At 65.3% G+C, this 230,686-nt stretch carries 196 protein-coding genes and 20 pseudogenes (2 of these 216 cut by a window edge); 106 read left to right on the forward strand and 110 right to left on the reverse strand.

What is annotated here, in order from left to right; genetic code table 11:
- Positions 1–545, forward strand: partial view of a hypothetical protein gene (locus MYXE_RS21685; RefSeq protein WP_085193213.1) — the 3' portion only. Its footprint begins 367 nt before the window's first position; the window shows 545 of its 912 coding nt (coding positions 368–912); its start codon lies off the left edge, out of view; the stop codon is at positions 543–545.
- A 66-nt stretch (positions 546–611) separates the two neighbouring features.
- Complete coding sequence (locus MYXE_RS21690; RefSeq protein WP_139821114.1) at positions 612–1,940, forward strand: LPO_1073/Vpar_1526 family protein; 1,329 nt, start codon at positions 612–614, stop codon at positions 1,938–1,940.
- On the opposite strand, the gene MYXE_RS21695 is transcribed toward MYXE_RS21690, so the two are convergent.
- The 6 genes from MYXE_RS21695 to MYXE_RS21720 all read right to left on the reverse strand — a co-directional run bounded on the left by MYXE_RS21695 (position 1,937) and on the right by MYXE_RS21720 (position 6,725).
- The gene (locus MYXE_RS21695) at positions 1,937–2,185 is read right to left on the reverse strand and encodes a tyrosine-type recombinase/integrase (RefSeq protein ID WP_232061673.1); all 249 of its coding nucleotides are present in this window, start codon (positions 2,183–2,185) and stop codon (positions 1,937–1,939) included. The genes MYXE_RS21690 and MYXE_RS21695 overlap by 4 nt on opposite strands.
- 262 nt (positions 2,186–2,447) lie before the next feature.
- Positions 2,448–3,185, reverse strand: coding sequence for a TIGR02391 family protein (locus MYXE_RS21700; RefSeq protein WP_085193217.1), 738 nt, complete (start codon positions 3,183–3,185; stop codon positions 2,448–2,450).
- A gap of 11 nt (positions 3,186–3,196) precedes the next feature.
- On the reverse strand, positions 3,197–3,517 hold the full coding sequence (locus tag MYXE_RS21705; RefSeq protein WP_085193219.1) for a hypothetical protein: 321 nt from the start codon (positions 3,515–3,517) through the stop codon (positions 3,197–3,199).
- A 329-nt stretch (positions 3,518–3,846) separates the two neighbouring features.
- Positions 3,847–4,284 carry an adenylate/guanylate cyclase domain-containing protein gene (locus MYXE_RS21710; RefSeq protein ID WP_232061674.1) on the reverse strand — a complete coding sequence of 146 codons (438 nt, stop codon included), beginning with the start codon at positions 4,282–4,284 and terminating at the stop codon, positions 3,847–3,849.
- Positions 4,229–5,173: a HAMP domain-containing protein gene (locus MYXE_RS21715; protein WP_161552136.1), complete on the reverse strand. Its 945-nt coding sequence runs from the start codon at positions 5,171–5,173 to the stop codon at positions 4,229–4,231. Before MYXE_RS21715 ends, MYXE_RS21710 begins: the two co-directional genes overlap by 56 nt.
- Positions 5,174–5,516: 343 nt before the next feature.
- Entirely contained in the window at positions 5,517–6,725 is a 1,209-nt protein-coding gene (locus MYXE_RS21720) for a cytochrome P450 (protein ID WP_085193225.1), read from the reverse strand.
- A 189-nt stretch (positions 6,726–6,914) separates the two neighbouring features.
- Between MYXE_RS21720 and MYXE_RS21725 the strand changes: the two genes are divergently transcribed.
- Positions 6,915–7,460, forward strand: coding sequence for a TetR/AcrR family transcriptional regulator (locus tag MYXE_RS21725; protein WP_085193227.1), 546 nt, complete (start codon positions 6,915–6,917; stop codon positions 7,458–7,460).
- 34 nt (positions 7,461–7,494) lie between these two features.
- Here the strand turns inward: MYXE_RS21725 and MYXE_RS21730 are convergent, their stop codons facing one another.
- The 3 genes and pseudogenes from MYXE_RS21730 to MYXE_RS21745 form a co-directional block, all read right to left on the reverse strand.
- Positions 7,495–8,160, reverse strand: a complete 666-nt coding sequence (locus tag MYXE_RS21730) for a hypothetical protein (protein ID WP_172468600.1) — start codon at positions 8,158–8,160, stop codon at positions 7,495–7,497.
- Positions 8,161–8,342: 182 nt separating this feature from the next.
- Positions 8,343–9,865, reverse strand: a pseudogene (gene arsB, locus MYXE_RS21740) (ACR3 family arsenite efflux transporter).
- Positions 9,862–10,317, reverse strand: a complete 456-nt coding sequence (locus MYXE_RS21745; RefSeq protein WP_085193276.1) for an ArsI/CadI family heavy metal resistance metalloenzyme — start codon at positions 10,315–10,317, stop codon at positions 9,862–9,864. The pseudogene arsB and the gene MYXE_RS21745 overlap by 4 nt, the downstream one beginning before the upstream one ends.
- A 96-nt stretch (positions 10,318–10,413) precedes the next feature.
- Between MYXE_RS21745 and MYXE_RS21750 the strand changes: the two genes are divergently transcribed.
- Positions 10,414–10,773 (forward strand): Rv2640c family ArsR-like transcriptional regulator, encoded by a 360-nt coding sequence (locus MYXE_RS21750; RefSeq protein WP_003922418.1) that lies wholly within the window; start codon positions 10,414–10,416, stop codon positions 10,771–10,773.
- A 305-nt stretch (positions 10,774–11,078) separates the two neighbouring features.
- Complete coding sequence (locus MYXE_RS21755) at positions 11,079–11,885, forward strand: L,D-transpeptidase (protein ID WP_085193236.1); 807 nt, start codon at positions 11,079–11,081, stop codon at positions 11,883–11,885.
- Between the two features lie 83 nt (positions 11,886–11,968).
- On the opposite strand, the pseudogene MYXE_RS24760 reads toward MYXE_RS21755, so the two are convergent.
- Positions 11,969–12,504 (reverse strand): annotated as a pseudogene (locus MYXE_RS24760) (hypothetical protein).
- A 213-nt stretch (positions 12,505–12,717) separates the two neighbouring features.
- Positions 12,718–13,088 (reverse strand): annotated as a pseudogene (locus MYXE_RS21760) (hypothetical protein); the annotation flags it as partial.
- On the opposite strand from MYXE_RS21760, the pseudogene MYXE_RS21765 reads away from it, so the two are divergent.
- A pseudogene (locus tag MYXE_RS21765) lies at positions 13,089–13,623 on the forward strand (zinc ribbon domain-containing protein); the annotation flags it as partial. It lies immediately after the preceding pseudogene.
- A gap of 224 nt (positions 13,624–13,847) precedes the next feature.
- Positions 13,848–15,350: a glycosyltransferase family 39 protein gene (locus tag MYXE_RS21770; RefSeq protein ID WP_085193239.1), complete on the forward strand. Its 1,503-nt coding sequence runs from the start codon at positions 13,848–13,850 to the stop codon at positions 15,348–15,350.
- A gap of 6 nt (positions 15,351–15,356) precedes the next feature.
- Here the strand turns inward: MYXE_RS21770 and MYXE_RS21775 are convergent, their stop codons facing one another.
- The 6 genes from MYXE_RS21775 to MYXE_RS21800 form a co-directional block, all read right to left on the reverse strand.
- On the reverse strand, positions 15,357–16,199 hold the full coding sequence (locus tag MYXE_RS21775; protein ID WP_003920695.1) for a glycoside hydrolase family 16 protein: 843 nt from the start codon (positions 16,197–16,199) through the stop codon (positions 15,357–15,359).
- A gap of 174 nt (positions 16,200–16,373) precedes the next feature.
- The gene (locus MYXE_RS21780) at positions 16,374–17,201 is read right to left on the reverse strand and encodes a glycoside hydrolase family 16 protein (RefSeq protein WP_415624501.1); all 828 of its coding nucleotides are present in this window, start codon (positions 17,199–17,201) and stop codon (positions 16,374–16,376) included.
- Positions 17,202–17,353: 152 nt separating this feature from the next.
- A complete protein-coding gene (locus MYXE_RS21785; RefSeq protein ID WP_003920693.1) occupies positions 17,354–17,746 on the reverse strand; it encodes a hypothetical protein in 393 nt (130 codons plus the stop codon).
- 169 nt (positions 17,747–17,915) lie between these two features.
- Positions 17,916–19,322: a DUF7159 family protein gene (locus MYXE_RS21790; RefSeq protein WP_161552137.1), complete on the reverse strand. Its 1,407-nt coding sequence runs from the start codon at positions 19,320–19,322 to the stop codon at positions 17,916–17,918.
- Positions 19,323–19,619: 297 nt separating this feature from the next.
- A complete protein-coding gene (locus tag MYXE_RS21795; RefSeq protein ID WP_085193243.1) occupies positions 19,620–21,560 on the reverse strand; it encodes an Hsp70 family protein in 1,941 nt (646 codons plus the stop codon).
- 156 nt (positions 21,561–21,716) lie between these two features.
- The gene (locus MYXE_RS21800) at positions 21,717–22,946 is read right to left on the reverse strand and encodes a hypothetical protein (protein WP_085193245.1); all 1,230 of its coding nucleotides are present in this window, start codon (positions 22,944–22,946) and stop codon (positions 21,717–21,719) included.
- 38 nt (positions 22,947–22,984) lie between these two features.
- Between MYXE_RS21800 and MYXE_RS21805 the strand changes: the two genes are divergently transcribed.
- Entirely contained in the window at positions 22,985–23,602 is a 618-nt protein-coding gene (locus tag MYXE_RS21805) for a TetR/AcrR family transcriptional regulator (RefSeq protein ID WP_085193247.1), read from the forward strand.
- A gap of 86 nt (positions 23,603–23,688) precedes the next feature.
- Here the strand turns inward: MYXE_RS21805 and MYXE_RS21810 are convergent, their stop codons facing one another.
- Together MYXE_RS21810 and MYXE_RS24765 are read right to left on the reverse strand one after the other, a co-directional pair.
- A complete protein-coding gene (locus MYXE_RS21810) occupies positions 23,689–24,495 on the reverse strand; it encodes an acyl-CoA dehydrogenase family protein (protein ID WP_232061884.1) in 807 nt (268 codons plus the stop codon).
- 36 nt (positions 24,496–24,531) lie between these two features.
- On the reverse strand, positions 24,532–24,894 hold the full coding sequence (locus MYXE_RS24765) for an acyl-CoA dehydrogenase family protein (RefSeq protein WP_232061675.1): 363 nt from the start codon (positions 24,892–24,894) through the stop codon (positions 24,532–24,534).
- A 157-nt stretch (positions 24,895–25,051) separates the two neighbouring features.
- On the opposite strand from MYXE_RS24765, the gene MYXE_RS21815 reads away from it, so the two are divergent.
- Complete coding sequence (locus MYXE_RS21815; protein ID WP_232061676.1) at positions 25,052–25,759, forward strand: TetR/AcrR family transcriptional regulator; 708 nt, start codon at positions 25,052–25,054, stop codon at positions 25,757–25,759.
- Positions 25,760–25,898: 139 nt separating this feature from the next.
- On the forward strand, positions 25,899–26,372 hold the full coding sequence (locus MYXE_RS21820; RefSeq protein ID WP_415624443.1) for a nuclear transport factor 2 family protein: 474 nt from the start codon (positions 25,899–25,901) through the stop codon (positions 26,370–26,372).
- An 8-nt stretch (positions 26,373–26,380) separates the two neighbouring features.
- Here the strand turns inward: MYXE_RS21820 and MYXE_RS21825 are convergent, their stop codons facing one another.
- A complete protein-coding gene (locus MYXE_RS21825; protein WP_003922901.1) occupies positions 26,381–27,037 on the reverse strand; it encodes a L,D-transpeptidase family protein in 657 nt (218 codons plus the stop codon).
- Positions 27,038–27,282: 245 nt separating this feature from the next.
- On the opposite strand from MYXE_RS21825, the gene MYXE_RS21830 reads away from it, so the two are divergent.
- From MYXE_RS21830 to MYXE_RS21865, 8 genes and pseudogenes are all read left to right on the forward strand, one after another.
- Positions 27,283–29,799 carry an ATP-binding cassette domain-containing protein gene (locus tag MYXE_RS21830; protein ID WP_085193251.1) on the forward strand — a complete coding sequence of 839 codons (2,517 nt, stop codon included), beginning with the start codon at positions 27,283–27,285 and terminating at the stop codon, positions 29,797–29,799.
- Between the two features lie 79 nt (positions 29,800–29,878).
- The gene (locus tag MYXE_RS21835; protein ID WP_039891272.1) at positions 29,879–30,193 is read left to right on the forward strand and encodes a DUF2563 family protein; all 315 of its coding nucleotides are present in this window, start codon (positions 29,879–29,881) and stop codon (positions 30,191–30,193) included.
- Positions 30,175–30,617 (forward strand): annotated as a pseudogene (locus MYXE_RS24770) (putative alpha/beta hydrolase); the annotation flags it as partial. The gene MYXE_RS21835 and the pseudogene MYXE_RS24770, both read left to right, overlap by 19 nt.
- A gap of 1,004 nt (positions 30,618–31,621) precedes the next feature.
- Positions 31,622–31,840, forward strand: coding sequence for a DUF2563 family protein (locus tag MYXE_RS21845; RefSeq protein WP_161552138.1), 219 nt, complete (start codon positions 31,622–31,624; stop codon positions 31,838–31,840).
- Positions 31,819–33,699 carry a putative alpha/beta hydrolase gene (locus tag MYXE_RS21850; RefSeq protein ID WP_112650214.1) on the forward strand — a complete coding sequence of 627 codons (1,881 nt, stop codon included), beginning with the start codon at positions 31,819–31,821 and terminating at the stop codon, positions 33,697–33,699. The genes MYXE_RS21845 and MYXE_RS21850 overlap by 22 nt, the downstream gene beginning before the upstream one ends.
- Positions 33,696–34,118 carry a hypothetical protein gene (locus tag MYXE_RS21855; RefSeq protein WP_085193964.1) on the forward strand — a complete coding sequence of 141 codons (423 nt, stop codon included), beginning with the start codon at positions 33,696–33,698 and terminating at the stop codon, positions 34,116–34,118. Before MYXE_RS21850 ends, MYXE_RS21855 begins: the two co-directional genes overlap by 4 nt.
- Before the next feature lie 425 nt (positions 34,119–34,543).
- Positions 34,544–34,900 (forward strand): hypothetical protein, encoded by a 357-nt coding sequence (locus MYXE_RS21860; protein ID WP_142688749.1) that lies wholly within the window; start codon positions 34,544–34,546, stop codon positions 34,898–34,900.
- Between the two features lie 89 nt (positions 34,901–34,989).
- Positions 34,990–35,484, forward strand: a complete 495-nt coding sequence (locus MYXE_RS21865) for a hypothetical protein (protein WP_085193962.1) — start codon at positions 34,990–34,992, stop codon at positions 35,482–35,484.
- Positions 35,485–35,681: 197 nt separating this feature from the next.
- Here MYXE_RS21865 and MYXE_RS21870 read toward each other — a convergent pair whose 3' ends face one another.
- The 3 genes from MYXE_RS21870 to MYXE_RS21880 all read right to left on the reverse strand — a co-directional run bounded on the left by MYXE_RS21870 (position 35,682) and on the right by MYXE_RS21880 (position 36,991).
- Positions 35,682–36,014 (reverse strand): hypothetical protein, encoded by a 333-nt coding sequence (locus MYXE_RS21870; protein WP_085193960.1) that lies wholly within the window; start codon positions 36,012–36,014, stop codon positions 35,682–35,684.
- A gap of 91 nt (positions 36,015–36,105) precedes the next feature.
- On the reverse strand, positions 36,106–36,339 hold the full coding sequence (locus MYXE_RS21875; protein WP_085193958.1) for a hypothetical protein: 234 nt from the start codon (positions 36,337–36,339) through the stop codon (positions 36,106–36,108).
- A gap of 511 nt (positions 36,340–36,850) precedes the next feature.
- On the reverse strand, positions 36,851–36,991 hold the full coding sequence (locus tag MYXE_RS21880) for a hypothetical protein (protein ID WP_161552139.1): 141 nt from the start codon (positions 36,989–36,991) through the stop codon (positions 36,851–36,853).
- On the opposite strand from MYXE_RS21880, the gene MYXE_RS21885 reads away from it, so the two are divergent.
- The 5 genes from MYXE_RS21885 (at position 36,990) to MYXE_RS21905 (ending at position 40,775) form a co-directional block, all read left to right on the forward strand.
- On the forward strand, positions 36,990–37,730 hold the full coding sequence (locus tag MYXE_RS21885; RefSeq protein ID WP_112650207.1) for a DUF5632 domain-containing protein: 741 nt from the start codon (positions 36,990–36,992) through the stop codon (positions 37,728–37,730). The genes MYXE_RS21880 and MYXE_RS21885 overlap by 2 nt on opposite strands.
- Before the next feature lie 4 nt (positions 37,731–37,734).
- Positions 37,735–38,646, forward strand: coding sequence for a hypothetical protein (locus tag MYXE_RS21890; RefSeq protein WP_232061677.1), 912 nt, complete (start codon positions 37,735–37,737; stop codon positions 38,644–38,646).
- Positions 38,647–38,733: 87 nt separating this feature from the next.
- Positions 38,734–39,114, forward strand: coding sequence for a hypothetical protein (locus tag MYXE_RS21895; protein WP_232061678.1), 381 nt, complete (start codon positions 38,734–38,736; stop codon positions 39,112–39,114).
- 5 nt (positions 39,115–39,119) lie between these two features.
- On the forward strand, positions 39,120–39,560 hold the full coding sequence (locus tag MYXE_RS21900; protein ID WP_085193030.1) for a hypothetical protein: 441 nt from the start codon (positions 39,120–39,122) through the stop codon (positions 39,558–39,560).
- Positions 39,561–40,277: 717 nt separating this feature from the next.
- On the forward strand, positions 40,278–40,775 hold the full coding sequence (locus MYXE_RS21905) for a hypothetical protein (protein ID WP_139821098.1): 498 nt from the start codon (positions 40,278–40,280) through the stop codon (positions 40,773–40,775).
- 1,375 nt (positions 40,776–42,150) lie between these two features.
- Here MYXE_RS21905 and MYXE_RS24775 read toward each other — a convergent pair.
- Positions 42,151–42,291, reverse strand: coding sequence for a hypothetical protein (locus tag MYXE_RS24775; RefSeq protein ID WP_161552139.1), 141 nt, complete (start codon positions 42,289–42,291; stop codon positions 42,151–42,153).
- Between MYXE_RS24775 and MYXE_RS24780 the strand changes: the two genes are divergently transcribed.
- The gene (locus tag MYXE_RS24780; protein WP_112650212.1) at positions 42,290–42,724 is read left to right on the forward strand and encodes a DUF5632 domain-containing protein; all 435 of its coding nucleotides are present in this window, start codon (positions 42,290–42,292) and stop codon (positions 42,722–42,724) included. The two genes, MYXE_RS24775 and MYXE_RS24780, sit on opposite strands and share 2 nt — an antisense overlap.
- On the opposite strand, the pseudogene MYXE_RS21915 reads toward MYXE_RS24780, so the two are convergent.
- Positions 42,721–42,954: pseudogene (locus MYXE_RS21915) on the reverse strand (transposase); the annotation flags it as partial. The gene MYXE_RS24780 and the pseudogene MYXE_RS21915 sit on opposite strands and share 4 nt — an antisense overlap.
- A gap of 44 nt (positions 42,955–42,998) precedes the next feature.
- Positions 42,999–43,412 (reverse strand): annotated as a pseudogene (locus MYXE_RS24785) (tyrosine-type recombinase/integrase); the annotation flags it as partial.
- Between the two features lie 84 nt (positions 43,413–43,496).
- On the opposite strand from MYXE_RS24785, the gene MYXE_RS21925 reads away from it, so the two are divergent.
- Complete coding sequence (locus MYXE_RS21925) at positions 43,497–44,540, forward strand: tyrosine-type recombinase/integrase (RefSeq protein ID WP_085197025.1); 1,044 nt, start codon at positions 43,497–43,499, stop codon at positions 44,538–44,540.
- On the forward strand, positions 44,537–46,363 hold the full coding sequence (locus MYXE_RS21930; protein ID WP_085197023.1) for a tyrosine-type recombinase/integrase: 1,827 nt from the start codon (positions 44,537–44,539) through the stop codon (positions 46,361–46,363). Before MYXE_RS21925 ends, MYXE_RS21930 begins: the two co-directional genes overlap by 4 nt.
- An 84-nt stretch (positions 46,364–46,447) precedes the next feature.
- On the opposite strand, the pseudogene MYXE_RS24790 reads toward MYXE_RS21930, so the two are convergent.
- Positions 46,448–46,873, reverse strand: a pseudogene (locus MYXE_RS24790) (tyrosine-type recombinase/integrase); the annotation flags it as partial.
- A 42-nt stretch (positions 46,874–46,915) separates the two neighbouring features.
- Between MYXE_RS24790 and MYXE_RS24795 the strand changes: the two are divergent.
- Positions 46,916–47,395, forward strand: coding sequence for a hypothetical protein (locus MYXE_RS24795; protein WP_232061680.1), 480 nt, complete (start codon positions 46,916–46,918; stop codon positions 47,393–47,395).
- Between the two features lie 524 nt (positions 47,396–47,919).
- Here MYXE_RS24795 and MYXE_RS21940 read toward each other — a convergent pair.
- Entirely contained in the window at positions 47,920–48,972 is a 1,053-nt protein-coding gene (locus MYXE_RS21940; protein ID WP_172468599.1) for a tyrosine-type recombinase/integrase, read from the reverse strand.
- Between the two features lie 116 nt (positions 48,973–49,088).
- A pseudogene (locus tag MYXE_RS21945) lies at positions 49,089–50,101 on the reverse strand (IS256 family transposase); the annotation flags it as partial.
- Positions 50,102–50,684: 583 nt separating this feature from the next.
- On the opposite strand from MYXE_RS21945, the gene MYXE_RS24800 reads away from it, so the two are divergent.
- The 5 genes from MYXE_RS24800 to MYXE_RS21970 all read left to right on the forward strand — a co-directional run bounded on the left by MYXE_RS24800 (position 50,685) and on the right by MYXE_RS21970 (position 55,710).
- Positions 50,685–50,987 (forward strand): hypothetical protein, encoded by a 303-nt coding sequence (locus MYXE_RS24800; protein ID WP_232061681.1) that lies wholly within the window; start codon positions 50,685–50,687, stop codon positions 50,985–50,987.
- A 227-nt stretch (positions 50,988–51,214) separates the two neighbouring features.
- Complete coding sequence (locus tag MYXE_RS21955) at positions 51,215–51,433, forward strand: DUF2563 family protein (protein WP_161552138.1); 219 nt, start codon at positions 51,215–51,217, stop codon at positions 51,431–51,433.
- Positions 51,412–53,331 (forward strand): TNT domain-containing protein, encoded by a 1,920-nt coding sequence (locus MYXE_RS21960; RefSeq protein WP_112650210.1) that lies wholly within the window; start codon positions 51,412–51,414, stop codon positions 53,329–53,331. The genes MYXE_RS21955 and MYXE_RS21960 overlap by 22 nt, the downstream gene beginning before the upstream one ends.
- Before the next feature lie 730 nt (positions 53,332–54,061).
- Positions 54,062–54,517: a hypothetical protein gene (locus MYXE_RS21965; protein ID WP_139821100.1), complete on the forward strand. Its 456-nt coding sequence runs from the start codon at positions 54,062–54,064 to the stop codon at positions 54,515–54,517.
- Complete coding sequence (locus MYXE_RS21970; RefSeq protein WP_161552140.1) at positions 54,514–55,710, forward strand: hypothetical protein; 1,197 nt, start codon at positions 54,514–54,516, stop codon at positions 55,708–55,710. The genes MYXE_RS21965 and MYXE_RS21970 overlap by 4 nt, the downstream gene beginning before the upstream one ends.
- A 151-nt stretch (positions 55,711–55,861) precedes the next feature.
- Here MYXE_RS21970 and MYXE_RS21975 read toward each other — a convergent pair whose 3' ends face one another.
- A complete protein-coding gene (locus MYXE_RS21975) occupies positions 55,862–56,002 on the reverse strand; it encodes a hypothetical protein (protein WP_161552139.1) in 141 nt (46 codons plus the stop codon).
- Between MYXE_RS21975 and MYXE_RS21980 the strand changes: the two genes are divergently transcribed.
- Together MYXE_RS21980 and MYXE_RS21985 are read left to right on the forward strand one after the other, a co-directional pair.
- Positions 56,001–56,396, forward strand: a complete 396-nt coding sequence (locus MYXE_RS21980) for a DUF5632 domain-containing protein (RefSeq protein WP_112650209.1) — start codon at positions 56,001–56,003, stop codon at positions 56,394–56,396. The two genes, MYXE_RS21975 and MYXE_RS21980, sit on opposite strands and share 2 nt — an antisense overlap.
- Positions 56,397–56,574: 178 nt before the next feature.
- Entirely contained in the window at positions 56,575–57,183 is a 609-nt protein-coding gene (locus MYXE_RS21985) for a hypothetical protein (RefSeq protein ID WP_085197824.1), read from the forward strand.
- A gap of 143 nt (positions 57,184–57,326) precedes the next feature.
- On the opposite strand, the gene MYXE_RS21990 is transcribed toward MYXE_RS21985, so the two are convergent.
- Together MYXE_RS21990 and MYXE_RS21995 are read right to left on the reverse strand one after the other, a co-directional pair.
- On the reverse strand, positions 57,327–58,844 hold the full coding sequence (locus MYXE_RS21990; RefSeq protein ID WP_085197826.1) for an IS1634 family transposase: 1,518 nt from the start codon (positions 58,842–58,844) through the stop codon (positions 57,327–57,329).
- 352 nt (positions 58,845–59,196) lie between these two features.
- Positions 59,197–60,467 (reverse strand): IS3 family transposase gene (locus MYXE_RS21995; RefSeq protein ID WP_112650208.1). Its coding sequence is split into 2 segments (ribosomal slippage): positions 59,197–60,194 and positions 60,194–60,467, totalling 1,272 coding nucleotides; the frame shifts between segments, so codons are not numbered across the junction.
- A 343-nt stretch (positions 60,468–60,810) separates the two neighbouring features.
- On the opposite strand from MYXE_RS21995, the gene MYXE_RS22000 reads away from it, so the two are divergent.
- On the forward strand, positions 60,811–61,245 hold the full coding sequence (locus tag MYXE_RS22000; protein WP_085197829.1) for a hypothetical protein: 435 nt from the start codon (positions 60,811–60,813) through the stop codon (positions 61,243–61,245).
- Between the two features lie 827 nt (positions 61,246–62,072).
- Positions 62,073–62,978, forward strand: a complete 906-nt coding sequence (locus MYXE_RS22005; protein ID WP_161552141.1) for a hypothetical protein — start codon at positions 62,073–62,075, stop codon at positions 62,976–62,978.
- 436 nt (positions 62,979–63,414) lie between these two features.
- On the opposite strand, the gene MYXE_RS23835 is transcribed toward MYXE_RS22005, so the two are convergent.
- On the reverse strand, positions 63,415–63,555 hold the full coding sequence (locus MYXE_RS23835) for a hypothetical protein (protein ID WP_161552139.1): 141 nt from the start codon (positions 63,553–63,555) through the stop codon (positions 63,415–63,417).
- Between MYXE_RS23835 and MYXE_RS22010 the strand changes: the two genes are divergently transcribed.
- Together MYXE_RS22010 and MYXE_RS22015 are read left to right on the forward strand one after the other, a co-directional pair.
- On the forward strand, positions 63,554–64,294 hold the full coding sequence (locus MYXE_RS22010; RefSeq protein ID WP_112650207.1) for a DUF5632 domain-containing protein: 741 nt from the start codon (positions 63,554–63,556) through the stop codon (positions 64,292–64,294). The genes MYXE_RS23835 and MYXE_RS22010 overlap by 2 nt on opposite strands.
- Before the next feature lie 4 nt (positions 64,295–64,298).
- On the forward strand, positions 64,299–65,210 hold the full coding sequence (locus tag MYXE_RS22015) for a hypothetical protein (RefSeq protein ID WP_139821189.1): 912 nt from the start codon (positions 64,299–64,301) through the stop codon (positions 65,208–65,210).
- A 399-nt stretch (positions 65,211–65,609) separates the two neighbouring features.
- On the opposite strand, the gene MYXE_RS22020 is transcribed toward MYXE_RS22015, so the two are convergent.
- Positions 65,610–66,248, reverse strand: a complete 639-nt coding sequence (locus MYXE_RS22020) for a phosphatase PAP2 family protein (protein ID WP_085197368.1) — start codon at positions 66,246–66,248, stop codon at positions 65,610–65,612.
- Between the two features lie 286 nt (positions 66,249–66,534).
- Here MYXE_RS22020 and bluB point away from each other — a divergent pair, with 286 nt between their 5' ends.
- Positions 66,535–67,236 carry a 5,6-dimethylbenzimidazole synthase gene (bluB, locus tag MYXE_RS22025; RefSeq protein WP_003922956.1) on the forward strand — a complete coding sequence of 234 codons (702 nt, stop codon included), beginning with the start codon at positions 66,535–66,537 and terminating at the stop codon, positions 67,234–67,236.
- On the opposite strand, the gene MYXE_RS22030 is transcribed toward bluB, so the two are convergent.
- On the reverse strand, positions 67,198–67,413 hold the full coding sequence (locus MYXE_RS22030) for a hypothetical protein (protein ID WP_003922954.1): 216 nt from the start codon (positions 67,411–67,413) through the stop codon (positions 67,198–67,200). The two genes, bluB and MYXE_RS22030, sit on opposite strands and share 39 nt — an antisense overlap.
- 147 nt (positions 67,414–67,560) lie before the next feature.
- Between MYXE_RS22030 and MYXE_RS22035 the strand changes: the two genes are divergently transcribed.
- Entirely contained in the window at positions 67,561–68,985 is a 1,425-nt protein-coding gene (locus MYXE_RS22035; protein ID WP_050947801.1) for a sulfatase family protein, read from the forward strand.
- A 68-nt stretch (positions 68,986–69,053) separates the two neighbouring features.
- The gene (gene stf0, locus MYXE_RS22040; RefSeq protein WP_415624444.1) at positions 69,054–69,887 is read left to right on the forward strand and encodes a trehalose 2-sulfotransferase; all 834 of its coding nucleotides are present in this window, start codon (positions 69,054–69,056) and stop codon (positions 69,885–69,887) included.
- A gap of 10 nt (positions 69,888–69,897) precedes the next feature.
- On the opposite strand, the gene MYXE_RS22045 is transcribed toward stf0, so the two are convergent.
- Positions 69,898–70,662 (reverse strand): trans-aconitate 2-methyltransferase, encoded by a 765-nt coding sequence (locus MYXE_RS22045; protein ID WP_003922948.1) that lies wholly within the window; start codon positions 70,660–70,662, stop codon positions 69,898–69,900.
- A 78-nt stretch (positions 70,663–70,740) separates the two neighbouring features.
- Here MYXE_RS22045 and MYXE_RS22050 point away from each other — a divergent pair, with 78 nt between their 5' ends.
- Positions 70,741–71,673 carry an amidohydrolase family protein gene (locus MYXE_RS22050; protein WP_085197366.1) on the forward strand — a complete coding sequence of 311 codons (933 nt, stop codon included), beginning with the start codon at positions 70,741–70,743 and terminating at the stop codon, positions 71,671–71,673.
- Positions 71,674–71,680: 7 nt separating this feature from the next.
- Here MYXE_RS22050 and eccE read toward each other — a convergent pair.
- The 13 genes and pseudogenes from eccE to MYXE_RS22115 all read right to left on the reverse strand — a co-directional run bounded on the left by eccE (position 71,681) and on the right by MYXE_RS22115 (position 88,640).
- Positions 71,681–72,687 (reverse strand): annotated as a pseudogene (gene eccE, locus MYXE_RS22055) (type VII secretion protein EccE).
- A pseudogene (gene mycP, locus MYXE_RS22060) lies at positions 72,684–74,070 on the reverse strand (type VII secretion-associated serine protease mycosin). The pseudogenes eccE and mycP overlap by 4 nt, the downstream one beginning before the upstream one ends.
- Positions 74,067–75,476 (reverse strand): type VII secretion integral membrane protein EccD, encoded by a 1,410-nt coding sequence (gene eccD / locus MYXE_RS22065; RefSeq protein WP_085197360.1) that lies wholly within the window; start codon positions 75,474–75,476, stop codon positions 74,067–74,069. The pseudogene mycP and the gene eccD overlap by 4 nt, the downstream one beginning before the upstream one ends.
- A 63-nt stretch (positions 75,477–75,539) precedes the next feature.
- The gene (locus MYXE_RS22070) at positions 75,540–76,400 is read right to left on the reverse strand and encodes an ESX secretion-associated protein EspG (RefSeq protein ID WP_085197358.1); all 861 of its coding nucleotides are present in this window, start codon (positions 76,398–76,400) and stop codon (positions 75,540–75,542) included.
- A gap of 23 nt (positions 76,401–76,423) precedes the next feature.
- Entirely contained in the window at positions 76,424–76,714 is a 291-nt protein-coding gene (locus tag MYXE_RS22075; RefSeq protein WP_003922940.1) for a WXG100 family type VII secretion target, read from the reverse strand.
- 30 nt (positions 76,715–76,744) lie between these two features.
- Complete coding sequence (gene esxG / locus MYXE_RS22080; protein WP_003922939.1) at positions 76,745–77,038, reverse strand: type VII secretion system protein EsxG; 294 nt, start codon at positions 77,036–77,038, stop codon at positions 76,745–76,747.
- Positions 77,039–77,087: 49 nt separating this feature from the next.
- Positions 77,088–78,608, reverse strand: coding sequence for a PPE family protein (locus MYXE_RS22085; protein WP_085197356.1), 1,521 nt, complete (start codon positions 78,606–78,608; stop codon positions 77,088–77,090).
- A 2-nt stretch (positions 78,609–78,610) separates the two neighbouring features.
- A complete protein-coding gene (locus MYXE_RS22090) occupies positions 78,611–78,919 on the reverse strand; it encodes a PE family protein (protein ID WP_003922937.1) in 309 nt (102 codons plus the stop codon).
- A gap of 24 nt (positions 78,920–78,943) precedes the next feature.
- A complete protein-coding gene (gene eccCa / locus MYXE_RS22095; RefSeq protein ID WP_085197353.1) occupies positions 78,944–82,903 on the reverse strand; it encodes a type VII secretion protein EccCa in 3,960 nt (1,319 codons plus the stop codon).
- Entirely contained in the window at positions 82,900–84,483 is a 1,584-nt protein-coding gene (eccB, locus tag MYXE_RS22100) for a type VII secretion protein EccB (protein ID WP_085197351.1), read from the reverse strand. Before eccB ends, eccCa begins: the two co-directional genes overlap by 4 nt.
- Positions 84,480–86,321 (reverse strand): type VII secretion AAA-ATPase EccA, encoded by a 1,842-nt coding sequence (gene eccA / locus MYXE_RS22105; RefSeq protein ID WP_085197348.1) that lies wholly within the window; start codon positions 86,319–86,321, stop codon positions 84,480–84,482. The genes eccB and eccA overlap by 4 nt, the downstream gene beginning before the upstream one ends.
- Positions 86,322–86,777: 456 nt before the next feature.
- Entirely contained in the window at positions 86,778–87,683 is a 906-nt protein-coding gene (locus MYXE_RS22110) for a class I SAM-dependent methyltransferase (protein ID WP_085197346.1), read from the reverse strand.
- A 57-nt stretch (positions 87,684–87,740) separates the two neighbouring features.
- On the reverse strand, positions 87,741–88,640 hold the full coding sequence (locus MYXE_RS22115; RefSeq protein ID WP_003922930.1) for an oxygenase MpaB family protein: 900 nt from the start codon (positions 88,638–88,640) through the stop codon (positions 87,741–87,743).
- Between the two features lie 82 nt (positions 88,641–88,722).
- Between MYXE_RS22115 and MYXE_RS22120 the strand changes: the two genes are divergently transcribed.
- On the forward strand, positions 88,723–89,367 hold the full coding sequence (locus MYXE_RS22120; RefSeq protein ID WP_085197374.1) for a TetR/AcrR family transcriptional regulator: 645 nt from the start codon (positions 88,723–88,725) through the stop codon (positions 89,365–89,367).
- 6 nt (positions 89,368–89,373) lie between these two features.
- On the opposite strand, the gene MYXE_RS22125 is transcribed toward MYXE_RS22120, so the two are convergent.
- Positions 89,374–89,949: a VOC family protein gene (locus tag MYXE_RS22125; RefSeq protein ID WP_085197343.1), complete on the reverse strand. Its 576-nt coding sequence runs from the start codon at positions 89,947–89,949 to the stop codon at positions 89,374–89,376.
- A gap of 281 nt (positions 89,950–90,230) precedes the next feature.
- Between MYXE_RS22125 and MYXE_RS22130 the strand changes: the two genes are divergently transcribed.
- Both MYXE_RS22130 and MYXE_RS22135 read left to right on the forward strand, forming a co-directional pair.
- A complete protein-coding gene (locus MYXE_RS22130; protein WP_003922925.1) occupies positions 90,231–91,364 on the forward strand; it encodes an alpha/beta hydrolase in 1,134 nt (377 codons plus the stop codon).
- Between the two features lie 102 nt (positions 91,365–91,466).
- Positions 91,467–93,677 (forward strand): acyl-CoA dehydrogenase, encoded by a 2,211-nt coding sequence (locus tag MYXE_RS22135; RefSeq protein ID WP_085197341.1) that lies wholly within the window; start codon positions 91,467–91,469, stop codon positions 93,675–93,677.
- 60 nt (positions 93,678–93,737) lie between these two features.
- Here the strand turns inward: MYXE_RS22135 and fadD2 are convergent, their stop codons facing one another.
- Complete coding sequence (fadD2, locus tag MYXE_RS22140; protein ID WP_085197338.1) at positions 93,738–95,417, reverse strand: long-chain-fatty-acid--CoA ligase FadD2; 1,680 nt, start codon at positions 95,415–95,417, stop codon at positions 93,738–93,740.
- 47 nt (positions 95,418–95,464) lie between these two features.
- Here fadD2 and MYXE_RS22145 point away from each other — a divergent pair, with 47 nt between their 5' ends.
- The 7 genes from MYXE_RS22145 to MYXE_RS22175 all read left to right on the forward strand — a co-directional run bounded on the left by MYXE_RS22145 (position 95,465) and on the right by MYXE_RS22175 (position 101,691).
- Positions 95,465–96,706, forward strand: coding sequence for a DNA polymerase domain-containing protein (locus MYXE_RS22145; RefSeq protein WP_161552142.1), 1,242 nt, complete (start codon positions 95,465–95,467; stop codon positions 96,704–96,706).
- Positions 96,707–96,732: 26 nt separating this feature from the next.
- Positions 96,733–97,317: an acyl-CoA-like ligand-binding transcription factor gene (locus tag MYXE_RS22150; protein ID WP_039891287.1), complete on the forward strand. Its 585-nt coding sequence runs from the start codon at positions 96,733–96,735 to the stop codon at positions 97,315–97,317.
- Between the two features lie 2 nt (positions 97,318–97,319).
- Positions 97,320–98,300, forward strand: coding sequence for an ABC transporter substrate-binding protein (locus tag MYXE_RS22155; RefSeq protein WP_085197336.1), 981 nt, complete (start codon positions 97,320–97,322; stop codon positions 98,298–98,300).
- Between the two features lie 107 nt (positions 98,301–98,407).
- Positions 98,408–99,058: a 5-oxoprolinase subunit B family protein gene (locus tag MYXE_RS22160; protein WP_085197334.1), complete on the forward strand. Its 651-nt coding sequence runs from the start codon at positions 98,408–98,410 to the stop codon at positions 99,056–99,058.
- 10 nt (positions 99,059–99,068) lie between these two features.
- Positions 99,069–99,986: a 5-oxoprolinase/urea amidolyase family protein gene (locus tag MYXE_RS22165; protein WP_003922918.1), complete on the forward strand. Its 918-nt coding sequence runs from the start codon at positions 99,069–99,071 to the stop codon at positions 99,984–99,986.
- Positions 99,987–99,996: 10 nt separating this feature from the next.
- A complete protein-coding gene (locus tag MYXE_RS22170; RefSeq protein WP_003922917.1) occupies positions 99,997–100,542 on the forward strand; it encodes a GNAT family N-acetyltransferase in 546 nt (181 codons plus the stop codon).
- A gap of 135 nt (positions 100,543–100,677) precedes the next feature.
- Positions 100,678–101,691 (forward strand): amidase, encoded by a 1,014-nt coding sequence (locus tag MYXE_RS22175; RefSeq protein WP_232061682.1) that lies wholly within the window; start codon positions 100,678–100,680, stop codon positions 101,689–101,691.
- A gap of 82 nt (positions 101,692–101,773) precedes the next feature.
- On the opposite strand, the pseudogene MYXE_RS22180 reads toward MYXE_RS22175, so the two are convergent.
- A pseudogene (locus MYXE_RS22180) lies at positions 101,774–103,176 on the reverse strand (IS1380 family transposase).
- A gap of 156 nt (positions 103,177–103,332) precedes the next feature.
- On the opposite strand from MYXE_RS22180, the gene MYXE_RS22185 reads away from it, so the two are divergent.
- From MYXE_RS22185 to MYXE_RS22205, 5 genes are all read left to right on the forward strand, one after another.
- Positions 103,333–103,812: an amidase family protein gene (locus MYXE_RS22185; RefSeq protein ID WP_085195310.1), complete on the forward strand. Its 480-nt coding sequence runs from the start codon at positions 103,333–103,335 to the stop codon at positions 103,810–103,812.
- 297 nt (positions 103,813–104,109) lie between these two features.
- A complete protein-coding gene (locus tag MYXE_RS22190; RefSeq protein WP_085195312.1) occupies positions 104,110–105,513 on the forward strand; it encodes a nitrate/nitrite transporter in 1,404 nt (467 codons plus the stop codon).
- Positions 105,514–105,726: 213 nt separating this feature from the next.
- Positions 105,727–107,130 carry an MFS transporter gene (locus MYXE_RS22195; protein WP_085195314.1) on the forward strand — a complete coding sequence of 468 codons (1,404 nt, stop codon included), beginning with the start codon at positions 105,727–105,729 and terminating at the stop codon, positions 107,128–107,130.
- A 78-nt stretch (positions 107,131–107,208) separates the two neighbouring features.
- Positions 107,209–108,354 (forward strand): uroporphyrinogen-III synthase, encoded by a 1,146-nt coding sequence (locus MYXE_RS22200; protein WP_085195316.1) that lies wholly within the window; start codon positions 107,209–107,211, stop codon positions 108,352–108,354.
- On the forward strand, positions 108,351–109,040 hold the full coding sequence (locus MYXE_RS22205) for a sirohydrochlorin chelatase (protein WP_085195318.1): 690 nt from the start codon (positions 108,351–108,353) through the stop codon (positions 109,038–109,040). Before MYXE_RS22200 ends, MYXE_RS22205 begins: the two co-directional genes overlap by 4 nt.
- A 5-nt stretch (positions 109,041–109,045) precedes the next feature.
- On the opposite strand, the gene nirD is transcribed toward MYXE_RS22205, so the two are convergent.
- Complete coding sequence (nirD, locus tag MYXE_RS22210) at positions 109,046–109,414, reverse strand: nitrite reductase small subunit NirD (protein WP_085195320.1); 369 nt, start codon at positions 109,412–109,414, stop codon at positions 109,046–109,048.
- Positions 109,415–109,436: 22 nt separating this feature from the next.
- A pseudogene (gene nirB / locus MYXE_RS22215) lies at positions 109,437–112,024 on the reverse strand (nitrite reductase large subunit NirB).
- A gap of 244 nt (positions 112,025–112,268) precedes the next feature.
- Here nirB and MYXE_RS22220 point away from each other — a divergent pair.
- The 7 genes from MYXE_RS22220 (at position 112,269) to MYXE_RS22245 (ending at position 119,298) form a co-directional block, all read left to right on the forward strand.
- Complete coding sequence (locus tag MYXE_RS22220) at positions 112,269–112,709, forward strand: Hsp20/alpha crystallin family protein (protein WP_085195325.1); 441 nt, start codon at positions 112,269–112,271, stop codon at positions 112,707–112,709.
- A gap of 268 nt (positions 112,710–112,977) precedes the next feature.
- The gene (locus MYXE_RS22225) at positions 112,978–113,274 is read left to right on the forward strand and encodes a hypothetical protein (RefSeq protein ID WP_112650244.1); all 297 of its coding nucleotides are present in this window, start codon (positions 112,978–112,980) and stop codon (positions 113,272–113,274) included.
- 71 nt (positions 113,275–113,345) lie between these two features.
- Complete coding sequence (locus MYXE_RS22230; protein ID WP_004571743.1) at positions 113,346–114,167, forward strand: hypothetical protein; 822 nt, start codon at positions 113,346–113,348, stop codon at positions 114,165–114,167.
- 34 nt (positions 114,168–114,201) lie between these two features.
- Positions 114,202–116,121, forward strand: coding sequence for a fumarate reductase/succinate dehydrogenase flavoprotein subunit (locus tag MYXE_RS22235; RefSeq protein WP_004571742.1), 1,920 nt, complete (start codon positions 114,202–114,204; stop codon positions 116,119–116,121).
- Positions 116,118–116,864, forward strand: coding sequence for a succinate dehydrogenase/fumarate reductase iron-sulfur subunit (locus MYXE_RS22240; RefSeq protein ID WP_004571741.1), 747 nt, complete (start codon positions 116,118–116,120; stop codon positions 116,862–116,864). Before MYXE_RS22235 ends, MYXE_RS22240 begins: the two co-directional genes overlap by 4 nt.
- Before the next feature lie 80 nt (positions 116,865–116,944).
- A complete protein-coding gene (locus tag MYXE_RS23840; RefSeq protein WP_004571740.1) occupies positions 116,945–117,106 on the forward strand; it encodes a hypothetical protein in 162 nt (53 codons plus the stop codon).
- A gap of 356 nt (positions 117,107–117,462) precedes the next feature.
- Positions 117,463–119,298: an acyl-CoA dehydrogenase gene (locus tag MYXE_RS22245; protein WP_004571739.1), complete on the forward strand. Its 1,836-nt coding sequence runs from the start codon at positions 117,463–117,465 to the stop codon at positions 119,296–119,298.
- A gap of 195 nt (positions 119,299–119,493) precedes the next feature.
- On the opposite strand, the gene MYXE_RS22250 is transcribed toward MYXE_RS22245, so the two are convergent.
- Complete coding sequence (locus MYXE_RS22250) at positions 119,494–120,858, reverse strand: acetyl-CoA C-acetyltransferase (protein WP_415624445.1); 1,365 nt, start codon at positions 120,856–120,858, stop codon at positions 119,494–119,496.
- A 121-nt stretch (positions 120,859–120,979) separates the two neighbouring features.
- Here MYXE_RS22250 and MYXE_RS22255 point away from each other — a divergent pair, with 121 nt between their 5' ends.
- Positions 120,980–122,344 (forward strand): 3-oxoacyl-ACP reductase, encoded by a 1,365-nt coding sequence (locus MYXE_RS22255; protein WP_004571737.1) that lies wholly within the window; start codon positions 120,980–120,982, stop codon positions 122,342–122,344.
- Positions 122,345–122,349: 5 nt separating this feature from the next.
- Positions 122,350–123,192, forward strand: coding sequence for a MaoC/PaaZ C-terminal domain-containing protein (locus MYXE_RS22260; protein WP_004571736.1), 843 nt, complete (start codon positions 122,350–122,352; stop codon positions 123,190–123,192).
- Here the strand turns inward: MYXE_RS22260 and MYXE_RS22265 are convergent.
- Together MYXE_RS22265 and MYXE_RS22270 are read right to left on the reverse strand one after the other, a co-directional pair.
- A complete protein-coding gene (locus MYXE_RS22265) occupies positions 123,189–123,827 on the reverse strand; it encodes a TetR/AcrR family transcriptional regulator (RefSeq protein WP_004571735.1) in 639 nt (212 codons plus the stop codon). The two genes, MYXE_RS22260 and MYXE_RS22265, sit on opposite strands and share 4 nt — an antisense overlap.
- Positions 123,828–123,905: 78 nt before the next feature.
- Positions 123,906–125,048 (reverse strand): glycoside hydrolase family 3 N-terminal domain-containing protein, encoded by a 1,143-nt coding sequence (locus tag MYXE_RS22270; protein ID WP_039890516.1) that lies wholly within the window; start codon positions 125,046–125,048, stop codon positions 123,906–123,908.
- Positions 125,049–125,195: 147 nt separating this feature from the next.
- Between MYXE_RS22270 and MYXE_RS22275 the strand changes: the two genes are divergently transcribed.
- The 3 genes from MYXE_RS22275 to MYXE_RS22285 all read left to right on the forward strand — a co-directional run bounded on the left by MYXE_RS22275 (position 125,196) and on the right by MYXE_RS22285 (position 131,460).
- Entirely contained in the window at positions 125,196–125,369 is a 174-nt protein-coding gene (locus MYXE_RS22275; RefSeq protein WP_004571733.1) for a DUF2613 domain-containing protein, read from the forward strand.
- A 96-nt stretch (positions 125,370–125,465) separates the two neighbouring features.
- Positions 125,466–129,686, forward strand: a complete 4,221-nt coding sequence (locus tag MYXE_RS22280) for an alpha-(1->3)-arabinofuranosyltransferase (protein WP_039890514.1) — start codon at positions 125,466–125,468, stop codon at positions 129,684–129,686.
- Positions 129,687–130,005: 319 nt separating this feature from the next.
- A complete protein-coding gene (locus tag MYXE_RS22285) occupies positions 130,006–131,460 on the forward strand; it encodes a lipase maturation factor family protein (protein WP_085195329.1) in 1,455 nt (484 codons plus the stop codon).
- A 299-nt stretch (positions 131,461–131,759) separates the two neighbouring features.
- Here MYXE_RS22285 and MYXE_RS22290 read toward each other — a convergent pair whose 3' ends face one another.
- The 4 genes from MYXE_RS22290 to MYXE_RS22305 all read right to left on the reverse strand — a co-directional run bounded on the left by MYXE_RS22290 (position 131,760) and on the right by MYXE_RS22305 (position 136,468).
- Positions 131,760–131,972: a TOBE domain-containing protein gene (locus tag MYXE_RS22290; protein ID WP_004571730.1), complete on the reverse strand. Its 213-nt coding sequence runs from the start codon at positions 131,970–131,972 to the stop codon at positions 131,760–131,762.
- A gap of 176 nt (positions 131,973–132,148) precedes the next feature.
- Positions 132,149–133,219, reverse strand: coding sequence for a cytochrome d ubiquinol oxidase subunit II (gene cydB / locus MYXE_RS22295; RefSeq protein ID WP_004571729.1), 1,071 nt, complete (start codon positions 133,217–133,219; stop codon positions 132,149–132,151).
- Between the two features lie 28 nt (positions 133,220–133,247).
- Positions 133,248–134,696, reverse strand: a complete 1,449-nt coding sequence (locus tag MYXE_RS22300) for a cytochrome ubiquinol oxidase subunit I (protein ID WP_085195331.1) — start codon at positions 134,694–134,696, stop codon at positions 133,248–133,250.
- 143 nt (positions 134,697–134,839) lie between these two features.
- On the reverse strand, positions 134,840–136,468 hold the full coding sequence (locus tag MYXE_RS22305; RefSeq protein ID WP_172468609.1) for an acetolactate synthase large subunit: 1,629 nt from the start codon (positions 136,466–136,468) through the stop codon (positions 134,840–134,842).
- 82 nt (positions 136,469–136,550) lie between these two features.
- Here MYXE_RS22305 and MYXE_RS22310 point away from each other — a divergent pair, with 82 nt between their 5' ends.
- Positions 136,551–137,966, forward strand: a complete 1,416-nt coding sequence (locus tag MYXE_RS22310; RefSeq protein WP_085195335.1) for an NADP-dependent succinic semialdehyde dehydrogenase — start codon at positions 136,551–136,553, stop codon at positions 137,964–137,966.
- Positions 137,967–138,034: 68 nt separating this feature from the next.
- On the opposite strand, the gene MYXE_RS22315 is transcribed toward MYXE_RS22310, so the two are convergent.
- Both MYXE_RS22315 and MYXE_RS22320 read right to left on the reverse strand, forming a co-directional pair.
- Positions 138,035–138,976, reverse strand: coding sequence for a R2-like ligand-binding oxidase (locus MYXE_RS22315; RefSeq protein WP_004571725.1), 942 nt, complete (start codon positions 138,974–138,976; stop codon positions 138,035–138,037).
- On the reverse strand, positions 138,973–139,650 hold the full coding sequence (locus MYXE_RS22320) for a TetR/AcrR family transcriptional regulator (protein WP_004571724.1): 678 nt from the start codon (positions 139,648–139,650) through the stop codon (positions 138,973–138,975). The genes MYXE_RS22315 and MYXE_RS22320 overlap by 4 nt, the downstream gene beginning before the upstream one ends.
- Positions 139,651–139,854: 204 nt before the next feature.
- Between MYXE_RS22320 and MYXE_RS22325 the strand changes: the two genes are divergently transcribed.
- Together MYXE_RS22325 and MYXE_RS22330 are read left to right on the forward strand one after the other, a co-directional pair.
- A complete protein-coding gene (locus tag MYXE_RS22325; RefSeq protein WP_004571723.1) occupies positions 139,855–140,835 on the forward strand; it encodes a phosphotriesterase family protein in 981 nt (326 codons plus the stop codon).
- Positions 140,832–142,310, forward strand: coding sequence for an AMP-binding protein (locus tag MYXE_RS22330; protein ID WP_085195337.1), 1,479 nt, complete (start codon positions 140,832–140,834; stop codon positions 142,308–142,310). The genes MYXE_RS22325 and MYXE_RS22330 overlap by 4 nt, the downstream gene beginning before the upstream one ends.
- Here the strand turns inward: MYXE_RS22330 and MYXE_RS22335 are convergent.
- Positions 142,279–143,409, reverse strand: coding sequence for an acyltransferase family protein (locus tag MYXE_RS22335; RefSeq protein ID WP_232061886.1), 1,131 nt, complete (start codon positions 143,407–143,409; stop codon positions 142,279–142,281). The two genes, MYXE_RS22330 and MYXE_RS22335, sit on opposite strands and share 32 nt — an antisense overlap.
- A 239-nt stretch (positions 143,410–143,648) precedes the next feature.
- Between MYXE_RS22335 and MYXE_RS22340 the strand changes: the two genes are divergently transcribed.
- Together MYXE_RS22340 and MYXE_RS22345 are read left to right on the forward strand one after the other, a co-directional pair.
- Positions 143,649–144,887 carry a PorA family protein gene (locus tag MYXE_RS22340; protein WP_112650203.1) on the forward strand — a complete coding sequence of 413 codons (1,239 nt, stop codon included), beginning with the start codon at positions 143,649–143,651 and terminating at the stop codon, positions 144,885–144,887.
- A 6-nt stretch (positions 144,888–144,893) separates the two neighbouring features.
- Complete coding sequence (locus tag MYXE_RS22345; protein WP_085195344.1) at positions 144,894–146,624, forward strand: hypothetical protein; 1,731 nt, start codon at positions 144,894–144,896, stop codon at positions 146,622–146,624.
- A gap of 67 nt (positions 146,625–146,691) precedes the next feature.
- Here MYXE_RS22345 and MYXE_RS22350 read toward each other — a convergent pair whose 3' ends face one another.
- Entirely contained in the window at positions 146,692–147,882 is a 1,191-nt protein-coding gene (locus tag MYXE_RS22350; protein ID WP_085195346.1) for a glycosyltransferase family 4 protein, read from the reverse strand.
- Positions 147,883–147,907: 25 nt separating this feature from the next.
- Between MYXE_RS22350 and MYXE_RS22355 the strand changes: the two genes are divergently transcribed.
- Together MYXE_RS22355 and MYXE_RS22360 are read left to right on the forward strand one after the other, a co-directional pair.
- Complete coding sequence (locus tag MYXE_RS22355) at positions 147,908–148,672, forward strand: class I SAM-dependent methyltransferase (protein ID WP_085195348.1); 765 nt, start codon at positions 147,908–147,910, stop codon at positions 148,670–148,672.
- A gap of 67 nt (positions 148,673–148,739) precedes the next feature.
- Positions 148,740–150,209 (forward strand): aldehyde dehydrogenase, encoded by a 1,470-nt coding sequence (locus MYXE_RS22360; protein WP_004571716.1) that lies wholly within the window; start codon positions 148,740–148,742, stop codon positions 150,207–150,209.
- Between the two features lie 10 nt (positions 150,210–150,219).
- Here MYXE_RS22360 and MYXE_RS22365 read toward each other — a convergent pair whose 3' ends face one another.
- Positions 150,220–150,957, reverse strand: a complete 738-nt coding sequence (locus tag MYXE_RS22365; RefSeq protein WP_004571715.1) for a polysaccharide deacetylase family protein — start codon at positions 150,955–150,957, stop codon at positions 150,220–150,222.
- Positions 150,958–151,019: 62 nt separating this feature from the next.
- Positions 151,020–152,021, reverse strand: a complete 1,002-nt coding sequence (locus MYXE_RS22370; protein WP_085195350.1) for an FAD-dependent oxidoreductase — start codon at positions 152,019–152,021, stop codon at positions 151,020–151,022.
- 93 nt (positions 152,022–152,114) lie between these two features.
- Between MYXE_RS22370 and MYXE_RS22375 the strand changes: the two genes are divergently transcribed.
- Together MYXE_RS22375 and MYXE_RS22380 are read left to right on the forward strand one after the other, a co-directional pair.
- Positions 152,115–153,212, forward strand: a complete 1,098-nt coding sequence (locus MYXE_RS22375; RefSeq protein WP_085195352.1) for an acyl-CoA synthetase family protein — start codon at positions 152,115–152,117, stop codon at positions 153,210–153,212.
- 44 nt (positions 153,213–153,256) lie between these two features.
- Positions 153,257–154,621, forward strand: coding sequence for an aldehyde dehydrogenase family protein (locus tag MYXE_RS22380; protein WP_085195424.1), 1,365 nt, complete (start codon positions 153,257–153,259; stop codon positions 154,619–154,621).
- A 30-nt stretch (positions 154,622–154,651) separates the two neighbouring features.
- Here the strand turns inward: MYXE_RS22380 and MYXE_RS22385 are convergent, their stop codons facing one another.
- The gene (locus MYXE_RS22385; protein WP_004571711.1) at positions 154,652–155,200 is read right to left on the reverse strand and encodes a nuclear transport factor 2 family protein; all 549 of its coding nucleotides are present in this window, start codon (positions 155,198–155,200) and stop codon (positions 154,652–154,654) included.
- A 589-nt stretch (positions 155,201–155,789) separates the two neighbouring features.
- Between MYXE_RS22385 and MYXE_RS22390 the strand changes: the two genes are divergently transcribed.
- A complete protein-coding gene (locus MYXE_RS22390) occupies positions 155,790–156,413 on the forward strand; it encodes a TetR/AcrR family transcriptional regulator (protein ID WP_085195354.1) in 624 nt (207 codons plus the stop codon).
- A gap of 66 nt (positions 156,414–156,479) precedes the next feature.
- Here MYXE_RS22390 and MYXE_RS22395 read toward each other — a convergent pair whose 3' ends face one another.
- Positions 156,480–156,776 (reverse strand): hypothetical protein, encoded by a 297-nt coding sequence (locus MYXE_RS22395; protein WP_085195356.1) that lies wholly within the window; start codon positions 156,774–156,776, stop codon positions 156,480–156,482.
- A gap of 19 nt (positions 156,777–156,795) precedes the next feature.
- Positions 156,796–158,295 (reverse strand): class I adenylate-forming enzyme family protein, encoded by a 1,500-nt coding sequence (locus tag MYXE_RS22400; RefSeq protein WP_039890442.1) that lies wholly within the window; start codon positions 158,293–158,295, stop codon positions 156,796–156,798.
- 208 nt (positions 158,296–158,503) lie between these two features.
- Between MYXE_RS22400 and MYXE_RS22405 the strand changes: the two genes are divergently transcribed.
- Positions 158,504–159,493, forward strand: a complete 990-nt coding sequence (locus tag MYXE_RS22405) for an esterase family protein (protein WP_085195358.1) — start codon at positions 158,504–158,506, stop codon at positions 159,491–159,493.
- A 4-nt stretch (positions 159,494–159,497) separates the two neighbouring features.
- Here MYXE_RS22405 and MYXE_RS22410 read toward each other — a convergent pair whose 3' ends face one another.
- On the reverse strand, positions 159,498–159,653 hold the full coding sequence (locus MYXE_RS22410; RefSeq protein ID WP_004571705.1) for a hypothetical protein: 156 nt from the start codon (positions 159,651–159,653) through the stop codon (positions 159,498–159,500).
- A 59-nt stretch (positions 159,654–159,712) separates the two neighbouring features.
- Between MYXE_RS22410 and MYXE_RS22415 the strand changes: the two genes are divergently transcribed.
- The gene (locus MYXE_RS22415) at positions 159,713–159,865 is read left to right on the forward strand and encodes a TetR/AcrR family transcriptional regulator (RefSeq protein WP_415624502.1); all 153 of its coding nucleotides are present in this window, start codon (positions 159,713–159,715) and stop codon (positions 159,863–159,865) included.
- A 64-nt stretch (positions 159,866–159,929) separates the two neighbouring features.
- Here MYXE_RS22415 and MYXE_RS22420 read toward each other — a convergent pair whose 3' ends face one another.
- On the reverse strand, positions 159,930–160,709 hold the full coding sequence (locus MYXE_RS22420) for a crotonase/enoyl-CoA hydratase family protein (protein WP_004571703.1): 780 nt from the start codon (positions 160,707–160,709) through the stop codon (positions 159,930–159,932).
- Between the two features lie 140 nt (positions 160,710–160,849).
- On the opposite strand from MYXE_RS22420, the gene MYXE_RS22425 reads away from it, so the two are divergent.
- Together MYXE_RS22425 and fadD12 are read left to right on the forward strand one after the other, a co-directional pair.
- Complete coding sequence (locus MYXE_RS22425; protein WP_085195360.1) at positions 160,850–161,656, forward strand: 1-acyl-sn-glycerol-3-phosphate acyltransferase; 807 nt, start codon at positions 160,850–160,852, stop codon at positions 161,654–161,656.
- A 4-nt stretch (positions 161,657–161,660) separates the two neighbouring features.
- On the forward strand, positions 161,661–163,292 hold the full coding sequence (gene fadD12 / locus MYXE_RS22430) for an acyl-CoA ligase FadD12 (RefSeq protein WP_085195362.1): 1,632 nt from the start codon (positions 161,661–161,663) through the stop codon (positions 163,290–163,292).
- A gap of 14 nt (positions 163,293–163,306) precedes the next feature.
- Here fadD12 and MYXE_RS22435 read toward each other — a convergent pair whose 3' ends face one another.
- The 4 genes from MYXE_RS22435 to MYXE_RS22450 form a co-directional block, all read right to left on the reverse strand.
- Positions 163,307–164,725, reverse strand: coding sequence for a WS/DGAT/MGAT family O-acyltransferase (locus MYXE_RS22435; protein ID WP_085195364.1), 1,419 nt, complete (start codon positions 164,723–164,725; stop codon positions 163,307–163,309).
- 43 nt (positions 164,726–164,768) lie between these two features.
- Positions 164,769–165,989: an alpha/beta hydrolase gene (locus MYXE_RS22440; RefSeq protein WP_415624447.1), complete on the reverse strand. Its 1,221-nt coding sequence runs from the start codon at positions 165,987–165,989 to the stop codon at positions 164,769–164,771.
- A gap of 85 nt (positions 165,990–166,074) precedes the next feature.
- A complete protein-coding gene (locus tag MYXE_RS22445) occupies positions 166,075–166,521 on the reverse strand; it encodes a hypothetical protein (protein ID WP_232061887.1) in 447 nt (148 codons plus the stop codon).
- A gap of 53 nt (positions 166,522–166,574) precedes the next feature.
- Entirely contained in the window at positions 166,575–167,816 is a 1,242-nt protein-coding gene (locus tag MYXE_RS22450) for a molybdopterin-dependent oxidoreductase (RefSeq protein ID WP_085195366.1), read from the reverse strand.
- 125 nt (positions 167,817–167,941) lie between these two features.
- Between MYXE_RS22450 and MYXE_RS22455 the strand changes: the two genes are divergently transcribed.
- Positions 167,942–168,433, forward strand: coding sequence for an ester cyclase (locus MYXE_RS22455; RefSeq protein WP_085195428.1), 492 nt, complete (start codon positions 167,942–167,944; stop codon positions 168,431–168,433).
- Between the two features lie 4 nt (positions 168,434–168,437).
- A complete protein-coding gene (locus MYXE_RS22460; protein WP_004571695.1) occupies positions 168,438–169,331 on the forward strand; it encodes an alpha/beta hydrolase in 894 nt (297 codons plus the stop codon).
- Here MYXE_RS22460 and MYXE_RS22465 read toward each other — a convergent pair.
- The 3 genes and pseudogenes from MYXE_RS22465 to MYXE_RS22475 all read right to left on the reverse strand — a co-directional run bounded on the left by MYXE_RS22465 (position 169,328) and on the right by MYXE_RS22475 (position 172,905).
- Positions 169,328–170,631: pseudogene (locus tag MYXE_RS22465) on the reverse strand (amidohydrolase family protein). The gene MYXE_RS22460 and the pseudogene MYXE_RS22465 sit on opposite strands and share 4 nt — an antisense overlap.
- Positions 170,625–171,811 (reverse strand): annotated as a pseudogene (locus tag MYXE_RS22470) (CoA transferase). Before MYXE_RS22470 ends, MYXE_RS22465 begins: the two co-directional pseudogenes overlap by 7 nt.
- 107 nt (positions 171,812–171,918) lie before the next feature.
- Positions 171,919–172,905 carry a MaoC family dehydratase gene (locus tag MYXE_RS22475; protein WP_085195370.1) on the reverse strand — a complete coding sequence of 329 codons (987 nt, stop codon included), beginning with the start codon at positions 172,903–172,905 and terminating at the stop codon, positions 171,919–171,921.
- Positions 172,906–172,964: 59 nt separating this feature from the next.
- On the opposite strand from MYXE_RS22475, the gene MYXE_RS22480 reads away from it, so the two are divergent.
- The 4 genes from MYXE_RS22480 to MYXE_RS22495 all read left to right on the forward strand — a co-directional run bounded on the left by MYXE_RS22480 (position 172,965) and on the right by MYXE_RS22495 (position 176,150).
- Positions 172,965–174,122, forward strand: coding sequence for an acyl-CoA dehydrogenase family protein (locus MYXE_RS22480; RefSeq protein ID WP_085195372.1), 1,158 nt, complete (start codon positions 172,965–172,967; stop codon positions 174,120–174,122).
- Positions 174,123–174,230: 108 nt separating this feature from the next.
- Positions 174,231–174,665, forward strand: coding sequence for an Hsp20/alpha crystallin family protein (locus MYXE_RS22485; protein ID WP_039890499.1), 435 nt, complete (start codon positions 174,231–174,233; stop codon positions 174,663–174,665).
- A 99-nt stretch (positions 174,666–174,764) separates the two neighbouring features.
- A complete protein-coding gene (locus MYXE_RS22490) occupies positions 174,765–175,253 on the forward strand; it encodes an Hsp20/alpha crystallin family protein (protein WP_004571689.1) in 489 nt (162 codons plus the stop codon).
- A gap of 102 nt (positions 175,254–175,355) precedes the next feature.
- On the forward strand, positions 175,356–176,150 hold the full coding sequence (locus MYXE_RS22495; RefSeq protein WP_004571688.1) for an alpha/beta hydrolase: 795 nt from the start codon (positions 175,356–175,358) through the stop codon (positions 176,148–176,150).
- Here the strand turns inward: MYXE_RS22495 and MYXE_RS22500 are convergent.
- From MYXE_RS22500 to MYXE_RS22515, 4 genes are read right to left on the reverse strand one after another with little or no spacing between them, the layout of a single operon-like run.
- Positions 176,147–177,097, reverse strand: a complete 951-nt coding sequence (locus MYXE_RS22500; RefSeq protein ID WP_004571687.1) for an enoyl-CoA hydratase/isomerase family protein — start codon at positions 177,095–177,097, stop codon at positions 176,147–176,149. The two genes, MYXE_RS22495 and MYXE_RS22500, sit on opposite strands and share 4 nt — an antisense overlap.
- 3 nt (positions 177,098–177,100) lie before the next feature.
- Entirely contained in the window at positions 177,101–178,618 is a 1,518-nt protein-coding gene (gene fadD4 / locus MYXE_RS22505; RefSeq protein ID WP_004571686.1) for a fatty-acid--CoA ligase FadD4, read from the reverse strand.
- A 34-nt stretch (positions 178,619–178,652) separates the two neighbouring features.
- Positions 178,653–179,720 (reverse strand): S-adenosylmethionine:tRNA ribosyltransferase-isomerase, encoded by a 1,068-nt coding sequence (locus MYXE_RS22510; RefSeq protein ID WP_004571685.1) that lies wholly within the window; start codon positions 179,718–179,720, stop codon positions 178,653–178,655.
- Positions 179,717–180,283 (reverse strand): SDR family NAD(P)-dependent oxidoreductase, encoded by a 567-nt coding sequence (locus tag MYXE_RS22515; protein WP_332102254.1) that lies wholly within the window; start codon positions 180,281–180,283, stop codon positions 179,717–179,719. The genes MYXE_RS22510 and MYXE_RS22515 overlap by 4 nt, the downstream gene beginning before the upstream one ends.
- A 205-nt stretch (positions 180,284–180,488) precedes the next feature.
- Here MYXE_RS22515 and soxR point away from each other — a divergent pair.
- Positions 180,489–180,944 (forward strand): annotated as a pseudogene (gene soxR / locus MYXE_RS22520) (redox-sensitive transcriptional activator SoxR); the annotation flags it as partial.
- 33 nt (positions 180,945–180,977) lie between these two features.
- Here the strand turns inward: soxR and MYXE_RS22525 are convergent.
- From MYXE_RS22525 to MYXE_RS22535, 3 genes are all read right to left on the reverse strand, one after another.
- Complete coding sequence (locus MYXE_RS22525; protein ID WP_004571682.1) at positions 180,978–182,804, reverse strand: phosphoenolpyruvate carboxykinase (GTP); 1,827 nt, start codon at positions 182,802–182,804, stop codon at positions 180,978–180,980.
- A gap of 116 nt (positions 182,805–182,920) precedes the next feature.
- On the reverse strand, positions 182,921–184,444 hold the full coding sequence (locus tag MYXE_RS22530) for a hypothetical protein (RefSeq protein WP_232061683.1): 1,524 nt from the start codon (positions 184,442–184,444) through the stop codon (positions 182,921–182,923).
- Entirely contained in the window at positions 184,441–185,445 is a 1,005-nt protein-coding gene (locus MYXE_RS22535) for a hypothetical protein (RefSeq protein WP_085195374.1), read from the reverse strand. Before MYXE_RS22535 ends, MYXE_RS22530 begins: the two co-directional genes overlap by 4 nt.
- A gap of 108 nt (positions 185,446–185,553) precedes the next feature.
- Between MYXE_RS22535 and trmB the strand changes: the two genes are divergently transcribed.
- The 3 genes and pseudogenes from trmB to mmpL3 all read left to right on the forward strand — a co-directional run bounded on the left by trmB (position 185,554) and on the right by mmpL3 (position 190,157).
- The gene (trmB, locus tag MYXE_RS22540) at positions 185,554–186,348 is read left to right on the forward strand and encodes a tRNA (guanosine(46)-N7)-methyltransferase TrmB (RefSeq protein ID WP_081485359.1); all 795 of its coding nucleotides are present in this window, start codon (positions 185,554–185,556) and stop codon (positions 186,346–186,348) included.
- Between the two features lie 2 nt (positions 186,349–186,350).
- A complete protein-coding gene (locus MYXE_RS22545) occupies positions 186,351–187,076 on the forward strand; it encodes an NYN domain-containing protein (protein ID WP_004571678.1) in 726 nt (241 codons plus the stop codon).
- 49 nt (positions 187,077–187,125) lie between these two features.
- A pseudogene (mmpL3, locus tag MYXE_RS22550) lies at positions 187,126–190,157 on the forward strand (trehalose monomycolate exporter MmpL3).
- Here mmpL3 and MYXE_RS22555 read toward each other — a convergent pair.
- Positions 190,154–191,335 (reverse strand): AI-2E family transporter, encoded by a 1,182-nt coding sequence (locus MYXE_RS22555; protein ID WP_004571676.1) that lies wholly within the window; start codon positions 191,333–191,335, stop codon positions 190,154–190,156. The pseudogene mmpL3 and the gene MYXE_RS22555 sit on opposite strands and share 4 nt — an antisense overlap.
- 116 nt (positions 191,336–191,451) lie before the next feature.
- Between MYXE_RS22555 and MYXE_RS22560 the strand changes: the two are divergent.
- Positions 191,452–192,590, forward strand: a pseudogene (locus MYXE_RS22560) (lysylphosphatidylglycerol synthase transmembrane domain-containing protein).
- Positions 192,591–192,608: 18 nt separating this feature from the next.
- On the opposite strand, the gene MYXE_RS22565 reads toward MYXE_RS22560, so the two are convergent.
- Positions 192,609–193,133 (reverse strand): hemophore, encoded by a 525-nt coding sequence (locus MYXE_RS22565; RefSeq protein WP_004571674.1) that lies wholly within the window; start codon positions 193,131–193,133, stop codon positions 192,609–192,611.
- Positions 193,134–193,407: 274 nt separating this feature from the next.
- Here MYXE_RS22565 and MYXE_RS22570 point away from each other — a divergent pair, with 274 nt between their 5' ends.
- Complete coding sequence (locus tag MYXE_RS22570) at positions 193,408–196,359, forward strand: MMPL family transporter (protein ID WP_004571673.1); 2,952 nt, start codon at positions 193,408–193,410, stop codon at positions 196,357–196,359.
- Positions 196,356–196,844, forward strand: coding sequence for a hypothetical protein (locus MYXE_RS22575; RefSeq protein ID WP_004571672.1), 489 nt, complete (start codon positions 196,356–196,358; stop codon positions 196,842–196,844). Before MYXE_RS22570 ends, MYXE_RS22575 begins: the two co-directional genes overlap by 4 nt.
- A 24-nt stretch (positions 196,845–196,868) precedes the next feature.
- Here MYXE_RS22575 and MYXE_RS22580 read toward each other — a convergent pair whose 3' ends face one another.
- Positions 196,869–197,513: a hypothetical protein gene (locus tag MYXE_RS22580; protein ID WP_085195378.1), complete on the reverse strand. Its 645-nt coding sequence runs from the start codon at positions 197,511–197,513 to the stop codon at positions 196,869–196,871.
- Positions 197,510–198,154, reverse strand: a complete 645-nt coding sequence (locus MYXE_RS22585; RefSeq protein ID WP_004571670.1) for a hypothetical protein — start codon at positions 198,152–198,154, stop codon at positions 197,510–197,512. Before MYXE_RS22585 ends, MYXE_RS22580 begins: the two co-directional genes overlap by 4 nt.
- 39 nt (positions 198,155–198,193) lie before the next feature.
- Between MYXE_RS22585 and MYXE_RS22590 the strand changes: the two genes are divergently transcribed.
- Positions 198,194–200,179 (forward strand): M13 family metallopeptidase, encoded by a 1,986-nt coding sequence (locus MYXE_RS22590; protein ID WP_004571669.1) that lies wholly within the window; start codon positions 198,194–198,196, stop codon positions 200,177–200,179.
- A gap of 68 nt (positions 200,180–200,247) precedes the next feature.
- Here the strand turns inward: MYXE_RS22590 and MYXE_RS22595 are convergent, their stop codons facing one another.
- The 3 genes from MYXE_RS22595 to ricR all read right to left on the reverse strand — a co-directional run bounded on the left by MYXE_RS22595 (position 200,248) and on the right by ricR (position 203,045).
- Positions 200,248–201,273, reverse strand: coding sequence for a L,D-transpeptidase (locus tag MYXE_RS22595; protein ID WP_004571668.1), 1,026 nt, complete (start codon positions 201,271–201,273; stop codon positions 200,248–200,250).
- 142 nt (positions 201,274–201,415) lie between these two features.
- Positions 201,416–202,597 (reverse strand): MFS transporter, encoded by a 1,182-nt coding sequence (locus MYXE_RS22600; protein ID WP_112650242.1) that lies wholly within the window; start codon positions 202,595–202,597, stop codon positions 201,416–201,418.
- A gap of 157 nt (positions 202,598–202,754) precedes the next feature.
- The gene (gene ricR, locus MYXE_RS22605; protein WP_004571666.1) at positions 202,755–203,045 is read right to left on the reverse strand and encodes a copper-sensing transcriptional repressor RicR; all 291 of its coding nucleotides are present in this window, start codon (positions 203,043–203,045) and stop codon (positions 202,755–202,757) included.
- A gap of 145 nt (positions 203,046–203,190) precedes the next feature.
- Here ricR and ilvD point away from each other — a divergent pair, with 145 nt between their 5' ends.
- A complete protein-coding gene (gene ilvD / locus MYXE_RS22610) occupies positions 203,191–204,909 on the forward strand; it encodes a dihydroxy-acid dehydratase (RefSeq protein ID WP_085195382.1) in 1,719 nt (572 codons plus the stop codon).
- Positions 204,910–204,974: 65 nt separating this feature from the next.
- On the opposite strand, the gene MYXE_RS22615 is transcribed toward ilvD, so the two are convergent.
- Complete coding sequence (locus MYXE_RS22615; protein ID WP_039890431.1) at positions 204,975–205,418, reverse strand: SPW repeat protein; 444 nt, start codon at positions 205,416–205,418, stop codon at positions 204,975–204,977.
- 173 nt (positions 205,419–205,591) lie between these two features.
- Between MYXE_RS22615 and MYXE_RS22620 the strand changes: the two genes are divergently transcribed.
- Entirely contained in the window at positions 205,592–206,572 is a 981-nt protein-coding gene (locus MYXE_RS22620; RefSeq protein ID WP_085195384.1) for an NAD(P)H-dependent flavin oxidoreductase, read from the forward strand.
- Positions 206,573–206,575: 3 nt separating this feature from the next.
- Here MYXE_RS22620 and MYXE_RS22625 read toward each other — a convergent pair whose 3' ends face one another.
- A complete protein-coding gene (locus MYXE_RS22625; RefSeq protein ID WP_085195386.1) occupies positions 206,576–207,235 on the reverse strand; it encodes an O-methyltransferase in 660 nt (219 codons plus the stop codon).
- Positions 207,236–207,369: 134 nt separating this feature from the next.
- Here MYXE_RS22625 and mymT point away from each other — a divergent pair, with 134 nt between their 5' ends.
- Complete coding sequence (gene mymT, locus MYXE_RS22630) at positions 207,370–207,516, forward strand: copper-binding metallothionein MymT (protein ID WP_085195430.1); 147 nt, start codon at positions 207,370–207,372, stop codon at positions 207,514–207,516.
- 36 nt (positions 207,517–207,552) lie between these two features.
- On the opposite strand, the gene MYXE_RS22635 is transcribed toward mymT, so the two are convergent.
- The 4 genes and pseudogenes from MYXE_RS22635 to MYXE_RS22650 form a co-directional block, all read right to left on the reverse strand.
- A complete protein-coding gene (locus tag MYXE_RS22635) occupies positions 207,553–209,670 on the reverse strand; it encodes a beta-glucosidase (RefSeq protein ID WP_085195388.1) in 2,118 nt (705 codons plus the stop codon).
- A pseudogene (locus tag MYXE_RS22640) lies at positions 209,667–210,190 on the reverse strand (TIGR04338 family metallohydrolase). The gene MYXE_RS22635 and the pseudogene MYXE_RS22640 overlap by 4 nt, the downstream one beginning before the upstream one ends.
- Positions 210,174–210,923: a DUF2786 domain-containing protein gene (locus tag MYXE_RS22645; protein WP_085195390.1), complete on the reverse strand. Its 750-nt coding sequence runs from the start codon at positions 210,921–210,923 to the stop codon at positions 210,174–210,176. Before MYXE_RS22645 ends, MYXE_RS22640 begins: the two are co-directional and overlap by 17 nt.
- A gap of 96 nt (positions 210,924–211,019) precedes the next feature.
- The gene (locus MYXE_RS22650) at positions 211,020–211,859 is read right to left on the reverse strand and encodes an alpha/beta hydrolase (RefSeq protein ID WP_071700183.1); all 840 of its coding nucleotides are present in this window, start codon (positions 211,857–211,859) and stop codon (positions 211,020–211,022) included.
- A 46-nt stretch (positions 211,860–211,905) separates the two neighbouring features.
- Between MYXE_RS22650 and MYXE_RS22655 the strand changes: the two genes are divergently transcribed.
- Entirely contained in the window at positions 211,906–212,877 is a 972-nt protein-coding gene (locus MYXE_RS22655) for a sigma-70 family RNA polymerase sigma factor (RefSeq protein WP_039890493.1), read from the forward strand.
- Positions 212,878–212,916: 39 nt separating this feature from the next.
- On the opposite strand, the gene MYXE_RS22660 is transcribed toward MYXE_RS22655, so the two are convergent.
- Entirely contained in the window at positions 212,917–214,056 is a 1,140-nt protein-coding gene (locus MYXE_RS22660; RefSeq protein ID WP_071700177.1) for an NAD(P)H-dependent amine dehydrogenase family protein, read from the reverse strand.
- 62 nt (positions 214,057–214,118) lie between these two features.
- Here MYXE_RS22660 and MYXE_RS22665 point away from each other — a divergent pair, with 62 nt between their 5' ends.
- The 5 genes and pseudogenes from MYXE_RS22665 to MYXE_RS22685 all read left to right on the forward strand — a co-directional run bounded on the left by MYXE_RS22665 (position 214,119) and on the right by MYXE_RS22685 (position 219,149).
- Positions 214,119–214,997 (forward strand): MarR family transcriptional regulator, encoded by an 879-nt coding sequence (locus MYXE_RS22665; RefSeq protein ID WP_039890428.1) that lies wholly within the window; start codon positions 214,119–214,121, stop codon positions 214,995–214,997.
- A 43-nt stretch (positions 214,998–215,040) separates the two neighbouring features.
- Positions 215,041–215,753, forward strand: a pseudogene (locus MYXE_RS22670) (zinc-binding dehydrogenase); the annotation flags it as partial.
- A gap of 32 nt (positions 215,754–215,785) precedes the next feature.
- The gene (locus MYXE_RS22675) at positions 215,786–216,511 is read left to right on the forward strand and encodes a pirin family protein (protein ID WP_004571654.1); all 726 of its coding nucleotides are present in this window, start codon (positions 215,786–215,788) and stop codon (positions 216,509–216,511) included.
- Positions 216,512–216,575: 64 nt separating this feature from the next.
- Positions 216,576–217,928 (forward strand): YhgE/Pip domain-containing protein, encoded by a 1,353-nt coding sequence (locus MYXE_RS22680; protein ID WP_085195394.1) that lies wholly within the window; start codon positions 216,576–216,578, stop codon positions 217,926–217,928.
- 159 nt (positions 217,929–218,087) lie between these two features.
- The gene (locus tag MYXE_RS22685; RefSeq protein ID WP_004571652.1) at positions 218,088–219,149 is read left to right on the forward strand and encodes a phosphodiester glycosidase family protein; all 1,062 of its coding nucleotides are present in this window, start codon (positions 218,088–218,090) and stop codon (positions 219,147–219,149) included.
- Positions 219,150–219,279: 130 nt separating this feature from the next.
- On the opposite strand, the gene MYXE_RS22690 is transcribed toward MYXE_RS22685, so the two are convergent.
- The 10 genes from MYXE_RS22690 to MYXE_RS22735 form a co-directional block, all read right to left on the reverse strand.
- Positions 219,280–221,157 (reverse strand): fatty acyl-AMP ligase, encoded by a 1,878-nt coding sequence (locus MYXE_RS22690; RefSeq protein WP_071700175.1) that lies wholly within the window; start codon positions 221,155–221,157, stop codon positions 219,280–219,282.
- Between the two features lie 187 nt (positions 221,158–221,344).
- The gene (locus MYXE_RS22695; protein ID WP_048890432.1) at positions 221,345–222,022 is read right to left on the reverse strand and encodes a YoaK family protein; all 678 of its coding nucleotides are present in this window, start codon (positions 222,020–222,022) and stop codon (positions 221,345–221,347) included.
- A 30-nt stretch (positions 222,023–222,052) separates the two neighbouring features.
- Positions 222,053–222,901: a mammalian cell entry protein gene (locus tag MYXE_RS22700; protein ID WP_412176924.1), complete on the reverse strand. Its 849-nt coding sequence runs from the start codon at positions 222,899–222,901 to the stop codon at positions 222,053–222,055.
- Complete coding sequence (locus MYXE_RS22705) at positions 222,868–223,488, reverse strand: mammalian cell entry protein (RefSeq protein WP_053093977.1); 621 nt, start codon at positions 223,486–223,488, stop codon at positions 222,868–222,870. Before MYXE_RS22705 ends, MYXE_RS22700 begins: the two co-directional genes overlap by 34 nt.
- Positions 223,485–224,462: an RDD family protein gene (locus tag MYXE_RS22710; RefSeq protein WP_048890430.1), complete on the reverse strand. Its 978-nt coding sequence runs from the start codon at positions 224,460–224,462 to the stop codon at positions 223,485–223,487. Before MYXE_RS22710 ends, MYXE_RS22705 begins: the two co-directional genes overlap by 4 nt.
- The gene (locus MYXE_RS22715; RefSeq protein ID WP_004571646.1) at positions 224,459–225,085 is read right to left on the reverse strand and encodes a hypothetical protein; all 627 of its coding nucleotides are present in this window, start codon (positions 225,083–225,085) and stop codon (positions 224,459–224,461) included. The genes MYXE_RS22710 and MYXE_RS22715 overlap by 4 nt, the downstream gene beginning before the upstream one ends.
- Positions 225,086–225,291: 206 nt before the next feature.
- Positions 225,292–226,848 carry a virulence factor Mce family protein gene (locus MYXE_RS22720; RefSeq protein WP_085195396.1) on the reverse strand — a complete coding sequence of 519 codons (1,557 nt, stop codon included), beginning with the start codon at positions 226,846–226,848 and terminating at the stop codon, positions 225,292–225,294.
- Complete coding sequence (locus tag MYXE_RS22725; protein ID WP_232061889.1) at positions 226,842–227,936, reverse strand: virulence factor Mce family protein; 1,095 nt, start codon at positions 227,934–227,936, stop codon at positions 226,842–226,844. Before MYXE_RS22725 ends, MYXE_RS22720 begins: the two co-directional genes overlap by 7 nt.
- Before the next feature lie 128 nt (positions 227,937–228,064).
- Complete coding sequence (locus tag MYXE_RS22730) at positions 228,065–229,684, reverse strand: virulence factor Mce family protein (protein ID WP_004571643.1); 1,620 nt, start codon at positions 229,682–229,684, stop codon at positions 228,065–228,067.
- On the reverse strand, positions 229,681–230,686 hold the 3' portion of the coding sequence (locus MYXE_RS22735; protein ID WP_048890428.1) for a virulence factor Mce family protein. 599 nt of this gene lie beyond the right edge of the window; only the last 1,006 of its 1,605 coding nucleotides appear in the window; its start codon lies off the right edge, out of view; the stop codon is at positions 229,681–229,683. Before MYXE_RS22735 ends, MYXE_RS22730 begins: the two co-directional genes overlap by 4 nt.

The following is a 230,686-nucleotide window of genomic DNA, read 5'->3' on the forward strand; positions in this document are numbered from 1 at the left end:
CGCTGAAGGGCGAGCACGGGAACTGGGAGCTGGAGGTGAACGAGACCGAAGATGAGGAGACAGTGGGCTTTGCCGTGCGGTTCCGCCAGCTGCACGAGAATTCTACGGGGGAGCCCGACTTCTCCTCCGTAATGAACATCTTGGAGAAGTACGCGCGTCAGTTCACCGACGAGCACACCGACACGCGCACAGACATGCTCCAACAGTGGAGGAAGGCCCGCGCAAAGCTGATGAATCGACCCCTCCAGAACATCGTGTGCCGCATGGTGCTGCAGAAGGACGGCTTGACCCCCGACCAGATCGATGAGCACGCGATGTATAACGAAGCCAACCCGGCCGAAATTATCAACTTTTTCAACTACGGCGAGCTCATCCACTACGGCAAGCACAGCGAGGAGTACGACAAGCTGGCCGAGGACGCCGAACTTGAGGCCATCCAGCACAACAACTTCAAGCAGGCCATGCTCGGCTTGATACACCTGTACTTCGGTTTCTCCGAAGTGATCCGGTCGGCTATCGGTCTCAAGCGCGCCCAAGCGGCGTAGCCGAGGGGCGGCGCAATGCTTACGCAACGGCTCGTGTGGGGCGGGGGAACGATCACCTCGTTGGTTATGAGCTACTTGGCGTGGGCGCAAGTTGAGAATCAGCTCGCCAGGTGGTCGTTCGGCATCATCTTTGGTCTGCTGTTCGTGGCCTCGATGGTCATGTTTCCATGGGGACAGAACGACGACGGGTCCGCCCGTCGGCTCGCCAACCTTGCGGTGCGTGGCAATAAGAATGCGACTATCGGTGTGGGCGACGGCGCAACTCTGTCTGGCGTCATTCAGCACGCTGGTAAGGGTGACATCATAGCCGTAACGGTTACTGCCGCTGACGCTAGGCAGATATCAATCGACACTGGGCGCAACGAATTAAGCCGCGACACAAAGGCAATCACGATGCCCGATGCCAGGGCGGCCGTCGAACAGACGCTCAATGAGCGTTTCGGCGAGTTGACCGACTCGCTGATCGAGCACATTAATGAAAGGGACGCAACGCTATTCAACCGCTTTGCTGATCCCCGGTTCCTCGGCCCGCTGGGCGTTGCACATCGGTCCTATGCTGAGCTCGGCAGTGAGGAGCTTAGAACAACCCTTTCGCGACTGCTCACAGACCTCGCAGAGCAGCCAGCCGGCGAACGCTGGGAGATCTTTTTGCGCCAAGCAGTAGAGGTCACAAGGGTTTTGACGAAAGAGCACGTCAATTCCCTTGCAGTCAAACTGATTATCCAATTGACACTTGCTGTGCCGTATGACACCGACCAGCTAATCACAGCGCTGGACACGTTGTTGAGTCCTTACTACGAGCGCATAGCCACAAGCAATTGGGACTACCAGTACATGAGCTCTACCGGCGTCTGCCAAGATGGTCAGCTCGGAGCGTTCGCCACCGAGATCTACCAATCCTTATACGAGAAGTACCGAAACTCAATGTATCCGGCTCTCAGGACCACCGATCTAGAAGACAAATTCCTAAGCCAAGACGGTCCGTACAACGAGGAGTCTGAAAGGTTGCTGCTTGCGTACGCGGAGAGTGAAGATGATGTGGTGGTCACCGACAAAGGCACCCTCCTCTCCGTCGAGGGCGCGCGGTTTCGTGTAGCGCCTGATCGCGTCGCAAAGGTTCTAGACGCGGCCAAGGTAGCTGAAGGTCACCTGACGGAAGCCGAGAAGGAATTGCGCGCAATGGTTCTGGCGCGGACTATCAGCCTTGATGATTTCAAGAAGCGAATCGCTGAGTTAGGACCCGAACTTGCGGCCCTGCTCGATACGTTGCAAAAGACAGGCGCCTTACACTTCCCGATGCAACCGGTCGGCTTCGTGTTGGCCCAACACGAGATTCATTCCCGGGCACCGCAACTGGCTGGGCTCGTGGACGAAATCTTCGATGACCAATCCTAACCACGTAGCGGAATCACGTTGCCGTAGTCGGGGTTCTGTGCCCGGGCCGCGAGTGCGCCGAGCGCCGCCATGTTGCCGGAGTGGTCGTCGGCGTTGATCAGGTGCGCGTAGACGGTCAGCGTCGTCTTCACGTCCCGGTGGCCCATAAGCTCCGCAATGTCGATGGGCCGGATGCCCGCAGCGAGGCACAAGCTCGCGTACGTGTGGCGTAGGGAGTGAAACGACTGGTCTGGGGACAGCTTCACGGTCGGGGTAAGCCTGTTGGCGCGCACCACCGCGGTCGGTACAGGGCCTTATACCCAGGTGAGCAGGTGGCCCCATGAGTCGTGGCCGGGGGCTTTGTGTACCCGGTGCCCGCCCTGGCCACCCGCCGCGCCAGTGCCGCCGAGCTGCCGGTGCGCCGCGCACATGGCTACGACCATGCTAGGCCGCTGAGCGGCACGCCGTTAGTCGGTCGCCAGGGCGGGTTGAGGGGCCACGGGCCAGGCTCCCCGCCCCGGCTGCCAGCTACTGCTGACCGCCGCTGAGACGTGCCTCGGCTCGGTCCAGGGCGCGCATCAACAGGCTAGCCGTGGCGAGCATCTCCATCGCCTCCCGCTCACCCGTCTGAAGGCTTGGGCCGTGCCCACGTGTGTTGCGAAACGCCTGCGCTCCGCCCATAAATAGAAACTTGAAACCCTCACGCTCGTCATCCTTTTGACCTGCATCGGCGTTGTCCGAAGTGATGTCGAGCAAAGGGTTCTGCTCATTGAAGACGGTAGTCATCAGTCGCTTCCCGATTTCCGATTGCCCCTTCGAGTTCTTCGGGTAGCCGGTCAACGCCTGCACCCTTTCCTCGACGGCCTTGAAAGCGTTGAAAACGGCGTCGTCGTAGTGACGAGTTGCTATCTGCGATCCACTCGCAGCCGAAATCAACTGGTGCAGGCCCGGCAGGCTTACAGGTGCCGGCTGGCGTAAGGCGGCTCTACCGGTCACAACTTCGTACTTTGCGCTGGTGTGGTCGAGCATCTTGGTACCGAAGGGGCTCTGGAACACCTGGACCTCGAGAAGCCGCATCGTCTTGAGCTTGCCATTCGGCAGGGTTTCAGTGACTTCATCGCCTACCTCGACGTCAGCGTCAACGCTGAACGTGATGCCATCCTTTTGTCCTAGGTCCTGGCCCTGGATATCGAACTCGGTGACCGTGCCGTCGTCCGCAACGCGGCGCAGCTTCATGGTCTTGCCTTTTATGCCGTGCGGCAGCATCTTGCGCCCCCCTAAGACTTCAGCGTCTCGACTAGCTGCAATTCAAACCACGGCGCGACGCGCATGTAATCGTCGCGTGTGGACCGCCCCAATATCGGGGCCAGGTACCCGAACCACACCGAGACGCTCGGCGGGGGTCCGTCGTGGTGCTCAATGCGGGTGATCTCGCCGGGGATGTTGGCCTGTATGCGCGCGTCGTGGAAGCCCAATTGCCTACCGACGTGGTCGTCGTTCAAGTCGCCCGCCTTGATCGGCGTCGTCGCTACGACGACGTTACTTCGGGATCGGCCGTCGAAGACATCGCTGGCGTAAACGTCGGGCTCTTTGCTCATGCAGCTCAGCGTATTAGCAGCCTCCGACAATCATCCGGCGTGTCGCGCTTCGTGTCGCCCGTGTGTTCGATGGTCCCGTAACGGTCCCCTTAGACGTAGCCGAACTGTAGGCGAACCCTACTCGACCCGTAGACGTACGCCAAACACACTAATCCGCAGGTAGCGCCCGGATTCCGGGTTGCTAACCAATGCTTCTACCGGCGGCTCTCGCTCACGCATTCGCACAGCGAGAATACTTCCCAAGCTGGGAACGCCGGTTCGATTCCCGTCATCGGCTCCACATCTACCAGCGCGAATACTGTTCGCACCGTTCGATTCTGGGCCTCGCCTCATTCATCATCGCGTGGGACAGCAATCTCCGTCGAGTTACCGCGCCCCCGAAGCACTTTCGATTCGATGACATGCCACCGTTGCGCCTCTGGCTGGTGCGCCCGGACCAGTGCGGCTCCCGACACGGCGACGCCGCCCAACCGCTTGGCGAGCTCGCTCAAGCGTGCAGCTTCGTTGACCGGATCGCCGATGACCTTGTACTCATAGCGGCTCGGGTCACCCATATTCCCGGCGACGGTCATGCCCGCCGACACTCCGATGCCCACCTTGAGGTCCGCATCGGGCCGATTCAGCCTGCGGTTAAGCTCACGGGCGGCGGCCAACGCGTCTCCTGCGGCGTCCGCTACTGGCACCGGCGCACCGAATATCGCGAGAACGGCATCACCCTCGTACTTGTTCACAGAGCCCCTGTGCTGTTCGACGACGTCGACCACCACCGCGAAGGAGTCGTTGAGTGTCGCGACGAGTTCGTGCGGCGAAAGCAGCCAGCGCCGTTGAGCCCACCACATCCACGAAGAGCACTGCCACTTCGCAGTTTGCCCCACCCATCTCGGTCTGTGCCCCATCCATCGATCCGCTTTCCTCGGCGAGTCGGGCGACGTCGCGTCCGACGTTACGACCGAAGAGATCGCGGAGTCGCTCGCGCTCGCGAAGTCCCACAGCCATGGTGTTGAAGCCGGCCTGTAACAACCCGAGTTCGGACGCGTCGAATACGGGGACAGACACGTCGTAGTCACCGCGTTCTACATGCTGCATGCCCCGCCGGACTTCGTCGATGGGGTCCGCCGTGGTGGCAGCGGTGAAGGCCGCGACCGTCAGCCCGCTGGCGATGGCACCGGTTCCGAATGTGAGCACCACCCACGCCAGGCGGTCCCTGAGATAGTCGACGACCAGCGCGCTGGCGGCAACCAGCATCAGAAAGAGTCTGGGAACGCCGGTGCCCACCACCCACGCGCTCACGGCACGCAGTCGGAGCCCGGCCCCGCGCGGTGTAGTCGGCGGGTTCTTGGTCAGCAATTCCACGACGGATGGCCTCAGGGCGCGTTCGCACATCCAGTAGGACATCGCGGTGGTCACCGTTGCAGCAACGAACAATGAGGCCCCCACCGTCGTTGCCAGCGGGGGTGTTTTTACGTTGATCACAACCATGACCAGTGTTGCTGTCAGCCAGACCGTTCCGCGAATCACGGCCATCCGCGACGGCGCGGCGAGGATTGTGCGCCCTTCGATGCCTTCGTCGGCACTGGCGGAGATCGTCAGCCAGAAGTAGCCCCAGACGATCGCCGGGAATCGAGATCGCGGAGTAGATGGAGGCGGTAACGACATTGAGTAACAGCACATGTCGTGCGTTCAGGGCGGCGCCGGTGGGAAGTGCCCAGAACATCATTGCGGCGATCAACGCGGACGCTAGGACCGTCGGGATTATTACGGCGCCGGACACAAGAAGGGCCCGGCCCGCCAATCCCAGCGGATATCGCCTGCGGAGCAGGGTCAACTGTCTCACGACGGTGTGATTCTCGCTGCGCCACACCCATTTCCGACGACCATCAGCCGACTCGCGGGATCAACGTAATGAACAGTGAATCCGTCAAGAGACTCATCGGGTCGTCGGCGCGGATTGCGCCGAGCAAGTCCCCCGACGGCGACAAGACGGTCACGCCGCCAGCGCCTACTCGCAGGCCAATTCGAGACGTTCGAGGCGCCGCACGAGCAGGCTCGGCAGCCACCGCCCAATCTCAGCGGCTTCGATGTTCGCGGTGCGCTCAAGGAGCTGACCGATCACGATCCGGGCCTCCAACCGGGCAAGTGCGGCTCCGAGGCAGAAGTGCAGGCCCTTCCCGAACGTGATGTGACCCTTTCCGCTGGAACGGTCCAGTCGGAATCGATCGGGATCGTCGAAGTGGGCCGGGTCGCGGTTGGCCGCCCCCCATAACAGCAGAAGGCGCGAATCCGCCGGAAGGTCGACACCGCACAGCGTCGTGTCGCGCACGACGTGGCGGTAATGGCCTCGAAACGGTGGTTCGTAGCGCAATACCTCCTCAAGAAATGCGCCGAGTAGTTCCGGTTGCTCACGCACCTGCTGTTGGATATCGGGTCGAGTCGCCAAAATCCAAGCCGCGGAACCGATTAGCGACGCAGTTGATTCGCCACCCGCGCTGAACAGAATGATCATCATCGCCTGCGCGGTCAGTTCCTCCATCTCGCCCGACGCGCACGCCACGGCCAAATCGCCGAGCAAGTTGTCCTGCGGATCGGCCGCAGCCTGCCGAAACTGCTCGGTGATGTATCCGGCAAGCTCCATAACGGCGATGCCGGCAGCGTTGAGCTGGTCTTGGCTGACGAGACCCTCGACCACCTGGGTCGCGCCATATCCCCACCGCACGAGCTTGTCGGTGTCAGTGTCCGGGACACCGATGATCCGCCCGACGATCATCATCGGCAGCCGATTCGCCACGGCGCTCATCCATTCGATGCGCCCGTCTCGCATGTTGGCGTTCCAGAGCCGCTCGGCTGTTTCAGCGATGAATGGCTCGAAGGCGCGGATACGCTTGGCAGCCAGTTGCGGGAGCAACGCTTTCCGGTGCACCGTATGCGCGGGCTCGTCGGCGGTGGCCAGCACATGGCTCTTTCCACCGAGTCCTTCCATCTCGAACGTGCCCACTTCGCCGCCGGGCTGATACGTCATCGTCGCGGTGAGATTCGAGGAGAAGTCTTCGGGTCGAGCGATGGCGTCGTTAACTGCATCCCAGCTGCACACCGCGTAGAACCCAGAATCGGCGATCTGATGTACCGGTGCTGTGGCCAACATTCGCCGGTACAGAGGGTAGGGGTCTTGAATGCACTCGTCATCGAACAACTGAATGCCAAGCCGCGTCATCTCTCCACGCTGATCGGCGTCGAGGGTGCGCGTCAACCACCTCCGGAAAAGTCGAAACTCCTGCTAGACCCGTCGTGCGGCGGCAGTCTCACGCTGCGCCGCTGACCTGCATCGACCCTGAAATCTGCCGCCGCTTTTGTCTCAATTCTGAGACGATATGACTTTCTGGATTCGAGAGGACGATCATCCGTGGCCCGAGACGACTGGCTCCTTGGAGGCGAGCGCCGTACGGCAGCCGCAGACCGCATCTATGCCGCGGCTACCGACCTCGTCTTGCGGGACGGCCTGGAAGCCTTAGACATGGACGCCTTGGCTGCACGAGTGCACTGTTCGCGGGCGACTGTCTACCGCTACGCCGGAGGCAAGGCCCAGATACGCGACGCCGTTCTGCTCCGCCTGGCGGCCCGCATCGTCGACTCCGTGCGACGCGCCGTGAAAAACCTAAGTGGCACGGAGCGGGTGGTGAAGGCAATCACAGTCGCACTCGAACACATCCGATCGGATCCCATCCGTCAAATGATGATCGGGTTGAGCGCCGGTCGTGATCTGACCGAGCTTCCTTCGTCGCCGGTGCTGGGGCGTCTCGCCGCCGAGCTCACCGGCGTAACCGACGACGACCCGCAGGCGGCCCAATGGATCGTCCGCGTCGTCATGTCACTCGCGGTTTGGCCAGTCGGCGACAGCGAGGTGGAACACCAGATAGTGCGGCGCTTCATTGCACCAGCATTCAACTGACGGATGACTTCGGTCTCGCGCCCCGTCTTCTCGCTTACCGGATGTAGATCTCCTGACCGGTGGGGTATCCGCCTCCGGTGGTCGTGACGTGGACGTGGTCGTAGTGGCCATAGCCAGATCCTTGTGGACCGGCAGGCGTGTAGTAGACGTCGCGCCAGATCGCGTCTTGGACCCCAAAGCGATCGGCGTTCTTCAGCACGAAGGCGACGATTTGGTTGCCCAGCGCGATGCCCTCAGCGCTGCCCGGGTTGGGGATCATCACGTCGAGCGCCAAGCCGTCGGGATGCCACCTCAGCGCGTCCGGTCGAACACCGCCGATGCTTTGAATCTCGGGGAAGATCGCGCTGATACTGCGAGCCACCAAGATGGTCTTGACCTGCAGACCGCTTTCCGGAGCCTTTCCAGGGGGTAGTAGCTGCTTGAAGTCCTCATGCGCCACCCGCAACCTCGACGCGCGCATCGACTCGGCGGGATCAGGCCGCCGACCGGAGCGCGCCGGCGACACTGCGCGCAGCGGTGTTACCACGAGGTGCTGACAGCACGGGCCAACGCTGTCAGGGACCGGCTCGGCGGCAGCCGGCGGGCGAAGCGGGTGCGCACTTCCGCTGACCGCGAAGAATACGGCGGCGGCCGGCGCCCCCAGTGCCGCCATGACCAGCGATGACCTTGGTCGCTGACTAGGTAACCGATGTCGTCCCACGGGAAGGCACCTCACGAGCAAATGGAGGAAGGGTCACGAAATCATAACTAATCGATTCTGACAGCTGCTTCCGGAGGCACCTATGCGCCCCAGCTACTTGACATGCGTGCAAAACGAGCGCTGGCGTCGCGGCGGTTCAGTGCCCGACCCAAGCAGCCCGTCGAAAGCGCTCAGCTCAGGTATCAGCAGCTACATGAAGGTTGTGCATCGGTCGACGGGGCAACGCCTAGTTCGTCCAGCAGTCGGCGGACCCGCATTTCAATCTCGTCGCGTATCCGTCGAACGGCTTCAATGGATTGTCCCGCTGGATCGGCCAAGGCCCAATCTTCGTAACGCCGCCCCGGAATGACGGGACAGGTGTCACCGCAGCCCATCGTGACGACGACATCAGCAGCCTGCACCATGTCGTCGGTCCAGCGCTGCGGTTGCTCTGCAGTGATGTCGATGCCCTTTTCGGCCATCGCTGAGACTGCGGTCGGGTTGACCCGGTCGGCCGGCTCGGATCCCGCGGAAAACACGACGGCACGGTCACCGGCGAGGTGCCTGAAGAACCCCCAAGCCATCTGGGATCGACCCGCATTATGGACACAAAGAAACAACACTGCGGGTTTCCCGCAGGGATTATTCATGTTGCGCTCGGGGTCGGCGTGAATCGGCGTCGGACCGCCAGGGACACATAAACCAGCGCAACAAGTACAGGCACTTCAATCAGCGGCCCAACAACTCCGGCCAGGGCTTGCCCGGACGTCGCACCAAAAGTGGCGATGGCAACGGCTATCGCTAGCTCAAAATTGTTCCCAGCGGCGGTAAATGCAAGTGTGGTGGTTCGTTCATAGCCGAGGCCCAGCCTGCCGCCGAGTATGTAGCCGCCGCCCCACATGATGGCGAAGTAGGCGAGTAGCGGCAATGCGATCCGCGCGACATCCCAAGGGCGAGCAATGATCTGTGCGCCCTGAAGAGCGAACAGGATGACAATGGTGAACAACAGCCCGTAGAGCGCCCATGGGCCGACAGCAGGCAAGAATCGCGACTCGTACCACCATCGGCCCTTGTTGCGCTCACCAACTCGGCGCGACAGATAACCCAAGAGCAGCGGGACACCAAGAAATATCAGGACGGATTTGGCGATCTGCCACGGCGAGGCTGTGATAGCTGCCTGTTGCAAGCCGAGCCAGCCGGGCAGCACCGACAGGTAGAACCAGCCGAGCGCGGCGAACATTGCGACCTGGAACATCGAGTTCAGGGCAACCAGTACTGCTGCGGCCTCGCGGTCGCCGCAAGCGAGGTCATTCCAGATAATCACCATCGCTATGCATCGGGCGAGGCCGACGATGATCAGCCCAGTGCGGTACTCGGGCAGATCCGGCAGCAATAACCACGCTAAGGCGAACATCAGCGCCGGACCGATCACCCAGTTGAGCAACAGCGACACGACCATAAGTTTGCGGTCGCCGGTCACGGTGTCGAGCCGGTCGTAGCGAACCTTCGCCAGCACCGGGTACATCATCACCAGCAGCCCGATGGCGATGGGCAGTGAGATGCCGTCAACCTGAATGGCGCCGAGCGCGCGGTTCAAACCGGGAAGGGCACGGCCCAGCAACAGCCCGACGACCATCGCGGCGCCGATCCACAGCGGTAGGAATCGGTCGAGCGTGGACAGCTTACCGACGACGGGTATGTGGTCGGCGGCGGCCGGTGCGCTCATTTGGCTGTGGAGGAGTTTCCGGCGCAGCAGGCCTCTTCAGCCGCCGGCACGTCCCCGAACGCCGGCGCATTCTCGCCCCAAAAGGTGTCTGAGTCCGCGAGAACCTTGTAAATCTCCCACCTTTCGCCAGCCGGTCCGGTCAGCCACACTTTGTCTTGTGTCGCGAAGCAACAGGTCGTCCCGATCTGTTCCTCCGTGAACATTCCTTCACCCGCTAGCCGGGCAATCTCGGCGTGGACCTTCTCACTTGATTCAACTTCGACACCGAGGTGGTTGATTGTGCCGCCCTTGCCGGGGTTCTCCAACAGCACCAGCTTCAGCGACGGTTCGGCGATGGCAAAGTTGGCGTAGCCGTCTTTGAGTTTGGCCGGCTGTGTGTCGAACAATTTTGAGTAGAAGGCAACCGCCTCATCCAGCTTTTCGACGTTCAACGCGAGTTGGACTCGTGACATGACTGACTCCTCTACCTGTGAGACATATATCGAACTACTGGCGCCGATCATGCCACCTCTTTGATATATGTCAACATTCTCTGGCATGATGAACCTATGCCGAAGACATTGCCGATGGTGGATATCGCCGCACCGGTCTGTTGTGCACCGGTCGCAGCGGGGCCGGTGGACGACACCGCCGCGTTGGAAATAGCGCTTCGGCTGAAGGCACTCGCCGACCCCGTGCGGGTCAAGCTGGTCTCGCTACTCTTCGGTTCCGCCGAAGGCGAGGAATGCAGTACCGATCTAGCGGCTGCGGTGGGCCTTTCTGAGTCAACGGTCAGCCATCACCTGACCCAGCTACGTCGCGCCGGACTAGTCGCGTCCGAGCGGCGCGGAATGAATGTGTATCACCGGCCTCGGCCTGACGCGCTCGTGGCACTCTGCTCGGTGCTAGATCCCAACTGCTGCACCTAGCCGTGTAGCGGAATCACGTTGCCGTAGCTCGGCGTCGGTGCTGGGGTCGCTAACTAACTAGGTGTGGGCTAGGTGAGGGCTGGGTGTTCGAACAGCGAAAATACTTTCCCAAGCTGAGAACGCGGGTTCGATTCCCGTCATCGGCTCCACTTCGGCCAGCGCAGACGCTGCTTGATACGCATCGCGAGTTGGCTCTCCGTGGCCAAAACGTGACAGAGACTTGACCGAATTCCTAACGCGCGCCTGCAGATTCACTCGTCGTAGCCCCTCTACCATCGCAGTGGCATTGCGAAGGAATTGGAGCTATGTGGGCCGTCGTTCGGTGGGTTTTTGCGGTGATCGGGATTGCTGCGATTGTGGTTGGGCCGCCGGCCGACGTGCGCCTGCTGGCAGCGGATCAGCCGTACCGGTTTGCCATCGCATCAGTTCGGCCGACCCGGGATCAGGTCGTGGGTGTGGCACACCCCGTGGTGGTGATGTTCAGGGCGCCCATCGCCAACCGGCACGCGGCCGAACAGGCCATCGAGGTCAAGTCGACGCCCCCGATGACCGGCAAGTTCGAGTGGCTCGCCAACGACGTTGTGCAGTGGGTTCCCGATCGATTCTGGCCGGCGCACAGCACCGTGGCGCTTTCGGTGGGCGCCCTGTCCACGGACTTCAAGACCGGGCCTGCCGTCCTCGGCGTCGCCGATATCTCCGATCACACGTTCACCGTGAGCATCGACGGAGTCGGGGCGGGACCGCTGCCTCGGCGACCTGCACCGCATCATCTACCGCACGCGGGAGAAGAGGGCGTGATGCTGGCCTCGATGGGGCGGCCGCACTTCCCGACGCCCGTCGGCTCTTACACCGTGTTAGCCAAAGAGCGCACGGTGATTATGGATTCGAGCAGTGTCGGCATCCCGGTTACCGATCCCGAGGGCTACCGGGTGCCGGTGGATTACGCCGTCCGTATCAGCAGGCGCGGCCTCTACGTGCATTCGGCTCCGTGGGCGATCCACTCGCTCGGGTTTGAGAACGTCAGCCATGGCTGCATCAGCCTTGGCCCCGCGGACGCGGAGTGGTACTTCAACACGGTCAACATCGGCGACCCGGTCATAGTGCAGGACTAGCCGCGGCGACCGCCGTTGGCGTCACGAGAAATGCACGGCCTCAAGCCGCTGTTAGGGCCGGGTTTTCGCTAGCCGTCGTGGCCTCAGCTCGCACCAGCGGGGCCGGGTAGAACCGGCTGACCGGGCACTGGTCCACCAGCCGGCGCGGGACCAGTCGGGTCACCTTTGCCGCGATAGCTACCCGACATGTCGATGAGTGGAGCGCCCGCCGGCACCGGCGCACCCACCGGGGCGCCCACGGGAGCACCAACCGGGGCGCCCACGGGTACCGGGGCACCCACCGGCGCACCGACCGGAGCACCGACCGGGGCACCGACCGGCACCGGCGCACCCACCGGGGCGCCCACGGGAGCACCGACCGGAGCACCCACCGGCACCGGCGCGCCAGCCGGGCCGCCCCGGCCCCGGCAGCACCAGCCATGTCAGTGAGCGGAGCGCTCGCAGGAGCGCATACACCTGCGGCAGCCCCTGATTCGACTTCGCCGGCCAGTCCCTGCATGCACGCGTAGCCGCCCGTTATCAGCGGCGCGGCAGCGGCGTGCGGGCTCAACGCTAGAGCGGCCCCGCAAAGCCCCGCACCGGCAACGACTTTGATGCTGACCCGATCAAAGCTCGTCATCACCGTCAACTCCTTCGCGCTCGAATGTTGGCGCACGCACAAGGCTCGGCAAAACCGCATGGCCGCCCGAAGCGATACTTAGACACGGATTCAATTGTTAGCAGAGCCGATGTGAAAGACGCGGCGCGCCGCACCGCGCCGTTTCCAAATAGTGACGTTCAGCCTGGGCGTAAGGGATGGCAGCGGGACGGCTGCACATACTCAACGAGATGTCTACCGGATTGCATCTGGCCTCGAAAGGCCACGGCCACAATGCTTTAAGGCAGCGCACGTAGTTTCCCCGCCGGTGGGATATCCGCCACCAATCGTCGTGACGTGGACGTGGTCGAAATGGCCGTACCCCGTTTGTCGCGCGCCTTTGGGCGTGTAGTAGACGCCGCGCCAGATCGCATCTTGTATGCCGAAGCGGTCCGTGTTCGCCAGCACGAATGCAACGATTTGGTTACCAAGCGCGATGCCTTCGGCGCTGCCGGGGTTGGGGATCATCACGTCGAGCGCCAACCCCTGGGGATGCCAACGCAGCGAACCGGCCGCACACCACCGATTTTCTGGATCTCGGGAAACAGCGCACTGATGCTGCGGGCAATCTGACGCTGCCGGTCATTGGGACCGTTCGTACCCACGAGAACACCCGCCGTATCGAACGGCTGATCACCAAAGGCCGAGCGCGGGTGTTGGCAATCAGCTTGCGGCGTAACGGTACTCGGTTGGACGCGAGCGTGCGAGTGCTCGCGCAGCGCCCCCAACAGCCGTGCGTGGCGCATCCTGAGTCACGGGTCGGTGTCGATGTGGGTGTGCGGCGTCTGGCCACCGTCGCCACCGACCGATGGTTCCCGTCGTCGAAAACCTGCCACGTTTGCGGGCATGTGCAAAGACATCGGGTGGGACGAAACCTGGCAATGTGGCAGCTGCTCGGTCACCCATCGACGTGATGCCAACGCCGCGATCAACCTCGCACGCTACGAGGACACCATTAGCGTCGTCGGCCCAGTCGGGGCCGCCGTCAAGCGTGGAGCCGACCGTAAGACCCGGCCGAGCCGGGCAGGTGGCTGTGAAGCGCGGAAGGGACGCAGCCGCAAGGCTGCCGAACAACCCCGAGACGGGGTGCAAGTTGCGTGACCACTAAAGATCACTCCCTGGCAACGGCGCTGAGTGCAGCCAGGACTAATAACCGATGACCGTCGCTGCCCCTGCGCATTCGCTGCCGACCCACCGCAAGCACCGTAGAACAAGCAAAGAAAAGTCACAAATTGATAACGGTCGGGGGTGACGGTGCCCGTTATGGTCGCGACAGGCCATAAGCGAACGACGGCACTGGCAGCGGCAGTGAGAACATCTCCGTCATGAGCGATCCACCAGAGTCGCTGGCAGACGCCGTCACCGCACCTGCCGCCGAGACACCGCATCAGCGGTTTCGCTGGCAGGTGCCCGACAGGGCCGACCCCTGGATAGCGGCAGTCCTGGCCACGCTCGTGGGCATGCTGCTCTCCTGGCGGCCGTCATTCTGGTTCGACGAGTCGGCCACGATAGCCGCCGCGAACCGGTCAGAGATCGACATCCTGCGGCTGCTCCTGAACTTCGACGCGGTCCACGGCCTGTACTACCTCGCGATGCATGCGTGGTTGTCGTGGGCGCCGATCAACGAGTTCACCGCGCGACTTCCCAGCGCGGTCGCAGTGGGCGTCGCCGCTGCCGGTCTCGTCGTGTTGGGCAAACTGGTGGCCAACCGACCCACCGCATGGGCTGCGGCGGTTGCCTTTGCCGTGTTGCCGCGCATCCTTTGGTCAGCAGTCGAAGCCCGGTCCTATGCGTTGACCGCCGCGGTCGCGGTGTGGCTGACGGTGGTGCTCGTCATCGCCGCAGCCCAGCGTGGGTTTTCGTTGTGGGCGCTCTACAGTTTCGTCCTCGCGCTCGCCGTTGTCACCTACGTGTACCTTGGCCTGCTGGTGTTCGCCCACGCTGTCACCCTCATGTTGAGACGAAAGTGGCGGCAGCTCTTGCCCTTTGGTGTCGCGGTCGTGGCCGCTGCCGCTCTAGCCTCTCCACTGATTGCGTTGGCGGCCGGCCAGCGCCAAACCCAGCTCTGGTGGATCGGTCAGGGTGGTTACCTAAGCGGAGTGGTCTGGGAACAATGGCTCACCGGCTCAAGGCTTTTCATGTGTGCAACCGCGGTCCTTCTGGCATGGGGATCGATTGCGCTCACTACCAGGAAGGCTGCCCTAGACGCACTGGCGGTGGCGTTACCGTGGATGGTGATCCCGACCGCGATACTCGTCGGATACTCGGCTGTTGGCAGCAACGTCTATCAGCCAAGGTATCTGACCTACACCGCGCCTGGCCTGGGATTGCTGCTCGGGGTTTGTATCGCAGCCATCGCGCGGCAGCGAACGCGAATGATGTTGGTAATCCTAGCAATTCTTGCACTTAGTTCGGCCACCGCGTTCGTCACGCAGCGCGGCAGGTACGGGAAAACAGGCGGCGCTGACTATTCCGAAATTGCCCGCGTCATCAACGCCAATTCCAAACCGCATGACTGCATCGTCTTCGGTGCCGCAGACAATGAACCGTTGCGGGCCGCTGCCGCTGCCCGGCCCGACGCCTTTGCTCAGCTTGACGACGTCGCAGCCGGTATCCCGGGCGCGTACGCGGCCCAGTTGTGGACGCAAGATCTTCCCCTCGATAGCGATGTCGTCAAGCCACGGCTAGCCCGCTGCACGGTGTTGTGGGCAATCGTTGACCGCACGACGCCTGCACCCGTCGTCGATGCCGCGCAACGCCAGGGATTCAGGGTCGATCACGAGCAGACCCTGAACCGCAGCAAGGTTATTCGGCTGGTAAAGCGTTGAGCCGAATTACCAGACCCGGATGTAGTCGATGAGCATCTGGGCCGGATAGGTGCCCAGTGCCGGATCGCCCGCACCAACCCCACCGACGGCAAGGGTAAACATGGGGGTCATCCAATAGCCGGGGTTGTTGAACGGCCAGCGCATGTCGTCCGGAGCGCCGCCGTGGACATGGATGGGTTTGGGCGGAACGCTGAAATACGGTGTGCCGTCTCGCGAGAAATGGAAACCGTCCTCATACCATCCCATTTGCCAGGTGTGCCAAGCGCTGTCCACCAGCCCGGGGATCGATTTGCCTTCCCACGTTTTCCCGTTGGACGCCGCATGGACCGTCGTCCCTGGGGGCCACTGACCGTTGCCGTACCACTCGAAAATGTCGACCTCGCCGTCTGGCAGCGGATCCTCCTGGACAGTCCAGAATGCCGGCCACAGGCCGGGGTACAAGCAGTCCAGCTTTATCCGTGCCTCCCAGGTGTGGCCGATGGGGCCGCGCCAGTTTCCCCGCACTTTGCCGCTGTAATACTGGTCACCCTCTCGGGTGGCTTGCAGGACGAGATTGGAATTGCCGTCCAGAAACACGTTTTGGGCACGATAGATCCCCTCGACCGGCGGGAAGACATCGTCCTGCCAGGTCTGCACCGTCCATTTGGCCGGATCGGGACCCGCACCCGCCGGTCCGTCGAATTCGTCGGAGAAAATATAGCTCCCGCCGGCGGAGCCGGCCGGCGCGGACGGAGGTGGCACGGGAGCCGGCGCCTTGGGTGAAGACGGGTGAGCCCATGCCTGGGGCATGCGTACCGCAGCTAACAGCGCGCCAATTCCCGTCATCAACAACATGCTGCGACGATCCATTTCACAAACCACCAATCGCTACAAGCGGAAAATCGACCCGGGCGCAAAGCGCTGCAGGCTCAACGCTGGCGAACGCTGTTGGAATAAAACCATTTGACACCGCGGCAGCGCAACGGAACGCGGGCAAACGGCTGGCCCGCGCTCCGGCGGAGTCACCGCACACCGCGCGAAGAATCACCAGACACGCACCCAGTCGATGAGCATGTCCGCTGGATACTTACCCGGCCGCGGATCGCCGCCACCCGAACCGGCAACTGCCAAGTTCAGCACCGGAAACACTTGGTAGCCAGGATCATTGAAGGGCCAGTCCGCTAACGATTTCGCTGGCACGTCGAAATACGGTGGCGCACCGTCAACGTAGTCTTTCCAGAAGCGGATGCCTGCCTCGTCCCATTGGCATCGCCATGTGTGCCAGCCGCTGTCGATCGCAATCTTGTGCGTTGCCCATTCGGAGCCGTTTGCTTTTGCGTGCACGGTGGTTGCCGAAGGCCAGTTGCCGTTGCCGTACCACTCGAACACGTCGATTTCGCCGCGATCGTCGTTGCCCAACCAAAAGGCCGGCCAGCAGCCGGCAGTCAGGCAATCGAGTTTTACCCGCGCTTCCCAGGTGTGGCCGATGCCGCCCCGCCACGGGCTTTGAATTTTGCCGCTGTAGTAAATGTTGCCATCTTTCGCCGCACGGATCACAAGATTGGATTTGCCGTCGAGGAACACATTTCTGCGATCGTCGCGGTATTGCCCGACGTTTTCCGGCCGCTCCCAAAACGTCGGGTCTTTCATCGACTCACGGGCACGCGCAACCGTCCACTTCGAGGGATCGGGGGCGGACCCGGCCGGCCCGTCGAATTCGTCGTGGAAAAGGTAGTTGCCGGTGGCGGCGTTGCCGGGCGGTGCTGCCGGGGGTGGCAGCCGATCCGCCGGTGCGTTACGCCCGGTCGCCGACGCCCTGGCCGACGCGACGGGGACCGCGGCAGCCAGCGCGCCGATGCCCGTCATCAGCATCAGTCTGCGACGATTCAAGTCAGCCACAGCTCGAATGAAACCATGCGCCGGGGGCACCCCGCAGCGTGACCCGCCGCTGCGCCGACGCCGCGGGTCCGTCGTCGCACGTCAGGACCGCAGTCACCGACGGAGCACGCGGTTGCCCGCGCGGGCTACGGCGTCCCTTCCGTCTCGTCCGGATTGTCGAGGACGCTGACCGCGATGCCGTACGGCAGGAATCGGACCTTGCGCGCCGGGTCGGTGTTGTTTTTGTTCGCGCGCAGCGCATCGAGCTCAGTCGCATACACCTCTTCGACGTGGGCGCCGCCGTCGTCTCCCACGGTGTAGATCACCCAGACCCCGTCGCCGGTTTCGCCTGTCGTTTCCGGCTCGCGCCGCGAGCGGCGCGCCATGTCCTCGAAAAACACCGACCATCCCGCTCGGTCGCCGGGCGCGGTCAAGAATCTGCCGATCCGCTCGAACAGGTCGCGCAGTCCTTCGCCCGCCTCGCGGATTACTCGATCGAAATCTTCGGGATCGAATCCGAACCCACCGTCGTCGCGCATCACACAACCCTTCTGCCGCACCGGTCACCCTCAGTGTGCGCGCAGCACGCGAAGTCGTGCCACGTGCGGCCGTGTGCCGCAGATGCGAGCTAGGGTCCGGGCGGCGGTGCCGGCGGGGGCGGATTGATCGGGATCGGCACCGTGACGAACGGTAGCCGCAGATACATCGTCATCGGCGGCATTGCAGGCGCTGGAGGCGGCGGTGGCGGCGCGGCCGGAGGTGGCGGGGGTGGCGGCGCGGCGGCGGTGGTGGAGGCGCCGCCGGCGGCGCGGGCTGCGGTGCCGGGGCGGCGGGCGCCACGTATGCGGGTGCTTGGGGGGCCGGTGCTTGGGATGCCGGTGCTTGAGGGGCCGGAGTCCGATGAACCGGCGCGGGGTGCGGCGCCACTACCGGCGCTGGCTCCGGAATCGTCTCCGGCGGCGGAGACGGTGCTGCGGTCGGCGGGGCAGGCGAGGCCGCAGGCGCAGGCGACGCGACCGGTGGCGGTGCAGCCGGCGGCGCAGAGGCGGGCGGCGCAGGCGGTTGCGCGGTCGGTGGCGCCGGCGCCTGTTCGGTCGGGATGACCACACCCCCGCCGGGTTGGGGTCGCTGACCTACCGTCGGCCGCACATCGACGACCAGCGAAACAACCAGCGCCACAGCGCCAATCAACAACGCTGCCGCCGCAGCAGTGCCGACCAGTACTATCGGCCGGTGTCGCCGCGGGGGCTGCTCCTCGATGAGGTCAGGCAGCGCGCTATACGCCAGTGCCCCGCTCGCTGGGCTGGCCTGCCCGGAAACGTCCAGGTAGGTCGGGGCGACCGCGTACTGATCGACCTCGCCGGTGCCGGGATCTTGCGCGTAGGCCAAAGCGGCAGTCGATGACGCAAACAGTGGGGCATTCGCTGACGCTAGCGCCGCCCCTCGAGCCAAGGCCGTGTCCGGCTCCTCGGGCACGCTCACCGGAAGAGTCGTCGCCTCCTCCAGGCGCTGCTTAATGGGCACGACGTCGACGCCGCAGCCAACGATGAACACGCCCTGCGGGCGAGATTCCAGCGACTCCAGGCCGCACACCATCGACGTCAGCTCTGCCGCGTCGGCCGCCAGCTCGGCCGTGTCGCCTTCGCCCCACACCGTGTTCACGAGCCGTCGACGCAAGTCGACGATCGAGCCGTCGGCGCAATTGACGACGGCCAAGGTGGCGCTCCGCGGCTCGACGAACAGCAATGCGATGTGCTCGTAGCCCAGCGCGGTGCCCACCGTTTGCGCTAGGGCTGCGGTGGCCAGCAACGGCCCGACCAGCATGACGCCGTCGATTTGCCGGCTATCCAGGGCATCGCGCAACACGGGAGCGTCCTGGGCGTCGGTCCACGTCACGCCGGTCGACGTCAGTTGATAGCCGGCCTCCAGCGCGGCTTCCCGTGTGCCCAGGATCGCGGCTATCACCTGATCGGCCGCGGCTGCGGTTGCTGAGTCGCCATCGACTGCCACCTCGAAGTGGTCTTCGTCGACGGTGGCACCGTCCGCGTTTTCGCCTTCGACCAGCACCATGCGGACCGTAGTGGGGGCCATCGACACCCCGAGTACGATGTCCACAACTCCTCCAAAGTTTTTGCTGCCACGGTCTGGCGGAGGAGTGCACCGCGCGGGCCGCCACCTACAAACTTCGTCGCCGCATCCGGATACGGCGTTACAGCCGGATTAGCTGGACCTATGAAGTTCTTGTCGAAGTGAGACGGCAGCACCACCCGATGGCTCCGCCGACCTTGGTAGTCCAACCCTACCCGCATAGCTGCGAACAGGGATCCAGACAGTGCGAACGCCTCGGGCGACATAGCTGTGCCGCCGCGGCAGCATTCCGGCGAGGGCGGTTCGGGTTAGCCAGGTTTGCGGTCAGTAGCCGCCGGGATTCACAAACTGGTTCTGAGGCGGGTTCGGCGCCTGCGACTGCGGAACCTGAATCGGTATCGGGACGGGCACCAACGGGACCGTCAACCACTCGGTGGTCATCGGCACCGTCGTTGTGGTGGTCGTCGTCGTAGTCGGCGACGGGGTGGTCGTCGTAGTGGTCGTTGTCGTCGTGGTTGTGGTGGTCGTGGTCGGCTGGGTCGTGGTTGTCGGCGCCGCGCGGTATGTCGTCGTCACCGGCGGCGGTGGTGGCGGCGCTTCGGACGACGGCGGGGGCGGCGGTGGCGCTTCGACGCTGGTCGGTGGCGGCGCGGCGCTCGGAGACGGCGGCGGGGCGAGACTCGGTGACGGCGGCGGGGAGCTGAGTGCTGGCGGCGGCGCCACGGTCGTCGTGCTCGTTGGCGCGGGAGGCACGTGTCGTTCGGTCGTGCTTGTCAACGACAACGCCACCCCACCGATGGCGGTCATCGAGACCAGACCCGCGAGCCCGACAAGCAACTGCGGCAGGCGATATCGCCGCGGTCGCTCGACCGGCGGCTTTATGGTCGGCAGCAGCTGCGACGGCGTGGCGCGGGCATCGTCGTCGTAGAAGCGGTAGAACGAACCAGTAAACGGCACCGGCTCGTTGCCGGTGTCATCGGCCTCCGACCAGGCCAGCTGTCGCGGCGTCGCGTCATCACCGGCAAGCACGTCGCCGTTGATCGCGCCGAAGCCACCGGTAGACAAGCCGAAGGTGTCGTCTAGCGTGCTGACCCCGCACTCCACAGTGTTTGAATCGTCGGCAGGCGGGATGAACCCGCCGGTCATCGAACGCATGCTGCCGGTGGTCGCACCGGCCATTGCCGCGATCGCCGTCGGCGCTTCGAGCCTCTCATCGACCCCCTCGGCTCGAGGTTGTGCCGCGAGCATCATGGCGCCCACCGCAGGGGCGAGTTCGGGTTGCAAAGCGGTCACCACGGGCTGCTTGACGTGGGACGAAAGGCGTTCTGCGACAGCCGGTATCCGAGCTACACCACCGGCCATCGCCACCGCAGCGAGGCCCGTGCGGCCGATGTTGTTGCGCGCCAACATGTCGTCGAATGCGCAGAACACACTGTCGAGTCGATCCTGTATCAAGCTCTCCAGATCGGATCGTGTGACGCGGAGTCGAGCGCTTTTGCTGGGGACTTCGACCGCTAGTTCGGTCGCCGCCTCGGTAGACAACCGCTCCTTGGCGCAGCGGCATTCCTCGAGGAGCTGAGTCAGCTCTCCGACTGCAGCGGTGCTCGCGATGTCGGCCTGAGTGCTATGACCGATGCCGTCCAACACATGCATCAGCAGCGCCTGGTCGATAGCGTCGCCGGAAAATTCGGTATAGCGCAGCGTTTTGGCGATCGGCGTAAACCCGGACGCGGCGTTGGCCAAGGTGATGCTCGTGCCGCCACCACCGAAATCGAACAAGGCGACCACACCGTCAGCCGGCAACCGCGCCTGCGAGTTCAACGCCGTCAACGCCGTCATCGCATCGGAGACAAGGCGTGGGGCGACCCCAATCCGGACGAAACCCGCATGCGTACATAGTGCTTCCTGCAGGGCCCGCAGCGCATCGATCTCCCAGTGTGCGGGCGCCGCTATCGAGATATCTGCGGTCGAGGGGTCAGCGCCCAACGCGGCAATCAGCGCGTCGAGCGCTTCGACCAACAGCAGGGCCGGGTCGTGGGTCGAGCCGTTGCCTGATACCAGTGCCTTGGACTCACCCACCCTTTCGACAAAGCCGGTCATCACGATCCCGGCTGCGGGTGAGTCCGAATCCTCCACGGGAACACCGAGTTCGGGTGCACGGTGCGGGTAGAGGGTCAACATGGCGCGCCGCATGACGGGTGGAGTGCCGTTACGCGCCGCGACTAGGTTGGTGGTCCCGATCGACAACCCCAGCGGGTCGTACATAAAGCGAATACTTTCGTCGATAGCGGTCGGTGGCCAGCGTCAACCATAGCCATGGTCCACGCCGATGCGAATCCGTCACAACATCATTGGTATGCGCTCGATGCTGTTGTGTCACCGAAGTGAGACCGTCAGCATCTTGACAGCACCGCCGCGGGCTCACACCACGGTGAGCGGCAACGACCGTCTCGGCCGGAACTGAAATGTCGATCCGCGACTGAGCTTGGCCACCGAAACCTCGGGCAATTCGGCGGCAGCGGTATCGGTTTCGATGAACTCGGCCGCCCAGTCGCTGGCGGTTCCAGCAAGGTGAACCTGGACATGCGGGTCCACCGCGGTGGCGATCGCCTGCAACGGCTGCACGGAATCTGGTGCACACAACGAAATCCACGCGCCGTCGTCGTGCGCCGGTGAGCGATGCACGATGAGTCGCTTGCCTATGATCTCGGCCGCGACGTAACCGACAGGGTTGAGCAGCGGATGCAATTCCAGAACCCTCAAGACGCCCTCGACACCACCCGGCAGCGACAGCGCCCGATGAATCCGCTCAGCCCCAAGCCCCGCCACGCCGGTCAGCTGCCGGGTGCACACCGAGGCGACCAGGTCACAATCGGCCCCGGCCCGTGCCCGTACCGCGATCGCGAACGACAGATACAACAGATGCATCTGCAAACACACCTCGTCGGCGATGCGCACCAGCGCCGAATGCGAGAACGCGCCGAAGTCGAGGTCGGAAACCAGCGGACCCGAGTAGTCGGCGAGGCCCTCCTCGGATCGATCGATCGCGCCGAGTTCCCAAGTAGCAGCCTGAGTTTGACGGACGACATCGAGCGCCGGGATGCCCTCGGCCGGCGGGTGCGAGTCGTCGATGATCACCGTCCAGGCGCAGTGGGGATGCCGATCGGACGGTACCCGCGGCGGCCGGTGAATGGGACGCATCTGCGCTCGCGGGTTGGTTGCCACGGCGGTGGCGTCGAACGTGGGGTCCTCGATGGTGTGGCACATGCCGAAGACGTACTCGTCGCCCATCGGCTCCACGTCGAGCAGCGCGCCGCAATGGTCGAGGTGAAACTCGCCATGCCAGCGGTCGTGCACCGTGAAGCGGAAATCCATGAACTGCGGCGGTGCGCCGATATCGAGTTGAAGCCCTTTGAAGATGGTGGGCACGTCGTCGCCCCCGTAATTGAGCGCACGCTGCATGCGTTTGGTGTAGATCGGGCTCGCGCCCGCCCACTCCTCGATGGCGATCTGCAGCATTTCTTCGCGTCCGAATGCCTCGATACACCAAGCCATCCCGGAGCGATCCATCATGTGCCCGATCAGCAGCAGCTCCGGGACCAAAACAGCCAACTGCTCACGGGACAGCCGCGCGTACCGGGATTGGCTCACCCCCCAAAAATAGAGCTGTCTATGTTATAAAGTCAATAATGTCCGTAGCTTCAGGTCGCCCGGTGGTTCCCACCCGCCGTACCAGCGCGCCCCGCAAGCGCGGGGACGACACCCGCGCGAAGATCATCGACGAGACGGTCCGCTGCATCATCGAGGAAGGCTTCGAAGCGGCGACCGCCAAGCACGTCGCCGAACGGGCCGGTGTGACGTGGGGGGTCATCCAATACCACTTCGGCGATCGCAATGGTCTGCTGATCGCCGTCGTCGACGACGGTGTGGCCAAGCTGCTCGACAGTCTGTCGTCGGCCGACGGGACCGAGTTGCCGCTGCGCCGACGTATCGAGGTCGTCGTCGACACGGCCTGGGCATGCTATAGCAGTCCCACCTCGATGGCGGCCTTCGAAATTCTGCGGGCCACCCGCGGCGGCCTGGGCGAGTCCGCGCGGCGGCATTTGCTTGAGATGAACTCCGCAATCAACCGACTGGGCGCGTTGATCACCGATGATCCTGCCAATGATGGTGTGGCCGAGGTGATTTGGGCGACGCTTCGCGGGGTGGTGCTCGCACATATGCTCACCGGGATGCCGGTGGACTGGCAGCGCGAGCGACGAGCCTTGATCGACATGGTCACCCATTATCTGCGGCGGCGCAGCTAGTCGTTTCCGCTGCCGCCACGAGTTTCACGAAGGGCGCCAAACGATTTGAGCGACGCCGTCTGGTGAAGAAGCGTCGATGCGCCACGTTAGGACGTGTGTGTTGGCAGGCCAAGGAGGTGCTCAGTGATGTAGTTGAGGGCGAACTCGTTGCTAACCGGCCCGGAGCGAGACAATCGGGCATCGAGATAGCTGTCGAGCCAGCCTTGGCGTTCGTCCCACGCGTCGGCGCCCATGACCTGCATGGCGTGATCGGTCGCGTCGAATGCGAGGTCGGCCGTGAGCAGTTTGGCCATGTTTGCGTGGCCGGCAATGTCGAATCCATCGACTCCAGCGTCAAAACGCGCGGCAGTACGGTAAACAAAGAGCCGGGTCGCCTCCAGGCGAGAGTGCAATGCCGCAAGCGGATGGGCGATGGCCTGGTTGGCGCCGATGGGCAGCGTGCCGGATACAACGCGTTCTTTGGCGCGTCGCACCGATTGGGTGATGGCGTAGCCAGCGACTCCCAGGCATAGCGCCGCGGTCAACACTCGCTCGACGTGAGTGAATGGCCACATGACCATTAGACCCTGCCCCTCAACGCCGATGAGATCCTCTTGCGGCACGCAGACGTCGTTGAGCTCGAGCTGGTACTGCTTGACGCCTTCGCGGTGACGCATCGATAGCTCCGTCATCGTGGCCCCGGGTGCGCGCGGATCCACCAGGATCGTGGTATAGCCCGTTGGCTTGCCGTCGGCGGTCTTCGGTGGGCGCCCGAAGACGAGCACACGGTCAGCGACATCAAGCCCAGAGGTAATGCTTTTAAGACCGCGAACAACGAAATGGTCGCCGTCGCGCCGGATTTCGGTTGTGGTGCGAAAGAGATTGTGGCCTGTCTTAGCCTCCGTGGTCGCCATCGCCAAAAAGACCTCGCCGCAAGCCACACGGCGCACCTACACGTCACGCGCGATGTCGGGGCCGGCCTGACTAATCGCGTGAGCGATTGCTGCTGACAGCACCGGCATCCAAAGCACGATGTTATGTTCGGCGAAAGCCTCCAGGACCACCGTCATTGCCAGCAAGCCGCCACCCGTGCCGCCATAGTCGCCGGGCAGTGCAGCTCCCGGCCAGCCACGGTCACAGAACAGTGCCCACAACTCCGGATGCATCTCGCTGTGATCAAGCAAGTGCTGTCGAATCTCTCTGGCGCGCGGCGCGAATTCGGCAGCGATCCTGCGGGCTTCCGTTTGGATTCGCAGGTGTGCCGATGAAAGCGCGAACAATTCGCTCTGGGTTGGGACCGCCGCAATGGTCATCGCCGTGCTCCTACCGGTCGGATCCAGACTTTGGTGGCAGAGTATCACTCCAGAGTAACACTCCACAAGTGGCAGGATCGATACTCTGGAGTGATACTCTGGGTGGGTGGAGATCCGGGAGCGCATCCTGCAGGCAGCCTTGGACTGCTTCACCGAATTGGGCTATGACCGCACCACCGTGACCATGATTCGTGAACGCAGCGGTGTCTCGAACGGTGCGCTGTTCCATCACTTTCCTAATAAGGAAGCGATTGCAGCCGGGCTGTATCTCGATGCGATGCGATGCGTGCAGGAGGGGTACTGGGCGACACTGAAAGACCAGCCCGCCACCCTGCGCGATGCGGTGGCCGGAATTGTTGCCAAGTTATTGGGCTGGGTCGAGTCCAACCAGCAGTGGGCGAGGTTTCTTTACGCGCAAGGCCACCTCGACTGGTCCAGTGACGCCGCGGGCGAACTACGAACCATCAACCGCGATCTTGTGCTCGCATACCGGGAGTGGCTCGGCCCATTCATTGCGACCGGTCAAGTCCGCGATCTGCCGATGGTAGTGATTGTGGCGGTGGTCACCGGTCCGGCGCACGCCATCGCACAACGGTGGCTCGCCGGGCAGATCGGCGGATCGCTGCTGAGCTACGCCGACGACTTGATCGACGCGGCAGTCGCCAGCCTCAGCGGAAACCCAACATCACGACGCCAACGAAAACGCAAGCTACCCACCACGGGACATGTTCGCCTGCAGCTAGTCGCAGACGATGGCACGGTCGTTGCGGAAGGCGAAGCCGTCACCGCACTCACTTCTATGGGTGCTTCTATCAGTGCTGCCGCCCACCACAGCGCGGTGCGCGAAACACCAGATCGACCGTAACCCCTACCACACGCAAAGCGTGCTGCGGTGATCAAGAATTTTGCGCCGCAGCGCGGCGCGAATGCTGACCCGCCCTGCGGACCGATTCAGCGCGCCGACGGGTTGCGGCGGCGTCTTGGCGGTGTGCTCCAATGATCTGATGAGCGCTGACGACGTCGCCGCTGACATAGCGGCAATTAAGCAGGTCAAGTATCGCTACCTGCGGGCACTGGACACCAAGCACTGGGACGAGTTCGCCGAGACCCTAACCGAGGACGTCAAGGGCGACTACGGGCCGTCGGTGGGTGAAGAACTGCACTTCGCCAACCGCAAAGACCTGGTCGACTACATGCGTTCGGCGCTGGGTCCCGGCATCATCACCGAACACCGGGTGACCCATCCCGAGATCACGGTGACCGGTGACGAAGCCACGGGTGCCTGGTACCTACAAGACCGCGTCATCGTTCCCGAGTTCAACTTCATGCTGATCGGCGCGGCCTTTTACCACGACAGTTACCGGCGCACCAGCAAGGGCTGGAAGATCAGCTCCACCGGCTACGACCGGACCTACGATGCGACAATGTCGCTGGCGGGCTTGGATTTTAAAGTCAAACCTGGGCGCGCGCTAGCCTGACGACACAGCTATTGCCCGATTGCCATCAGCGCGCCGGGCTGCAGCCAGCGGATGATCTGCACCAGCGTGTCGTCGTCGATTGCCACGCATCCTTCGGTGGGCCCGCCGTCGGTGGTGTGGAAGAAAAATGCCGCACCGTTGCCAGGGATGCGAGCGGTGTTGACGCCCATCACCACCGCGTGTTTGTACTGTGGGATGTCGAGATTCTCGCTTGCGGCGGTATCGAACGGGCACTGGTCTTTTCGGCAGAGCTGCATGGTGTTGAAAGTCGGGCTGCGCTCGTCGCCGCTCCACCAGTGGTCGGGACCGACCTGGACATACTTCAGTCCCCCACCGGGATTGGGCGCGGTGCCAAACGCATACGGCAGCGTGAATACGCCCATCGGGGTGGCCGGGTAGCCGCTTTTGGCCTGTGGCGTCAGACCCGCCGATCCGACGTGGGCGGGTATGCCCGCCGCGATCGGCTGCCATCCCGTGGCGCTGCGCTGATAGACATCCATCTTGGCGTTCGAACCGCCCACTCCGACAACGGAAATCACTTGGGTGGCATTGCCGACAGAGTGCGCGAACCACGGGTTTACCACCGCTGCGGTCAGCGGTGCGACCGCCATCGTGAAGCCGACCGCGCACAGCGCAGCAGACAGCACAGCCACCAGTCGGCGCACCGTTTCATGATCAGCGGGTCAAGACCTGAGGTCAAGTAAAGGTTAAGACTCGATTCGGTCACCGAGCCGTCTACAGCCCGGGGCGCATCGACGGGTTCGCCTATATGATCGGCAGCGATGTCTCTTTCGAAGCGACGAAAACACCTGACATCGTTGATTTCTGCGATGTTGTGGTCCATTCGCCGCCCGGCCAATTGACTGTTGCATAGATTGCCCAACGTATCTGGGGGTACTAGAGGGCGACGATGACACCGACCAACCGCGGCATCACGCCGTCCCATCCAAATCGAAGCAGCCAGCTCGCCGCGATGAGCGCGGAAAGCTCACCGCCGCTGACAGTCTGGCTCGGGTCGGCGATGTACACCTTTCCCACCGACCGGGATGTCACCGTGGGGCGCGACCGTGACTGTGACATCTGCCTGCACGAGGGTGACCGCGCTTCCCTCGGGTTGATATCACGCACGCACGCGATATTGCGGTTCGACGGCGCGCAGTGGGTTGCCGTGGACAAAAGCCAGAACGGTGTTTTCGTCGACGGCGTGCGCGCCCCGATGGTGATGATCGGCGACCGCCAGAACATCGCGCTGGGCAGCCCGCACGGACCGCAGCTAACGTTTCGTGTCGCGACCTCTGCAGCGCCGGCCGAGCCGCGCAATCCGCCGACGCTGGACCGCATGTCGGCCGCGCAGGCCAACACCGGCAACGCCAGGACGAACCGGTTCCCCCGCGCTGTGCTGGCGCCGCCGATGCCGCGAACCCCGCCCGCACCACCGCAGCCGCGGCGTTCCGGACGCTTTGGCGACACGATGCGTTTCTTACTGCCGCCGCGGCCTGGCGTCGCGCCGCCTGGGACGACGACGGTCGGCCGCACCCAGACCAACGACGTCGTCATCGAAGATGCGCTGGCATCCCGCATGCACGCGATGCTGGTGCCGACCCCGGCTGGTATCGAAATCCGCGACAACAACAGCAGCAACGGCACGTTCGTGAACGGCACCCGCATCAGCCGCGCAGTGCTGCGCGACGGCGACATCGTCACCATCGGCAACACCGACCTGCTGGCGGCGGGCAACACCTTGTTGCCGCGCCCCGCGCCTGCGCACACCAGCGGACTCACCGCCGACGGGCTGGGGCTGAACATCGACGGACACACTCTGTTGACCAACGTGTCGTTCACCGCGCGGCCCGGAACACTGACCGCGGTGATCGGGCCATCCGGTGCCGGTAAATCCACGCTCGTCAAGCTGATTGGCGGCACCACGGCGCCGAGCGCGGGAGTGGTCAGCTTCGAGGGGCACAACGTGCACGCCGAATACGCTTCGATGCGCTCCCGCATCGGGATCGTGCCCCAAGACGACGTCGTCCACCGCCAGCTGACCGTCGAACAAGCGCTGAGCTACGCCGCAGAACTGCGCCTGCCGCCGGACACCTCAGCCGCTGATCGTGGCCAGGTGGTCACCCGAGTGCTCGACGAGCTGGATCTCACCCCACACCGAAAAACCCGGGTGGACAAGCTTTCTGGAGGGCAACGCAAACGTGCATCGGTGGCGATGGAACTGTTGACTGGTCCGTCGCTGCTGATCCTCGACGAACCGACCTCAGGGCTCGACCCGGCGTTGGACCGGCAGGTGATGACGATGTTGCGCCGGCTCGCCGACGCCGGCCGGGTGGTGATCGTGGTCACCCATTCGCTGAACTACGTCAACATGTGCGACCAGATTCTGCTGCTGGCACCCGGCGGGAAGACCGCATTCGCAGACTCGCCCAGGCGGATCGGGCCGGTGATGGGAACCACCGACTGGGCCGACATCTTCGCGCGGGTCAGCACCGATCCCGACGGTGTGCACCGGGCATTCCTGGCGCGGCATCCTGCCCCTCCGCGACCATCGTCGTCCGCTACCGGCGCGGTGCCGCTTGGTGTTCCGCCGCATACCAGCATGTGGCGCCAGATTTCGACGATCGCGCGCCGCCAGACCCGGCTGATCGCCGCCGATCGCGGCTATTTTGCGTTCCTGGCTGTACTGCCGTTCGTTCTCGGCTCGCTGCTGCTGGCAGTTCCCGGTAATACCGGCCTAGGTTTCGCTGATCCGCGGGCATCACAGGCCGACGAACCCAGTGAAATCCTGATTCTGCTCAATATTGCCGCGGTGTTCATGGGCACCGCGTTGACCATCCGTGATCTGGTCGGTGAACGCACGATCTTCAAACGTGAGCAGGCTGTAGGCCTTTCGGCGTCGGCGTATCTGCTGGCCAAGGTGCTGGTCTACAGCGTTGCCGCGTTAATCCAAACCGCCGTCTTGACAGCGATTTTGGTGGCCGGGAAGAGTGCACCCACCCGCGGTGCGGTGTTGTTGGGCAATGGTGTTGCCGAGCTCTACGTAACGCTGGCGGCCACGGCCATCGCCTCAGCGATGGTTGGGCTGGCGTTGTCGTCGCTGGCCCGCTCCGGGGAACAGATTTTGCCGATGCTGGTGGTGGCGATCATGGTGTCGATGGTGTTGGCCGGCGGGCTGATCCCGGTGACTGGTCGCATGGGGCTGTCGCAGGTGTCGTGGCTGGTGCCGGCGCGGTGGGGCTTCGCGGCCTCGGCTTCGACGGTGGACCTGCGCCATATCGAAGTCGACGTGCCCGCCGACCGGCTGTGGCTGCATTCGCCGCGTTATTGGCTGCTCGATATGGGGATGCTGGTAACGCTGGGCCTGGCAGCCACAGTGTTGGTCCGGTTTCGGCTGCGGCTGCCTGCGCGCGGCCACGCTCGGTAGGCTGCTGGCGCCGGTCCAAGGTGAATTGACCGCGTGGCAACCGGGAGTAGCGTTACCCGCAGCTTCGGAAGGGGTGACGATGTTCGTTGACACGGGGTCGCTGCACTCGGGTGCCGATGATTCTCACCGGGCCGGCGGGCATGCTGGCGACAGCGCCAATCATTTGGCGGGCACGTCCCCGGTGGCCGGGATGTTCGGCGACTTCGCAGCAGCGCACGAGTTTCACCAGGCAGTCAGCCAAGCCCATACTCACCACACCAACGAACTGCGGGGCCACCAACAGACCCTCAGTGACGTCGGCGACAAGGCCCGCACCGCTGCGACAGCGTTCACCGATATGGAGGAACGCAACACGGTGAAGTTGGATGCGGTGCGTTGCAACTCCGATACATAAGCATCCCTCTGCTCGTCGCGGAGGCCGGTGGTGACCCGTGGGAAGTCAATGCCAGCCTCCAAAGTGGTCGTCCGGCAGCGCGATTTCGGATTTGGCTCAGGCGTTTCACAATGCGGGTCAATGCACGGCCGAGTCCAGCAACGCTTTTCTGGAGGCGCGCCGGCGCTTCGAGGTGTCCTGGAACCGCGAGAACGGCGAGCATCCGATCAACGACTCGGCTGAAGTGCAGCGCGCCACCACCGCGCTGCAGGTACAGGCCGCCCAACTACCCAAGATCGCGGTCGACTTGGAGAACGTCGCTGCCACCCTTGCCGAGGCACAGCGCACGTCGGCGGTGTCGATTTTGACGCTGGAGAGCCAGCTGCGGCAGCTCGACAACGAGGTCGGCCAGGCGCTTGACCTAGAGAAGAACCCCAGGTTGTCTGCCGCCGCAGCGGCCACCCCGAGCGCCTGGCAACCGATGGGATGCTGGCCGAAGGAAGGCACCAGCCGCACATCGGTCCCGTCCGAATACCCGGTCTACCGGCGTTTGTCGACCCTGAAGGCGATCGCTCACCGGATAGCATCAAAGACGATCACGCATATCCGGCATATGAATGATCACGAATCTCCGCGCATGAGCCTCCCAGACAACCGTCGAAGCCGATCATGGTCCCTAGTAGTCGTTCTGGCGACGCTGAGCCTGCCGCTCTTGATAGGAGGATGCTCGGCAATGTCTCGAAACCGACATGACATTGACCATCCAGCCAACCCCTTGCCGGATCAACAAGCCATGGCACAGGTTATCGATCCTGCAAGGCAGATCGCCAAAGTCGCTGGGCTGCAGGATTTCACAGGAGGCTTCCACTGGGAGTCATGCAACGACCAAGGAGACCCACCTTATCGAGGACTTGTAGAGATGAGTTTTCAGTGGCCTATGGACGAGTCCAAGGGCTACCCCACCGAGGTCGATCCCAACACCTACTTTGACAAGCTGGCCGCGACCATGGCCGCCCACGGTTGGAACAATGGGCCGCCACCCGGCTGGCACTCGTACGGACGAGTCATCAACAAAGATGGCGTGGTGGCCGTCATGACTCAGGACCCGGCCAGCGGCAGGGGGGCCATCGACGTCTCTGGTGAATGCCGCAACATGACCAACCATCGTCACAACGGCACAGTGATGGGCTTCGAAATCACCGACCAACTTCGTCAAGGCTGAACTGCTGGTCGGGACAGCTATCTGTCAAGCAGCCTCGGCTAGGCGAAGCGGCCCCGGGAGCACCGACATCCAGCGGCGAATCGGTCCGAGAACAGCTGAATTGACGAGCAAGCCACCGGCGGTACGCTTACCGACGCTCGGGAAGGGTTCGCGATGTTGGTCAACACGGAATGCTGCACTTAGAGGCCGTTGAGTCGCAAGCCGGCACGACTCGCCCGTCGCCGGCAATGCGCGTCACGGGCATCTTCGGCGACTTCGCCGTCGCGGAAGCGGCACATCAGGCGATCAGCGCCGGGCCCAGCTATCACGTGCGCACGTTGTGGGGTTATCAGGAGATCTCGGTGGAGTTGGTACCACGGCGAATTATGCGACATCGCTTTTTACTGAGCCGCAAAGGCTATAGCGCGAAGGCGTTGCGGGGCCTGTGGTACAGCTACAAAACATAGACCTCGGCAAGCTGATTGCGGCCGCTGGCGGGGACCCGTGGCAGATCAATGCCAGCCTACAAAGTGGTCGCCCGGCCCAGATCGCCGAGCTTGGGCAGGCGTTTCATAACGCGGGTCAATGCACCGCCGAGGCCGACAACGCCTTTGTGGAGGCGTATCGCCGGTTTGAGTCGTCGTGGAACCGAGACAACGGCGACCATCCGATCAACGACTCCGCTGAAGTGCAGCGGACCATCCGATCGCTCCGTGGGCAGGCGGCCCAATTGCCCAAGATCGCCGTCGACCTGGAGAACATCGCGGCCAGTCTCGCTGAGGCGCAACGAACCTGCGGTGTGTTGATCTCGACTTTGGAGGCGCAATTAACAGACATCGACAGGCGGATCGGCGCGGCCGAAGAACTCGACAGGACCGGCAACCTCTCCGCTGCGGATCAGGAGGCAGTTGACCAACTTATAAACAGCCTCGAACTCCAAGCTATTGACGACACCAAATCGACGCTGGCCCAGCTACAGTCCATTCGAGCCGGCTACTCGGACTATTTGCAGAAGTCGCTGACCAACCTGCGCACCGACGGATACGACCCGACGGCGATCCAGGGGCTAGACGCCGACAAGACCAAAGACCAAGTGCCTGATGGCATTCCACCGTCCGGGCTCGAGGCCGGCGAGCTGGCCGACATTAAACGGGTCACTAATCAGGCTGTGGTGGACCAGATGGCCAAGGTGCGCGCGGCACAAAAAGCCATCGACCACGCCCTGGCCACCGCGTATACCAAAGGCCAAGGCTCCCCGGAAGGCCAGGCGGCGCTTGCGCGCCTGCCTGAGCTGAAGAAGAACCTCGCCGACGCGCTCAATGACTTAGGCAAGCTGCCCGACTACAACAACGTCGACCCGACCACGGTCCACACCAGCCCGGATGGCCATTTTGTGTTCGGCTATACCGCCGATGGCCAGCCCATGCAGGTCACCGGTCAGCTCAAGAATGGCACGGGCGAAATCTTCGACCAGGGCACGGGCACCTACTACACCTTCCAAGGCGGCAAGCTCGTCGGAACCCGCACGCTCGACCCGGGCCGCGCCGAAGCCACCGATGAGCCGCTTTTGACCGCCGTCACCCTGGCCGTCGGCGCACCGGAATTAAAGGCAGGCGGCGAGGCGGCCTGGCAGGGGCTCAAAACTCTGTTTACTGGCGAAGGCCTCTCCTCTGGCGTCGGCATCACCTCCGACAACGTCCTGCCTCGCGCCTTCGCAGCGGCCGAGACCCGCGCCGCGGCCGCCGCGCAAAGCCTCGCAACCGACCACCCGCTGCCGCTTTCGCCCACCGCCGCCGTTGACCATCCCGTTCCGTTAGTCACGGGCGAGCATTCAATACCACCAGGAACAAATGACCACATACCCGCTGAACACCTCGCACCGGCGGTAGTAGACAGCCCACCTCCGGTCCCGATCGAATCTGGTCGGCCTGAGTTCAACTTGGACAACCCGCTGGACCTTATGACTCCAGAGCTCCGCGCGCTGTCCGAACAGCACCTGACCGGAAGCGGCGAAACGGTGATCGGGCCATTTACACCGGAGGGTGGCGGGCTTTCCTACATCCAGGTCGCAGACCAACGCGGCGCCAGCTACTTCGACATCGGGGATGCGTGGAATGCGGCCACACCGACCGAACGACTCGCCGCCAACCAACATGTGCTCGACGTCGCCATAGCGAACCGCGACACCATCACCTTGTCGGTACCATTCGGGAAGATTGACCCAAATAGTTTCACGGCTGCAGAAATTCGATACTTTGAAGCCCACGGTTACCAACGTGTAGGTAATAATATCCTTACCCCATCAACCGGAGGAACCACGCGGTGAAGACATTACTAAGCTTTTTCCTGGCATACTGTGATTTTCTGTACTTGGACCCGCGTTATCGCATTACAGACTCGAGGACGTCCGGTGCCGCGACAGTCGACGCGGGCTTGACACTTACTGGCCCCGTCATCAGCTGGTCCCTGCAGAATAACCGTGGACAAATAGGCTTCGGCGTCGCGCCAACTAAGTTCGCCGCTTCGGCTGAAAACTGGTTTCGAGTATCGATCATCCGGCAGTACCTCGACGACTACGACGAGACCAACGCTGTGACGCCAGTAGAGGCTGTCGCGTGGATCCGGGAAAATACCGGCCGCATCGAAGAGCTTTTTTCAGGCGATTCAGCCGCTCGGTCCTGTGAAGCGCTTATCGCGCTGGAGGATGTACTAGCAACCAAGTATTACGGCCCCCCGAAAGCATAGACAGCCGAGAAGTAATGCGCCGCTGAAGCGATATGGAGGCTTGCGGATGGCGTACTCGGCCCGTTATCCCCGCGAGCATGCGCTCAAAATACGTACTCCGAACGTGATGCGGCGGCTTCGACGTGGCCGCACTCAGGGGGGCAACACAGCTGAATTCCCGAATCGGTGATCAGCGATACCATAGCCCCATGCCGGATACGCCTTCCCCCGGGTTTCCGCCAGTACCGGGCCAGCCAGGGCTTCCCATCCCGCCGACCGCACCCGTGTCATGGCATCCGACGAGAGCGTTGCGCCGGCCCTCACGCTGGCCGATGCTGATCGCAATAGCCTCGCTATGTGGAACAGTCGTCGCCGTAGGTATAGCCCTCGCGGCATGGCTGCGACCCGGCCCGGAAAACAGGCCCCCACCAGCGCCGCATGCGCCGGTGTTTACCGACGAGCAAATCGCGGGCGCGAAAAGCACAATGTGCGCTGCTTACGCCACAGTACATCGCGCTGTAGGGGTGAACACAAGCCGCAACGAAGGCAACGATCCAACCTCAACTCTCGCAGTACTAGCGAATGCACGCCTGGCAATTTACGGCGGCGGTGGTTATCTGTTTACTAAGTTGGCTGAAGAGCCAGCTACGCCCCCTAGCCTCGCCAGCGCAATACGGACGCTCGCCAATGCGTACCAGGATGTAGCAATTGGTTATATGGCTGACTTGCAGAAGACTGATCTCGATGCATCGCTCCGCGCAGCAGACAACGCGACAATCTCCATCGAACAGCAGTGCAAATGAGCTATCCCTCCGGACCTCCGCCAGCACGGGGCCAACCTGGGTTCCCGCATCAGCCGACTGCCTCCGATGCACGGATTCCGCCGCCACCCATGAAATTGCGCCAGCCTTCACGCTGGCCTAGCTTCACTGCCCTGTTGCTCGCAGTCATCGGCATAGCCGTTGGTCTCGTGGGTTGGTTCCGTCCGGTACAGCGCTACGACCGGCCGGGGCCGACTGCACCCAGGCATACAGATCAACAAATCGCTGACGCCAAGACAAACATATGTGGTGCCTACCGCACCTCGAAAAATGAGGTGTTCGTTAACACCCATCGGCCCAACCCAGTAGAAGGTGATGAGATCGGCTTGCTTGCCGTTGCCGCCAACGGTCGACTCGCACCTTATGCCGGAGGTGACCATCTTTTGAAGCGTTTGGCGGCAGAGCCGGCAACGCCTTCGGACTTGGCCGACGCAGTCCGATCACTTGCCAACTCGTATGAGGAAGCCGGAATACGCACCCTCAACTACGAGCCAAATTCAGCGCTCGACGCGCTCCGCCACGACATAGACACCGACATAGGCAAGATAGACGGGTTTTGCAAATGAGCGACTCAGCCTCTAAAGATTGGTCGGAAGTCCTCGTTGGTCACCAGCGGCCAAAGGGTCTCGGGATTATTAGCAATGTATCAGCAAGTCGAGGAAGCAATGCTGTCGCGCATAATGATTTTGCTAATACGCTAGCGCAGCAGCAATTCACATCGCTGCTCAACCAAGACGGTGTTACTGCAGACGACATTCGAGAATCACACTATAGTGGCGAGCAGCATCATCGCCGCGTTGGGGAAACCAATGAGGTGATAAAGTCCTCGTACCAGTCCGCCCATGACTCGGGCGCTGAGTTGTTGCGCCAGCTCGATACAATAGCGGAGGATGGGAATTCGAGGATTAAGCAGATTCAAAGCTCCAAAGACCCACTTCCTGTCAAAGTCGGCAAAATCACCGACGTCGTATTGGACTGCCAAACCCAGGCCAATATCAAGGCAGCGACTCATTGCGACAACGTGTTCACTGAAATTCAGAAGGTCCTCGACCAACGCGGTATACCATCGTCCGCCCGCCAGTTCGCCAAAGACCATGGGATCGACCTATCCAGCAGCTTTGGATCCCCCAGCAAAGAGGCGGTGCGCCAGCAAGTAGAGACAGTGCTGAACCGATCCGGTGCCCCCTTCAGCACTCAACCATTAGACAACCCGATCCCACCAGCAGACCAACTGCCCAATTCGCCCGGCACAACAGCCAACATTGCCCAAAGCGGCCCGACGACACCAGCAATACCGTCTCCATCACCAGCCGCCAATCAGCCAGTTTCATCGCCCGGCACAACAGCCAACATTGCCCAAAGCGGCCCGACGACACCAGCAATACCATCTCCATCACCAGCCGCCAATCAGCCAGTCTCATCGCCCGGCACAACAGCCAACATTGCCCAAAGCGGCCCGACAACGCCTGGGGCAATGCCTATGCCAATGGCCCGACCTCCTACGCCGCTACCGGCTGCGAGCGCCTTTCCGCCCGTCTCGGCACCCAACATGCCGAGCGTGCCGTCGGCGCCAGCGATGCCATCGACCGCCGCCAGGCCTCCTGTGACGCCAGCGAGCCTGTTACACAGTTTCGATCAGGGAATGCAGATGGGCGGCCCCGATGTCAGCAGCGGCCAACGCGGTGCCACCGATGGGTCCGGTGGAACCGCAAATGCCGGAGCCGCCGCGCCGACACCGAATGTTGCTGCGACTTCGCCGGCGAGTGCTCATGTGCCGATAATCGACACTCCGCACGCCCCAGCCGCCGACGTTGCGCCTCTGCCGCCCCCGACGCACGCCCCGACCAGCGATGCTGGCACGTCCTACGTCGCCCGGCCAGCGCCGACGGCAACGCCGTCCGCTGCGGCCGCACCCGCTGGGCCATTGCCTGCCTATGGCGCCGACATCCGACCGCCGGCCTCGGCAGCTGCCGCACCGCCCACCGCGCCAGCGGGTCCAGCGCCGGCAACTGCGGCGTCGGCGCCGGTCAGCTCATCAAGCAGTGCCGGCGGGATCAGCCAGCCCGCGGTCATGCGTCGACCCGACACAGTGCCCACGCCCTCGCCAACGCCGGCCGGAGTCGGCGAGCAGGCAGCCCTCGCCGCGGCGGGCGGTACCACTGCCGGGGCCGCCTCCGCGGCAACAACTGCGAAGGCACGGCTGCAGCGGCTTGTCGACTTCGTCGCCCGCCAGGAGCCGAGGCTCAACTGGGCCGCCGGCGACCGGCCCGATGGTACTACGGTCCTGGTGACCGACCTTGCCAGCGGCTGGATTCCACCGGAAATCGACATCCCGGTCGGTATGCAACTTCGCGATCCGGCCAAGCGTCGCGGTGACCTAGAAAGCCTTCTTGGCGAGGTGACCGTCACTGCCAGCTACACACGCCTACACCAGGTGCCCCCCGCAGATGATGACGAGCCGGTCCCGACTTCCCCACGAGCCCGGCAGGGACCTGTTGTAGAGGAACTCGGCTGGGAGCTCGGGCAAGCTACCAACTGGCGCGACGGGTTACCCCGACTGGCACACACCTTGGCCAAGGCCGCTTCGCGAGGAACTGGGGTACTGGATAAGGAAATCGAGGTACTTCAGGAGCTGCTCGCGGAATTCCGCGATCGTGTACTCGACTCGTATCCAGACAACGTCGACGCCGCTGCGGTGGGAAACTGGCAGTTACTTGCGGCGATTGATGCACTCGTCGAGGGCGACAAGACCGGGGCGAATTACCACTTCGCCTGGTTCCAAGCATTGAGCCACGTGGCTACGGGAGGGTGAGGTAATGCCACCAGACCTCCGGATAATCATTGAGGAATTGGCAGGCGCGTTAGGTCTTCCCCCGCCGCCGATGAGCACGTCGGATCCGGTAGTTCCGCCCGGTGTTCCCTTTGACCAAGCGCTTGCAGCACTAGGCCTGGCTGCCAACAGCGGTGATCCCGCCGATAATGCGCAGAGCCAAAAGAATCAGGCCGAACGCGAAGCGAAAGTCAACGACGCGCTGACAAAATTCCCTGCCAATGAGGACCAATCGGCCCAGATGCTCCAACAGCTGCCACAGATGGCCACCGGCGTTGCCCAGTCAGCGGCGGGTGCCATGGGCGGATTGATGAACCCGATGATGCAGGTACCCCAGCAAGTCGCCCAGGTGGGCCAGCAGGCGATGCAGGCAGCTATGGGTGCATTTCAGCATGGTGCGGGCAGCGGCGCTGCGGCGGCTGAAGCCCTGCCGGGTGAGCTGCTCGGCACAGGCGGTGGGCTCGACGGCGGAGCAGCCGAATTGGCAGGCGCCGCGGGCGGTGCGGGGGGCTTGGGTGGCACCACGCCCGCCGCGATGCTCGGTCCTCCACCGGCCCCTTCGGCCGGTACTGTCCCAATGTCGTCGCCCACTACACCACCGACGTCACCGGCCGCACCCGAGCCGACAGCGGCGCCGAGGGGCGGGATGGCCGGCATGCCGATGGTGCCGCCAGGCGCCATGCATGGCGCGGGGGACAAGGGCAGCGACGCCAAGGCCGACACCAAGCGCGTGGTCCCACCCACGGTGAAAAACGGCGCCCCGGTACAGGGACGTATCACCACACCACCAACCGCGCCAGAAGTGGTCAGGCGCTTGGAAGGAAAGCTGGTGACCACTCGGCGCATCCTTGCGCCTGACGAGAAGCCCGACGACAACAGCCCAAATCAAGATCGCTAACACCCTCGACTTTTCATCTAACTAACTCCAAGCGAGCATGCCGCGCCACCCGGCCACGTTGCCGGGGCGGCGCCTCCTGAGTTCAACTTGGACAACCCGCTGGACATAATGAGTCCAGAGCTCCGCGCACTCTCCGAACAGCACCTGACTGGGAGCGGTGAAACGGTAATCGGACCATTCAGACCAGACGGTGGCGGACTCTCTTATATCCAGGTCGCAGACGAACGGGGCGCCAGCTACTTCGACATCGGAGACGCATGGAATGCCGCCACCCCGACCGAACGACTCGCCGCCAACCAACATGTGCTGGATGTCGCCATAGCGAACCGCGACACCGTCACCCTGTCGGTTCCATTCAATATGATAAAACCTGATACTTTTACGGCAGCTGAAATCAGGTACCTTGAATTGCATGGCTATCGTCAAATAAGCGACACCACATGGGTTCCGGCCGGTGAAGGCGGTTGAAGAAAATGAAGGCGCTTTTGGAATACTTTTTGGCATATTTTGAATTTCTTTATCTAGATCCCCGATATCGTATAACGGATTCGAGCACTCGCGGCCTCGCCGCGATCGATGCATCCCTGCGACTTACAGGTCCGACCCTTAGTTGGAACTTAACCAACGACCGAGGGCAGATGCAGTTAACCGTCGCACCCACCGAGCTGGCGACGCCAGAAAACTGGTTCTGGGTGTCGCTCATTAGGCAACACTTAAATGGCGACGACGAGATCGAGTATCTTTCTACTGCGGAAGAGATTGAATGGGCGCGAGAAAACAGCGGTCGCATTGAGCAACTCTTTTCCGATAGTTCTGCGATCGCCAAGAATTGCGAGGCGCTGAGGACACTGCGGCAATTCAATGCAGAGACATACTGGACTAGATGGAGAAAGCAGCAGGGCTTGGCTCCTTAACCAAAGCTCTAGTTAGCTCTTCGGCTGAGAAAGTTCGCTTTTCTTGCCGATCCCAATTACCTGCTAGGGACCACTATCGACGAGCACAGTAGGAACGTTCCCCAAATCACAGAGGCTTCCACGCGACAGTCACACCCGTCTCTGCGCCCCAGTCAATTTCCTTTCGCGACACGGGAATGTTGCCTCCAAGTGGGCATCATTGCGGCGAGCTGGGACGAGCATTCACACCACGCACCGTTTACCGCCGCGCGGTGCGCGCCAATGTGGAACGTCGAGCTTACAAGTCACCGATACCATCGCGACATTTCAAACACGCCTCCCCGCTGCCTTCCACCAGCTGGAAGCCAGCCCGGGCGCGCGTTGCGGACTGCGCAACTGACGAGTTTTAGGCGCATGCTCGGTTAGCGGTTCGTTGTCGTATATGCGACGGCGGCAGGCTTAAAGTTGAATCGACAATATCAGCCTCTTTTGGGGGAATACGTCGGCTACATACGATCGTCGGGATAACATCTGAAACCTTTTGCAGTAACAGGGATACATCGACTTCGAGTGACAAATGATACCGCGGGACGGAACGAGGTGAATACCAGAAGCGGTGACCAGCGCTAACATAATCCCATGCCAGATACGCCGCCTCCCGCCGGAGTTCCCGCAGGACCGGGCTACCCTGGACTGCCGCCTCAGACGACGTCCGCGCCGTGGGGTCCGCCCCCAGCGATGGCGCTACGCAAGCCGTCACGTTGGCTCAGCGTCGCCGCGCTGGTGATCGCGCTCATCGGCCTCGGCGTAGGTATTGTCGGATGGTTTCGTCCGGTGTCGCCCGACGTTCATCCAGCCGCCCCGACTACACCCGGCTTCACGGGTCAGCAGATCACTGAAGCTAAGTCGAACATCTGCACCGCGTACAAGCTCGCGAAAAATGAGGTTGCTGACAACACCCATCGATCCAACCCGGCAGAAGGTGGGGAGGTTAGCCAACTGGCGGTTGCTGCAAACGCTCGGCTAGCAATTTATGCGGCGGGAGATTATCTTCTGACGCGTCTGGCCGCCGAGCCGGCAACGCCCTCAGACTTGGCAGATTTAGTCCGCTCTCTCGGTAACTCATATCAAGAGGCAGGGATGCGTGCCCTCAATAACGCAAGCGATTCTGAGTTAGACCCGTTCCGCCGCGATATAGACGCCAACATAAGCAAGATAGACGGTCTATGCAAATGAGCGATTTAACCTCTAAAGACTGGTCAGAAGTCCTCGTAGGTCATCAGCGGCCCAGAGGTCTGTCGATCATTAGTACCGTGCCAGCCAGTCGGGGAAGCAATGCTGCTGCACACAATTACTTTGCGGACACGCTAGCGCAGCAGCAATTCACCTCATTGCTTAATCAACAAGGTTTTACTGCGGACGATATTCGAGGTGCCCATAACGAGGGCGAGCAGCATCATCGCCGCGTTGGAGCAACCAATGAGGTGATAAAGTCATCGTATCAGTCCGCTCATGACTCAGGCGCTGAATTAATGCGGCAGCTCGATACCATAGCCGAGGATGGGAATTCAAGGATTAAGCAGATTCAAAGCTCCAAGGATCCCCTCCCAATCAAAATCAGCAAAATCACCGATGTCGTATTGGACTGCCAAACGCAGGCTAATATAAAAGCAGCGACTCATTGTGACAATGTGTTCAGTGAAATTCAGAAGGTTCTCGACCAGCGAGGTATACCATCATCGGCCCGCCAGTTCGCCAAAGAGCACGGTATCGACCTTGCTGGCAAATTCGGGTCGCCGAATAAGGAGGCCGTGCGGCAACAAGTAGAGCAAGTGCTCAATGCGTCTGGTGCACCTGCGAGCACTCAACCATTGGATAACCGAATTTCGCCAGCTGACATGCCCACCTCACCGCCGAGCGAGTCGACATCAAACCTGGGCTTGACACCACCAGCATCACCCCCGCCCAACACTCCCTCAGCGACGTCCCCACTTAACCCCAACGCGGCTCCACCCGAAACCTCGCCTACAAATTTTGGAGCAGCACCACCGCCTACATCGCCAATCCGTACATCCACCGCGCCCACGACGCCAGCTACAAACTTTGGGACAGCGCCGCCGCCAACACCAGCAGCCGCTGGGACCGCCGTTCCGGCTCCCACTTCAGGCGGCCCCATAAGGACCCCGCTTCCCGGCACCAGCGCCATTCCGCCCGTCTCGGCACCCAACATGCCGAGCGTGCCGTCGGCGCCAGCGATGCCATCGACCGCCGCCAGGCCTCCTGTGACGCCAGCGAGCCTGTTACACAGTTTCGATCAGGGAATGCAGATGGGCGCCCCGATGTCAGCAGCGGCCAACGCGGTGCCACCGATGGGTCCGGTGGAACCGCAAATGCCGGAGCCGGCCGCGCCGACACCGAATGTTGCTGCGACTTCGCCGGCGAGTGCTCATGTGCCGATAATCGACACTCCGCACGCCCCAGCCGCCGACGTTGCGCCTCTGCCGCCCCCGACGCACGCCCCGACCAGCGATGCTGGCACGTCCTACGTCGCCCGGCCAGCGCCGACGGCAACGCCGTCCGCTGCGGCCGCACCCGCTGGGCCATTGCCTGCCTATGGCGCCGACATCCGACCGCCGGCCTCGGCAGCTGCCGCACCGCCCACCGCGCCAGCGGGTCCAGCGCCGGCAACTGCGGCGTCGGCGCCGGTCAGCTCATCAAGCAGTGCCGGCGGGATCAGCCAGCCCGCGGTCATGCGTCGACCCGACACAGTGCCCACGCCCTCGCCAACGCCGGCCGGAGTCGGCGAGCAGGCAGCCCTCGCCGCGGCGGGCGGTACCACTGCCGGGGCCGCCTCCGCGGCAACAACTGCGAAGGCACGGCTGCAGCGGCTTGTCGACTTCGTCGCCCGCCAGGAGCCGAGGCTCAACTGGGCCGCCGGCGACCGGCCCGATGGTACTACGGTCCTGGTGACCGACCTTGCCAGCGGCTGGATTCCACCGGAAATCGACATCCCGGTCGGTATGCAACTTCGCGATCCGGCCAAGCGTCGCGGTGACCTAGAAAGCCTTCTTGGCGAGGTGACCGTCACTGCCAGCTACACACGCCTACACCAGGTGCCCCGGCCAAGCCCAGTGACGTGGTGTAAGAGTTCGCTCGATCGCGTGACCCTTCGGGTGGCAGTCTAGGCGGTCAGGGCTGGGGTGGTGTTGGTTTGCTGTCCGGCGGGCTCGTCGGTGCTGGTCAGTGCTGTGCGGGCGCGGGTGAGCACGTCAAGGCCCAGGTAGCGTCGTCCTTCGATCCATTCGTCGTGTTGTTCGGCCAGCACGGCACCGACGAGGCGGATGATCGAGGCCCGGTCGGGGAAGATGCCCACGACGTCGGTCCTGCGCCTGATTTCTTTGTTGAGCCGTTCCTTTATCCGGCCCTCGGGGGGCAGGTCAACTCGTAGCGAATCGGGATTCAGCGTTCAAGGCGTTGGAGGTGGTCGGTGACGGCGTGGGCAACGCGGTCGTGGCGGGCGACTTCATCGGTCCAGCCGCGGGTTGCGGCATCGGCTTTGAGGGCTTGGATGTCGGCGAGTTGGCTGGTGAGGGCGTCACGAAATTCGGGTGCGGTGACGTAGTTGTCGCAGGTTTCGCAGATGTTGGCATACGGGCAGGTGCCGGCGGCTGGATGGCGAGCGCAGTAACCGTGGGCGACACGGGTTTTCAGCATCTCGCTGTGCAGCCACCCGACTTTGTCGGGCAGGATTGGTTTGCCGACTGGTGTGAGGGTGAACTGGCGGCGCATTTTGCCCATCGCTTCGTCGTAGGCGGCGCGTAGGGTCGGCGAGGCCAAGGTGGCGTAGCGCAGCGTCATCTGCGGTGTGACGTGTTTGATATACGGGTGATCCTCGGCGTGTCTGCCGTGATCCAGCGGGGTGCGCGCGGATGCTGGCGGCGGGAGGTTGCAGTGTTCATGCCGTGCCTGGTCCGTCACCATCGTGGGGCGGAACTGGTCGCGATCACCCTGGGGCACCCGCTGCTGGATGACTACCTGGCCTTCGTTGCGGCGCGAGCCCGAACCAACACCTGGCTGGCAGTGGCGTCGGATTTGAAGATCTTCTTCGGTGTAGTGGCCAAGGCGCCGGAGCTTGTGAACGCCGCAGATGTGTTCGCGTTCTTGGCCTCTCAACGCGCTCCCCGCCTGGGCGAGGGGGTCGTGCGGCTCGAGGACGGCGAGCCTGGCCTGGCGGCACGTACGATCGCCCGCCGGTTGTCGAGTGTGCGTGGCCTGTACGCCTACCTCGCGGCCCGGGGTGACAGCGGCGTGAGCCGCAGCCCGGTTCCGACCAGCCTGGCCGCCCGCCGCCCCGGTGCTCGGCGCGGGAAGGGCGGTGTGCCGTTGATCCGCACCCCTCGGACGCTGCCGCGGGTGCTGGCGCCGAGCGAGGTAGACGCGCTGCGCGCGGCGCTGCGCACCCACCGCGACCGGGCCATGCTCGAGGCGATGCTGCTGGGTGGCCTGCGGCGCTGCGAGGTGCTGGGCTTGCGCTTGGCCGATGCCGACGCCGGGCAGCGGCGACTGTTCGTCGCCGAAGGCAAGGGCGGACGGCAGCGGATCGTGCCGGTATCGGCCCGGTTCTTCGCATCCCTGGGCAAGTATCTGGACCAGGAGCGACCGCCGAGTGCGACCACCGAGCGGGTGTTCGTGGTGCTCAAGGGGCCGCGCCGCGGCGCACCGCTGTCGGCGGCGGGCGTGGACGAGATCTTTGACGGCGCCCGGGCTCGGGCAGGACTTGAGCGGGCGACCTGCCACCAACTGCGGCACACCTGTTTCACCCGGCTGCGCGAAGCCGGCATGGCCCTGGAGGCCATCCAGGCTCAGGCCGGCCACGCATCGATCGACTCCACCCGCATCTATCTGCATCTGGCCAACGACTGGCTGGCGACGGAATACCTGCGAGCCGCCGAGGCGATCGAGGCGCAGGTTGTCGCGTCCGGCGATGCGGACGAGAAATGAACCGGTCGGCGGCACATCGCCCCACCATCGAGGAGCTCGTCAAGGCGTATCGGGCCGACCTCGTCGCGGCCGGGATGTTCGCCGGACACCCGGTGACCTCGGTGGCGCGCACGTTCTTCACCCGCATCGGGGTGGCTGGCTGGTCTGCGTTGCCGCTGGCATCGCAATGCGCATTGCCGCTGAAGGATCGACGGGTGGTTGGTTGGCTGATCGTGACGGGACGGTTGCGGCCGACCCCGGACTATCTCGTGGCGTGCCGGCCCTACCTCGGTGAAGTCGCTGCCTATCATCACCGCAGGTTTCACGAAGAGTTCGTCGCGACCTCCTCCGAGCTCGGGTTTGATCCCGTCGTGACCCGCCTGCAGTGGTCCGCCCTGGCCAAGGTGGCCGCTCTGGCCGGGCTGACTCCCGAGCGACTGACCCAGCCGGTGATCGATGCACAGCGAAAAGCATTGGCGGCCGCGATAACCCGTCACCGACCGGGCAGTCACGGCGTCAAGGCACTGAGCGCGGCGCTGTTCGGTGCGCAGACCACCCTGTTCCACCTCGGCGTCATCGACACCGCGCCCCGCAAAACCAACCCGGACCGCTCGGCCGAGCGCGCCGCCCAGTGGGCGGCGGTCCCGCCACGGCTGGCGGCCACGCTGACCAGCTACATCGCCCAGACACGGTTGTCGCTGCGGGCCTCGACGATGGTGCGCGTTGAGGGTGTGCTGCGGGAATTCGCCGGCTGGCTGGCCGTCAACGCCCCCGAGGTGGCCTGTGTCGCCGACCTGCGCCGGGCACACATCGAGGCCTACAAGCTGCACCTGTCCACCCGCCCCTCGGCTCGCGGCGGCCGGTTGTCCAAAACCAGTCTCGCCGAACACCTTGGCACCCTGCGCACCTGCTTCGACCGGCTCACCGAATGGGACGGCGACGACATTCCCGCCCGCGTGCTCGTGTTCTGCGGCGACCTGCCGATCCGCGACGACCCGCTGCCCCGCTTTCTCGATGACGCCGCGTTCACCAAGCTGCTGCAGGCCGCGCGCACCGCCGATGATCCGTTCGTTCGACTGTGCGTGGAGTTTCTCGCCCGCACCGGCCTGCGCAAGGGTGAATTCCTCAATCTCACAGTCGATTCCGTGGTGCAGATCGGAGCCGCGTACTGGTTGCACGTGCCGCTGGGGAAACTGCGCACCGACCGCTACATCCCCTTGCACCCCCAACTCAAGGACCTCCTCGACGCCTGGATCGCCACCCGACCCACCAGCCTGCGCAGCCCTTACCTGTTCATCGAACACGGCCAACGCATCGGCGAGGGCCGCGTCGATCGGGCAGTCGCCGAAACCGCGAAAGCTGCTGGCATCGGCCATGTTTCGCCCCATCGCCTCAGACACACCATGGCGACCCAGGCGATCAACCGCGGCATGACCCTCGAAGCCCTGGCCGCGTTGTTGGGGCACCGATCGATGCGGATGACTCTTGTGTACGCCCGCATCGCCGACCGCACTGTCGCTGACGAATACTTCTCCGTCAGCGAAAAAGTCGAAGCCCTCTACGACCAGCCGCGCGCACTGCCAGCCGACGCCGAAGGCGCCGAAATGCGCAAGCTCCGTGCCGAGATGCACCGCCGCATGCTCGGCAACGGCTACTGCGCCCGACCCGTCGGCCTGGACTGCCACTTCGAATCCATCTGCGAATCTTGCACTTTCTTCCAGACCACCATCGAATTCCGCCCGACTCTGCAGGCACAACGCGACGACGCCGCCGAGAAAGGACAACTCGGCCGCCAGAAAGTGTTCGACGGACTGCTCGCCCGCCTCGACGATGCCGCCTCCTGATCGCACCCAGTTGACAAGATCACCCGCATAATGCCCGAGCAGCGCCATCAACGCTTGCAGGCTCATGCCAGCATTCGCCAACTCGGTGGCCCAGGTGTGACGCAGTTGGTGTGGCGTGACGATGAGTACCCCGCCGTCGGGTGCGCGGAGCCCTGCGGTTTCGGCGGCGGCGAGCAGGCCGTTGCGCAACCGTGTGTAGCCAAGGCGACGTCCGTGCTGGGTGAACAGGAAGTCGGTGAAGGCACCGGTGCGTGGGTGCGGCAGCGGCCGGTGCACACCGCGGAGCGTGACCCACTCGTCGAGGGCGGCGAGTATGGTCGCCGATAGTGGCACCATGCGCTCGGTGGCGAGTTTTCCCAGCGGCACCTTCAACCAGGTGCCAGCCGGGCCGTAGTCGATGATGCTGCCCAGCTCCAGATCGAGCAGCTCACCGGCCCGCAGCCCGGCACCGCGCAACACAGTCAACCCCACTCGGGCAAACGAATCATCGAGCTGGGCAACAGCATTCATCACCGCTGCATCGACATCAGGTGCCAGCGCCCGTGGTAACGGTTGGTCGAGTTTGGGGAAATCAGCGGCGAAGACCAGCCGCCGTGGCGGCGCCTGTTCCCAGCCCCAGGCGGTGATGTCGTCGAGCAGGTTGCGCAGGCTCAGCACCGCCGATTGCGCGACCGCGGCCGAGATGGTGCGCCCGGCGCCGGCATTGGCGCGTTGCCCGCGCCAGCCGCGGGTGCGGTTCCACGCCAGGTAGCCCTCGATGCAGGCGCGGTCCAGCTCACGAAGATTGGCCAGCTGCGGGTGATGCGCGGTGAGGTATTCGGCGAACGGCAGCAGATCGTTGATCAGCGATTCGACCGATTTGGGCCGCAGCACCGCCGCGCGCACCCGGATATAGCGCAGCAAGATTTCCCGGATCGGGTCGGACATCGCCACATCGGTGAAGCGCTGCTCGAGACTGCGCGCCCACGCTCGCCGCTTCGGCGCAATGTCGAGCACACGGGTCTCATACAGCAGCTGCCGCAGGCTGGCTAACCGCGCCCGATAGGCGCGCCGTGACGACGGCGGAGCTGAGCTTGCCGAAAGCGTAGCGTCGAACTCCTCGATCACCTGCACGGTCAGGTCGGTGACTAGCCCACCGTGCCAGGCCAACACCACTGCCAGGCACTCACCGAGCACTGTCTCGACCCACGAGCTGGTCCAGCCCAACCGATTTCCCGCCTCCCGCAGCGCCATGAATCCGGCCGGATCCCGCGCCCCGACCGCGGCGCCGAGCCCAGTCAGTTGTTTGATCGCGGCCAACTCCACGTCCAGCCGCAACTGGCCGGTGCCGACCGCATAGCACAGCAGTGGCCACGCGCCGCTCGCTTGCAATTCGGCCGCTCGTTCGCGTGCGGGAAGGGCCATCCAGGCAGTCAGATCCGGGTTGCGAGACACAAAGTCTCGCGCGATGCGGATACGGTCCCGGATCGCTCGCCCGCTCAGTTTCAAGCCCGCGACGTGGTGCAGGTAGTCATCCAACAGGGTGCCGGCGTCGAGAGAACAGTGCACCGTGGCGGTCATCGGGATGCTCCCGCTAGCGTGGCGCGGGCGGCGCCGTATTCAGCGGCGAGTTGCTCGATCGACAGGTGCACGTAGCGGGCCGTGGTTTCTGGTGAGACGTGTCCCATCAACGCCCGCAAGGCGAGTAGATCGATTCCGGCCGAGGCTAATTCGGTGCCATAGGTGTGTCGCAGCCGATGAGGGCGCACCCGGGCTGCACCGGAAAGCTCACGGTGGCGGCGAAACAGGCTGCGCAGCCCGGCCTCGCTGACCGCCGCGCCAGCGGTCGGGCCGCGCAGAACCACGAAGCACTGCGGTGTCGCCAGCCCCAGGGGACGTTCCCAGCGCAGATAGGCCGCCACCTCGGTGAAGAACGCGGCATCCACCGGCACGTGGCGTTCCTTGCTGCCCTTACCGATCACCCGCAGCCGGCGCCGGCCCATGTCCACATCGGCCAACAGCAGGCCGCGTACCTCCGCCGACCGCAGCCCGCCCAGCAGCATCGCCAACACCATCGCCCGATCCCGATGTGTCCCCAGTGTGGCGATGAACGCCTCAATGTCATTGGCTGGCAATGACTCCGGTAGCAGGTGCGGCTGCCGCACCAGCCTGCCGCCCGCGCGGGCACGGCCCGGCCCAAGATGACCCAGCAGCCCCGATTGCTGGCGGCGCAGTCCTTGCCCGCGCCGCGGCGAGGGAACCGGATTATTGGCTCGGCGTCCAGTCATCACCAAGTACTCGAAGAAGGCCCGCACTGCCGCCACACGACGATTCACCGTCGACGCCGCAGCCGTGCAGGACCCATCCGCTTTTGCACGACCGCCGGAGCGGCGCACGCCCTGCCAGTCGATCCAGTCGAACACTAGCGGGGCATCTACCGCGTCCAACGCGACATTGCGCTCGCGAAGGAACCGCCCCAGGTTCAGCACGTCGAAGGCGTATGCGCGCAGCGTGGCCGGACTGAACCCGCGCCCGCTCAAATGCGCCAGGAACGCGTTCGCCGGATCCAACCCGTCCCAGTCACCGTCGATCCGAAAGCCGCCGTCGACCTTGTGCACCCGCACCGCCATTACACGTCCTGCCTTCCATCACGGACCTGCCCTCAGCATCGACCCACTCTGGCCGACTGGTCTGGATCTCACGCCGCTGCGTGGCTCGTGTCCTGCCAGGGCCGGTTAACGGATAGGGGATTGTTGCTCCAGATTTGGCGCCAGATCTGTTTGGGAAAAGCGGTGAACGCCAACAGATCCGGGCGGGCTGCGTCGAGGTGTTCGGCCACTTTGGGGAGCTTGTCCGACAATGCGTCGAGGACTCGATCGTATTGGGCAACAACCGATTCGGCGTCGGGCTGGTCGAAGACCGAGTGCAGCAGGGTGCGCACCCACGGCCAGGAGGACTTCGGGGTGGCCGCCATCAGGTTGTTCGCGTAATGGGTACGGCAGCGCTGCCAGGCCGCTCCGGGCAAGGTGGCCCCGATCGCGGCGACCAGGCCCGGGTGGGCGTCGCTGGTGACCAGCGCGACCCCGGACAGGCCGCGGGCCACCAGGTCGCGGAAGAACGCCAACCAGCCTGCCCCGTCCTCGGCCGAGCTGACCTGCACACCCAGGATCTCGCGGTAGCCCTCGGCGTTGACGCCGGTGGCGATCAAGGTGTGCACGCCCACGACGCGGCCCGCCTCGCGGACTTTGAGCACCAGGGCATCAGCGGCGACGAACGTGTACGGGCCGGCGTCAAGCGGGCGGGTGCGAAACGCCTCAACCTGCTCATCGAGCTCTTGGGCCATGATCGACACCTGCGACTTGGAAAGCCTCGTCACACCCAGTGTTTCAACGAGGCGTTCCATCCGCCGGGTGGACACTCCCAGCAGATAGCAGGTGGCCACCACGCTGGTCAGGGCACGCTCGGCGCGTTTGCGTCGCTCCAATAGCCAGTCCGGGAAATAGCTGCCCTGACGCAGCTTGGGAATGGCCACATCGATGGTGCCGGCGCGGGTGTCGAAATCACGATGCCGGTAGCCGTTGCGGCTGTTGGACCGCTCATCGCTGCGCTGGCGGTAGCCGGCCCGCAGATGGCGTCGGCTTCCGCGCCCATCAAGGCGTGGATGAACACCGACAGCAGCCCTCGCAGCAAGTCCGGGCTGGCCTCGGCGAGTTGGTCGGCCAACAGCTGCTCGGCGTCGATAAGGTGTGGTGAGGTCATCGCGTTGCTCTCCTTCGGTTGACTTTGCTGATCGTTCGAAGGATCACGCGATGACCGCCCTCTACCGCGCTACGACACGCCCACCGGCCCTACCGGCTCATACACCACGCCCCTGGACGCAACTACCCCGAGCGCCTGGCAACCGATGGGATGCTGGCCGAAGGAAGGCACCAGCCGCACATCGGTCCCGTCCGAATACCCGGTCTACCGGCGTTTGTCGACCCTGAAGGCGATCGCTCACCGGATAGCATCAAAGACGATCACGCATATCCGGCATATGAATGATCACGAATCTCCGCGCATGAGCCTCCCAGACAACCGTCGAAGCCGATCATGGTCCCTAGTAGTCGTTCTGGCGACGCTGAGCCTGCCGCTCTTGATAGGAGGATGCTCGGCAATGTCTCGAAACCGACATGACATTGACCATCCAGCCAACCCCTTGCCGGATCAACAAGCCATGGCACAGGTTATCGATCCTGCAAGGCAGATCGCCAAAGTCGCTGGGCTGCAGGATTTCACAGGAGGCTTCCACTGGGAGTCATGCAACGACCAAGGAGACCCACCTTATCGAGGACTTGTAGAGATGAGTTTTCAGTGGCCTATGGACGAGTCCAAGGGCTACCCCACCGAGGTCGATCCCAACACCTACTTTGACAAGCTGGCCGCGACCATGGCCGCCCACGGTTGGAACAATGGGCCGCCACCCGGCTGGCACTCGTACGGACGAGTCATCAACAAAGATGGCGTGGTGGCCGTCATGACTCAGGACCCGGCCAGCGGCAGGGGGGCCATCGACGTCTCTGATGAATGCCGCAACATGACCAACCATCGTCACAACGGCACAGTGATGGGCTTCGAAATCACCGACCAACTTCGTCAAGGCTGAACTGCTGGTCGGGACAGCTATCTGTCAAGCAGCCTCGGCTAGGCGAAGCGGTGCCGGGAGCACCGACATCCAGCGGCGAATCGGTCCGAGAACAGCTGAATTGACGAGCAAGCCACCGGCGGTACGCTTACCGACGCTCGGGAAGGGTTCGCGATGTTGGTCAACACGGAATGCTGCACTTAGAGGCCGTTGAGTCGCAAGCCGGCACGACTCGCCCGTCGCCGGCAATGCGCGTCACGGGCATCTTCGGCGACTTCGCCGTCGCGGAAGCGGCACATCAGGCGATCAGCGCCGGGCCCAGCTATCACGTGCGCACGTTGTGGGGTTATCAGGAGATCTCGGTGGAGTTGGTACCACGGCGAATTATGCGACATCGCTTTTTACTGAGCCGCAAAGGCTATAGCGCGAAGGCGTTGCGGGGCCTGTGGTACAGCTACAAAACATAGACCTCGGCAAGCTGATTGCGGCCGCTGGCGGGGACCCGTGGCAGATCAATGCCAGCCTACAAAGTGGTCGCCCGGCCCAGATCGCCGAGCTTGGGCAGGCGTTTCATAACGCGGGTCAATGCACCGCCGAGGCCGACAACGCCTTTGTGGAGGCGTATCGCCGGTTTGAGTCGTCGTGGAACCGAGACAACGGCGACCATCCGATCAACGACTCCGCTGAAGTGCAGCGGACCATCCGATCGCTCCGTGGGCAGGCGGCCCAATTGCCCAAGATCGCCGTCGACCTGGAGAACATCGCGGCCAGTCTCGCTGAGGCGCAACGAACCTGCGGTGTGTTGATCTCGACTTTGGAGGCGCAATTAACAGACATCGACAGGCGGATCGGCGCGGCCGAAGAACTCGACAGGACCGGCAACCTCTCCGCTGCGGATCAGGAGGCAGTTGACCAACTTATAAACAGCCTCGAACTCCAAGCTATTGACGACACCAAATCGACGCTGGCCCAGCTACAGTCCATTCGAGCCGGCTACTCGGACTATTTGCAGAAGTCGCTGACCAACCTGCGCACCGACGGATACGACCCGACGGCGATCCAGGGGCTAGACGCCGACAAGACCAAAGACCAAGTGCCTGATGGCATTCCACCGTCCGGGCTCGAGGCCGGCGAGCTGGCCGACATTAAACGGGTCACTAATCAGGCTGTGGTGGACCAGATGGCCAAGGTGCGCGCGGCACAAAAAGCCATCGACCACGCCCTGGCCACCGCATATACCAAAGGCCAAGGCTCCCCGGAAGGCCAGGCGGCGCTTGCGCGCCTGCCTGAGCTGAAGAAGAACCTCGCCGACGCGCTCAATGACTTAGGCAAGCTGCCCGACTACAACAACGTCGACCCGACCACGGTCCACACCAGCCCGGATGGCCATTTTGTGTTCGGCTACACCGCCGATGGCCAGCCCATGCAGGTCACCGGTCAGCTCAAGAATGGCACGGGCGAAATCTTCGACCAGGGCACGGGCACCTACTACACCTTCCAAGGCGGCAAGCTCGTCGGAACCCGCACGCTCGACCCGGGCCGCGCCGAAGCCACCGATGAGCCGCTTTTGACCGCCGTCACCCTGGCCGTCGGCGCACCGGAATTAAAGGCAGGCGGCGAGGCGGCCTGGCAGGGGCTCAAAACTCTGTTTACTCGCGAAGGCCTCGCCTCTGGCGTCGGCATCACCTCCGACAACGTCCTGCCTCGCGCCTTCGCAGCGGCCGAGACCCGCGCCGCGGCCGCCGCGCAAAGCCTCGCAACCGACCACCCGCTGCCGCTTTCGCCCACCGCCGCCGTTGACCATCCCGTTCCACTAACTCCAAGCGAGCATGCCGCGCCACCCGGCCACGAGCCGGCCCTGGCGGGCGGCGGAGCCCATACTGCACCGCCTCCCGCTTACGAGGTGCCGCCTCCGCTGCCGTCCGATTCACCACTGTTCGATGGATATCACCCGGTAGAACCCGGTCCAGAATTCACCACGGCTGACCGCCGCCTCGTCTACCCGGACGACAGTTTGCCCACCAAGCCGTATGCAATACCCGGCACCGTCATTCCCAACGCCCAACTGTCCGCAGGGACCGAACTCGGCCGTTTCGGCTACCCGGGAGGCGCTTACCTAGCCCCGGACAGAACGCCCTTCGCCCAGCTGTCGCTCCCCCCAGACGGTCTCCTAAAACCCTATTACCGCTATGTGGTAGACGACCCGACGAAGCTCCCACCCGGCTGGCATATCGAACAGTCGCAGGCGGCACCCTGGTTCCACCAGCCCGGCGGCGGCACACAATACCGAATTATCGATGAATTCGGGAACAATGGTAGTGTTGAGGAACTCGTCAGGTGGGGATTCCTGAGAAGGATTAATTAATGGTAGACTTCTCTCGCTTATCGACAAATTGGTACCAATGGGCGCCCGGGATGAGCGGCGGCGATATATCTGTGTCGACCGACTGCGAAGACTGCCAAATCCTCTTCAGCTCTACCGATTATTCGGTGCATCTCCGCAATGATGGCCATTGGTGGGTCGTGGACATCGTCAACGACCGTGGGCAGCGGCGGAGTGGCGCTGCCAAACTCTCAAGTTTCGAATTGACGGAAAAGTACCTTATCTGGGACTGGGCGACTACCGCGCGTTCAAGTCTGGCATCTGGACCGTTAGGCACTGACCTAGCTAGGCAAGGATACGCGCCTGACGTTGAAGTTTCGAAAGCCGACCAGGGTTATAAGATATGTTTGGGTAATGAATGCGCAATACTATCGGTCGTTAACGCTACAATTTTTAGTCATCTAATGTCGAAATCGGTGGATGAAATTGAGCATATGGTATACGAAGGTCTCATGTAGCCGCGTCCTGACTCGCACGATTAAACAGCGCCGGTTAGGCCGGCGCCGTCGCCAGATCTGCGGTCGCCGACCAGGCGCAGCTGAATACCGCAATCGGTGGTTATCGCTAACATAATCCCATGTCCGATACGCCGCCTCCCGCCGACTTTCCCGCAGGACCGGGCTACCCTGGGCTGCCGCCTCAGACAACGTCCGCGCCCTGGGGTCCGCCGCCAGCGATGGTGCTACGCAATCCGTCACGTGGGCTCAGCGTCGTGGCGCTGGTGGTTGCGCTCATCGGCCTTGGCGTAGGTATTGGCGGTTGGTTTCGGCCGTTGCCCCACAACGGCCATGCATCGCCGACCCCGCCTAGCTACACCGATCAACAAGTAGCTGACGCGAAGGCGGACGTGTGTACTGCATACAATCTTTCAAAAAATGAAGTGGCGTTGAACACCCATAGACCTGACTTTGAAGGTGACCCGGTCGGATCACTCGCGGCAGCTACGATGAAGCGCCTGTCTATTTACGCTGCTGGTGATTATATTTTAAACAAACTGGCTGCACAGCCAGCAACGCCAACTGAGCTAGCCAATAGTTTGCGATCCCTCGCCAGCTCTTATGAGGAATACGCGATGCGCGCCTTAAACGACCAACCTAATGAAACGCTAGATGCGCTGCGTAATGCGGTGGACGCAGACATATCTCAGATAGACCGGTTGTGTAGATGACTGATTCATCTTCGGGACCTTGGACCGAAATTCTCGTGGGCCATCAAAGCCCGAGAGGGCTTGGCATCATAAGTGGTGCGGCAACCAATCGACAGGTGATTGCGGCCGCCAATCACCAATATGCTGACGCGCTTCAGCAGCAGCAGTTTACTTCGCTTGTGCATCAGGATGGTGTCACTGCCGACGACATCCGAGAAGCTCACCGCAAAAGTGAGCAGCACCACCGCCAAATCGCAGCGATAAATGACACGATTACCTCCGCCTATCGGTCCTCCCACGATTCAGGCAGCGAACTGCAACGCGAACTCGGCAGTATCGCTCACGACGGCAACTTCAGGATAGAGCAAATCCAAAGGTCCAAAGACCCGCTTGCGATCAAAATCGGCAAAATCACCGATGTCGTGATGGACTGCCAAACCCAAGCCAATATCAAAGCAGCGACGTATTGTGATAACGTCTTCAATGAGGTTCAGAAGGTGCTCGATGAGCGCGGCATACCGCTTTCTGCGCGACAGTTCGCTAAAGATAATGGTGTTGACCTGACAGGCAAATTCGGATCGCCGAACAAGGAGTCGGTCCGCGAGCAGGTGGAGGCGTTGCTCAATAAGTCAAATGCCGCTGCAAGCACTCAACCGTTAAGCAACCATGTTTCACCTGCGGACACTCCCGGCTTAAGGCCGGAGGATTCGGCATCAAATATTGCTTCCACTCCCCCACAATCGACGCCAGTAGTCGCGCCTACGTTGTCGCCCGCAAATCCGCCAACGAACATTGCGCCAACTCGCGCACAAACGCCCCTGTCTAACGGCCCTGCCGTCCAGCCTCCGCTGGCATCGTCCAACATCGCGCCGACCCCTCCAGCAACACCATCCGCCAGCACTCCTCCTGCCCCAGCACGAATCAGCTCGCCAGCATCTTCCATTCCAGGCACCAGCGCCGTTCCGCCCGTCTCGGCACCCAACATGCCGAGCATGCCGTCGGCACCAGCGATGCCATCGACCGCCGCCAGGCCTCCTGTGACGCCAGCGAGCCTGTTACACAGTTTCGATCAGGGAATGCAGATGGGCGCCCCGATGTCAGCAGCGGCCAACGCGGTGCCACCGATGGGTCCGGTGGAACCGCAAATGCCGGAGCCGCCGCGCCGACACCGAATGTTGCTGCGACTTCGCCGGCGAGTGCTCATGTGCCGATAATCGACACTCCGCACGCCCCAGCCGCCGACGTTGCGCCTCTGCCGCCCCCGACGCACGCCCCGACCAGCGATGCTGGCACGTCCTACGTCGCCGGGCCAGCGCCGACGGCAACGCCGTCCGCTGCGGCCGCACCCGCTGGGCCATTGCCTGCCTATGGCGCCGACATCCGACCGCCGGCCTCGGCAGCTGCCGCACCGCCCACCGCGCCAGCGGGTCCAGCGCCGGCAACTGCGGCGTCGGCGCCGGTCAGCTCATCAAGCAGTGCCGGCGGGATCAGCCAGCCCGCGGTCATGCGTCGACCCGACACAGTGCCCACGCCCTCGCCAACGCCGGCCGGAGTCGGCGAGCAGGCCGCCCTCGCCGCGGCGGGCGGTACCACTGCCGGGGCCGCCTCCGCGGCAACAACTGCGAAGGCACGGCTGCAGCGGCTTGTCGACTTCGTCGCCCGCCAGGAGCCGAGGCTCAACTGGGCCGCCGGCGACCGGCCCGATGGTACTACGGTCCTGGTGACCGACCTTGCCAGCGGCTGGATTCCACCGGAAATCGACATCCCGGTCGGTATGCAACTTCGCGATCCGGCCAAGCGTCGCGGTGACCTAGAAAGCCTTCTTGGCGAGGTGACCGTCACTGCCAGCTACACACGCCTACACCAGGTGCCCCCCGCGTGTTCGGAGCATTCAGGGTGAGCGCATGGAGGTAGGGTTCCGGCGCTGACGGTGGGCAGCGTGTTGAGGTGCTGGACCCCGGTTTGTTGTTCGTGGTGCCGGGGCGGCACGGTGATCAAGTCCTTGGTAGGCAACGGCCCTCCCGTCGTCTCTTGCCCGAGTGCTACGGGAGGGCCACCTGTGTGCGCTTGGAGGCGCAGTGGTCACCGTAGAAGCAGATGTCGATCAAGTCGAGTGCAGGCTGGCGGCCGGTGAACTGAGCTGCCCGTCGTGTGGGGGTGTGCTGGCGGGTCGGGGGCGGGCTCGACAGCGGCAGTTGCGCGGCCCGGATGGGCCGGTGGGGCTGTGTCCGCGCCGGTCGCGGTGCACCGGGTGCGGGGTGACGCATGAGTTGTTGCCGGTGAGTGTGTTGCTACGCCGCGCCGACACTGCGGCGGTGATCGTGTCGGCGCTGGCGGCCAAGGCCACGCGCGGGGTCGGGTTTCGCCGGATCGCCGCGGAGCTGGTTCGCCCGGCAGAGACGGTGCGCGGTTGGCTGCGCCGGTTTGGCGAGCGGGCCGAGGCGGTGCGCTCGGTGTTCACGGTGTGGCTTCGTGCGGTGGCTGCCGATCCGGTGATGCCGGATGCGGCCGGCGGGGTGTTCGCCGACGCGGTGACCGTGATCGCGGCGGTCGCGAACGCGATCACACACCGGTTTTTGCTGCCCGAGGTGTCGCCGGCCGAGGCCGTGGTGGCGGTGTCCGGTGGCCGGTTGTTGGCGCCGGGCTGGTCTGGCGGGCGGGTGCAACACGAATCGACCCTGCCGTAACCGTCGATTGGGCCGTAAATCTGTGCGCTGTTGTGTTTTTCACGGACAGCAAGCAGAAGGCAGCGGCCGGTGGCGGTCAGCGACGACGAAGAGAAGGTGCGCACGGAGCGTGCGCGGGCGATCGGGTCCCGAGTTGGCTCAAATTAGTGCGCACCGTCGGCGCGGACCTTGGTGAGCGCGTCGCGGAGGTCGTCGGGTAATGGGTCGGCGGCGGTGAGGTTGTGGTTGCCGGCCTTGATTTTGATGGTGCGGTAGCGTCGGGCGGTGCGGATGAATTTCTTGATGCTCCAACTTGTTTGGGCCTCGATGTAGTGACTGACGGCCAGAGCGGTGACCACGATGCTCAGGTGGGCCTCGATCGATTCGCGCAAGTGGTGATAGATGGGGCGGGCTTGCAGGTCGTGCTTGGACATGCGGAAGCTCTTCTCGATGTGCCAGAGCTGGTGGTAGGCGTCGATGACGAACTCCGGCGAGACCGCGATGAGGTTGGTGGTGTAGCCCTTCCACCCGGCCAGGGCGCGGGTCTTGGCCTCCAGCGCCCGGTTGACGGTCTTGGTGGCGCTGGCGCCGGTGAGCTGGATGTAGCGATTGCGTTTGACCGGGGCATGCCCGTCGACAGCGCGTTCGGCCTTGGCGACCTGTTCATCGATGCCGCGCATTGTTCGGCGGGCGCGGTCGTGGCGGAACTGGTAGTAGATCACCCGATCGGGGATGCCGCAGGCCTTCTCCGATGAGGTGGCTGGCCAGGGCTGGCTGAGCACCAGCCCATCAGGGATCACCTCATCGGGGTGCTTGTCGCGCCATTCGCGCACCACACCTGGCAGGTGCGGCAGGCGGGTGCCCAGGATGAACGACAACCCCGCAGCTTGCAGCGCAACTTGATTGGCTTCCGAGATCATGCCGGCGTCCGCGACGACGGTGACATCGGTCAGCTGGTGGGCGGTCTTGAAGGCGTTGATGACTGGCAGCATGGTGGCGGTTTCGGCCTTGTTGCCCTCGAACGCCTCGACGGTCAGTGGGAACCCGCTGACGTCGGTCAACAGCCCGAGAGTGATCTGCGGTTCCAGGCGGCGTTCCTTGGAAAACCCGGGCTCGCGGAACCCGTCTGCGCCATCGGTTTCGAAGTACAGGGTGGACACGTCAAACAACACCAGGCTGGCCGGCCCCAAGCCCGCGCGTGCAGCGCACGCGGTGGCCAGAGATTGCCGCCAAGCCGGCTTGGCGTAGCTGGGCAGGCGGCGCTTAACCGTGGCGTAGGACGCCGGTTGGACTCCGACCTCGGTCAGGACCCGTTCGGCGTCGATCTTGCTGGTCGGCTCGATGATTCGGGCCAACACCAGATCACGAAACACGGTGTCGCCCTTGGCGGCTGACTCGAACCCCAATATCCGGTAAGCAGCACACAGCGCGTCCCAAAGATGGCTCATCTGCGAGGAGGTGATCGGCAACGGTTCCGTACCGGGCGGGCCCGCCACACCAAGGTCCAGCACGGCCTGACCGGCGGCCAACCGCTCAGCAGCCGCAGCCTTCAGGGCAGCCAATTCGGCCTCGTCGTGAGCCGAGCCGACGTGTTCGATCGAGCGCGACCCGCGCCGCGAGGACCACACGATCTGCACAGCGGTCGCTCCCGAGGCGGTCTTGACGGTGCGCACATAGGCCACCGCGGCAGCCTACGGCCCGGGTTAAGTGCGCAAATTCCGACGAAGCCAACAACAACCCCGCAGGTCAACCCGCCGCGATTACACCGAACCCCGAATCTTGAGCCAAGTCAGGATACTGGACCAGATGGAGGAAGCAACAGGGCCTGGCTCCTTAACCAAGTTCTAGTTAGCTCCTTGGTTGAGAATGCCCACTGTTTCCTTGTCAGTCCCACGTACCTGCCAGGGACCACTATCGAATAGCACGGTAGGCCGCTTCGCACGCCCAGAGGCGTTCAACGAGACAGTCGCCGCCGCCTCAAATCAATACCTTTTTGGGACGCGCGGTTGAAGCATCCCCGGTTTCATGCACACCTCATTCTGTGTGACCGGTGTGCATTCCGGTGCGGAGTCGAGCATAGTACTCGGCTTCGGCTTCGGCTGGCGGGCGCCGATTAGTGCGGTGCATGAGGCGGTGTTGGTTGTACCATGCCACCCACGCCGAGGTCATGTCTTCCAGGTCGGCCAGGGTGTTGATCGGCCCGGCGCGGAACGGTGAACCCTCGCCTACGCACTCGGTTTTATACAGCCCGATCGTCGTCTCGCACAGTGCGTTGTCTAGCGCGTCACCTACGGTGCCGACCGATGGAATCATCCCTTCGAGCATTAAAGTCTCGCCGTAATGTATTGCGGTGTATTGACTTCCGGCATCAGAGTGGTGAATCGCGTCATCGAATGGGTGGCCTTGTCGGACACGGAAGGCTGCCGCGTGACGCAGGGCTCGCTCGACAAAGCCGGTGTCTTTCCGCAGCGAGCATTCCCAGCCAGGGATCAGCCCGGCGTAGGCGTCGACGACGAACGCTGTGTAGCCGAACCCGCGGGTCATCGCCACGTAGGTGAAGTCAGCCACCAGCAGCAGGTTGGGCGCGCCGACCCGCCACTGCCGGCCCACCAGGTCCGGCGCCCGGGTCGCGGCTGGATCGGACTCGGTGGTGCGCGGTGCGCGGCGAGCACGGGTCACCCCGCGCCAGCCGTTGTGCCGCATGATGCGTTCCACCGTGCGCCGCGCCACTGGGATGCCCTGGCGCTGCAGGTGCGCCCACATCTTCAGGCTGCCGTACAGGCTCTCCGGCGGGCGTTTGCCGTCGGCATCGGGCTCGTAGTAACCGGCCAAGACCTCGGTGATCGTGGTATCCCAGAGAGCCCGTTTCGACGGCGCAGAGGCGCGGTGCGCCCAGCAGGTGCGCGCGGCGATCTGCACGCCGTGCACCACCAGTGCCCGGCAGATCGGTGCGACCCCGTAGGTACTCTTGTGCTCGTCGATGAACGCACAGATCAGCGGTGTAGCGGGTCGCACTCCCGCGCGAAGAAACTCGTTGCAGCTCTTAGTATTTCGATAGTGGCCTCAAGCTCGCGGTTCTTGCGGCGCAGCTCACGCAGCTCCTGCTTCTCCTGGCTTGATGTCCCGGCCGCCTCGCCAGCGTCGACCTCGGCCTGGCGCACCCACTTGCGCAGCGTCTCCGCACTCATCCCCAGCCGGCCCGCGATCGCCCTCATCGCCGCCCACTCGCTGTCGTAGTCGTCGCGGTGCTCCCGGACCAACCGCACCGCCCTGGCCTTGGTGTTCTCGTCGTACCTGATCGCCATCGCGCCATCCTTCCCTCAAAGGAAGGTGTGCAAAAAACCGGGGACGGTTCAGGTAATGCGGCTGCTCCAAGTTGGCAACATAGCTGCGAGCTGGGACGAGCATTCACACCGAGCATGGATTACCGGCTCGCGGTGCGCCGCAAGGTGGAACGCCGAAGTCACGAATTAGCGATACCATCGCTCCATGTCGAACACGCCTCCCTACGGGCTACCACCAGCTGGAAGCCAGCCGGGTTCTACTTCCCGGCCAGGGTCAGCAGCTCCATACAATCCGTTGCCGCCACCCATGGCACAGGCGAGGACGCCACGTAACCCTGGTCGTTGGCCCGCCTTTACCGCGCTAGTGATCGCACTGACGGGCATTGCTGTTGGTATTGTTGGCTGGTTTCGTCCCACCCTCCATAACGTCGCACCGGTCGCCCCATCTGCGCCCAGCTTCACCGAAGAACAAATCAAGAGCGCAAAAGCGCGAGCCTGCAACGCATTCGAGACGGTGCGCAAAGGCGCCGCACTTCAAACCCATTCAGAAGCTAGCGAGCCACTCGCAGCAACAGCAAACGCCCGGTTGTCTCTTACCGTTGGCAATGCCTACTTGCTGGCTCGGTTGGATCCCGCCACGCCACCGGCACTGGCCGCAGCGATACGAACGCTCGCGGATGATCTCCTCGACCTTGCCGCCAACGCCATGGCAGGAGCGATGAACGATGATCCGGCGCAAGCCAACCGGCTACGTAACGCGGACGCTGCGGACGCGCGCGTTGCCAACCTGTGCAAATGACGAGTTTAGCGCCATCCTCCATTAGTGGTTGTCGTCATTATATGTGACGGCGGCAGGCTGAAAGTTGAATCCACAATATCACCCTTTCCTGGTTAATACGTCGGCTACACATTATGGTTGGGATAACGCTCAAATCTTTGCAGTACCACGGATACATCGACCTGGAGTGATAAACGATACGCAGAGCAGAACAGGGTGAATACCGGAAGCGGCGATCAGCGATACCATTGTGCCATGCCGGATACGCCTCTCCCTCAAGTTCCACCAGGACACCCCCATCCTGGGCCGGCGGCTCAGCCAATTTCACATGGCCGGTGGACCCCGCCGCCACCAAGGGCATTCCATCGGGCCTCACGCTGGCTCAGCTTCGCCGCACTTGCGATCGCTCTCATTGGCGTAGTCATTGGTGTTGTGGGGTGGTTCCGCCCCGTGCCGCACAACAGCCCACCACTGGCACCGCCCAACCCAACATTCAGCGACAAGCAGATCGGCGATGCAAAGACGCATGTTTGCGCTGCGTATGGCCTCGTGCATGACGCGGTAATAATAAACACTCACCGCTCTAACCCGGCGCCCGGCGACGCGATCGGCGCACTTGCGGTGGCCGCGAATGGACGTCTCGCTCTGTACGCAGGGGGTGATTATCTCTTGGGCCGTTTGGCGATGGAACCGGCGGCGCCACCTGATCTAGTAGCCGCCGTTCGATCGCTGGCCAACAGGTCAGAGGAACTAGGAATGGTCTTCCTTGCAGATAAACCAGATTCCATTCAGAATCCCCTCAGACAAGACCTCGACGCAGATGTCGCAACGATAGATCGGTTGTGCAAATGAGCGCTTCGAGCCCCAAGGACTGGTCAGACCTACTCACAGGCCATCAGCGGCCAAGGGGTTTGGACATTATTAATAGCGCGGCGGCCAGCCGTGGAAACACGGCGGTCGCGCATCACGACTTTGCCGGCCTAGTAGGCCAGCAACAGTTTACGTCATTGCTTAACCAAGAAGGTGTGACTGCGGACGACGTTCGACAAACTCATTTTGAGGGAGAGCAGCATCATCGCCGTGTGGGGGAAGCAAATCGTGTAATAAAGTCTTCGTATCAGTCCGCCCATGACTCGGGCGCTGAATTAATACGTCAGCTCGATACCATAGCCGACGATGGGAATTCGAGGATTAAGCAGATTCAAAGCTCCAAAGACCCACTTCCAATCAAAATCGGCAAAATCACCGATGTCGTAATGGACTGCCAAACCCAGGCTAATATCAAAGCAGCGACTCACTGCGACAACGTGTTCAACGAAATTCAGAAGGTTCTCGATGAACGAGGCGTTCCTTTGTCAGCTCGCGAGTTCGCCAAGAACCATGGCATCGAGCTCACGGGAAAGTTCGGCTCCCCTAAGCAGGATGCGGTGCGTCAGCAAGTCGAGGCAGTGCTTAATCCGTCCGGCACACCTCCGAGCAGCAGCGGCCAATTCTCAGCCCAGTCATACGATCCAAACAGCTCGCCGTATGGCGGTGCCATCCAAGGACCTCAAGAGCCAGCGACCAGTCCGCCTGCCTCAGAAAGTCCACCGTCTAGCTCGCCATACGGAGGTGCCATCCAGCAGCCCTCACAGCCAGTGACCGGTCCCCCCCGCCGCACAAACTATTCCACCCGGCTCACCGTACGGCGGCGCGATCCAACAACCACGTGTGCCAACGACTGGCACAGCTATTCCGTCGCCAGCCGTTGGTAGTGCACCACGGCTTCCAGGCACCAGCGCCGTTCCGCCCGTCTCGGCACCCAACATGCCGAGCATGCCGTCGGCACCAGCGATGCCATCGACCGCCGCCACGCCTCCTGTGACGCCAGCGAGCCTGTTACACAGTTTCGATCAGGGAATGCAGATGGGCGCCCCCCGATGTCAGCAGCGGCCAACGCGGTGCCACCGATGGGTCCGGTGGAACCGCAAATGCCGGAGCCGCCGCGCCGACACCGAATGTTGCTGCGACTTCGCCGGCGAGTGCTCATGTGCCGGTAATCGACACTCCGCACGCCCCAGCCGCCGACGTTGCGCCTCTGCCGCCCCCGACGCACGCCCCGACCAGCGATGCTGGCACGTCCTACGTCGCCGGGCCAGCGCCGACGGCAACGCCGTCCGCTGCGGCCGCACCCGCTGGGCCATTGCCTGCCTATGGCGCCGACATCCGACCGCCGGCCTCGGCAGCTGCCGCACCGCCCACCGCGCCAGCGGGTCCAGCGCCGGCAACTGCGGCGTCGGCGCCGGTCAGCTCATCAAGCAGTGCCGGCGGGATCAGCCAGCCCGCGGTCATGCGTCGACCCGACACGGTGCCCACGCCCTCGCCAACGCCGGCCGGAGTCGGCGAGCAGGCCGCCCTCGCCGCGGCGGGCGGTACCACTGCCGGGGCCGCCTCCGCGGCAACAACTGCGAAGGCACGGCTGCAGCGGCTTGTCGACTTCGTCGCCCGCCAGGAGCCGAGGCTCAACTGGGCCGCCGGCGACCGGCCCGATGGTACTACGGTCCTGGTGACCGACCTTGCCAGCGGCTGGATTCCACCGGAAATCGACATCCCGGTCGGTATGCAACTTCGCGATCCGGCCAAGCGTCGCGGTGACCTAGAAAGCCTTCTTGGCGAGGTGACCGTCACTGCCAGCTACACACGCCTACACCAGGTGCCCCCCGCAGATGATGACGAGCCGGTCCCGACTTCCCCACGAGCCCGGCAGGGACCTGTTGTAGAGGAACTCGGCTGGGAGCTCGGGCAAGCTACCAACTGGCGCGACGGGTTACCCCGACTGGCACACACCTTGGCCAAGGCCGCTTCGCGAGGAACTGGGGTACTGGATAAGGAAATCGAGGTACTTCAGGAGCTGCTCGCGGAATTCCGCGATCGTGTACTCGACTCGTATCCAGACAACGTCGACGCCGCTGCGGTGGGAAACTGGCAGTTACTTGCGGCGATTGATGCACTCGTCGAGGGCGACAAGACCGGGGCGAATTACCACTTCGCCTGGTTCCAAGCATTGAGCCACGTGGCTACGGGAGGGTGAGGTAATGCCACCAGACCTCCGGATAATCATTGAGGAATTGGCAGGCGCGTTAGGTCTTCCCCCGCCGCCGATGAGCACGTCGGATCCGGTAGTTCCGCCCGGTGTTCCCTTTGACCAAGCGCTTGCAGCACTAGGCCTGGCTGCCAACAGCGGTGATCCCGCCGATAATGCGCAGAGCCAAAAGAATCAGGCCGAACGCGAAGCGAAAGTCAACGACGCGCTGACAAAATTCCCTGCCAATGAGGACCAATCGGCCCAGATGCTCCAACAGCTGCCACAGATGGCCACCGGCGTTGCCCAGTCAGCGGCGGGTGCCATGGGCGGATTGATGAACCCGATGATGCAGGTACCCCAGCAAGTCGCCCAGGTGGGCCAGCAGGCGATGCAGGCAGCTATGGGTGCATTTCAGCATGGTGCGGGCAGCGGCGCTGCGGCGGCTGAAGCCCTGCCGGGTGAGCTGCTCGGCACAGGCGGTGGGCTCGACGGCGGAGCAGCCGAATTGGCAGGCGCCGCAGGCGGTGCGGGGGGCTTGGGTGGCACCACGCCCGCCGCGATGCTCGGTCCTCCACCGGCCCCTTCGGCCGGTACTGTCCCAATGTCGTCGCCCACTACACCACCGACGTCACCGGCCGCACCCGAGCCGACAGCGGCGCCGAGAGGCGGGATGGCCGGCATGCCGATGGTGCCGCCAGGCGCCATGCATGGCGCGGGGGACAAGGGCAGCGACGCCAAGGCCGACACCAAGCGCGTGGTCCCACCCACGGTGAAAAACGGCGCGCCGGTACAGGGACGTATCACCACACCACCAACCGCGCCAGAGGTGGTCAGGCGCTTGGAAGGAAAGCCGGTGACCACTCGGCGCATCCTTGCGCCTGACGAGAAGCCCGACGACAACAGCGCAAATCAAGATCGCTAACACCAACTCACCATTTCTTCAGCAGCTGTTCAAATCGAACACCGCACACACACGGAAAGAGCCCTTCACATTGCAGACTATGGCCTGAATTGACAGTAAGCAGTTAGTCACGCACGCTTACCTGCGTGGAAAACGAAACAAATCCCTTCACGACCTACTAGTTGCCGCGCTGCACGACTCGCGCCCGCCAGTCATAAAACCTATCCCGCCGCCAACCGCGCTCGGCACGTCGATGGATCAGTTAATTGGGTTATTGCACCTGGCGGCCAACCAAGATGTCGAGCCAGGTAATGCAACCGTCCTGGCAGAATGGGAAACTCGGAATCGTACCCTTGCTAGGGCGGTCAACAAAACGATTCGGCAGGAAAAGCTCGACGACCGCACGGGTGACGGGAACCGCTAACCAAAATGCCCGTGCAGCGGCCGAAAAGCCAACTCACACACCAGAAAATACAAGTATCCCAACGCCCAGCCGGCCAGGACATCGGACAGATGATGTGCGTTCAATGCAACACGCGCGAATCCGACCGCTACCACAATCAGCACGCCGGCCAGAACTGCGATCGCACGCATCGTCCTGCCCACCACTGGCAATAGCACCGTCAGCAGGGCGAGTACCACGACCATCGCCCCCAACGCGTGTCCAGACGGAAACGACGACGACGACACATGGGTCAGCGCTGTCACCGGCCTGGGCCGATAAACCAGATGCTTAGCGACGTATGTGATCATCTCGTTGAATTCCATTGTGGCGAGCAAGAATAGCGCTTCCCGCAGGAGGCGCCTGGTCAGTGCGACCACGACGACGACCACACCAAGAATCCGAAAAGATCCGGGGCTCAACACCAGACACACGATGTCCCACAACCGCACCCACAACGGATGTTTGACGCCGACGTCATAGAGGGCCTGCAACGTCGAGGTGTCCGCTGCTCCCAGCCAGGCCCACCCGTGCCGATACCCCAGCCACATCACCGCATACAGCACCCCGGCGACAACAGCAGCACCAACCGTGGCCACCGACCGGACCGAGACCATACCTACACCGTTACAGGGCCTAACCAGAAGGCAAACGCAAACGCATTACCGGCACATCCATCGTCATACTGGACCGATGCCAGTCTTCGCCCGCCAACTGTTGGGCATCGGCCGACTGCCCGACGACCTGCGCGCCGAGGTTGAAGCCCGAGAGTACCTTGCGGACTACCTCGCAGTGACCCGACAGGTCAGTGGCATCACTGCCCAAGCTGGCCGGTCTCAGCGTAGGCCGACTGGGTGTCATCGGGCCGGGCAGCAAGCACCTCGCGGTTTCTACGATGGCCGTATGACCGGTCACGCGTTCAGCCCACAAGAGCGGGCCGCCGTATACCGGGTGATCTTAGAGCGTCGGGACATGCGCCGCTTCGTTCCCGGCAGCGTGGTTCCGGACGATGTGCTAAAGCGCGTGCTGTACGCCGCGCACGCCGCGCCCAGCGTGGGCCTGATGCAGCCGTGGCGGTTCATCCGCATCACCGACGACGCGCTGCGGCGGCGCATCCACGCGCTTGTCGACGAGGAGCGCCTGCTCACCGCTCAAGCGCTGGGACCGCGCGCCCAAGAATTCCTGCGGCTGAAGGTGGAAGGCATCCTCGACTGCGCGGAACTGCTGGTGGTCGCGTTGTGCGACGGCAGGGACGCCTACGTGTTCGGTCGGCGCACCTTGCCGCAGATGGACCTGGCGTCGGTGTCGTGCGCCATCCAAAACTTGTGGCTCTCGGCCCGGTCAGAGGGCCTCGGCATGGGCTGGGTCTCGTTGTTCGATCCCCAGCGGCTGGCCGCGCTGCTGTCGATGCCCGACGACGCCGAACCAGTGGCGATCCTGTGCCTAGGCCCCGTGCCCGACTTTCCGGATCGGCCGGCACTGGAATTGGACGGCTGGGCCGTCGCGCGGCCCCTGGCAGAGTTCGTCTCGGAGAACGGCTGGAGCCCTTCAGCGCAGCCAGGTCGGTTACCCGACCGATTCGGCGGCGTCGAGCGCAACCGCTAGCTGGGGCTGGGCGGCGGTCTCAACGGAGATCCATGCGGTGGGCGCGAAGTGCAACGTGACAGCGGGGCGCAGGTGCTGGTTTCGCACCACCGTGAGCACGCCGTTACCCCCGATGGTGAATTCGCCGTCGACGGTCATCGACTCGCCGCTGGCCAGATGCACGACAAACGATCCCACAGGCAGAACTCCTTTCTGGCTGCGATTCGACCACACCGTGCGCTTGACCCACCACCGAGTAGCCGGCGCTCCGGGCCGATCAGCTGTGCTCGCCGATAAAAATCACGGCCGGAAAAAGGGGGGCACAGCAAGCTCCAAGGTGCCCGGATGCAAGCTAGGAACGTGACGGCAATCAGCGACCGCGATGCGAGGCAGCCCGGACGCGACAACGTGATGCTCGTGCACTGGCATGACCTGGGCCGCTATTTGGGCGTGTACGGCCACACCGACGTGTCCAGCCCGCGGCTGGACCGGCTGGCCAATGAGGGAATCCTCTTTACCCGAGCGCACGCCACCGCCCCGCTGTGCTCACCGTCGCGCGGCTCGCTGTTCACCGGCCGCTACCCGCACAGCAATGGGCTGCTCGGCCTGGCCCACCACGGCTGGGAGTATCGTTCCGGCGTGCGCACACTGCCGCAGATTCTATCTGAATTCGGCTGGTACTCAGCACTTTTCGGAATGCAGCATGAGACATCGTACCCGAGTCGGCTGGGCTTCGACGAGTTCGACGTGTCGAACTCCTACTGTGAGTACGTAGTTGAGAAAACACAGGCTTGGCTGCGCCACTACGACGGCAACCACCCTTTCCTGTTGACGGCCGGGTTCTTCGAAACGCACCGGCCCTACCCGCATGACCGCTACCAACCGGCCGACGCCACCGCTGTCAGGCTGCCTGACTACCTGCCCGATACCCCGCAGGTGCGCCAGGATCTCGCCGATTTTTACGGATCCATCGCCACCGCCGACGCCGCCGTCGGCCAACTGCTGGACGCGCTGGCCGACACCGGCCTGGACAGCAACACGTGGGTGGTGTTCTTCACCGATCACGGCCCGGCGTTCCCGCGCGCGAAATCCACGCTCTACGACGCCGGTACGGGCATCGCGATGATCATCCGACCGCCGACCCGGCTGGCGTTACCGCCCCGCGTCTACGACGAGCTGTTCAGCGGCGTCGATCTGGTGCCGACGCTCCTCGGGCTGTTGGGCCTCGAGACACCACGCGACGTCGATGGGGTATCGCATGCCGAGAACCTTGTTGACCGCGTCCGGCATGCGGCCCCGCCACGTGATCACGTGTACACGATGAAGACCTATCACGACTCGTTCGATCCCATTCGCGCGATCCGCACAAAGGATTACAGCTATATCGAGAATTACGCGCGCCGACCACTGCTGGACTTGCCGTGGGATATCGAGGAAAGCCCGTCCGGTCAGGCGGTCGCGCCGCTGGTGACGGCATCACGACCGGAGCGCGAACTCTACGATCTGCGCATCGATCCCGGCGAGGCCAACAATCTGCTCACCGCCGCGAACCCCGACGGCGCACAGGCGATCGCTGCTGATTTGGCTGTGCGACTTAATGATTGGCGTCAGCAGACCGGTGACGTCATTCCGTCGGAGTTCGCCGGAACCCGCATATCGGAGCGTTACACCCAAACCTATCTGCAGATCCATCACAGGACACCGACCAGCCGCTCGCCGATCGCCGCGGACCGTGGTATCGAGGAAGAGGTCAAACACGCCGAACGTTAGGGTTCGCAGGGCGCGCTGGAGGCAGTCGTCAAGCCCAGCCGTGCCCGTTAGCCCGTCACCGATACACCATGGGGCATATCGGGCATTACGCTCACGTCGTGTCCGTGAGCCCGAAGTCATATCTGGTGTTGGCCACCCAGCGCAGCGGCAGCACCCTGCTGGTCGAATCGCTGCGCGCGACCGGTAGCGCCGGCGAGCCGCAGGAGTTCTTTCAATACCTACCGAGCACCGGCATGGCACCCCAACCGCGGGACTGGTTTGCCGGTGTGGACGACGAGTCGATCCTGCGACTGCTCGACCCGCTGAAGCCCGGCACACCTGACACGTCAACCCCGGTCGCCTGGCGCGAGCACATCCGCAGTTCAGGGCGCACCCCCAACGGCGTGTGGGGTGGCAAGCTGATGTGGAACCAGACCCCGTTGCTGCTGCAGCGTGCGGCGGGGTTGCCGGACCGCTCCGGGGTCGGTCTGCGCTCGGCCATTCGCGACGTGATCGGCAGCGAACCGGTGTTCGTGCACGTCTATCGACCCGACGTGGTGTCGCAGGCGGTGTCGTTCTGGCGCGCGGTGCAAACCCAGGTATGGCGGGGTCGCGGCGATCCCGAGCGCGACAAGCGGGCCGAATACCATGCCGGCGCCATCGCCCATATCGTCACAATGCTGCGCGATCAAGAGCAGGGCTGGCGCACTTGGTTCGCCGAGGAGAACATCACCCCGATCGAGGTGGCCTATCCGGTGCTGTGGCGCAACCTGAGCACAATCGTCGGCACCGTGCTGGAGGCGCTGGGCCTCGATCCGCGGCTGGCGCCCGAGCCGGTGCTGGAACGTCAAGCCGACCAGCGTTCGGATGAATGGGTGGACCGCTACCGCCAGGAAGCGCAACAAAAAGGACTTCCGCTGTAGCGCACGGGTGTCACTTCACTTGGGCGACGACGAACACCCGCCGGAACGGGAAGAACGTCGTGCCGTCGCGGCGGGTGGGATACGCGTCGGCGAGCAGCGGGATGAGCTCGCTACGAAAGTGTTGCCATTCTTCATCGCTGAGCCGTTCGCGAACCGGCAGCAGCGCGCTGCCGCTGATCCAATCCAACACTGGGTGTTCGCCGGTCAACTGGTGCAAGTAGGTGGTTTCCCAGGCGTCGACCGTGCACCCGGCGTCGATCAGCTGCTCGGCGTAGTAGGCCGGCGCATGGGTGACAGCCCCGACCCGGAAGGGGATGTCGCGCAACGTTTTCGCGAAAGGCTCCCGGCGGGCGACCGCACGCACCGCGGCATGCGAGGGCGACTCGAAGTTTCCGGGCATCTGAACGGCGATCCACGAGCCGGAACCCAGCTGGCCGGCCCAGCGGACCATGAGCTCGGCGTGCTCCGGCACCCACTGCATCGCCGAGTTGCTCACGACCACGTCGGTGTCGCGGCGCGGCTTCCAGTCCCGCAGGTCGCCGACCGCGGCGTCAACCCCGCGCTCACGGGCCGCCGCCACCATCTCCGGAGAGCTGTCCAGCGCCTCGATCACAGCGTCCGGCCAGCGCCGCGCCAACTCCAGGGTGAGGTTGCCCGGCCCGCACCCAAGGTCGACGACCCGGCGCGGCCGTTCGGCGCCGACGCGCACGAGCAGGTCATAAAACGGCCGGGCCCGCTGATCCGCGAAGACCAGGTAGATGTCGGGATCCCACATGTCGGCCCTCCTGATCGCCACCGCTCACGCGCCGGCTGATATAGACAAACCGTATTACCGGATGCTTACCAAGCGAGGATGACCGATGCCCCGCCGCCATCGACAACCGGGTGCCGCGCCGTGATAGCCGACGAGACCGCACAGGTGCGACAGATCTGGTCGACGCTGGGACTACCCGGGGTGATCGATGTGCACACCCATTTCATGCCAAAATCGGTGCTGGACAAGGTCTGGAATTACTTCGACTCGGCTGGCCCGCTAGTCGGCCGTCCCTGGCCAATTGCATACCGTGACAATGAGTCTCAGCGGGTGAACACACTGCGGCGGTTCGGGGTGCGACGGTTCACCGCGCTGGTCTATCCGCACAAGCCGCGGATGGCGGCATGGCTGAACCAGTGGTCCGCCCAGTTCGCCCGGCACACGCCGGATTGTCTTGCCACCGCGACGTTTTACCCCGAACTCGGCGCCACCGAGTACGTCGAGAAAGCCATCCGGGGAGGTACCCGTGTCTTCAAGGCGCACATCCAGGTCGGCCGCTACGACCCCAATGATCCGCTGCTTGACGGGGTTTGGGGAATCATTGAGGACACGGGTATACCGGTCGTCATCCACTGCGGGTCGGGCCCGGCACCAGGCGAACACACCGGCCCCGAACCGATCGACCGCCTGCTGCGCCGTTACCCGCGACTGCGGTTGATCATTGCGCACATGGGAATGCCGGAATACGCCGAGTTTTTCGACATCTGCGAGCGCCATCAAGAGGTCATGCTGGACACCACGATGGCCTTCACCCCGTTCGCCGAAGAAACCATGCCGTTCCCGCCATCTCAGTGGCACCGGTTGGGCCAGCTCGGTGACCGAATCGTGTTCGGCAGCGACTTTCCCAACATTCCCTACGCCTATTCCGAGGCAATGCGGTCACTTACCCGCCTTCCGGGTGTTGACGACGGCTGGTTGCGTGGCGTGTTCTACGAGAACGCCGCACGGCTGTTCGACGGGGTCCCGCGGTAGGTCGGGTTCACACCGCGGCCGCGTGCCGCGGCCTTGACGGTGCGGCAGCGGCGACGCTGGGCCAGCGCAACCGTTCCAGCAAACTGGCGGGCAACCCGGCGTGTCCGTCGAGCCGATGCGTCGACAACGGGTCCAGCGCCGTCAGCGCCGGCCAGTGGTTTCCGTTCTGCGGCATCAGCCCGGGCAGCGGTGCGCTGCCGCTCGGCCGCCCTCGGTGCGGAACGCGCATGCCACCGCCACGGTGGGGCGGTCGTCGGGGCCGCTGATCTCCAGCGCCGTCCAAGTCTCCCGCGCGACGTGAGACCGGATAGCGGCGAGCATGTCGGGCAGCGCTGAATCGACGTTAACCCGATACGCCGCAACATATTCGGTGTGCTGATCACGAACACCTCGCCACGTTTCCCGCGCTGATCGGCTAAACAGCGGCGGAATGTCTTCGGCCCCGACAGTGTTGGCGTTCCAGCCCAACTCACGCAAATGGTCGGCGAGCCGGCGCGCTGCGACCTCGGTGGTCTTCGGTAGCGGAATCCGCGGAGAGCGGGCCTGCAGCGCCGCCAGGTTCTCCACGGCCGATACCGTCATCCCGATCCAGGTATCCCGCTGCGGCACACCGGTGTCCGACCCAGTGTCGCGGCTGGTGATACGCAACGCATCGGCGCGAATGCCGTAGCGGTCCAGATACCGCGCGATCAGTGGAAGCGGAAGCACGTCAACGGCTTCCGGCGACGGTCTGACATGCAGCACCGCGGTGGCCCGGACATCGACGCCGGGCTCGCGGACTCGCCGCAGACCGCTGTTGCGGGTGCTCATCGCCATCCGACGGCGCAGTATCGTGGTGACGTAGAGCCCACGCCACCTGCCCAGAAGCAGAATCACCAGGGCGGCGCCGACGCCCAGCACCCAACGCTCACGAATCGATTGCCAGGGAAAGGCCATCGCGGCGGGCACGGCAGCCAACAACACCAGCGTCACCCGTCCGGTCCCCGGCCAGGTGGGCGATCGGCGCAGGCTCACGGAGTGGACTCCTTTCGTCGATGCGCGGCAATCGCGGCGACAACCACGACGGCCAGCGCGAGTACTGCGGTGCCGGTGAAGGCAACGATCCGTGGTGTGGGATCCTTGGGTGCCGGTTCGGGCGGGGCGGCAAGCTGTTTGACAGCTGGTGCGTGCGAGTCACTGGCCGACGGCAACTCCCACGTCAGGGCGGCGACAGGGTCGACGGTGCCGGCACCGACGACGTTGGAGGGTGCTCGGGCCGCGTTGTGCGCGGTCGCGGTGATGCGCTGCACGACCTGGGCGGCGGTCAGTTGCGGGTATTTACTACGCACCAGCGCCGCGACACCTGCCACGTATCCGGCCGCGTAGCTGGTGCCGTTGAGCGGAATCAACTGCTGCTTCTCGTTGGGCAGCGCATTGGCCAGGCCACCGTCGTCGCGGTTGCTGACCGACACGATGTTCTCACCGGGGGCGGCGATTCCCACCCACGGCCCGGCCATGGTGAATTTCGACGGCTGGGCTTCAGGCGTAAGCGAGGCCACCGACAACACGTAGGGCTGCCACCACGAGGGGATGGACACCGAGGTGACACCCGACCAGTTGCGCGGATCATCGGGGCGGCTCAAATCAGTGAGCGGGTTGGATTCGCAGGCGGTTCCGCCGCCGAACGAACCCGTCGTCCCGGTGTTGCCGGCGGCGGCCACGATCACCGCGTCTTTGTCGACCGCCGCGTAGCGGATGGCCGCCCCCAGCTCCGCCTGGTCGATGCCGCGGTCGGCGGGCAGGCAAGTGACGGTCGAGACGTTGATCACCCGGGCGCCGCGGTCGGCGGCGTGCACGATCGCTCTGGCCAACGCGGCCACATCAGCCGACGCCTGGGCCAGCATCGGGTCGCCGCCAGCCATCTTCGGCATGAACTTCCCGGAGGCGGCTCGCAGTGACAGCAGCCGCGCGGCCGGCGCCACACCGGAGAACCCGTCGTCGCCCGGCTGGCCGCCACCAGGCCGCCACCAGCGTGCCGTGCCCGTCACAATCGGTCAGACCGTCGGTCGTTTCCACGTAGTCACCACCGGGATCGACGTTCGGCAGCCGCGGCCCTGGCCGCACCCCGGTGTCAATGATGGCCACCAGCTGGCCTTCGCCCCGGGAAAGTCGCCATGCCGCAGGCAAATTCAGCATCACCTGGTTCGGGGTTGTGACGCCGGGGTCGGTGCCCGGCATGACCGCGGAGCTGCTGCATTCGGCGCGCCGCTCCACCGGTTGCACCGGCCCGGGCGCTCCGTTCGGCGGCTTGACACCTGGGTCGACGACCGGCGGGTTGATCGCCAACGCCGGTGGACACGCCCACATCACCGCAGCAGCGAAAACCGCGGCGGCACAACCCAACCGGTTGGCTGTCATCGATTGAGTACCCAGCTGAAGAGGCCGACGAGGTAGGCCATGACCGGTATCAGTGACCCGTCGAGCCCTGCCGCGGCAAACCCAAGCAACCGGCGCAGCGGAAGCGAGTAGCTCTCCGGCGAGGCGATTCGCGGATTCAGTGCGACCACCACCCACACCAACACCAGCACGGCAAGTGCCGCAGCCGCGCACACTGCCGGCACATAGCGTCCGGTCGCGGTGTAGAGCACCAGCAGCGCCAAGCCGACCAGATACGGCTCGGCCAGCAGCCAGGCCTTGCAGGCGGCTGAATCCCAAATCCGTGCCCGCAGCGCGGCGGCCACCGCGGTGGCGGCCACGACGTACCAGCCCAACACCGGCACCGTCTCCGGCCGCACCGCAATCACCACCGAGCCAACCGCGCTAAGCAGCACAGCGGCGGCGATGAAGCCGTTCTGGTGCGCGTCGCTGACGCGCACCCGCCGCGGCAGGTCCTCCAGGATCTGCGACGACGGCGCCGACGGTGTGGGATCCCCCGGCGCGGGAATGACGGGCAGCGGGAACCGCGCACACAGCGCGGACAATTGCGCGGCTTGGATGGTGACCAGCAGTGCCGCCACGATCAGCCCGCAGCCGATACTCAATAGCGGTAGCTGCCAGAGCAATTCGGCCCCAGCTGCCAGCAGGACCGCTGTTCCCAGCACCGCCGTTGCGGTGAAGAACGCGATGGCGCGCTCACGCTCACGGGTGGGAAGGATCAGGCTGATCAACGACCACGCGGCCACACCCGCCGCGCCCAGCATTATCTGCGCGGGCCCGAATTTGCCGGGCACCGCCAAACTCAGGGCGGTGGCAATCGGCGCCAGGGCGGCGATCGACAAGGCGACGCCGGTGCGTGGTGAGCGCGCCCTGCTCACTAGTCCGGCCAGCGCGGCGAGCGCCGCGATCGCACCGACCGCGACCAGCCCCACGGGCGCTTTCGTAACGACGTGGTGCGTGGCCGCCAAGCCCGTGCCCGCGAACACCGCACCGATGACCGCGGCCAGCGCCCCGCGCCGGATATGGGTGATGCCCCACGGCTTGAACCGCGAAGCCGAAAAGATCACCGCGGCGTCGGCGACGTCTTCGACGATGCCCGGTGCCGCCGGCCCGGAAGGCAGCGGCTGCAACGCCAGCAAGTCGCCGTCGACAACCCCGACCGTGTCCAAGCTGGCGTCCAGGCTGAATGGCGCGCCGCCGATCGGCGCAAGGCTAAGCCGCGTCGGTGTCGTTGACTCCTCGGAGTCGCCGTCACCGTCTGGAGCCACCAAACGCTGGACCGCGGGCAGGATTTCGCGCAACGGCAGTTCCGCGGGCAGCGCCATTTCCGTCAACCGCCTTTCGGCTAGGACGGCGATTCGCACGATAGGCATCACGGCGCTAGACATACCGGGGCCTCAGGCGTTGGTGGAACATGGGCATGGGTTCTCTTTCTCTATCGGATATTTGTGCTAGGGCGACTGGGTGGTGAAATCCCGGGACAGCCGAAGGCCCGGAAACCATTGGCCGTCCGGTAATTCAGAGGTCAGCTGCTCGATCGCGACGGCGATGGCGAACGGTGTCCCGGGCCGGAACGTCGACACCCATTCGCCGTCGAAGGCTCTCGACGGGCTGACCAGTATCCGCCCGGCGGTGGTGTCGACGATGCTCATCCCGACCTCGGTGGTGGTGTGCTGACCGTCGCGGCGACAGCCGGCGACCACCTCGACGTAGCTGCGCGGACCGGTGAACACCGATTCCACCACCGGCCGCGCGGAAGCTGGAATACCCAGGTAGTCAAGGACTTCGGTGAGTGGTGTGCCGCCACGCAACCGCTCGTCGGCTCGGGCGCCGACCCGGGCCGGAAGGCTGAACTCCTCGAAGCGCGCGGGCGGGCGCTGCGCAAGCCCAACGCCGAGGACCGGGACCAGCGCGCGCGGGTCGTCGATCTTCATCGAGGTGAACGTGACCAGCTGAGCGTTGCGCAGCGCGACCACGGTCTTGTCGTCACGACGGGCGACGATGCCGCGCAGCATCTCGTCGGCACCGCTAGTCCGGGACGGCCCCACAAAGCGCAGGTCCAGCCACCGTTCCGGGAAGCACACCACCCGGATCCACTCCGCCACCGCCGCGTTGACCACCCCGTCCGGCGACATCAGGCCCATCCGCTTGAGCTCGGCGGCCTGCTGATCCATGAACGCGGCTCGATGCGCGACGTCGTAGTACGGCGTGGTGATCGCGAGCACCCATGGAAACGTCCCCGCCCCAATGGTTTCGGCGATGCACCACGCCTGTTCGACGGTCAGCTCGACGGCGTTGGGCTCAGCGTCCATCTAGGTTGCAGAGCTCACCTTCGTCAGCCGCCCCATTTGGCGGCTTCGGCCTGGTCGCGGGCCAGCATGGCGGTGGTGTTGGTTTCATGGGTGCCGGCCATCGCCCGATACGACAGCACCAGCTGCTCCATGGCCTGATTCCACTGCGCCTGCCAAGCCTGATAGGTCATTCCGGTGTCGCCTTGCCAGGCACTCGACAACGCCGCCTGCTCGCTGGCGATGTCCGAGCCCAGCGCCTGCAGGGTGCCCGCGTAACCGGCCATATCGGCAGCATGCGCCAGCATGGCTGGGTAGTTGTACATGATCTGCGACATCACAAACCCTTTCGTTTACGTCTCGACAGCTCAGAATCCGGTGTAGGTGGAGGCGGCGGCGGCATCGGCGGCGGTGTAGGTGCCCGCCGCGTCACCGAGGTTGGCCTGGGCGATATCCAGCAGCGTGTTGATCTTGGCCGCCACCGCCACGAACCGGGCATGGGCAGCCTGAAACGCCGCCGCGGACTCCCCGACGTGAAACGCCTGCGCGGACAGCGCTTCCTGCTCAGCCTGGCCGATCGTCGAGCGCATCAACGCCGCCTTGGCGCTAAACGCCGACTGCGCGGCCACCAACTGCGGAATATGGGCATCCAACAGACTCATCGCACTTCCTTTCTCTTCGACTGCTTACGTTGATCCACAATGCTTTTCGTCAGTTGCGCTCTCCCCCCTCCCCCTCGGCGGGCCTGTCATGCTCCCAGCTGCCAGGCACCATCGGCATCCGCGGGCCCTCACCGAAGTCGCCACCGGCCAGCGTGGTCAACCCCGCGGCCTCGGCGACGGCTTCCTTGCGCACAGTCCCGGCGAAGCCCAACGGCCCCGCACCCGTGTCGGAGGCTGCGGTCGAGGTGACGGGCTCCTGCTGGGGTGGGCCCCAGTCAGGGTCGACGTCGACGTTCATGTCCATGAACGCATCGCCGTGCCCGCGCTGCTTCGCGCGACGACGGCGCCGGGCGCGGGCCTCCTCGCGGCTCGGTACCCGTGCCGCCGCTGCTGCCGCGGGCACAACGGAACCCGGCGTCTTGGCTCCCTCGCGGTCGTGCAGGGTCGGGCCGCCTTCGGCGTCCGGGTCGATACCGCCGACCACGTAGCCGAATCCAGCGGCTCCTGCTGGCGCGGCGGCGCCCGCGGGGGCCGACGACGCCGATGCGGGCGCGGACGTCGAGATCGGCGCCGGGCTCGCCACCGTCGGGGCCACGGCCGCGACGGGTGAGATGGTCGCGGATGGTTGGGCGGCCGGTGTCAACGGAGCGGCTCCCACGACGCCAGGCACCTCGGCGGCCTCGACCGGCGGGATGAGCGACTGCAGGTAGTTAAGGCCCAGGCCGAGAATGATCGGCAGGGCCACCGCCAGTGCAAGCATTGGCCCGTAGGTCGCTATGGGTGAGGTGACTTCGTAGGCGGCGAACGCGCCGACGAAGAACAGGAATGGCCCGTAGGCGATCAAGGCCGCCAACGGATTGGCCGCGAAGGCGCTCAGCATCTGCTGGAAGCTGCCAAGCGGATCGCGCAGAAACTGCAGTAGTTGCGACAAGATATCTGACAGATTCAGCGACGAACCGGACTGGGTTGCCTGGGCCTGCGCGCCGGTCTGGGCCGCGGTGGCCACGGCGTGGCCGGCTTCGGAGACGCCTGGCGTGACCACGACTGGCGCCGGGGTGGTGCGTGGCGCGGAGGCCAACGCCACACCTGAGGCCGCCTGATAGGTGGCCATCGCGGTGGCGGCCTGTATCCACATTCGGACGTAGTCGGCCTCGTTGAGGGCGATCGGAATCGTGTTGATGCCGAAGAAATTCGTCGCCACCAACACCGCGTGGATGGCGTGGTTGGCGGCCAACTCAGCCAAGGTGGGCATCGCGGCCAACGCGGAAGTGTAGGCCGCTGCGGCAATCTCGTGTTGGGCGGCCACTCCAGCGCTGTTGACGCTGGCCTGGGTCAGCCATGCCAAATACGGCATATGCGCGGCCGCATACTGCGCTGCGCTGGGCCCTTCCCACGAGCCGGCTTGAACCTGCGCCACTAAGGCGCTGAGCTCGCTTGCCGCCGAAGCGTATTCAGCGCCCAACGACGACCATGCCCCGGCCGCCGCCAACAGTGAACCCGGGCCCGGTCCGGCGCTCAACAGCGCCGAATGCACCTCCGGCGGCGAAGCCATCCAGATCGGTGCGGTCATGCTCAGGAGCCGGCGACCAGATACGTCGATGCCGCGGCCGCATCACCGGCGGCATAGCTTGCCCCCGACTCCCCGACCCCGACGCCGGCGCGGCCCAGCTCTTCGACACCTTGGGCGGCCACCGCGACGTGCTCAGCACCCTGGGCGCTGAACCCGACCGCGGTCTGCAGCGACACCGGGTCCGCCGCCGGCGGTACCACCCCGGTGATCAGCGGAGCGGCACCGGCATGCGCGGCCGCCAGCCGCGCGGTCAGCGCTTCGACCGCCGCACTGGTCGCGGCCAGGCCTTCGGGAACAACTCGTAGTGTCATCGCTCCTACTCCTTTCGGTGAATCTCACCGACCGTCAACGGTCACATTTTCGTCAACGAGTGGGTTGACCAACTGCAGATATGTCGGAATATCGGTGTCGCCCAGTAGGATTGCGCGTCCAGCGGGCAGTCGGGCGAAGCGCTGCCCGCGGATCTTCCCGCCGTCTTGGGGGTTGCCCGACAACATCAACGTGGTCGCCTGGAGTTCGTTGAGCCGACGCAGCAGCGGGCTGGTCATCAACGCATGCGCCGACCCGGTGGCGCGGGCCGTGACAATTACCCGCAATCCCAGATCGCCAGCCTGCGACAACAACCCGACCAGGCTGGTCCACGGCCGCTGGCCGACGAATGCGCCGCTCATGGCCGGGGTATCGGGTATCTGGTCGACGTCGTCGATGATCAGGTAGTGGGTGTGACCCTGGTAGCTCCAGTTGGTTAGCTGCGCCGCAGACATGCCCGTCGGCGGGCGGCGCGACTCGATGAGCGCCGACAACCCCAGCATCACCGGCAGCACCCGGTCGACGTTGACCGTGTATTCGTTGTCGGGGAACAACGGTTCGTCGACAAGGTGCAGCCTGCGGTCCACCACGGTGAACGCGACCTGGTCCGGAGTGGAATGGTCGCGAACGGTGCGGATGATGTGGCGCAACAGCGTGGTCTTTCCGGATTTGGTGTCGCCCAACACCATCAGCAGTGGATTCTCGGCGAAGTTCAGTTCGACCGGCGCCAGGTCGTCTTCCCGCTGGCCGATGACCACCCGCTCCCGGCCCGGATAGATCTCGCCGACCGCGCTGGGCGGCAGATTCGTCGGCAGCAACCGCACCGGCGGTGCGCTGACGCCCGGGTAGCGGGCGTTGATCTCCGCGATCTGGTCGAGCTCAGGTTCGGCGAACAGGAAGTGCTCGGCGGCCATCGTCAGCCCCCGGCCCGGCTGGTCGGCCGGCACGGCCTCGGCCGGACGACGCAGCGCACCGATAACTCGCACATTGCTGTCTCGGGGGTCGTGCAGCTTGAGCTCCAGGCGCAAGCCCAGGCCGTCGCGCATTGCCAGCGGCACCTCCAGCCAGCTCGGAGTCGTGATCACGACGTGGATGCCGTACGCCAAACCGATGTTTACCAACTCGGTCACCTTGGCCAGCAACGGGTTTCGGGTGTTGAACTGGTCGGTGTTATCGCGGCCGAACGCGTAGATGTTGTCGATGACCAGAAACACCTCGCCGTAGCCGTCGTCAGGCCCGGAGCCGTTGCCTCGCCGGTCCCTGAAGACCTCCCGTCGCTGGCGAGACAGCAGCAGTTGCTCGAGCTCACCGAAGGTGCGACGGATGCGCTCGGGTTCCAGCGGCGAAGCCACGCTGCCCACGTGGGCCAGGTCTTCCAGCACTCGCAGCTGGCCACCACCGTAGTCCAGGCAGTAGAAGGTCACTTCACGGGGCGAATGCAAGTTGGCGGCCGACAGGATGAACGTCTGCAATGCGGTCGACTTCCCCGACTTCGGGCCACCATGGATAACCATGTTGCCGGCCGAGGAGAGCGCGTCGAAAATCAGTGGATCGCGGCGCATCTCGAAGGGCTTGTCGATCTCACCCAGTGGCCAGCGCCATCGCCCTGGCGGTATCGCCGCACGCGCCAGCACGGCGTTGAGCGGGATGGGATCGTCTAGTGGAGGCAGCCACAGCTCGGGCGCGCGGGGCCCGTAGCGGGCCAGCTGGTCGCCGATCGTGGCGATCAGCTTGCGCGGCGGACCGGTTGGCTCTTCCTCGTCGCCTGCGGTGAGGACTGTCTCCGGATCCGGCTCGACCCGCCCGGCGGTGAACAGCTTCGGTTCTGGCGCGGCATGCACCACAAGGGTTTTCGTGGTCCGTGGCGGCTCATAGATACCGTCGACGTAGGTGCTGCGGAACTTGATCGGCGCCGCACCAGGTGCGGGTACCAGGAAGCCCACACCCTTGTGCTCCTTGCCGGATTCGATGTGGTAGGCGTCCTCGACGCCGATGATCTGGCGGGACACCGCGGGACTGGCCACCTTCAACGCGATTCGGTAGGAGGTGTTCTTGTCGATGTCCTTGATCTTGCCCACGTCGAGGGTCTGCGAGGCGAACAGGATGTGGATCCGCATCGACCGGCCCTTGCGGGCCACGGTGTCGAAGAGTTCGGCGTATTCGGGATGGTCGGCCAGCATCAGCGTGAATTCGTCGGCGACCACGAATAGGGTCGGAATCGGGGCGAGATCGTGCCCGGCCGCGATCGCGTTTTCGTATTCGGTCACCGAGTTGAATGCACTGCCCTGCACGCGCCGACCGGCCTCTCGCAGCAGCACCTCCCGGCGGGCCACCTCGCCGCGCAGCGTTTCGGCGAACCGGTCGGCCAGCGACTTCTTCTCGGCCATATTCGAGATAACCGCGACGACCTGGGGGAAGTTGCGGAAGCTGTCGGCGCCAGCCTCCCCCTTGAAGTCGGCGTAGATCACGATGAGCCGGTCCGCCGAGTGGGTTGTCAACAGCGACAACAGGATTGACATCAAGGTCTGCGACTTACCGGAGCCGGTCATCCCGATCATCAGCCCGTGCGGGCCCATCCCGCCTTCGGCTTCGTCTTTGAGGTCGAAGATCAGCGGCTCGCCGGTCGCGGTGACCCCGATCGGGACGCGGAGTTCCTGCTCCCGCGGGCGCGGCGCCCACAACGCAGGCACGTCGAGTGCCGAGGCATCGGGAATGCCCAGCAGCGTGGTGAACGTGGCGCCCCGGGTGGCCGCCGAGCGCAGCCCGGCGTGGGTGGGATTGGAATCCCACCGCGACAGCTGCCGGGCCAGGTGGCTGGCCTCGTCGGCATCGAGCTGGTCGGCGGTATCGATGTAGCGCTGCCAACCGCCGGACTGCCAACGATCGATATGGCCGTGCGCGATACGCAGAATCGGGCGCTCGGGATCCGGATACTGTTCGCGGTGCGGAGGTGTCGCCGAGCGCTGGATGACGGTAACCCCGGCCCGGGCCGCCGCCAGCGGCGAGGCGTTCACGTCGAAGTCAGGGTCGTCGACGACGACCAGCAGATGCCGTAGTGCTTCGGTTGCGCCACCGGTGAATACCGGGCGATCCGCTAGCGCCGGACCGAGCAGTCTGGACAGCTCGTCGGCGTTGGTCGACAGGTAGCGGGCCGGGCCGACACCGTCGAGCTGCCCGGGAATGTCGACGTGCGGCAACCACTTCAGCCATGACCAGTTCGCGTCTTCCAAATCCGGTGTGGCCAAGGCAATCCCGAGCACCGTTGGGTCGTGCCACGTCACCGCTTGGGCGATCAAGGACCGCAGCACGGCACGCACCTCGCCGGCCTCGCCCAGCACGGTGATCCGCGAAACCTTGGCCAAGTCGATTCCGACCGGCACGTCACGCACCGTACGCTGAGTGTCCAGAAGACTGCGTAATGCACTGTGGCACACCGGTTCTAAGTCGATTTCGTCCGCGATGTCGTTGACTCGCACCGAGGTGGCGAGCGGCACGGTGTGCCGGCCGGCCCGCACCACCAGAAAGTCGGAGTCGTTCGGGTCGCGCTCCCATTGCCGTCGCGAGCCGGGGATGCTGGCCAGCTCCGCCGGGTCGGGGTGGGACCATTCGGCAGCCGCACGCTGCTCAGCGGCCTGGGTGCGGATGTTGTCGCGAACCACCGACAGGTAACGCAGATAGTCGGCGCGTTCGGCGTCCACCTCCTCGGTGCGGGTCTTGTTGTCGGTGCCCCGGTACAGCGCGGTGGCGGCCAGCAGCAGCACGAACGGGAAGAACAGCGTCTGGGGGGAAATCAGCCGCATCCCGGTGGCCACCATCGCCACGATCATGCCGACGATCAGGATCACGATCAGGTACGGCAGCGCCCGCCTCAGCAGCGACGGCGGGATCACCCGCGGTAGTTCCGGGGGCGCCTCGATGGTGATCGTGCCCTGGCGGGTCGTGGGGGGCGGCAGCCGGCGGCGGGCCTCGAAAATCAGGCGGCTCATCGGGTCTCCTGCTGGGCTGAAGCTTGGCGGCTGCGGCGAGAGTCGGGCGGCAACCCGTCGTGGGCCAACAGCGCGTCGGCGCGTGACAACGTCGGGCCGGGTGCGAACAGCGACAACACCGACCACGGGATCGGCACCGGCGGCGGGCTCAGGCCAAGCGCCTCAACGGCTTTGGCGTGTCCAGACGGTCCGGGTTCGGTGTCGATACCGTAGCGGACACCGGTGTCTGCGATCCAGAACAGTGATCCCGCCGGTGGCGAGGATGCGTCTTGGCCGACGGTCTGAGCGAAATACCCACGGCCAGGCGTCAGCGCGACCCGCGCCGCCGCCCCGCCGACGCCGGCGCTGACCAACTCCACGGTGCGCACCGTGTCCGGCACCGGCAGCGAGGACCCGGACAGCACTGTCAGCGAGCTAGTGGCAGCCCCGGCCGGCTTACTCCAATAGGCGCAAGTGACCGGTGCGCGTGCAGCGTCGACCAGGCTGATCCGTTGGTCGGGGTAGCGCGAGGTGTCCAGGATCCGCGAAACCGGGAGCCGCGCAACCTGATCGGCACCCAGCCGGGGCGGCTGGTCCAAGCCATAGGAATTGGTGTTGCGCAAGATCGCGGCAAGCACCGGCGAGATCGGCTGCAATCCGTCGGGCAGAATCGCGTAGTACAGCATGCTGTTGTCGGCCGCATAAGCCACGACCACCGCTCCGACCGGGGCAGGCAGCGGCAACGGGAAATGCGGTGGGGTGCCCGCGTCCGGGATGGCCGGCGGCGTCAGCGCCGGCGTCTCCGGGATCGCGTTGAACAAACCCGGCGCGATCGGCCGCGCGGCAGGCACATCCGTACCCAGGCCTAACGCGTTGGTGACGGCGCGGTCGGCCAGATCGATGCGGCTGCGCCTGCCGTCCCACAGCAGCCAGGTGCCGGCGCCGTTGTCGACGAGCACGCCCTGCCCGGCGCCCAGCGCGGCGGCCCGTGCCCCACTGGTGTTCAGGGGCCCGCCGATGACCGTGACACCGGTGCTGTGTGCGGCGTGCCCGAGCCCGCTGATGGTGTCGCACACCGTCCAGTCCGCGTCCTGGGAAGTGTTTTGCACCATCCGTTCTGGGGCCCCGGGAATACCGATCAGGTTGCCGCGCGGAAACTTGTCCAGCTCAGTGCTTTTCACCGTGGTGGGGTTGACCGGTCGACCAGCGATCAGCCGGGCTGACGCGAGGTTGAGGACCGGGTGAAGCTGGTCGCCGACCCGCACATACAGGGCGGCGGTGGCCCGGTCGGCCAGCACGGGGTTGGTACCCGCCGATCCGCCGGGCCGGATCAGTGAGAACACAAAGCAACCGATCAAACCGGTGACGAGGATGAGCACTCCCATCAGGACCGCCCGCGATTGGGTGCGCAGGGGGTCGACGAGCATGCGGGTGTCGTGCAGGGCGACGCCGGAAGCGATGCGCCGCATGACGAATCGCCAACCAGTCACCTGGTGGCGGGTGACGAAGCCGCGGCGATACACCACCTTGTCGGGATTCTCGTTGACCGGGGTACGCGACGCGAACGAGCGGCGCTCGTCGTCTAGCTCATTCCTGGTCATGCGAGCTCCAGCAGGCCGAGGCCTTGCAACAGCGGCTCCACCGAATTACGGACGTCCTCGGCGGTGATGGTCATTAACTCCTCGTCGGTGAACTCGCCGGTTTCGGCGTGCTCAGAATGGTCTAGCCGGAATTCCCGTTCCTCTTCGGACTTTTCGACGACGTTGCGCACGAACCGGCCGTTACCGGCAATGTCGAGTCCACGACGTTCAACGCCGGCCGCGTCGGGCTTGGAGATGTCGGCCAGGTGGGCGAACAACGCTTCGAGATCGTCGAGGGCAGCCTGTTCGAAGACGCTGTCGCGCTTGGCGGCCATGAATTTCGCGATCTCGATCAATTCAGCCGGCTTGTAGGACGGGAACTCAATGCTGCGGGTGAAGCGTGACCGCAGACCTTGGTTGGTGTCTAAGAACTTGTCCAGGTCGGCGCGGTAGCCAGCGATGATGACCACCAGCCGATCGCGGTCGTTTTCCATCCGGGCCAGCAGGGTGTCGATGGCGACCAGACCGAAGTCGTTTTTCGCGCCGGTGGCCACGAGTGCGTACGCCTCGTCGAGAAACAGCACGCCGTCCAGCGCGCTGTCGATGATCGCGTTGGTTTTGGCTTCGGTCTCCCCGATGTGCTGGCCGATCAAATCGGCCCGGTGCACTTCCCGGATGTTCTCCTTTTTCAACAGGCCCAGCCCGCAGTAGATCTTGGCGATAACTCGGGCAATGGTGGTCTTACCGGTTCCGGGCGGGCCGGCGAACACCAGGTGGTGGGTGCGCTGTGCCACCTCGAGGCCGCGCTGCTTGCGCACCACCTCCATGGCCACCGCACTCTTAAGCCTGGCTACCTGGTCTTTGACCTTGTCCAAGCCGATGAACTCGTCGAGTTCGCGTTCGGCCTCGGCGAGCAGCACACGCTTGCGCTCTTTGGCTTCGGGGTCGACGAAATCGCCCGGGCTGGGCTCGGTTTCAGGATCCCACGGGTCAGTGCGGGCCTCGATGCGTGCCGCGGTGGTGGTGACGATCCCGAAGCTGGGATCTGATAGGGCGTGCTCGATTTCCTCGTTTTCCGGGTTGGCCGCATACAGGTCCTGCAGAACCTCGCTGGCGCTTTCCTCGTCGACGTGCGCGCGCAGAACAAGCGCTTTGGCCAGCGCACCGTCGACCGCGGCGACGGGGATGGGGCCCTCGGGCTCCTCGAGATACGACAGGGCCGGCGCGAACATGCCCAGCCTGGCCAGCGCGATTCCCAGCGTGATCTTGGCGGCGTGGGCGAAAACCTCGTCTAGGTCAGAGTCGTTGACGATCGGGGTCAGCAGCTTGACGACATCCGACCAGCGCTGGGCGCGGTGGTGGATGGCAGCCGAGACCCAGCGGGCGTCGCGCCAATTCGGCCGCCGTTCGAGGGTTCCGGCGACCAGTTGATGGGCGTCGGCGTACCGTCCGTCCGCTGCCAGCGCCGCGGCATAGGCTAGGTGAAAGTCGTCCGGTTCGGTGGCGCGAAACCGCAAATACAGCCCGGTGTCGTACTGAAAACCCAAGGCGCCCGGCGTCAATTCGATCTGGCGTTGCAGCATCCCGGCGGTCGCGACGGTGCGGGATATCGATTCGAGGACTGAGGTCGAGACGTCGCCGGCGGCGGCAAGCCCCGTCCAGGCGTCGCACTGGTCGTGTGCGATCCGGGTCAGCGCGGCAAACCCCGAACGAGCGGCGGCAAGGTCGGCAGGGCGGCGCCGCTCGTACACCGTCAGGCCCAGGGCCCGACAACAGGTGGCGAACCGGCTGACGACGTCGCCGTCTACTCGAGCCACCACGGGACGAGCCGCGAGCGTCCCGACGTCACCACCTTCCACGGCCCATACCCTCCCTGGGTTTGTTAGTGCTACCTAACTTCGCTGAAGTTAGCATTGCATAAGCTAAGTGTCGAGATGGCTGGTTGGCCCAATTCACGACCTCGGGCTCGCCAGGTGTGTTGTCTACCGCTGCCGAAGAGTGGATGGCGAGCCTCCTTCTGCACCTGTTGCGCGCGCGTCCCGTGATGAAAATGGTTTTCGACATGCTCGGTGGGACGATACCTCAGCTCGAACCCTTAATGAAAATGAGTGCCATTAGTGGCCCGGCCGGTTGCATGCCGCTCAAGTAGTCGGCTATTCGGGCGCCCCGGTTCCGCGAATCCCCCACTTGGTCGCAGCGATCACTTCCACGCCGTTGTCCGGTTGGCTGAAGGCGAGGTCGGCAAAGCGACCAGTTCGGTAACAATCCGAGCGTGCCGATGCTGCCCGGCAGCTGGGAGGCCGGACCGGGATGGCTCAGTTCTTGATGGCGCTGACCAGGGTGTTGCGCGCGATCATCGGTCCGGCCTCGGTATCCGGGCCTGGCACCGGCCGGCCGACCTCGCGCAGGTAGTCGGCCAGCGGGGTAGCGACCGCGGTCCAGCCGTGCTCGCCCAACCACTGCTCGGCCGGGGCGAACTGCTCGTTGTAGACCAACTGAAAGAACAGACGCTGTTCACCCCGGGCGACCGCGGCGCGTTCTTCTTCGAGTTTGGCGGCGAACTCGTCCTGCGGCAGCGGTGCGCCGTCCTCCACGGCGAGATGGCTACCTGGGGCGGCCATCACGTCGATCCCCTTGAACAGCTCCTCCTGCGCGCTGGCGGGCAGGTAGATCAGCAAACCTTCGGCTATCCACGCCGAAGGTTTGGCGGGATCAAACCCGCTGTCGCGCAGCGCCTGCGGCCAGTCTTCGCGAAGGTCCACCGCGACCTCGCGGCGTTCGGCCGTGGGCTGGTCGCCGCGTTCGGCGAGGACCTCGCGCTTGAACTTGAGCACCTGCGGTTGGTCCAGCTCGAAGATCGTCGTGCCACCCGGCCACGGCAGCCGGTATGCACGTGAGTCGAGCCCGGCAGCCAGGATGACAACCTGCCGTACGCCGGCATCGGCGGCGCGGCGGAAATAGTTGTCGAAATACCTCGTGCGGGCCCCTTGGAAGCTGACGAAATGTTCGCCGAAATCGGTTGTCTTGAGTGGGTGTTCGGGCGCCCTACCGTCGAGCACCTCGGCAGAGGGCCCACCCACCGCTCGGCAGAAAACCTCGGCGAACGGGTCGACAGCCAACGGGTCGGGCTTTTGTGCTTCCAATGCTCGTGCGGTGGCCACGAATAACGCGGTCGAACCGACACTTGTCGTGATGTCCCAGGTATCGCCTTCGCTACGCACTCGACCCACCCTACCGCCGGTTGTTTAGCAGATCGCTAACTCCCGACAGCCAGGAGGTCAAACGAGCGGGCGGCCCGTCCTGATCCGCCGGTCAAGGTCCCACAGCAACACGTTGAACGGGAACTGCCGCACAAAGTTCGGCATCAGGCGGTTCGCTGTGCGCAGCACGGCCATGAGCCGGTCGAATCGGCGCTGCTTGGCGGCATCCCACGGCAACCGCATCTCGTCGCGAAACCGTTGCGGCAGAAAGCCCGTCGTGATCAGCAATGCGATACCGTCCGACCAGCGCTGCAGCGGGCCGGGCAGCGTCTTGCCAGGCAGCCGGCCCGCGGCGATGGGATACAGGTACTGGCGCACCGCGTCGTCGATATGCACCTTGTCCAGCGACTCGCGCCAGTACTTGTCGAAGGCCTCCCGATCGGGCGGCCACATCTCCGGGGGCACCTGCAGCGTGGTGCCCAACGCCATCCCCTCGCGATAGTGGCGCTCGGCCTCCTCGTCGTCCATCTCGCCGACAAAGATGCGGTGCACGTCGACGGCGCCCTTGTACAGGCACGCCCCCACCCACAGCTGCAACTCGGGGTCAAAGGCGTTATAGGGGACCGGGCTCTCGGGTGTCGAGTACACCTGGGCATGCGCGCGGTTGACCGCGCGGCGGAAAGCCGCCTTCTGCGCCTCGGTGCCCGCGGTGGCCACCGCAAGATAGGTGAACGTCGTGCGAGCACGTTTGATCGGATGCAGATCCACCCGGCCGCTTTCCACGCGGCTCTCCAGCACGCCATAGCCCACACCCGGCCGCGCCAGCTGCATGATCACGTTGGCCGGCCCGGCCAAAAGCGCCACTCCCATCAAGCCGTCGTCGAAACCCGATCGCCGCGCATTTGGACGCGCCGGCTTCCCGACGGGCGGGTCGGCGATCGCGCGCTCGACGTGCTGGATGGATTCGCTAACCGACATGCCCCACCTGCCCGCGCAAATTGTGAGAACGCTCGTTTCCTGATATTGCCGCGCTCCGGGCCCCGATGTCAAGATGGTGCCCATGGCCGCCAAACCCGGATTAGCCGAAACCACGCAACTGCGGCCATACCGCGGCGTCGACGCCGCCGCCCGACTCGCCGAGCGCCGTCGACGGCTGCTCTCCGCTGGCCTGGATCTCCTGGGCTCCGATCATGCGCGCGAGGTGACGGTCCGTGGAATTTGCCGTCGCGCCGGCCTGGCCGCCCGCTACTTCTACGAAAGCTTCGCCGACAAGGACGAGTTCGTCAGCGCGGTCTTCGACTGGGTAGTCGCCGATCTGGCCGCCACCACCCAGGCGGCGGTCGCGGCCGTCCCGCCCCGCGAACAGACCCGCGCGGGCATGGCTAATATCGTGCGGACCATTGCCGACGATCCCCGCGTCGGGCGGTTGCTGTTCAGCGCACACCTGGCCAACGTGGTGCTGGTGCGCAAACGTGTCGAGTCCAGCGCGCTGTTCGCGATGTTGTCCGGACAACACGTCGGCAGCGCACTGCGGATGCCGGAAAACGACCGCATCAAGGCCGCAGCGCATTTCGTCGTCGGCGGGGTCGGCCAAACCCTCAGTGCCTGGCTGGCCGGCCAGGTGGGTCTCAGCGCAGAACAGCTCGTCGACCACCTGGCGTCGTTGCTCGACGAGCTCGCCGACCCCAGCCTGTACCGCAACTAGCCGACGCTACCGCGCGGCTGGCACCCGCCGGTCAGCCGCGGTCTTCGGCACCGCTTGTGCGTCGCTTTCGCTGAACTCCTTTGTCCAACAAGCGAACTCAAGCGTGATTCCGTCGGGGTCCTGAAAGTAGAACGAGCGTACATAGACTCCGGGGTGCATCGTCGGCGAAACCTGCATCTCGCTTTCGTCGTGGTTGAGCACCGGACCCACACGTACCCCTTTGTCCTTGAGCCGTTGGCGGTAGGCGTCGAATTTCTCGGCCGGGACATGAAATGCCAAGTGGTTCATGGTGCTGACCGCGCTGGTGATATCACCGATCCCCGGAATGGCCGCCGGCGAGGAGACGCCGGGGACCCGATCCGGGGCGTCGGCGAACCAGAAGAACGCCACGCAGTCGCCGTTGCCGGCGTCGAAGAAAAAATGCTGCCCCTGGCCGCCCGGCAGGTCCAGTGATTTGATCAGCGGCATGCCCAGGATGTTGCTGTAGAAATCGACGGTGCGGGCCATGTCCGAACACACCAGCGCGACATGGTTGATCCCGCTCAATTCGAATTCGGTGTTGGTGTTGTGCGGCTTGATCATCGCGGCTCCCGTCGGCTCCCAAGGCGCAAGACTGGACTTTCTACGACCGTGGGCCCAAGTTACCACCCGCTTCGCCGAATTTCGCTGCCGTAACCTGCCCGAGCCCGCGATAATCCGTGGAACGCCATGAGAGGAGGCGCGGCGGTGTCGACCGTGTCCGAGCTGCCGACTAATTGTTCGTGCTCGTTGCCGCCACGGGCCAGGCCCGCGCAGCACTGGACCGACGTCTGCGCGATTCCCGCCTTTTTAACGGGCCATTCACTGCAAGGAGGTTGGCTGAGATGACTCACGCAGCGGGGACGCCGGGGGTGATCCGGGAGTTCATCGGGCTGCCTTCTCCCACCGCCCGGCGCGCTGGGGCCGGCGGGCACCCGTGCCAGGGGCTATATCACCGCGGAGTCGGGCGCAAGCCGAAGGTGGCTATGATCGCCACGCACTACCAAATCGACTTCTCCGAGCACTATCTGGCCGACTACATGGCCACCCGCGGCATCGGATTCCTGGGTTGGAACACGCGGTTTCGCGGTTTTGAGAGCAGTTTCCTGCTCGACCACGCCCTGGTCGACATCGGTGTGGGTGTGCGCTGGCTGCGTGAAGTGCAAGGCATAGAAACCGTTGTGCTGCTGGGTAATTCGGGCGGCGGGTCGTTGATGGCCGCTTACCAGTCGCAGGCGGTGGAGCCGAACGTGACCCCGCTGCCCGGCATGCGGGCCGCGGCCGGGCTCAACGACCTGCTCCCCGCCGACGGCTATGTCGCCAGCGCCGCGCATCCCGGGCGTCCCGACGTGCTGACCGCGTGGATGGACGCGGCCGTCGTCGACGAGAACGACCCGGTTGCCACCGATCCCGAACTGGACCTGTTCAACGAACGCAACGGCCCGCCGTACTCGCCGGAATTCCTCAGTCGTTATCGGGCGGCGCAAGTGGCCCGCAACCACGCCATCACCGACTGGGCCGAACGAGAGCTGAAAAGGATTCGGGCGGCCGGGTTTTCCGACCGCCCGTTCGCGGTGATGCGGACATGGGCCGATCCGCGCATGGTCGATCCCACGATCGAGCCCACCAAGCGTCAGCCGAACATGTGTTATGCCGGCGTCCCGGTCAAGGCCAACCGCTCCGCGCATGGGATCGCGGCTGCGTGCACGCTGCGCAACTGGCTTGGCATGTGGAGCCTACGAACCGCACAGACCCGGGCCGAGCCGCACCTGGCCCGCATCACCTGCCCGGCGCTGGTGATCAACGCCGAGGCCGACACCGGTGTGTTCCCCTCGGATGCCCAACGTATCTACGACGGGCTCGGCAGCGTCGACAAGACCCAGGTCTCGATCGACACCGACCACTACTTCACCACCCCTGGGGCGCGCAGCGAGCAGGCCGACACCATCGCCAAGTGGATCGCCAAGCGGTGGCGCTGAGATTGCCGACCGGTGTCACTGCCGCGGTGGCCAATGGTGCATGTGGTCAACCAACCGACCGGTTATTAGATTGAGGGGGACGTCACCGAGGGAAGGCGAGCAATGCCGATCGCAATCACTCCTGAGCATCGAGACTTGGCCGACTCCGTGCGGTCCCTGGTAGCGCGGGTGGCGCCGTCGGAGGTGCTGCACGCGGCCATGGAAACAGGGCCAGAGACGCCGATCGAGAATCCGCCGCCGTACTGGCGGGCCGCCGCCGAGCAGGGGCTGCAGGGTGTCCACCTGGCGGAATCGGTCGGTGGTCAGGGTTTCGGAATCCTCGAGTTGGCGATCGTGCTGGCTGAATTCGGCTACGGCGCGGTGCCCGGCCCGTTCGTGCCGTCGGCGATCGCCAGCGCGTTGATCTCCGCGCATGACCCACACGCCAAGGTGCTCGCCGAGCTAAGCTCCGGCGCGGCCATCGCCGCATACGCCCTGGGCCCGGGGCTGACGGCCACCCGGCACGGCGACGGGCTGGTCATCCGCGGCGAGGTGCGGGCGGTCCCCGCCGCAGCCGAAGCCTCGGTGCTGGTGCTGCCGGTGGCGATCGACAGCGGCGAAGAGTGGATCGTGCTGCATGCCGAGCAGCTGGAGATCGAGCGGGTCAAAAGCATCGATCCGCTGCGCCCGATCGCCCACGTGCGCGCCAATGCGGTCGAGGTCGGAGACGACGCCCTGCTCAGCAACCTGAGCATGGCCGCCGCGCACGCGCTGATATCGACACTGTTGTCGGCGGAGGCCATTGGGGTGGCGCGGTGGGCCACCGACGCCGCGTCGCAATACGCCAAGATCCGCGAACAGTTCGGCCGGCCGATCGGCCAGTTCCAGGCCGTCAAGCACAAGTGCGCGGAGATGATCGCCGATACCGAGCGGGCCACCGCCGCGGTGTGGGACGCTGCCCGCGCGATTGATGAGGCACGCGAAAGCAACTGGGACACTGCAAGTTCCGCGGTCGAATTCGCTGCCGCGGTGGCTGGCACCTTGGCCCCGGCCGCCGCGCAGCGCTGCACGCAGGACTGCATCCAGGTGCACGGCGGCATCGGCTTCACCTGGGAACACGACACGAACGTCTACTACCGGCGGGCGCTGATACTGGCCGCGTCCTTCGGTCGCCGCACCGATTACCCGCAGCGGGTGGTCGACACCGCGACCAGCACCGGGATGCGCCAGCTCAACATCGACTTGGACCCGGAGACCGAGAAGCTGCGCGCCGAGATCCGCGCCGAGGTCGCCGCGCTCAAGGCGATGCCGCGCGAAGAACGCAAAGCGGCGATCGCCGAGGGCGGCTGGGTGTTGCCGTATCTGCCCAAGCCGTGGGGCCGCGCGGCCAGCCCGGTCGAGCAGATCATCATCGAGCAGGAGTTCACCGTCGACCGGGTCAAGCGCCCGCAGATCGGGATCGCGTCGTGGATCATCCCGTCGATCGTGGCATTCGGCACCGAGGAGCAAAAGCAGCGGTTCATTCCGCCAACGTTCCGCGGCGAAATGACTTGGTGCCAACTGTTTTCCGAACCCGGTGCTGGGTCCGATCTGGCCGGGCTGGCCACCAAGGCGACCCGTACCGAGGGCGGCTGGCGCATCACCGGGCAGAAGATCTGGACCACCGCCGCGCAGTTCTCCGACTGGGGGGCGCTGCTGGCCAGGACAGATCCCAGCGCGCCGAAACACAACGGGATCACCTACTTTCTGCTGGACATGAAAAGTGAAGGCGTGCAAGTAAAGCCGTTGCGCGAGTTGACCGGCGGCGCGATGTTCAACACCGTCTTCATCGATGACGTTTTCGTGCCCGACGACTGCGTGCTCGGTGAGGTGAACAGGGGTTGGGAGGTCAGCCGCAATACGTTGACCGCTGAGCGGGTGTCGATCGGCAGTAGCGAGGCACCGTTTTTGGCCAACCTTGACGAGTTTGTCGGCTTCCTTCGCGACGGCCAGTTCGACCAGGTCGCGCAGAACCGCGGTGGGCAGCTGATCGCCGAGGGGCATGCCGCCAAGGTGCTCAACATGCGTTCGACGCTGTTGACGTTGGCCGGCGGGGACGCGATGCCCTCGGCGGCGATCTCCAAACTGTTGTCGATGCGTACCGCTCAGGGTTATGCCGAGTTCGCCGTGTCGACGTTCGGCACCGACGCCGCGATCGGCGACCCCGAGGAGCTGGCTGGCAAGTGGGGCCAATACCTGCTGGCTAGCCGGGCCACCACAATTTACGGCGGCACGTCGGAGGTGCAGCTCAACATCATCGCCGAGCGGCTGCTCGGTCTCCCCCGCGACCCTTAGACGGACGCGAAACTCTCATTTCGCAACGAAATTGGGGTTTTCGCGCCTGTTTAACGTCTACTAAACCTGCATTTCGCGCAGCTCACGCTTGAGGATCTTGCCGGTAGGGTTGCGCGGTAACTCGTCGAGGAAAATCACTTCCCGCGGCACCTTGTACTTGGCCAGATGATCACGCACGTAGCGTTTGATGGTGTCCTCGTCGATGTCGGAGCCCTCCTTCTTCACCACGAAGGCACGCAGCCGCTGGCCCCACTCTTTGTCGTCGACACCGATCGCGGAGGCCTCCTTGACGTCGGGGTGACTACTGATGAGGTCCTCGACTTCGGCGGGGAACACGTTTTCGCCGCCGGAGACGATCATCTCGTCGTCACGGCCGCTGATGTACAGCAGGCCGTGCTCGTCGAAGTAGCCGACATCGCCGGAGGACAGCAGTCCGTCGATGACCTGCTTGCCGCCGCCGCCGGTGTAACCCTCGAACGGGAAGCTGGTTCCGACGAAGATCCGCCCGACCTCGCCGCGCGGCAACTCGTTGCCGTTGTCGTCGAAGATCTTGACCTTGACCCCTTTGACGACCGGTCCGGCGGTTGAGGAATTGAACTGCAGATGTTTGGGCTCGGCGATCGTGGCGAACGCGACCTCGGTCGAGCCGTACATGTTGTAGACGACGGGGCCGAGCTCCTTGAGCGCACGTTCGGCTAGGTCGGCGCCCAGCGCCGAGCCGGAGACGAACACGATCCGCAGGCTCGCCAGGTCGGGCCTGCTCTCCATCTTTTCCAGCGCGTCGAGCATCCGCGAGAGCATCACCGGAACGACGACCACCGCGGTCGCCTTGTGCTTTTCGATGTCCTGGAGCACCACGGCGGGCTTGAACTTGCGGTGCAGGATCAACGTCGAGCCCAGGAACATCCCGATGGTCGCGTGCAAAAAGCCCAGGGCGTGAAACATCGGCGCCGGCAGCGACGTCACCTCACCGGCCTTGAACGGCACGTGCGACAAGATGCCGCCGATTGGCGCCAGGGTGGGCGGGGTGCTGCGGGTGGCCCCCTTCGGGGTACCGGTGGTGCCGCTGGTCAGGATGATGATCGACGAATGCTTGGTGGCCTTGGGCGCTGGCTCCTTGCTGCTGCGCGCGATCAGCTCGGCCAGCGTTTCGTCGGTGCTGCCCGAGGGTTCATCGGAGTCCGGGTTGCCGCCCAGTGCCCGCAGCTTGCCGAGCGGGGGGTCAACTTTGCTGACGTCGTTGGTGTATTCGTCGTCGTAGATGAGCAGTTTGGCGTCTTCGCGCTCGGTTACTTCCTTGATCTGCGGGCCAGAGAACGAGCTGTTGAGCAAGATGATGCGGGCCCCGACCCGCGCGCACCCGTATTCCGCAATGGAAAACCACCGATGATTGCGGGCCAGGATCGCAACCCCGTCGCCGCCGCGCACGCCCTTACCGAGCAGGCCGTGGGCAACCGCGTTGGCCGCCTCGTCGAGTTCTTTGTAGGTCAATGTGCCCTCGTCGTCGATGATCGCCGCCCGGTTCGGCGCGCGCCGGGCATTGACCGCCGGCAACATGCCGAGCTCGCCCCAGCGCCGAATGTCGGCGGCCATCGCCGCGTAGTTCAGTGGCGGCTCCAGCCGCAACGCTCCGGATTCGATGATTTTGCGGAGGTAGTGCAGTTCGGCCAAGCCACGATCGGCATACTGCCTGGCTTTGGCCGCCGCATTCCAGGGCAGCAGGTCAGCGAGCTTAGGCATACGCCCACAATATGTGACCGGGGTCTCAATGAGGCCGGGAAATTACCATGAGCGGCATGGCCGGGCCGGTGTCGCTGGAGGTGAACGGACGCCGGGTCACCGTGACCCATCCGGACAAGATGGTGTTTCCCGGACTTGAGCTCACCAAGCTCGATCTGATCCGCTACTACCTGAGCGTGGCCGAGGGCGCATTGCGGGGCGTGGCCGGGCGTCCGATGATCCTCAAAAGGTTCGTCAAGGGAATCGACCAAGAAGCGATCTTCCAGAAGCGCGCGCCAGCCAAACGTCCGGATTGGGTGGACGTGGCTGAACTGCGCTACGCGTCGGGAACCTCGGCCAAAGAGGCGGTCATCCGCGACGCCGCCGGGCTGGCGTGGGTGATCAACCTGGGGTGCATCGACCTCAACCCGCATCCGGTGCGCGCCGAGGATCTCGACCACCCCGACGAGCTGCGCGTCGACCTCGACCCGATGCCGGGCGTGGAGTGGCCGCAGATCCTCGATGTGGCAGCGGTCGCCCGCGACGTGCTCCACGAGCACGGGTTGACAGCCTGGCCGAAGACATCGGGATCGCGGGGTTTCCATATCTATGCGCGCATCGCGCCACGCTGGTCGTTTCGGCAGGTACGCCTGGCCGCCCAAGCGGTGGCCCGCGAGGTCGAGCGGCGCGCGCCCGATGTGGCGACCGCTCGCTGGTGGAAGGAAGAACGCCAAGGGGTGTTCGTCGACTTCAACCAGAACGCCAAAGACCGCACCGTCGCGTCGGCATACTCGGTGCGGGCCACACCCGATGCCCGGGTATCGACGCCGCTGAGCTGGGACGAGGTGCCCGGCTGCCGGCCCGAGGCGTTCACCATGACGACGGTGCCGCAGCGGTTCGCCGACATCGGCGACCCGTGGGCAGGCATGGACGAGACAGCTGGGGGGCTCGAAACGCTGCTTGACCTGGCCGACAAGCTAGGACCTGCCGAGAAGCCGCCGAAACAAGCCCGCCGCGGCCGAGACGGCCGCCGCGTGCCGACCATGCCGCTCATCGAGATCGCCCGCACCAAAACCAAAGACGAGGCGATGGCCGCGCTCGACACCTGGCGCGAGCGATACCCCGCCGCGGCCGACCGGCTGCAGCCTGCTGACGTGTTGGTCGACGGCATGCGTGGGCCCAGCTCGATCTGGTACCGGATTCGGATCAACCTGCAGCATGTGCCGCCCGACCAGCGTCCCCCGCAGGAGGAACTGATCGCCGACTACAGCCCGTGGGACGGGTACACGGGCGCGCAGTGGCGCCGCTGAACCGTGCCATGCGCGACAATTGCGGCATGCAGACGACTGGGCAGCCCCTAGGTCTGCGGGAACGCAAGAAGCTCAAGACCCGTCAAGCGATCAGGCGGGAGGCGATCCGGCTGATCGAGGAGAACGGCTACGCCGCCACTACCGTCGAGCAGATCGCCGAGGCCGCCGAGGTATCGCCAAGCACCTTCTTCCGGTACTTCCCGTCAAAGGAATCCGTGCTCCTGGCCGACGACCTCGACCCGCTGATTCTGGATGCCTACGCCCAACAGCCGCCCGAGCTTTCGCCCATCCAGGCTTTTCGCGGCGCGTACGCGGCGGTCATGGCCAACATGTCCGAGGAGCAACGGGAATTCGAAACCAGGCGCCAGCGGCTGATCTTCTCGATACCTGAACTCAAGGCCGCGCTGTATGACGAGTATTTGCGCACCGTCACTGTCATCGCCGAAGCAGTCAGCCGCCGAATCGGCCGCGACCCAAGCGATTTCGACATCCGCGTCTTGGCCGGCGCTGCGACCGGTGCGATGATGGCCGCTTCCGACGGTGGCCCGGTCACCCCCGAGCTGGCCTTGCGCGTCATGGACTTCATCGAAGCCGGCATGCCGCTGAGGTAGCGATGGCAACCCAATGGAGTCGGCGCGGATTCCTCGGTGCCGCAGGTCTGCTCACGGCCGGCGTGGCAGCGGCCTGTTCGTCGCACCAAGCCAGCCCCGGCGCCAGGGGTAGAGGGCCCGTCACGATCAGCCACATCTTTGGTGAGACCACCATCCCTGCCCCGCCCAAACGGGTGGTCAGCGCCGGCTATACCGAGCATGATGACCTGCTCGCGGTGGGAGTGGTGCCGATCGCGGTGACCGACTGGTTCGGCGACCAACCATTCGCGGTGTGGCCGTGGGCGCAGCCCAAGCTCGGCGGCGCCCAACCGGTTGTGTTGAACCTGGACAACGGAATACAGCTCGACCGCATTGCCGGCCTGAAACCCGACCTGATTGTGGCGGTCAACGCCGGTGTGGACGCCGACACCTACCAGAAGCTCTCGGCGATCGCGCCCACGGTCCCGCAATCCGACGGCGACGCATTCTTCGAGCCGTGGAAGGAGCAGGCGACCGCGGTTGGCCAAGCGGTGTTTCAAGCCGACCAGATGCGGGCGTTGATCGACGGCGTCGACGCCAAGTTCCGCGGCGTCGCCGAACAGAACCCACAGTTTCGCGGCAAGAAGGTGCTCTTGCTGCAAGGCACGCTCCACCAAAACAGCCTGGTGGCGATGCTGCCTGGCTGGCGAACCGAGTTTTTGACCCTAATGGGTTTGGTCGTCTCCGACAGCGTCACCGCATTCGCCGTCGATCGGCAGCGCGCGTTCGTTCCCCGCGACCAGGTCAGGCCCGTCCTCGAATCCGCCGACGTCCTGATCTGGACCACCGAGAGCCCGGACGACCAGCAGGCGCTGCTGGCCAACGCCGATGTGGCGGCCCAGCGCGCGCGCAGCGTCTTCACCACCAAGGAGCAGGCCGGCGCGATCGCTTTCGCCTCGCCGCTCAGCTACCCCCTGGTGGCCGACCAGTTGCCTGCGCTGATCGCCAAAATCGTGGCCGCTTAGCGCTTTCCGCCGAGCCGCCGGGCGGCCGTCTGAGCGTTCGGTAAGGCACCTCTGGCAGTGCTCGAAAATTTCTCGTCGGGCGTCCAGCCTGGGGTTACCGTCGAGTAATGAGCGTGGTGAGCGACCTGATCGTGGCCGATACCGTATTCGACTACGGCGACGAGGCGCTGCTGTGGCAGTTCGACAGCAGCGCCGAGGTTTTGGCGGCTACAGCCGCGCTGCGCCAAGCCGCGTTGCCCGGTGTGCTCGACATCGTTCCGGCTGCCCGCACGGTGTTGGTCAAGCTCGACGGACATCGCTATCAGGGGGTCACTCGCCACCGGCTGCGCAGGTTGCAGATCAACCCCCGCGCGATCGAGACCGCCCCGCCCGACGGCCGTGTCGACATGGTGATCGACGTCGTCTACGACGGCGTCGACCTGGCCGAGGTGGCCGACCGCACCGGGCTCACCACCGCCCAGGTCATCAACGCACACACCGCGACACCCTGGCTGGTGGGTTTCGCGGGCTTCATGCCGGGTTTCGCGTATCTCGTCGGCGGCGATCCGCGCCTCAACGTGCCCCGCCGCTCGGAGCCGCGGACCGCGGTGCCCGCCGGCTCGGTGGGCCTGGCCGGCGAATTCAGCGGGATCTACCCACGCCGAGCACCGGGCGGATGGCAGCTGATCGGCCACACCGATGCAGTGCTGTGGGATATCGATCGTCCTAACCCGGCGCTATTGACACCGGGCATGTGGGTCCAGTTCCGAGCCGCATAGGAGACCAACCGTGACAACCCTGGAAATTTTGCGCACCGGACCGCTGGCCCTTGTCGAAGATCTCGGACGGGTCGGTCTGGCCCACCTCGGTGTCACCCGTTCCGGGGCCGCCGACCGCCGCTCACACACGCTGGCCAACCGCCTGGTGGCAAACCCCGACGACCGCGCCACCATTGAGGTCACCTTCGGTGGATTCGCCGCCCGAGTCCGCGGCGGCGGCGTCGACATCGCGGTGACCGGAGCCGACACCACTCCCTCAGTTAATGGAATTGCATTCGGCATCAACAGTATTCAGCATGTTCGTGACGGAGATATCATCTCGATGGGTATCCCCCGTACCGGGGTTCGCACGTATCTGGCCCTGCGCGGGGGGCTAGATGTGACACCGGTGCTAGGGTCACGCAGCTACGACGTAATGTCCGGGATCGGACCGCCGCCACTGCGGCCTGGAGACGTGCTGCCCGTCGGCGGACACACCGACGACTACCCCGAACTCGAGCAGGCCCCGGTCGCGGCGATCGAGGAGCATCTGGTCGAACTGCTGGTGGTGCCGGGGCCGCGCGATGACTGGGTGGTCGATCCCGACGCCTTGGTCCGCACGATCTGGATGGCTTCCGACCGCAGCGACCGGGTGGGAATGCGGTTGGAGGGGCGACCCCTGCGGTACCGCTGGCCGGATCGCCAGCTGGCTAGCGAGGGCGTCACCCGCGGCGCGATCCAGGTGCCGCCCAACGGCTTACCGGTCATCCTGGGCCCCGACCATCCGGTCACCGGGGGCTATCCGGTGGCTGGGGTCATCGCCGCGGACGACATCGACAAAGTTGCCCAGATCCGCCCAGGCCAATACGTGCGGCTGCATTGGTCGCGGTCGCGCTCGCGACGCGGTCCTGAGCTGGCTTCCGCTGCCGTCGGCGCGTCAACCTGGTAAACCAGGCAGTGTGCGCACCCAGGTACACACTGCCCGCCTGGTCCACACGGCCGACCTCGATACCGAGACGTATCACAGCGCCCGCGACATGGTCAGCGCGGCGTTCGGTGGTGAATTCACCGACACAGACTGGGAGCACGCCCTGGGCGGGATGCATGCCCTGATCTGGCATCGCGGCGCGATCATCGCGCACGCCGCCGTCGTGCAACGTCGGCTGATCTATCGCGGCACCGCGCTACGTTGTGGCTACGTCGAAGGCGTGGCGGTGCGCGAGGATTGGCGCGGTCAGGGACTGGCGATTGCGCTGCTGGACGCAGCCGAGCAGGTGATGCGCGGCGCCTATCAAATCGGCGCGATCAAGTCGTCGGACCGCGCCCGCCGCATGTTCGCGTTGCGCGGCTGGCTGCCGTGGCGCGGCCCGACTTCGGTACTGGCACCGACCGGGCCGACCCGCACGCCCGAGGCCGACGGAGCGGTATTCGTGCTGCCGATCGGCATCAGCGTGGACACCTCTGCGGGCTTGATGTGCGATTGGCGCGACGGCGAGGTCTGGTAGCTGGTAGCCCGCCGCCGTTGGGCCACCAGCAATCACGTTGCCGGCCAACAGAACTCGTATTGCACGTGGTGGTGCGGAATCCGAATACTGGCTCGCGTGTCGATGATGCCCGCCAACTCGTGCTAAACAAGCCGCGTGAGTTCACTTGCCGATGACACCCGCTGGATGGATGCGGTCGACCAAGCCGCCCTGGTCAAGAAGGGCGAGGTGACACCGGTCGAGCTGCTCGAAGCGGCGATCGAACGCATTGAGCGCATCGACCCAAAGCTCAACGCGGTCGTCATCCGCTGGTTCGACCACGCCCGCGACACCGCCCGCGGTGCTCTTCCGGACGGGCCGTTTCGCGGCGTGCCGTTCCTCATCAAAGATTTGTTCGCCGGGTACGCCGGTCAGCGCATCAGCAACGGCAACCTCGCGTTCAAGAACGAGAACGTGATCTGCGACGCGGACACCACGCTCGTTAGCCGTTACCGCGCCGCGGGTTTAGTGATCGCTGGGCGGACCAACACCCCCGAGCTTGGGAGCGTGCCGACCACCGAGCCGATCGCCTGGGGCCCCACCCACAACCCATGGGACACCAGTCGGTCGCCTGGAGGATCCAGCGGTGGCGCAGCGGCCGCGGTGGCCAGTGGCCTGGTGCCGTTCGCGCACGCCAGCGACGGCGGCGGGTCGATTCGCATTCCCGCATCGTGCTGTGGGCTGGTCGGTCTAAAGCCAAGCCAGGGCCGAACAACGCTCGGCCCGATCCGCGACGAAACCGCGCTCGGGGTCGAACATTGTGTGAGCCGCACGGTGCGCGACACCGCGGCCCTGCTCGACGCTGTTCGGGGACCCGGCATCGGCGACACGGTGATAGCGCCGCCGCCGTCGCGGCCCTATATCGACGAGGTCGGCGCCGAGCCAGGCCGGTTGCGCATCGGCCTGCTCGACCACCACCCGCGAGGCAGCGCCGTCGCGCCCGAGTGCACGGCCGCCGCCCGGTCCGCCGCGGCGTTGCTCGAGTCGCTGGGCCATGCGGTCGAGCACGCGTGGCCGACAGCGCTGTCGGACGAGACACTTAGCCTGAATCCGTGGATGGGTGATTTCGTGTTGCCGTCGACGCGGTTGTTTTGGGATGCGGCCGAGTGTGGCGCGGTGGGGCGTGGGTGATCCGCTGGCCTGTACCAGCTTTCCTTTGGGTTCCTTGGGTCGGGCCTGGGATGGCGGGGCGGACAGGGCTTGGAAGGTGGGGTCAGGCGGCGCGGGGTTGCGCGATCGGGTAACCGATGACGTTGTGCCACAGGGCCTTCCATCTGGCTCGCCAATGCCAGTGGGCGGGTAGGTGCAGCATTGGTTTGCGGGCCGGGGCGGCGAAGCGGGCCGGGATGTTGATCAGGTCGCGGCGCAGGGTAGCCCCGCGGGCCACGGCATGGTGGCCACCGGCGAGGGTGCCGACGGCGCGCAGCAGGTTATGGGCGATCACCGCGCAGGCCAGCCAGGCGCAGTTGGCCGCGAACAGCCCCGACGGGATGTGTGCCAGTGGGCCGTCGATTAAATCGGCGAAGGTGGTTTCGATGATGGCGTGGCGTCGGTGGGTGATATCGGCCTGGTCGACCGGCAGCGCGGAGTTGGTGACAAACGGGTGATAGCGCCACACCGGAAACAACGCATCCAGGTGGCGGGCGTCTTTGACCCGGCGCACTACCAGCCGCACGGTCAGTGTTCGGCCGCGGGCCAGGCGCAGGGTGTAGGGGGTTTCGGCGACCTGGGCATCGGAGATCAACGCCCCGGTGTCGGGGTCTTCGACCGCGCCCGGGTAGTGCACCGGGGTCCAGGCGGCCTCGTCGATGGCGGCGATCGCGGCGTTGATGCGCTTGTTGCGGCTGATCGACAGGGAGAATTCGGCGCCTCGCTGAATGCAGGTGGTGATCACTTTCTTGGTGCCAAACATTGAGTCGCCGCGCACCAGGATCGGCGCGTCGGGGTTGATCGCTTTCGCGGTGGTGATCGCCTGCTTGAGCTGGTATGCGGCACCGCGCCCGGAGGCGGCTTTGCCGCTCCGTAGCTGCGCCTCGGCGATCACCGGCGCGGCGGTCGCCGTGGAGATGGTGGTGATCTGTGGGGACAGGCCCAGCCGCAGCAGCGCGCGGCTGGCGATCTTGGCATGACCGAAGGAGGCGCCCTGCTTGGCGTGGCCGTAGACCGGGCGCAGCAGCGAGTCGATGTCCAAAAACATCCGCTCGTCGGCGCCAGCCAGCAGCGGGTGCGCGCCGCCAGTGCGATCAGATGCTCGCGGGCCACTGCGGCGAGTTGTTTGGTATGCCCGAAGGTGAACTCGCGCAAAAAGATCCCCAACGTCGATGGGGCATATACCTCGTTGAACACCCGGGGTGTGCCGCCGGCGCGCAGCACATTGGCATCATCGATGCTGTCCGCGCCGCACATCATCCCGGCGACGATCGAGGTCAGCTTGCCAGCCGGGTTGACCGCGCCGGACTTCACCCGAGTCGACGGCAGATCCACGCGCTCGTTGATCAATTCCGAAAGACCGGTCTGCTCAGCCAGTTCCAGCACTGGCACCAACCCGGCCGCCGACAGCAGATTCTGCTCGTCAAACACCGCCGATCCGGTGGTGAACGTATACGATGAGTGCATCGAAAGTGCCTTCCCGGACTATGGACAAATGCGGCCTCAGCACTCGTATTGTCCCAGTTCAGAAGGCATTTTCGCTGTTCACACGCCGATCAAATCACCGGAACCATCCACGGATTTAGGCTTAGTTCGCGTTTCGGCGCCCTGTGGAGCACGAACATGGGCGTGAGCCTGCGGCGGTTCGAAGAACAACTCGGACGACCGCTCGCCGAGGGCGAATTCGAACCCATGAACCGGGTACAGGCCGAATTCGCAGCCCGCTTCAGCTCGATCGACTATGCGCTCGCGCTATCGGCCACCGCCCAGTTCCGCCGTTCGGTGCAGGCCTGGTGGGCCGATGGCTGGGATCTTTTGCTCACCCCTACCGTGGCCGAACTTCCGCTGCCGCTGGGAACGATCACCAACAACCCGGATCGTCCGATGGATGCTATTGACCGGGCCGGGCAGTTCTGCCCATTCACCCCGCCGTTCAACATGAGCGGTCAGCCGGCAATCAACGTGCCGGTCGAGTGGACCGATGGTGGGCTGCCAGTCGGCGTTCAGCTGGTGGCAGCCTATGGACGCGAGGACGTCTTGCTGCAGGTGGCCAGCCAACTGGAAGCCGCCAAACCGTGGGCGCACCGAACTCCCGATATATGACCGCTGCGTAAATCCCGGCACCGCCAGCATCACAAGCGCTTTCCCACCGGTTCTTGGCATCCAAATCGCCTGAGCGAACTCCCAACTCGACCGGAGGTACATGCATACCGCGAGACCCGAAGACGAGGGTGACTGCGTCACAGCGCTTTTCATCTCACCAGGTTTGGGTGCAAAGCATGCTGGTTTACGTTTGCACTTCCGACATGTCACATGACGCCTGTCGCTTTGTGATCTGAAGTTCACGCCCGGGTCACGCCACAGAGCATTCAGGCAACACAGGGTTTTTAGCGTGGCCGCATGCCACGTTCACATGTGATAACTGACTGGGATCCCGAGGACAAAGTGGCCTGGGAGGCCGGTAATAAGAACATCGCCCGTCGCAACCTGATCTGGTCGGTGGTCGCCGAACATCTTGGCTTCTCGATTTGGTCGATCTGGTCGGTGATGGTGCTGTTCATGCCGCAGGCCGTCTACGGTTTCACCGCCGCCGACAAGTTCCTGCTGGGCGCGACCGCAACCCTGGTCGGCGCGTGCCTGCGCATCCCGTACACCTTGGCGACGGCGACATTCGGCGGCCGCAACTGGACGACCTTTTCGGCGTTCGTGTTGCTCATCCCGACGCTTGGCACACTGTGGCTGCTCGCCCACCCCGGACTACCTCTGTGGATGTACATGGTGTGCGCGGCGCTGGCCGGATTCGGCGGCGGAAACTTTGCTTCATCGATGACCAATATCAACGCCTTTTACCCCCAGCGACTGAAAGGTTGGGCGCTCGGCGTCAACGCGGGCGGCGGCAATATCGGGGTGCCCGTGATCCAGCTGGTCGGCCTGCTGGTGATCGCCACTGCCGGCAACCGTTCGCCCTACTGGGTTTGCGCTGTCTATCTGGTGTTGCTGGCCGTCGCCGGCGTCGGAGCGGCCCTGTTCATGAACAACCTCGAACAGCACAAGATCGATCTGACCGCAATGCGTGACATCCTCGCCGAGCGCGACACCTGGGTCATCGCGCTGCTTTACATCGGCACCTTCGGGTCGTTCATCGGGTTCTCGTTCGCGTTCGGACAGATCCTGCAGATCAACTTCACCGCCAGCGGGCAAACCGCCGGCCAAGCCGCGCTGCACTCCGCTCAGATCGCGTTCATCGGACCGCTGCTGGGATCGGTTTCCCGCGTATACGGCGGAAAGCTCGCCGACCGCGTCGGCGGCGGCCGGATCACCCTGTACACCTTCGCCGGAATGATCCTGGCCGCCAGCCTGCTCATCGGCGTCAGCACCGTCGATGATCATCGGGCGGGCCCCGCAACGGCCAGCACGATGGTCGGCTACGTCGTCGGTTTCGTCGCGCTATTCGTGTTGTCGGGCATCGGAAATGGCTCGGTTTACAAGATGATTCCGTCGATTTTCGAAGCGCGCAGCCGCTCCCTGAATCTCAGTGAGCCGGAGCGCCAGCAATGGTCCCGCGCCATGGCGGGAGCGCTCATCGGCTTCGCCGGCGCTATCGGGGCGCTCGGCGGTGTGGGCATCAACCTGGCGCTGCGACAGTCATATCTGACCAGCGGTTCGGCCACGGCAGCTTTCTGGGTGTTCGTCTCCTGCTACCTCGGTGCAGCCACGCTGACCTGGTTCAAGTACGTGCGTCGGCCGACGCTTTCCGGCCTGCCGCATGCGGTGCCGGACACGTTGGCGCCAGCGTCAACGTAGCGCCCATCGGTGAATGGCGGCATGACCGCGGCGCGGCTATCCTGCGCGCTGTGGCGCAGGCCACTGGGAGTCGGCGGGATCACTGCCGACTCCCAGCATTCGCACTGTCACCTCCCAGGCTGTGACCGTAAATTCACGCCGCGGTCATTGTCGGCAGTGTCCCGGTAACAACGCGTTCCTACCGTGACCGCGCGGCATCGTTGAGGAGGAGACTTGAGAGGCCATTCGCATCGCATTGCGGATTGGAATCCGGAAGACACCGCGGCATGGGAAGCGGGTAACAAAGCCATCGCCCGCCGCAATTTGATCTGCACGGTGGTCTCCGACCATGTCGCCTTTTCGATCTGGTCGTTGTGGTCGGTGATGGTGCTGTTCATGCCGCAGACCGTCTATGGGTTCTCCGCCGCCGACAAGTTCTTGCTGGGCGCCGTGGCCACGTTAGTGGGTGGCTGCGCCCGCATTCCCTACACGCTGGGCATCGCGAAGTTCGGCGGCCGTAATTGGACGACGTTTTCGGCGCTGGTGTTGCTGATTCCGACCGTCGGCACGATTGTGTTGCTGGCCAACCCTGGGCTACCGCTATGGCCGTACGTGCTGTGCGCGGCGCTGACCGGGTTGGGCGGCGGTAACTATTCCGCGTCGCTGGCCAACGTCAACGCGTTCTATCCGCAGCGGCTCAAGGGCTGGGCGCTGGCCGTCAACGCGGGCGGCGGAAACCTCGGCGTGGCGGTGGTCCAGGTGGTCGGGCTGTTGGTGCTGGCGTTCGCCGGCAACCGGCAGCCGTACTGGGTGTGCGCAATATATTTGGTGCTGCTGGCGATCGCCGGAATTGCGGCCGCACTATTCATGGACAACTTGGACCACGCCATCGAGGTGGGCAACTTGAAGGCGATTTTGTTCGTTCGTCACACCTGGGTGATCTCGCTGCTTTACATCGGCACCTTCGGGTCGTTTATCGGGTTCTCGTTCGCGTTCGGCCGGGTGCTCTACATCAATTTCATCGACAGCGGGCAGACCGCCGCCCAGGCGTCGCTGCATGTCGCCCAAATCGCTTTCCTCGGCCCGCTTTTGGGGTCGCTGTCGCGGATCTATGGCGGCAGGCTCGCCGACCGTATCGGCGGTAGCCGGGTTACTTTGGCGGTGTTTGCCGGCATGATCCTGGCAGCTGGGCTGCTGGTCGGGGTCAGCAGATACGACGAAGGCACCGGTCCCGCGACAAGCGCTGTGGCAATGGTTGGCTACGTCGTCGGCTTTATCGCCCTGTTCATTTTGTCCGGAATCGGCAATGCGTCGGTGTTCAAGATGATCCCGTCGATCTTCGAGGCGCGCAGCCGCGAGCTGAACGTCAGCGAAGCCGAACGCCGACACTGGTCGCGTGCCATGTCGGGTGCGCTGATCGGCTTCGCCGGCGCGGTCGGCGCGCTCGGTGGCGTGGCAATCAACCTGACACTGCGGCAGTCGTATGTCAGCACCGGCGAGGAGACCTCGGCGTTTTTGATGTTCTTGGCGTTCTATGTCGTCGCCTCGGTCCTGACCTGGACGATGTACGTGCGGGTGCCTGTCGCGGCTCCGCGTGTGGCGGGTAGAGCCTCCGAGCCGACGCCGACGCGGCTGTGACCGAAGCCGCGCAGCGGGGCAACGCTGAGGCAATTGCGCGGTAACGCGGTCGAAATGTGCGAGCCTTACACACGTGATATGAGTGAGCCAGCCGCGGCGCCGCTCACCGGTTATCGGGTCGCCGTGACGGCAGCGCGCCGCGCGGACGAGTTGTGCGCGTTGCTGCGTCGCCACGGAGCCACGGTGTGCAGCGCCCCAGCGATCAGCATGGTCGCTCTGCCCGACGACGACGAATTGCACCGTCACACCGAGGTTTTGATCGCCAACCCGCCGGATATTCTGATCGCGACCACCGGAATCGGCTTCCGCGGCTGGATTGCTGCCGCCGACGGGTGGGGACTGGCGAGCCAGCTGATTGCGGCGCTGTCGACTTCGCAGATCGTGGCTCGCGGTCCGAAGGCGACCGGTGCGCTACGCGCGGCCGGTTTGCGCGAGGCATGGTCACCGGAATCCGAATCGTCTCGCGACGTACTGCGGTATCTGCTCGAATCCGGCGTTACCGGTCGGCGGATCGCTCTTCAGCTGCACGGCGCCACCGACGAGTGGGACCCGTTTCCCGAGTTCGCCGACGAACTACGCGTCGCCGGTGCCGAAGTGGTGCCGATTCGGGTGTACCGATGGCGGCCGGTGCCGCGCGGCGGCGAGTTCGACCAGCTGGTCATCCAGATCACCCAACGCCAAGTCGATGCGGTCAGCTTCACCTCGGCGCCCGCGGTCGCGGCGACCTTGATGCGTGCCGAGGAACTCGGGGTTCAAGGCCAGTTTCTGGACGCGCTGCGCACCGACGTGCGCGCGATGTGTGTCGGTCCAGTCACCGCGCAACCGCTAACGCGGCTGGGAATTCCGACGTCGTCGCCGGACCGGATGCGGTTAGGCGCGTTGGCTCGCCATATCGCCGATGAACTGCCGCTACTGCGCTCCCGCACGGTGCAGGCCGCCGGCCATGTGATCGAGATCCGCGGCACCTGTGTAGTCGTCGACGGCGAAGTCAGGCCGCTGTCGCGGGCTGGAATGGCGATACTGCGTGCGCTGGCCCAACGTCCGGGCGCGGTCGTGTCCCGCGGCGATCTGCTGCGCGCGCTCCCAGGCAGTGGCACCGACACCCATGCGGTGGATACGGCAGTGCTGCGACTGCGAGCTGCGTTAGGAGACAAAGGAATCGTCGTAACTGTGGTCAAGCGTGGCTATCGGTTGGCAATCGACGAACAGACAGGTGCGGCGTGAACCTCGTCCTGGTCGCTCACGGCACGCGCCGACCGGGCGGCGTCGCTATGATCGGCGACCTCGCCGCACACGTCAGCCGGTTATTGGACCGCACGGTGCACGTCGCGTTCGTCGACGTGCTAGGGCCCACGCCAACCGAAGTGCTTTCCAGCGGCGCGGTGGCTCACCAGCCCACCATCGTGGTGCCAGCGTTCCTCTCCCGCGGCTACCACGTTCGCACCGACCTGCCCGCACACGTGGCAGCCAGCGGGCATCCCCACGTCACCGTCGCTCCGGCGTTAGGGCCCAGCCCGCAGATCGCGAGGCTGGTCGGCGAACAATTGCTCAAAGCTGGCTGGCATCCTGGTGATTCGGTAATCCTGGCCGCGGCCGGCACATCCGATCCGGTGGCTCGCGCCGACCTGCACACCACAGCGACGCTGACCTCGGCGCTGACCGGATCACGCGTCGAGCTGGCGTTCGCGGCCACCGGTGATCCCACCGTGGCCGAGGCGGTCGCCGACGCGCGGCACCGGTCCAGTCGTCCGGTCGCGGTGGCTTCCTACCTCCTGGCCGACGGCATGTTTGCGCACCAGCTCCGAAATTCCGGCGCGGACATGGTGGCCGAACCGCTGGGCACCCATCCGCGGCTGGCGCGTCTGATTGCCAACCACTTCCAGCGGGCTCGCACACCGATTGCCGCCTAAGAGCCCTAGCGGCCCACCTCGACCATTCCGTTGACCAGCCGGGTCCGATACACGGGCACCGCCACCGCCGGATCGTCGAGGCAACGGCCGTCGTCGAGAGCGAATGCCTGCTTGCCGATGGGTGATTGAACCATGGGCCGACCACCTCGATCCCCGACGATGCCCCGTGACAGCACCGCCGCACCGGTGAACGGGTCGATGTTTCCGACCGCGTGCAGGGATCCGTCGTCTAGTCGGAACAACGCCGCCTGAGAGCCGTCTGCCAAGAGCACCCCCACACCCCGGTTGGGCACCAAGTAGTCGTATGAGCAAGCGGCCGTCCAGGTTTCGACAGAGACGGACAGAAGTTCGGTGGTGTCGTCAAGCAGCGTCATGAGATCTCCCTTGCTTTGGCCTTCATGTCCGCACTCGCGGCATACCAATCAGCACCGGATCAGCACGTCCGTCGTTGGGCGGCGCCGGTCTCTTGCGTCCGTTGTATTCGGTGAACGTCACAGTGGGGTCAGGGGCATCGGGGGCGTTGACGAACGAAACAAACCGAGACAGCTTCTCTGGATCCTCCAGCACGCCTTTCCATTCGCACTTGTAATTCGCGACATGCCGTGCGATCGCGGCCTCGAACTCCTCGGCTAGGCCGAGTGAGTCGTTGCACACCACGTCGCGCACGTGATCGAGTCCACCCTCAAGTGATTCGATCCACGGAGCGGTGCGTTGCAGCCGATCTGCGGTACGGATGTAGAACATCAGGAACCGGTCGATGTAGCGGATCAGCGTCTTTTCGTCGAGATCGCTGGCCAGCAACTGCGCATGCCTGGGGGTGAACCCGCCATTTCCGCCGACGTAGAGATTCCAACCCTTTTCGGTGGCGATGACGCCGACGTCCTTGGCTCGCGCTTCGGCACACTCGCGGGCGCACCCCGAGACACCCATCTTGATCTTGTGCGGTGCGCGCAACCCCCGGTATCGCAGCTCCAAGTCGATCGCCAGCTGCACTGAATCCTGTTGCCCGTAACGGCACCAATCGTTGCCCACGCAACTCTTCACGGTGCGCACGGCTTTCCCGTAGGCGTGGCCTGATTCCATGCCCGCGTCGACAAGCCGCTTCCAGATCGCCGGTAGCTGGTCAACTCGCGCGCCGAACATGTCGATGCGCTGGCCACCGGTGATCTTCGTGTAAAGCCCGAATTCCTGTGCTATCTGGCCGATTAGGATCAGGTGTTCAGGTTTGATGTCGCCGCCCGGGACCCGCGGCACCACCGAGTAGCTGCCATTCTTCTGGATGTTGGCCAGGAAGTGATCGTTGGAGTCCTGCAGGGACGCCTGTTCGCCGTCGAGGATGTGCTCCGAACCGGTAGACGCAAGGATCGAGGCCACGGCTGGCTTGCAGATGTCGCAACCCTTTCCGGTGCCGAAACGCTCCAGCAGACCGGAGAACGTGCGAATACCGGTGGCCATGATGATCTCGAACAGTTCTTGGCGCGATTGGCTGAAGTGTTCGCAAAGCGCCTTGGACTGCTGAACACCCTCGGCCTCCAGCAGCTGCTTGAGCATCGGCACGCAGGAACCGCATGAGGTGCCCGCTGAAGTACACGATTTGAGCGCTGGCACGTCGGCACAACCGTTGGCGATCGCCGCGGTCAGGTCGCCCTTGGTGACATTGTTACAAGAGCAGATCTGCGCGCAGTCCGGCAGCGCACCGACACCTAAAACCCCTGCTGCACCGCCGCTTTGGGCCGGCGCGATCAATGCCAGCGGGTCGCCTGGCAGCTCGGAGCCGACCATGGGCCGCAGCACGCCGTAGTTGGACGCGTCCCCCACCAGGATGCCGCCGAGCAGCGTCCTGGCATCGTCGGAGAGCACCAGCTTGGCGTAGGTCTGGTTCACCGCGTCGTTGACGACGACCTCCAGGCAGTTCGGCGTGGTGGCCATCGCGTCGCCGAAGCTGGCCACATCGACGCCGAGCAGCTTGAGCTTGGTGGACATGTCAGCTTCCGGGAATTCGGCCGCGCCGCCGACCAGCTGATCCGCCACCACCTCTGCGCTGGTGTAGCCGGGACCGACTAAGCCGTAGCAACGGCCTTCGATCGCAGCCACCTCGCCGACTGCGTAGATGTCAGGATCGCTTGTCCGGCAAGATAAATCGGTGAGCACGCCGCCGCGCTCGGCGATCGCGAGCCCGCGGCGGCGGCCAGCTCGTCACGCGGCCGGATACCGGCGGCGAAAATCAGTACCCCGGCCTCGATGCTCTGTCCGTCGGACAACCGCACCCGCAGCGACATCGAGCCGTCGCAGTGCGTAATGGGTTCGATTGACTCGGTTTTCACCTCGAGGTGCACCGCGATCCCCAGGTCGGTGATCATCCGGGCCAGCAGGGCGCCGCCGGCCTCGTCGACCTGCTGGGCCATCAGTCGCGGCATCATCTCGATGATGTGGGTGCGCAGCCCGAACTGGCGCAGCGCGTTGGCGGCCTCCAGCCCCAGCAAGCCGCCGCCAATCACCACACCGGTGGCGCTGTGACCGGCCTGCAGCGTGCGCTGGGCATCAGCTCGGATGGCGTCAAGGTCGTCGAGGGTGCGGTAGACGTGGCAAAGCGGCAGGTCGTGTCCGGGCACCGGCGGCACGAAGGGGTACGACCCGGTGGCGAGCACCAGTACGTCGTATCGATACCGCTGGCCGTTGGCGGTCAGCACCGATTTGGTGGCACGGTCGATCTCCACGACGCGGCTGCGCAGCAGCAACCGGACGTGGTGGTCGTCGGCATAGTCGCTGCCTGGCAGTGCCAGCAGGCCGCGGTCCCAGTGCTCGGTGTAGCCGGTCAACCCGACCCGGTCGTAGGCAGCGTCAGCCTCCTCGGCCAGCACGGTGATCCGCCACCGGCCCTCGGCGTCGCGCGCACGCAGCGCTTCGACGAGGCGGTGGCCCACCATGCCGTGCCCGACTACGACGACGTCGCGAGTCGCCGGCGGGTGTGCCACTGCAGCCATGAGCCCGAGGTTAGGACGGCGATATTGCCGCAATGTCGCCTTATGTGACACCGACATGACGGTGCCCTCACATGCCTGCTCACGTGATCTTGAAGCGGTTCACACGGAGTTGGACGAGATTGACGGCACCCTGGTTCACCGCAGGCGAACGCGCAGGTGGAACTTTAGCGTAGTCGACTCATGTTTTAGGAGTAGCGGGCCGGTGGACACCGGCCTTGATCAAGATCACACAAGGAGACATTGGATGAGCAACTTGACGCTGTGGTCACGACCCATCTGGGACACCGACCGTTGGCTGCGCGACTTCTTCGGTCCTGCGGCCATGACCGATTGGTTCAAGCCGTCGAACGGTGAGTTCACTCCGGCCGCCGAGATCGTCAGGGAAGGCGACGACGCGGTAATCCGCGTGGAGCTTCCCGGTGTCGACGTCGACAAGGACGTCGAGGTCGAGGTCCGGCAGGATCGCCTGGTGATCCGCGGACAGCGTCGCGACGAGCACGCCGAGGAAAAGAACGGCCGGGCGCTGCGCGAGGTCCGCTACGGGTCGTTCCGGCGAACGTTCCAGCTGCCGGCGCACGTCACAAGCGAGGCGGTCTCGGCGTCGTATGACGCTGGAGTGCTGAGGGTTCGGGTGGCCGGCGCCTACGCCGGAAGCCAGGCCAAGCGCATCGCGGTTACCGCGTAAAAGCCTGGCGCGCGCTGACACCGCGGCCCCCGCACGCCCAGCGTGTCGGGGGCCGTCGCGCCTGATGGGTACGGCTAAGAGTTAACCCAGCTCACCTGTCAAGCGCCGCACCCCTATCGGGGCGACGACGGCCCGCCGGTAGAAGACGCCAGCGCCCAACCTCGAGTGCGCCTTCTGGCGCCAGGTGACTCATCTCACGTCGGCTCGGTGCGCTGGATAGTATCGGTGTCGTACTGTGATCCGTGACACGTCAGGTATGGGAGATCTGTTGTCCACCATTACCGAACTCGCCGAGCTTCACGACCTGATCGGTGGTCTACGGCGGTGCGTGACCGCGTTGAAGGCCCGCTACGGCGACACACCGGCGATGCGACGCATCGTCATCGACGCAGACCGGATCCTAGGTGACATCGAGTTACTCGATATTGACGCCACGGAATTGGATCTGGCGCGGGCCGCAGGGCACGACTCGGGTGAGAAGATCCGGATACCCGACACCGACTACAACGCCGAGTTCTGGCGAGATGTCGACGACGAGGGTGTCGGCGGTCACAGCAGGTCCTGACAGACCCCCCGCGACAGCGGTTGATCACTTCTGAGTACGCTCCGACGAGGCAACCAGAAGAGGATCACCAGATGAGCGCACCCACGGCGAACCGTCCTGCGACCGGCGTCTTCTCACCTGCCCGGGCACAGTTAGACCGGCGCACCTTACGCACCGACCGCTGGTGGCTGCCAATCGTGTGGACAGACCTGGGCTTGTCGGTGTTCGTCATCTACGCGACGATCCGGGCGTTTTGGGGCAGCGCCTATTACGTCGAGGACTACCACTACCTGACGCCGTTCTACTCGCCGTGCGTAAGCGCGTCGTGCGTAGAAGGAGCCCGGCACTTTGGCACCTGGGTTGGCGAACTGCCATGGTTCATTCCGATGGCGTTCATATCGCTGCCGTTTCTGCTGGCGTTCCGGTTGACGTGTTACTACTATCGTAAGGCCTACTACCGCACGGTATGGCAATCTCCGCCGGCATGCGCTGTGGCAGAACCACATTCGGCATATACCGGTGAGACGCGGCTTCCTCTCATAATGCAAAACGTGCACCGCTACTTCTTCTATGTGGCATGCATCGTCTCGCTCATCAACACCTACGACGTCGTCAAGTCATTTCATTCGCCGAGCGGTTTCGGCATTGGACTGGGCAACGTCATCCTCACGGTCAATGTGATCCTGCTGTGGATTTACACCTTGTCCTGTCACTCCTGCCGGCATGTCACCGGCGGTCGGCTCAAGCATTTCTCGAGGCATCCGGTGCGCTACTGGCTCTGGACACGGGTCAGCTTGATCAACACCAAGCACATGCAGTGGGCGTGGATCACGTTAGGCACCCTGATGCTCACCGACGGCTACATTGCCTTGGTGGCCAGCGGCTGGATTCACGACTTGAGATTCATTGGCTGACAAGAACTATCAGGTTTAGCTGAGCGAGGGTTTCATGGTTGAGGTCGAGCGGCACTCCTACGACGTCGTCGTGATCGGTGCCGGCGGCGCCGGGTTACGCGCAGTGATCGAGGCGCGCGAACGCGGCCTCAAGGTCGCGGTGGTCTGTAAGTCGTTGTTCGGCAAGGCACATACCGTGATGGCCGAGGGCGGTGCTGCAGCAGCAATGGGTAACGCCAACCCGAAAGACAACTGGCAGACGCACTTCGGCGACACCATGCGCGGTGGGAAGTTCCTGAACAACTGGCGGATGGCCGAATTGCACGCCAAGGAAGCACCGGACCGGATCTGGGAGCTGGAGACCTACGGCGCGCTGTTCGACCGCACCAAAGACGGCCGGATCAGCCAACGCAACTTCGGCGGACACACCTATGCGCGGCTGGCGCACGTGGGTGACCGCACCGGTCTGGAGCTGATCCGAACGCTGCAGCAGAAGATCGTCTCACTGCAGCAGGAGGACCATGCCGAACTCGGTGACTACGAGGCACGGATCAAGGTGTTCGCCGAGTGCACGGTCACCGAGTTGCTCAAGGACGGGGACCGCATCGCGGGCGCGTTCGGGTACTGGCGCGAGACCGGCCGATTCGTCTTGTTCGAGGCCCCGGCGGTGGTGCTGGCCACCGGCGGGATCGGCAAATCGTTCAAAGTGACATCGAACTCCTGGGAATACACCGGCGACGGGCATGCCCTGGCGCTGCGCGCCGGGGCAACGCTGATCAACATGGAGTTCGTCCAGTTCCACCCGACCGGCATGGTCTGGCCGCCCAGCGTCAAGGGGATTCTCGTCACCGAAGGTGTTCGCGGCGACGGCGGCGTGCTGAAGAACGCAGATGGCAAGCGGTTCATGTTCGACTACATTCCGCCGGTCTTCAAGGGCCAGTACGCCGAAACCGAGCAAGAGGCCGACCAGTGGCTCAAAGACAACGACTCGGCGCGGCGCACCCCCGACCTGCTGCCACGTGACGAAGTCGCGCGCGCAATCAACGCCGAGGTCAAAGCCGGCCGCGGCACGCCACACGGCGGGGTCTACCTCGATATCGCGTCGCGGCTGACACCGGCGGAGATCAAGCGGCGACTGCCGTCGATGTATCACCAGTTCATGGAGCTGGCCGGGGTCGATATCACCAAGGAACCGATGGAAGTCGGGCCGACCTGTCACTACGTGATGGGCGGCGTCGAGGTCGACCCGGACACCGGTGCGGCCACCGTGCCTGGACTGTTCGCCGCCGGCGAGTGCTCCGGCGGTATGCACGGCTCCAATCGGCTGGGCGGCAATTCGCTGTCGGACCTGCTGGTGTTCGGCCGGCGAGCCGGTTTGGGCGCCGCCGACTACGTGCGCGCGCTGCGCAGCCGGCCGCAGGTCTCCGAGCAGGCCGTGGAGGCCGCCGCCAAGCTCGCGTTGTCGCCGTTCGAAGGGCCCAAAGATGGCTCGCCTGCGGAGAATCCGTACAAGCTGCATATTGATCTGCAGGACTGCATGAACGAGTTGGTCGGCATCATCCGTACCGGCGAGGAGATCACGCAGGCGCTTGGCCGGCTGGACGAACTGCGGGCGCGATTCACTAACCTGCAGGTCGAAGGACATCGGCAATACAACCCAGGCTGGCATCTGGCCATCGACCTGCGCAACATGCTGCTGGTCAGCGAATGCGTGGCCAAGGCGGCCCTGCAGCGCACCGAAAGCCGTGGCGGGCACACCCGCGACGACCATCCCGCCATGGACCCCAACTGGCGCAAGATCCTGCTGGTGTGTCGCGCGCAAGGCGACGACGTGAGCTTGCCCCATGTCGACGTCAGCCCCGAGGAGCAACCACCGATGCGGCCGGACCTGCTGGAGCTCTTCGAGCTCTCCGAACTGGCGAAGTACTACACCGATGAAGAGCTGGCAGAGCATCCAGGACGGAGAAGCAAATGAGTTACAACGCAAGCTTGCGGGTGTGGCGCGGCGACGACGCCAACGGGGCACTGCAGGACTTCACCGTCGAGGTCAACGAGGGCGAGGTGGTGCTCGACGTCATCCACCGTCTGCAGCAGACTCAAACACCCGACCTCGCGGTGCGGTGGAACTGCAAAGCGGGCAAGTGCGGGTCGTGTTCGGCGGAGATCAATGGCAGACCGCGGTTGATGTGCATGACCCGGATGTCGACGTTCGCCGAGGACGAGGTGGTCACCGTCACACCACTACGGACGTTCCCGGTGATTCGCGACCTGGTCACCGATGTGTCGTTCAACTACGAAAAGGCCCGCGAGATCCCGTCATTCACGCCGCCGAAGGAGCTGCAGCCCGGCGAATACCGGATGGCGCAGGTCGACGTGCAGCGCTCGCAGGAATTCCGAAAGTGCATCGAGTGCTTCCTGTGCCAAAACGTCTGCCATGTGATCCGCGACCATGAGGAGAACAAGAAGGCCTTCGCCGGCCCTCGGTTCTTCATCCGCCTCGCCGAACTCGAGATGCATCCGCTCGACATAGCGGACCGGCGAGACCTTGCCCAGGACGAGGCTGGTCTTGGATACTGCAACATCACCAAGTGTTGCACCGAGGTTTGCCCTGAGAACATCAAGATCACCGACAACGCCATCATCCCCATGAAAGAGCGGGTGGCCGACCGCAGGTACGACCCGGTGGTGTGGCTGGGCAACAAGCTGTTTCGCCGGTAGCGTGCCGAGCAGACGTTAAAGCAGGTGTGAGTCGGGTATCCCGCACGAAGGTCCACCGACCAGGCGGAAGGACAAATGCGATGGTCCTACGCGAACCCACGAGCATCAACGACATTCGCACCGCGATCCGCGAGCTGTCTCGCCGTGCCGACCTCGCCCGCAGGGAGGGACGCCACGAGGACGCCGCCGAGCTCGAGCAGCGGGTTCAGGGCTACCGCGAAGAGCTCGGCCGGCGGCCCTAGCTTCGCGTGCTGGCGGTCGCGGCGGGCTGCAGGGACCCACGGGGCAGGCTAAACAGCGTCGCCCTCGCGATAGCCCACACTCGGGTTGAACGACACGCCGAGACGTCGCGGAGACGGATCATAAGGCTGTTTGTGGCGTTTAACACACTGGCCTAGGGTTCGTCGTTTGCGCAGCTCAGAGCGCGTGCTGGGGACGGAATCAGGGCCTTTCCAACCGGTTGGTTAATTAGCCAATGGAATGTAGCTCACATTGGCTTGCGTTGAAGTTACTGAGCCGTTAAGTTTGGCGCTGTTACTGGTGGGTAACTTAGCCCTAGTACCCAACCGCGAAGTGGCGTTCTCATCGAGGAGGCAACGTGAGCCACTACAAGAGCAATGTCCGCGACCAGGAGTTCAACCTGTTCGAGGTCTTCGGTGTCGACAAGGTATTCGGCGAAGGCCCCTACAGCGACCTGGACGTGGACACGGCCCGCGAGATGCTGGCGGAGATGAGCCGGCTGGCGGAGGGCCCGATCGCGGAGTCATTCGCCGAAGGCGACCGTAACCCGCCGGTTTTCGACCCGGAAACCCACTCCGTGACGCTGCCCGAACCGTTCAAGAAGTCGGTGCAGGCGACGCTGGAAGCCGGTTGGGACAAGATCGGTATCGAAGAGGCTCTGGGCGGCACGCCGATGCCCAAGGCACTGGTCTGGGCGCTACATGAGCACATCCTCGGCGCCAACCCGGCGGTGTGGATGTACGGCGGAGGCGCTGGGTTCGCCAACATCCTTTACAAGCTCGGCACCGAAGAGCAGAAGAAGTGGGCCATGCTGGCCGCCGAGCGCAACTGGGGCGCCACGATGGTCTTGACCGAGCCGGACGCCGGTTCCGACGTCGGTGCGGCCCGTACCAAGGCGATCAAGCAGGACGACGGCTCCTGGCACATCGACGGCGTCAAGCGATTCATCACGTCCGCCGATTCCGGTGATTTGTTCGAGAACATCTTCCACTTGGTGCTGGCCCGCCCGGAGGGCGCCGGCCCGGGTACCAAGGGTCTGTCGCTGTTCTTCGTCCCCAAGTTCCTGTTCGACCCGGAAACCGGTGAGCCACGTGAGCGCAACGGCGTGTTCGTCACCAACGTCGAACACAAGATGGGCCTGAAAGTATCGGCCACCTGCGAGCTGGCGTTTGGCCAGCACGGCGTACCGGCTAAGGGCTGGCTAGTCGGCGAGGTGCACAACGGCATCGCGCAGATGTTCGACGTCATCGAGCAGGCCCGCATGATGGTGGGCACCAAAGCCATCGCGACGCTGTCGACCGGCTACCTGAACGCGCTGGACTACGCCAAGTCGCGCGTGCAGGGCGCCGACATGACCCAAATGACCGACAAAACCGCGCCGCGGGTGACGATTACCCACCACCCGGACGTCCGCCGGTCACTGATGACGCAGAAGGCCTACGCCGAAGGTCTGCGCGCGCTGTACACCTACGCTGCGACCTACCAGGACGCCGCGGTGGCCGAAGCAGTGCATGGTGTGGACGCCGAGCTGGCTGTCAAAGTCAACGATCTGCTGCTCCCGGTGGTCAAGGGTGTGGGCTCTGAGCAGGCGTACGCCAAGCTCACCGAGAGCCTGCAAACGCTCGGCGGTTCGGGCTTCCTGCAGGACTATCCGATCGAGCAGTACATCCGCGACTCGAAGATCGACTCGCTCTATGAAGGCACGACGGCCATCCAGGCGCAGGACTTTTTCTTCCGCAAGATCGTCCGCGACAAGGGTGTGGCTCTGGCCTACGTGGCCAGCCAGATCGAGGAGTTCGTCAAGAACGAGTCCGGCAATGGCCGGCTGAAGGCTGAACGCGCGCTGCTGGCCACCGCGTTGGCCGATGTGCAGGCCATGGCCGCCGCGTTGACCGGCTATTTGATGGCCGCCCAGGAGGACATCTCCAGCGTCTACAAGGTGGGCCTGGGTTCGGTGCGGTTCCTGATGGCTGTCGGTGATCTGCTGATCGGCTGGCTGTTGCAGCGTCAGGCCGCCGTGGCCATGGAGGCCCTCGACCGCGGGGCCGGCGACGCCGATCGGGCCTTCTACCAGGGCAAGATCGCGGTGGCATCGTTCTTCGCGAAGAACTTCCTGCCGCTGCTGAGCAGCACCCGCCAGGTGATCGAGTCGATCGACAACGAGATCATGGAGCTCGACGAAGCGGCGTTCTAAGCCTGGCGAGCAGGCACGGCGATGACCTAAGAGGCCGCCGCTGGATCCCCTCAGTCCAGCGGCGGCCTCTTCGACCAGGGATGCCCCGCGTTGCCATCGGGTCGGGGGTCGGACGACAACACGGAGCTATCCATATTTCGCGTACCCGGGGTCCGGCGTTACTAAACTTCGCAACGAAATTCGGCGCCCGATGGTTCAGGCCTCCAGAATGGCGGCCACGCCCTGCCCACCGGCCGCGCAAATCGAAATCAGCGCGCGCAGCGGCGTGCCGGCTCCTTCCTTCTGCTCGGCCTTCTTCTCGGCCAGCAGCTTGGCGGTCTGCGCGAGGATACGCCCCCCGGTCGCGGCGAACGGGTGACCGGCGGCAAGCGATGAACCGTTGACGTTGAGCTTGGACCGGTCGATGGATCCCAGTGCCGCGTCTAAGCCCAGCCGCTGTTTGCAGTACTCCTCGGACTCCAGCGCCTGCAAATGCGCCAGCACCACCGACGCGAACGCCTCGTGGAACTCGTAGAAGTCGAAGTCCTGCAGGCTCAGTCCGTTCCGCGCCAGCAACCTGGGGATGGCGTAGGTCGGCGCCATCAGCAGCCCGTCGTTGCCGCTGACGTAGTCCACCGCGGCGGTCTCGGCATCGACGAAGTAGGCCAGCGGCGCCAGGGAGTGCTGGGCAGCCCAGTCTTCGCTGGCAAGCAGCGTGACCGAGGCACCGTCGGTCAGCGGCGTGGAGTTGCCCGCCGTCATCGTCGCGTCGCCGGCCCTCACCCCGAACACCGGCTTGAGCTGGGCCAGCTTCTCTACCGACGCGTCGGGGCGCATGTTGTCGTCGCGGTACAGCCCCAAGAACGGGGTGACGAGGTCATCGAAGAAGCCGCGGTCGTAAGCGGCGGCCATGTTGCGGTGGCTGGCGACGGCGAGTTCGTCCTGGTCGACTCGTTTGATGCCCATCTGCTTGGTGGTGATGGCCTGGTGTTCACCCATCGACAACCCGGTGCGGGGTTCGGCGTTCACCGGGATCTCCACACCGAGGGTGGCGGGCAGCGTGCCCACCAGCCTGAGCCGCTCGAGGTTGGACGTGGACCGGCGCAGCTTCAGCAGCGTGCGACGCAGGCTGTCGCCCAGACCGATCGGTGGATCCGACGTGGTGTCGACACCGCCCGCGGCGGCCACCTCGTAGCGGCCGGCAGCGATGCCGTCGGCCGCGGCGATTGCCGCCTGCAACCCGGTCCCGCAGGCCTGCTGCATGTCGATGGCCGGCGTGTGCGGCGAGAGGGCCGATCCCAGTACGCATTCCCGCATCAGGTTGAAGTCGCGACTGTGCTTGAGCACCGCGCCACCGATCACCGCGCCGAGTTGTTCACCGGCAAGATTGAAACGATCCACCAAGCCGCTCAGCGCAGCAGTGAACATGTCCTGGTTCGATGCGTCGGCGTACGCGCCGTCGGACCGTGCGAACGGAATACGATTGCCACCCAGCACGGCGACGCGTCGCCGCGACTGCATACTTTTGTTGGCAGGCTGGTTAGTTATCTGAGAACTTGTCGAAGTGCTTGCAGGGGCCACGTTTGTCTCCGTGTCGTCAGTTGGGATTGGTCCGCCGATGAGGGCCATACTACCCACCGTTCTTACTCTGGAGTAAGTTCGTCGTTGGTTACGAGATACGTCCACAACGGAAGGCAGCTCAGTGGCCCCTAAGCTTTCATCCGATCTATTCTCGCAGGTCGTCAACTCCGGTCCTGGGTCGTTTCTGGCCAAGCAGCTCGGAATTCCACAACCCCCGCCGCTGCGCCGCTACCGGGTAGGTGATCCGCCACTCGACGGATCTTTGCTGATCGGCGGGGAAGGCCGGGTGGTCGAGCCGCTGCGCACCGCACTGGACAGAGACTACGAGGTGGTAAGCGCCAACCTCGGCGGTCGCTGGGCCGACTTGTTCGGCGGCCTCGTTTTCGACGCCACCGGGATCACCGCGCCGACCGGGTTGAAAGCGCTGCACCAGTTTTTCGCCCCGCTGCTGCGCAACCTAGGCGCCTGTGGCCGCGTTGTCGTCGTCGGCACCACTCCTGAGGCAGCCGCGAGCCCCGACGAGCGAATCGCGCAGCGTGCGCTGGAGGGTTTCACCCGCTCGCTGGGCAAGGAATTACGGCGGGGAGCAACCGCTCAGTTGGTCTACCTTTCCCCGGACGCCAAACCAGCGGCAACCGGCCTGGAGTCGACGATGCGGTTCCTCTTGTCGGCGAAATCGGCATACGTTGATGGCCAAGTGTTTTACGTCGGAGCAGCCGATGCCACACCCCCGGCCGACTGGGACCGCCCGCTCGACGGCAAAGTCGCGGTGGTGACCGGCGCTGCCCGCGGCATCGGCGCGACGATCGCCGAGGTGTTGGCCCGCGACGGAGCCCGAGTGGTCGCGATTGACGTGGACGCCGCGGCCGACGCGCTCACCGAGACCGCGAGCCGCGTCGGCGGCACGGCGCTCACCCTCGACGTCACCGCCGCCGATGCCGTCGACCAGATCACCCAGCATCTGCGCGACCATCACAACGGGCGCACCGACATCCTGGTCAACAATGCCGGCATCACCCGCGACAAGCTGCTGGTCAACATGGACGGTGATCGTTGGGACGCGGTCATGGCTGTGAATTTGCTTGCGCCGCTTCGTCTTACCGAAGGACTGGTGGGCAATGGTTGTATCGGCGAGGGCGGTCGGGTGATCGGGCTGTCCTCGGTGGCCGGTATCGCCGGCAACCGGGGGCAGACGAACTACGCCACCAGCAAGGCCGGCATGATTGGCATCACCCAAGCGCTGGCGCCCGCCCTCGCTGAGAAGGGCATCACGATCAACGCCGTCGCGCCGGGATTTATCGAAACCCAAATGACCGCGGCGATCCCACTGGCCACCCGCGAGGTGGGCCGGCGCCTGAATTCGCTGCTGCAGGGTGGACAGCCGGTCGACGTGGCGGAAACCATCGCCTATTTCGCCAACCCTGCGTCGAATGCCATAACCGGCAACGTCATTCGCGTTTGCGGCCAAGCAATGATGGGTGCTTGAGCGCCATGACGCAACCCAGTGGACTGAAGAACATGCTGCGCGCGGCGGCGGGGGCGTTGCCGGTGGTTCCCCGTGACGACCGGCTGCCCGACCGCACGATCAAGGTCGACGATGTGTCGATTGACCGCGCACATGTGGCGGCCTATGCTGCGGTCACCGGTCTCCGCTACCGCGACACTGTGCCGCTGACCTATCCGTTCGTATTGGCCTTCCCGGCAGTGATGTCCCTGGTCACGTCATTCGACTTTCCTTTTGCCGCAATAGGAGCCATCCACACCGAAAACCACATCACCCAATACCGCCCGATCGCGGTGACCGACAGCGTCGGCGTCAAGGTGCACGCGGAGAACCTGCGCGAACACCGCAAGGGCTTGCTGGTCGATCTGGTGACCGACGTCAGTGTCGGCACCGACACCGCGTGGCATCAAGTGACGACCTTCCTGCATCAGCAGCGCACCAGCTTGTCCGATGAGCCCAAACCACCACCGCAGAAGCAGCCGAAGCTGCCGCCCCCCAGTGCGGTGCTGCGAATAACCCCCAGACAGATTCGCCGCTATGCGGCGGTCAGCGGCGACCATAATCCGATTCACACCAACCCGATCGCTGCCAAGCTGTTCGGCTTCCCAACCGTCATCGCACACGGAATGTTCAGTGCCGCAGCGGTATTGGCCAACGTCGAGGGCCGTCTTCCGGGCGCCGTGAGCTATTCGGTGAGGTTCGGCAAACCGATGGTGCTGCCCACCCGGGCAGGCCTGTACGTTGACCGCGTCGACGACGGCTGGGAACTTGCGCTGCGCAACCTCACCAAGCGCTATCCCTACCTCACCGGCGCAGTTCGCTCGCTCTAACCGGAGCCGGCGGCGAGTTTGGACGCAGTGTCGACGTCCCGGTCGGCTGGCCCGCCTTTGAGGCCGCGCCAGAACAGGTTGATCATCAGTTCGGCGGCTTCGTCGACGTCGGTGTCCCCGGTGCTGAGCCGGGTCGCCACCGCCTCACCGGCTCCGACCAATGCCACGGCCATCATCTCGAAGTCGGTATCGGGGTCAGGGTTGCGAGTGCCCGCCCGCAGCAAGTCGGCGACCAATTCGATAATCCGCTCGCGGCCCTCCCGCACAGTTTGGGCGAATGCCTGCGAACTGGTGGCCTGAGTGTACATGACGATCCACGAAGCCCGGTTGGCGTCGATGTAGCGCAGGAACGCGACAATAGTGTTGCGCAGCAAGTCCTTCGGGCTCTGCTTTAGATCGATCTCCTCGCGGACCCCGTCGATGAACCGCGTCAGCTCGCGGTTCAGGCAGGCGCCGAAAAGCTCCTCCTTGGACCCGTAGTACAGGTAAAGCATCGGCTTGGAGATCTCGGCCTTGGCGGCGATCGCGTCCATCGAGGTCTCGTGGTAGCCGTTGACCGAAAACATCTGGACGGCAGCATCGAGCATCTGTTGCTCGCGGACAGCACGCGGCAACCGTTTGGTACCACCGGCCATGCGCTGTCCTTCGTGATCTGGCTAATTTTCGGACGTATGTGACTCCAGGGTAAGCAACGGGCTTGCCGCCCACATGCGCTACCGGCCACACGCCGGGTTGGGTCCTTTCACCGTGGCCATCCGCAACACTGATTTGTCGATCGCGGGCATGGTCAACTCCCCTGCGGCCACCGCTTTTTCCAGCCGGTCCAGCACCGCGGGAACCTCGTCGGTCGTGACCCACAGCGCGGTGTCGGTGCCCGCTTGCAGGGTGCGCAACACCGCCTCGGCCACGCCGAAACGGTCGGAGATCGCGGCCATGCTGGACAGATCGTCGCTGAAGACCGGGCCGTCGAAGGGCGGACCGCCGTAGCCGGTACCAGCACGCAGCAGCTGCACCGCGGCCGGGCTCAGGCTCGCCGGCTGGTCGCCGGTCAGCCCGGGAACCTGCATGTGACCGATCATGACCCCGACCGGGTTGGCGGTGACCAGCGTCCGATACGGCACCAGGTCGTCGCGTTGCAGCTCGCTAAGCGGAGGGGTGGTGACCGCGCCGGTATGCGAGTCGCCAGAGCCATGCCCATGCCCTGGAAAGTGCTTGAGCACCGGCAGCAGCCCGGCGTCGCGCAGGCCGCGCGCATAGGCGCCGGCGTAGGCGGTGACGACGGCCGGATCGGATCCGAACGACCGGTCGCCGATGACCGTGTCGGCCGGGGCGTCGCTGACATCGACCACCGGGGCGAAATCGACGGTGATGCCGAGGGTGCGCATCTTGCGGCCACGGTCCAAGGCCACGGTGTACACCTCGTCGGCGGTTTTCGTCTGCGCCAGCACCCGGGCCGGCGCAGCGGCCCCAATCAGGGGGGACAGCCTCGACACCCGGCCACCTTCCTCGTCGACGCTCACCGCCAGCGGCAATGGGGCCGCGCTGCGCGCGATAGCGGTCAGAGAGCCGTCGGTCAGCATCGACAGATCCGTCCAGCTGCCGATGAAGATGCCGCCGACGTGATGGTTGGCCACGACGACCTTGGCATCACCGGCGTTGCGCACCCCGACCATCAGCAACTGGGCGAGCTTGTCGCGGGTGGACATTGCCGCCAACATCGCAGTCCCGTCCCCGCATGCCGGGGGGACCGGCTTGCCCGACGCCCCCGCCCCGGGCCGCGCAGAGGTGGGCGGGTGGTCTGCGGTACGACCGCACGCCGTCATCAGCATCGACGTAGCGGCCAGCACAGCCACCATGCGGACGACAAACACCAGCCCATGCTGTCACGGCGAGGATCCGCGGTAGCCCCGGGCCACCTGGTGCCGAAAACCACGCCGCGGGCCGCCAGTTGCGTTTCTGCTAGGTTGACCACAACCCACGATCGCATTTTCGAGGAGCCACCGATGAACCGGTTCGTTGCGCCCGCCGCAGCCAGCGTCGTGGTCGGTCTGTTGCTGGGCGCCGCCGCGATCTTCGGGGTCACGCTGATGGTGCAGCAGGACACCAAGCCGCCACTTCCCGGCGGGGATCCGCAGTCGTCGGTGCTCAACCGCGTCGAGTACGGCAACCGCACCTAGCCGGCGATGCGGGCCGGTGTAGCGGCCCGGGCACACGCCGGGCAACCCGGATCTGGTCGGAGCGCGGCGAAGCCCGCACCGTGGTTTGCCGCGTCACTGTCGCGGCGCTGGCTGTGGGTGGTCTGCGCGGTCGCGCTGACCTTGAGCTTCGCCCAGTCGCCGGGACAGATCTCGCCCGACACCAAACTCGACCTGACCGCCAACCCCCTGCGCTTTCTGGCCCGAGCGACCAGCCTGTGGAACAGCGAGCTGCCGTTCGGCCAAGCGCAAAACCAGGCCTATGGCTACCTGTTTCCGCATGGCACGTTCTTCCTTGCCGGGCATTTGCTTGGGCTGCCGGGTTGGGTCACCCAGCGGCTCTGGTGGGCCTTGCTGCTCACGGTCGGGTTTTGGGGGTTGCTGCGGGTCGCTGAAGTGCTCGGGATCGGCAGCCCGACGTCACGGGTGATCGCCGCCGCGGCGTTTGCGCTATCGCCGCGGGTGCTGACCACGGTCGGGTCGATTTCCTCGGAAACCCTGCCGATCATGTTGGCGCCGTGGGTGTTGCTGCCCACCATCGTGGCGCTCCGCGCGGAACCCGGCCGGTCGGTGCGTCGGCTGGCCGGACAGGCCGGGCTCGCGGTCGCGCTGATGGGCGCGGTCAACGCGATCGCCACGGTAGCGGGTTGCCTGCCCGCCGTCGTCTGGTGGGCGTGCCATCGACCCTGCCGGGTGTGGTGGCGGTACACGGGGTGGTGGCTGCTGGCGCTGGCGCTGGCGACGCTGTGGTGGCTGGTGGCGTTGATCCTGCTGGCCCGGATCAGCCCGCCGTTCCTGGACTTCATCGAATCCTCAGGCGTCACCACCCAATGGTCGTCGCTGGTCGAGGTGCTGCGCGGTACGGCCAGCTGGACTCCATTCGTGGCGCCCCACGCAACCGCGGGCGCGCCGCTGGTCACCGGCTCGGTGGCCATCTTGGGCACCTGCCTGGTCGCGGCCGGCGGCTTGGCGGGCCTGGCTGGGTTAGCCGGGCGCGGCGCGCCCGGAAGCGGGCGGCTAGTGACGATGCTGCTGGTCGGCATCGTGCTGTTGGCCGCCGGCTACTCCGGTGGACTGGGCTCGCCGCTGGCCCACCAGGTGCAAGCGTTCCTTGACGCGGGCGGCGCACCGCTGCGCAACGTGCACAAACTGGAGTCACTGATCCGGATTCCGGTCGCGCTGGGCCTCGCGCAGCTGCTCGGCCGGATACCGCTGCCCGGCAGCGCCCCGGTCCGCGACTGGGTCCGCGCATTCGCCCATCCCGAACGCGACAAGCGGGTTGCGGTCGGAATCGTGGTGCTGATCGCACTGATGGTCAGTACCTCGCTGGCCTGGACTGGCCGGCTCACGCCGCCGGGCACCTTCCGTGCGATACCTCAATATTGGCGCGACGCCGCCGAGTGGCTCGCCGAGCACAACACGGGCACGCCGATGCCCGGACGGGTGCTAGTGGTTCCTGGCGCACCCTTCGCCACCCAGGTCTGGGGGACCAGTCACGACGAGCCGCTGCAGGTCCTCGGTGATAGCCCGTGGGGGGTACGTGACTCCATCCCGTTGACCCCACCCCAAACCATCCGAGCACTGGACTCGGTGCAGCGTCTCTTCGCCGCGGGCCGGCCGTCCGCGGGGCTCGCCGATACCCTTTCCCGCCAAGGCATTTCGTATGTGGTGGTGCGCAACGATCTGGACCCCGAAACGTCGCGCTCGGCGCGCCCGATCCTGGTTCACCGCGCCATTGCCGGGTCGCCGCGGCTGCAGAAGGTGGCGCAATTCGGGCCGCCGGTAGGCGCCGGCGTCCTGCCGGGTTTCGTCACTGACAGCGGGCTGCGGCCGCCGTATCCTGCGGTCGAGATCTACCGGGTCACTGCTGCTGCCGGTAATCCGGCGGCGCCCTATTTCGCCGACATTGACCAACTCGCCCGCATCGACGGAGGCCCCGAGGTGCTGCTGCGCCTGGACGAACGACGGCGTCTGCTCAACGACCCGCCGCTGGGGCCGGTGCTGATGACTGCCGACGCCCGGCGTGCCGGCCTCGCGGCGCCCCTAGTCACGGTCACCGACACCCCGTTGGCGCGGGAGACCGACTACGGCCGGGTGGACCTGCACTCGTCGGCGATCCGCGCGCCAGGCGACGCTCGTCACACCTACAACCGGGTGCCGGATTATCCGGTTCCAGGTGCCGACACGGTTTTCGGGGGTTGGACCGGTGGCCGGCTCAGCGCGTCGAGCTCGTCGTCGGACGCCACCGCGCTGCCCGACGTCGCACCCTCCACCTCGCCGGTCGCGGCCGTCGACGGCGATCCGGCGACCGCGTGGGTGTCCAATGCGCTGCAAGCCGCGGTCGGTCAATGGCTGCAGGTCGATTTCGACCACCCAGTGACCAACGGCGTCATCACCCTCACTCCCAGCGCGACCGCCGTCGGCGCCCAGATCCGCCGCATCCAGGTCGCCACCGTCAACGGCACCACGACGCTGCGGTTCGATGAGCCCGGCAAACCGCTCACCGCGGCGCTGCCCTACGGCGAAACACCCTGGGTGCGGATCACCGCCATCGGCACCGACGACGGGTCCGCCGGTGTGCAATTCGCCATTACCGACCTGTCGGTCACCCAGTACGACGCGTCGGGCTTCGCGCACCCGGTCGCGCTGCGTCACACCGTGCTGGTCCCGGGTCCGCCATCGAATTCGGTTGTCGCACAATGGAATCTGGGTTCGGAGCCACTGGGAAGACCGGGCTGCGCCGAAGCGCCCGACGGGGTGCACTGCGCGGCGTCGATGGCACTGACTCCAGAGGAACAGGTCGGTTTCAGCCGAACGTTGACCGTGCCGCGGCCGATGTCGGTGACGCCGAGGGTGTGGGTGCGGCCGCGGCAAGGGCCTCAGCTGGCCGACCTGATCGCCGAGCCGGACACCGTGCGGGCCCGCGGCGACTCCGACCTTATCGACGTGCTCGGCTCGGCATACGCCGCCACCGACGGAGATCCGGCGACCGCGTGGACGGCTCCGCAGCACGTCGTGCAGTACAAGACGCCGCCCACGCTCACCCTCACGTTGCCGCGGCCCGCGGAGGTGACCGGGTTGCGGCTGACCGCGAGCCGCTCTGCGGTGCCCGCCCACCCGACCATGGTGGCGGTCGACCTCGGCGACGGCCCACAGGTCCGCGAACTGAAATCGAGCGACGCGGCCGGCCCGCAGACAATCCGGCTGAAATCCCGGACTACCGACACCATCACGCTCAGCTTGCTGAACTGGAACGACGTCATCGACCGGACGGCGTTGGGCTTCGATCAGCTCAAGCCGCCGGGCCTCGCGGAGGTGGCGGTACTTGGCGGCGACGATCGACCGGTGGCAGGCGCCGATGCCAACCGCAACAGGTCCCGGGAGATCACCGTCGACTGCGCTCACGGCCCGGTCCTGGCAATCGCGGGCCGTTTCGTGCACACCTCGATCCGCACCACGGCGGGGGCGTTGCTCGACGGCGAACCGGTAGCGGCCCAACCCTGCGAGCGCGAGCCCATCGCGCTGCCGGCCGGACAGCAGGAGCTGGTGATCAGCCCCGGCGACGCGTTTGCGGTCGACGGGGCCGAGCTGACGGATCCTTCTACACCTGAATTGCCCAGTGCCACCAGAGTTCTCGCTGAAACGGGCGCGTGGGGGCCAGCGCGCCGCGAGGTTAGGGCACCGACTGCCAACACCGCGCGGGTGCTGGTGGTGCCGGAAAGCATCAACCCGGGCTGGGTGGCGCGCACCGGCGACGGGACCAGGCTGACGCCGGTCGCGGTCAACGGCTGGCAGCAGGGCTGGGTCGTGCCCGCGGGCACCGCGGGCACGATCACGCTGACTTTTGTTTCGAACTCGCTGTACCGCACCGGGCTGCTGGGTGGTCTGGCGCTGCTGCCTGTGCTGGCCCTGCTCGCGTGGTGGCCGGCGCGGCGGCGGCTTGTCGACGACGAGCCCGCGCGGCCATGGGCGCCGCGGCGCTGGGGCATGGTCGCGGTCGTGGCAGCAGGGACGCTGATCGCCGGCATCGTGGGGTTCGCCGTGTTCGGCGCGGCCCTGGCTTTGCGGTACGCGCTGCGCCACCGGCAGCGGATGTGCGAGGCGGTCACTGTCGGGTTGAGCGCCGGCGGGCTCATCGTGGCGGGTGCGGTGCTATCGCGGCATCCCTGGCGGTCGGTCGACGGCTACGCCGGCCATTCACCGGGTGTGCAGTTGCTGGCGCTGATCTCGCTCGCAATGCTCGCTTCAGCGGCGACGATGCGGGCCGGGTATCGGCCCGAGGAGGAGCCGCGCAACTAGGCCCAGCGGCGACGATGCGGGGCCGGGTATCGGCCCGAGGAGGAGCCGCGCAACTAGGCCCAGCGGCGACGATGCGGGCCGGGTATCGGCCCGAGGAGGAGCCGCGCAACTAGGCCCAGCGGCGACGATGCGGGCCGGGTATCGGCCCGAGGAGGAGCCGCGCAACTAGGCCCAGCGGCGACGATGCGGGCCGGGTATCGGCCCGAGGAGGAGCCGGGCGGACGATGAGTTTGCCAATTTTCGGCGTCATCGAAATTACGTTCTAGGCTGGAAACTAGGTAGGCGGTTGTCAACGTCCACGGTCCCGGGAGTTGCGGACATGGGATGGTTTACGGCACCCGAATATTGGCTGGGCAGACTGATCCTCGAGCGCGGCGTAGCGGCTGTCTATCTGATCGCATTCGTCGCGGCAGCGCGCCAATTCCGGGCGCTTCTCGGGGAGCACGGCATGCTGCCAATACCGCGTTATCTAGCTCGGCAGAGTTTCTGGCAGGCGCCGAGCCTTTTTCATTTCCACTATTCGGACCGGTTTTTCTCCGGCATCTCCTGGTTCGGTGCGGCGCTGTCAGCGGGGATAGTCGCCGGGCTCGCCGACCTCGTCCCGTTGTGGGCGGCGATGCTGATGTGGCTGGTGCTGTGGGTGCTCTATCTGTCGATCGTCAACGTCGGCCAGACGTGGTATTCGTTCGGCTGGGAGTCGCTGCTGCTGGAGACCGGCTTTCTCGCGATCTTCCTCGGTAACGCCCGCGTCGGCCCGCCGCTGCTGGCGATGTGGCTGGCGCGGTTGCTGTTGTTCCGGCTGGAGTTCGGTGCCGGCTTGATCAAGCTGCGCGGTGACCCGTGCTGGCGCAACCTGACCTGCCTTTACTACCACCACGAGACCCAGCCCATGCCCGGGCCGCTGAGTTGGTTCTTCCATCACCTGCCCAGGCCGCTGCACCGAATTGAAGTAGCGGTCAATCATTTCGCCCAACTCGTGGTCCCGTTCGGGTTGTTCGCGCCGCAGCCGGTTGCCAGCATGGCCGGCGCGGTCGTCGTCATCACCCAACTGTGGCTGGTGATTTCCGGCAACTTCGCCTGGCTTAATTGGCTGACGATCTTGCTGGGCTGCAGTGTGATCGACGACTCGTCGTGGTCCATGGTGCTGCCGGTGCCCAAGCCGCCGGCGTTTGCCGAGCCGCCGCTTTGGTTCGCCGGACTGGTGATCGCCTTCACGGCGCTGTCGCTGTTTTTGAGCTATTGGCCGATGCGCAACATGATGTCGCGCCACCAGCGCATGAACATGTCGTTCAACCCGTTTCACCTCGTCAACACTTATGGGGCGTTTGGAAGCATCGGGCGGATTCGCAACGAGCTAATCGTCGAGGGTACCGACGAGCCCACGCTCACTGAGCAGACGGTGTGGAGGGAGTACGAATTTAAAGGCAAACCCGGCGCGGTCCGCCGGCTGCCTCGGCAATGGGCGCCGTACCATCTGCGTCTGGACTGGCTCATGTGGTTCGCCGCTATCTCACCGCTGTACGCCGAGCGATGGCTAGGCCCCTTCCTGGTGCGGCTTTTGCAGAACGACCGCGCGACACTGCGCTTGCTGCGTCACAACCCATTCCCCGGTTCCGCGCCACGGTACGTGCGCGTGCAGCTCTACCAGTACCGCTACACCACATTTCGGGAGTTGCTGCGCGAACGAGCCTGGTGGCATCGTGCCCTAATCGGTGAGTACGTCGGTCCGGTCACGCTTGGCAAGACGAAAACATCTCCCGCGTCCGGCGATTGAGTCTGGTGGTGACTTGGTTCCCGCTGAGACGCACAAACAGCTGCGTGGCGATGCTTGGAAATAGCCTGGGCATCCGGTTACCGGTCGGCATGTCAGACAATTGAATTCGACGGCGTCTCCGTCAAAGGTGCAGGGTGAGGCGTTGGAGATAAGTCGGCCTCTTGTCCAACAATCAGCCCACCCGATCGTTCGATGGCGCAGCTGCCCAAAGCCAGCGAAATGAAAGGCTGCGTGGAATAGCGATAACCAGAATCCTTATCCACCAACGCTGCTTCGTAAATCACCTTTGAATATGCGGCTTAGTCGACGCCGATCGTCACTTCTGTCGACTTGATGAACACCGTCGCGGGTTGACCGGCCTTGAGGCCCAGCTCTTGGGCGGCATCTTTGGTAATCGAGGATGTGATGACCTGATCTCCACCGTCGAGCCGTACCTTGACGATCGCCATGACGTTGCCCAGGGCGACTTCGGCAATGGTTCCTTTGAGTTGGTTTCGGGTAGACAGGCGCATCGCGGTCCTCCTTATCACCGGTAGCTTCGCGACGAGCATAGGTCCGCGGGCCAGTTGGTGTTGCCGTTTCCCAGCCCAGCGGCGCGCGCTCCGGTCGAAATCGGCGAATAAACGCTGTGGCTCCCATTTCGGGCCAAAACGCGTGCCGTTGCGCCTGTTCGCACCACCTGTCGTGATCACGCCGCGGCCCTCGGCAAGCCTATCGATTCCGGTATGCGCTCGGCGGAGATCCGTCGGCGAAACACCCAATACGTCCAACCCTGGTACACCATGACAAGTGGCGCGAAGATCAATGCCGCCCAGGACATGAACCGCAGTGTGTACGGGGTCGACGAGCCGTTGTAGATGGTGACGCTCCAGTTCGGATTCAGTGTCGACGGGACCAGGTCGGGGTACAAGGCGCCGAACAGCAACACCACCACCGCGGCAACAACCAGCGTCGTACACACGAACGCCCAACCCTCACCGCGGTTACCGGTCATCGCATTGCGCCGCAACCGCCGCCACCACACCAGCCCGACCGCCACCGACTGGGCTGCCACTGCAACCGCCAGGACCCACCACGTCCACCCTTTTCCATGAGCCAGCTGAGTCCACAGCCCGAACGCACCCAACACCACGGTCGCCGGCAACGACAATGCGGTCGCAACGCGCAGCGCGTCCTCATGCACTGCCTGCTCAGTTTTCAGGACGAGAAATACCGCGCCGTGGAAAAGGAACAGCGCACCGGAGGCGATCCCACCGAGCACCGTGTAGGCATTGACGACGTCGCCAAACGACAGGTGAACGTGATGCCGCGCGTCGACGGGCAATCCGCGCACCAAGATGGCGAAGGCCACCCCCCACAGAATTCCAGGCAGCCACGATCCCGCCGCAATCCCGCAGTCAGCCCAGATGCGCCATCTCGTGTCGTCGATCTTGCCACGCCATTCGATGGCGACCGCCCGAAGAATCATGCCAAACAAGATCGCCAGCAACGGCAGATAGAGCGCGGAGAACACCGTGGCATACCAGTTCGGGAACGCCGCAAACATCGACGCGCCCGCGGTGATCAGCCATACCTCGTTGCCGTCCCAGACCGGCCCGATCGTGTTGAGGACGGCGCGTCGATGGGCCTCGCGGTCGCCTTTCGCGATGCGACCCAACGGCGCCATCAACATCCCGGCACCGAAGTCAAAGCCTTCCAGGATGAAAAACCCGAGAAAGAGCACGGCGAGGATCACGAACCACAACTCCTGCAGGCCCACCGTGAATCAGCTCCTCTTCGTTGATGGCTTAGTAGGCAAACGACAGCGGCGCGACCTGTTCTTGGTCGGGTGATGGGCGCGGCACCGGTTCGGCGTCGTGTTCCTGGGGCCCCGCGGCCACATAGCGGCGCAGCAGCCAGAACCAAATGACCGCGAGCGCGGCATAAACCAGGGTTAGCGTTGCCAGTGAGAACATCACCATTGCCGGTGCGTGATCAGAAACAGCCTGCGCCACGGTGATTCGGATCGATTGATCTCCACCTGGATTGGGCACCACGACCCAGGGTTGCCGTCCCATCTCGGTGAACACCCAGCCGGCGCTGTTGGCCAAAAATGGCGTGGGGATGGTCAACAGCGCCAGCCAGGAAAACCACTGCCGGTCCACGACCCGTTTACCGCGCGTCATCCACAGCGCGACAATGGAAAACAACGAGGGTACTACAAGGAGCCCCACCATGACGCGAAATGCCCAGTACGTCACGAACAGGTTCGGTCGGTAGTCTCCCGGACCAAACTGCTTCTCGTAGCGCTGCTGAATATCCTTGACGCCTTCCAGCGTGACGCCGCTGAACTTCCCTTCCGCCAGGAAGGGAAGCACGTATCGAGCCTCGATCACGCGTGTGATGCTGTCGCAATTATTGTGGGTGCCGATGGTGAGAATTGAGAAGTACGGGTCGGATTCGTTGTGGCACAACGATTCCGCTGAAGCCATCTTCATCGGCTGCTGTCGGAACATTAGCTTGCCCTGCATATCTCCGGTGAAGAACAAACCCACCGCAGCGGCCAGGGCGACCAGGCAACCAAGGATGGCGGCCGGCCGGTACATGGTGCGCGCCTCGTCGGCGTGAGGTTTACGAACCATCCACCATGCACAGACGCCGGCCACGAACACGCCAGCGGTCAGCAGACTACCGACGACCGCATGCGCGAACGCCCATAGTGCGGTGTTGTTGGTGAGCAGGGCGACGATGCTGTCCAGTTCAGCGCGCTTCGTCGTCGGGTTGTAGTGCGCTCCGACCGGATGCTGCATGAAGGAGTTCGCCGAAATGATAAAGAACGCAGATAGATTCACCGCGATCGCTACCACCCAGATGCATCCCAAATGCACCAACCGAGGCAGTCGGCCCCAGCCGAAGATCCACAAGCCGATGAAGACGGACTCGAAGAAAAACGCGGCTAAACCCTCCATCGCCAGCGGCGCCCCGAATACGTCGCCGACGAACCGTGAATATTCACTCCAATTCATGCCGAACTGGAACTCCTGCACCAGCCCGGTCGCAACGCCTATCGCGAAGTTGATCAAAAACAGCTTGCCGAAGAATTTCGTGAGCCGATACCAGGCGACATTGTTGGTAGCCACCCAGACCGTCTGCATCGCGGCGATTAGCGGCGCCAGACCGATTGTCAATGGCACGAAAATGAAGTGGTAGACCGTCGTGATCCCGAACTGCCATCGAGAAATGTCGACCAAATCCATCAGCGCTCCACCCGACGCAGAAAGCTGTGTACGACACAGTGTAGTAGACGAAGCGCGCCGTGTCTACCTCCGCCAACCGCAGCGGCCGAGGCATTCAGGGCAGACGCTGCGCCCGGTCGACGCCGCGTAACACGGGTGAGCCACTATAGCGTCGCGTCCAGCTGGCCGAGTCGCTCGGTCAGGCGCAGATTCTCCGAATAGTCGACCGGGCAGGAAATCACCGACACCCCGTCGTCGTCAAGCGCGGTTTTCAGCGTCGGCAGTAATTCCTCCGCACAGGTGATGCGATATCCTTTGGCGCCGAAGCTTTCCGCGTATTTCACCACGTCCGGGTTGCCGAATTTGACGTAGTAGTGGTTGCCGAGTTCGAGGTCCATTTTCCATTCGATGAGCCCATAGCCGCCGTCCTCCCAGATCAGCACCACTAGCGGTATCCGCTCCCGGACGGCGGTCTCGATTTCTTGCGAGTTCATCATGAATGCCCCGTCGCCCACGGCAGCCAATACCTTGCAGTCCGGGCGTGCTAGCTTGACCCCGATCGCTCCCGGCAACGCAAAAGACATGGTGGACAATCCGTTTGAGATCAAACAGGTGTTGCGCTCATAGGTGGGATACAGGCGGGCCATCCACATCTTGGTCGCGCCGGTGTCGACAAGCACCACGTCGTTGCGCCCCAGCGCGGCACGGGTATCGGCGACCACCCGCTGCGGCGCCAGCGGAAATCGCGAATCCTGTTGTCCACGAGCGAATTCCTCGGCTAGCAGATCGCAGGCTGGGGCCGTGGCGGCGCTGGAGTAGCGGTGCCCCGCTAAGGCATCGGTCAGCGCGTTCAGCGACGCACTGATGTCTCCGATGATGCCGACCGCAACCGGGTAGTGCACGTCCACTTCGGCGGGGAAGCGGTGGATGTGGATGATCTTCTTGTCGGCAGTCGGGTTGATCTGCACGGGGTCGAATTCCTGCAGTTCATAGCCGACAGCAATGACGACATCGGCGTTGTCGAACCCGAAATTGACGTAGTCATGCCGCATGAACCCGATGGTGCCGATGCTGTGGGGGTGGTCGTCGGGCATCACGCCTTTGCCGTGGAAGGTGTTAGCCACCGGGATCCCCAGCTCGTCGGCAAACCGGATCAAAGCCGTGCTGGCGTCGTTGCGGGCAGCGCCATGCCCGGCCAGCACCACCGGACGCTGCGCCTTACGTAAGACTTCGACGGCCCGTTGAACCTGGCCCGCCGCCGGGGCCTCGGCGCGGACGACGTTGCGGGGCAGCGGGGTGAGGTCTGCATATTCGGTGGTGTCGGCATCGATGTCCTCGGGCACGGCCAGGTAAACCGCGGCCGGACGTTCCGTCTCGGCCACCTTGAACGCTTTGCGGACCATTTCCGGAATCGCCCGCGCGGTGGGAACGCCGTCGGCCCAGCGGGTGATCGGAGCGAACATCGACACCAGGTCGACGTATTGGTGCGACTCCTTGTACTCACGGTCGCGGCCGACCTGGGCGGAGATCGCGACCAGCGGGGTGCTGTTGGTGGTGGCATCGGCGACGCCGAGTTGCATGTTGATCGCACCCGGGCCCAACGTGCTCGACACCACGGCCGCGCGTCCCGTGACGCGGCCATACATCTCGGCCATGAACGCCGCGCCCTGCTCATGGCGGGTGAGCACATAGCGGATATCCGATGCGGCCAGAGCCTGCACAAACCGGATGTTCTCCTCGCCCGGTATCCCGAAGACGACGGACACACCCTCGTTTTCGAGGCATTTGACCATCAGCTGGGCGGCGGTACTCACGCAAGCCACGATAGTGGCAGGCTGGAGGGCGGTTCCGTAACGAGCAGCCGAAGGATGCAGCATGCCCATCGCCACCATCAACCCGGCAACAGGAGAGACGGTCCAAACCTTTACTCCGGCCACGCCCGACGAAATCGACGCAGCCATCGGGCGGGCACATGCCCGGTTCGCCGAGTATCGCCGCACTACCTTCGCGCAGCGCGCGACGTGGGCGCGGGCCACCGCCGAGCTGCTTGAAGCCGAAGCCGAGAAGACAGCGGCGATGATGACACTGGAGATGGGCAAGACACTAGCGGCGGCAAAGGCAGAAGTTCTTAAGTGTGCCAAAGGATTTCGTTACTACGCGGCCAATGCCGAACAGCTGCTGGCTGACGAGCCGGCCGATGCCGTCGCAGTGGGCGCGGCCAGGGCCTATACCCGGTATCAACCGCTGGGGGTAGTGCTGGCCGTCATGCCATGGAACTTCCCGCTCTGGCAGGCAGTGCGATTCGCTGCACCAGCGCTGATGGCCGGCAACGTGGGTATCCTCAAGCACGCCTCCAACGTGCCGCAGACCGCGCTTTATCTCGCCGACGTTATCGCCCGCGGCGGCTTCCCGGACGGCTGCTTCCAGACGCTGCTGGTACCTTCCAGCGCCGTCGAGACCATCCTGCGCGATCCGCGGGTGGCCGCGGCGACGCTGACCGGCAGCGAGCCCGCGGGCCGCTCGGTGGCGGCCATCGCCGGTGACGAGATCAAGCCCACCGTGCTCGAACTCGGCGGCAGCGACCCGTTCATCGTGATGCCGTCGGCCGATCTCGACGCGGCGGTCAGCACCGCGGTCACTGCGCGGGTGCAAAACAACGGCCAGTCCTGCATCGCGGCGAAACGATTCATCATCCATACCGATGTTTACGACGCCTTCGTGGAGAAGTTCGTCGAGCAGATGGCGGCGCTGCGGGTAGGCGACCCGACCGACCCCGACACCGACGTCGGCCCGCTGGCCACCGAACAGGGCCGCGCCGACGTAGAAAAGCTTGTCGACGAAGCCGTCGCCGCTGGTGCCGTGATCCGTTGCGGCGGAAAGCGTCTCGACCGGCCGGGCTGGTTCTACCCGCCCACCGTCATCACGGACATCCGCCGCGACATGCCGATCTTCTGCGAAGAGGTGTTCGGCCCGGTGGCGTCGGTGTATCGCGCCGCCGACATCGACGAGGCGATCGAGATTGCCAACGCCACCACCTTTGGCCTGGGCTCCAACGCCTGGACCCGCGACGAGTCCGAGCAGCAGCGCTTCATCGACGGCATCGAAGCCGGGCAGGTCTTCATCAACGGGATGGTGGTGTCCTACCCCGAGCTGCCGTTCGGCGGCATCAAGCGATCCGGCTATGGCCGCGAGCTCTCCGGCCACGGGATCCGCGAGTTCTGCAACGCCAAAACGGTCTGGATCGGCTCACCCGAGACCGGCGACTCCAGTGGCGGCACAAAGGTCGAGTAACGCCGGCGAGCAGACGCAGAATCGCACGTTTGGCACCAAAATTGTGCGATTCTGCGTCTGCTCGGCGTCTATGCCGAGGCGGCTAGTGCCGTGGCGTCCTCGTCGGCGAACGTGTCTTCCAACCGCAGCGGCGAGTAGTCGAGGTCGATCTCGGCGACCGGACGCCCGCGAGCGCTGCTGATCGTGCCAAAGCGGCGCATCCCCTTGTCGCTGGCATACTGCAAAAACTCGTCCTCGGACAGGCCGAACGGAATGTCGGGGGCATACAGCGCAAAGCCCTCTGCGGTCAGCTGCAGTGCCAGCGGCATCAGCTCATTCATGCGGCTTTCGAACACCGTCCAGTTGGCGTCGTCGGCGGCGACGTGGCGCCGGCACGTGAAGGTTCCCCACGCCATATGACGTCGCTCGTCGTCACTGATGCGCTGAACCAACTGCTGCATGCCGGGCAGGATGCCACGCTCGACGCAGATTTTGTGCCAGGCGTAGTAGCCCGTCAGCGCCAGCATGCCTTCGACGATGTGGTTGTAGGTCACCGACGCGCGAACCTGGGCCGCGGGTGATGGATCCACATCGAGCGCGCTCAGCGACTCCGGGAGTTCTTCGTTGAACATCTGCCGGTAAGCCGGCAGGTCGTCGAGGTAACTGTGGAGATCGTCGGCCACACCCACGGCGTCCAGCCACAGCCGGAACACCTGGGTGTGCTTGGCCTCCTCGAACGCGAACTGCGTCAAGTACATTTCGTCGCCGAGCCGCCCTTCCGCGCGCATCGCGGCCATGAACGGTTGGATGTCCTTGGTGACCGCCTCTTCGCCCGCGATGAACTCCGCGCACAGCCGGGTGGCGTAGTCGCGCTCGCGCTCAGTAAGCGACTCCCAATCGTCGCGGTCACGGGAGAAGTCGATATCAGCGGGGTCCCAGAACTTCGCGTTGCCACCCACAAACAGCTTGAGCGGCAAGCTATCCCAGTTCAGCCCGCCAGCGGCAAGCGAGCCATACCGTGTGCGTGTCATATGACCTCCTTGGTGGTTGTTGGCTTTTCAGCCGGGCTGGAGAAAGCGGCCGCCAGCACGGCCACCAGCCGGCGCACGGCCAGGGCAGGCTGCTCGGGTGTGGGGTCGTCGAGCCCAAGAACGGGATCCACGCCGCGCACATAGGGCGCCAGCGCCAGATGCGGAAAGATCATGAGCAGCAACGACAACAGCGCGTCGGTGTCGGCGTCGGCCCGCAGGTCGCCGCGCGCCTGTGCCTCACGCACCAGCGGTCGCAAAACTTCCAAGTAGTGGCGGTGGATTACCGAACGCACGCTGATGCGGGCGTCGGTGTCGACCTCGAAACTGGCCGCGGCATGAAGCGAACGCTCCCGTGGATGGTCGGCGAAGTAGACGACCCAGGCGTCGAGCAGGTCGGTGAGGAATTCGAAAAATGGTCTGCTCGGGTCGAGTTTGCGGATGCGGTCTTCCATGTAGGACCGCACCCGCTGACTGCCGACGTCGGCGATGAACGCGTAGAGGTCGCGTTTGTCGGCGAAGTATTGGAACAGGCTGCCCTTGGCGACGCCGGCGCGCCGAGCGATGACGTTCAGGCTGCCACGGGAGAAGCCGCGCGCACCAAACTCGGCCTCGGCGGCTTCGACGACCGCCGCGCGACGAGCCGCATCGACGCGGGCCCACGTCACCGTCGGCATCAGGCCTCCTCGCCTCGATGACCACTGGTCATCCTACTGTGATGCAGCTCACTCCTCAACAAGCGAGGTGCTAACTCACCAGCGAAACCCGAACGCCAGATCAACCGCAGCATGCGGAGACCGTTGTGGCAGCTGTGACGACAGCCATCGGTCTTACCTTCAATCTGGACGAACTCGGGCGCTCGTCGCTCTAGCATCAGCGTCGTGCCGCAACTGAATACCGCACGGGGACCGATCAATACCGCCGATCTCGGTGTCACGCTCATGCACGAGCACGTGTTCGTGATGACCACCGAGGTCGTCCAGAACTACCCGGAAGGCTGGGGTGACGAGTCAAAACGCGAAGCCGACGCCGTCATACGCCTCAACGAGCTGAAGGCCCGCGGCGTCGACACCATCGTCGACCTCACCGTCATCGGACTGGGCCGTTACATTCCGCGCATCGCGCGGATCGCGGCTCAAACCGAGCTGAACATCGTCGTCGCCACCGGTTTGTACACCTACAACGACGTGCCGTTCTGCTTCCACTATCTGGGCCCGGGCGCGCCGCTGGACGGTCCGGAGATCATGACCGACCTGTTCGTCCGCGACATCGAACACGGCATCGCCGACACGGGCGTCAAGGCCGCGATCCTCAAGTGCGCCACCGACGAACCCGGCGTCACCCCGGGGGTCGAGCGAGTGCTGCGGGCCGTCGCGCAGGCCCACAAGCGCACCGGTGTGCCGATCTCCACCCACACCCACGCGGCCACCCGGCGCGGGCTCGAACAGCAACGGATCTTCGCCGAGGAAGGCGTCGACCTGACCCGCGTGGTGATCGGGCACTCCGGCGACACCACCGACATCGACTACCTCGAAGAGCTCATCAACAACGGCTCCTACATCGGCATGGACCGCTTCGGCGTCGACGCGTTCCTGCCGTTCGAGGACCGAGTGAATACGGTGGCCCGGATGTGCGAGCGCGGGCACGCCGACAAGATGGTGCTCTCGCACGACGCCAACTGCTATTTCGACGCGCTGCCCGAAGACCTGCTGCGGGTCGCCGCGCCGAATTGGCATTACCTGCACATCCACAACGACGTGATCCCCGCGCTGAAGGAGCGCGGCGTCACCGACGAGCAGTTGCACACCATGCTCGTCGACAACCCGCGCCGCATCTTCGAACGCCAGGGCGCCTACCAATGACGCAGCCCGAGCCGGTCCCGCCGATCGGCACCCAGATCTCGCGGCTGGCCGAACTGGCTCCCGACGAACCGGCGGTCACCTGCGACGGGCGCACCATCACCCGCGCCGAGCTGGACGCGTCGACCAACCGGCTGGCCCGCGCCTACGCCGGGCGTGGTGTCGGTGTTGGCGACTACGTGACGATCGTGCTGCCCAACTCTATCGAGTGGATACAGGCTGCGGTGGCGTGCTGGAAACTCGGCGCGGTGCCCCAGCCGCTGTCGCCGCGGCTGCCCGACCCGGAATTTGAGGGCCTGCTGGAGCTGAAACCGCGGGCGCTTCTGGTGGGACGAACGGATCCAAAGAGTGAAATCCCTTCCGTCCCCGCGGGTTTCGTGCCGGAAACCTCCGATTCTCCGCTGCCTGAGGCGGTATCGCCATGCTGGAAGTCGATGGCATCCGGCGGCAGCACCGGTCGGCCCAAGCTCATCGAAGCCGGCGGCGACAGCCGGATACCACCTGCCATCGGTTATCCGCTGGGCGCACAGGAGGGCGACACCACTCTCGTGTCGGTGCCGCTGACCCACAACACCGGCATCACTACAGCGGTGATCGCGTTGCTGATGCGCCACCACCTGGTGCTGATGCGCCGGTTTGACCCGCACGAGTTCCTGCGGCTGATCACCGAGCATCGCGTCACGTTCCTGACGACGGTGCCGACGATCATGCAGCGGCTGCTGCCGGTCTACCGCGCCAATCCCGATGCCTACGATCTGTCGTCGATCCGGCGGTTCTGGCACTTGGGTGCGCCGTGCCCGCCGGCGGTCAAACAGGCCTGGATCGACTTGCTCGGCCCCGAGAAGGTCTGGGAACTGTACGGCGGCACCGAGCTTCAGGCGCTGACGTTCATCTCCGGCGAGCAGTGGTTGACCCACCCCGGGTCGGTGGGCGTCGTCGTGGCCGGTGAGATGAAGGTGCTCGACGACAACGGCCGCGAATGCCCGCCCGGTGTGGTCGGCGAGATCTACATGCGGCCCAGCCCCGGCACTGCTCCGACCTACCGCTACGTCGGTGTTTCAGCCAAGAGCCGCGACGGCTGGGACTCGCTGGGTGATCTCGGCTACTTCGACGCCGACGGCTACCTCTATCTGTCGGATCGGCGGGTCGACATGTTCACCGTCGGCGGCCGCAACGTCTACCCCGCCGAGATCGAGAACGCGCTGTCCGCGCACCCCGACGTGCTGTCGTGTCTGGTGGTGGGAGTTCCCGACGAGGACTTGGGTCAGGTGCCCTACGCCCTGGTCCAAACCGCCGACGGGTCGACGCTGACCGAGCAAGCGGTGCAAGCATTTGTGCGTGAACGTATCGCCGCATACAAGGTGCCGCGGACCGTAGAGTTCGTCGACACCCCGCTGCGCGACGACGCCGGCAAGGCGCGCCGCTCGGCGGTGCGCGCCGACGTCATCACACGGTTGCAGGCGCGGCAACGCTGCTGACCGGCTCGAGCCCCGGCACGTCGCGAGGGTCTTGGCCGGGTTGAGTGCTGCGATGTTCCCAACGGCGCAACGCCTCTCGGCACGGTGACTCGACGAGCGCGTAACTGACCGCCGCGATCGCGATGGCGAAGACCAGCGTCAACACCAGCACCACGGGCATCGATCCGCTGAACGCGAATTCGCCGATCACCGGAAACACCATGGCCAGCGCGGCCAGATGCCACACGAAAATCCCGTAAGACCAGCGACCCAGTGTCACCATGCCCTCGGACGCCAGAAAGCGGTGTGGGGTATCCGGCCGATCCAGCACCAACGGCGCCACCAACGCGAAGGCCAGCACCGCGCCCATCGCCGTCTTGACCGCGAATTGGCCTGCGGTGCTTGGCGTCAGCCCAGCCGGCCCGGCCAGCGGGGACGCGCCCACCAGATACGCCGAAAGCGCCACCACAGCCATCAGCACCCGCCGGCGCGCCAACCGGTGCGGCAGGCCGAGTGGGCTGTGCAGCCACTCAGCCAGCAGCATGCCCGCGGCGAACCAGGAGCAGAACGCCGGCGGCCAGTTCAGCGGGTTAAGCCCGGGCGTCGCCCCGAACGGGATCCAGCCCCATGCCCAACTGGCGAGCGCGACCGCGGCGATCACCGGCACCCGCAGCCGCACCGGGATGCGGCGGGCCAGTAGCGCCAAGATGGGCAACGCGAGATAGAAGCTGACCTCGACCGACAAGCTCCACATCTGGGTCAGACCCGCCGTCAACGTCAGCGGAACATAGATCTGGGTGAGCGACAGGTTCGCCAGCCACACGGTCAGGCTGGCATGGTCGGCCTCGGGCAGCAGACACAGGATTACCACGACCGCCACCACATAGCCGGGCATGATCCGCACCACCCGGGACCGCAAGTAGTGACCCGTCGCCGGCGGCGCGCCCAGGCCGCGCGCCGCCGCCGCGTGCCCACGCCACAGCAAAAACCCCGACAGCGCGAAGAACACCGCGACCGCGAAGTCGAAGCGGGCGAACAACCGGCCGTCCACACCGCTGGAGTGCCCGGTCTGGAACGCGACATGAGTGACCACCACCCCGATGGCCGCGCAGGCCCGCATGCCCTCGACCGCGGGCAAAAAGCTACGGGTCCCGCCGACCCGGCGCGTTTCGGTCACCGGCCCCAGTCTGCCGCCGACGGGTTCGCGACACGAACCCGGGTACATCGCAATTGCCTACAGCGAGCATCGGGACATAAGCCGGCATCTTAAGTTCTGCTGTTAGGGTCGAACGGGTTTGCCCCGCTGCCTGATCACAACCCGGTGGCGGCGATCTAGGACCAGAAGGAGGTCACAGCAACGTGAACCGAGCAGTCATGTTGCGGATCGCCGCGTGCGGGATCATGGGTCTCGGGGCCGCTCTGCTGATCGCCGCGCTGCTGCTGTGGACCTACACCACCAGCAGGATCACCAAGATCCCGCTCGACCTCGACACCACACTGATCAGCGACGGCAACGGCACCGCGCTCGACCCCGGGTCGCTGTCCGGTGACCACTACGTCATCGACCAGAACGTGCCGCTGGTATCCCAGCAACAGATCAGCGTCGAGTCACCCGCCAACGCCGATGTGGTCACGCTGCAAGTCGGCAGCACTGTGCGGCGCAGCGACAAACAAAAGGACACCGGCCTGCTGCTCGCGATCGTGGATACCGTCACCCTTAACCGCAAAACCGCGATGGCCGTCTCCGACGAAACCCATCCCGGCGGCTCGGTGCAGAAACCGCGCAGCATCAACGACGAGAGCCCGCCCACCAACATCGCGCTGCCGCACGACGGGCTGGCCTACCGGTTTCCGTTTCACACCGAGAAGATGACCTATTCCTACTTCGACCCGATCGCGCAGAAGGCATATGACGCCAACTACCAGGGGCAAGAAGACGTCAACGGCTTGACCACCTACAAGTTCACCCAGAACGTCGGCTACGACGCCGACGGCAAGCTGGTCGACCCGGTCAAGTATCCCTCGCTGTATGCCAACGACGACGACGGCAAAGTCACCGCCACCGCCGCGAGGTGGGGCCTGCCTGGCGACAACCCCGACGAAAAGATCACCATGACGCGCTACTACGCGGCGCAGCGCACGTTCTGGGTTGACCCGGTGACCGGCACGATCGTCAAAGCGCAGGAGCATGCCAACCACTACTTCGCCCGCGACCCGCGCAAGGCGGAGGTGACGCTCGCCGACTACAAAGTCACCTCCACCGAGGAAACCATCGAGGCGCAAGTCAACGCGGCCCGCGACGAGCGTGACCGGCTCGCGTTGTGGTCGCGGGTCTTGCCGATCACGTTCACCGCGGCGGGCCTGATTGCGCTGGTCGGTGGTGTCGTGCTCGGCTGGTTCAGCCTGCGCACGGAGGCGGCGCTGATTGACCCCGGCCTGGACCGAGCCGACCACGGCTTCTTCGGCCGCGACGACACGGCGGGTGAGCCGGTGTCTGGCGCTGAAGCCGAGACCGAGATACTGCCGACACGCCCTGACTTGCAGGACGGCGCGCCCGCACCTGGTTCGCCCGACTCAGCTCCGCCGGACCGTCCCTAACCGACCATGACCCGGGTTAGCCACCGGGCTCTCCAGTGGTCGGTGCCGGCGTACGCCCTGACGCTGGCGCTGCTGGTGGTGGCGCCGCTGCTGGCCCCCGGTTATTTGCTGCTGCGCGACGCGGTGTCCACGCCACGGTCCTATCTGTCGGACACCGCGCTCGGGTTGGGCGAGTCTGCGCCGCGGGCTAGCCCGCAGGATTTCGCGGTGGCGCTGGCGTCGCATGTGCTCGACGGCGGTGTGGTGGTCAAGGTGCTGCTGGTGGCGGGGTTGTGGCTGGCTGGGTGGGGTGCGGCCCGGCTGGTCGCACGGGTGCTGCCCGATGCTGGGCGGCCCGGCCAGTTCGTCGCGACCACGCTGGCGATCTGGAACCCCTATGTCGCCGAGCGGCTATTGCAGGGGCATTGGAGTCTGTTGGTCGGCTACGGCTGCCTGCCCTGGGTTGCGTCGAGCATGGTGGATCTGCGCCTCGGTTTAAGCCGACGGGGGTTTTTTGCGCTGGCGTGTTGGGTTCCGCTGGCCGGGTTGACGCCGACGGGACTGATGCTGGCGGCGACGGTGGCATTGGTATGCGCGGCGACGCCCGGGCCGGGGCATCCACGCTGGCTGTGCGGGACTGCAGCGTTGGCCGTGGCAGTGGTCGCCGCGCTGCCCTGGTTGACGGCGTCGGCATTGAGTCGTTCTGCGGGTGGGCACGCCTGGGCACAAGCCCCGGCGGTCGCGGTGTTCGCCGCGCGCGCCGAGCCGGGCCTGGGCACGCTGGGCAGCCTGGCCAGCCTCGGCGGGATGTGGAACGCCGAGGCCGTACCGACATCCCGCACAACGGTTTTCGCGCTTCTGGCAGCCGTGGCGCTGCTGGGCGTGGTGACAGCCGGCCTGCCGGTGGTGGTGCGCCGCGCGGCTGCTATCCCGCTGCTGGTGCTGGCGGTCGTTGCCGTCGTGGTGCCCGCGGTGTCGGCCACCGGGCCTGGACTGGCGGTGTTGCGGGGGCTGGTCGAGACCGCACCCGGCCTGGCGGTACTGCGCGACGGTCAGAAGTGGGTGGCATTGGCGATGCCCGGATATGCCCTGGCGGGCGACGCCGCGGTGGTGACCCTGCGCCGATGGCTGCGACCGACGGTGACGGCTGCGGTGTGCTGTGTGGCGTTAATCGCGGGCCTGCCCGATCTGGCCTGGGGGGCTGCGGGCAAGCTTCAGTCCGTGCGGTACCCCACCGCCTGGCCGACGGTGTCGAGGATGATCAACGACCATCCCGGGCCGGTGGCGGTGCTGCCTGCGGGCACCATGCGGCGCTTCTCCTGGTCGGGGCCGGCACCCGTGCTCGACCCGCTGCCCCGCTGGCTGCGCGCCGACGTGCTGGTGACCGGCGACCTGACCGTTTCCGGGGTTACCGTTCCGGGTGAAGGCGCCCACGCCCGCGCGGTGCAGGGGTTGCTGCTGGCCGGGGTTGATCCGCGGACGCTTCGCGATGCAGGTGTGGACTGGGTGGTCGTCGAGTCGGGAACTGCCGGCGACATGGGCGCGGCCGCCCGGACCCTCGACCTGCTGCCGCCGGTTTATCGTGACGCGGATCTGGCGCTGTACCGGATCGGTGGCCACGATGTGGGTCCGCCGGCGAACCGCCGACTCGCGGTGCTGGTCGCACACCTGATGTGGCTGGGATTGCTCGTTGGTGGCGCTGTCGGAGTAGCTGTCAGCGGACGGTGCCATCGGGGCCCCGTTAGTTCGAGTCGCTAGCTGTTTCGAGGCACACGCTGTTGTACAGCTGTGTAGATTTCCGACTTGCTGGAAACTTCGTTCTGCGTTAAACCAGGCCGCTGATGCGACGGCCCGCACGTACCGCCTCCAGCACAGCGCGCATCGCCTCGGCGCTTTGGCGCCAAGAGAATTCAGCGCATCGGGTCTGCGCCTTGCCGCCGAGTTCGGCGCGCAACACCGGATCGGCCAGTAGCTGTTCGAGCCGATCCACCAGCTCGTGGTGGTCGTCGACAAGGACCCCGGTCACCCCGTCGACGATGGAGTCGCACAGCCCGCCGGAGGATCGATAGCCGATCGTGGGCACGCCGTGCTGGGCCGCTTCGACTACGGCCACCCCCCACCCTTCTTTGCGGGACGGCAATACATGTACCCAAGAACGTTGCACCACATAGTGTTTGGTGACGTCGTCGACGTGGCCGTGAAATGTCACCGCGTCGGTGATGCCCAGCCGCTCAGCATGGTCGACCAGTCGCTGCCGCCACCATCCGCTACCGACGATGTCGAGATGCAGACCCGCTACCCGCGGCCGCAGCGCCGCGACAGCGTCCAGGGCATGCTCGATCTGCTTGTGCGGAACAAGCCGCGACAACACGACCACCCGCGGCGACGCCGCGCGCGGTCCGCCCAGGGTCTGCGCCGGTGCTTCGTCAAGACCGTTGCGCACCACCGCGATTCGATCGTTGTCCACGCCGAGCTCGACAAGGTCGCGGGCCGACGGCAACGACACCGTCACGTACTGATTGCGGCGGTGCAGCCGCGGCGACAACCTCGACTCGATATACCAGCCCAGCCGGCCGAGCACCGGGCCGGCCACCGGCCACTGTTCGCGGTGGCAGTGATGCACCAGCACGGCCACCCGCCGCCCATAGAGCAGCCGCGCCAGAAACGGCACGCCGTTCTGGGTATCGATCACCACGTCGGGCCGCACCCGTCGCAGCGGCCCGAACCCCAGCCGGGCTGCGGCCATCGCCAGCAGCGCCCGGAGGTATACCGAATACCGTCCCCCGGCGCGGTTGACCCGCACACCATCGACCACCTCGCGGCGCGGCGCACCGGGATAGCGCGCGGTGCGCAGGGTGACGTCCACGCCGGTCGCGGCTAGTTGCGCGCCGATGCGCTGCAGGTAGGCTTCGCTGCCGCCGCCCTGCGGATGACCGGTGTCGCGCCAGCACAGCAGCAATACCGCGCTCACCCCCCGGGATTTGTGGCCCTCGGGCTCACTTTGCGCGGCAGACATCGGGTGACAGCCTAGCGTGGGTCCGATGGCCGTCACCGACACGTTTGCACGGCGTGCGACACTGTCCCGCTCGCTGCGGTTGCTGCGGGAGTTCCGCTACGAGCGATCGGAGCCGGCCCGTTTCTACGCCGCGCTGGCCGCCGACACCGCGACAATGGTCGCCGACCTGTGGCGGGCCGTGCATGGCGGGCCACCAGAAGGCTGCCGACTGCTCGACGTCGGCGGCGGTCCGGGGTATTTCGCGGCCGCCTTCGCCGCGGTCGGGATCGACTACCTCGGCGTCGAGCCCAGCCTCGACGAGATGCATGCGCCCGGCCCGGCGCCCGACGAACGGCCGGGTGTGTTCGTGCGCGCTTCAGGGATGGCGCTGCCGTTCGCCGACGACAGTGTGGACATCTGCCTGTCGTCCAACGTCGCCGAACACGTGCCCCGGCCCTGGCAGCTCGGCAACGAGATGCTGCGCGTCACCAAACCGGGCGGCATGACGGTGCTGTCCTACACGGTGTGGCTCGGACCGTTCGGCGGCCATGAAATGGGCTTGACGCATTACCTCGGCGGAGCCCGTGCCGCGGCCCGCTACGCCCGCAAACACGGCCATCCGGCCAAGAACAACTATGGGTCGTCGCTTTTTGCGGTGTCGGCGGCCGACGGCCTGGCCTGGGCGGCCAGCACCGGCGCGCTGGTGGCGGCTTTTCCCCGCTACCACCCGCGATGGGCATGGTGGACGACGTCCGTGCCGGTGCTACGGGAGTTTCTGGTGAGCAACCTGGTGCTGGTGCTGCAACCGTAGTCGCACCGCGATTCCACTTGACTGAAACGTGTTCTCGTTTCGGGTCGGGCTGGGTAGGGTTGGCGCCATGACCGACAGCCAGAAGACCGAATACGACAAGCTGTTCATCGGCGGCGCGTGGACCCAGCCGTCGACGTCAGCCGTCATCGAAGTGCACTGCCCGGCCACCGGCGAGTACGTCGGCAGGGTACCGCTGGCCGCGGCCGCCGACGTCGACGCCGCTGTCGCCGCGGCCCGCAAGGCGTTCGACACCGGCCCGTGGCCGTCCACCCCGCCGGCACAGCGCGCCGCCGTCCTCGCCGCGGCGGTCAAGCTGATGGAAGACCGCAAGGAACTGTTCACCAGGCTGCTCGCCGCCGAGACCGGTCAACCGCCGACCATCATCGAAACGATGCACTGGGCCGGATCCATGGGGTCGCTGAACTTCTTCGCCGGGGCCGCGGACAAGGTCAAGTGGACCGAGACCCGTACCGGTGCCTACGGGCAGACCATCGTGAGCCGCGAGCCGATGGGCGTGGTCGGCGCGATCGTCGCGTGGAACGTTCCGTTGTTCCTGGCGGTCAACAAGCTTGGACCCGCACTGCTCGCCGGCTGCACCGTCGTGCTCAAACCCGCCGCCGAAACTCCGCTCACGGCCAACGCATTGGCCGAGGTCCTCGCCGAAGCCGGCCTGCCCGAAGGGGTGCTGTCGGTGGTGCCCGGCGGGGCAGACACCGGCCAAGCGCTCACGTCCAACCCGAACGTCGACATGTTCACGTTCACCGGGAGCTCGGCGGTGGGCAGGGAAGTCGGCAAGCGCGCCGCGGACATGCTCAAGCCGTGCACGCTCGAGCTCGGCGGCAAATCGGCAGCTATCGTCCTCGAGGACGTCGATCTGCCCGCAGCGGTGCCGATGCTGGTGTTCTCGGGCGTGATGAACGCGGGCCAAGGCTGCGTCAACCAGACCCGCATCCTGGCGCCGCGCTCCCGCTACGACGAAATCGTCGAAGCGGTAAGCAGTTTCGTGCAAGCCCTCCCGGTGGGGCTCCCCTCGGACCCCGCCGCCCAGATCGGGCCGTTGATTTCGGAGAAGCAGCGCAGCCGCGTCGAGGGCTATATCGCCAAGGGCATCGAGGAAGGGGCGCGGCTGGTGTGCGGCGGCGGCCGACCGGAGGGGCTGGACAGCGGCTACTTTGTGCAGCCGACGGTATTCGCCGATGTCGACAACAAGATGACGATCGCCCAGGAGGAAATCTTCGGACCGGTGCTGTGCATCATCCCGTACGACACCGAGCAGGACGCGATCGCCATCGCCAACGATTCGGTGTATGGCCTGGCTGGCAGCGTCTGGACAACCGACGTGCCGAAAGGCATTGAGATCTCCCAGAAGATCCGCACCGGCACCTACGGCATCAACTGGTATGCCTTCGACCCCGGCTCACCGTTCGGTGGTTACAAAAACTCGGGCATCGGCCGCGAGAACGGGCCCGAAGGTGTCGAGCACTTCTGCCAGCTCAAGAGCGTGCTGCTGCCGATGGGCTACACGATCGACAGCTGACCGGCCCCGCTCAGGCGGCGACGTCGTTGAGCGTGACCGTCTGCAGGTTGCGGCTGTGGATGAGATCGAGCAGCTGCGGGTAACAATGCGTGATAGTGGGCAGGTTGGCGTGCGCCAGCACGATCTGCTGCGGCTGAAACGCCTTGCTGGCGTTGGCTATTAGGCTGGCTTCGCTCTCGGGAGCGGAATCGCCGAGGGTGGAGCTCCACAGCGTGATCGTCGTGTAGCCCTGGTCGGCGGCGACCCGGTCGATGTCGGCGTTGTGGACGCCGTAGGGCGGCCGGAAGTAGGGGGTGCCGTCCACACCGTAGGTGCGTCTTAGGAAGTCGGCGTTGCGGCGAATCTGGTCGGCCACCGCGGTCAGCCCGATGCGGGTGAGGTAGGGGTGCGACCAGGTGTGGTTGGCCATCTGGACTTGCCCGGAGTCGACCAGGGGTCGCAGCGCGGGTGCGTTAACCGACCACGAGGGGTGGACACCGGTGACGAAAAACGTCAGCCGGGTGCCGCTGTCGCGGCAGAACTGGGCGAAGGCACCGACGACAGGGACGCTGGCGCCGTCATCGACGGTGAGCGCCAACTTATTGCCAGTTCCGGGCAGCCGAGTGAGCACGCCGGCCGCCGTCGGCAGCGGCGCCAGCGGGATTTTCCACCGCACCGGCTCGGCGCCTGCCGCTGCTGCCCGGCTCGCGGCCGCGACGAAAGCGGCGGCAATGGCGCACAGCAATGTCCGCCGCTCGATGTTCTGCACAGAATCAAAGCTACGCCGAAACAGGAGTCAGGCGGTTTTACTTGTGCGCCTTGGCTTTTCGGTCATGACTCATTGCGTGACGCTGTTGGCGCGAGCACCAGCCTTGCGGCTTGGCGGGCACAACCCCAGGACAGCGTGACCCCGTTGCCGCCGTGTCCATAGTTGTGCACGCAGCGCGCCCGGCCCACGGGCTCGACCTCCACCCGCACCGCGGGGCGACCAGGCCGCAGGCCCGTGATGGTCTCGACCACCTCCGCGTCGGCAAGACGCGGCTCGATCGCCCGGCATCGCTGCAGAATCCGTTCGGTGACATCCGGAAGGGGGGTGCGGTCCCACCGGCCCGGCACTCGGATTCCGCCGCACACCACTCGCTGGGGATGCGGAAAATAACACGTCCACTCCTCGGCCTCGGTGACCTCGACGAATACCTGGTCCAACCCTGGATTACTCAGCACGACATGCTGGCCGAACAGCGGCTGCACGGTGTGGTCGCCGACCAGTTCGCGGGCCCCCAGACCGGTGCAGTTGACGACGATCGGCGCAGCCTCTGCGGCCTCGGTTAACGACCGCACGCGGCGGATCTCGATCTCGCCGCCGGCGGCCGACAGGCGGTCCAGCAGATACTGCAGGTAGCGCGGCATGTCGATCAGCGGCATGGTGGCCAGAAACCCGTGCGTGAAGCCCGGCGGAAGCTGCGCGGAGGCACAGCGGCGAAGGTCGGGAACCAGGTAAGCCTGCGGCGGCAGCTCGTCGACGTTGGCTAACTCGCCCACTGCGAGTACCGGCGCCAGCCGCACCCCGGTGTCTGGCACCTTGGCCAGCTCTTGGAAATCACGCAACGACTGCGCCATCCACGCCAGCGTTTGGGACGCCGGTTCCTGAAATGCGGGGCCCCACAGCGCGCCCGCGACGATGGACGTGGTCTGTGGGGGCGGCTCCGCTGCCCACACCTGTACCCGCGCGCCCGCCTCGGCCAGACAGATCGCGGTGGTCAATCCGCTCACCCCGGCCCCGACCACTACGACGGGTTCCGCGTTGTTGGATCGAACGCCGTTTGTGCTCATCGTCTTATTGTGTCGGCTTGTGTCTGGGCCAGCTGACCACCTATCGAGCGCTTGCGATTGCCGGGTGGTCGGCGGTGCGACAGGATCGTTGGCGTGGCGCGTATCGATGTGTCGTTGTTGGAGGTGCCGCGTTCAGAGCCGGTCGAGGATCCCGAAGCTTACCTTCGCGCCGCGGTCGCCTGGCACTTCAGCGAGGACACCGGATCGCCGTTCTGGTTGCGTATTGCGGCCACACTGAACTTCGACCCGCTGACCGACATCAACACGTTCGCGGACCTGCGTTTGTTTCCCGACCTCGTCAACGAACTGCGCACTGCGCCCGTGGAGGACCTGATTCCACGCGGGTATGGGTCACCGCCGCCGCTGCCGCAGATCTTCGAGTCCGGCGGCACGACGGGGGCTCCGAAACGGACTGTGCAAATGCCGGACTGGATCGAACAAGTTGTCCGGTGGCAGACCGAGGATTTCACCGCGGGTGGATTCCTGCCGGGCCGCGGCTTCCTGTGCCTTATGCCCAGCGGACCGCACGGGGTGGGCTACTTCTCCCGCCTGGTCTCGGCGCGACTCGGCTCGATCTTCCACTCGATCGATCTGGATCCGCGCTGGGTCAAAAAGCTCGCTGCCCGCAACGCCGCCGCCGACGTGCTGGCCTACGTCGAACACGTAATCGAGCAGGCCCGTCACGTTCTGTGCACCCAAAACGTCGCGAATCTGCACACCACTCCGCCGCTGCTCGAAGCCCTCGCCCGCAACGATCACATCGTGGACTTGGTGAACGAGAAGATCCGCTATGTCCTGCTCAGCGGCGCCCATGTCGACACCGACACGCTGGATCTGTTTCGCGAGATCTTCCCGGATACCGCGATCACGATGGTTTTCGGCAGCACGATGATCCTCTCGCAAGCGATTACCCGCACCGGTGGCGATTGCGATTCGTTCGTGTTCGACCCGCGCACCCCGTATGTCGTGTTTTGGGTGCTGGATCCCGACACCGGCGATCAGGTGCCCCACGGGCAACGCGGCCAGGTCGTGATGAACCATCTCAGCAAAGCCATGTTCATACCGAACAACCTGGAACGCGACAGCGCAGTCCGACTCCCAGGGCCCCCGGGCCAGGTCGGCGATTCGCTCACCGAGGTGCAGCCGGTAGCCACATTCGAAGGCCGCGGCGTCATCGAAGGTGTGTACTGACCATGACATCGGTTGCCGGCGAATACGCAAGTCGGGCAACAGATCTGGTATGCCTAGACGCACTCGGACCGAACGGGCCGTACCGCACGCGGAACCGCCAGACCATCACCAGCACAGCTGGTGTGCCGGTTGCCGAGCTAAGTATTGCTCCGCCACTCTATGTTTCGCGCAGCATCGGTACGCAGCGCAAAACGCCGCCGCTGCCTGTTACGCAGCGTCTCACCGCTCTTGCCGAGGCAGCCGACGCATTCGGGAGCGCCGTGATCGCCGGACTGGATTTCGACACCTACGTCGAACTTGCCAGCGCTGCTTCGGGGCTGCCGATCGCGGTAACCCGTGCCGGTGCGCAGCGGGTCGCCCGGGCCGTCGCGTCGGCGATCGATGCGGTGCGGCCGGCTTGCCCCGCCGGGGCAGCGCTGGACTGGCGCGAGCCCCGCATCGCCGACGGCGGCGCGGTGTGGGCCCGGCGCGGCGAAGTCTTCGCCGTGCACGCCTCAGGAAACGGGCCCGCCATCCACGCCTTGTGGCCCCAGGCGCTCGCACTGGGCTACCGGGTGGCGGTCCGCCCGTCGCGCCGCGAGCCGTTCACCGCGCATAGACTCGTCCATGCCCTGCGCGCCAACGGATTTCGATCCGAAGATGCGACGTATCTGCCGACCGAGTATGGCGGAGCCGACGAGATCATTCGGTCGGCCGACCTGGCGATGGTCTACGGCGATCAGCACGTCGTCGACAAATACGCGACCGATCCCACGGTGTTTGTCAACGGGCCCGGGCGCAGCAAGATGTTGATCACCGCCGAGCAAGATTGGCGCGACTACCTCGACGTCGTGGTCGACTCGATCGCCAACCAGGGCGGAATGGCGTGCGTCAACACCACCGCCGTGCTCTACGAAGGCGATCCCGCGCCACTGGCGGGCGCGATCGCCGATCGATTGTCGACGATCCAACCGTTGCCGACTGGAGACGAGCGGGCGCTTCTGCCCACCCAGAGCATCGACGAGGCCGCGCGGCTGGCGGACTATCTCGCGGCCAAGGCCGCCGGAACGACCCCGGTGCTCGGCGCGGAGCAGGTGGTCGCCCCGCTGGGCAATGGCTGCGCCGCATTACGCCCCGCCGTGCATCTGATGGCCACGACCGATGTCGACACGCTCAACACCGAACTGCCGTTCCCGTGCGTCTGGGTGTCGCCGTGGTCGCGCCGCGAGGGCATGGCAGCGCTGCGGCACTCACTGGTTGTCACCGCCATCACCAGCGACGAAGCCCTCGTCGATGCCCTACTGGCCGAGCCGACCGTCGCCAACGTTTACTGGGGCCGCCATCCGACCTGCTACCACGCGCCCGAAATCCCACACGACGGGTTCCTGGCGGACTTCCTGATGCGCAATAAGGGTTTTATCCGGGACTGAGATGGGGCGCGCCGGCCGCTGTGGCGAATGTCATCGTGCAACCGCCGCAGGCAGGCACGGCTCGAAATAGGCAGGGTCGCAAGTGATCGGGCGCAGGCGGTCATTCATGGTGGTCGGCCCGACATGACGTTCTAAGATGCGCCACCCCCGATCGGTCCGGCGCAGCCGGTCTGTCATGGCCGAGTAAACCCAAATCGCGGGCAGTTCACCCGGAGTTCCAACCACCTCGGCGGTGATCATGCCGGGCACAGCGTCCGGCGGCGCATAGCGCACGAGAAGGTTGTGGTAGCGAACGATGACACCCTCACCGTCACGATCGACGATCGGGTTGGTCGCGAGTCTGCTGACACCCGGGGCGCTGTACGGGTAGGCCCGCTGGAAGAAACTACGGATTTCCGCTCGGCCCCGACTGACGCCGTGGGTGTGGTACGTAACGCCGTCCGGGAGGAAGGCCTCGACCATCGCGTCGATATCCCAAGCATCGAACAGCAAGTTGACACGGTTGATGAAGTCGATTGCGCTGGCCCGGTCGGCGGCGTCGACATCGCTATCCAGGGTGATCGGCGGCAAGTCGGGCATTGACCACACCTCTCGGTCGGTTTTGATGGGGCAGCATGCGCGAAAGCCACCGGCAGTTTACCATTCGTTCATTTTGAGTTAACCCTCTCGTTGGGCTGTGTTTCGGTTACATTCCGGACAAGATTGGCTTGGTCCAGTGCGGTTGGCCGCAAAAACTATTGATGCCCGGTGCCTTTCAGCGTCGCGGGTCGCGCCCGGCGTCGAACTCATCGATGGCTGCCGCCAGCGGATTCATGGGCCAGAGGCAATATGTGAGCCTGCATAATCGAGACCCGGTGACGGTCTGCTTTGTGGCGGTGTTAGCCGGATTTCCTGGGCTCCTGGACCACAGATTCCGTAGCACGACCTGTATGTAGTATGCTCTGATGCATAGTCATGGGTTGACGTATTCGGCCCGTGAGGCAGGAGATTCCGATGTGGGTCATCGAGCTCAACGTTGCGGGTCATCGGTTCACCCGTGAGGTGTCCGACCTACGCCGCCAACCCTTCCGCGGTGTCCGGTTCAGCCCACGCAACATGCACTGGCGTGCCCTGCAGGCACGTCACTCGCACGCCGCATAATCGTCTGGCTTCGAGGGGGACGACGGTGATGTCGACGGCAGCAGAGGCCGCGCGGAAGAACCGTGGCGGTACGCGCACCAGCATGCTTGTCACTGCGGCTGAAGTGCTGCGCGAGCGCGGCGCGGCCGGGGTGACCATAGATGAGGTACTTACCCGTAGCGGCGCGCCCCGTGGCTCGGTGTACTACCACTTTCCTAACGGTCGCAATCAGATCCTTACCGAGGCGCTGCGCTACTCCGGTGAGGCGATCACTGCGGCGATCGATACGGCCGCCGACCAAGGCGCGGCGGCCCTGGTGCGTCGCTTCGTCGAGCTGTGGGAACATCTGTTGGCCGAGAGCGACTTCAATGCCGGCTGTCCTGTCGTGGCCGCGGCGATCGGCCCGGCAGACGGCGAACCGCATCTGACCGCTGAAGCCGGAGAGATCTTTGACCATTGGCGCGCGGCGCTGAGCCGGGCCTTCGTCGCCGACGGCTTCGACCAGTCCGATGCGGATTCACTCGCGCTGACGTCAATCGCAGCACTGGAAGGCGCGGTGGTGCTGTGCCGCTCGACACGCAGTGCCACACCGCTGCAAAAAGTTGCCGAGCAGCTCGAATTCCTCATCAAGGCAAGGGAATTCGTTCGTCGCAACGGAGTACCCGGCCGCTAGCGCCACGAGAAGACGCAAAAACCCCGCCGCGCCGGGCACGAGGGGGGCTTTTGCGTCTGCTTGCTATCAGTCGCTGGCGGGCAGCGGCTTGGCCTCTTTGAGATGTAGCGGGGTCTCACCGATGGTCAGGGTCCCGGCACCGGCCTTGGTCACCAGTACCTCGGCGCCGTTGTCGTCGACATAGCGCTTGCCCATGATGTTGCCGTCGGCGAACGCCGGATCCAGCTCGCCGGAACGCTCCGCGCCGATCGGCACCATCGGGGCCCCGCCACAGCGCAGGTCGTCGAGGCTGTCGGCGCTCCGCACGACGATGACCTGGGTCTCGCACACTTGGCTGGCGAGGCGGGTTCCGTTCTTGATCATGATTTCGTCCCTCGATCGCTCACTGCTCGGCCGGGGCGGCACGAAGTTGCTCGACTAACTCGCGACGCAATAGCTTGCCGGTCGCGTTGGTGGGCAGTTCGTCACGAAACACTACCCGGTCGGGTGTTCGCGACCCGCGCAAGCTCTTGCGCACGTATGCGCGCAGCTCCTCCGGGTCAGGGTCGGCGCCTTCAGCCGGCACGACCACCGCGACGATCGCCTGGCCCCACTGCGGGTCGTCGACGCCGACCACGGCTACCTCACGCACGTCGGGATGCTCGATCAGCACGTCCTCCAACTCGGCCGGCGCGATGTTCTCGCCGCCGCGGATGATGGTGTCGTCGCTGCGTCCGCTAATGAACAGGTAGCCGTCCTCGTCCAACATGGCGATGTCTTTGGTGGGAAACCAGCCGTCCTCGTCGAGGACCGAGCCGATTCCGGTGTAGCGGCCGGACACCTGCTCGCCGCGGACGAACAACTCTCCCGTCTTTCCCGGCCCGAGAACTGCCCCATTCTCATCGCGGACCTGCAGCTCGATGCCGGGCACCGCTTGACCGACCGACCCCAACCGCTTGGCGACGGCCGCATCGGAGGCCGCCAGCGACCGCCGGTGATCCTCCGGCGTGAGTACGGCGATCGTCGAACTGGTCTCGGTCAGCCCGTAGGCGTTGACGAAACCCACCTCGGGCAGCAGCTCAAGCGCCCGGCGTAGCAGCGGCAGCCCCACCTTGGAACCGCCGTACGCCAGATTGCGCAGCGACGGCAGCCGGTGATCGCCTTGCTCGAGCACCTTGACAATGCGGTCGAGCATCGTGGGCACCACGGTCGCGGTGGTGACGTGCTCGGAATTGACCAGCCGCACCCACTCCTCGGCGTCGAAGTCGGGCAGATACACCATCTTGCGGCCCGCGTAGAGGTTCGACAGCGCTGCACTGACCCCGGCGATGTGGTAGGGCGGCACACAGATCAACGCCGCGTCGTCGGGGCCGGCCGAGTCGAAGTCCACGGTGCCGGTGACATACGTGGTCAAGTTGTTGTGGGACAGCTCGACGGCCTTGGGCACCGACGTGGTGCCCGACGTGAACAACACGATCGCGACGGCGTCGGGATCGGCGACTTGCGCGGCCGGCGTGGCGGTGTGGGCCGCGGCCAGGAACTCGTCGGAGAGCATCGTTTGCCGGCCCACGTCACCGACCATGTCCCGATAGCGGCCGTCGGCGATCACCAGCGGCTCGGGCAAACGCCGGATCAGGGTCTGGATGGCTTCGGCCGAGAGCCGGTAGTTGATGGGCGTGAAGGCCAACCCTGCGCGGGCCGAGGCGAAGATCAGCAGCGGCAGCATCACACCGCCGGTGCCGACGTAGGCGACATGCTGGGCGTTCGACCCGGCGACCACGCCGGCGCCGCCGTCGGCCAGGTCGCTCAGCTGCTGGGTGGTCAACCGGACGTCGCCGCAGACCACCGCTGTTCGATCCGGGTTGCTCGACGCTGCCATTTCGAGAAGTAATGAAATGCTCATCCTCGAGTCTCTCTGCGCCTCAACCCTTTTCAGAACCGATCCCCGGATGGGGCGTGACATTCATATCCGAAACTGTATTGTAGACCACCTAACCGATACACCCTTTCGGTGCCACCTGGAACGCCGCGGCGCGTGGTCTGTCGTCGAATCGAACCACTGAAACCCCTCAAGTTAGCTACGCTACCCGGCACGCGGATCGGGGGAAGCGATGGCGTTCACGGGCACAACTTTCAAGACCACCACGTACCGACTAGCGGTCGCCGTCACGGCGGTCGCGGCGCTGCCGGGGCTTATCGTGATCGCGGCCACTGCACCACCGGTCCGGGCATTCTCCAGTGTCCCGGTCGAACAACTCCAGGTGCCCTCGCCGGCGATGGGCCGCGACATCCCGGTCGAGTTCGAAAGCGGCGGTCCCGGGTCGCACGCGCTCTACCTGCTCGACACCATGGAGGCCGCTGACGACGTCAACGGCTGGGACCGCGACACCGCGGCGTTCGACTGGTACCAAGGATCGGGGCTGTCGGTCGTCATGCCGGTGGGCGGCATGTCCAGTTTCTGGAGCGACTGGTATCAGCCCGCAGTGGGCAACGGCGGGACCCACACCTACAAGTGGGAAACCTTCCTGACTCAAGAACTCCCAACGTGGCTGGCGGCCAACAGAAACGTCGCGCCGAACGGCAACGCCGTGGTCGGGGCATCGATGGGCGGCTCGTCGGCGCTGGTACTGGCGGCATATCACCCACAGCAGTTCGCCTACGCCGGCTCGATGTCGGGCTTCCTGAATCTCTCCAACGACAAGTGGCCGGGCTTGGTGAACATCGCGATGCACTACGACGGCGGGTTCAACTCTGAGGCGATGTGGGGCCCGGCCAGCGACCCGGCGTGGGCGCGCAACGACCCGACGGTCAACGTCGCACGATTGGTCGCCAACAACACTCGGGTGTGGGTTTACTGCGGCAACGGCAGCCCGACGGACATTGATGCCGGCACCGCCAACGTCGGCGGCCTGGGCACGCTCGAGGGGTTGGCGATCGACAGCAACCGGGCCTTCGAAGACGCCTATGTCGCAAACGGCGGCAAAAACGGGGTGTTCAATTTCTTGCCCGGAATCCACACCTGGAACCACTGGGGCCAACAGCTGCAGCAGATGAAGCCTGACCTGCAACGCGTGCTCGGCGCCAAACCGACCACCACGTGAGCTGCTATTCGGTCGGCGTCCACGCCGAAAGCCGTGGGATCCAGCGGGACACGTGGCGGCGATAGTCGAGGTATTCGCCGCCGAATCGCCGGGCAAGATGAGGCTCTTCCCAGAACCGGATGGCGGTCGCCTGGACGGCCAGAAAAACCGCGAACCACACCAGTAGGGCAACCGATCGCCAGGCGGGTCGCCGCCGAGTTCGGGGTCGCGGATGCCGAGCTGTGGGTAGAGCTAGTGGCCAGCCACCTCGCCGGGCTGGCGTTCGCGCGCTACCAGCTTCGGATCGAGCCGCTCGCCTCCAGCGCGGTCGATGAGCTGGTGGCCCGGGTGGGGCCTACGATACAGCGCTACCTCACCGATCGGGACGGTTGAGCCGCGCCTTGCTCGACTGCCGAATCTTCCTCGGCGTCGCGAATTCCCCAGCGGGACCGTGCGTTCACGTGCCGGTCCAGCGTGGCGGGCGTTTCTCGGCGAATGCGACCGCGCCTTCTTTGGCATCGTTGGAGGCGAACACCGGCATCAGGATCTTCAGCTGCTCGGCGAACATGGTGTCCGGGCTCCAGCCGCGAGACTCCACGATGATTCGCTTGGTGGCGGCCACCGCCAGCGGCCCGTTGGCGGTGATCTTCTCGGCGAGCTTGATTGCTTCGTCGAGCGCCTTGCCCGGCTCGGCCAACACGTTGACCAGTCCAAGCGCTTGCGCCCGTTCCGCGGGAAGGTTGTCACCGGTGAGCGCCAGCTCCATGGCGATCCCGTAGGGGATGCGCTGCGGAAGCCGCAGCAGGCCCCCGCCGCCGGCCACCAGGCCGCGTTTGACTTCCGGGATCCCGAACGCCGACTCCTTCGACGCCACAATCAGGTCACATGCCAGGGCCAGCTCGGTGCCACCGGCCAGCGCATAGCCCTCGACCGCGGCGATCACCGGCTTGGCGGGTGGACGTTCGGTGAAGCCCATACCGCGACCCTTGACGACGACGTTTTCACCCCGGGCAAACGCCTTGAGATCCATGCCCGCGCAGAACGAGCCACCCGCCCCGGTCAGGATCGCCACCGACAGGCCGGTGTCGCCGTCGAGCCGGTCCATGGCATCGGCGAGGCCCTGACTGACAGCGGCGTTGACCGCGTTCTTCGCCTCGGGCCGATTGATCGTGATGATCAAGATCCGCTCGCGCTGTTCGGTCAGGACCACAGGTTGGGTGTTGGCTTGTTCGCTCACGACGCTGTGACGCTCCGTTCGATATCGGGGACGGGTGACGAGGCGATGGTATCCGCCGGTGGTCTGCGGGCTGCTGTCCAGCCCGCAAGGTTCCGCGACTAGCATCACAGCAAAATCCGCGCCGAGCCCAGGGGGACGCGTTGACCGCCACCGACATCGAGCCCACCGAGATCTCCAAGTGGGATCCGGGCCTGACCGAACGTGTCATCGCCCTGATCCGGCCGCTGATCAAGGGCTATCACCGCGCCGAGGTGCGCGGCCTCGATTCGTTTCCCCCAGGCGGTGCGCTGGTGGTGTCCAACCACTCTGGTGGGCTCTTCCCGATGGACGTTCCAGTCTTCGCGACCGGGTTCTATGAGAAGTTCGGCTACGACCGCCCGGTCTACACGTTGAGCCATGACGTGTTGTTCACCGGGCCGATCGCCGAGTTCTTCGTGCGGACGGGGTTCATCCGCGCCAGCCGCGAAAACGCCGACGAAGCACTGCGCTCTGGTGGGGTAGTCGTGGTGTTCCCCGGCGGCGACTACGACGTGTATCGACCGACGTTGTCGGAGAACAAGATCGACTTCGACGGCCGTACAGGTTATGTGCGAGCTGCGTTGAATGCCGGGGTGCCGATTGTGCCGGCGGTGGCGATCGGGGGTCAGGAAAACCAGTTCTACCTCTCGCGCGGCATGGGGCTGGCGCATCTGTTGCGGCTCGACAAATTGATGCGGGTCAAGATCCTGCCGATCTCGATCGGCTTTCCGTTCGGGCTTTCCGCGGTGCTGCCAGTCAACATTCCGCTACCCACCAAGATCGTCATGCAGGTGCTCGAGCCGATCGACGTGGCCGCCGAGTTCGGCGAGGATCCTGATGTCGACACGGTCGACGCGCATGTGCGACGGGTCATGCAAACGGCGCTGGACAGGCTGGCCAAAGAGCGCCGCCTGCCGGTGATCGGTTGAGGTCATGACCGGCCCGGGGGTGTGGAGCCGCTTCGCGGACGTCGGCGGCCTGCTGACCACCATGGTTCGGGCGGGCATCATCGCACCCCTGCGGCCCGACAAGTATGTGCGGATTGCCGCGGCCGCACGCCGCGAACGCCTGTCGATGACAAGCGGAGTCGCGATGTCAGCGCAGCGCTGCCCCGACCGCCCGGCGCTGATCGACGAGCTCGGCGCGCTCAGCTACCGCCAGCTCGACCAACGCTGCGACGCGCTGGCAGCGGGATTGCAGGCATTGCCCGGCGGCAGCCCGAGGATTGTCGCGATCATGTGCCGCAATCACCGCGGGTTTGTCGAAGCGCTGGTGGCCGCCAACCGGATCGGCGCCGACATCCTGTTGCTCAACACCTCATTCGCCGGTCCGGCGCTCGCGGAAGTCGTCGCCCGCGAAGGCGCAGACGCGATCATCTATGACGAGGAGTTCACCGGCTCGGTGGACCGGGCGCTGGCCGACCGGTCGCACACCACACGCGTCGTCGCCTGGACCGACCACCCGGAAAGCCACGACCTGACCGTCGACAAGCTCGTCGCCACCCATACCGGCCAGCGGCCCGCCAGACCGCTGCGGAAAGGCAAGCTGATCCTGCTGACGTCGGGAACCACCGGAACTCCCAAGGGCGCCAAGCGTTCCGGCGGTGGTGCCAGTGAACTCAAGGCGATCTTGGAGCGTGTACCGTGGCGCGCCGAGGAGACGACGGTGGTGGTGGCGCCGATGTTTCATGCTTGGGGGTTTTCGCAGCTGGCGTTCGCGGTATCGCTGGGCTGCACCGTTGTGACCCGACGCAAGTTCGACCCTGAGGCAACGCTTGCGCTGATCGACCGTTATCAAGCCACCGGCCTGTGCGTGGTGCCGGTGATGTTCGACCGGATCATGGAATTGCCCGACGACGTGCGCGGCAAATACAACTGTCGCTCGCTGCGGTTCGCGACGGCGTCGGGTTCCCGGATGCGTCCCGACGTCGTGACCCGGTTTATGGACGAGTTCGGCGACGTCATCTACAACAACTACAACGCCACCGAGGCCGGCATGATCGCCACCGCGGCGCCCGAAGACTTGCGCGCCGCGCCTGATACTGCCGGAAAACCCGCGCCGGGCACCGAGATTCGCATCCTCGATTCCGAGTTCCAGCCGGTGCCCACCGGCGAGGTCGGTCAGATCTACGTGCGCAACACCAGCCTGTTCGACGGCTACACGTCCGGCTCCACCAAGGACTTTCACGAGGGCTTCATGGCCTCCGGCGACATCGGTCGGCTCGACGAGGCCGGGCGACTCTACGTGGTGGGCCGCGACGACGAGATGATCGTCTCCGGCGGGGAGAATGTCTATCCGATCGAGGTGGAAAAGACGCTGATCGCGCACCCCGCGGTCGAGGAGGCGAGCGTCATCGGTGTCGACGACGAGCAGTACGGTCAACGACTGGCCGCGTTCGTGGTGCTCAGCGGCGGCGCCACGGCTACCCCGGATTCGCTCAAACAGTATGTGCGCGACAATCTCGCCAACTACAAGGTGCCCCGCGAGATCGTCGTGGTGGACCAGCTCCCCCGCAGCAGCACCGGCAAGATCCTGCGTGGCGAGCTGCTAGATCGGCTCGGTTAGCTGCGCGAGCGCTGTCAGGCTTGGGCCATCGCCGTCTCGACGACGGTCAGCTTTTCGGAAAGCCCCGCCGCGCGGCGTATTTCGACAAACGTGTCGATCATGGCGTCGGTCACCTCATGCGGATCTCTGACGGTGGCGCCATCGGTCAGCACGGAGATGTTGAGTTGGTCGACGTAGCTCCACACCGTAATGTTGAGGCCGCTGCCGGCCGTCAGCGGTCCCACCGAATAGATTTCGGTGACCAGCGCACCGCCGACCCGACCGCGCTCGCGGGGGCCCGGGACGTTGGAGATATTCAAGTTCAGCACCTTGTTCTGGCCGTCACGGCCGGCAAGCCACCGAAACAGCGCCTCTGTCGGCGCCGGTGGGAAGTACGCCGCCCACCGGCTGACCAACTGCGGTCCCAGAAGTTGGTGACTCTCCTTGGCGGAGACTGCGTTCTCATGGCACCGACGTGTCCGCTCCAGCGGGTCGTCGACGTCGACTGGAAGCGCCACCAGCATCCCGGTGAAGTAGTTGCCGGAGACTCGCCCTGGGGAAAAATCGAAACTCACCGGCACCGACGCCAGTAGCGGATGGTCGGCCTTACCGTCATAGCGGAACAGCAGGGCCCGCAATGCGCCGGCCGACATCGCCAGCACCATGTCGTTGATCGTGATCCCCAGGTGCTTGCCGGTCTCCTTGACATCTGACAACGCCAACGTCGCGGTGGCGAAGCGGCGCTCGGGGGTGAGCATGTGATTGATGAACGTCGGCGGCGGGGTGAACGGCCTTGTCAAATCGGGTGAAAGCTTGCGCGCGCTGCGGCGCACCCGGCGCAGACCCTGCGCGGTGTAACCGATCGTGCCCGGAATCCGGCCGATGTGGCGCAGATGATCACCGAATGCCGAACGCAGCAGCTGTGCCTTGGTGGGGGCAGGGTCGGGCGCATAGGTGCCGCGCGCGGGCTCCAGACCCGGCTGCAGGTCCATCCCGCGGGCCAACAGGTTGGCGGAAGCCACGCCGTCGGCCAGCGCGTGGTGGATCTTGCCGACCACCGCGATCCGGTTGTTGGCCAAGCCCTCGACGAAGTACATCTCCCACAGCGGGCGGCTGCGGTCCAGCGGGGTGCTCGCGATCTGTCCGATCGCCTCGTCGAGTTCGCGCCGACCACCCGGGGCGGGAAGCCGCCACGGGCGAATGTGGTAGGTCAGGTCGACGTCGCAGTTCTCCCGCCACATCGGGTGGTGCAGTTTGAACGGAATCTCCACCAACTGGTACCGGAACGGCTCGAGCTTGTAGAGCCGACTGTGGATGACGCGCCGGAACTCGTCGATGCCGAAGTCGCGGCGGTCGGGGTCCAGCTCGATCACACCCACCTTCAGGGTGTGCATGTGCACGTTTGGCGTCTCGCTGTACAGCAGTACCGCGTCCCACCCGCTGAGCCGTTTCACGGTTGCGCCTTCCCCATGCACGGACCTTACATTCGGCCGGCGCTTAGATAACCTGTTTGGCCCCAATCGGCGTGCGACTGCGATGAACCTGATTGAGAAACAGCCCGACGGCGGTAACCATCGCACCGGTGCGCGCACCGTCGGTCAGGTCGAAACCGTGCCCGGCGCCCGGAAGCTCGATATAGCTGACTACCGAGTGCGAGACCGACCGCAGCCGCGCGACGAAGCTGCGGGCCTGCTCGACCGGAATCACTGTGTCCTTGCTGCCGTGAATCACCAAGAACGGCGGCGCTTTCGGATGCACCCGAGCGATCGGTGAAGCCTTGCGGAACACCTCGGGATGGCGCGTGAGGCGCTGGTGGACCACCACCCGTTCGAGGAAATCCACGAAGCGCACCCGCTCGGCCGTTGAGCGGTCTTCCCAGTCGTAGCGGCCGTAAATCCCGACGACGGCGTCGACCGAGGTATCCGAGCCCTCAGGCAGCTCGGCCTGCAACTCGGGATCGTTGCCGGTCAGCCCGGCCAGCGCGGCAAGATGCCCACCGGCCGAACAGCCCGCCACCGCAACGAAATTGCGATCACCCCCGAATTTGTCGACATTCGCGCGAGCCCACCCGATGGCGGTCTTGACGTCGGTGATGTGTGCCGGCCAACGGTGGTGCGGCGCCACCCGGTAGCCCACGGACAGGCATACCCAGCCCTGCTCGGCCAGGTGCGACATCAGCGCATAACCCTGCAGGGCGCGGCCGCCCTGCACCCACGCGCCACCCGGCACAAAGATCAGCACGGGCGCGGGCGTCGCCGCCAGGTCCTTGCGCCGCCACACGTCGAGCACCTGGGCAGGGTTGCCGCCGTAGCGCACCGAAGCGCGGTACAGGTAGCGGCGGTGCCGTCGGGCATTCCATATCGGCGGGGTCCGCTCCGGCGCGGGCCATTCGATATCGAGGTTATGGGCGGGCACGATGCCGCGTAGCGCCGCCGCGGAAACTGCCTGGGTGCTGTCGCGGTCACGGCGGCGGATCTCGCTGATGCCCGGGGTCAGCCAGGCCTTCGCGGTTGTCGAGGCGAATTCCGGCAACACCCGACAGCCCCAAACTCCCATCGCGGTCACCCCGCCCAGCGGCTCCAAGTGCTTGCCGATCACCGGCAGCGAAGCCGACGCGACACTGATCGCCAGCATGCAGTCGGCGAGGCGTGCTCGCCGCAACCACCGGGCGCGGCTGGACATGCTGGGGCCGGGATAGCGGGTCGCTGTACGCACCATGCGGGGAGCGTACCCGCCGTCGTCGCGGCAAACGACGAACAGGACAGGTTGCGCGGCTGACGCGGTATGCCCGTGGGTCAGGACCCTAAGCTGGTGGCCCGTCGTGGCCTGCCGATCGTCGGTGCGCCCGGATCAGCCGAGCTGCGTAGACGACGGCGCTGGCGGCGAACATCGCGGCGGTCAGCACCAGCCACCGGCCGAGAAACGGGTCTTGTGTCTGCCCGGTGGCCGCAAGATAGGTCGGTGCACCCTGCTTGAGGATGCCAGGAAGGAAGACCAGCAGCGTCAGTCCGGACCCCAGCGCCGGTATCCGGAGGTGGTTGCGGGCTGACACCCGCGCGCGGCGGTGGTCGCGCTTCCCCCACAGAATCCTGTCGGCCAGCGTGTAGATCGGGAAAAGCACCAGGTCGTGGGCAAGGATGGCGGCGGCAAACCAGACCGCAATCGACTGCCACCAGCTCTTTGGATTCCACAGACTCGCCGGCCCAGCGACGGCCACGGTGTAGGTGGCCAGCGCGAAACCCGACGTCATCACCACCAGGTGGAATCCACGCGACCCGTACACGGTGCCCACCACGGACACGCTCAACCCGCCTCGAATCTGATCGAGCTCACCCATTTGGTGTTGTGCACACCGGGCAGCGCGGGGACGATGACCCGCGCGGGATATCCGTGGTCGAGTGACAGGTCGGCACCGTTGACCCGCAGCGCCAATAGTGAATCGGGATCGCGGATTTGGTTGGCCTGCAAGTTCGCTCGCGCGAACGCGCCGCCGCGCTCCAGCGACGTCACCCGGGCCGAACGCGGCGAGGGTACGCCCGCAAGGCGGGCTAACTCGGCCAGCGGTACGCCGCTCCAGGTTTGGGTGCTCGACCATCCTTCGACGCAGGCGATCGGAAGTCGCGCGCTTCGTTGCGCCATCCCGGCCAGTGTGCCCCGGTCTACGACCACCGTCGACGCGCCGCCCGTCAGCGTGAGCCGCCACTGCGTGCCCGTGCGCCGCGGGTCGATTCCCGCCGCGATCGCGGTCCGGTTGACTTGAAAGTCGTGCGGGCCACGGCTGCGGCCGCGCGGCAGCAGTAAAGCAGCGTCGCGGGTGATCCCGCCCAGTGTCTGGCCGGCGGTCAGCACGGCCATCAGCAGCGCGCCCGAGCCGACTAGCGCCAGGGCTCCGCGTCTGCTCATCGTCGGGTCGGCGGGATGGGCGGGCACCAACCCGTCGGGGTCGGGCGGCTCCGGTCGTGTGTCGATAAGCCTGGTGCACAATACTTTTCGCAGCGGCAGCGATCGCAGACCGGTGAGCATTCGGGGAAACTTGAGCGCAACATGCATGGCGAAGCCGGCGATGAAAACCCATGCCGCGAAGTAGTGCCCGGTGTAAAAGCTAAACCCGAAGATGTAGTCGTACTGGATGTTGAGGACCCCGGTGACGATCTCGAACAGGATTCCCCCGACCAGCATCGCCAACGAGATTCGCTCCAGCAGTTGGGCGATCGACCGGGCGGGCGGCCAGACGAACAGCCGCGGCATCACCGACCACAGCTTGGCCAGCACCACCGGGGTGAGCACGAGGCCCAGCCCGACGTGCACACCCTGAGTCATCCGGTACAGCCACGAAGGGCGGGTTGGCCAGTCGAAGGTGGGCAGCCGCAGCCAGCCCACCTGGGGGGGAATGGCCTGACCGAGCTGCGGTGCGTACGCAACGTAGGACAGTAGTCCGGTCACGATGACGATCGGCAGCGTCGCCAGCAGCACCAGCCCGAACACCGATGTCAACCAAGGACCGCGCAGCGGGCTGCGCCACCGTAAGCGGCCAAGATCTCGCACCGACGCCCCGCTCTCGTGGCCTAGGCCGTGTCGACAAAACGACCTGTCTCAGGTGGGCCATAGCATACGCTGACGCTTTTGCGGTGTGCGTGTGCCCAGCAGCCGGTGGCGTGAAGGAGTCCCTGATGGTCAGTGACGATCTGCGTCGACGCCGGCTGGAGGTCATCCGGGAGCATATGGATGCCGAAGTGACCCAACAATTCCACCGCACCCTAAGCACTTTCGGCGGGCACCCACGCTACGAGATCATGGCCACGGGTCAGGTTTTCGACGGCGACGACGAGGTGATGGGCTACTACCGGACCACCCGAACCGCGTTTCCTGATCAGCGCCACGACAACGCCCGCTACCACGTCGCCGACGACGCGGTGATCGTCGAGTTTGACCTCGTCGGAACCAATCTCGGTGAGTTCTATGGCTTTCCGCCGACGGGCAAGGCGTTTCGGGTGCCGGTCGTCGCGGTGTTTTTCTTCGATCGTGACCGCATCGTCAACGAGCGTATCTTTTTCGATTCGGCCAGCCTGCTAACCCAGGTCGGCCGCGGCGAGCTGCTCGCCGCCGGTGGGACCAGTCCCGCGGTCCGCTCCCGTCACACGACCGAAGACAGGCGATACTGAGCCAATGCCGAGCACTGATTTTCACCCCGACCTGCGCACAATCGCCCGAGTCGCCCCCCGAACGTTGGTGAGTCCGCGGACGCTGCCGCTGATGCGGAGGTTGACACGGCTGCAGGGTTTCGGCCGCGCCCGCGACGTCGACGTCCTCACCTTGGAGTCGGGAGCCGGTGTGCGGCTGCACCGGCCCGCGGGTGTCACCGAACCAGGGCCGGCGCTGCTGTGGATTCACGGCGGCGGATATGTCCTGGGCACCGCCCGGCAAGACGACGGGGTGTGCCGGCGCTTCAGCCGCGCGCTGGGCATCACCGTGGCAGCAGTGGACTACCGGCTGGCGCCCGAGCATCCCTACCCCGCACCGCTGGAAGACTGCTATTCGGCGTTGACCTGGCTGGCCGGGCTGCCCGCCGTGGACCCCGCACGGGTGGCGATCGGCGGTGCCAGCGCGGGCGGCGGGCTGGCCGCGGCGCTGGCACTGTTGGCCCGTGACCGCGGCGAAATCACCCCGTGCCTGCAAATGCTGGCCTATCCGATGCTCGACGACCGCAGCGCGGCGGCCCCGAAGAACCCTAACTACCGGCTGTGGAGCCCGGCCAGCAATCGGTTCGGCTGGACGGCGTATCTCGGTGACGCGGACCCGCAACTCGCGGTGCCGGCCCGCCGCGACGACCTGAGCGGGCTCCCGCCGGCGTGGATTGGGGTGGGTACCCACGATTTGTTCCATGACGAGGACCTGGCCTACGCCGAGCGCCTCACCCGCGCCGGGGTGGCATGCCACGTTGAGGTCGTGCCCGGCGCGTTCCACGGCTTCGACCTGTTGGTGCCCAAAGCCCAAGTGTCGCGAAACTTTTTCGCCAGCCAATGCGCGTGTTTGCGGCAAGCGTTCACCGAGACGGGTTAACCGGCCGCGAATGCCAGCTTCCCGGCGATCACGGTCGCGGCAACCATGTCGGCGTCCAGTTCCGCTAACACCGTTTGCGGCGAAACGCTGAGCACACACAGGTCCCCGGGATGTCCCGGCTCGACAACGCGCGGTCGGGCCGGCTCGTCGGCTCTACCCAGGAACATCGTCAATGCTGTTCGCGCCGTTACACATTCGCTCGAGTTGAGAACGTTTCCACTGGGGGTGGTTCGGTGCACGGCGGCGCGCATGGCCGCCCACGGATCGTCGCGGCCGAACGGCATATCGGTGGACAGCGCCACCGCGACGCCGGCGCGCAACAGCGACGCGACCCGCCACAGCTGGCCGTGCTCCTCCGCGGGCACCTCAGCCAGGTATTCATCGCCGCGCTCGGCGACGAAGTTGGGTTGGGTCACCACGGTGAGGCCCAGTGCGGCGAGGTCGACCAAAGAATCCGGAGGCGCCACGGCGGCGTGCTCGATCCGGTCCCCTGGGCGCGTGCCGGCTTGGCGCAGCGCCGCGACGGTTACCACCAGCTGCGCGGCGGTCACACAGTGGATAGCGACCGGACCGCCGGCACGGTGGCGCTCGGCGATCCAGCCGGCCAGCGCGTCGAGGTCGAGGTCGTCGTCGTGCAGGATGCGCTTGCCCGGCGACAGGCAACGCACGTGTTGGCGCAATTCCCCGCGCCGGTGCAGTTCGGTCAACGTCACGATGTCGGCGACATCCAGGTCCGGTGTGGCGTCGGTGACGCCGGTGACTCCGTATCGGGCGAGCCGGCGGCTGAGCTCTGCCAGGTTGGTGCCGCGGTGCCCCAGCGCGTCCGACCAGCTCGGGTCGGCGCTGCGCAGCCGCCCGTCGGGATGATCCGCCAACCCCACCCGGGTGAGGCCCGCCGAGTTGAGGATCCACAGCGCGCCGCTCCGGTGCTGTACGCGCACCGGCACCGGCGGCGAGATGGCGTCGAGCAGCGTTCGGTCCAGCGGGCCGGCCACCGAATCGTGGTAGCCGACCGCCCGGATCCAGCCGTCGCTTCCGACTGGGGCATTGGCCAGCGCGCGGGCCAGCCCGTCGCGGTCGCGCACCTGCGGGGCCCGGCCCGCACCGAGTCTTCCACGGCCGCCGCCGAGTACAGGTGGACGTGGTGGTCGTGCAGTCCGGGCAGCACGGTTCCACCCGCGGCGTCGAACGTTTCCTCGCCGCGCCGCGGCGCGAGTTCGCCAGCGACCTCCTCGATCCGCGCCCCCACCCGAACGTCGACCGTCGCGCCGTCAAGTGTGGTGGCGCGTTGGATCAGCATGAGGCGCAAAGCCTTTCGGCGACGATGTGACGCACCGCGGCGTTGTCGGCGCCCAGCGGTGGCGCGGCGGGGCTCGGCGGCGGAGGCTGCGGGGGCGCGATCGGTGTGCTGGATTCCGACGATTCGAGCGGCAGCGCGGCATAGGTTGCGGCCACCGCTGCCAGCGACAGCTCGATCAACTCCCCGCCGCCGCGGTGCAGCGACTGCGCCACTGCCCGCGTCGCTTCCAGGCCGGTCAGCGGGTCGGCGATGGCGTCGCCGCAAAAACGGGTCCGTCGGCGTCCGCGCCGACGAGCCCGCCCGCCACTGCGGCGTCGTCGCCAAAGGCCACTCGGTCGGGCTGGTCGTTATAACCTTTGATGCGCAACCACACTCGCCCCGGCCGTGCCGGCATGTCGTCAGCGCTCAATTGCCGGCGCCGCAGCGCGGCGGGGCGCGATCCCTCGATGACGACGTCGGCCGCCGACAGCAGCTGCCGGAGTACATCGGGCTCCTTATCGAAATCGACTGCGTAGGAGAGTTTTCCGAAGTTCATCCAGTCGAAGAACGCCGGTTCGCCGCGTCGAGTGCCGTCGGGCCGGGCCGGGCTTTCCACCTTCACCACGACCGCGCCGGCCCGGGCGAGCAGCTGAGCGCACAACGGTCCCGCCCACAGCGACGACAGGTCCGCCACCAACAGGTCGCCAAATGCGCGCGGCGCGGTTGGGTTTCCGTCGCGTCGCACCGCCGGCGGTGCTGCGGCCGTTTCGCCTAGTGCCGCGGCGGCGATGTCGAGCAGTTGGGTGCGGGCGACCACGGCGTCGCTGGAATGTGTTGCGGCCCATGCCGCCAGCGTCGGCCACGGGTCTGCGGGGACGGCGTCGACTTGCAGCAGCGCGGGCAGCGCGGCCGCGTCGTCGGGGCGCGGCAGCGCGATCGCGCACCAGCCGTCGGCGCTGGGCAGGAGCCGCGTGGCCCCACCGGCGGATACACGGCCCTGCCGTGTCAGACCGAGCAACGCGGCGCGACCGGCCAATATCGTGGCGGCATCGGTGTCGACGCCGAGCAGCCGGGCGATCTCGGCGGTTACGTGCCGCGCCTTGGCCAGCACGCCGGCGCGCGAGAAATCCGGCGGCCCGTCGGCCGGCCCGGTCAGATAGGCCAGGCCGCTGCCAGCCCAGTCAGCCGCGGCCGAGTCCACGCCCCCATTGTTCTTTTCCGGCGCGAGCAGACGCAAAGGTACCCCGACACCCCGGTGAACAGGGGCTTACGGCGCCCGGGATGGCGACCGCGCGATCTAGACGCGATTTAGAACTGCAGCGCGGTAAATCGCCAATCCAGCACCTGCCGGTCGGGCCCGGAGTCGCTGACCGCATACACCAGCGATCGCAAGCCCAGCGCCCCGCCGTTGTCGACCGGGCAGGCCGATTCGACATGCAACTCGCTGTAGAGCGTGTCGCCCTCGTACACCGGTCCCGTGTGATCGCAGGACTGCCAGCCCAGCACCGTCACCAAGTTCGGCAGCATCCGCGTGGCCTGGGCGAGCGCCAGCCCGATGGTATGTCCGCCGTAGACCAGCCGACGCCCGCTGATACGTGAATCATGGTGTGTGGCAGCGATATTGAGGGTGAGACGGGCCAGCTCGGGTGCGCTGCTGACCACGTCGGCGCTGCTGTGCAACACCGTGCCGGCCAAACCGGCGTCAAAATGCGGGCCGGGCACTCGTCGGCGAAACGCCTCGGCGTCCCAGTCGGCGGTCGGGTCATGGGCCGGTGCCGCCGCGTCGGCGCCGACGCCGGACAGGTCGTCGCCGGCCCGCTCCTCGTCGGGCGGCCACCCGGGGCTGGCGGGCAGCATGGCGCAGCGGTAGAAGTCGAGCACCAAGCGGTCGGCCTGGTCGATGGTGGTCATCCGCAACGCCGTCAGCCCGGTGGGCGCGCGGCCCGGTTTTGGCCGGTTTGCGCGCAGTCCCACCACTTCGGTGCGGGTGTAGAGGGTGTCGCCGATGACCGGGAAGCGGTGAAACACCAGCCCGCGGTAGAACAGGTTGGCTTTGACCCGCTGGGTCGCCAGCGTCGTCTGCCCGATGGCCACATCCCAGACCAATCCCGGATGCGCCAGCGCGGCGGGCGCGCCGGTGACGGCGGCGGACAGATCGGCGTCCAGCGGCAGCCGCAGCCTGTCCCCCACGATGGCCTGGTGAACCGCGGCCATCCCGGCCGTCAGCGTCACCGCCGGCGCCGAGTCGAACACCTGGCCCACCGCGAGGTCGTCGAAGTAGGGCCCGCCGCTCATTGCGCCTCCCGTGCGTCAGTATGGCGGTACAGATCCTGGCACACGCGGGAAGGTGATCGATGAGCACCGGACTCAACGACGAAGAAGCCATGCTGGTCGCCACGGTGCGCGCCTTCATCGACCGCGAGGTGAAGCCGACCGTGCGCGAGGTGGAGCACGCCAACGCCTATCCCGAGGCGTGGATCGAGCAGATGAAGCGCATCGGCATGTACGGCTTGGCGATTTCCGAGGAGTATGGCGGCTCGCCGGTGTCGATGCCCTGCTATGTGCTCATCACCCAGGAACTGGCCCGAGGCTGGATGAGCCTGGCCGGCGCGATGGGCGGTCACACCGTAGTCGCCAAGCTGCTGTCGCTGTTCGGCACCGAGGAACAGAAACGCCGCTATCTGCCGCCGATGGCCACCGGCGAGCTGCGGGCCACCATGGCGCTGACCGAGCCGCGCGGCGGCAGCGATCTGCAGAACATGTCGACTACCGCCCTGCGCGACGGTGACGAGCTGGTGATCAACGGGTCCAAGACGTGGATCTCCAACGCCCGCCACTCCGGACTGATCGCGCTGTTGTGCAAAACCGACCCCAACGCCGTCCCACGGCACCAGGGGATTTCGGTGGTGTTGGTGGACAATCCGCGTGCGGGCCTGGCACTGTCGCGGGATCTGCCCAAGCTCGGCTACAAGGGCGTGGAAGCCTGCGAGCTGTCCTTCGACGGTTGCCGGGTTCCGGCGGCGGCGATTCTGGGCGGCGTGCCGGGCAGGGGTTTCGCCCAGATGATGAAAGGCCTTGAGACGGGCCGTATCCAGGTGGCCGCTCGCGCGCTGGGCGTGGCCACGGCGGCGTTGGAGGACGCGCTGGCGTATGCCCAGCAGCGGGAAAGCTTCGGCAAGCCGATTTGGCAGCACCAGGCTGTCGGCAACTACCTGGCCGACATGGCAACCAAGCTCACCGCGGCGCGTCAGCTCACCCGTTATGCCGCCGAGCGCTACGACAGCGGCGAGCGCGCCGACATGGAGGCCGGCATGGCCAAACTGTTCGCCTCCGAGGTGGCGATGGAGATCGCATTGAACGCCATGCGTATCCACGGCGGCTACGGCTACTCATGCGAATACGACGTCGAACGCTACTTCCGTGACGCCCCGCTGATGATCATCGGCGAAGGCACGAACGAGATCCAGCGCAACGTCATCACCGCCCAGCTGGTGGCCCGCGGCGGGATCTGAGTACCCGCATCGCGCACCTCCGGCGCACCACCACCGTCCGGAATATGTCGCTAATAGTAGAGGTTATCTGTGCCGGAACGAATAGATTCGATGTCGCTGAAGGAGGTGATGACGATGCTGGCGTTTGACCCGTTCCTGCGTGACTTCGATCGACTCACCCAACAGTTGCTAGGCAGCACGCTGGGTACCGTGAGCCGTCCGGCGGTGATGCCGATCGACGCCTGGCGCGAAGGTGACGACTATGTCGTCGAGCTGGACCTGCCAGGGGTCAAGCCCGACTCCATCGATGTCAGCGTCGAACATGAGGCGGTCACGGTACGGGCCGAACGTCCCGCCGTCACGGAAGACCGTAACTGGGTGGTCGCCGAACGGCCGCACGGTGTGTTCAGCCGGCAGCTATTCCTGGGCAGCGGCCTAGACGCCGACAAGATCAGCGCCAACTACACCGACGGCGTGTTGCGGCTAACCATTCCGGTGGCCGAGGCGGCAAGGCCGCGCAAGATCGCCATCGGCACCGGCAACCAGAAAGCCATCAACGCCTAGGGTGCCGGGTCAGCGGGACGACGGCCGCCCCGTGACGTCGTGCACCGGGGCGGCCCTCGGCTACCCGCCGCAATCGAGCGCTTCAAGGAGGTGACATGCATGCCCAGCCTGCTTCAACCATTCGTCGGTGATCTCGACGGGCTGCCGCGGATGGTCGGTACACCCGCGCATCCGGCGCTGATGCGGATGGATGCCTGGCGTGATGGCGACACCTTCGTCGCCGAACTCGACCTACCCGGCATCAAAGCCGACTCGCTTGACGTCACCGTCGAGAGCGGCGTGCTGACGGTGCGCGCCGAGCGTCGCGAGCCCGGCGACGGGGACCGCACGTGGTTGAGCGCCGAGCGTCCGCACGGCGTGTTCGTTCGCCAGCTTTTCCTCGACGAGCAGCTGGACATCGACAAGGTCAGTGCCGACTACACCAACGGCGTTCTGCGACTGACCATCCCGATGCATCATGCGACCAAGCCGCGCAAAATTGCAATCGAGTCCGGCCGGACCCACGCGGCTCGGCAGCGCTTAACGCCGGCATGGGTGCGTCGATTGCTTCCGCGTGCCAGCAAAGGTCGGCTGACCGCGCGCCGGTGACCTTCTCGCCGAGCCTGCCGGGTGGCCACTTGATGCACGGCTTTTCGGGAAAAGGCCCGCATCGATTGGCCGCTCGGTACTGCGGCGTGTTAGCTGTTGTCGATGCGGCGCTTCGACATTGACGTGCCGCTGCTTGCCTCGGTGCAACGGCGGCTGATCTACTTCCCATCACCCGGGCCGGTGCCGCCCGCCAGCGCGTTGCTGCCCGATGGCCGAGACGTCGTGCTGGACACCGAGGACGGGCTGCGGCTGGGCGCATGGTTCGTGCCGGCCGCACAGCGTGGTGCTGCGGTACTCGTCTGCAACGGCAACGCGGGCGACCGCGCGTTGCGTGCCCCGCTTGCCGCCGCGCTGGTTCGTGCGGGCTTGTCGGTGCTGCTGTTCGACTACCGCGGCTACGGCGGCAACCCCGGCCGACCCTGCGAAGACGGCCTGGCCGCCGATGCGCGGGCCGCGCGAGCGTTTTTGGCCGCGCGCCCGGAAGTCGATCCGGCGCGAATTGCCTACCTCGGCGAGTCGCTGGGCGCAGCCGTCGCGGTCCGGCTCGCCGTCGAGTCATCACCGCGCGCCTTAGTGTTGCGCTCGCCGTTCACGTCGCTGACCGATGTCGGCCGGCTGCATTACCCGTGGCTTCCGGTCAGGGCATTGCTGACCGAGCGCTACCCGTCCATCGACCGCATCGCCGAGGTGACGGCGCCGGTGCTGGTCGTCGTCGGCGAGCGTGACGTGCTGGTACCGGCTGGGCTCAGTCGACGCCTCTATGAAAAGGCTCGTGAGCCAAAGCAATTCCTGTCAGTGCCGGGTGCGGACCATAACAGCCCGCAGCTGCTCGACGGCCCGTTGATGATCGACGCGATCGTGCGTTTCTTTCGAGAACACGGCGTGCTCACCGGCTAGCCGATCGCGTCGACCAGCCCCCAAGTCAGGGCGGTCTCCGGGTCGATGGTCCGGCCTGAAAGCACCAAATACGCAGTGCGCCAACGCCCGATCCGTCGGGTAATACTGACGGTGCCGCCTGCCCCGGGAATCAGACCCAGCCTCAGCTCCGGCAGCCCCAGAACGGCGTCGGGCCGGCACACCACCCGTCCGCAGAACGCCGCCATCTCCAGGCCACTACCCAGTACCTGGCCGTGCACCTCGGCGCGGCAGGCCGGCCCGAGGCGGGCGGTGAGCGCATCGAGCGCCAGCGCCGGGCTGTGTCTGGTGCGGGCCAGATGCGCGCTGGCCGGATCGGCGAACGTGCCGAATTCGGCCAGGTCACCGCCACTGCAGAACGACGGCCCGTTGCCGCGCAACACCACCTCCTGCACCGACGGGTCGAGCTGCGCGACGGCCAACGCCTCAAGCAACGCGGCGCGGGCGTCGGTGGAGAACGCGTTATGGCGCTGCGGCCGGTTGAAGCTGATCCGCAGGGTGTTGCCGTCGCGTTCGGTCAGCACCGGGTCGGGGATGTCGGGCATGCGAGCGGGTCCGCGTTCGGCAAGCCACCGGGCGAATTCCGGGCCGGCCTGCAGCGTGGAGTAGGCCAGCGACTCGGTGACCACTCCGGCCAGCGCGGGTCGCCTCGGGTCGATGCTGCGCAGGACGTCGTCGCAGACCGCGCTGGCCTGCGGCCAGTGAGCGCAGCGTTCGCGGAGTTCGGCCAGGGTCTTAGGCACCGAGTCGACGGTGATCACCCGCCGGTCGGTGCCAGTGTCTTCGGTGATCGTGAAAGTAGCTGTGGTAAGCCATGTTTCGGCGTACGGGGCAGCAAGATCGGTTGCTGAGCCGAACGCGACGATCACCCCGGGCGGTGGTGCGACGTTGACGTCGGGCGCCGCGGACAAGTCGACCACCCGCAGCATGGGCTACGCCGAATACTTCTCGACCAGTTCGCGCTTGAACAGCTTGCCGGTTTCGGTGCGCGGCAGCTGCGCCTCGAACGAGATCGACCGCGGACATTTGTAGTGCGCCAACCGATCCCGCAGCCAGGCCAGCAGCTCGCCGGCGAACTGGTCGGTGGCATCGGCGGGATCGACCGTCTGCACCACCGCCTTGACGCTTTGCCCCATCTCCTCGTCGGGGATGCCGAACACCGCCGCATCGAGCACCTTCGGGTGGGTCACCAGCAGATTCTCGGTTTCCTGCGGATAGATGTTCACCCCGCCGGAAATGATCATGTGATGACGCCGGTCGGTTAGATACAGGTATCCCTGGTCGTCGAGATAGCCGACGTCGCCGACGGTCACCCAGCCGTGTTTGTCTTTCGACGCGGCGGTCTTCTCGGGGTCGTTGAGGTATTCGAAGGCATAGCCGCCTTCGAAGTAGATCTCGCCGGCTTGTCCCGGCGGCAGCTCGTCACCGTTCTCGTCGAGGATGTGCACCACTCCCAACATGGGCTTGCCCACCGATCCCGGATGCTCGAGCCACTCCTCGGCGGTGATCAGTGTCGAACCGATCGCCTCCGAGGAGGCGTAGTACTCGTCGATGATCGGCCCCCACCAGTCCATCATCTGCTTCTTGATCTCCACCGGGCAGGGTGCCGCCGCATGTATAACCCGCTTCAGGCTGGAAACGTCGTACGAATTGCGCACGGATGCAGGAAGTTTCAACATGCGAGTGAACATCGCTGGCACGAACTGCGCGTGTGTGACGCGGTAGCGCTGAATGGCGTCCAAGCAGCCCTCGGGGTCGAATTTCTCCATGACCACGGTCGTTATCCCCCCGGCCTGCACGCTCATCGACCACACCGATGGCGCGGTGTGGTACAGCGGGGCGGGGCTCAGGTAGACCGCGTCAGGGTCTATCCAAAACCCCAGCAGGGCGGACATCATGCCGGGCGCCTCGGCCGGCGAGACATGCGGCAGTTCGCGTTTGATCCCCTTGGGCCGGCCGGTGGTGCCCGACGAGTATTGCAGCAGGTCGCCTTCAAGCTCTTCGTCGATCGGCGTATCTGGTTGGTCAGCAACGCATTCGGGATAGCGAAGCCAACCCGACAAGTCATCGTCGGCGATCATCAGCAGGCGCGGCAGGCCGTGCGGCAGGTGCTCGCCGAGGTTCTCGCATGTCTTGCGCAGCGCGGCCGAGCCGATGATCGCCTGGGCATTGCTGTTGTCGACGATGTAGGCGGCCTCGCCGGCGGTGAGGTGGGTGTTGATCGGCACGTAGTACAGTCCGCTGCGCCGCGCCGCCCACATGACCGCGTGGATGTGTTCGTTGTTCTCCATCAGGATCGCGAGGGTGTCGCCTTCCCGCAGACCGGCGCGCCGGAAGAAATGCGCCAGCCGGTTGGCGCGAGCTTCCAGGTCGTCGAAGGTGATGACGGTGCCCGACGGATGCAGGATGACGGCCGGCTTGTTAGCGCCGAGGTGTTCGCGGATCTGCATGCGCAGACTGTACCGCCGCGAAAATTGACGGGTGTCAAGTGGTCGGGCCGGGCAGGAAGAGCGCGCTGTCGCCGAACTCATGCCAGAGGTAGCCATGCTCGGCGGCTTCTTGGTAGGCCGCGGCCACCAGCTCCGCGCCCGCGACGGCCTCCAGCAGCAACAGGTGGGAGGCGCCGGCCTCGTGCCATCCGGTGATCAGGCCATCGACCACGCGGGCCCGGTGATCCGGACCCAGCACCAGATCCGTCCAGCCCTCGGCCGGCCGCACGATACCGTCCGGGCCCGCGGCGGACTCAAGTGCCCGGGTCACCGTGGTGCCCACGGCGATCACCCGCGACCCGGTGGCGTGTGCCAGGTTCACCAGATGCGCGGTGCGCGACGATACCTCGAACCGCTCGGGCGCGGGCGGCTCGCCCGCCTCGGCCGAAGACACCCCGGCATGCAGGGTGACCGGCGCGATGACCACGCCAGCGGCCACCAGCGCCGTAACCAGCTCGGTGGTGAAGGGGCGTGCCGCACTGGGTATTTCAGCGCTACCCGCATGACGGGCGAACACGGTCTGGTAGTCCCGCAGCGGCCATTGCCGCGGGACGTAGGCATACCGGATCGGCCGACCGTGTAAGGCCAGGTACGCTGCGACGCGGTTGTCGTCGCCTTCGACGATTACCCTGGCCGTCCACAGCCGGGCCCCGGCCACGCCCGCTGCGGGGTAGGAGGCCCCGACGACCAGCGCCCCACCGGCGGGCAGTTCGATGCGCTCGCCGGGCCGGATGTCGCTTAGATGCCCGGTCGCGGTGCCCGCCGGCCGCAATTCCACCACCCACACGTCGTCGGCGCGCGCGGTGGAGAAGTGCACGGTGATCGGGCGGCCGTCGCGCCGAGCGTCGACGGCGGCGGGCAGGGTGGCCGAGTTGTTCACCACCAGCAGGTCACCGGGGCACACATAGTCACCGAGGTCGGCGAAGCGCGCATGGCTGATGCCGCTCGGCCGGGCGACGAGCAGCTTGACCGCGTCGCGGGCGAGCCCGCGAGCTTCCGGCGGCTCGGTGGCGTCGGAGCCCGGCGGTCGCTGAAACCGGGTGATCGGGGCTGCGCGGCTCATTCGTGGGCTCCGCTCACCGCCAGCTCGGCGGCGCGGTAGCGGCCTGCCGCCGGCCGGGTGTCCAGCAGGCGCAGCAGCGCCGGCACCACCGAGCGCGGCTCCGCACGATCGGAGATGTCCTCGCCAGGGAAGGCGGCCTGATGCATCTCGGTGTGCATATCGCCGGGATCGAACGCGTAGACCGGCACGGCCGGAACCTCGGCGGCAAGGATCGCCGAAAGTTGGTCGAGTGCGGCCTTCGACGACCCGTATCCACCCCAGCCCGGGTAGGGCTCGACCGCCGCGTCGGAGGTCAGGTTGACGATGACGCCGCGGTTGGCGGTCAGCGCGGGCAGCGCCGCCTGGATCAGCGCGAGCGGGGCGACGACGTTGGTGTCGTAGACGGCGCGTAGTTCGGTTAGCGGGTAATCGGCCAGCTCCGGTTGGGGGCTGGGCCCGAGCCTGCTGGCATTGTTCACCAGCAGCGTCAGTGCCCCGGCGTCGACCGCGGCAGCCACCAGCTGGTCGCGATGCGACGCGTCGGCCACGTCCCCGGTGAGGGGAATGAATTGCGTCGAGTCCAGTGCTCGGGCCGTCGCTTCTAGTTCGCCGCCGCGGCGCGTCGCCGACGACGGTCCAGTCGCGGTCTAGCAGCGCCTCGGTCAGCGCGCGGCCGAAGCCGCGGGCGGCGCCGGTGACGATCGCAACTGGACGGGTGTTGTCTTGCGTCATACCGGCATACTGGTAGTTAAAGTGAACTTTAAGTCAACCGCGAGTGAGGCAGGTCACATGGAAAGCCGGGATTTGCTCACCGTCGGCGAGATCGCTCGACGCAGCGGGTTCGCGGCTTCGGCGATCCGCTTCTATGAGAACGTCGGGCTGATCACCGCGTCACGCACTTCCGGCGGTCAGCGCCGATTCGAGCGAAACATGTTGCGGCGCTTAGCTTTCATCCGTGCCGCACGCAATGTCGGGCTCAGCCTGGAAGAGGTGGCCGCCGCGCTGGCGAAGCTGCCCGATGGTCGCACTCCGACGCGGGCCGACTGGAATAGGTTGTCCAGGGATTGGCGGGCCCGCCTCGACGACCAGATTGCGGGACTGGTCGCGCTTCGCGACAACTTGGACTCGTGCATCGGTTGCGGTTGTCTGTCGCTGAAGCGGTGCGCGATATCCAACCCGGCCGACTCCGCGGCGATGGCCGGGCCAGGTGCGGTCTACCTGCCGAAGTCGTTGCGGCGCCCGGCGGTGCGCGAGCAGCCCCTTGCTAGCTGCTCGCGGTTATTCGGCCAGCCGCTGCTTGAGCGCCTCGAACTCGTCTTTGACGCCGGTGGGCAGCTTCTCGCCGACGAATTCGAACCACTCCTCGATCATCGGCAGTTCCCTGCGCCATTCGCCGGGGTCGACGGCCAGCGCCTTGGCCACGTCGTCCGGGTCGACGTCGAGTCCTTCCAAGTCCAGGTCTTCAACCGCCGGCACCACGCCGATCGGTGTCGAGCGGCCACCGGCCCTGCCCTCGATGCGGTCAATGATCCACTTAAGCACGCGGCTGTTCTCCCCGAAACCCGGCCACAAGAACTTGCCGTCGCCGCCCCGGCGGAACCAGTTGACGAAGAACACCTTTGGCAGCTTGGACTCGTCATGGTTCTTGCCGATGTTGATCCAGTGCTGGAAGTAGTCGCCGACGTGGTAGCCACAAAACGGCCGCATCGCCATGGGGTCGCGGCGCACAGTGCCCACCTTGCCCTCCGCCGCGGCGGTCTGCTCGCTGCCCATGGTCGCGCCCATGAACACACCGTGCTGCCAGTCCCGGGCTTGGGTGACCAGCGGCACCGTGGTCTTGCGGCGGGCGCCGAACAAGATAGCCGAGATCGGAACGCCCTGCGGGTCGTCCCATTCGGGCGCCAGGATGGGGCATTGCGACATCGGTGTGCAGTACCGCGAATTCGGATGCGCGGCAAGAGTTTCCGTCTCACGGAAGTACCAGTCGTTGCCCTTCCAGTCGGTGAGGTGATCGGGGGTGGGGCCGTCGATGCCCTCCCACCACACGTCGCCGTCATCGGTGAGCGCCACGTTGGTGTAGATCGTGTTGCCGGCGTCGAGGGTCTTCATCGCGTTCGGGTTCGACTTGCGGCTGGTTCCCGGCGCCACACCGAAGAACCCGGCTTCGGGGTTGACCGCGTACAGCCGGCCGTCCTTGCCGAACCGCATCCAGGCAATGTCGTCGCCTAGCGTTTCCGCGCGCCAGCCCGGGATGGTCGGCTGCAGCATCGCGAGATTGGTTTTGCCGCACGCCGACGGGAACGCCGCCGCGATGTAGTACGCCTTGTTCTCCGGCGAGATCAGCTTGAGGATCAGCATATGCTCGGCCAGCCAGCCCTCGTCGCGGGCCATCACCGACGCGATCCGCAACGAATAGCACTTCTTACCCAGCAACGCATTGCCGCCGTAGCCCGAGCCGTAGCTCCAGATCTCGCGGGTCTCCGGAAAGTGCGTGATGTACTTGGTGTCGTTGCACGGCCACGGGACGTCTTTTTGGCCCGGCTCCAGCGGGGCGCCGACCGAGTGCAGGCACTTGACGAAAAAGCCGTCGCCACCGAGCTTTTCCAGCGCCGCCGTGCCCATCCGCGTCATCACTTTCATCGAAACGACGACGTATTCGGAGTCGGTGATCTCCACGCCCAGCTTGGGGTCCTCGGCGCCCAGGGGGCCCATACAGAATGGGACCACCCACATGGTGCGTCCCCGCATACAGCCCCGGAAGAGGTCGGTCATCGTCGACCGCATTTCGGCCGGGTCCATCCAGTTGTTGGTCGGCCCAGCGTCGACCTCGCGCTTCGAGCAGATGAAGGTGCGCGACTCCACCCTGGCCACGTCAGACGGATCAGACAGCGCAAGGTAGGAGTTGGGGTGCTTGGCCGGGTTGAGCCGCTTGAACGTGCCCACCTCGACGAGGTGATCGCAGAGCCGCTGCCATTCTTCGTCGGAGCCGTCAGCGAAGACCACCCGGTCCGGCTGAGTCAGCTCGGCGACCTCCTCCACCCAGGCCAACAGGCCCTGATGATTCGTCGGCGCGGTATCGAGACCGGGAATGGTCGCTGAGGTCATAAGAAAACTCCTGCTCACGTGTCGTCGCGGACGTTTTTCGTCCCTGGCGTTCGCGGTGGGTCTAAATACAGGCTATCGCGGGCGACTTATCCAGGATGGTCTGGGCAGGTATCAGCTCACTCACAGGAACGATTCAGATGAGCCGCACTCGCCGTTCGCGGAGTTTGCTCGGTCGGGTTAGGCTCCGGCCGAGGCTGGCTCGATTCGCCCAGCTCGCGTCGCACCGCGTCCAGGGCCGCCCGCAGCGTCGGCATCTCGCGGTCACGTAATGCGCTGGCCCGCGCCGCGGCCACGGCGTGCTCACGCAGTTCGGTGTCGATCGCTTTCAGCCGCGTGGCGACGCGAGCGTTCTCAAGCTCGTCCTGCTCGCCCAGCGCGGCGCTCAGCGCGCTTTCGGCGGCCAGCACCCGGGTGGCCACCAGCTGTTCGACCGTCGAACGGAGCCACGAGGTGGCCTCCCCCACCCAGCGGTCGAGCACCGCGCGGTCGTGCAGCAATCCTCGCGTGCCCACCACCCACACGGTGACCGCAAGCCCGATCGCCACACACGCCACGACCCCGGCCGCGGTCAGCCCGGGCGCCAGGTTGGCAAGAAGCCGGCTGACCGTCAGCGCCACCCCCAACCCGAAACCGGCGCCCAGCAACGTCATCAGCCGGGTCTCCAGCCGTCGCGATGTCAGCGGCGGCGCCGCCACATCGATCCTGGGGGGCTCAGGGGCGGCGGGCAGTTCCACGGCCAGGCCCAACACCGCGACCACGTCGGTCAGGTGCCGGCTGCTCCCGTCGTTCACCTCGGCAACCACGTCGCTGAACCGCTCGCGGGCGTAGGTTTCGAACTCCGGTAGCTTGCGGCGGGTCAGGCCGGCCGCGTCCTCCTGCAGTTCGCTGCGCACCGAGGCGCAGCGATTTCGTGCGAAGTAGGACAGCTGGACGCGGGCCTGCTGGATTTGGCTGCGCAGCGCGATCGTGCGCTCGGATTTCGACAGCCGTCGCTGCCGCAGCACCGCCGTGCGCTCTTCGCGCAGGGCGGCCACCCGGGCCTGTCGGCCCACCCCCTCGGCGTCACGCTCATACCGGCCGGCAATCGCCTGCAGCCGAGATTCCCAGGCGCGCAACCGGTTTCGTCGTACCAAGTCCGTATCGGCGAGCTGCTTTTGGACCTCGGCGACCAAGTCGTCGACACGAGGCTCGCCGGCTTGGGGTGCGGCGGCCACCCCCACCCACGGCACGTTGCGGTAGCGCGTCGCATGCGCGATCAGCGCGTCGCGGTCGACTGTGATCATGTCGCGCCACTTGTGGTGCACATCGATCTTGGACACTGCCCCGATCACCAGGTCGGTATCGGCGGCCGCCGCATCGAGCAGCGCACAGTCGGACGGAGTCAGCGCGGCGGCCGCGGAGACGACGAACACCACCGCCAGCGGGACCTCGCCGGCCGCCAAATCCGCCGACTCGACGAACGTGTGCTCGGGCAGCCGCTCGCGCAGCGCCGCCGCCACACCGGTGACGCCCGCCAGCCAGGGGCCGGTCACCAGCACCACCTCGCGGCGCTGCACACCCGGCGCCGACAGCCGCGGCCCGATCGCACCGACCAGCGCGTCGACCCTGGCGACCGGATCCTCGTGCGCCGACTCGCTCACGGCGCACCGCCGGCCTGCGACCACAACCGCAGCGATCCCCGGGCGATGTCCGCGGCGCACCGGCGGTGCAGGCCCGGTCCCGGTCGACGGCTGTGGCGCTGCCATTTCACGGCCCGCCGCAGCTGGGCCGCCCGGTCGTCGCCCGGCTCGACGTGCAGGCCGGCGGCTTCGATGACGTCGATCGCGGCGGCCATCCGGGCCAGCACGGTGTCGTCGCGGCGCAAGAAGTCGCCGATCCGCTGGTCGCCGACCGCCATTGCCTGCAGTTCGTCGAACACGTCCAGGACGCGCCGGTAGCGCACCTCAGCGCCCGCCGCGCCGATGCGCTTGACGACGGTGTCGACGCAACTGGCGCCGCGCAACAGGGCGTGCACCTGCGGCGGGGAGCTGCGCCGGCGCGCCGCGGCGACGGCCAGCCTGAGGCCGAACAGGTCGAGAGTGCCCACCAGCCGCTGGCGTTCGGCGCGCGGCACGGGGTGCGCGCTGGCGAGAAACGCCTCCGCGGAGCCCAGGTCGGCGGGGTGAGCAGCCAGCAGCTGCACCGCGGCCCACAGGCTGTCGCGCACCAAACCGTGGACCGCTGTGACGGCCAGCAGTCCGACCATCGGCTCGACCGTTGCCCCGGCGAGCGCGGACAGGCGCGCGCAGTGGCTGCGCGCCGCCGCGAGCCGCTCGCCGCCCGCCGATCCGAGCAGATCCGCCTTGTTCAGCACCACCAGTACCGGCTGCCGCGCCGCCGCGACGGCGTCTCGGTCCTCCGGCTTCACCACCTCGGCGACGACGCGGACGCTCACGTCCGCGGCCGCGGATGCGGCAAGTTCGATTCCCGCACCGGCCAAGGCCCGCGCGACTGTGCGGCGGCCAACCCCGCGACGACCGTCGACAGCCACGCGCAGCGGCGCCGCGATCCGCTGCGCCATTGCAGTCAGCCGCGGCTCGCCTGCCTCGTCGGCGAATCGCGCCAGCTCATCGACGAAAATCTGGTGCCCCTGGACGTTCATGCCCTGGAATGGTGGCATCTGCGCCGCAGCGACGCGAGCCACGCACTACCACCCGAAGACAACTGTTGGGTATCAATCTGCACCACACGACGGCTGCACCATGGGTTCATGGGCCACCATGGACGAATGCATGCGCAGCACGGGGCAGCGGCGACGTCGCCGGAGCTGCCCGATAGAGATGTGCCTGCGCAGCGCTATCCGCGTGTCACCAGCTTCCGGTCACGACGTTCAGCACTCTCCGGCGCCCAGCAGCAGACCTGGGAACGGCTATGGCCGGTGTACGGGCGCGACGCCCCCCGCTACAGCCAGGCGCAATCGAGTGGCGAGGACGACCAACCACGGCCGCTGCATACCCCGGCCTGGTTCGGACGTCACGCGCCGGTGGTGCTGGAAATCGGTTGCGGCGCAGGAACTTCGACACTCGAGATGGCGCGGGCTGAGCCCGATGTCGACGTCATCGCGGTGGATGTGTATCGCCGCGGGCTCGCGCAGCTGCTCAGCGCTATGCACCGCGAAGACGTCGGCAACATCCGGCTGATCCGCGGAGATGCGGTCGACGTCCTCGACCACCTGATCGCGCCGGCTTCGCTGACCGGGGTTCGGGTCTTCTTCCCCGACCCGTGGCCCAAGGCTCGCCACCACAAGCGCCGGCTGCTGCAACCAGCTACGGTTGCCCTGATCGCCGACCGGCTGCGACACGGTGGTGTGCTGCACGTGGCGACCGACCACGCCGGTTACGCCGCGCAGATCGCCGAGGCCGGTGACGGCGAGCCGCGGCTTGCTCGGGTCGACCCTCGCTCCCGGCCACTGGCGATCTCGGTCGACCGCCCGACCACCAAATACGAAACCAAGGCCCGGCACGCCGGCAGTGCCGTCATCGAATTGGTCTGGGAAAGATGCTGACCATGAGCATGACACAAGAAGCGGGCGCGCAAGCACCCGAACCGATCCCGCCGCCCGTGCCGTCGGCCGAGCCGTGCGGGAACGGCGTGGATGGGCTCGCGCCCCCGGTTCGGCGGGTGCTGCTGGTTTGGGATGCCCCGAACCTCGACATGGGCCTGGGTTCGATCCTGGGTCGCCGCCCCACCGCGCTGGAACGCCCGCGTTTTGACGCGCTGGGCCGCTGGCTGCTTGCCCGCACCGCCGAACTGGCTGCTAGTCGTCCCGACGTGTCGGTCGAGCCGGAGGCCACCGTCTTCACCAACATCGCCGCGGGCAGCGCCGACGTGGTTCGTCCCTGGGTGGATGCGTTGCGTAACGTCGGTTTCGCCGTCTTCGCCAAACCAAAGATCGACGACGACAGCGACGTCGACGCCGATATGCTCGCGCACATCGCGTTACGGTGCCAAGAGGGGCTCGCGGCGCTAATGGTGGCCTCCGCCGACGGTCAGGCCTTCCGGCAACCGCTGGAGGACATCGCGCGTGGTGGGGTCCCAGTTCAAGTGCTCGGATTTCGTGAACACGCTAGTTGGGCGCTAGCGTCGGATACCTTGGAGTTCGTCGACCTGGAGGACATTGCAGGCGTATTCCGGGAGCCGCTGCCGCGAATCGGCCTGGATTCGCTGCCCGAACAAGGAGCGTGGCTGCAGCCGTTCCGGCCGCTGTCCTCGCTACTGACCTCGCGTGAGTGACAACTCAAGAGCAATGCGACGGTCGCGACAGATCCAGTAAGGAGATTGCGTGTTCGCCTGGTGGGGCCGAACTGTGTACCGCTACCGGTTCATCGTAATCGGGGTCATGGTGGCGCTTTGCCTTGCCGGCGGCGTTTTCGGGCTGACCCTCGGCAAGCATGTCACGCAGAGCGGTTTCTACGACGACGGCAGCCAGTCGGTGAAGGCTTCTGTCCTGGGCGACCGGGTTTATGGCCGTGACCGCACCAGCCACATCGTGGCGACGTTCACCGCCCCACCAGGCAAAACCGTCGACGACCCGGCTTGGTCGAAGCAGATCAAGGACCAGCTCAACACCTTCAAAGCGGACCACCCCGACCAGGTGCTGGGCTGGGTCGGGTATCTGGCGGCACCGAACACCACCGACCCGGTGGTCAAGGGCATGGCGACCGAAGACAAGAAGCACACTTTCGTGTCGATCCCGCTCAAGGGCGACGACGACGACACGATCCTCAACAACTACAAGGCGATCGCGCCGGCCCTGCAGAAGCTCGACGGCGGCAAGGTCGAACTCGCCGGCCTCGAACCGGTGGCCAACGCCTTGACCGGCACCATCGAAACCGACCAGCGACGGATGGAAGTCCTGGCGCTGCCATTGGTGGCGGTGGTGTTGTTCCTGGTGTTCGGTGGGGTGGTCGCGGCCTGCCTGCCCGCGATCGTCGGTGGTCTGGCCATCGCCGGTGCGCTGGGCATTATGCGTTTCATCGCGGTTTTCGGGCCGGTGCACTTCTTCGCCCAACCGGTCGTGACCATGATCGGCCTGGGCATCGCGGTCGACTACGGGTTGTTCGTGGTGAGCCGGTTCCGCGAAGAGATCGCCGAAGGCTACGACAGCGAGGTCGCGGTGCGCCGCACCATGATGACGGCCGGTCGCACCGTGACGTTTTCGGCCGTGCTGATCGCGGTGTCGGCGGCCAGCATGCTGGTGTTCCCGCAAGGGTTCTTGAAGTCGTTGACCTACGCGACCATTGCGGCGGTCATGCTCTCGGCGATTTTATCGATCACGATCCTGCCGGCCGTGCTGGGCATCTTGGGCCGTCACGTCGACGCGCTGGGCGTGCGCACACTGTTCCGGGTGCCCTTCCTGGCGAATTGGAAGGTGTCGCGGGCATACCTGAACTGGCTCGCCGACCTGCTGCAAAAGACGAAGACTCGGGAAGAGGTCGAGCAAGAGTTCTGGGGCAAGCTGGTCAACCGGGTGATGAAGCGACCGCTGCTGTTCGCCGTTCCGATTGTGGTCGCGATGATCTTGCTGATCATTCCGCTGTTCAACCTGTCCCTCGGTGGCTTCAGCGAAAAATACCTGCCGCCCAGCAACCCGGTGCGTCAGGCGCAGGAGCATTTCGACAAGCTTTTCCCCGGCTACCGCACCGAGCAGCTGACCCTGGTGATCCAGAGCACCAACCACAGCAAGGTCACCGATCAGCAGGTCGCCGATATCCGCAGCAAGGCACCGCTGAACGGGTTCACCGCCAAGCAGTGGGAGGAACGCCCCTGCCCCAACATTGCGGGAAATCCGTGTGTCGCGGGACCCAATGGCACGACTCACCCGAAGGACGACTCGGTTCGGGTGATCCAGAACGGCCTGGTGAGTCCCAACGATGCGGCGAAGAAAATCGCCGAGTTGCGCGCCATCACGGCGCCCAAGGGGCTCAACCTCATGGTCGGCGGTACCCAGGCTCTTGTGCAGGACAGCATTCACGGCATATTCGCCAAGTTGCCGCTGATGCTGGTGATCCTGCTGACCACTACCACGCTGTTGATGTTCCTGGCATTCGGCTCGTTGGTGCTGCCGGTCAAAGCGACGGTGATGAGCGCGCTGACACTGGGTTCCACGATGGGCATCTTGACGTGGATTTTCGTCGACGGGCACTTCTCCAAGTGGCTGAATTTCACCCCGACGCCGCTCACCGCGCCCGTCATCGGGTTGATCATCGCGGTCGTCTTCGGTTTGTCGACCGACTACGAGGTGTTCCTGGTCTCCCGAATGGTTGAGGCGAGGGAACGCGGGATGTCGACCGCGGAAGCGATCCGGATCGGCACGGCGACCACCGGCCGCATCATCACCGCCGCCGCGACCGTGCTTGCGGTGGTCGCCGGCTCGTTCGTGTTCTCCGACCTGGTGATGATGAAGTACCTGGCGTTCGGATTGATGGCGGCGCTGCTGCTGGACGCCACCGTCATCCGGATGTTCCTGGTGCCGTCGGTGATGAAGCTGCTCGGCGACGATTGCTGGTGGGCCCCGCTGTGGATGAAACGCCTGCAGAACCGCATCGGGCTGGGCGAGATTCACCTGCCCGACGAGCGCAAACTGCCTGTACCGCGCAGCAGGGTAGAGCGTCCTTTCGTCGAGCGGCGTCCGGCCGCCGCGATGGCCGCGCCCGCCCGCTCGCCGCGTCCGCCGCACGACCCCACCCATCCCGGCGTGGAAGGGACATCACGTCCGCGGGCAGGCGGTCGGCCCGCGCCCCAGCCGCCGCGCAGCCCCGGCCGTCCGGTGCCAGCACCACCCGGATGCCCGCCGGCGGTGGCGAGCCGTCCGAACCGCCGACCACCCGCTTGTCGACGCCCCAGAACGCGGCCCCAGCCAACCGGCGGCCCAAGGCATCCCCGCCGCCACACGACCGCGAAATCGAATCGTGGTTAAGCGAATTGCGCGACGGCTTAGACCTCCCCGACGATCGGCCGCCCCACGACCACGACATGTCCCCACCGCCGCCACGCTCCCGCCACCGGGATCGCGCCGGTGACCGTCCCGCCGACCGATACGAGGCGGGCGCAGACCCAACACCCAAGCCGTCAGCCGAGCAGACCCGCGCGATGCCCATCCCCGGAAACCAACCCGGCAGCCAAACTCCAAGCGACGCAGGTGATCCCACCGCCGCCCTCCCGACCCCACCGCCCGAGGACAGCGACTCCGACGTGGCCACCGAGAAGCTCAACTCCCGCGGCCACAGCGGCAACAACGCCGACCAGACCCGCCAGCGCCGCACCGGCAGCGTCAGCGCACAGGATCTGTTGCGCCGCGAAGGCCGGTTCTAACTGCGGTCTGCGCCACGCTCCGCGGCGTCGCCCTCGTCGGGTCCCGAGCGCGCGTCGACGCTATCCGGTTCGGCGTGGACACGCGTCGTGCCGCCGTCGGCTTGCGCGGTTTGCGCCTCGGGTACGGGAGTTGATGCGATCAGCACCCGTACCGCGCGATCGACGAATGCAATGGTCGGGACGGCCAGCAGCGCGCCGACGATGCCCGCCAATATTCCGCCCGTCGAAATGCCCACCACCACCGCCAACGGATGAATTGACACCGCGCGCCCCATCACCAGCGGCTGCAATACATGGCTTTCCAACTGGTTCACCGCGATGATCACTCCCAGCGTGATCAACGCGTAAACCCAACCCTTTGCGATCAGCGCGACGACCACCGCCAGGAACCCGCTGACCACCGCACCGACCAGCGGGATGAACGCGCCGAGGAAGACCAATGAGGCCAGCGGCAAAGCCAGCGGCACGCTCATGATCGCCAGACCGGTGCCAACTCCAGCCGCGTCGACCAGGGCCACCAGGAACGTCGCCCGCACGTAACCGATCAGCGACTGGAACCCGGCGATGCCGGCTTTGTGGACCTTTTCGCGCACCTCGCTGGGGAAGATCTTGACCACGAACTGCCAGATGTTGCGGCCGCCGTACAGGAAGAAGATCAGCGTGAACAGCACCACGAACGCGCCCGTGACGATCTCGGTGACGGTGGTGGCTGTCGACAGCGCCCCGCTGGTCAGCTTGGCCTGATTCTTTTGCAGCACCTCGGTCATCGTGTTGCCGAGGTTGTTGACTTGATCCCGGCTCAGATGCACCGGACCTTCGACCAGCCATTTGCGGGTCGAGTCGATCAGGCGGGTGACCTGGTTGACCAGCCCCGGCAACCCGTCGATGAACTGGCTCACGACGAACGCCAGCACGCCGCCGATCGCGGCGAAACCGGTCAGCAACAACAGGAACACCGCCAGCCCGCGGTGGACGCCGTGGCGGTCCAGCCAGTCGACCCCGGGCAGCAGCAGTGCCGACAGGATCAACGCCAGTGCCAGCGGAACGAAGACCAACTCCAGCCGCTTGATCAGCCACAGCACTGCCACCAGGGCCGCGAATAGAACTAGAAGTCGCCACGACCATGCCGCGGCCTTGCGCACCAGCGGGTGAACGGATTCGTCTTCCAGGACCGACATCCCGGTAGCGTATCCGGCTCAGCGACGCTCAAACGGCCACGATCTGCGCTGGCGGCGACACGTCGGCGAAGCTAAGCGCCGCCGACGGCGCGATCTGCACCGCTACCCTAAAGCACGTGTCGGATGACGCGCCGGCCGGCAACCTTCGCCAGCAGCAGGAAGAGCCTGTTCGCGGCAAGTACTGGTGGATCCGGTGGGTCATTCTCGCGATCGTGGCGATCGTGCTCGCGATCGAGGTGGCGCTGGTCTGGGATCAGTTGGCCAAGGCCTGGAAGAGCCTGCTGTCGGCCAAGTGGTGGTGGCTGGTCGCCGCGGTGCTGGCAGCCGGCGCGTCGATGCACAGCTTCGCCCAGATCCAGCGCACACTGCTGAAATCGGCTGGCGTGCGGGTCAAGCAATGGCGGTCGGAAGCCGCCTACTACGCCGCCAACTCGCTGAGCACCACGCTTCCGGGCGGTCCCGTCCTGTCTGCGACATTTCTCCTTCGGCAACAACGGATTTGGGGTGCCTCGACGCTGGTCGCGTCGTGGCAGCTGGTGATGTCGGGGGTGTTGCAGGCGGTTGGACTGGCACTGCTTGGCCTGGGTGGCGCATTTTTCCTGGGCGCCAAGAACAACCCGTTTTCGCTGCTGTTCACCATCGGTGGTTTCGTCGCGCTTCTGCTGCTCGGTCAGGCGGTGGCCTCGCGGCCGGAGTTGATCGATGGCATCGGAGCGCGTGTGCTCTCCTGGGTTAACTCGCTGCGGGGCAAGCCCGCCGACACCGGGCTGGAGAAGTGGCGCGAAACGTTGACGCAGCTTGAAGCGGTCAGCCTGAGCCGGCGCGACCTCGGTGTGGCGTTTAGCTGGTCACTTTTCAACTGGATCGCCGACGTCGCCTGCCTCGGCTTCGCCGCATACGCGGCGGCGACAAGGCGTCGCTGGCGGGCTTGACGGTCGCCTACGCCGCCGCCCGGGCGGTCGGCACGATTCCGCTGATGCCTGGCGGCTTGCTGGTTGTCGAGGCGGTGCTGGTGCCTGGCCTGGTGTCCAGCGGCATGTCGCTGCCGGACGCCATCTCGGCGATGTTGGTCTACCGGGTGATCAGCTGGTTGCTCATCGCCGCTATCGGCTGGGTGGTGTTTTTCTTCATGTTCCGCACCGAGAACGAAGTCGACCCCGACGCCGTTGACGTTGGCGTCGACGGGTCGAGCAGCGACGAAAACCTGCCGCAGCCCGACCCGCCCGGCGACCGGCGCAGTTCTTCGGACAGTTAGCGGCGGCGCCGTCAGCGCTTACCTGACGGCGGTGATCGGCGACGCGGCAGCCGGACCTGGCAGGCTCCCGGCTCCAAGTGGCGGGGCCGCCGGCGCGCCGCCGGGCGTTCCGGCAACCGGTTGCACGCCAGCGCCGGGCAGGCCGTTCTGCGCACCCTGCATCAGTCCAAGCATCTGCGGAATCGTGATCGGCAGCTTGCACTTTGTGCCCAGGCCGGTCAGCGGCTGCGAAATCGTCTGCAGGTCGCTGGCCACTTTGGGGTTGGCTTCGAAGTAACTCTTCAGCGACGTCACCGACTGAGGCCCGGCGGGCTGCTGCAAGATCGTGGTCATCGCCTGGTTGGTCTCAGGGTGCGAGTCCAGGTAGTCGCCCGCCGACTTGGCTACCGAGCCAACCGTCTTTGCCATCTCGCTGGCGGCGCACGGATCCTGGGCACCGCTTGCCGACGGCACTGCCATCACAGCCGCGGCCGCACCACCTATCGCGGCGGCGCTCAACACGCCGAAAAGCCCGTGACGCAACGTTGCAGCGGTCTTCTTCATGGATAACTCCTTAGGGCTTGCGAACGCTCTCACGTCGGCATGTGGCCCGGCTTACGGCCATTTGACATCGTGCCATCTGGTGCGGCGACACCGCCAACCGGCGTGGCTGAGAATCTGCTTTGAAGCGCTCTTTTGGCTCGCGGCATCAATACCATCACAGTTCGACAGTCACCGCAGCTCAGAGCCGATAAGTAGACTTACTTTACAGCATGCTGCGGTAGGCTCACGGCCACGCAACGCGGGAGAAGGCGGGGAGAGCGAAATCCAGCAGTTCATGATGCGTCTGAGCAGCAACCTGCGCAGATACCGCTGGCTGGTGTTCGCAGGTTGGTTGCTCACACTGGTTCCCGCAATTTATTTGACGATGACCCAGTCGGGTCACTTGACCGGTGGCGGTTTCGAAGTGGCCGGGTCGCAGTCGCTGTTTGTTCACGATCAGCTCGAGGACCATTACCCGGATCAGGGTGCGTCCCCGCTTGCACTGGTGGCCGCACCGCGCGCCGACGCCACCTATGCGGACATGAACGACGCCGTCGCGCTGCTCAAGCGGATCGCGGCCGAGGTGCCCAGCGTGTCGGTGGTTCCCGACGCACGCCAGCCCGCCCCGCAGCCCGACCGGCCGTATGTGGTGTCGCTGCGGCTGGACTTCAACAACACCGGCGCCAGCGACGTGGCCCGGAAACTGCGGCAAAAAGTGGGCGTCAACGGTGACAAGCCCGGCACGATCGACAACGGCCGGGTGCGGCTGTATGTCATCGGGCAGGGCGCGCTGAGCACCGCCGCGGCGGGCAACACCAAACACGACATCGCCGCAGCGGAGCGGTGGAACCTGCCGATCATTTTGATTGTCTTGCTCGCGGTGTTCGGTTCGTTGGCCGCGGCCGCGATCCCGCTGGCGCTGGGCATCTGCACCGTGGCGATCACCATGGGCTTGGTGTATCTGCTGTCGACCTACACCACGATGTCGGTGTTTGTCACCTCCACGGTGTCGATGTTCGGTATCGCGCTGGCGGTCGATTACTCGCTGTTCATCTTGATGCGCTTCCGCGAGGAGCTGCGCGCTGGCCGGCAGCCGCAGCAAGCCATCGACGCGGCGATGGGCACCTCCGGGCTGGCGGTGGTGCTGTCGGGCATGACCGTGGTCGCCTCGCTGACCGGGATCTACCTGATCGATACCCCGGCGCTGGCATCGATGGCCACCGGCGCGATTCTCGCGGTCGCGGTCGCGATGCTCACCTCGGCCACCCTGACACCGGCGGTGCTGGCGACGTTTGGCCGCGCCGCTGCCAAGCGGTCAGCGGTGCTGCACTGGTCGCGGCGGCCCGAGTCCACCCAGTCGCGGTTTTGGACCCGTTGGATCGGTTGGGTCATGCGCCGCCCGTGGGCGTCGGCCCTCGCGGCGGCGGCGGTGCTTCTCGCCATGGCCGCACCATCGCTGTCGATGGTGCTGGGCAATAGCTTGTTGCGCCAATTCGACTCCACCCATGAGATCCGCGCCGGTGTCGCGTCGGCGGCGCAGGCGCTCGGGCCCGGGGCGCTGGGCCCGGTGCAGGTGCTGGTGAGCTTTTCCGACGGGCAAGCGTCGTCGCTGGCGCACCAGCAGACACTGGCCGCGATCGGTCGCGAGCTGGCCCGCGCTCCCGACGTCGTCTCGGTGACCCCGCCGGTGTTCGCCGACGACAACAGCAGTGCGCTGCTGAGCGCGGTGCTGTCGGTTGACCCCGAAGACATCAGTGCGCGCCACACCGTCGACTGGATCCGCACCCACCTGCCCGAAGCGTTCGGTGCCGGCTCGCCGCGCATCGACGTCGGTGGGCCCACCGCGCTGATCAAAGACTTCGACGATCGGGTCGCCCAGACCGAGCCGCTGGTACTGGTTTTCGTCGCGCTGATCGCCTTTGTGATGCTGCTGATCTCGATCCAATCGGTGTTCTTGGCGTTCAAGGGCGTGCTGATGACGGTGCTGTCGGTCGCCGCGGCTTACGGCAGCCTGGTGATGGTGTTCCAATGGGGCTGGCTGGAAAAGCTCGGTTTCGAGCGGATCAGCTCCATCGACAGCACCGTGCCGCCGCTGGTACTGGCAATGACCTTCGGGCTGTCGATGGACTACGAGATCTTCCTGTTGACCCGCATCCGGGAACGCTTCCTGCAGTCCGGGCACACCCACGACGCCGTCGCCTACGGGGTGAGCACCAGCGCCCGCACCATCACCAGCGCGGCGCTGATCATGATCGCGGTATTCATCGGCTTCGCGTTCGCCGGTATGCCACTGGTCGCCGAGATCGGCGTGGCATGCGCGGTCGCGATCGCCGTTGACGCCACCATCGTGCGGCTGGTGCTGGTGCCGGCGTTGATGGCGATGTTCGACCAGTGGAACTGGTGGTTGCCCGGCTGGCTGTCCCGCATCCTGCCCTCCGTCGACGTCGAAAAGCCGCTACCGAAAGTCGATCTCGGCGACGTCGTGATGATTCCCGACGACATCCCCGCGCCCGCGGTGCCCAGCGCGGATCTGCGGACGGTGATCAAGTCGGCGGCACGGCTCAAGCGGCTGGTTCCTGACGCGATCTCGGTGACCGACCCGCTGGCGTTCACCGGGTGCGGCGGCCGCGATACCGGCAGCGACGAGGACACCGGCCGTCGTACCGCCCTGACCGCCACCAACACCGCGGCCAACGCGCCGTCGGTAGCCCGAAAGTTCGTCGGCGGCTTGCCATCCCGTAACGGCATCAGCCGAGGCACCCCCCGCCCGCTACATCCCGTCACCGTCTGGCGCGGCCGGCTTTCCGTGGCCCTCGATGCGCTGGAGACCCAGGCCGACGCGGTCGAGCCGACGGTCGAGCGGCGCAGCCCGGTGGAGACCACCAATGTCCAATTGCCCACCGGTGACCGACTGCAGATCCCGACCGGCGCTGAGACGCTGCGCCTGAAGGGCTACCTGATCATGTGCCGCAACAGCAGCCGCGACTACGCCGAGTTTGCTGAGCTCGTCGATGCAGTGGAGCCGGAAACCGCTGCGGTGATCCTGGCCGGGATGGACAGGTACTACTGTTGTCGACAACCTAGGCGGGAATGGGTCGCCAGCCAGTTGGTGCGTCGGCTTGCGGATCCGCACCCGTCTGACATCGACGACGAAGACTGGTCCGACCCGGATGCGCGGGCCGAGTGGGAAGAGGTCCGGCAGCGCTGCCTGTCGGTAGCTGTGGCGATGCTGGAGGAGGCGAGGTGACGTTGGCAGCGGACCGACGCCGTGGGCCGGTGCCGCATCGTCCCGCTCCCCGGCCGCGGTACGCCGACCAGCCTGTCGAATTCTGGCCCACCGCCGCGATCCGCTCCGCGTTGGAGGGTGGGGACATCGGCACCTGGAAACAAATCGCCGTTGCGCTCAAACGCGACCCGTATGGGCGCACCGCGCGCCAGGTCGAAGAGGTGCTCGCGGATTCGCGGCCCTACGGCATCTCCAAAGCGATGGCCGAGGTGCTCGAACGCGCCCGCGCACACCTGGAGGCCGACGAACGCGCCGAAGTCGCCCGTCATGTGCGGCTGCTCATCGAGCGATCGGGTTTGCGTGAACAAGAATTCGCGTCGCGCATCGGGGTCACCGCCGAGGAGCTCGCCGCCTACCTCGACGCGAAGGTCAGCCCCTCGGCCTCGCTGATGATCCGCATGCGCCGACTATCCGACCGGTTCGCCAAAGCCAGGTCGAACACCTGACGGCGAGCGCGGGTGGCCGGAGGGTTACCGCGAGTGGATCGGCAACACGTCGAACACCAGCCAGTGACCGCTGTTTTTGGTCAGCGTCACCCGCAGCGCCAGCACGGTTCGGCTCGGCTGCTGGCCCGGGGTGTTCTGGGTAGCACGTAAGACCACCGCCACACTGGCCGCCGACGGCCCCAACGCCTCGACTCCGGCCGACAGCGTCGAAGCCTGCGCAGTGACATTGCGCTGCGCCAAATCGGCTGTGGACTTAGCGAATTGGTCCTTGAACGCCGCCGCGCGCTCCGGCACCATCATCGCCGCGGCCCGGTCGACCGATGCCGTCGGGTCCTGCGGAGAGTACGTCGCCGTCGCCTCGGCCATGCCTGAAGCGATCCGCGCCACGTCTCGGGCGTCGCGGTTGAAGTCGCGGTCGGGCATCGTCCAGCGAGCGAAGCCGGTCAGCCGCAGTGCGGGCGCGTCGTCATCGGTTCCGACCGTTACCGAATCACGGCGCGCCAGAACGAAATTGATCACCACTCCTTCGACGATCAGCAGCATCAGCACCGAGCACAGCGCCACCCACCACAGCGGCCACGCCAAAATGATCCCGATCATCGCCAGCGCGCCGATCGCGCCGAGCGGTGCTGCGACGTCAAACGCCAGCACCCGCCAGAGGTTTCTCATCGGATCGACCCCAACTGCGAGATCAGCAGCTTGCCGTCCACATCCGAGACATCAAGGCGCAGGTTCCAATGCACCGTCTGCGGTTTGCCGCCGACGTTCTCGGCGACCGACGTCGCGACCACCATGACGGTGTCGGTGCGGCTGGCCACCGGCGGAAGCCCCGGCGCGGGCTGTCGGGCACCCGGCGCGGCATCGGGGTCGTGGTGCACCGACTCGATCGCGACCGCCTCGATCCGCCCGGTGCTGCGAGACTTCAGCCGCTGCACCACTTCGCGATACGGACGCACGGCGGCGTCGAAGTCCACGTTGAGCTCACCGACGGTCCCGTCGTGCAGCCGCTGCAAGCTGGCGTCGACGTTGTCGCTGGTCATGTTGATCAGCACACCGGTCCAGTCGGCGGCGGTCTGCAGGACTCGGCTCTGATACGAGCGTTCCGCCACCTCGTCGCGGTGCGCCGACCAGATCGCCGCACCCAACGCGATCGCCGCGACGCACAACACCCCCAGCGCGGCCGACGCCACACCGTAAGCCGAGAACATCCGCCCGTCGGCCGCTGCGGTGTCGTCATCGTCGGCCAGCGGTTCGGGCGGGGCGGCGTCACCCTCGGCCCGTGGCGCGGTTGCTTGGCCGTCGTCAGGCATGGCCGAGAGGCTACCCGGCGGGGATGGAAGGATGGCGGGGTGACGGTAGAAGCGCTGCGCTCGGGCATCGACCTGAGCTTTCTCGACACCGGTATCCGACCCCAAGACGACCTGTTCGGTCACGTCAACGGCCGCTGGCTGGCCGACTACGAGATTCCGCCGGACCGCGCGAGCGACGGCGCGTTCCGGCAGCTGTTCGACCGGGCCGAGGTCCAGGTGCGTGACCTGATCACCGAAGCGGCCGCGGCCGCTGCCGAGCCGGGCACCGACGAACAGCGCATCGGCGACCTTTACGCCAGCTTCCTCGACGAGGACACCGTCGAACGGCGTGGTGTGCAACCACTGTTGGAGGAACTGGCGGCGATCGACGAGGCCACCGACCCCGACGCGCTGGCGGGCGCGCTCGGCGCCCTGCAACGCACCGGGGTGGGCGGGAGCGTCGGGGCGTACGTGGACACCGACGCCAAAGACTCGAGCCGCTACCTGGTGCACGTGACGCAATCGGGCATCGGGTTGCCCGACGAGTCCTACTACCGCGACGAGCAGCACGCCGAGATTCTGGCCGCCTACCCCGGTCACATCGCCCGGATGTTCGCGCTGGTGTACGGCGGTGACGCCGCAGACCACGCCCCAACCGCGGACCGCATCGTGGCGCTGGAGTCCAAGCTCGCCGCAGCGCACTGGGACGTGGTCAAACGCCGCGACGTCGAGCTCACCTACAACCTGCGCACCTTCGCCGAGGTGCAAGCCGAAGCCGCCGGATTCGACTGGACCGGTTGGATCGGCGCGCTGGGCAGCACACCGGAGGCTATGGCGGAACTCGTTGTGCGCCAACCAGATTACCTCACCGCATTCGCCCAGCTGTGGAGCAGCGAGGACTTCGACGACTGGAAGCGCTGGGCGCGTTGGCGGGTGATCCACTCGCGGGCGGGGATGCTGACCGATGCGCTGGTGCGCGAGGACTTCGCGTTCTACGGTCGCACCCTGACCGGTGCCGAGCGAATCCGGGAACGCTGGAAGCGCGGCGTTTCACTGGTGCAATCCCTGATGGGCGACGCCGTTGGGAAGCTGTACGTGCAGCGGCATTTTCCGCCGCAGGCGAAGGCCCGCATCGACGCCCTGGTGGACAACCTGCGCGAAGCGTACCGAATCAGCATCGAGAGCCTGGACTGGATGACGCCGCAGACCCGCGAGCGCGCGCTGGCCAAGCTGGACAAGTTCACCGCCAAAGTCGGCTACCCGAACAAGTGGCGCGACTACTCCAAGCTGGTGGTCGACCGCGCCGACCTCTACGGCAACTACCGCCGCGGCTGTGCGGTCAACCACGACCGCGAACTGGCCAAGCTCGGCGGACCGGTCGACCGCGACGAGTGGTTCATGACACCGCAAACGGTCAACGCCTACTACAACCCGGGGATGAACGAAATCGTCTTTCCGGCAGCGATTCTGCAACCGCCGTTCTTCGACGCCGACGCCGACGACGCCGCTAACTATGGTGGCATCGGAGCGGTGATCGGACACGAGATCGGCCACGGGTTCGACGACCAGGGGGCCAAATACGACGGCGACGGCAATCTGGTCGACTGGTGGACCGACGAGGACCGCAACGAGTTCGCCGCCCGCACCAAGGCGTTGATCGAGCAGTACGGCGACTACACGCCAAGGGCGCTCGGCGATGGTCACCGGGTCAACGGCGCGTTGACCGTCGGCGAGAACATCGGCGATCTGGGCGGACTGTCGATCGCGCTGCTGGCCTATCAGCTGTCGCTGAACGGCCAGCAGCCTCCTGTCATCGACGGCCTCACCGGCGTGCAGCGGGTGTTCTTCGGCTGGGCGCAGGTGTGGCGGGCCAAGTCGCGCGAGGCCGAGGCTATCCGGCGGCTGGCGGTTGACCCGCATTCACCGCCGGAGTTTCGGTGCAACGGCGTGATTCGCAACATCGACGCCTTCTACGACGCGTTTGGCGTCACACCCGACGACCAGCTCTATCTGGATCGGCAGCACCGCGTGCGCATCTGGAACTAAGTAGCGCGACCAGACGCAAAATCGCCCAAATCCGTTGCCAAAAGGGCGATTCTGCGTCTGCTCGACGGTTAAATCTGCCAGTCGTTGGAGCCGTCGTTCTTGCTGTAGGTACCACCGCTGGAGTTCTTGACCACGATGGGATCGCCGCTACCGAAGTTGTCGAAGAACCACTTGGCGTTGGCGGGGCTGATGTTGATGCAGCCGTGGCTGACGTCGCGCACACCCTGGTCGGCCACCGACCACGGCGCACTGTGCACGAAGTCGCCGCTGTTGTCGAACTGCACGGCATCCTGAACCGTGACCTTGTAACCGTACGTCGAGTTGACCGGCACCCCGTAGGTCGACGAATCCATCACCACGGTGGCCTTCTTGTCCAGCACGTAGTAGGTGCCGTTGGGGGTCTGGTGGCCGCCCGCCGACATCCCCATCGACATCGGGATGGTCTTTTCCACCTTCCCGTTGCGGGTGACGGTCATCGTGTGGGTGGCGTCGTCGGCGGTGGCGACCAGCGCGTCACCCGTCTGAAAGCTGGACTTGGTGCCGGCTGCATCGATATTCACGATGGTGTGGGCCGGCCAGAAGCTCAGTGGACGCCACCGCACCTGGGTTGGGCTCATCCAGTAGAACTTGCCGGGCACCGGTGGCTCCGACGAAATATGGATCGCCTTTTCCGCCATCGCCTGGTCGGCGATCGGTCGCTGGAAATTGATGATAATCGGCTTGGCCACGCCGACCGTCGCGCCGTTGGCCGGGTTGAACGACGGCGGCAGGAACGGCGGCTCGCCGACGAACGGCGTCGGGTCCTGGCCAGCGACTGGTCCCGCGGGTGCTGCAGCGGAGGCGATCGGTGCCGACGGCGGGGCCGCAGGGTCCGCGGGAGGCGGTGCTGCCACCGGATCGCCTGCTGCCGGCGCTGCCGGCACGACCGGCGGCGGTGGCGGCGGTGCGTCACCGGGGCCCGGATCGGCCACGGTCGGATCCCCGGGCGGCTGGTCGGGGTCGGCCAGGGCCGGGCCGGGACCCAAGGCCAGCACGGCGGCCAGTCCCGCCGTGCCGAGAACGGCGAGAAGCGTGCCTCTCGTCGATCGCGACATATGCATACCTCCAGTCACAGTCTGTAGCCCAGTGTGGCATAGCGCGGCGACCGGTTTTCAGCTCAGCGACCGCCCGCCGGCCGCACGACTGCCCAAATTGTCGGCTTGAGCTGCAGTGTTAATCGCCGCAACGGGGCGGATGTTACGGCTGTTCGGCCAGCGCAGGCACCGCGAACAGCTGTCGGCTGGCCGCCATGCCGCTTAGCGCGGCGCCCATCAGGACCGCCGAGGCGGCCAGCATCACCGGCACGCTGCGCTCGTAGAGCAGACCACCGGCCAGTGATCCGGCGGTGATCCCTATCTGGAAGGCCGCCATGTACAGCCCTGACGCGCCGTCGGGATCGTCGGCGCCGGCCCGCATCGCAGCAGCCTGCATCATCGGCGACACGGCGTTGGCGGCCGCCCCCCACAGCGCGATCGCAGCGGTGCCGATCACCGCGGTCACCGTGCCGGGCGAGCCGAATGCCAATGCGGTCAGCAGGAACAGCGCCGCCGACAGTGCGCCCATGCAGCTGATCACGGCGGTTTTGGGGCGACGGTCCGATGGCCGGGCCACCACCGGCATTGCCACCAGGCCGGCGATCCCGTACGCGGCCAGCAACCAGGCCAGGTTGGGCCCGCGCACGCCGACGACGTCACGGATGATCACCACGATGTACGTGTAGGAGATGTAGTGGCCGGTGACGGCGACCAGCGTGAGCAGGCTCACCCGCAGCAGCCGCCGGTTGCGGTGGTGGCGGGCCCGGGGGCCCACGGTGGCGAGTTGGTCGTCGCTGAGCGCCAGCGTCGGCAAGACCGCCCAGGCCGCCAGCATGACGCCGGCCGCGGCCCCGGTGATGCACGCGACGGCCAGCCGCCAGCCCCACAGCAAGCTCATCGCCGCCGTCAACGGGCTGCCGACGACGACGGCCAGGCTGATGCCGACGTAGACCACCGTCGTGGCGCGTCCGGCATGACTGGCCGGGACCAGCCGGGTAGCGATCGGGGCCAGCACCGACAGCATCAGACCGTGGGTGATCGCGCACAGCACCCGACCGGCTGCCAGCATCGAAAATGTGGAGGCCACCGCCGAGATGGCCTGTGAGGCGGTCAGGCACATCAAAGTCAGCAGCAGCGTCTGCCGCCGCGGCCAGTGCGCCGTCCAGCGCACCAGGGGAATCGTCGTCACCGCGGCAACCAGCGCATACCAGGCCAGCAGCGTGCCGACCAGGGGAACGCTGACGTGCAGGTCACGCGCGATCGCGGGCAGCGCACCGACCGGCAAGATCTCGGCGGTGACGTAAATAAAGGCGGCAGCCGCCAGCACCGTCAATTGCGCCGCGATCCGCGGCGTCCAGGGCCCGGCGCGCCCGGTTGCGTTGTCCGCGCCGAGCGTGTGGGTTGCAGCGTCGAGTCGGCGATGGCGCAATCGCGCTGCTCGCCCAGTGTGCGTCGCCCCCACGGCCCCTACTCAACCATGGGTTTGCCCCAGGCGTTAATCCTCAAGAACGAACGAGTCGGGCAATCGCGGCTGACGCTTCCGCGATTTTCGCATCGGCTTCGTCATCGCCGGCCGCGATCGCACGGCTGACGCAGTGGCCGAGATGTTCGTCAAGAAGGCTCAGCGCCACCGAACGCAGGGCGCTGTTGGCGGCACTGATCTGGGTGAGGACGTCGATACAGTACTTATCCTCTTCGATCATCTTCGCGATCCCGCGCACCTGGCCTTCGATGCGGCGCAACCGTTTAGCGTAGTTGTCCTTTTGCGACGAATAGCCGCGGGTCGATGCCATCTAACCTCCCAGCATCGTGGTGTAGGCCTGTTGCACGGTGACGTCGCGCCTGCAAGGAGCTGCACTGCGATCAACTCTACTCGATACCCCAGCGGGGTATGCTCCCCTGTTTGGGGCCTTGAGCCGTCTCCCGCATACTTGGACGATGGCACACACCTCCGAGTCGGAGTCACGGTCGATCGACATCAAACCTCGCAGCCGTGATGTCACCCACGGTCTGGAAAAAGCCGCCGCTCGTGGAATGTTACGGGCAGTGGGCATGGACGACGACGACTTCGCCAAGCCGCAGATCGGGGTCGCGTCGTCGTGGAATGAGATCACGCCGTGCAACCTGTCGCTGGACCGGCTGGCCAAGGCGGCCAAAGACGGGGTGTTCGCTGCCGGCGGCTATCCGCTTGAGTTCTGCACGATTTCGGTGTCCGACGGCATCTCAATGGGCCACGAGGGCATGCACTTCTCGTTGGTGTCCCGCGAGCTGATCGCCGACAGCGTCGAAACCGTGATGCAGGCCGAACGCTTCGACGGCGTGGCGCTGCTCGCCGGCTGTGACAAGTCGCTGCCCGGGATGCTGATGGCCGCCGCCCGCCTGGATGTGGCCGCGGTTTTCCTCTACGCGGGCACCATCTTGCCCGGACGAACCAAACTCTCCGATGGCAGCGAGCGCGAGGTCACCATCATCGACGCATTCGAGGCGGTCGGCGCGTGCGCACGCGGCTTGATGCCCCGCGAAGACGTCGACGCCATCGAACGTGCCATCTGCCCCGGCGAAGGGGCGTGCGCAGGCATGTACACCGCCAACACGATGGCCAGCGCCGCCGAGGCGCTGGGGATGTCGTTGCCGGGCAGCGCGGCGCCACCGGCGACTGACCGCCGCCGCGACGGGTTCGCGCGCCGCAGCGGGGAGGCTGTTGTCGAGTTGCTGCGGCGCGGTATCACCGCGCGCGACATCTTGACCAAGGAGGCGTTCGAAAACGCGATCGCGGTAGTGATGGCGTTCGGCGGCTCGACCAACGCGGTGCTTCACCTGTTGGCGATCGCCAACGAAGCCAACGTCAAGCTGTCGCTGGAGGATTTCAGCCGCATCGGGGCCCGAGTCCCGCACTTGGCTGATGTCAAGCCCTTCGGGCGGCATGTGATGGCAGACGTCGACCGGATCGGCGGCGTGCCGGTGGTAATGAAAGCCCTGTTGGATGCTGGTCTGCTGCATGGCGACTGCCTGACGGTGACCGGCCGGACGGTGGCGGAGAACCTCACGCGTATCGCCCCGCCGGACCCGGACGGCAAGGTGCTACGGGCGCTGGACAAGCCCATCCATCCGACCGGCGGCATCACAATCCTGTACGGATCGCTGGCGCCGGAGGGTGCGGTGGTCAAAACCGCGGGCTTCGACACCGAGGTGTTCGAAGGCACCGCAAGGGTTTTCGACGGTGAGCGGGCCGCATTGGATGCCTTGGAGGCCGGGACCATCAAGGGCGGCGACGCCGTGGTGATCCGCTACGAGGGTCCAAAGGGCGGTCCCGGGATGCGCGAAATGCTTGCTATCACCGGCGCTATCAAGGGCGCTGGCTTGGGTAAAGACGTGCTGTTGTTGACCGACGGCCGCTTCTCCGGCGGCACGACCGGCCTGTGCGTGGGGCACATCGCCCCTGAAGCGGCCGACGGCGGGCCGATCGCTTTCCTTGCGGACGGCGATCGGATCCGGCTTGACGTCGCGCGGGCAACCCTGGACGTATTGGTCGATGCCGACGAGTTCGCTTCGCGCCGTGCCGGTTTCACTCCACTACCGCCGCGCTACACCAGCGGGGTACTAGCCAAGTACGTCAAGCTGGTCGGCTCGGCGGCCACCGGAGCGGTCTGTGGTTAAGCTGCATTGAGTCCGACCCGGCCGGCTGATCCCGGCCGGGCATGGCGAATCGGCGCCCGACCTAGTTACGCGTGCTTTGCTTCGTAGCTACGTGCGCGCATGCCGAAGTACACGGCGGTCAGGCCCAGGACGGTTATCACCGCACCGGCGACCACATTCGACCAGATCATCCCGGCCGTCGGCGAGACACCGTGCAACACCCACGGCGAGACGATGAGCCAGACACCGAACACCGGCAGCGTCCAGGTCATGCCGTGCGTGCGGTCGAGCGCTGACGCAAAGCAAAACGCCAACACGGCGACGGCTATCCCGCAGATCAGGTCGTTGCGGGCAAGCGGTCTAGTCCCGGCGAACCCGACAACCCATGGCGACACAGCCGCGTAGATCCCGGTCAGCAGCGCCAAACCGAAGGTGAACTGCGCGGTCATTGACTCCGCGGCCCGCTCATAGTTGGCACGCAAAGCCAACAGATCCGGGTGTTGTTCGATTGATGGATGCACCGTGCTCATTTTGTGACCTTTCTGTTATGCGGCAAGCCTTTTGGGCTTACCGCAACCCATCCATCTGCCCCAAGATTACGCCCGTCGGTGCAACGCCAGCAACGAAAAGTGACCCCTGGTCACCACCCCCTCGACGGGCGGACGCCACCACCCCGTACCGTCAAGGAGCAGCGAGGTGAGACATGGATGTCGCAGATCGGCTCAAGCTCGACGTTCCGGTGGGCCAAGCGGGGATGGGCGGTGGGCTGGCGGGCGCACCGTTAGCGGCCGCGGTCGCCAAGGCCGGTGGCCTGGGGACGCTGGGGCTTACCTCGCCCACCGAGTTGCGAAAGTCCATCGATCAGGTGCGCGACGAAGCCCCAGGGCGCGCCGTCGCAGTAAACCTGTTGTGGCCCTTCACCCGTCGCCGCCACGTGCGCGTCTGCGTCGAAGCTCGCATCGACGTCGCGGTGCTGGCCTTCGGCGGTGACCGCAGCCTAATCGAGCATCTACACGACACTGGGATCTTCGTCTTCGTCATGGTCGGGACCGAAGGCCAAGCGCGACAAGCCATCGCGTGGGGCGCTGACGGTCTCATCGCCCAAGGACGCGAGGCCGGTGGCCACCTGGTCGGCACCCAGCCGGCGCTGGACTTCCTGCCACAGGCGCTGTCGCTGGCCGGGCCGCGTCCGGTGTTCCTCGCCGGCGGGATCGCCACCGGCGCCGATACCCGCGCCGCGCTCGCGGGTGGCGCCAGCGGCGTCATCGCCGGAACGAGGTTCTTGATGACGTCTGAGTCCAACGCGCACCCCGAATACCAGCGCCGACTCCTCGACGCGGACCGGACCATCGAAACCACGCTGTTTGGCCTGAGCTGGCCGCTGCGGCACCGCGTCGTGCCCAATGCCGCCACCCGCCGGTGGTGCCGCAGCGACGGGACCGCCAAGACGTTGCCAGCTGCGCTCAACACATGCAGTCGCGCGCTTGCCGTGCTGGGCTACCTCGACGCCGGTGCGTTGCTGCGGTTGCAGTCACCGCGGCGTCCCTGGTTCACGCCATTGGCGCCGCTGGCAGGAATGCCCGATTCCTGGGTCGACCGGGCAGCCCTCTACGCCGGTGAGACGGCGCTGCGGATCACCGAAATCACCTCGGCCGAGCAGGCTCTGGCAGATCTGACGCCGTGACGACTACTTGACCAACGCGATCGCGAAGCCATCCCAATCCTTGGCCCCGACCGTTTGAAGCGCTGCGGCATCCAGTTGTGGATGCTTGCCCATCAGCTCAATGGTCTGGCGCACCGCCTGCACCCGACGGTCGCCTGGCGCCGGTGTCACCACCTGACCACCTCGAATGACGTTGTCCACCACGATAAGTGAGCCCGGCCGGGTCAGTCGTACCGCCCATTCGACGTATGCAACGTTGTTCTCCTTGTCGGCGTCGATGAACACCAAGTCGAACGGTCCGCCGGTCAGGGTGGGCAAAGTGTGCAGGGCGGCGCCGACGATCACCTCCACTCGATCTGCAACGCCGGCGCGCTGCAGGTTGCTCCGGGCAACCTCGGCGTGCTTCGGCTCGTATTCCAGTGTTACCACCCGACCTTGCGGACCTGCGCCGCGCGCCAGCCAGATGGTGCTGAAGCCGCCCAGCGTGCCGATCTCGAGAATCCTGCGCGCCTGCATCGCGCTGGCCAGCAACGACAAAAACTTCCCCTGTTGCGCCGATACCGCGATGGGCGGCAACCCGGCAGCATCGCTTGCTTCCAAGGCCGCCCACAGCGCGGGATCGTCACCGATCAGTGCGCTGTTCAAGAACTTGTCGACGTCGCGGGGACTCAACTCTTGTGCCATGACCGCCAACCTACTGCAGCCACCCATCCGGCTCTTTACTCTATACCCGTAGGGGGTATATAGTGACCGGGTAGCGGAACCTCCGCTGGATTCTTGCCTTTGCGGGAATCCCACGACGAATAGGGGTGATGCCGATGGCCAGCTACGAGAAGGGCACCGTATTAACTTGTGGCCACGAAGGCTGTGGGTGCCGCGTTCGCATCGAGGTCGAATGCCACTGCCCTGAGGCCGGCGAGGCGTACCGCTGCACGTGCGGCGACGAACTGGTCGCCGTCGGGTAGCCGGGTCGTTGCGGTGGGGCCAGGGCTTCCGGTCGATCAACGTCCGAACGTGCGCCCGGGGAGACCGACAGTGGCCCTAAGCTCCGGCTCCACCGCCGAGGCACCCACGGCGAGCGTGTAGCTGCCCTCGTCGATGCGCCAGCTGCCGGCGCTGCCGTCGTAGCGGGCGAGCACCCGCGGATCGGCTTCGATGGTGACGCGGCGCGACTCGCCGGGCGCCAGCTCGACACGTTCGAATCCGAGCAACCGCAACCGCTGCCCATCGGGCGCCGCGGTCATGTAGAGCTGCGGGACGTCGGTGCCGGCACGTCCGCCGGTATTGACGACGGTAAAGCTGGCCGTGACGGTGTCACCGCCGCTCACTGTCAGGTCGCGGCGCTCAAACCTGGTGTAGGACAGGCCATGACCGAACGCGAACATCGGGCGATGGCCCTGCGTCGCGTACCACCGGTACCCGACCTCGGCCCCTTCGCTGTAGTGAATGGTGATCGGTGTCCCCCACGGGGCGCCCAGGCCAGGCAACTCCGGGCGCGGCGTCTGGCTGAGATCCAGCGGAAATGTGAGCGGCAGCCGCCCGCACGGGTTAGCAGCGCCGACCAGAATCTCGGCGATCGCTTGCCCGCCGGCCTGCCCCGGGTACCACGCTTGCAGGATTGCGTTCACTTTCTCGCGCCAGGGCATCGCCGTGGGGTTGCCGGTTTCGAGCACCACCACCGTGTTGGGCTGGGCCTCGGCAACCGCTTCGATCACCGCGTCCTGCCCCCACGGCAAAGCCAGATCGGCGTTGTCGAAGCCTTCTCCCTCGACGCGCACCGCGAACACCACGGCGATGTCTGCCCGCCGCGCCGTCAGCGCGGCTTCGGCTGGGCTGATACCGGGGTCGAACTCGATAGTATTGTGTGGGAGCATCTTTCGTAGCTCAGTTAGTGGGCTCGATGGCAACAGGTAGAGATTGCGGACGCTGCCCATCAGCCCTGGAGCACCTATCGGGATGACCGCGGCATAGCCGCCGGGCGGAACGACGGCGCTCGAACCGCAACCGGTCGGGACACCGATCTGCGCATAACCGCCAATCACGGCGATGCGACCCGCCGACTCCGGTTCGATGGGGAGCAGCCCGCGGTTTTGCAGCAGCACGACTCCCTGTCGAGCGATGTCCAGCGCAATTGCATTGTGGGCAGCCATATCTGGTGGCGGCGTAGCCTCCCATCGATCGGCGCCGACGGCGAATATCGAACGTAGGATCCGACGCGCCATGTCGGAAAGGCGCTGTTTGGGCAGTTTGCCTTCGGCATAGGCGGCTCTGAGGCGGTCGGTGAATGCCTCTGCACCCCAAAGCAATCGGTCGATTTGCGCGCCTGACTCCTGGTCCAGGCCCTTGAGCGCAAACTCCCAGCTAGGCGTCGCCCCCCAGTCCGACATCACCCAACCCTGGTAGCCCCAAGCAACTTTCAGTATGTCGTTGAGCAAAAGGTCGTTTCCGCTCGCGTAATCGCCGTTGACCTTGTTGTATGCGGTCATCACGGCGCCGGGTTGCGATCTCCCGATGGCGATCTCAAAGGCCAACAGGTCAGATTCGCGGTGGGCGTCGGCGTCGATGACAGCGTCCAGCCAGTTGCGGTTGGTCTCGTTACAGTTCAGCGAGTAATGTTTGATCGTCGAGATGACGCCCTGCTGCTGGATTCCGTTGATCGATTCGGCAGCAATCGTGGCGCTCAGAAACGGGTCCTCCGAAAGGTATTCGAAATTGCGGCCGTTGCGTGGGTCGCGCGCGAGATTGATGCCGCCCGCCAGCAGCACATTGAATCCGCGACTGCGCGCCTCGCGAGCGACCGCCGCGCCCGAGGCGCGCGCCAGTGCAGGGTTGAAGCTGGCAGCCAATGCCAGGCCGGCCGGCAGCGCGGTTGCGGTGTCGCCCGGACGGTAGCCGGGGTTGGTAACGCCGAGGCTGGCATCGGTCATCAGTAGCGGCGGCACACCAAGTCGCGGGATGCCAGGCACATATCCGGCGCTCATGGGAACGTCGGCCGGGATGCGCTCGTCGCGGACCGGGAGTAACTCGTTGGCGCCCATCACGCTGGCCAGCAACGAAAACCGCTCGTCGTCGGTCAGTTTCGCCTCGATCTCGCGGGCGCGGGTGTCAGGATCGGTCATCGCACACCTTCTTTCGCGTATACCACCCGCAGCACATGCCCGAGCTCCGGTCCCATCACCAGCTCGGCCAGGGCGCACATGGCGTCGACGAATTCCGAGCCGTGCGGCGGCTGCGCCTGGCAGAGGTGGTGCGCGATTTCATGCAAGACCACCAACTCACGCATCGCCCAGTCGGCGGTGTCACGGGTGGGTACTGCGATAATGCCTGCGCCGTCATGGTTTTCGTAGTGCGCGGCGGAAGCGGCGCGCCGGGCTCGGACCTTCAGCGGCGGCAGCGCCGCCACCGGCGTTGCACGCTTGGCAGCGCCAGTACCTCGTCGACGTAACGCTGCACCGCAGCAACCGACCCGAACCGCCCTTCCGGCGGCAGCGTCAGCTGCGTGCCGAAGAATTCGACGGCCTGTGATCCATGCTCGGCTGCCCGGTCGAACAACGTCCGCACGAAGTCCTCGGCCGCGTAGACCTTGGAGCGCTGCGTATCCCGCGTGCCGGCCTCCTCGGGCTCAGCGGTCCAGCGCAGCCCGCGCCGAGGACAACTCCGCGGTGTTGCCGAGCCTTGCCCGCCGACCAGCCCGGTCCCCCGCTCGCCGTGCGGCCGACGAATACCCAGCCGAAGCCCGATAGGCCTGCCAGGTGCCGCGCGCCCTTGATGCCCTGCGATAGTAGTCGAGTAGTTCAATCTCTTTGTCGCGCAGAGCGATCGCGGTACCGGGCGAACGATCGGAGTCGTGTTCCGCTTCTTGGCGTGCCTGCTGGCGGGCCTCCGCCAGCCGCTGACCCACCCGCGCGCCGAATGCGAGCTGAAAGTTGAGCCGCGCCGTGATGGTCGGCGTCGGCCGATGCGCACCGGAGGCGATATACGCGTCTGAGGCCCGTACCATCTGGACCACGAGGCTGGCGTACAGGGCGTGGGTGGCGTCGATGTCCTCGGCGAACCCGTAGGCGTATACAAACGTCGAGTTGGACGCGACGTCACAGCGCACGTCGTTGGCATGGGCGATCACCACAAACAGCTGCACATACGTCCGCAGTCCCTTAGCGCCCGCTGGTCCGATTGTGATCGTACGTTGGATCGGCACCTGCGCGCGGGTGCGCTTGTCGGCATGCGAACGGGCCACCGCCAAGTCGATGGACGTCGCCGTAGCCAGACGTTGTGCTGCGGCCATGAACGCCTCAGCTTCATGCGGGTTGTCGGTGCCCTCAGCCTGTCGCAGCAGGGCAGCGATTCGCGCCAGCATCTTGTCGTCGGTCATCTACGCCGCTCCTTTTCATCGCTTCGCTCGGCATCGTCGTCGGCTCCAATCCTGGGGCCAAACTACGGGATGGCTCTGACATTGCGGCGCGGCGACTCACAGTCTGGCGTTGATCCACAAGACCACGTCGTCGAGGACCTGGTTTCGCTCCGGCTCGTTGAACACCTCGTGGTAAAGGCCCGGATACACCTTCAGTTCGACGTCAGAACTGCCCACGCACTCGACGAGCCGCCGACTGCCCTCGACGTCGATCAGCCGGTCCTGTGAGCCGTGCACGACCAGCAGGGGCGCAGTGAGCGCCGCGGCGCGTTGCGGCATGGTTTCGCCGACCCGCAGCAGGGCGCGGGCTATTCCGGCCGGCACCTTGCCGTGGTGCACCAACGGATCGCTGTTATAGGCGTTCACCACAACCGGATCGCGGGAGATCGCCTCGACGTCGAGCTCCTGCACCGGCAGCCCTGGGGCGATCGCACCCAGAATCTTGGCGGCGAATGCCAATAACGGCGACACGGCCGCATGCGCGGCCACGGCCGGCCCCGACAGCACCATCAGGTCGTAGTTGTCGGGCCGCTCGACACCGTAGGCGAACACGATGGCACCGCCCATGCTGTGCCCCAATACGATGCATTTACAGCCGGGATGGTCCTTAGTAGCGAGGCCCACCAGTGTGTCGAAGTCGCCGGTGTACTCCGAGATGTCCTTCAGCCGCACCCGTTTGCCGCCCGAACGGCCGTGTCCGCGGTGGTCGAGTGCATACGTCGCGAGGCCGTCGGAAGCGAACCGCTCGGCCACGTGGTCGTAGCGACGAGCGTGCTCGCCAAGCCCGTGCGAGAGGACAACTACCGCGCGTGGTGCGGTGTCTGGCATCCAGGCGTCGTAGACGATGCGTACACCGCCGACGCCGTCGAAGGTCCGTTCAGTGCGGGTGGTAGGCATCAGAGGCAGCGTAGCCAGCGGATGTCAGATCGTCTGCGTAAGCTCTATCCGCGTGAGTGTGCTCACCGAACGCCGCGACGGCGATTTCTTCGCCCAGGCTGAGCCGTACCGGCGGGAACTGCTTGCGCACTGCTACCGGATGACAGGGTCGCTGCACGACGCCGAAGATCTGGTGCAGGAAACCTATCTGCGGGCCTGGAAGGCCTACGACCGCTTCGAAGGCAAGTCGTCGGTGCGGACTTGGCTGCACCGCATCGCGACCAACACTTGTCTGACCGCGCTGGAAGGCCGGCAGCGCCGACCGTTGCCGAGCGGGTTGGGCGCGCCCAGCTCCGATCCCACCGCCGAACTGGTGGAGCGGACGGAAATCGCATGGCTGGAGCCATTGCCGGAATTCGCCGCCGATCCATCCGACATTGTCGGATCGCGCGAGTCGGTGCGATTGGCGTTCATCGCAGCGTTGCAGCACCTGTCGCCCCGGCAGCGGGCGGTGCTGTTGCTGCGTGACGTGCTGCAGTGGAAGGCCGCAGAGGTGGCCGAGGCGATCGGCACCAGCACCGCCGCCGTCAACAGCCTGTTGCAGCGGGCCCGCACCCAGTTGGAGGCCGCGGGCCCCAGCCCCGACGAGCGATTGGCGGCGCCGGATTCGGCGGAAGCCCAGGATCGGTTGGCCCGCTACATCGCGGCGTTCGAGGCCTATGACGTGGACCGGCTGGTGGAGCTGTTCACCAGCGAGGCGGTTTGGGAGATGCCGCCGTATGTCGGCTGGTATCAGGGTCCGCAGACGATCGCCACCCTGATCCGCCAGCAATGCCCCGCACAGGCGGCCGGGGACATGCGACTGATCCCGCTGCTGGCCAATGGGCAGCCGGCGGCCGCGATGTACATGCGCGATGGTGACCGTCATTTGCCGTTCCAGCTGCAGGTGCTCGACATCACCGAGGCCGGCGTCAGCCACGTCGTCGCCTTCCTCGACACCATGCTGTTCCCAAAATTTGGTTTGCCGGCATCGCTCTAGCCCGCCGAACGTGGATTTGCACCCTGGGGATGATGTGCATCAAGTCCACACTCGGCGCGAGTCCGGCGGCGGCCCGGTCACCGGGCGCACCAGGCCGGTACCGGTGATCAGCGGCAGATCCTGCGCCGATAGCAGCCCAGGCGGTGCTGCGCACACCGCGGGGATGGCGTTGACCATCCGGGAGGCGCCGGCGATGCGCGCACCCAAGTCGTGATCGTGGTCGTCGGCTAACTCAAGCTCACAGCGCATGCTCGGCGAGCCGTCGATCTCGACGCGGTACACCCCGCGGCCCGAGGCGGCACCGTAGCCGAGGTCGCGTGGCGCAATCCCGACATGTGGCTGGGGCCAGTCCGGGGCGATGTCGTCGTGCATGCGGGTGACATGGTCGACGACGAAAGTCGGCCGGTCCTCGACGTACCCGGTCAGCGTCGAACGCATCGCCGCGATCGTCCCGGCAGCGATGTGTCCGGTGGGAGTGTCGAACGACTCCTCTGCGGGTATGCGCTCGACACTTTCCTCCACGCGATCTATGCGCACGTCGAGACCGGCGGCAAGTTGGTACAGCACCGGGCCCCAGCCGAATGTGAACACCCCCGGGGTGGCCGCGAGCACGGTGGCCTCCGGCGGCTTGCCGAAGCCGAGGATCTCGTATACCGCCGATCTGTCGGGATAGGTGGCGTAGTTGAAGATCTCTGTCACGCGGACGCTTTCGATCACCCGTGAGATCCCTGAAAGTGCCAGTGGTAATAAATCATTGGCAAATCCGGTATCGATTCCTGTGGTAAAGAACGACGCCCCGCCAGCCAGCGCGGCCTCTCGCAGCGGGTCGGTGAACGCCGGATCGACGGCGTCGGGAAACACAAGCGGCACCAGCGAGCACGACACCACGTTTTTGCCGGCCCGCAAGATCGACGCCATATCCTCGACCGCCTCCATCGGCCGCAGGTTGGCCGCGGCCGCGTAGACCACGGCATCGGCAGGCCCGGCGAGCATGGGACCGGGATCCTGGGTCGCCACCACGCCCACGGGGTCGATCCCGCAGAGTTGCCCAGCGTCAACACCGGCCTTGGCATCGCTGTGGACGACGAGGTCGACCAATTCCAGCTGCGGGTGGTCGATCACGGCGCGCAGGGCGATCAGCCCCATCGAGCCCGGACCCCACACGCCGACCTTCCACATCGAGCTTCTCCTAATATTAGGAAGTATTTCGTTAGTATCTGGACGGATGCTAGGAGGCGACGATGACCGCGTCAACAGCGACCCCCGCACCCGCCAAATCCCCTCCCACCCGCCGTGTCATGGATCTCCTTGCCGCGCTTGCGGAGTCGGGGGAAGCCAAGACGTCGGCTGAGCTTGCCAAAATCTGCCGCATGAGCACCTCGACGTGCGCGCTGGTGCTCGCCGAGCTGGAACGGGCAGCCTGGGTGACGCGGCGTGAGGATCGCCGCTATGCGCTGGGCAGCGGGCTGTTCGGGATCGTTCATGGTTTACGGGCGCAGTTCCCGCTGCTAGATCGCGGCCGCGAGGCGCTCACCTTCCTGCACGAGAAGCTCGGCGCGGGTTGTTCGATGTCGAAAATCGGCGACCGGCATCTGACCACAGTCGACGCGGTCGGCCATGGTTCGAGTGCTGATGCCGTCGGCCAGCGCTTCCCGATTGATCCGCCGTTCGGCTTGGTGGCGATGGCCTGGCGCGACGACGACGCCGTCGAGGAGTGGCTGCGTCGTGTCACGCCCCGGCTGACGCGCGCCGACATTGCCACGTACCGTGCCGTGCTCGCCGATATCCGCACCCGCGGCTACGGCGCGTGGCGCTTCGACGAAGCCCACGCCGCGCTGCATGACCGCCTCGCCGCGGTTTTGGGGTCGGTGGAGCCGACGGCCCAAGTGGCTCGCGAGCTCAGCACGCTGATGACGATGGTGACCCTGAGATCGGTAACACGCACCCTTGAAACAGACTTAGCTGCAACAGAATTCGTGGTGCTCCCGATTTTCGGGCATAACGGCCAGCCGCACTACCAAATCGAGATTCATTTGGGTCGGGCCCCGGCGCTGACGCTTCCCGAGCTCGAGGCGGCACTTAGAAGTGCACAAACCATGCTGGCCGCGGGCGTCGGTTGATCCCCGGGGGACATCGGGACAAGAGGCTGTAGCGATGATTTTTTCTCTGCTCGGCACCTTCGCGCCCTACATGACCGTGCACAAGGATTCGGTCGTCAAGATCGATCCGACCATCCCGTTTGAGCCCGCTGCGATCATGGGCTGTGCCGTGCCGACCGGCTTCGGGTCGGCGACCAACGTCGCCGACGTTCAACCTGGTGAGACGGCGGCGTCGGCGGCATCGGGATGAGCGCGTTGCAGGGCGCCGTGTTGTCCGGCGCCAAGCACGTCATCGCGATCGACTCGGTCGAATTCAAACGTGAGCAGGCCATGAAGTTCGGCGCCACCCACGCCTACGAGTCGATGAGCGCCGCGATTGCGCCGATGATGGACCTGACCTACGGCCTGATGGCCGACAAGACCATCATCGCGGTCGGCGAGATGCGTGGAGAATACCTCGAAGAAGCGCTGACCCTGACCGCCAAGTCCGGCACCTGTGTCGTCACCGGCATGGGCGCGATGACAGACGTGGACGTCAAGCTCAACCTGTTCTTGTTTGCGATCTTGCAAAAGACGTTGAAAGGCAACATCTTCGGCGGTGGCAGCTCGCACGTCGAAACACCGCGCCTGGTGGGGCTCTACAAGTCTGGGCTGCTCAAAGTTGACGAGATGATCACCAACATCTACCGGCTGGAAGACATCAACGACGGCTACCAAGACATGCTGGACGGCAAGAACATTCGCGGGGTCATCCGCTACACCGACGCCGACTGGTAAGCGGTCACGGCCGACGGACTACCCTGGGGCTAATGCGGGCCACCGTGGAGATCCGGCGTGCGGCCGATCGGTTTGTCACCACGACTTCCTGGCTGACTTCCAGGCATTCCTTTTCCTTCGCCGACCACTACGACCCGGCCAACACACACCACGGGCTGCTGCTGGTCAACAACGACGACATCGTCGCACCGGTCAGCGGGTTCGACACGCACCCCCACCGCGACATGGAGATCCTGACATGGGTGTTGCAGGGATCGCTGGCCCATCGGGACTCCGCCGGTAATCGCGGTGTGATCTACCCTGGGCTGGCCCAGCGCATGTCGGCCGGCAGCGGAATCCTGCACTCAGAGAAGAACGATTCCCCTACCGAGCCAGTACGTTTCGTCCAAATGTGGGTGCTACCCGACGAAACCGGGATCGCCCCCGGCTACCAGCAACACGAGATTGACGACCAACTGCTGACCGCCAGCCTGACGACCATCGCCTCCGGCATACCGCGACACGACGCCGCTATCACCATCCACAACCGCAACGCCGCGTTGCACGGGGCGCGGCTGCGGCCGAGCAACGGCGTCGACCTTCCGGCGGCCCCGTACCTGCACCTGTTCGTTGCACGCGGCCAAATCGTGGTCGAGGGCATCGGCGAGCTTGACGAGGGCGACGCAGTCCGCTTCACAGCATCCGACGGCCAGCGGGTCACCGCCACCGGGCCGGCAGAAATCCTGGTCTGGGAGATGCACGCCGAACTTGGCGGCTAGCGCCGCCGTGAGCGCGAACACATCCCCCCGGGGCATAAGGTGAGCCCGACGAAGAGGAGTCGGTATGTCTCACCCACAGACACGACACGCGGCAACCTCCCCGCCCACCCACGATCCCGGCCTTGCCGCGACACGAGAAGCGGCCCGGCACCGGGCTAAGGCCGGGGCGAGAGCTACGCGGACGGTACGGTTTTGGCTGGTGCCAATCGTGATCACCATCGCGATACTGTCGGCCCTGGCCGCGCTGTATCTCGGCGGAATCTTGAACCCGATGAGCAACTTGCGGCACTTTCCGGTTGCGGTGGTCAATGAGGATGCCGGGCCTGCGGGTACGCGCATCGTCGAGGGTGTGACGTCCGGCTTGGACTCGACTCAGTTCGACGTGCGAGTGCTGTCCCGGCAAGAGGCCTGGCATGAGCTCGATACCGCGGCGGTGTTCGGCGTGGTAGTGATACCGCCGGACTTCTCCTCGAAGCTGCGGGACCTGCCGCAAGCCGCGGTCGGGGCCGGACCCGCCGTACGGCCGGTGATCAGGATCTCCACGAATCCGCGGGCGGGAACGCTGGGCGCCAGCATCGCCGGTCAAACGCTGACGCGCGCGATGGCGGTAGTCAGCACCAAAGTGGGAGAACAGCTTAGCAGCCAGGTGGCCCAACAGACCGGTGGGGCAACGTTGGCCGGGGCGGTGTCGCTGCTGTTGGCCAGCCCTATCGACGTGCAAAGCAGCGTGCACAACCCGTTGCCCGACGGCACCGGCAACGGGCTCTCGGCGTTCTATTACGCGCTGTTGCTGCTGTTGGGGGGCTTCACCGGCAGTATCGTGGTCAGTACCCTGGTCGATTCGATGCTTGGTTACGTTCCAGCGGAATTCGGCCCGGTGTACCGGTTCGCCGAGCAGGTCAACATCTCGCGGTTTCGCACCCTTCTGGTGAAATGGGCCTTGATGCTGGCGCTGGCGCTTCTGACATCTGCGGTGTACCTGGCGATCGCCAGCAGCCTTGGCATGCCGTTCACGCACGGCTGGGTGTTGTGGCTCTACGGCGTCTTCGCGATCGTGGCCGTCGGTGTCACCTCTACAGCGCTCATCGCGGTCCTTGGCTCGCTGGGCTTGCTGGTGAGCATGTTGGTTTTCGTGATCCTGGGCTTGCCGTCGGCCGGCGCGACCGTCCCGCTACAGGCAACGCCGTCGTTTTTTGGCTGGCTGGCCAAGTTCGAGCCGATGCACCAGGTTTTCCTGGGTACCAGGGCGTTGTTGTATCTCGACGGCCGGGCTGATGCTGGGCTGTCGCAGGCGGTGACGCTGACCGCCCTCGGCCTGGTCATCGGCTTGCTGCTGGGTGGCATCGTCACGCGCATCTACGACCGGCGCGGTTATCACCGCATCCCGTCGACGGCTGACACGCCAGCTGTCCAGTAGCCGATGGGCAAAGTTCAAGCGGCGGAACGTAATTCGACTGCAGCTAAAGCGTCACACGACTGTGACATAAGTTGACGGTGTTATCTCAGTGGTTAATGTTGTGCTTGTTGTACCGACCTCCCGTGCGCGAAAGGGCGACCTGTGCCGACTCTTGCCGCCATGTTCCGGCGGATGGCAGCCAGCTGCGCCGCGGCGGCGCTGTGTGCGGCGCTGACGACCAGCACCGGGCAGCCGGTCGCCCGCGCCGAGGCCCGCGACCTGCTCGCCAGCGCCATTGCCAACACCAGGGGGTCGTATCTGGTTTACAACTTCGGCGCTGGTCATCCCGCGCCCATGCTCAACGCCGCCGGCAACTGGTATGACGGCAACAGCGGTGGCCATCTGATGATCATCAAGGCTGCCTCGCAACGACTTTCACCGCATCTGCTGGTCGATAGCCACACCGGTTATCAGGCCCGTTGCGAGCGCAATCCCGGTGCGCGCACCAGCGACGGGTTGCTGCAAGCGTCGGAGATCTACCCGCCGCTGCAGGCTTGGCAAGTGTTAGGCCAGCCGACGATCGCCATCAATGCCAACTTTTTCGATATCCGTGGACAACGGGGCGGGTCGTGGAAATCGACCGGTTGTAGCTCGCCGCTGGGGGCGTTCGTCGACAACACCCGCGGCCAAGGCCGGGCCAACCAGCCGGTCACCGGCACTATCGCCTACGCGGGCAAGCAAGGTCTTTCCGGCGGAGACGACCACTGGTCGGCGTTGACGACGATGATTCTGCCAACCGAAGGCGCACCGTCGGTGATTCGGCCCAGAAGCAGCAACGATTACGACGCCGCCGCGCCGGTCATCCAAAGTCTCGTCGAGAGGGGATCCCGGTTCGTCGCGGTCAGCGGGATCGGGCTGTTGTCGCCGGGCGATACCGGTCAGCTCAACGACGGCGGTCCCAGCGCCGCCCGAACGGCAATCGCGTACTCACGGCAAAAGGACGAGATGTACGTGTTTCAAGGCGGCAACTACACGCCGGACAACATCCAGGACCTGTTCCGCGGCCTGGGTAGCGATACCGCGGTGCTGCTCGACGGTGGCGGGTCGTCGGCGATCGTGCTGCGCCGCGACACCGGCGGCATGTGGGCCGGCGCCGGATCCCCCAGGGGAAATTGCGACACCCGTCAGGTTCTTTGCGACTCCCACGAGCGTGCGCTGCCGAGCTGGCTCGCGTTCAACTGAGCCCGCCGACTCATCGGCTTGGCGCAGCGGTTATTCCCGGCCACGCCGACGTCAACCAATCCGCACTGCGGCTATTTAGGCACGAGGGCTGTCCAGATTCGTGGCAGCGAACCGATAGCCGCCCAGTCTGTTAGCGCGACGTCAAAGGTGTACCCAAACGCCCACTCAGGTATTGCGCACGACATTCCCGGCGAGCCAACTTGCCGCTGGTGGTGCGTGGAATGACACCCGCCGCCACCAAACGCACATCGGCTACCGATAATCCGTGTCGGCGAGACACCGCAGCCCGGATCGCGTCGATCACCGGTTGCGGATCGGCCCGGCCTGCGCCCGCCGCGCGTTCGGCAACAATCACAAGCGCTTCCCCGCTGCCCTGTGGGTGCGCTCCCGCCGGCAGCTCGTGAACCGGCACCGAGAATGCCGCGACCCGACCTGACCGCACCGCCGGCGACGCCTCAACGGCGGTGGCCTCGATGTCCTGCGGGTAGTGATTGCGTCCGTCGATGATCACCAGATCCTTGATACGTCCGGTGATATAGAGCTCGCCGTCGAGGTAAACGCCCAGATCACCGGTCCGCAGCCAGGTGGCGTCCAGGGGCGCCCCGTCGGCGTGGCTGCCCTCCGGGAGTCGGGAACGCAGCGTGTTGGCGAACACCAGCCTGGTTTCCTCCGGACGTGCCCAGTAGCCGCGGCCGATATTGTCGCCGTGTAGCCAGATCTCGCCGACCTCGCCGTCGGGCAGCTCCTCGCCGGTGTCGGGATTGACGATGACACCCCACTGGCTGCGAGAGATCCGGCCGCAGGAGACGAGCGGCATCGCATGCGGGTGATCGGCGGTGACGCGCACCGCGTGGCCGGCCGTCAATTGCTCCCGATCGAGATAGGTGGCGGTTGGCTCAACGTTGGGGCCGGTGGTCGAGACGAACAGGGTCGCCTCGGCCATCCCATACGACGGTTTGATTGCGGTTGTCGCCAGCCCGTGGGGCTCGAATGCCTTGGCGAACTTCGTAATCGAGTCCATGCTGACCGGTTCGGAACCGTTGATCAGAACGACGTTGCTGAGGTCGAGTTCCTCGCCCGTCGCAGGAAGACCGCGTTGCGCCACCAATTCGAACGCGAAGTTCGGGGCGGCTGTCACCACCCGGCGCTGCCGCGACTCGGCCGCCAATGCGCGCATCCACCGCAATGGTCGACGGATGAACGCCATTGGCGACAGTAGCGTGACATGCCCGCCGTAAAGCACCGGAAACCCGATCATCATCAGGCCCATGTCATGGTAGAGAGGCAACCAGCTGACCCCGCGGGTGTCGGGGTTGAGACCGAGGGAGAGGATCATCTGCAGCAGGTTGGTCCCAGCAGCGCGATGGGTTATCTCCACCCCGGTCGGGGTGCGCGTCGAACCCGACGTGTACTGCAAATAGGCGATGTCGTCGGTGTCGACTTGCACGGGAACGAACGCCTCGCCCACCACGTCGGGTACGTGATCGATCGCGACGACCCGAGGCCTGTCAGCGAGTGGGCGCTTACGCATAAACGCTTGAACAGCTTCGCTCGCCGAGGCAGTGGTCAGCACGACGGTGGGCTGCGCATCACCGAGCACCGCCTCAAGACGTTCGGCATGGCCGGGCAGTTCCGGTGCGAACAACGGCACCGCAATGGTTCCCGCCCTGATCGCCGCAAAGAATCCGGCTACGTAGTCGAGCCCCTGCGGGGCTAGGATCGCCACCCGCTCGCCAGGTGCTGTGACCTGCTGCAGGCGTGCGCTGACGGCCTGCACTCGGCTGCCGAGTTGGGCCCAGGTCAGCTCAACGGACTGTCCCTCGACCGACTGGGCATAGTCCAGGTAGCGGTAGGCGACGAAATCACCGAACTCGGCGATATTGCGTTCGAGAAGAGACATCAGGTTAACGCCAGCGGGCAGTGCGATGTCACCATTGGCGTCCAGGTAATCCTCGGGCCGCAGCGAAGTCCTGCGATCGCCAGATTCGGTCGTTGGCGCGGGGGTCATAGCCAAAAGTCTAAAGGCACACTGCCTCGAAACAGCCTCAAGCCAGGCGTTATCGACCGGCTCGACAACAGCCGAATTCCGGTTGTTGCGACGTTTCGGTGGATAGCTGACAGCTAACTAGCTACGACGCACGTCGGTCGTCGTTCGGGGCGAGCGAGTGCGCGCCTCGCCAGCCGTACAGCACTACTCAACTGTCAGCTTTTCGCCCAAATCGGAACATCAACAGGCTCGACAGCACCACCAGGGCGGCCAAGGCGATCACCGGTGCCACGGCCACTCGCGATAACGTCGCACCCAGCACCGCACCGCCGCACATCGTGAAAACGACGCTGTAGCGCAGCTTTTCACGATGTCCAGTTCCGCCAGCCAGCCTGCTATCGAAACCGAGGCCGACGATCGTCGAGGTGAGCACCGTGGTGGTAAGTTCCTGGACGCCGAACTGGCGGGCTGTAGCGTTTTGCACGCCGAACGTCAGGCCCAGCCCCGCGATCAGGATGAGCTTGGTGTTGTCGCGATAATCCAGCACCCCCACCCCGGCCAGAACCGACAACACTGCCAACATCGCGACCTCCATACCCAGCGCCGCGACCAGCCATAACCGCGTCTGCCCGCCGAGGTGTCGCGCCAGGCGGCCGCCGATTACGGTGCCGGCCAGAAAGCCGCCGAAGGCGACCACCGCTGCGGTCAAGTCGACCCCGGAGGGGACAAACCAAAATCCCAGGAAAATCACGTTCCCGGTCATATTGGCGACGAACACATGGCCGAGAACTAGGACGCTGATCGCGTCGACAATTCCGGTTGCAAACGTCAACAGCAACAGCGCGGCTACCGTTGACCGGTGGGACACCGGCGAGGCAACGGCCATGGCTTCCAGTATCGTTCGGCTGAACTGGCGTTACAGCCGTGGTGTCAAGTCCAGCGACGTGATTGTCGTCATCCGGTTCACCAGCCAACGTCCGTGCGCACGCTTCATGAACAGCCGATAAGACAAATACTTCAGCGACGGAATACCTTTGGTCAGAGGGCTGGTCGAGGTCGTGTTGGTGTACACGATCGCGATGGCTTCCGGCCCCGCAAGCGATTCCACGGCCACCCCGGTGACCTGGGTGTTGTTGGTTACCTTTGCCTGCTTGTTGGCCGGCGCGATCCCGTCGACGAATTTGCGGTACTGCGCTTCGAAATCACCGCTGAGGTAGTTCGCCGCGCGATCAGCCAGCGTGTCCATATTGTCCGGTGTGTAGGTCCACAACGTGGTGATGGCATCGGCTGCAGTGCGCGCGATCTTGAGCTTGGTGGCCACGGTGGCCCGATCGGCCAGATAAGGCTGCACTGTAGCCCCCGCGAAAGCCGCGGAGCCGACGAACAAAGCGGCCGCCACACCGACCGCGATGACGAGCCTCTTGCCGGCCGGTCGCCGGGCAGGTGCGCCATCCTGGTCGGACATGTCGGCGGCGTCTTCGGCCTCGGCGTCTGCATCCTGTTCCTCGTCACCGCTGCTGGTCTCGGCGACACCGGCGTCGGATTTGTGGTCGGCAACCTCGCGATGGGGGGCGTCGGTTTCGACAGGCCCGGCCTCCACCCGGTCCTCGGTGGCGGTATCCGTCGCCGAATCTTTGTCGATGCCACCGGACGTCGCTGCGTCGGTTCCGATTCGGGCCCGGCGACCACGTCCCCACCGCCGGGGCATGCGATGCGACGGCTTGCGTCCGGTCACATCACCTGCACGAGGTTGCTGATCTTCCACTGGTTCCCTTCCTGCCTCGCCGTCGCCACCCACCGTGTAGCGTTCTCGAACACCTGCTTGCCGTCCGGGGACTTCGCGGTGACATCAACGGCGACGAGCACGTTGGCGCCGCCATCGTCGGTCCACCGTTCCACGCCAGCGTCGAGCACTGTGCCTTTCGTCGGTTCACCTCGGGCGACCTGGACGAGGACCTCGTTCTCCTTGTCCTGGTATTGCTTCGCGAAATCCCCTGTGGCTTCAGCTAACACGCGATCGACATAGTCATTGGCGTGGAATGGATCCACGGAGGTGAACTGCGTCATGAACGAACTGACGTAGGTCAGTACCGCCGCTTCTTTAGCCGCGATCCGCCGATGGGATTCGTGCGAGATCAGCATCAGAGCACATGTCGAAATCGCGGTCACCATGATCACGACGGCAACCGTCGTAGCAAGCGCCAATCCCCATCGTCCTGACCGCAAACCCGCGCGGACCTCCGACATTAGGACTCGCGGCCTAAGCCGCAAAGCCAACCGTCGCGACCGCTTCAGGGTAGGGGCGACCAGCAGTGGTTCGTCACCGGGTCGAAACTTGCGGCGTGGGCTCATTTTCCGCGACCCACTGGTCTGGGTTTGGTCAGCACTGTCAGATCGTCGACGCGCCACCGGGCGTCGGAACCCTTCGCGAAAGTCACCCGGACAGTCGCGCTGATATACCGCTCACCAGGTGGCAGACCGCGCTGCCCTTGCATGAACAACAACATCGTTGCACGGTCAGTGGATACCGATCGTATCGCGCTGTTGGCCACCCAGTACTGGTTGACGACCGGTCGCCCTTTCTGCACCGCTTGCTGCTGGGCGGCGAGTTGTTCACGGTATTTGTCGGTCGTCAACGACCGGGCATGCTCGAAGTCGCTTTGCAGGGTTTTGGGATCGTAGGTCAGCATCTCTGCGACGATCTTGGGTCCCTGTACCGCAACCTGTTTCCGGACCTGGTCGAGCGCGTGGTCGTGGCGGTACACCACCCAGTAGTCCACCGCGACGCCCGCCAAGCACAGCAGCGCCGCAGTCAGCACCGCCACCCCGGTCAGGCGCCTGATCTTGCGCGGGCGCCGACCCCGATCGACCCGCCGCACTTCCGTGCGCAACAGCAGGTCTGCGAACGTACGCTTTCGCGGATCCCACAGTGGCCAAAGCCAACCCACCAACACCGATCCGGTATCCAGCAGGTGCGCGAGATCTCTCAGCAGCAGCCGCCACGGACCCGCCGCTTCGCCGCCTTGCCGCACCACTGCGATGCCACAAAACGCCCGGCCCATGCTCCAACCGGTGATCGTCGGTAGCAATGACCGGTTGACCGCCATGAGCATGAAAACGAAGCCGATGACCGAAACGCACAACCACCAGTAGGCGCTGCGCAGCGGCACGCTCAACGCGACGAACGCCATGGTGGTCAACACCGCAACACCTGGCAATACGTCCACCGCAAACGCGGTAGCGCGAAAATGCCACGGCGCCAGATGATCTCGCGGATCGACGTTGGTGTCTTGTGTGGTCGCCGCGGTGTCGGCGACCGCTGTCACTTCGTCACCTGTTCGAGTTTGGAGATCTTATACCGCCCCTCGTCAGATGCCATCTTGACCCGCAGGCGGTAGCCGCTTTCCTGCTCTTTGGCTTCGGCATTGGTCACCTTGACGCGAAGCGCTACCAGCACATCGATCGAACCGTCGTTGTTGTTGCGTTCCACTGCCGCACGCATGTCCGACACCTGAACGCGAGCATTCGCGGCCTGATACGCGTCGACGAGCAGGCCGCTGTACAACGCGGCTTGCGCACCGAAATCACCGGTGGAGCACTCGATGATCTTTCGCGCACTCTCGGCCATGGCACTGGTGTCCGGTGCCTGCGTTGCCGAAACGCATTCCTTCGCAGCCTGAATGGCTGCCGCATCGTCGCGAGCGAGGGTACGACTGTGCTGGTGGGCGCGTAGTGCCAAATAGCCGCCGGCGCCGACGCCGCCGGCCAGCAGCACAAGCGCCGCGGTGATACCGATAAACCAACGGCGATCCAACCGCGACGGGCTTCCCTCCACACCCTCAGACTCCGCCTCGGTTCCGACCTCGGATTCCTTCGAATCCTCGGCCTTCACCTCCGTAGTGGTCTGGTCGGTTCCGACCTCGGATTCCTTCGAATCCTCGGCCTTCACCTCCGTAGTGGTCTGGTCGGTTCCGACCTCGGATTCCTTCGAATCCTCGGCCTTCACCTCCGTAGTGGTCTGGTCGGTTGCGACCTCGGATTCCTTCGAATCCTCGGCCTTCACCTCCGTAGTGGTCTGGTCGGTTCCGACCTCGGATTCCTTCGAATCCTCGGCCTTCACCTCCGAAAACGACGAGTCGTCCGCATCGGCGGGGTTCAGCCGGCTGGCGCCAGCATCTCCTTCCATCCGTCGTCTCCTGTTTTGCTCGAGTTTTCGACGGCGTACTTGACACCATCGGGCCCAACCAACTCACCGCTTTGCGGACTGTAGATCGCCGTGGGAGGCCCGCTGGGAGTGTAGACGCAGGGGTTCGGCTGCTGTCCGTTGCACTGCACCGTACCCGATCCGGGTCGCTGCAGCGGATCGCTGATCGGCGGCGGCGTCCCTGCCACGCGGTCGGCGGGTGCCGGGTTGAGGCCGGTGTTGATCGACGGTGCGGGTATGACCTGGCCCGGGTTGATCGGCTGGTCGCAGCGAGCACCGGGTGCAGGACAGTTCTTAATCTGGTTCGGGTCGCCGTACCACGGGTTCGTACCCAGCGGCACGTACGGCTTGGGGTCGCGGCACTCGCGCGGCGTTGCCGCACGCTTCCCGGGCACGTCGACACACGGGATGTTGCGCGACCCGCGGACCACGTTGGCGGGCGTTTCCTTCGGAACCTTGCAGTACAACCCGGATGGCAACGGCTGCGGGCTGGTGTCCGCCGGCGATCGCCACTCCGACGCTGGGAGAAAACCGGTCAGACATGGTGGCGGCTGATTGATCGACAGTGCCAAGTCGAGCGCGAGGCGCCCATCGCGCTCGTAGGGCGCTGCAACTGCCTGTGCCTCCGAAGCCCCTTGTGGCAGGAACACCAAATACTGTTCGAGCCCGTTATGATAACGCTTGAGCATCTCGAGCACGATCTCGAGGTTCGCCAGCGTCTGCGGCAACGACTCTCGGACATCGCCGAATACCGCGCTGACCTGATCCGCGGTTGGCGCTCCCTGAGTCAGGATGCTCTGCAGGTGCTGGTCGTTTTGCGCGGCCTGGGCGCCGAGGTTGTTCAAATTGCGCGCCCAGCGCTCGATGGCATTGCCGGAGTTGACCTGGCTTTCCAGGATCGGCCCGGAGTGTTGGATGATGTCGTTGACGTCACGGATATTGGTGTTGAAGTCGCTGGTGATCGCCTGGGTTGCGTCAGTTAGCCGTTGCAGCGCTGGACCGAGTCCGCCGACCGCTTGCGCTGTTTCGTCGAGCAACGAACTGATCTTCTCCTTCGGCAGCACCGCCAGCCCTCGATTGGCGGTGTCTAATGCCGGCCCAATCTCAGCGGGCACAGTGCCTTTAGTGATGGTTTGTCCGGGCGAAAAGTACTTGCCCGGGTTACCAACCGACACCAGGTCCAGATACTGCTCACCAACGGCCGACACCGAATGCACGTTTGCTGTCGCATCGATCGGGATCTTGTAGCGGTTGTCGATGCTCATCGTTGCCTGCGCACCGGTTTCCGTCGGCTGCACGTCGGTGACCTTGCCGATCGTGATACCGCGATAAGTGACATTAGAGGTCCGATACAGACCGCCGGATGAGGGCAGATCCGCCTTCAGCGTGTACTGACCGATACCTGCCACGCTCGGAAGGCGCAGGTAATACCAGCCCAGCACGACAATCGCGATCACTGTCAGAACACTGAACAGGATCAGCTGTCGTCTGAGGAATCGCGTCAGCATTGCCTGTCCGCCCTTTCGACCAGCGGCCCACCGGGCGCATCATTCGGGTTCGGCGTATACCGCACGTCCGGAATCATGGTTTCGGGATCGCGGCCGTACGACTGCTCGAGCGCGCGCAACGCACCGGAGAACCCGGTGCCGGTCAAAAATGCGTTGTCGACGGCGGAAAGGGTCAGGTCTAACTCCAGCGACAGATTCATGTAGTCGCCCCGCATCAACTTCGGCACGCTATCAATGTGGAAGGGCTGGGTACCGAGAATCTTCAACGCCCCGAACAAGTATGGTGCGGCGCGACCGAGTTCCCGCAACGGACATTGCAACGACTCCAGATCCTGATGAAGATTGGGCCGCGCACCAGATAAGTATCGGTCGGCTTGCTCGCTGAGCCTACCCAACGCATCCGTCGCGTCGACGAGCAGCTGCTGTTTTTCGTTGAAATGCTTGATCAGCGGCGGGAATTCGGTGAGGACCCGATCGACCACATCCGAGCGGGGACCCACATAGGCCAGCAACCGGTTGGTGGAATCGATGGCATGGGTGATGTCGTAGCGCTGCTCGTTGACCTGCCGGGTGAAGGTATCCAGTTTTCCTAGCAGAGCACGAAGCTGATCGGCTCGCCCACGGACGATGTTGTAGATCTCGTTTTGCAGCACTTCAAGATTGGGGATGCCGCCACCACGCAGGATCAGAGCCAGACTAGCCAGAGTTTGCTCAATCGTGGGGTACGCCGACGAGTTCTTCAGAGGAATGGTGTCCCCATTCTTCAGCAGCTCAGGCGAGGGGTGTGGCGGAGCTGCCAGCTCCACATGCTGGGACCCCAGCAGACTGGTCTGCCCGATCTTGGCGGTGGCATTCTTCGGTAGCTTGATGCCCTTGTCCAAACTCAACGTCAGGGTGGCCACCCAGTTCTTCAACTTGATTGCTCGCACCGAGCCAACGAAGACATCCGCAACGAGAACGCGGCTGTTGTTGTTGAGCGCCAAGGTTTCTGGCATCTGCACGTAGATGGTGTAGGAGCCGGGTCCCGTGCCCGGGCCGCCGGGGATCGCCACATTCGCAATTCCCCGCCAGCCACACGAGCTCAGCATCACGGCTGCAAGGAGCAGAGCCAACCCTTGCCACACCCCGCGTCGGGCCCAACCGGAGATGACGCGCACCCCGCTCCGCAGCTCGCGGTAGGGCTTGCCTTTCGCGCCCACGGCGCTCGTCGCGCGACTCACTGCCCGCCTCCTGTCGGTGCGGCGGCCGCCTCAGCCGGCAACGGTGGTCCGGCGGGTCCCGGCCCCGGCGCCGGCGTTGGCGGGACGGGACCCGGGACCACGCCCGGTGCCGGCGGCGGCGGGGGGATCGGCACCTGGGGAGCCTGCACCCCGATCGGTGGCAACACCGGATACTCGTCATACGCATTCGGGGGCCCGGGCGGTGTCTGCAGCCCCGATTGCGGCGGCGCGATGTCGGGCCCACCCATCAGTTCAGCCAGCGACTCCGGAGTCATCAGACCTGCGGTGATCGGTCCGACTTGAACGCCTTGCATGCCGGGCGCGACAACCCAGCCGTGTTGGGTGTTGCGGTGCGACAACGGCGTGTCCGGCACCCAGATCCCGGGCACGGTAGTGTCCTTGTACCCGTTGGGCGGCTGCAACCGCGGCTCGGAGTAGGCGACTTCTTTGGGAAGGGTCTCGGCAGTGCTGAAAAGGTTCAACCCGAATGGCAAATAGTTGAACTTGATCGCATCGAGAATCGGTGCCAGATACTGCGCACAGAGCTCGGCGGACTCCTGGTACCCGGCTCGGCTGCCGGCCTGAATCGCGCTGCAGATGAACTGCATCGGATTAGCGAAGTTTTGGATCGCTGAGATGGCGACGACGGCGCCGTGCGACGGGTGGTAAATCTGGTTGATGTTGGCTGCCGCGGTCGGTAGAACGTGCAGTCCGGTCTCCAATCCATTCAACGGATCGGGCTGCAACAGGGTCGTGGTCGCGGTCGCGAGATTGTCAATATCGTGTGCCAGCACCTCGCGGTTCTTCTCCAGGAATGGCCGCAAGGTGGCAAGCATGCTGTCTAACTGTTGGATCGCGTTCGCCAGGTCGCGATCGGAGCCGACCAAGCTATCGGTGAACTGAGCCAGGTTCTTGTTCAGCGCGACGAACTGCTGGTCATCCTGATGCAGGGCATTGACAAAAAGCGCCAGGCTGCGCAGGACCGCGAAAAAGTCACCACGACCCTCGTTCAGCGCCGTCAGCGCACGCGACAGAGCGTCGAACGTGGTGTTGATTTGCTTGCCCTTGCCGGCCAGCCCGTCAGCGAATGACTCGATAACATCGCCGAAAGGCCCTTTCGGCTGTTCTTTGGTGGGGCCGAGTTTGGAAATGATGTTGGTGACGCTGTTGCGCAGCTGGTCCCACTCGGTTGGCACCTGTGTCCGCTCGATCGGGATCACCGCGCCATCGGCCAGTACCGGGCCGCCTCGGTAAGGCGGAGTCAACTGGATATTCCGCGCCGCCACCAGGGTCGGGTTAAGGATCACCGCCTGTGCGTTCGCGGGCACCTTGTATTTGTTGCTGTAGTGGAACGTCACTTTCATCTTGTCGCCGGCGGGCTCGATCTTGTCGATCGAACCCACCCGCACACCCATGATCTGGACCTTGTCCCCGGAGTAGAGTCCGTTGGTCTCCGTGAAGTAGGCCACCACCGTGTTGTTGGTCAACTTCTGGTAGAGCTCGCGGCCCACAAAGAAGACGACCAGAGCCAACACCACCACTAGCGACCCGACGATCACCGACGCCCGCGACAGTCTGGGAAGTCGCAAGTTGCGGATATCGAAGACGGTGCTCAACTCTGGCTACCTCCCAAGCTTCCTCCGCCACCACCTGGCTGACTTCCCAGTACGCCGGGCGGGATGAAGGGTGCGGGCAACTGCTGGCCCGGTCCGGGCGGCGCCGGCGGTCCGGGAGCCAACGGCGGCGCCGGCGGTGCCGCCGCGGGATTGGCCGGAGCAGGGCCTGAAACGGGTGCGTTGGGCGGTTCCGAACGCGCCCCTGGCGGCGCGTTCGGCGGCAACGGCACAGGTGTGCCCGGGACGTCGGGCGGCACCTCGCCGGGTCGTCCGGCGATCGGGATACCAGGTGTTGGTGGTAGCCCGTTCGGGTTGGGTGGCGACGCCATGACGTCGGGCGGGGCCAAGTCCGGACCACCCAGCGGGCCGAACGGGCCTAGGTTTTGGTTAATGCCCGCACACGGCAGCGGGTTCCACGGCCGCGGCAAGAGATCAGGAGTCGGCGTGTAGGAGCAGGGCGATCCAGGTGGAACGGCCGGCCCGGGGTGATCCGGGGTGCCCTCCAACACTGGCGGTGCCGGCGGCGGCGCTCCGTTCGGCAAGCGGGTGCCGTTGGGATCAGGGAAGCGGAACGCGGGTAGTCCGGCATTGCGCCAGAACTCCTCGGGGTCGATGCCGCGTTTCTTGAACGCGGCGTCAACCCACGGCTGCAAGATCCAGTACGGCAGCAGGTTGGCCAGGATCACCTTGAAGTACGGTCCGGAAGCGACGGCCTCGTTCACGGCCGCGGCGGCTTTACCGAGCGTTACGAGGATTTGAGCTAGGTCGTCCTTGCGGGCCACCAGCAAATCGCTCACGATACGCAGCTGCTCCAGGACGTGGTTCAGATTGGGGTTGTCGTTGATGAGCCCCTTCACCTGAAGAGAGAAATACGAAACGTTGCCCAGCAGCGCGCTGATGGCCCGACTGCGTTCGTTGAAGGCAACCAGCAGGGCCTTTGCGTTGACCAGCAGCCGATCGACCTGTTGGCTGCGGTCGCCCAGCACGCTGGCCACCTTATTC

This window comes from Mycobacterium xenopi (genome assembly GCF_009936235.1).
GTDB classification, from domain to species: Bacteria; Actinomycetota; Actinomycetes; order Mycobacteriales; family Mycobacteriaceae; genus Mycobacterium; species Mycobacterium xenopi.

Bases quoted from the DNA above. Each gene is read 5' to 3' on its own strand.
- MYXE_RS22260 (WP_004571736.1), top strand. From the start codon at position 122,350: ATGACGCAACCCAGTGGACTGAAGAACATGCTGCGCGCGGCGGCGGGG.
- MYXE_RS21955 (WP_161552138.1), top strand. From the start codon at position 51,215: ATGCGCGTCACGGGCATCTTCGGCGACTTCGCCGTCGCGGAAGCGGCA.
- MYXE_RS22285 (WP_085195329.1), top strand. From the start codon at position 130,006: ATGGGATGGTTTACGGCACCCGAATATTGGCTGGGCAGACTGATCCTC.
- MYXE_RS24775 (WP_161552139.1), bottom strand. From the start codon at position 42,291: ATGACCGCGGGCTGGCTGATCCCGCCGGCACTGCTTGATGAGCTGACC.
- MYXE_RS23840 (WP_004571740.1), top strand. From the start codon at position 116,945: ATGGTCCTACGCGAACCCACGAGCATCAACGACATTCGCACCGCGATC.
- MYXE_RS22460 (WP_004571695.1), top strand. From the start codon at position 168,438: ATGCCGAGCACTGATTTTCACCCCGACCTGCGCACAATCGCCCGAGTC.
- MYXE_RS22035 (WP_050947801.1), top strand. From the start codon at position 67,561: ATGCAAGCTAGGAACGTGACGGCAATCAGCGACCGCGATGCGAGGCAG.
- MYXE_RS22495 (WP_004571688.1), top strand. From the start codon at position 175,356: ATGCGGCGCTTCGACATTGACGTGCCGCTGCTTGCCTCGGTGCAACGG.
- eccCa (WP_085197353.1), bottom strand. From the start codon at position 82,903: ATGAGCCGCCTGATTTTCGAGGCCCGCCGCCGGCTGCCGCCCCCCACG.
- MYXE_RS22160 (WP_085197334.1), top strand. From the start codon at position 98,408: ATGAGCGTGGTGAGCGACCTGATCGTGGCCGATACCGTATTCGACTAC.
- bluB (WP_003922956.1), top strand. From the start codon at position 66,535: ATGACCGGTCACGCGTTCAGCCCACAAGAGCGGGCCGCCGTATACCGG.
- MYXE_RS21870 (WP_085193960.1), bottom strand. From the start codon at position 36,014: ATGGTCTTTGGCGAACTGGCGGGCGGACGATGGTATACCGCGTTGGTC.
- MYXE_RS22455 (WP_085195428.1), top strand. From the start codon at position 167,942: ATGGTCAGTGACGATCTGCGTCGACGCCGGCTGGAGGTCATCCGGGAG.
- MYXE_RS22300 (WP_085195331.1), bottom strand. From the start codon at position 134,696: ATGGATTTGGTCGACATTTCTCGATGGCAGTTCGGGATCACGACGGTC.
- MYXE_RS22690 (WP_071700175.1), bottom strand. From the start codon at position 221,157: ATGACCCCCGCGCCAACGACCGAATCTGGCGATCGCAGGACTTCGCTG.
- MYXE_RS22125 (WP_085197343.1), bottom strand. From the start codon at position 89,949: ATGATCAAGCCGCACAACACCAACACCGAATTCGAATTGAGCGGGATC.
- MYXE_RS23835 (WP_161552139.1), bottom strand. From the start codon at position 63,555: ATGACCGCGGGCTGGCTGATCCCGCCGGCACTGCTTGATGAGCTGACC.
- MYXE_RS22400 (WP_039890442.1), bottom strand. From the start codon at position 158,295: ATGAGCATTTCATTACTTCTCGAAATGGCAGCGTCGAGCAACCCGGAT.
- MYXE_RS22150 (WP_039891287.1), top strand. From the start codon at position 96,733: ATGCAGACGACTGGGCAGCCCCTAGGTCTGCGGGAACGCAAGAAGCTC.
- MYXE_RS22075 (WP_003922940.1), bottom strand. From the start codon at position 76,714: ATGTCGCAGATCATGTACAACTACCCAGCCATGCTGGCGCATGCTGCC.
- MYXE_RS21810 (WP_232061884.1), bottom strand. From the start codon at position 24,495: ATGGCGACCACGGAGGCTAAGACAGGCCACAATCTCTTTCGCACCACA.
- esxG (WP_003922939.1), bottom strand. From the start codon at position 77,038: ATGAGTCTGTTGGATGCCCATATTCCGCAGTTGGTGGCCGCGCAGTCG.
- MYXE_RS22010 (WP_112650207.1), top strand. From the start codon at position 63,554: ATGCGTCGACCCGACACGGTGCCCACGCCCTCGCCAACGCCGGCCGGA.
- MYXE_RS22685 (WP_004571652.1), top strand. From the start codon at position 218,088: ATGTTCCGGCGGATGGCAGCCAGCTGCGCCGCGGCGGCGCTGTGTGCG.
- MYXE_RS22570 (WP_004571673.1), top strand. From the start codon at position 193,408: ATGATGCGTCTGAGCAGCAACCTGCGCAGATACCGCTGGCTGGTGTTC.
- MYXE_RS21805 (WP_085193247.1), top strand. From the start codon at position 22,985: ATGTCCGTAGCTTCAGGTCGCCCGGTGGTTCCCACCCGCCGTACCAGC.
- MYXE_RS21890 (WP_232061677.1), top strand. From the start codon at position 37,735: ATGCCACCAGACCTCCGGATAATCATTGAGGAATTGGCAGGCGCGTTA.
- MYXE_RS22135 (WP_085197341.1), top strand. From the start codon at position 91,467: ATGCCGATCGCAATCACTCCTGAGCATCGAGACTTGGCCGACTCCGTG.
- MYXE_RS22440 (WP_415624447.1), bottom strand. From the start codon at position 165,989: ATGGTGCGTACAGCGACCCGCTATCCCGGCCCCAGCATGTCCAGCCGC.
- MYXE_RS22190 (WP_085195312.1), top strand. From the start codon at position 104,110: ATGCCACGTTCACATGTGATAACTGACTGGGATCCCGAGGACAAAGTG.
- MYXE_RS22720 (WP_085195396.1), bottom strand. From the start codon at position 226,848: ATGCTGACGCGATTCCTCAGACGACAGCTGATCCTGTTCAGTGTTCTG.
- MYXE_RS22360 (WP_004571716.1), top strand. From the start codon at position 148,740: ATGACCGACAGCCAGAAGACCGAATACGACAAGCTGTTCATCGGCGGC.
- trmB (WP_081485359.1), top strand. From the start codon at position 185,554: ATGGGCCACCATGGACGAATGCATGCGCAGCACGGGGCAGCGGCGACG.
- MYXE_RS22675 (WP_004571654.1), top strand. From the start codon at position 215,786: ATGCGGGCCACCGTGGAGATCCGGCGTGCGGCCGATCGGTTTGTCACC.
- fadD2 (WP_085197338.1), bottom strand. From the start codon at position 95,417: ATGCCTAAGCTCGCTGACCTGCTGCCCTGGAATGCGGCGGCCAAAGCC.
- MYXE_RS21925 (WP_085197025.1), top strand. From the start codon at position 43,497: ATGCCGTGCCTGGTCCGTCACCATCGTGGGGCGGAACTGGTCGCGATC.
- MYXE_RS22305 (WP_172468609.1), bottom strand. From the start codon at position 136,468: ATGGTCAAATGCCTCGAAAACGAGGGTGTGTCCGTCGTCTTCGGGATA.
- MYXE_RS21785 (WP_003920693.1), bottom strand. From the start codon at position 17,746: ATGCGCGACGACGGTGGGTTCGGATTCGATCCCGAAGATTTCGATCGA.
- MYXE_RS22330 (WP_085195337.1), top strand. From the start codon at position 140,832: ATGACGCAGCCCGAGCCGGTCCCGCCGATCGGCACCCAGATCTCGCGG.
- MYXE_RS22050 (WP_085197366.1), top strand. From the start codon at position 70,741: ATGACCGATGCCCCGCCGCCATCGACAACCGGGTGCCGCGCCGTGATA.
- MYXE_RS22345 (WP_085195344.1), top strand. From the start codon at position 144,894: ATGACCCGGGTTAGCCACCGGGCTCTCCAGTGGTCGGTGCCGGCGTAC.
- fadD4 (WP_004571686.1), bottom strand. From the start codon at position 178,618: ATGCAGATCCGCGAACACCTCGGCGCTAACAAGCCGGCCGTCATCCTG.
- MYXE_RS21875 (WP_085193958.1), bottom strand. From the start codon at position 36,339: ATGAGACTGGCTGATTGGCGGCTGGTGATGGAGATGGTATTGCTGGTG.
- MYXE_RS21830 (WP_085193251.1), top strand. From the start codon at position 27,283: ATGACACCGACCAACCGCGGCATCACGCCGTCCCATCCAAATCGAAGC.
- MYXE_RS21865 (WP_085193962.1), top strand. From the start codon at position 34,990: ATGAAATTGCGCCAGCCTTCACGCTGGCCTAGCTTCACTGCCCTGTTG.
- MYXE_RS22680 (WP_085195394.1), top strand. From the start codon at position 216,576: ATGTCTCACCCACAGACACGACACGCGGCAACCTCCCCGCCCACCCAC.
- MYXE_RS21755 (WP_085193236.1), top strand. From the start codon at position 11,079: ATGTGGGCCGTCGTTCGGTGGGTTTTTGCGGTGATCGGGATTGCTGCG.
- MYXE_RS22625 (WP_085195386.1), bottom strand. From the start codon at position 207,235: ATGGCACAAGAGTTGAGTCCCCGCGACGTCGACAAGTTCTTGAACAGC.
- MYXE_RS22220 (WP_085195325.1), top strand. From the start codon at position 112,269: ATGAGCAACTTGACGCTGTGGTCACGACCCATCTGGGACACCGACCGT.
- fadD12 (WP_085195362.1), top strand. From the start codon at position 161,661: ATGACCGGCCCGGGGGTGTGGAGCCGCTTCGCGGACGTCGGCGGCCTG.
- MYXE_RS22130 (WP_003922925.1), top strand. From the start codon at position 90,231: ATGACTCACGCAGCGGGGACGCCGGGGGTGATCCGGGAGTTCATCGGG.
- MYXE_RS22090 (WP_003922937.1), bottom strand. From the start codon at position 78,919: ATGACACTACGAGTTGTTCCCGAAGGCCTGGCCGCGACCAGTGCGGCG.
- ilvD (WP_085195382.1), top strand. From the start codon at position 203,191: ATGGCACACACCTCCGAGTCGGAGTCACGGTCGATCGACATCAAACCT.
- MYXE_RS22695 (WP_048890432.1), bottom strand. From the start codon at position 222,022: ATGGCCGTTGCCTCGCCGGTGTCCCACCGGTCAACGGTAGCCGCGCTG.
- MYXE_RS21845 (WP_161552138.1), top strand. From the start codon at position 31,622: ATGCGCGTCACGGGCATCTTCGGCGACTTCGCCGTCGCGGAAGCGGCA.
- MYXE_RS21745 (WP_085193276.1), bottom strand. From the start codon at position 10,317: ATGTCACGAGTCCAACTCGCGTTGAACGTCGAAAAGCTGGATGAGGCG.
- MYXE_RS21820 (WP_415624443.1), top strand. From the start codon at position 25,899: ATGAGCGCTGACGACGTCGCCGCTGACATAGCGGCAATTAAGCAGGTC.
- MYXE_RS22485 (WP_039890499.1), top strand. From the start codon at position 174,231: ATGACGATGCTGGCGTTTGACCCGTTCCTGCGTGACTTCGATCGACTC.
- nirD (WP_085195320.1), bottom strand. From the start codon at position 109,414: ATGACGCTGCTTGACGACACCACCGAACTTCTGTCCGTCTCTGTCGAA.
- MYXE_RS22290 (WP_004571730.1), bottom strand. From the start codon at position 131,972: ATGCGCCTGTCTACCCGAAACCAACTCAAAGGAACCATTGCCGAAGTC.
- MYXE_RS22350 (WP_085195346.1), bottom strand. From the start codon at position 147,882: ATGTCTGCCGCGCAAAGTGAGCCCGAGGGCCACAAATCCCGGGGGGTG.
- MYXE_RS21705 (WP_085193219.1), bottom strand. From the start codon at position 3,517: ATGAGCAAAGAGCCCGACGTTTACGCCAGCGATGTCTTCGACGGCCGA.
- MYXE_RS24800 (WP_232061681.1), top strand. From the start codon at position 50,685: ATGAGTTTTCAGTGGCCTATGGACGAGTCCAAGGGCTACCCCACCGAG.
- MYXE_RS22335 (WP_232061886.1), bottom strand. From the start codon at position 143,409: ATGCGGGCCTGCGCGGCCATCGGGGTGGTGGTCACTCATGTCGCGTTC.
- MYXE_RS21720 (WP_085193225.1), bottom strand. From the start codon at position 6,725: ATGACGCGGCTTGGCATTCAGTTGTTCGATGACGAGTGCATTCAAGAC.
- MYXE_RS21715 (WP_161552136.1), bottom strand. From the start codon at position 5,173: ATGTCGTTACCGCCTCCATCTACTCCGCGATCTCGATTCCCGGCGATC.
- mymT (WP_085195430.1), top strand. From the start codon at position 207,370: ATGGCCAGCTACGAGAAGGGCACCGTATTAACTTGTGGCCACGAAGGC.
- MYXE_RS22525 (WP_004571682.1), bottom strand. From the start codon at position 182,804: ATGACCTCAGCGACCATTCCCGGTCTCGATACCGCGCCGACGAATCAT.
- MYXE_RS22115 (WP_003922930.1), bottom strand. From the start codon at position 88,640: ATGTCGGTTAGCGAATCCATCCAGCACGTCGAGCGCGCGATCGCCGAC.
- MYXE_RS22545 (WP_004571678.1), top strand. From the start codon at position 186,351: ATGAGCATGACACAAGAAGCGGGCGCGCAAGCACCCGAACCGATCCCG.
- MYXE_RS22445 (WP_232061887.1), bottom strand. From the start codon at position 166,521: ATGACGTCGGGTTTCGCGCTGGCCACCTACACCGTGGCCGTCGCTGGG.
- MYXE_RS21795 (WP_085193243.1), bottom strand. From the start codon at position 21,560: ATGTACGACCCGCTGGGGTTGTCGATCGGGACCACCAACCTAGTCGCG.
- MYXE_RS22725 (WP_232061889.1), bottom strand. From the start codon at position 227,936: ATGCTGAGCTCGTGTGGCTGGCGGGGAATTGCGAATGTGGCGATCCCC.
- MYXE_RS21690 (WP_139821114.1), top strand. From the start codon at position 612: ATGAGCTACTTGGCGTGGGCGCAAGTTGAGAATCAGCTCGCCAGGTGG.
- MYXE_RS21980 (WP_112650209.1), top strand. From the start codon at position 56,001: ATGCGTCGACCCGACACAGTGCCCACGCCCTCGCCAACGCCGGCCGGA.
- MYXE_RS21770 (WP_085193239.1), top strand. From the start codon at position 13,848: ATGAGCGATCCACCAGAGTCGCTGGCAGACGCCGTCACCGCACCTGCC.
- MYXE_RS22355 (WP_085195348.1), top strand. From the start codon at position 147,908: ATGGCCGTCACCGACACGTTTGCACGGCGTGCGACACTGTCCCGCTCG.
- MYXE_RS22390 (WP_085195354.1), top strand. From the start codon at position 155,790: ATGTCGACGGCAGCAGAGGCCGCGCGGAAGAACCGTGGCGGTACGCGC.
- MYXE_RS22620 (WP_085195384.1), top strand. From the start codon at position 205,592: ATGGATGTCGCAGATCGGCTCAAGCTCGACGTTCCGGTGGGCCAAGCG.
- MYXE_RS22645 (WP_085195390.1), bottom strand. From the start codon at position 210,923: ATGACCGACGACAAGATGCTGGCGCGAATCGCTGCCCTGCTGCGACAG.
- eccB (WP_085197351.1), bottom strand. From the start codon at position 84,483: ATGACCAGGAATGAGCTAGACGACGAGCGCCGCTCGTTCGCGTCGCGT.
- MYXE_RS21775 (WP_003920695.1), bottom strand. From the start codon at position 16,199: ATGGATCGTCGCAGCATGTTGTTGATGACGGGAATTGGCGCGCTGTTA.
- MYXE_RS22240 (WP_004571741.1), top strand. From the start codon at position 116,118: ATGAGTTACAACGCAAGCTTGCGGGTGTGGCGCGGCGACGACGCCAAC.
- MYXE_RS21780 (WP_415624501.1), bottom strand. From the start codon at position 17,201: ATGCTGATGACGGGCATCGGCGCGCTGGCTGCCGCGGTCCCCGTCGCG.
- MYXE_RS22020 (WP_085197368.1), bottom strand. From the start codon at position 66,248: ATGGTCTCGGTCCGGTCGGTGGCCACGGTTGGTGCTGCTGTTGTCGCC.
- MYXE_RS22490 (WP_004571689.1), top strand. From the start codon at position 174,765: ATGCCCAGCCTGCTTCAACCATTCGTCGGTGATCTCGACGGGCTGCCG.
- MYXE_RS22595 (WP_004571668.1), bottom strand. From the start codon at position 201,273: ATGTCGCGATCGACGAGAGGCACGCTTCTCGCCGTTCTCGGCACGGCG.
- MYXE_RS22565 (WP_004571674.1), bottom strand. From the start codon at position 193,133: ATGAAGAAGACCGCTGCAACGTTGCGTCACGGGCTTTTCGGCGTGTTG.
- MYXE_RS22555 (WP_004571676.1), bottom strand. From the start codon at position 191,335: ATGTCGGTCCTGGAAGACGAATCCGTTCACCCGCTGGTGCGCAAGGCC.
- MYXE_RS22475 (WP_085195370.1), bottom strand. From the start codon at position 172,905: ATGAGCGGCGGGCCCTACTTCGACGACCTCGCGGTGGGCCAGGTGTTC.
- MYXE_RS21700 (WP_085193217.1), bottom strand. From the start codon at position 3,185: ATGCTGCCGCACGGCATAAAAGGCAAGACCATGAAGCTGCGCCGCGTT.
- MYXE_RS22155 (WP_085197336.1), top strand. From the start codon at position 97,320: ATGGCAACCCAATGGAGTCGGCGCGGATTCCTCGGTGCCGCAGGTCTG.
- MYXE_RS22200 (WP_085195316.1), top strand. From the start codon at position 107,209: ATGAGTGAGCCAGCCGCGGCGCCGCTCACCGGTTATCGGGTCGCCGTG.
- MYXE_RS21900 (WP_085193030.1), top strand. From the start codon at position 39,120: ATGAAGGCGCTTTTGGAATACTTTTTGGCATATTTTGAATTTCTTTAT.
- MYXE_RS21885 (WP_112650207.1), top strand. From the start codon at position 36,990: ATGCGTCGACCCGACACAGTGCCCACGCCCTCGCCAACGCCGGCCGGA.
- MYXE_RS22085 (WP_085197356.1), bottom strand. From the start codon at position 78,608: ATGACCGCACCGATCTGGATGGCTTCGCCGCCGGAGGTGCATTCGGCG.
- MYXE_RS22045 (WP_003922948.1), bottom strand. From the start codon at position 70,662: ATGTGGGATCCCGACATCTACCTGGTCTTCGCGGATCAGCGGGCCCGG.
- MYXE_RS21930 (WP_085197023.1), top strand. From the start codon at position 44,537: ATGAACCGGTCGGCGGCACATCGCCCCACCATCGAGGAGCTCGTCAAG.
- MYXE_RS22480 (WP_085195372.1), top strand. From the start codon at position 172,965: ATGAGCACCGGACTCAACGACGAAGAAGCCATGCTGGTCGCCACGGTG.
- MYXE_RS22315 (WP_004571725.1), bottom strand. From the start codon at position 138,976: ATGACACGCACACGGTATGGCTCGCTTGCCGCTGGCGGGCTGAACTGG.
- MYXE_RS22660 (WP_071700177.1), bottom strand. From the start codon at position 214,056: ATGTGGAAGGTCGGCGTGTGGGGTCCGGGCTCGATGGGGCTGATCGCC.
- MYXE_RS21940 (WP_172468599.1), bottom strand. From the start codon at position 48,972: ATGGCGGTGCGGGTGCACAAGGTCGACGGCGGCTTTCGGATCGACGGT.
- MYXE_RS22265 (WP_004571735.1), bottom strand. From the start codon at position 123,827: ATGGCCGGTGGTACCAAACGGTTGCCGCGTGCTGTCCGCGAGCAACAG.
- MYXE_RS21880 (WP_161552139.1), bottom strand. From the start codon at position 36,991: ATGACCGCGGGCTGGCTGATCCCGCCGGCACTGCTTGATGAGCTGACC.
- MYXE_RS22230 (WP_004571743.1), top strand. From the start codon at position 113,346: ATGAGCGCACCCACGGCGAACCGTCCTGCGACCGGCGTCTTCTCACCT.
- MYXE_RS24765 (WP_232061675.1), bottom strand. From the start codon at position 24,894: ATGACCATTGCGGCGGTCCCAACCCAGAGCGAATTGTTCGCGCTTTCA.
- MYXE_RS22310 (WP_085195335.1), top strand. From the start codon at position 136,551: ATGCCCATCGCCACCATCAACCCGGCAACAGGAGAGACGGTCCAAACC.
- MYXE_RS22510 (WP_004571685.1), bottom strand. From the start codon at position 179,720: ATGAGCCGCGCAGCCCCGATCACCCGGTTTCAGCGACCGCCGGGCTCC.
- MYXE_RS22185 (WP_085195310.1), top strand. From the start codon at position 103,333: ATGGGCGTGAGCCTGCGGCGGTTCGAAGAACAACTCGGACGACCGCTC.
- MYXE_RS22405 (WP_085195358.1), top strand. From the start codon at position 158,504: ATGGCGTTCACGGGCACAACTTTCAAGACCACCACGTACCGACTAGCG.
- MYXE_RS24780 (WP_112650212.1), top strand. From the start codon at position 42,290: ATGCGTCGACCCGACACAGTGCCCACGCCCTCGCCAACGCCGGCCGGA.
- MYXE_RS21975 (WP_161552139.1), bottom strand. From the start codon at position 56,002: ATGACCGCGGGCTGGCTGATCCCGCCGGCACTGCTTGATGAGCTGACC.
- MYXE_RS22635 (WP_085195388.1), bottom strand. From the start codon at position 209,670: ATGACCGATCCTGACACCCGCGCCCGCGAGATCGAGGCGAAACTGACC.
- stf0 (WP_415624444.1), top strand. From the start codon at position 69,054: ATGGGGCATATCGGGCATTACGCTCACGTCGTGTCCGTGAGCCCGAAG.
- MYXE_RS22005 (WP_161552141.1), top strand. From the start codon at position 62,073: ATGAGCGCTTCGAGCCCCAAGGACTGGTCAGACCTACTCACAGGCCAT.
- MYXE_RS22500 (WP_004571687.1), bottom strand. From the start codon at position 177,097: ATGCTGCGGGTGGTCGACTTGTCCGCGGCGCCCGACGTCAACGTCGCA.
- MYXE_RS22385 (WP_004571711.1), bottom strand. From the start codon at position 155,200: ATGCCCGACTTGCCGCCGATCACCCTGGATAGCGATGTCGACGCCGCC.
- MYXE_RS21905 (WP_139821098.1), top strand. From the start codon at position 40,278: ATGGCGCTACGCAAGCCGTCACGTTGGCTCAGCGTCGCCGCGCTGGTG.
- MYXE_RS22580 (WP_085195378.1), bottom strand. From the start codon at position 197,513: ATGAGAAACCTCTGGCGGGTGCTGGCGTTTGACGTCGCAGCACCGCTC.
- eccD (WP_085197360.1), bottom strand. From the start codon at position 75,476: ATGTCTAGCGCCGTGATGCCTATCGTGCGAATCGCCGTCCTAGCCGAA.
- ricR (WP_004571666.1), bottom strand. From the start codon at position 203,045: ATGGCATCGACCCGCGGCTATTCGTCGCAAAAGGACAACTACGCTAAA.
- MYXE_RS22615 (WP_039890431.1), bottom strand. From the start codon at position 205,418: ATGAGCACGGTGCATCCATCAATCGAACAACACCCGGATCTGTTGGCT.
- MYXE_RS22070 (WP_085197358.1), bottom strand. From the start codon at position 76,400: ATGGACGCTGAGCCCAACGCCGTCGAGCTGACCGTCGAACAGGCGTGG.
- MYXE_RS22395 (WP_085195356.1), bottom strand. From the start codon at position 156,776: ATGATCAAGAACGGAACCCGCCTCGCCAGCCAAGTGTGCGAGACCCAG.
- MYXE_RS21750 (WP_003922418.1), top strand. From the start codon at position 10,414: ATGCCGAAGACATTGCCGATGGTGGATATCGCCGCACCGGTCTGTTGT.
- MYXE_RS22015 (WP_139821189.1), top strand. From the start codon at position 64,299: ATGCCACCAGACCTCCGGATAATCATTGAGGAATTGGCAGGCGCGTTA.
- MYXE_RS22320 (WP_004571724.1), bottom strand. From the start codon at position 139,650: ATGCCGACGGTGACGTGGGCCCGCGTCGATGCGGCTCGTCGCGCGGCG.
- MYXE_RS22585 (WP_004571670.1), bottom strand. From the start codon at position 198,154: ATGCCTGACGACGGCCAAGCAACCGCGCCACGGGCCGAGGGTGACGCC.
- MYXE_RS22535 (WP_085195374.1), bottom strand. From the start codon at position 185,445: ATGAACGTCCAGGGGCACCAGATTTTCGTCGATGAGCTGGCGCGATTC.
- MYXE_RS22235 (WP_004571742.1), top strand. From the start codon at position 114,202: ATGGTTGAGGTCGAGCGGCACTCCTACGACGTCGTCGTGATCGGTGCC.
- MYXE_RS21970 (WP_161552140.1), top strand. From the start codon at position 54,514: ATGACTGATTCATCTTCGGGACCTTGGACCGAAATTCTCGTGGGCCAT.
- MYXE_RS22270 (WP_039890516.1), bottom strand. From the start codon at position 125,048: ATGGTGGCTGTGCTGGCCGCTACGTCGATGCTGATGACGGCGTGCGGT.
- MYXE_RS22275 (WP_004571733.1), top strand. From the start codon at position 125,196: ATGAACCGGTTCGTTGCGCCCGCCGCAGCCAGCGTCGTGGTCGGTCTG.
- MYXE_RS22650 (WP_071700183.1), bottom strand. From the start codon at position 211,859: ATGCCTACCACCCGCACTGAACGGACCTTCGACGGCGTCGGCGGTGTA.
- MYXE_RS22705 (WP_053093977.1), bottom strand. From the start codon at position 223,488: ATGAGCCCACGCCGCAAGTTTCGACCCGGTGACGAACCACTGCTGGTC.
- MYXE_RS21835 (WP_039891272.1), top strand. From the start codon at position 29,879: ATGTTCGTTGACACGGGGTCGCTGCACTCGGGTGCCGATGATTCTCAC.
- MYXE_RS22370 (WP_085195350.1), bottom strand. From the start codon at position 152,021: ATGAGCACAAACGGCGTTCGATCCAACAACGCGGAACCCGTCGTAGTG.
- MYXE_RS22665 (WP_039890428.1), top strand. From the start codon at position 214,119: ATGACCGCGTCAACAGCGACCCCCGCACCCGCCAAATCCCCTCCCACC.
- MYXE_RS22145 (WP_161552142.1), top strand. From the start codon at position 95,465: ATGAGCGGCATGGCCGGGCCGGTGTCGCTGGAGGTGAACGGACGCCGG.
- MYXE_RS22120 (WP_085197374.1), top strand. From the start codon at position 88,723: ATGGCCGCCAAACCCGGATTAGCCGAAACCACGCAACTGCGGCCATAC.